This window comes from Eikenella corrodens, assembly GCF_003990355.1.
Lineage (GTDB): Bacteria > Pseudomonadota > Gammaproteobacteria > Burkholderiales > Neisseriaceae > Eikenella > Eikenella corrodens_B.
In genome coordinates this window covers 1595918-1819990 of sequence record NZ_CP034670.1, presented here as the reverse complement: position 1 = coordinate 1819990, position 224073 = coordinate 1595918, and the positions used below count along the sequence as shown (strand labels likewise).

The following is a 224073-nucleotide window of genomic DNA, read 5'->3' as shown; positions in this document are numbered from 1 at the left end:
CTTCGGCGGCCTGGGCGTCGGCATGGTAGCTGGAGCGCACCATGGCGCCGATGGCGGCGTTGGTGAAGCCCATGGCGTAGGCTTCGCGCTCGAACTGCTTGAACATTTCGGGGGTAACGTAGCGCAATACGGGCAGGTGGCTGTTGCTGGGCTGCAGGTATTGGCCCACAGTAATCATTTCGATGTTGTTGGCGCGCATGTCGCGCATGATTTCGCGCACTTCGTCGTCGGTTTCGCCCAAGCCCACCATAATGCCGGATTTGGTGGGGATGTGCGGCATCATTTCTTTGTAGCGGCGCAGCAGTTCGAGTGAATGCTGGTAGTTGGCGCCGGGGCGGGCCTGTTTGTAGAGGCGCGGGTGGGTTTCCAGATTGTGGTTCATCACATCGGGCGGGGTTTTGGCCAGGATTTCGAGGGCGATGTCCATACGGCCGCGGAAATCGGGCACGAGGATTTCGATTTTGGTGTTGGGGCTGCGCTCGCGGATGGCGGTGATGCAGTCGGCAAAGTGCTGGGCGCCGCCGTCGCGCAAATCGTCGCGGTCTACCGAGGTGACAACAACGTAGCGCAAATTCATGGCGGCCACGCTGGAGGCGAGATGTTGCGGCTCTTCGGGGTCAAGCGCGTTGGGGCGGCCGTGGCCGACGTCGCAGAAGGGGCAGCGGCGGGTGCAGATGTCGCCCATAATCATGAAAGTGGCGGTGCCGCGGCTGAAGCATTCGCCGATGTTTGGGCAGCTGGCTTCTTCGCACACGGTATGCATTTTCTGATCGCGCAGGATATTTTTAATTTCAAAAAACTTCTTACCGGTGGGCAGCTGGGCGCGAATCCATTCCGGCTTTTTCAGCTTCTGCTCCAGCGGCACAACCTTAATCGGGATGCGGGCAACTTTGGCCGCGCCTTTGTGTTTGACGCCCCGGCTGTTGTCTTGTTTGTTTTCTGTGGTCATGGTTTATACCTTTGCTGTGTTTTTAATGTGGTGTGTACTTTTCAGGCAGCCTGTGGGTGGAGCTAATCGGCCGGCTTTTCAGGTAGCCTCAACTGCTGCTGCAAATGGGCGGTCAGCTTGGCGGCTACATTGGCCACGCTCGGGGCGGGTTGCACCAAGTCGGCGATTTGGGTCATTTCCAGCCCGGCGTAGCCGCAGGGGTTGATTTGGCGGAAGGGGCTCAAATCCATGTTTACGTTTAATGCCAAGCCGTGATACACCGCGCCGCGTTTAATGCGCAAGCCGAGCGAGGCGATTTTTTTGCCGTCCACATACACGCCGGGGCGTTTTGGGTCGGCTGCGGCGGCAATACCGTATTCGGCCAGGGTGGCGATGATGCTGTTTTCTAAACGGCTCACCAAGTTGCGCACGCTGATTTTGCGGCGTTTGAAATCGATTAGGGTGTATACCACCAGCTGGCCGGGGCCGTGGTAGGTGATTTGGCCGCCGCGGTCGATTTGCACCACGGGGATATTGCTGCGTGCCAACAGGTGCTCGGCTTTGCCGGCCATGCCTTGAGTGAACACGGGCGGATGTTCCACCACCCAAAGCTCGTCTTCCGTGCGATCGTTTCGGGCATCAGTGAAGGCTTCCATGGCGTGGAAAATTGGGCTGTATTCGGCCAGGCCAAGCTGGATGACTTTCATCACAGCACCACTTTCACCATCGGGTGCGAGGTGAGCGCGCGGTAGATATTGTCGAGCTGCTCTTTGTTTTCGGCGTTGATGGTAACGGTTACGCCTTGGTAGTTGCCCTGGCTGCTTTCGCGGTGCTGCAAATCGTGCTCGGCGGTATCCGGCGCGTGCTGTTGCACGGTTTCGAGCACTTTGGTGGCAAATTCGGGGTGCTTGGCGCCCATAATTTTGATGGAGAAGCGGCAGGGGAATTCCAGCAGGGTTTCTTGGTTGGTTTCGCTCATGATAGTCTTTCAACATGATAGTCTTTCAAACGGCCGCCGTTCACAGTGGCGGCGCGATATAATCAGGGCGGCATTTTACTGGAAAACCGATGGCTTGAACAACACGCCGCCGTGTGGCGGAAATAGGATTTCAGATCGCCTTTGGCGCCGGATAAAGGCTACCTGAAAAGATTAACTGCCTGATTTTTATAGCTGCTTAAAACAAGAATGAGGCGGCCTTGGTTTGCCGCTTTGTTTTATTGCAAAAGGAAAGGCACTATGGCGTGTCAGAAAACCGCTGCCTGCTCCGTCTAAGCTATGTCTTCCATTTTTCCGAAAGCTCAAACCATGTTGCGTAAAATATTGCTATTCTTGGCCGCCATCATTCCGGCCGTCCTCATTCTCGGCTTTTTTGCCCCTAAATTCATCGCCCAAGCCAAACCCGGAGCCCATACCATGCCCAACAATCCTGCCTTTGCCCAACGCCTCGTTTCCCTGCACACCCCTGATGGCCGGCCGGTGCAAACCCTGCTCAAGCCCGGCCGCCCCACGCTGGTTAAATTCTGGGCTAGCTGGTGCCCCTTGTGCCTAAGCGAACTGCAAACCACTGCCGAGTGGCAGCAGTCTGCCGAATTTTCCGGTGAAAACGCCCGTGCCAACCTGATTGCCGTGGCCTCACCCGGCTTTCTCGGCGAAAAGCCTGAGGCTGAATTTAAAGAATGGTTTGGCAAGCTCGATTATCCCGGTTTTCAGGTAGCCCTTGATGACGGCAGCCTGGCCAAAGCCGCCGGTATTGGCGTATATCCGAGCTGGGTATTGCTTTCTGCCGACGGAGAAATCTTGCGCGTGCACAAGGGCAGCCTGCAGCGCGAACAAGCCCTTGCCCTGCTCGATAATCCCGATGCCGACCTCGCCGCCGTGCCCGTGCAGCAGCACTACACCGCCGCCGACGGCAGCAGCCGCACCGCGCACACCAAAACCATCTATCTCGCCGGCGGCTGCTTCTGGGGCGTGGAAGCCTATATGCAGCGCCTGCCCGGCGTGGTGGATGCCGTATCCGGCTATGCCAACGGCCAAACCGCCAACCCCAGCTATGAAGACGTGATTCACGGTAGCGGCCACGCCGAAACCGTGAAAGTGGATTACGATCCCGATCGCATCAGCCTGACCAACCTGCTGCGCTACTACTTCCGCGTAATCGACCCCACCTCGCTCAATCGGCAAGGCAACGACCGCGGCCGCCAATACCGCACCGGCATCTACTACACCGACCCCGCCGAAGCCCAAACCGTACGCGCCGCCCTGGTAGCCGAACAGCGCAAATATAGCCGCCCCATCGTAGTGGAAGCCCTGCCGCTGCAACACTTCTACCCCGCCGAGGCCTACCACCAAGACTACCTCGCCAAAAACCCCAACGGCTATTGCCACATCGACATCGGCCTGGCCGATAAGCCGCTCGAGCCGGCCGAAGGCAGCAGCGCACCCGTCAAAGGCTTCAACCCCGCCACCTACCGCAAGCCCGACGACGCCACCCTGCGCCGCACCCTCACCGACGAGCAATACCGCGTTACCCAACACGGCGACACCGAACGTGCTTTCAGCCACCAGTATGACAACCTGTTCGAGCCCGGCCTGTATGTCGATGTCGTCAGCGGGCAGCCCCTGTTCAGCAGCCGCGACAAATTCAATTCCCATTGCGGCTGGCCCAGCTTCACCCGCCCCATCAGCCCCGATGCCGTGACCGAACACGACGACTACAGCTACCATATGCACCGCACCGAAGTGCGCAGCAGCGCCGCCCATTCCCACCTCGGCCACGTCTTCCCCGACGGCCCCCAAGACCGCGGCGGCCTGCGCTACTGCATCAACGGCGCCAGCCTGCGCTTCATTCCTGAAAACCAAATGCAGCAGCAAGGCTACGGCGGCTACCTGAAAGATTTGCATTAAGCGCGGGTCAATGCAAAAGGCTACCTGAAAAGCAAAAACTTTTTTCAGGTAGCCTTATTTGCTATGTGCGACTCCGCCAAACTCACTCCTGCGGAATCTCCCAGTCGCTTACCGCCACAAAATCCGGCTGATCTAAATCCTGCTCAAACACCGATCCGGTGGGGCTGTGCAGCAATTTGGCGATCGCCGGCTGGTAGTTAGCCATGCGTTGCAGGCTGTAGAAGTGGAAATTGTCGGCATTGTCGGCGTAGTTATCGTCTTCAAAGCCGGAAAACATCCGCCAGCCGCTGTCGGGCGGGAAGGCAGCATCGGGTTCTTCACGATACAGAAAACGGATCGGCATGCCCTCTTTGGCAACCTGGTCGGAAACGATGGCATAGCCTTCGGGCACGTTTTTTACCGGCAGCTCTTCTTCCGGCAGGCTGAAAATTTTCGGGTTCAACATAGGTATGCTCCTTAAAACGCCTCGCCCACTTTCACCCCGCCGGCCAAATCTTGCGGTGAGGAAAGTGCGGCAGTGAAGGCTTGGGCGGCTTGGAATTCGGGCTGCCGCATTACTGCGGCGTAATCCTCTGGTGTGCCGCGCCCGGCCATGTATTGCCAGCGCTCGGCCAGTTGCGGGTTTTCAGGTAGCCTGAAGCCTTCGAGCAGCTCGTCCACCCAATCGGGGCGGTTGCACACCAACACGATATCGCAGCCGGCGGTAAAAGATTGCGCCGCCCGCTCGCGGATGCCGCCGGCCATGCTGGCGCCTTCCATGGTGAGGTCGTCGGAGAAAATCACGCCGTTGAAGTCTAACTCTTGGCGCAAAATCTGCTTCAGCCAGATGCTCGAAAAACCGGCAGGTTGTTTGTCTACCTGCGGATACACCACATGCGCGGGCATCACAGCGGCCATGCCTTCGGCGGCTAGGGCGCGGAAAGGCTGGATATCTGCCTCCATCAGTTCGGCCAGGCTGCGCGGGTCTTCGGGCAAGACGTGGTGGCTGTCGCCGGAAACAAAGCCGTGGCCGGGGAAGTGTTTGCCGCAGCTTTGCATGCCGCCCCGGTTGAGCCCGCGCTGCAGCGCCAGCGCCAGCGTGGTAACGATGCCGGCTTGGCAGTGGAAACTGCGGTTGCCGATTACGGCGCACTGCCCCCAATCCAAATCCAACACCGGCGTAAAAGATAAATCCACGCCGCAGGCGCGCAATTCTGCCGCCAACACCCAGCCTACCTGCTCTGCCGCCGCTTCGGCTGCCGCTTGGCCTTGTTTTTCCCAAATGCCGCCCAGCGTACTCATGGCCGGCAGGCGGGTGAAGCCTTCGATAAAGCGCTGCACTCGCCCGCCCTCATGATCCACGGCAATCACCAATTCCGGCGTACGCAGAGCCTTAATCTCAGCGCATAAAGCCTGAAGCTGGCTGCGGTTTTGGTAATTGCGGCGAAACAGAATCACGCCGCCCACGGCGGGGTGCAGCAGGCGTTGTTTTTCTTCCTCGCTCAGGCAGCGGGCGGCAACATCGGCCATAATCGGGCCGCGCGGCAGGCAAACGGGTGGCATGGCAAATCTTTCAGTGTGTTCGGTGCAAAGGCGGGATTTCATCACTTCTGCCGCGAAAAAACAAGCCGGGGCTTTTTAATTCAGGTAAAACCGATTGAAACGGCACCACGGAAATGATGTAATACCCGCTGTTGTTTCTTTTCATTCATATTAGGGAGTTTTATGCAAACCAACACATTCCGCACCGGCCTGCTGGCCGCCGCCGTGGTATTCGCCCTGGCTGCCTGCAACCAACAGTCCGTTTCCGGCAGCGCCTCTGCTCCGGCCGCATCTTCCCCTGCCGCAGCTTCAACCGCATCCGGCTCCGCTTCTGCTTCCGCTCCTGCCGCTGCCTCCGGCGTATTGGCCGGCATGACCGAACAGCAGAAAGCCAGCTACCTCATCGGCTACCTGCAAGGCCGTCAGCTGGGCGAAGCCAATGCCATCTTGGATTTCGACCAAACCACCCTGATTAAAGGCCTGCAGGCCGGTATGGCCAGCCAGCCGCTGCCCGTGAGCGACGAAGAAGCCAACAACATCCTGCAGCAATACCACACTGCCCAGATAGGCAAAATGGCCATCCGCCAGCTGGAAGAAGGCAAAGCCTTCCTCGAAGCCAACAAAGCCAAAGAAGGCGTAAAAACCACCCCTTCCGGCCTGCAATACAGCGTGAAAACCGAAGGCACTGGCAAACAACCCAATGCTAAGAGCACCGTGACCGTACACTACGAAGGCAGGCTGATCGACGGCACCGTGTTCGACAGCTCCATCAAACGCGGCGAACCTGCTACCTTCAAGCTCGACGGTGTGATCAAAGGCTGGACCGAAGGCCTGCAGCTGATGAAAGAGGGCGGCGAATACACCCTCTACATCCCCGCCGAACTCGCTTACGGCGACAAAGGCAACCCAAGCATTCCGCCCAACTCCGTGCTGGTGTTCGATATTAAACTGATTAAAGTTCAGTAATTCCATCTGCTAACTAAAAGGCTACCTGAAAAGCAAAACACTTTTCAGGTAGCCTTTAAATCATGCCATGCTCACACTCGATCCCGATTCCAACCGCCAATTCACCATTATCCGCAATCATCAAGACATTGCCGTCTGCACCACCGAGCTCAACGGACACGGCCGGCTCATCAGCCAAACCACCGCCGAATTCGACACCTAAAACCGCATACGCGGCTTCTTTTGCTGCACAGCCGCTGCCGGCCGCATCACAGCCTGCCGGATTTATCACTACCACACCCCGCCCTTCACACAATAAGACGGTTTTGCCGACTACCGCGACACCGGCAACGGCCTCCAGCTTCCGTGCTACACCCTCTCTTACCACATCAACGCACAAACCGCCCGCTGGAGTGGTTTGATGCCCAAGGCGAATTAATCCACTATATAAGCCATCCGCAAGCACATCAAGGCTACCTGAAGGAAACCGCGAGCTTCATTTGCTGTTTACTCTTAAGTTTCAGGTAGCCTTTAGGTGAGTTTGACGGGAAACATTCAACATTCCCCATAACGCCTGTTTGCTTCGGCGGAACTCAATATCAGGCGGTTGCCAATTCAAAATATTTCTGCATCACCAGCAGGCTGGTAATCAGTTCTTGCCTGCTGTTGAAGAAGGGCTGCATATAGGCGTTGGCGTTGCGGATGATGCGTTCGGCGGCATCGGGGTGTTGTTGGTAGAAGGCAAGTTTTTCTTCGAAATCGTTGTAGTCGGGCTGGAGGTGGACGTAGTGGACTTCAGGTTGCAGCCGGCCTTCCAGCAGCCAGGTTTCGTAGACGGGGGTGGTCATGAAACAGAGGGAGCGGGAGGCGAGTATCCATTTGAGGTTGGTGGCGACGTCGTTGCCTTCGATGCTGAGGATGTATTTGTATTGCAGTTGTTGGCCTACGCTCATGAAGCTGCGATGGTAGGGCTGGCCGATGGATTGTTTGTGTACGCAGCCGACGTCGCACTGGGGATGGTCGTGGTATTGGCGTAAGAAGCGCAGGCGCTGTTCCTGATGGGCGGCGCCGCGCCAGACGAGTTGGTTGCGTTTGGCGGCAAAGGGGGTGCGGTCGGGGTAGATATAGAAATGGCGCACGCTGTCGAGTTTGAGCAGAACGGAGTGTTGGTTGTCGCTCCGGATGGGGCGGCTTTTCACGAAGGCGGGCTGGGCGGGAATGTGGGTGACGTCGCCGAATTCGTAGGCGAAGCGGGCTTCTGCCGGGAAGTAGCGCAGGAGGGCGGCGAGGTCGTAGTAGTAGGCGGAGGTGTGGCTGCCGCGTTTGAAATTGCCGGCTTGGCCTAGCGGGGTGAGGCTACCTGAAAGGGCAAACGGCTGGTTTTGCCGGTTGCAGTAGTCCACGCGCTGCCGGATTTGCTGCTGGGTTTCGCTCGGCAGGCGGGCAAACTCGGCCAATACGGGCTCGATGGATTTGGCGAGCAGGCGGTGTGGCAACAGGCCGAAGGGGCTGTGGCGGGTGTAGTAGGCGAGTTTGTGCAGGCGGCGGTGGTAGATGCCGAGGTCGATGGGCATGGTGGTTTAGCGGGGTTGCATCAGTTGTTTGGCTTCCTGGCGTTTGAGTTTCCAGCCGTGGGAGCAAACGGGGCAGGTGAGGTAGTATTTTGATTCCATGCGGAATAGGGGGATGAAGAAGAAGGTGAATTTGGTGTAGGCGTTGGTGATGTGCAGATTAACGCGGTTGTTGCAGTTGCCGCAGATGCAGCTCTCGCCGCTTTCGCCCAGGTCGTCGAAATAGCCTTTGCTGCCCCAGATGAAGATCATGATGTTTCCCCTTTGAGATGGTCAGATGTGAAAGCCGAGCCGGCATGCTGCAGCCGGCCCGACTGGTTTGTTTATACGATTTCGGCTTTGGTGATGACTACGGGCTCAACCGGCACGTCGTCGTGGTAGCCGTGGCGTTTGGTGGCTACGCCTTCGATGGCGTCAACGACATCTTGGCCTTCCACCACTTTGCCGAATACGGCGTAGCCCCAGCCGTGCAGGCTTGGGGAGGTGTGGTTGAGGAAGTCGTTGTCTTTGGTGTTGATGAAGAATTGGGAAGAGGCGCTGTGCGGAGCTTGGGTGCGCGCCATGGCGAGGGTGTACTTGTTGTTTTTCAGGCCGTTTTGGGCTTCGTTTTTAATCGGGGCGCGGGAGGGTTTTTCCTGCATGTTTTCGTCCATGCCGCCGCCTTGAATCATGAAGCCTTTGATTACACGGTGGAAAATAAGGCCGTCGTAGAAGCCGTCTTTCACGTATTGTTCGAAGTTGGCGGCGGTTTCGGGGGCTTTTTCGTGGTCGAGTTCGATGCCGATGGTGCCGAAGTTGGTGTGGAGTTTGATCATGTTTATTGTCCTGTAGTTAGGGTGGCGAAAAGGGAAGAGGCTACCTGAAAACGGTTTGGGGTTTCAGGTAGCCTTTTATGTGGGATTACTGTTTAACGGCTTCGATTTGGATGTTCAGCTTCACTTGATTGCTGATTACGCCCTGCAGGAAGTTCATGCCCCACTTGCTGCGGTCGATGGTGGTGCTGAAGTCGCCGCCGCACACTTGGGCTTTCTGCATTTGGCTGTGGTAGCAGTTGAAGCGGTCGGCTTTGAGGCGCACGGGATGGGTTTGGCCGAGCAGGGTAAGGCGGCCGTCTACGCTGGCGAGCTTGCCGTTGCGGAAGTTGAAGTGGGTGGATTCAAAGCGCATGCTGGGATATTGGGCGGCGTTGAATAGATCGGCGGAGGCGAGGTGGTGGTCGAACTGTTCGTTGCCGCTGCGCAGGTTGGCCACGGGGATGTCGATTTTCACACTGCCGGTTTTGGCCTGCGGGTTGTATTCCACCGTGCCGGAAAGGTTGTAGAAGCCGCCGGTGTTGGTGCTGGTGTTGAAGTGGTCGATGGCGAAACGGGCGTTGGTGTGATGGCTGTCGATTTTATAGGTGTCGGCCTGGGCGCTGCCGAAGGCGGCGGCGAGAACGGCGAGGGTAAGGGCTTTTTTCATGTGGTTCTACTCCTGATGTGTTGAGATTATTGCGAAAGGACACGCACTTGGCGGATCACGACGGGCGTGCGCGGCACGTTTTGATACCTACCCACCGTGCCGGTGGGCACGCCGGCGATTTTGTTTACCACTTCCTTACCGGCAGTTACTTTGCCGAACACGGCATAGCCGTAGCCGCGTGCGGTGGGGGCGGTGTGGTTGAGGAATTCGTTGTCTTTCAGGTTGATGAAAAACTGGCTGGTGGCGGAGTGCGGCTGGGGGGTGCGCGCCATGGCGATGGTGTAGCGGTTGTTTTTCAGGCCGTTGGCGGCTTCGTTGTCGAGGGCACGGCGGATGGGGTCTTTTTCGACCATTTGGGCGGTGAGGCCGCCGCCTTGAATCATGAAGCCGGGAATCACGCGGTGGAAGATGGTGCCGTTGTAAAAGCCGCTGCGGGCGTAGGCGAGGAAGTTTTCCACGGTTTTCGGTGCGCGGGCTTCATCCAGGGAAAGCTCGATATTGCCTTGGCTGGTTTCAAGCAACACGCGGGTTTCGGCGTGGGCGGCGAGGGCGGCGCAGCCGAGTGCGGCAGCGAGGATGAGTGTACGGAACGGTTGGTTCATGATGTTGGTTAAGATATGGAAATGAATAAGGGCGCTAGGGTAAAGGCTACCTGAAAATTTTGCAAGCTTGGGCGGAGCATCTTTCCCCTTTGCTTTTGCTGCATTGGCGGGGGCGGCTGTTTTCAATGCAGAAAGTATTGATTGTGTTAAAATCGCCCGCTTTTTACATTCTAATTTTCCGCAAAGGCACACCCATGATTTCCACCAACAACATCACCATGCAGTTCGGCGCGAAGCCGCTGTTTGAAAACGTCTCCGTCAAATTCGGCGAAGGCAACCGCTACGGCCTTATCGGCGCGAACGGTTCGGGCAAGTCCACCTTCATGAAGATTTTGGGCGGCGATTTGGAGCAGACCAGCGGCGAAGTGGCGATTGAACACGGCGTGCGCTTGGGCAAACTGCGCCAAGACCAGTTTGCCTACGAAGACATGCGCGTGCTGGACGTGGTGCTGATGGGGCACACCGAAATGTGGGCGGCGATGACCGAACGCGACGCGATTTACGCCAATCCCGAAGCCACCGAAGAAGACTATATGCACGCCGCCGAATTGGAAGCCAAGTTCGCCGAATACGACGGCTACACCGCCGAAGCGCGCGCCGCCGAATTATTGAGCGGCGTGGGCATTGCCGAAGAACTGCACAACGCCACCATGGCGGAAGTCGCGCCCGGCTTCAAACTGCGCGTGCTGCTGGCGCAAGCCCTGTTTTCCAAGCCCGACGTGCTGCTCTTGGACGAGCCAACCAACAACTTGGACATCAACACCATCCGCTGGCTGGAAGGCGTGCTGAACCAATACGACAGCACGATGATCATCATCAGCCACGACCGCCACTTCCTGAACGAAGTCTGCACCCACATGGCGGATTTGGACTACAACACCATCACCGTTTACCCCGGCAATTACGACGACTACATGCTCGCCTCCGCCCAATCCCGCGAGCGCGCGCTGAAAGACAACGCCAAAGCCAAAGAAAAATTGCAGGAACTGCAAGAATTTGTGGCGCGCTTCTCCGCCAACAAATCCAAAGCCCGCCAAGCCACCAGCCGCTTGAAACAGGCCGACAAAATCAAAGCCGAAATGGTGGAAGTGAAGCCCTCTACCCGCCAAAACCCGTATATCCGCTTTGAAACCGACGAGAAAAACAAGCTGCACCGCCAAGCCGTGGAAGTGGAAAACCTGGCCAAATCGTTCGACAAAACCCTGTTTGAAAAACTGTCTTATATTTTGGAAGCCGGACAACGCCTCGCCATCATCGGCCCGAACGGCGCGGGCAAATCCACCCTGCTGAAACTGTTGGCAGGCGCGTTTGACGAAAAACTTTCCGACATCAAACCCGATGCAGGCTGCATCAAATGGGCGGAAAAAGCCACCATCGGCTACTACCCGCAAGACCACGAAAACGACTTCGACGTGGACATGGACCTGACCGAATGGATGCGCCAATGGGGTCAGGAAGGCGACGACGAACAAGTGATTCGCGGCACGCTCGGCCGCCTGCTGTTCGGCAGCAACGACGTGGTGAAAAAAGTGAAAGTGCTCTCCGGCGGCGAAAAAGGCCGCATGCTCTACGGCAAACTGCTGCTGCTGCGCCCCAACGTGCTGATTATGGACGAGCCGACCAACCACATGGACATGGAAAGCATCGAATCGCTGAACATGGCGCTGGAAAAATACAAAGGCACGCTGATTTTCGTGTCGCACGACCGCCAGTTCGTCTCTTCTCTTGCCACGCAGATTATCGAGCTCGACGGCAAAGGCGGCTACGAATATTATCTGGGCGATTACGAGAGCTATCTGGCGAAAAAAGGGATTGAGTAAGACAAGTGCAGGCTGCCTGAAAAAAGCAGCCTGCACTTTTTCAAAATAAAAGAAGGCTTGTCGGATGGTGTATTTTGGAATATCGCAACAGTAAACCGTAGTCGGAACCTTGAATCCGAGAAAACCATGATGTTGAAAATATCAAATCCAAGAACCTGGGCGACGGCAGCCACTTAACCGCTAATGAGCATTCTATGAAAAAATATATAATCTCTTTTTTCCTTATTCTTTATTCAGGCATATGTATGGCAAATGATATACAAATCAGACGATATAGCCCCAGTCTGACTATAGATAGTGAATTAAGCTATCCGATCTATTTGGCTGTCAATACGGCCGTAAATAAATCTTACGATATTAAGCAATATAATATTTCCGTAAAAAAAGGTTGGGAGGAAGATGGAGAGTTGTATTATATAGTCGGATTTATCTACAAGGATCATCCCGCAAGTCAAAAAGGTGGAAGCAGGAATTTTACTATATTTATAAGGCATTCTGATTATAGAGTTTCTTTCTATTTATCAAGATAACAGCCGGTATGCTGGGTACCCGTATCCGACAAACCTTATATGCTGAAAATGTCGGGTTCAGGAATCCTGACCTGCAAAATTCTACTGCCTATATGGTTTTCAGGCTGCCTGAAAAACTATGCAGGCATAAATCATCATCCTACAAAAACTAACCCCATTCTAAACTTATAAATAGTCTATCGGCGGAGCATTTGAAATGATAAACAGCCTGGATGTCAGAAAATTTATTGAAACCGAAAAATATCATAGCTATATCAAAGAACTGTCGGAAAATTATCAAGTTAAAATGACAAAAGAAGAATTGTCTTCTCAGGGGTGCAATATTTTGGCGGGTGCATTGAATGATGCCAATTTGGACTTGGCCGCTATTGAGAAGAAACTAGATTCAGATAAGGATTTCATTTTTACATTTATACAGGTTACATCACAGAATTTTGCCGCCAAATGTGAGAAAGAGAGTACTACTTTTCTCGGCGAGTCATTAACCTGCCTGATATATCATGCCTTGGTAACGATTTTTCTAGACCAATCGGAAAAAGCACTGGCCGATCATTACAAAGCCAGAAAATTTAAAGGCCACACCCGTTTGGCAAAAGAAAGTTTCGCGGAATATCAGGAAGCCAAACAAATCTGTGAGCAGGGGCGGCAAGGCGATGCATGTCCCAAACAACCCGAAACCCAAGATTTTCAGGTAGCCCCAACCGCGAAGGGCGGCAATACGGCCTATCTCGAATACCGCAATGAACAATCCGAAAAATTCTGGCAAATCAATATCGACGGCAACAGCCACACGGTTACCTTCGGGCGCATCGGCACGAAAGGGCAGAGCAAAACCAAAATCTTTGCCAGCACGGAAGAATGCGAAAAAGATGCCGCCAAGCTCATCCAATCCAAAAAAGCCAAAGGCTATGCCGCGCCGGGTGAAACACCGCAGCCCAAAGCCCCTGCCGAAAGCCTGCTGCAACAACGCTTCGCCTTGTCAGACGGATATGACGGCTTGGTTGCCGAGGCAACGCTTTGGGGCAACGCCGTCCCCGTCGTGTTGGATGCCGACGAATTGTTAGACAAATACGACGGCGACGAAGACACGCTTTACGACCCCGCCGCCGTGGAAAAGCTGTTCAAAAACAAAATCCCGTATAAAAAGATTGAAGCGGTGCTGAAATGGATTGAAAAGAACCGCAAAAAGATTATTGATTTCGCACTCGATTACGAAGATTTTATCGATGTGTTCAACGATTGGGCCGCTCAAGAAATCGCACAAAAAGGCAAAGCCGTCCTGTATGACGGCACGGTTTTGACGGCCGAAACGGACAGGCAGGCCGTCATCAACAGCATCCGCCTATCCGGCATATCCCTATGGGTGGATTTTGACGACAAAACCGTCAGCGATTTCAGCATCGATTTATCCACCGAACAGCCCGATTATTTCGGCGGACACACGCTCACCATCGAAGTGGACGAAGACAAAGAAATGTCCTTCGGCGGCATGAACGGATAAGGCAGTAACGATATTTGAGGCTACCTGAAAATCGGCAAAGCGGTTTTCAGGTAGCCCATGGGTTAATCAGTTAAAACGAAAGAAAGGGAAAGTATGTTCACACTCAACGGCTTCGGCACCACGTTTGTCGGCGAATGCGATTATGAGCCGGACGGCACGTACATCACCACGGCGTGGATTGTGGCATTGTGGGTACCGCTGATTCCGCTGTATAGCGCGCGGGTTTTGTCGATAGAACCGACCATGCTCTCCGGCACGAATTATCAAATCATCAAGCAACCGGTGCATTGGGGTCAGGCTCGGCGGATATGGGCATACACACTCGGCATACCCGCACTGCTTGCCTTGTTTGCTTGGATGATGGGCGTGTTGGGTTCGTTACCGCTGCTAGCGGGGCAAATCTTATTTTGGCTGGCGGTGGGCGCGATGTTTGCCTACGCCCTTTTGCCGTTTTTCCTGCGTTACCGAGCCCGCAAGGCAATCGGTTTGCGCTACAAAGAGCTGAAAGTCTCGCCGATTACTTGGCTGGCAATCGTGTTGCTGTTGCTTGCCATCGGTTATGTAGTGTGGTTTGGAAACCAACTATAGCGCAGGCTTGGAATCTGCTCATGTGAGGCTACCCGAAAATCGGTAAAGCGGTTTTCAGGTAGCCTTTGTTTTACGTGTGCCCCACACAAACAGCGCCACGCCTGCCCATACCCACAGATAACCGGCAAACTGCATACGGCTGAACGGTTCGTGGAAGGCGGATGCGTTGCGCGGCGGTACTTGGCTGTGGGCTTGGGGCAACCAAGGTTCGAATTTTGCCGAAAGCAGCCTGCACTTGGAAAACAGTAAGTGCAGGCTGCTTTTTAAAGGGTTCAACGCTCCAAAGCAGCCTGCACCCATGTTTGCAGTTTCTCCAAGGGTGCAGGCTGCCTTCGGGACGATAATATTGTTTGGACAAATAGTTACCCGGCAATATTGCCGCCGAAGAATGGATTTTCCGCCTGTTTTATGTTTCCGGCCACTGCATTATTTTTATGGCTGTGGCGTGAAGTATTTAAATTAATTGTATCTTCCGGTCGACAAAAAGGCCGCCTGAAATTCCAGACGGCCTTTGTTCATCCGACTAATCCATCAATACCAACCGCGCAGCTTCATTGCTTTTTCAACACGACGGATACTCATCATGTAAGACGCGGTACGCAGATCCACGTCATACTCTTGCGCCAAATTCCAAATATCACGGAACGCGCGGCGCAGGACGACGGTTTCTTTTTCCTGAACTTCGTCAAATTCCCAATAATAGCCTTGCAGGTTTTGCACCCATTCGAAATAGGAAACCACCACGCCGCCGCAGTTCGCCAGAATATCGGGCACGACCAATACGCCGTTTTGACGCAGGATGGCATCGGCTTCGGGCGTAGTCGGACCATTTGCACCTTCAACCACGATTTTGGCACGGACTTTGCCGGCGTTTTCGGAAGTCAGTTGGTTTTCCAAAGCACATGGGGCAAGTACGTCCACATCCAGTGCCAAAAGCTCGGCGTTGCTGATTTCCTTACCGTAACCCGCTTTGTTGGTAATAAAGCCGTTGGTTTGATACTCTTTGAACAGGGCTTCCATATCCAAGCCGTTTTCATTGTAAATGGCGACATCGACGGTGGAAACGGCAACAATTTTTGCACCGGCTTTATGTGCGTAATAACCTGTGTGATAGCCCACATTGCCGAAACCTTGAATGGCGTAGGTTGCGCCTTTCACGTCTTTACCGAGTTTTTCCAAAGCTTGGACGGCGGCGAAGTTCACGCCGTAACCCGTTGCTTCGGTACGCGCCAAAGAGCCGCCGAATTCGACCGGTTTGCCGGTGAACACACCCGGGGCGGATTTTTTAACGATATTTTCGTAGGCATCGACCATCCACGACATGATTTTGCCGTTGGTGTTCACATCAGGGGCGGGAATATCGATTTTTTCGCCGATGAGTGGGGAAATGGCTTCGGCGTAAGCGCGGGAAATGCGTTCCAACTCGGCTTCTGAATAATCGCGCGGATCCAAGGTAATGCCGCCTTTGCCGCCGCCGTAAGGAATGCCCGCAACGCAGCATTTGATGGTCATCCAAATTGACAGGGCTTTGACTTCGTCAAAATTTACATTGGGATGGAAACGCACGCCGCCTTTGTAGGGACCGACGGCGTTGTTGTGTTGCGAACGGTAGCCGGTAAAGGTTTTGACCGTGCCGTTGTCGAGTTTGACGGGGAAGCTGACTTCCAAGGCACGTTGAGGGTTTTTCAGGATTTCATATACCGCAGGGTCGGCATTGAGTCGGTCGCAGGCGGTTTTTACCTGTTTGCGGGCGATTTTGAACGGATTCAGCGTTTCTTTTGCAGTAGATTGAGACATTTCTCCTCCTTCTCATGTTGGGTTGAGGTAAAAGGGTTTGCAGTTGTAACTATAACCAATTTCCAAACAAAATATAATAGAGTGTGGTCAATAATTGAAAAATATATTCATTTGTATAGGGTTTTATTTTCCCCAGTTCTTTAATATTTGTTTTTGACGGCCAGTGGGTATGTCGGAATGAGCGGATTTAATAGGGATATTGATGGTACGAATCAGCGGAATTTCAAACAAGCTATTTTTCAACGGCTGGATATAAAATGATAAATAGATAGTTGATAATGCTTAAAAACGGATGGTTTGCATCGGTGGCAAGGCGGTGTGGCGATGTTGGCACATTACAAAACATGGAGCGTTGAAAAAGCTACCTGCACGGAATGGGAGGCGGGCAGGGAGGGCTGAGGTGGTTGTCAGTGTAGCGATACAAATCAAAACGGGGCGGTTGTTCAAAACCGTCCCGCCATTTTTTGGCTGCCTGCCTGTTGTAGCTGCCTTTGCCTTTCTTTTTGCGTTCCGTTTTGTGCCGGAACAGATTGGAGCGCATCAGCGCTTTGAATGCGTTATCACGGATTTTGCCTTTATTGAGTTGATGTGCCATAGGGCTTTCCTTTTGTTTTGTATCTTGAATTGTTAAACCTATCTTTATCATTTCAGCAAGTATAGTGAATTAACAAAAAACAGTACAGCGTTGTCTCGCCTTGCCGTAACGTGTGTGCTGTCTGCGGCTCGCCGCCTTGTTCTGATTTTTGTTAATCCACTATACTTCCCCAAACAAACCGATTTCCGAAACATCAGTGATCGGGAGATACGCAGGGTGCAAGATGAGTTGAACCACCGGCCAAGAAAAACACTTGGCTGCGAAACGCCAAGTGTTTTATTCTTGAATCTGTTCCAACCGCCAGTATCTGAGTGTTGCACTTGAAATCCGAATGTAAGCATGCTTGGAATCGGCTCAAGATTGAGGCTACCTGAAAATCGGTGCAGCGGTTTTCAGGTAGCCTTTGTTTTACGTGCGCCCCACACAAACAGTGCCACGCCTGCCCATACCCACAAATAACCGGCAAACTGCATACGGCTGAACGGCTCGTGGAAGGCGGTGAGGCCGAGCAGGAATTGCAGGCTGGGGGAAAGATATTGCAGTATGCCGATGGTGGTGAGGCGGATGCGTTGTGCGGCGGCGGCAAACAGCAGCAGCGGAATCATGGTGGCGGCGCCGCTGCCGATTACGATGACCAGGGGCAGGGGCGGCAGTTGGGCGAAAACCAGGCTGCCGTGCCGATAGTGCCAGCCCAGATACAGGAGGGCAAAGGGCAGCAGCATCAGGGTTTCCAGCGTGAAGCCGGGCAGGGCGGGCAGCGGGGCGAGTTTGCGCAACAGGCCGTATATGCTCCAGCTCACGCCGATGCCCAGTGCAATCCAAGGCATCTGCCCGCCCCATGCGGAAAGCCACACCACGCCCACGATGGCCAACAGAATCGCGCCGATTTGCAGCGGGCGCAGGGCTTCGCGCAGAAACAGGCGGCCGCAGAAGATGCTGGCGAGTGGTGCGATGAAGTAGCCCAGGCTGGCTTGCAATACCTGCCGTTGGGTGATGGCGGCCAAATAGAGCAGCCAGTTTGCCGCCAATAGGGTGGAGCAGACGGCGAAGGCGGTGAGGGTTTGGCGGCTTTTGACGGCTTGTGCGAGCAGGGTGCGGGCGGAAGGCAAGCAGGCCACCGCGCCGATGGCGAGCAGCGATGCCCATACGATACGGTGTGCCATCAGCTGCCCGGCGTCGATGGGCTGGCCGACCAGGGGCAGCCAGTAGAGCGGGAAGAAGCCCCAAATCAGGTAGCAGCCGATGACGCAGTAGAGGCCGCGGCGGTATTCGGTGGAGTAGGTGGTATTCATGATGTGTTGGCGGATGGTGTAGAGGCTACCTGAAAGTTTTGGTTACAAGGGTGGGAGTAGTTAAATGATTGTATTTTTTCAGTATGGGTGCACGCTGCTGTGCTATTTGTACTCATCAACTCGCCATCTGGTATGAAATAGTAGGTATTTGGCGAGAAAAGGCAAGGTATTAAGACAGTCTGCCTATTGATATGAAAACGGTAGAGGCTACCTGAAAATCCGTCGGGTGTTTTTCAGGTAGCCTCTCTCAGCCTTTGGTAGCTGTTTACATCAGGTTCAAATCGTTTACGCGTTCGAAGATATGTGTGCTTTCGCGGCCTTCTTCGTAGAGCTTGATGCGCAGGCGCAAGTCGTTGGCGGATTCGGCCTGGCGCAGGGCTTCGTCGTAGTCGATTTCGCCGTTGATGTAGAGGCGGAACAAGTCTTGGTCGAAGGTTTGCATGCCGTCGTCTTCAGCGCGTTCCATCAGTTCGCGGGCTTCCAAAAGCTCGTTTTTGAACACGTGGTCCTGCATGGCGGGGGTGTTGATGAGCAGGTCGATGATGGCGTTTCGGCCTTTGCCGCCTTTTTTCAGCACCAGGCGCTGGCCGATAATGGCCACCAGGTTCAGCGCCAAGTCCATCAGAATCTGCTGATGCCGCTCTTCGGGATACAAGTTCATAATACGCTCAACGGTTTGGCTGGCGTTGGTGGCGTGGATGGTGAAGAAGCACAAGTGGCCGGTTTGCGCCAGTTGCAGGGCATATTCCATGGAGTGTTCGTTACGCACCTCACCCACGCAGACTACGTCGGGCGCCTGACGCATGGCGCTTTGTACGGCCGCGCCCCAGCTGTGGGTGTCGAGGCCGACTTCGCGTTGGGTGATGATGCTCTTGATCGGGCTGTGGATATACTCGATCGGGTCTTCGATGGTTACGATGTGGCCGGCGGAGTGTTTGTTACGCCAGTCGAGCATCGCGGCCTGCGAAGTGGATTTGCCGGAACCGGTGGGGCCGGCCAGGATAATCAGGCCGCGCTTGCGCATGGAGAGCTCTTTGAGTACTTGCGGCAGTCGCAGGTCGTCGATGGTGAGGATGTTGGTGGTGATGCGGCGCATTACCAAGCCGATGCGGCCTTGCTCGTGGTAGGCGTTCACACGGAAACGGATGCCGTTTTGCGATTGCAGGGAATAGTTCAGCTCCCACTCTACCGGGAATTTGGCTTTTTGCTCGTCGTTGAAGGTGGAATAAACGATTTGTGCGGCTTCTTCTTCGGTGAGCGGTTTCACCGGGATCGGCACCAACGTGCCGTCGATTTTGAACGAAGGCGGGAAGTTGCTGCTGATGAAGATATCGGAAGCATTGCGTTTGAGCGATTCGTCAGCCATTTTTTCCAGCAGCGGGTGCAGTTTGGCGCGCTCACGGGTTAAGTGCTGATTCGGGCCGTGGCCGACTGGCTGCGCGGGCTCGGCATGCAGCGGCGGGTGGTTGGGTACGGCCGGTACGGGTCTGGCAGCAGGCTGTTGCGGGGCTGCTTGGAGTTGTGGAGCGGGCTTCGGTTGGGGTTGCGCTTGTGTCGGTGCGGGTTGCTGCGGAACAGGCTGAGCCGGTTTGGCCGGGGCTTGCATCGGCTGGGCAGCTTTGGGGGCGAGGGCGGCGGCGTATTTGGATTTGAGTTTCGGCTGCTGTATCTGCTTTGCTGTTCGCGGTTGTACCGGCTGTGCGGGCGGGGTGATAGGCTGTGCCACGAAATCGGGCTCGATCAACTCCGGCTCGCCGAATGCACTTTCGGGCAAATCGGGCAGCGGAGGAATATCGAGCGTGCCGGCGGCCAGCCGGCTTTCCACGGCGGCTAAATCGCCATTCGGCATCATGGCAGAGGAAACGGGGGTAGGCTCGGGCGGCATATCGCCACCCTGGTTGGCCATTTCGGAGAGCAGCTCGGCCAAGTTTTGTTTGTGCTGATCGTTTGACATGATGTTTTCCCTTGTACGATTGTCGGTTTAGACGAGTTGGTCGGGGTTCTGCGCTTTGGCGCGGGCGGCATCGATGCTGATAATGCCGCGTTTGAGCAGTGACTGCAGGGATTGGTCGAGCGTCTGCATACCATGCGCCTGGCCTGTTTGCAGGGCAGAACCGATTTGGGCGATTTTGTTTTCGCGGATCAGGTTGCGCACGGCGGCGGTGGAAATCAGGATTTCGTGCGCGGCCACGCGGCCTTTGCCGTCTTTGGTTTTGAGCAGGGTTTGCGAAATCACGGCGCGCAGTGATTCGGAAAGCATAGAGCGCACCATCTCTTTTTCGCCGGCGGGGAACACGTCGATAATACGGTCCACGGTTTTGGCGGCACCGGTGGTATGCAGGGTGGCGAATACCAAGTGGCCGGTTTCGGCAGCGGTGAGCGCCAAGCCGATGGTTTCCGGGTCGCGCATCTCACCCACCAGGATGATATCCGGGTCTTCACGCAGTGCGGAGCGCAGGGCGTTGGCAAAGCTGTGGGTATGTTGGTGCAGTTCGCGTTGGTTCACCAGGCACTGCTTACTTTCGTGCACAAACTCGATCGGGTCTTCGATGGTGAGGATGTGGTGATGATGATTTTCGTTGATGTAGTTGATCATCGCCGCCAGGGTGGTGGATTTGCCGGAACCGGTAGGGCCGGTTACCAGCACCAGGCCGCGCGGTTGGTCGGAAATTTTTTGGAACACTTTGGGCGCGTTCAATTCTTCCAGCGTGAGCACTTTGCTGGGAATGGTACGGAACACGGCGGCCGGGCCGCGTTCGGTGTTGAATGCGTTCACACGGAAACGGGCGATGTTGGGCAGCTCGAAGGAAAAGTCGGTTTCCAGCCGTTGTTGGTAGTCTTTGCGCTGGTGGTCGTTCATGATGGAGGCGATCATGTTGCCCACTTCTTCGGCGCTCATTTCCGGCAGGTTGATGCGGCGCACGTCGCCGTGCACGCGGATCATGGGTGGCAGGCCGGCGGAGAGGTGCAAGTCGGATGCTTTGTTTTTCACGCTGAACGCGAGTAAGTCGGTAATCTGCATGGCTTTTGAAACTCCCTTTTCAGTAAATTTTTTTGCAGTTTTGCTAAAAACAGTTCATTGTAAATAAAGATGGCGGGATAAATAAAGGAAAACTTGTATTTTCCTGTAAAATTGGCGGTTATCTGAAACAGGGTGCGCGGTTTCGGCCTGTTTCCGGCTTTAGGCCGGGGTGGCGGCTGCCGGGCAGGGGCTACCTGAAAATCTGTTTTCCCGTTTTCAGGTAGCCTCACATCCGATACTAACGATAGAACGTACATTCCCATTCCATGATGACCCCGCAACAAAAAGGCTTGGCCTGGACGGCGGCGATGGCGCTGTTTATGCAGTCGCTGGACGCCACCATTTTGAATACCGCGTTGCCGGTGATGTCGGCAAGCCTGCGCGAATCACCGCTGCAAATGGAGCTGGCTATCATCAGCTATGCGCTTACCGTAGCCGCACTGATTCCGCTCTCGGGCTGGCTGGCCGACCGGTTGGGCACGCTTAATGTGTTCCGGCTGGCGGTGACGGTATTCGTGCTCGGTTCGGTGGCCTGCGCCGTGTCGCCCACGCTGGATTGGCTGGTGGCCGCGCGGATACTGCAGGGCGCGGGCGGCGCACTGATGCTGCCGTTGGCGCGGCTGGCGATTATCCGCACCGTGCCTAAGTCGGAATTGGTGGCGGCATGGAATTTGATGTCGATGACCGGCCTCATCGGCCCCATCGTCGGGCCGATTTTGGGCGGTTGGATGGCGGTAAATCTTTCTTGGCACTGGATTTTCTTCATCAATATCCCCATCGGCCTGTTCGGTATCGCCATTGCCGGACGCTATATGCCCAATGTGCGGGCCGCCGTGCAGCCCTTGGATTGGTTGGGCTTTCTGCTGTTTGCCGGCGGCCTGGTGGGGATTACCTACGGGCTGGAGCTGGCGGCGGAAAACCTGCACAACGGCCGCCGCGCCCTAGCAGTTATCGGGTTGGGCGCGGCGGCCATGTGGCTGTATGCCGCGTATGCGCGGCGGGCTAAAAATCCGCTGCTGCCGCTTTCGCTGTTCCGGGTGCACACGTTCAGCGTCGGGCTGGCTGCCAATTTGATGTTCCGCGTGCTCTCTTCCGGCATCCCTTTCCTGGTGCCGCTGATGCTTCAGGTAGCCTTTGGCTACAATGCCGAAATGGCGGGCTGGATGCTTGCGCCGGTGGCGTTGAGCTCGATTTTGATGAAGCCGTTTACTGCGCCGATTCTGGTGCGCTTCGGCTATAAAGGCACGCTCTTGGGCGTGGCTGTGGCCATGTCGGCCGTGGTGGCTGCGCTGTCGCTGCTCGATTCGCACAGCTCGATAACGTTTTATATGCTGCTGGCCACCTGCTTCGGCCTGTGCCAATCCTTGATGTTTACCGCCATCAACACCCTCACCGTCGGCGATTTATCGAACGAAGAAGCCAGCGCGGGTTCGACCATGCTCAGCGTGGTGCAACAGGTGGGCATCGGCATCGGCATTGCCGTGGCCGCCGTGATTTTGGGTGCGTACCGTGCCGCCGTGGGCGAAACCGGCGCGCTGCTGGAACAGGCCTTCAGCTACACCTACCTGTCGCTGGCCACCTTCGGCCTGGTGCTGCTGTGGCTGCTGGCCAAACTGCATGCCGGCGACGGCGGGCATTTAAACCGCAGGGCTACCTGAAACCTTCATCCGCACATTTGAACAAATTTGAAAGCCATCATGAGCAACACCACCCCCAACTACATTACCCCAGTCGGCTGGCAGGCATTGAAAGACGAGCTCTACCAGCTGGTGAACAAAGAGCGCCCCGAAATCGTGCAAATCGTCAACTGGGCCGCCAGCAACGGCGACCGCAGCGAAAACGGCGACTATCTCTACGGCAAGCGCCGCATGCGCGAAATCGACCGCCGCATCCGCTTCCTCACCAAACGGCTGGAAGCGGCGCAAGTGGTCGACCCCGAAACCCGTGAGGCCACCGACCAAATCTTTTTCGGCGCCACCGTGGAGCTGCTGCGCGGCAACGGCGAAGAGCAAACCGTGCGCATCGTGGGCGTGGACGAAATCGACACCGCCCGCCACAAGATTTCCTGGACTTCCCCACTCGCCCGCGCCCTGCTCAAAGCCAGCGAAGGCGACGAAATCGTGTTCCATGGGCCGGAAGGCCGGGAGGAGATTGAAGTGTTGGCCGTGAATTATGTGAAGATAGAGTAGTTGTGCCGGAGGGCAACAAATAAGGCTACCTGAAACGCTATTTATTTCCATTATTTCCATAAAAAGAGACTGCTATGCCCGCCAACGAATACACCTTATACAACAGCCCCCTAGCTGTTTTACGCCGCCTAGCTCTGCCGCTTTCCACTTGTACCACCATTGCCATCACGCTGCTTTTGCTGCCGTTCGACAGTATTCCTTCCGCTTTTGTCGTACTGGGCATCATCTTTCTGACAGCTTTCCTCATTCCGTTCTTCTACACCCTGATCGACCGCCGCCCCAAGCTCACGCTCAGCCCCAAAGGCCTGTTTATCCACACTAAATTCAGTGAAACTCCGCTCAATGGCACGAACAAGCCGCGTTACCGTAAAGAAGCATTTTATGCTTGGCATAACTTAAGCTACCCAAGCATCGAATTCATGTCCGCCTACCTCACCATACAAGCCAATGACATGCCCGAGCTTACCGAAATCGTGCTCACACCACTGCCCGACAATGCCACAGACGAACAAGTGGAAGCCACATTGGCCGAAATGGAGCAAGCCCTTGCCGATTTGGATGAGCAGACTGAAATCATCAATAACGCCAAATACTACTCACTGTCCCTCCCCGTCTTCACCCTGCCGCACGGCAAACGCCTGCCGAAAATCCTGCAAAGCCTGATAGACGCGGAAAACGAAGCCGAACGGCTTGCCATTATCCAAAAGCTGCAATATAAATCGTGAGATAGCCGCGGTTCGGGCAACCCATGCTCGGGGCTACCTGAAACCCGCGCACTTACCGGACTGAGGCAGCCATAATTCGCCAATCATCGGTGCGAAGACATTTTGAACATAAGGACGGAGCAATGAGCCGAGATTTGACCACCTCCCTTGTCGCGCGCAGCAATATTCTGAATAACCAATATGCCGTGAGCGAACTGGAAAACAGCTTGCAGCTTGGCGGCTTGGGCTTTGAAGGCGAAACCGTTTTTACCAAGCAGCAGGTTGCTGTTATTTTGGATGTAGATGAAAGGACAATTGAACGCTATATCGAAAAATATAGCGATGAACTGAAAAGGAACGGTTACCGGGTGTTGCGCGGAAATTCTCTGAAAAACATTAAACTAGCTCATGGTGGCGACACAAATGTCGCTACCATCGGCACGAAGGCTTCCATTCTTGGTATTTTTTCCTTCCGAGCCGTACTCAATCTCGCCATGCTGGTTACCGAGAGCGAACAAGCAAAGGCCATCCGCAGCCGGATGCTCGATATCGTTATTGATGTGATTGCCAAAAAATCCGGCGGCAGCACCAAGTTTATCAACCAGCGCGACAGCGACTATCTGCCGTCAGCCTACATGGAAGAAAGCTACCGCAAGCAGTTTACCGATGCCCTGAGGGATTTTTTGGAAATGGGCAACCATAAATATGCCGTTTATACCGACAAAATTTATCAGGCCGTATTTTGTGAAAACACGAAAGAATATAAAAAAATATTAAATCTGGCCGCAAAGGACAAAACACGGGACACCATGTATTCGGAAGTTTTAAAGGCAATCGGCAGCCTCGAAAACGGATTGGTGGCGGAATTGAAAAAACAGTCGGAGCAGTTGGGTAGGAAACTGCTGCCCGGAGAATTGGACAAATTAATAGAAGAAGCTGCCGACAACCCCTATCTTCAGCCGTTTATTATGGATGCCAGGGTAAAAATGTCGAGCAGGGATTTGGGGTTCAGGGAGGCATTGCACGAAAAACTGGCGTGCTATATCCAAGAAATCCCAACGGGCGATTTCGACCGGTTCTTGGGGGAGAAAAGCCGCTCTTTGCAGGAACAGTTGGAAGATACCGAAGAAACCATGGCCGTATTGAAACGCTTGAAGGAGCGGTAAATGTCGGAAATACCTGTTTTTTATTTCGATGTTTATCACGCCGTGCAAACCCATAAATGGATTATTGAGAAATCGGGAGGCCTGGACGGCATTTATCCTGACGGGGAAGGCAGGCTGGAGAGTGCATTGGCACATATACAAAACGACCTGTATTATCCGACCTTTGAAGAAAAACTCGCCCATTTGGTATATTCCATCAATAAATTACATGCTTTCTGCGACGGCAACAAACGTTCCAGCCTGGTTTTAGGCGCATATTTTCTGGAAATAAACGGTTACGATTATTGCATTAGGAAATTCGTGCTTGAAATGGAAAATATCGTGGTGTGGCTTGCCGAAAGTAAAATTTCAAAAGAATTGTTGCTGAAAATGGTTACGTCCATTATTGAAAACGAAGACGAATTTTCCGAAAGCCTGAAATATGAATTATTCTGCGCCATCAGCGAATAATAAGGCTGCCCTTTATCCCGGATAGCAAAAGCAGCCTGCACCCCATCCTATCCCCCAACTTCATACAAAGGAACCCCATCATGACCACCGACAACAAAACCTGGTCCGGCCGCTTCAACGAGCCCGTGTCCGAACTCGTCAAACAATACACCGGCTCGATTGGTTTCGACCAACGCCTTGCCCGCTGGGACATCCAAGGCTCGCTCGCGCACGCGCAGATGCTGCACGAAGCCGGCGTGCTCTCCGCGCAGGATTTGGCCGACATCCGGCACGGCATGGCCGAAATCCAAGCCGAAATCGAAGCAGGCTGCCTGCAATGGTCGCTTGATTTGGAAGACGTGCACATGAACATCGAACGCCGCCTCACCGACAAAATCGGCGATGCCGGCAAACGCCTGCACACCGGCCGCAGCCGCAACGACCAAGTCGCCACCGACATCCGCCTATGGCTGCGCGACGAAATCTCCGCCATCCGCCGCCTGATTAAAGATTTGCAGGCTGCCCTGCTCGATTTGGCCGAGCAAAACGCCGCCACCGTCATGCCCGGCTTCACGCATCTTCAGGTAGCCCAGCCCGTCAGCTTCGGCCACCACCTGCTCGCCTATGTGGAAATGTTCGGCCGCGACGACGAACGCATGGCCGACTGCCGCCGCCGCACCAACCGCATGCCGCTGGGCGCTGCCGCGCTGGCCGGCACCACCTTCCCCGTCCGCCGCGAAACCACCGCCGCGCTGTTGGGCTTCGAGCAAATCTGCCAAAACTCGCTCGATGCCGTGTCCGACCGCGACTTCGCCATCGAATTTACCGCCGCCGCCTCGCTGGTGATGGTGCATTTGAGCCGCCTGTCCGAAGAACTGATTTTGTGGATGTCGCCCCGCTTCGGCTTCATCGACATCGCCGACCGCTTCTGCACCGGTTCGTCCATCATGCCGCAGAAGAAAAACCCCGACGTGCCCGAACTCGTGCGCGGCAAATCCGGCCGCGTCATCGGCCATCTCACCGGCCTGATAATGCTGATGAAATCCCAGCCGCTGGCGTATAACAAAGACAATCAGGAAGACAAAGAGCCGCTGTTTGACACGGTGGACACGCTCATCGACACGCTGCGGATTTACGCCGATATGATGCGCGGCATCACCGTGAAGCCCGAAGCCATGCGCGCCGCCGTGCTGCAAGGCTTCGCCACCGCCACCGATTTGGCCGATTATCTGGTGAAAAAAGGCCTGCCCTTCCGCGACAGCCACGAAGCCGTCGCCCAAGCCGTGCGCCACGCCGAACAGGCAGGCTGCGGGCTGGAAGACCTGCCGATCACCGTGCTGCAAGGCTTCAGCACATTGATTGAAAACGATGTTTATGAAGTGCTCACCCCCGAAGGCAGCCTGAACGCCCGCAACCACTTGGGCGGCACCGCACCGGATCAGGTGAGGTTTCAGGTAGCCCGCTGGCGCGAGATATTGAAAGAAAACGCATGATGCGTATCTTTCAGGTAGCCTGTTGCCGCCCCGCTGCCTTGCACAAACTTTAGCGATATAATGCGCCCTTCACACCATCTTAATTAAAAAGGAAACATCATGACCGAAGCCCAACTTTCCGCCTGGGGTATGAAAATCGGCCTCAGCGTGCTGGTTATCTTCATCGGCTTCATTATTTGGGACTTGGGCAAAAAATCCGGCGCCAGCAAATTCGGCATGGCCGTGCTGTTTTTTGTGCTTGGCCTGGGCGTGATGGGCTTTTTGATGAAAGAAGTGTTGGTGAATGTGATTTTGAAGTAGCAGATTCAGGCTACCTGAAAAGCATGGTTCTTGGTTTTCAGGTAGCCGCAGCCGGTGCGACAGGGCAGGCCGCCGCTGTGGCGGAAATTAAGCTGGCTTGCTTATATAGTGGATTAACAAAAATCAGGACAAGGCGGCGAGCCGCAAACAGTACACACGTTACGGCAAGGCGTGCCAACGCCGTACTGGTTTTTGTTAATTCACTATAGCTATATGGCAACAAGCAAAACGGTAATACGGGCAAGCAAACAAAATCCGCTGGGCTTTGGCAGCTCGGCGGATTGTTTGGTATGAGGTTTATTGTTTTACCGTGAGGTTTTTCAGCAGGGCATCCAGCTCGGGGAGGGAGGCGGTGCTGCTGGCGGCGCAGACGGTATAGAGGTTTTTGGCATACACGGCTACGCAGCTTTCGTTGAGCGCGTTATCGTCTTGTCCGTGGCTGAAGCGGTAGCCCATGCGCTGGTCGGCAGGGGTGTCTACGGCGGTGTCTTTCAGGCTTTGGTCGGCTTTCAGGCTTTCGTTCAGTTTGGCGAAGTAGGCTTCGGCCGGCTGCTTGGGAGCGCCGAAGTTGCTGACGGTGATGGTGATGTCTTGGTCGGCGTCGTATTGCAGCAGGCTGGGTTTGTTGCTGTCGGCGCCGTCGACATATTGGGCGGCTTCGGCTAGTTTGTCTTCAAAATGGCCGTTTACGGTGAGGCTGATGACGCCGTCTTCGGTAGCCAGGGTTTGGCTGGGATTTTGTGCGGCGGCAGATGCGGCAGCAGTTGCGGAAGCAGCGGCTACTTCGCTGGCGCTGGGGGCAACCACGGAGGTTTCGGCCTGTTGGTTGCAGCCGGCTAACAAGAGGCTGCCTGAAAGGGCAAGCAGGAGGAGGGATGTGCGGGAGTGATTCATGGGTTTTCCTTGGAGTCAGTAAACGTAAACGGAGCGCAGTATAGCAAAACGGGCTGCATGGCGCAGCGGGTTTGCAGGATTTTGCGCAGCATTGCGGGGATGAGGCTAGGAATGGTCGGTGCGTTCCAGTCCGGCTACGGTACGGGTAAATTCGGCCACGTCTTTAAAGCTTTTATACACGGAGGCGAAGCGCACATACGCCACTTGGTCGAGCTTGGCAAGCCGTTCCATCACCAATTCGCCAATCAGGCGAGAGGGCACTTCTTTGCTGCCGGTTTTATACAGGCACTCTTCAATTTCGTGCACGGTGTGTTCGATGGCTTCGGCGGAAATAGGGCGTTTGTGCAGGGCGCGTTGCAGGCTGGTTTGCAGTTTGAGCGGATCAAACATAACGCGCTCGCCGTTGTTTTTGATAATCTGCGGCATCCGCAGCTCTACGGTTTCGTAGGTGCTGAAGCGGCGGTCGCAGGCAGCGCAGCGGCGACGGCGGCGGATGCTGTTTTGTTCTTCCAGCAGCCGGGAGTCGATTACTTGGGTGTTGTTATGGTGGCAGAAGGGGCATTTCATAGGTTGGGAGTTAATATTTTATATAACAGCAGTTTGCTGTGGGTATTGTACTCTAAGCGAGCACCATAACCAAAGTATTAATTTTTTTCCTGTGGTGTTGGTTTGCTTGGTATAGTGAATTAACAAAAACCAGTACGGCGTTGTCTCGCCTTGCCGTAACGTGTGTACTGTCTGCGGCTCGCCGCCTTGTCCTGATTTTTGTTAATCCACTATATGTAGCCATTATGACTTTGCCTATCCTGAAATACAGTTGCAAGCACTATGGTTCAGAATAAAACACAGCCTGAAAACTGCGGTGTTTTCAGGCTGTGTGTTTGGCAGTTTACGCTTCTTTCTGCTCGGTTTGCTTCTGGCGTAGGCGCAGGTGCAGTTCGCGCAGTTGGAGTTCGTCCACATGGTTGGGGGCGTCCACCAGCAGGTCTTGCGCGCGTTGCGTTTTCGGGAAGGCAATCACATCGCGGATGGATTCGGCTTGCGCCATCAAGGCCACCAAACGGTCGAGGCCGAAGGCCAAACCACCGTGCGGCGGTGCGCCGAATTTCAGGTTGTCCAAGAGGAAACCGAATTTTTCCTGCTGCTCTTCAGGCGTGATTTTCAGTGCGGCGAACACTTTTTCCTGAATGTCGGCACGGTGGATACGGATGGAGCCGCCGCCGATTTCCCAGCCGTTCAGAACCATGTCGTAGGCGCGGGCCAGGCAGTTTTCGGGGTCGGATTCCATCAGGTCTTCATGGCCGGGTTTGGGTGAGGTGAACGGATGGTGCATGGCGGCCCAGCGGTCGTTTTCTTCGTCGTATTCGAACATCGGGAAATCCACCACCCACAGTGGTTTCCATTCGTCCACAAAGTAGCCGTTTTCCGCACCGTGCTCTTTGCCGATTTTAATCCGCAATGCGCCAATGGCTTCGTTCACTACTTTGGCTTTGTCCGCGCCGAAGAAGATGATGTCGCCGTTTTGCGCGCCGGTGCGTTTGATGATTTCCTGCAGGCTGCTTTCGGACAGGAATTTGACGATGGGCGACTGCAAACCGCTGTTTTCGCCGTTGCTCAAATTGGTTACATCATTGACTTTGATGTAGGCCAAGCCTTTCGCGCCGTAGATGCCGGCAAATTGGGTGTATTCGTCGATTTCCTTGCGGCTGAGTTTCGCGCCGTTGGGCACGCGCAGAGCCACCACGCGGCCGCCTTTCATATCGGCTGCGCCACGGAATACTTTGAATTCTTCCGTTTTCATCAAATCGGTCAGCTCGGTGAATTTCAGGCTGATGCGCATATCGGGCTTGTCGGAGCCGTAGTAGAACATGGCTTCGGAATAGGGCATACGCGGGAAATCGCCCAGTTCCACGCCCAGCGCGTCTTTGAACACCTGTTTGGCCATGCCCTCGGTGATGTCCATGATTTCATCCTCGTTCAGGAACGAGGTTTCCAAGTCGATTTGGGTGAATTCAGGCTGGCGGTCGGCACGCAGGTCTTCGTCGCGGAAGCATTTGGTGATTTGGTAGTAACGATCGAAGCCTGCCACCATCAACAGTTGTTTGAAGAGTTGCGGCGATTGGGGCAGGGCGAAGAATTCGCCGGGATGCACACGGCTCGGCACGAGGTAGTCGCGTGCGCCTTCGGGGGTGGAGCGGGTCAGCATCGGCGTTTCGATGTCGATGAAGCCTTGCGCGTCCAAATAGCGGCGTACGCCCATGGCTACCTGATAACGCAGGCGCAGATTGCGCTGCATCACGGGGCGGCGCAGGTCGATGACGCGGTTTTGCAGGCGCACGGTTTCGCTGATGTTTTCGTCGTCAATCATGAACGGCGGCGTGGCGGCGGGGTTCAGGATTTCGATTTCTTTGGCCAAAATCTCGATTTTGCCGGACACCATTTTGTCGTTGGTGGTGCCTTCGGGGCGGTTGCGCACGCGGCCGGTGATGCTCAAAACATATTCGTTGCGGGCAGAATCGGCCAGCGCAAACGCTTCGGGAGTGTCGGGGTCAATCACGACTTGGACAATGCCTTCTCGGTCACGCAGGTCGATAAAAATCACGCCGCCGTGGTCGCGCCGGCGGTGCACCCAGCCTTTGACGGTGACGGTTTGGTCGAGGTATTGCTCGCTAATGAGGCCGCAGTAGTTGGTACGCATATTTATTCCTTAATTGAAAAATGGATTTTAGGTTACCTGAAAATAGGAGTTTAAATAAATTTATAGTTTAGTTTGGATTGTTTTGTTCCCACTCTAATCGTTTTTGATCATTGAGTAGTAAAACTTGGTTATTGATGTTTTTATCATAAATAATGATGCTAGCTTCAGCTGGATATTGACAACCCATAGTTGCGGCATCGTTAATGCTCAATACTCTATAACTTGTAAGCTCAATCATTTGTGTTTCAGTATAGGTAGCAATGATATGGCTAGCGCTTTGGATGTTCCATATTTTATTTCTAATGATCACAGGCCTATCGCAGGCATGATCACCACCAACACCTTCAAATTTTTCAGTTTCTGTACCATTGCCAAAATCATACTGGTTTTTAAGATTTGCTATTAAATTTTGAAAGTTATGGTGAATTTTTTGGTCAAATGAGAAACCACCCATTTCGTTGTTAATTTTCCATGGGGAATAGAAGATTTCCATACGATATAGTTGGTTGTTTTCAAAATAGACACTAACCCAATCAAATTCTAAATTGTGTAATTTAATTTTCTCAAAAATAATGGGATCAGCTGGTGGGTGAAAAGAATGTTCGTCTTCATTTGTCGCTTGTTGCTTCCCATCTAGTTGCCTAGCTCTAGATAAAATTGTAGATTTAGGAGTACCTATTTGTAAAAAATCTACACCATTAATAGTTTTATTGCTATCTGCAAAAGAGTAGCTGGCAATACTTAGTAAACCAACTAGCACCCATTTAGATCTCATAATGTTTTCCATTTATCAAGCTAATCTGCTACCTGAAAAATCATTCGGTAGCCTCGGGCAGCTTGGCCGGAGCAGCCAATTTGCCGTTTTTGTGCTCATCCGGCGCCACCATGCCCAGCGAAATCACATATTTCAACGCTTCGTCCACGCTCATGGCCAGGGGGCGGATGTCTTGTTTGCGCACGAAGATGTAGTAGCCGCCGGTGGGGTTGGGCGTGGTGGGCACGTATACGGAGAGGTATTCTTCGTTTTCAGGTAGCCCTTGCTGCAATGCTTCGGAAAGGCTGCCGGATACGAAGGCAATCGTCCAAATATCGGGCTGCGGGAACGGCACGAGCACGGGGGTTTTGAACGAGCGGCTGTTGTCGGAGAGCAGGCTCTCGGACACTTTTTTTACGCTGGAGTAGATGGATTTCACCACGGGGATCCGTCCCAGGAGCGAATCCCAGCCTTCAATCACTTTGCGCCCGAGCACGTTGGCGCCGAGCACGCCGGTTACAAACAGCACAACGATGGCCAGGATGAAGCCGAGGCCGGGGATGTTGAAGCCGAGGTAGCTCTCCGGCTGCCATTGGGTGGGCAGCAGGTTGAAGAGGTGGTCGGTGGTGGAAACGATGTAGGTTACCACCCACAGGGTGATGGTGATGGGCAGCCAGACTAGGAGGCCGGTAATCAGGTAGCGCTTGATGGCTTTGCCGATGCCGCTGCTTTCTGACGGTGTTTGCTCGCTCATGTCTATCCCGTAGGAATGACTTAGTAAAAGTGGCGCATTATACGCGTTTGCGGTGGAATAAACGAGGGCTTTGCGGGGAGGGGTTGGATTTATTGACGGGATAGTGGCCGGTTTGATGCCACGGCATGATTGGGTTTCACAGTGGGAGAAAGGCTGCCTGAAAACCGTTTCCGCGAAGCCAACGCCTGGTTTGCAAAAACCTTAGATTCGGCAACGGCCTATGCGTGTTGAATCGGAATCGGAAAATGGGCGTTGCCGAAAGAGGTGTTGGCTTCGCGGAAATGGCTTTCAGGTAGCCTATTGTTTAGTCGAGATTTGCTTTTAACGTTGCCGAACCTTGAAGCGGGGATTGCTTTTGCAGATTACGTACACTTTGCCCCGACGGCGTACCACTTGGCAGTCGCGATGGCGGGTTTTAGCAGTTTTGAGCGAGGAGAGGACTTGCATTTCAGTTATCCTTTTTCAGAGCGGAAATTATGCTGCCGTAGCGTTGGTTGAATGCGCTGGCACGGCCTTGTTTGCTGTGCTCGCGTTGCTGGCCGGTATAAACGGGGTGGGATGCAGCAGAGGTGTCGAGCATGAATACGGGGTATTCTTTGCCGTCTTTCCATTGCATGGTGTTGCTGGTGGGGGCGCAGGAGCGGATGAGCCAGCCTTCGTTGGCACTGCTGTCGAAAAACAGGACGGTGCGGTAGTTTTCGGGGTGGATATTGGGTTTCATGAATTGCCTTTCAAACATTATACCATAACATTTAATCATAAGCCGGATGATTTGGCAAGACAAGAATTATTCTTGATTAAACTATAGTGAATTAACAAAAACCAGTACAGCGTTGGCTTGCCTTGCCGTAACGTGTGTACTGCCTACGGTTCGCCGCCTTGTCCTGATTTTTGTTAATCCACTATATTTTGAGTGGCGGCGGATAAGAAACAGGCTACCTGAAAGTTTAGCTGCGCAGAAACTCCGCTGCGCTGCGTTTTCAGGTAGCCTGTTTGCCGATAGTTGGCGATTACAGTTCGGTAGTAACCGCAGCCTTGGTTTGATCGGCCTTGTCTTGGTGGGTGAACGGGCCCATACGGACGAGGAAGCCGCCGTTGCGCTGCGGCACCATGAATACCTGTTGGCTGGTATTGTTGGCGTGGCGCAGGCGGGTGGTGGTTTGTACGACATAGTCGTAGGCGGCTTTGCGCTGGTCGAAGCGGCGCAAATCCACATAAATATTGCCGGCTGGTTTGGCGGCGGGCTGTTGGTTTTCGGCTTCGGCGCGTGCCTGGTTGGGCAGGATTTGTTCGATGCGCACGTTGGCGGTACCGGCGTTGATGAAGCCGAGCTGGCGGGCGGCAGATTGGGATACGTCGATGACGCGGCTGCTGTGGAAGGGGCCGCGGTCGTTGATGCGCACCACCACGCTTTTGCCGTTGGACAGGTTGGTTACGCGGGCATAGCTGGGGATGGGTAGGGTTTTGTGGGCGGCGGTCATGAGGTTCATGTCGTAACGCTCGCCGGAGGCGGTGAGGCGGCCGTGGAATTGGCGGCCATACCAGGATGCGCGGCCGGTTTGGCTGAATTGGCGCACGTCGGTCATCGGGGTGTAGCGCACGCCGCGTACCCGGTAGCTGCGGTTGGCGGATTGGTGTAGCCGTTCGGGTTTGGCGACGGCGTCTAAATGAATGCTGCCCTGGCTGTGGTATTGCTGCGGGGCAGGTTTGGCCGGCGCGGCTTTGGGCTCGGCGGCGGCAGTGCTGATCAGGGTGGTGCACAGACCGATGGCGGCAGTGATGCCGATAAAGAAGGCATTTTTCAATTTAGCCAAAACAAACTCCGTTTCTTGAGTGGATGGGGTTGGTGGCGGTCAGATACCGCCTTGGTAGCCGTTTTGCCGCCATGCTTCATACAGCATCACGGCCACCGTGTTGGAAAGGTTCATGCTGCGGCTGCCGGGCATCATGGGCAGGCGCAGTTTTTGGTTTTCAGGTAGCCTTTCTAGGATTGCTGCCGGCAGGCCGCGGGTTTCGGGGCCGAACAGGAAAACATCGCCCGGCTGAAACTCGGCTTGGTCGGGGCGGGTGCGGCCTTTGGTGGTGAGCGCGAAAATGCGGCGCCCTTGTAAGGCGGCAAGGCAGTCTTCAAAGGTTTCGTGCAGGCTGATGCGGGCAAATTCGTGATAATCGAGCCCGGCGCGCTTCATTTTGGCCGAATCCAACGGGAAACCCAGCGGCTTCACCAAATGCAGATCGGCGCCGCTGTTGGCGCACAGGCGGATGATGTTGCCGGTGTTGGGTGGGATTTCGGGTTGGTATAAAACAATGCTGAACATGAAGCGATATGCAGCGAAATTCAAATAAATAAGGCTGATTTGCAACAAACCAGCCGTTTGGGAAACGTGCGGCATGATGCCGCAGCGGGGCGGGGTAGTCAATTTTTTTTCATTCGGCTCGGGCGAGCGTCCAGCCATAAACCGCCGCAGCCCCCGCCCGCTGCAAAGTTCGGGCAAGTTCGCCGATTGTTGCGCCGCTGGTAACAACGTCGTCGATTAACAGCACATGACGGTTCTTTACATCCGCCGCCGGGGCTACCTGAAAAATGCCGCGCACGTTTTTGGCGCGTTCGTTGCGTGGCAGGGTGCTTTGTGCCGGGCGGTGGGCGCGGGTTACCGCAAACGGCGGTAATAACGGGAGATTCAGGTGTTTGGCTATGGCCTCGGCCAGCAGCAGGCTTTGGTTGAAACCGCGCTTGTGCAGCCGCCGCACGCTCAAAGGCATTGTCATCACCAAATCCGGCGGAGTCGGCCACACGGGCGGCTCGGCCAGCATCAGCTCGGCCAAGGCGGCATATAAATCGTTGCGGCCGAGGAATTTGTAGGCATACAGCAGGTTGCTCAGCGGCGGCCGGTAGGCGAAAGAGGCGTGGAGCAGGGTTTGCGGCGGCGGTTTGCGTTGGCAGTGGCCGCACGGCAGGCCGGAAGCGGAAATGCCGGCGCACAGCGGGCAGCGGCGGTGCGCATCCGATCGCAGACAGTGCAAATCCGCCGTGCAGCCGCCGCACAATGCCTGGCTGCCGGACAATTCGTGGCATAATACGCAGCGTTTGCCCCGGCCGGAGGCTACCTGAAAACGAGCAAAGCGGGTTTCTGTGGAGCGAAATCGCCGCCACTGTCCGGCTAACCAAGTTGAAAGCGCCATATGTCTGATTCCGTAAATGTTTTGCTGTTGCACGGTTGGGCGGCCAACCATCATATCTTTGACCTGCTGGCTGCCGGCCTGCCCGAATGCTGCGTTGCCGCGCCCGATTTGCCCGGCCACGGCACGGCTGGGTTCAATGGCACGTTCGATGTGGCTGCCGTGGCCGACTCGCTGGCGGCACAGTTAAGCGAGCCCGCACACCTGCTCGGCTGGTCGCTCGGCGGGCTGGTGGCGCTGCACATGGCTGCGCGTCATCCCGAAAAAGTGCGCAGCCTGTGCCTGACCGCCAGTTTTGCCCGCCTTACTGCCGCGCCGGATTATCCCGAAGGTTTGGCCAAACCCGCGTTGGGCAAGATGATACCGCTGTTTGCCCAAGATTTTGCCAAATATATGCGCCAGTTTTTGCAGCTGCAATTTCTGCACATCCCCGAACGCGCCCACCTCGCCGACGAAGTGCTGCCGGAGATCATCCGCCACGGCGTACCGCCCGGCCTGCAAGCTGCATTGGATGCCGTGGTGCGCACCGATGCCCGCGCCTTGCTGCCGCAGGTACAGTGCCCCGTGTTGCTTGTGTTCGGCGGCAAAGACGGCATCACCCCGCCGCGCATGGGCGAATACCTGCACCGCCAGCTGCCAAATAGCCGCCTGCTGATGATTGAAAAGGCGGCGCATATTCCGTTTTTGAGCCATGCCGATGAATTTTCTGCCGCCTACCGAGCCTTTATCGGGCTACCTGAAAAAACATAGCAGGCTGAAAAACATAAAAAAATCATTTTAACTTCATTGAAACGGATGCTTTCAGGTAGCCTCAGGCAGGCTACCCGAAAGCCACACACACCACAGGCTACCTGAAAAATGACTACCGACTGCTGGCTGATCCACCGCCGCCTTGCCGAAGATACCGACCAACGACTGCCGCTGATTGCCGCCGCACCACAGCATATTTTACTGTTCGGCGCCGACGGCGATTGCAGCCGACGCCTGCTGGCCGAACGTTATCCGCAAGCCGCGTTCAGCGAATACGACAGCCGTGCCGACTATCTGCAGGCAGCTGCGGCTGCGCGCCAAACCGGCTTTTGGCAACGCCTTGCCGGTAAAGGCAAAACCGTGCCGCAGCACTGCCAAACGCCCGAAACCCCGCTGCCTGAGGCGCAGGCTGATTGGCTGTGGTGCAACCTTGGTTTGGTTCCCTCGGCCGACCAGCCCGTGCCAGTGATTGAAAACTGGGCGCGCGCGCTGAAAACCGACGGCCTGCTGTTTCTCACCCATTTCGGCCTCGATACGCTGATTGAAATCACAGGCTACCTGAAAACGCGCAACATCGATGTGGTCAGCCCGTTTGCCGATATGCACGACTTGGGCGATATGCTGTTCCACCACGGCTTCTACGATCCGGTGATGGACACCGCTAAGCTGGAGCTGTCCTACACCCGCGCCGAAACCTTTTGGCAGGATATGGACACGCTGGGTATTTGGACGGCTTTGCAGTTTACCGACGAAGCCTCTGCCCGCGCCGCGGTGAACGAAGGTTTTGCACAAGGGCTGCTGTACACGGTAACGCTGGAAACCGTGTACGGCCATGCGGTGAAAAAACTGCAGCTGCCGGAGAATGAAAATGTGGTGCAGTTTTATCCGAGGCGGAGATAGCTTGGTTTGTTGCTTGGATCAAAGGCTACCTGAAAATAGTGTTTCAGGTAGCCTTTATTATGGCTGAAGAGCTAATGGGTTGATGAAACATTTATAGTGGATTAAATTTAAACCAGTACAGCGGTGTCTCGCCTTGCCGTAACGTGTGTACTGTCTGCGGCTCGCCGCCTTGTCCTGATTTAAATTTAATCCACTATAACTTTGTGGAAGTTACGTTTTCAGGTAGCCTTTATGTATGTTCAATCCGTAAAGCCAACTAGTGACGGCAGGCATGTGGTTGGCAAAAGGCTACCTGAAAAAAGAAAGCATCTATTTTCAGGTAGCCTTTATTTGGCATGTGTACCAGCCGATTAGGCTTAAATTTCGCGGCCGTTTACCCAGTTTTGAATTGCGCGCGCATCGTTTACGCGGGTGGTGGGCGAGGGGGAATTGAGCAGCACGATAATCAGCGGCTGGCGCTGTACATTGGCATACAGCACCATGGAGCGGCCGCTTTCGCGGATGTAGCCGGTTTTCTGCAGGGAGATATTCCAAGTGCCCTCGCGCACCAAGGCGTTGGAGTTGTGGTATTGCTGCACTCGGCCGTTGCTGGTTTGGGCGGAGCCGGAATTGGAAGTGGAGAATTGGCGGATAAGCGGGTATTCGTGGGCGGCACGCACCATCAGGCTTAAATCGCGGGCGGTGGATACATTGCGGAAATCAAGGCCGGTGGGGTCGTAGAAACGGGTTTGCTGCATGCCGAGGCTCTGCGCTTTTCGGTTCATGGCGCTCATGAAGGCAGACAGGCCGCCGGGATAGTTGCGGGCAAGGGCGTGGATGGCGCGGTTTTCGCTGCTCATCAGGCCCAGGTGCAGCATTTCGCGGCGGGTGAGGGTGGTGCCCACAGAAAGACGGCTACCGGTGCCTTTGAGGCGGTCGATTTCGGCTTCGGTGATTTCCAGGGTTTCATTCATGTTCTGGCGGGCATCCAGCACCACCATGGCGGCCATCAGCTTGGAAATGGAAGCGATGGGACGGACTTGGTCGATACCTTTTTGATACAGGATCTCGCCGCTGCGGCCATTCATAATTAGTGCGGATTGCGAAGTGAGCAGCGGCCCGGCTACGGCAGCCTGGGCTTCCACCCGTTCGGCCGGGCGGCTGCTGAGGAAAGTGCCGAGCGGATCGTCTTGCACGGGCAGGTTTTGTTCGAGGAACTGGCCAAGCACATCGATATCATCTTGCGCAGCGGCGGGCAGGCTGGCTAAGGCCAGGCTCAGTCCAGTGGCTAAAATAATCCAAGTCTTTCTAATTGCAAACAATTTCGTTACCTATCAGTTTGTTGTGCGGCAATGCCGTTAGGCGGCTTGCCGTTGCATTGGGCAAATATTTGTTTTAACGATAAAAATGAAAACCCGCTTATTTTCGATAAAAAATGCAGTTTTGTAAACCCTAGATAGTGTAAAAGAATTTTTGTAAAGGGCAGGTTTTGCTATGAAGGTAATGATTGGGTTGCGGCGCTGATGGCGGCGGTATCCGCGTTGATATGAGCGGAATTCCCCTATATACTTCCACGCTTTGCCATCTTCTTACGGCACAACACATTACATTGCGGAATCACATCAAATGAGCAACGAAACCCGATACTGTTCTTTCTGCGGCAAATCGGAAAATGAAGTAAAAAACCTGATTGAAGGCGATAATGCCTTGATTTGCAACGAGTGCATTGATACCTGCAGCCACATGATCCACAGCGAGGGCGCAGCGGCAGGCGAAACGCACTCCGGCGAAGACCGGCTGCCTACGCCGGCTGAAATCGTCAGCAATTTGAACCAGCACGTTATCGGCCAAGAACAGGCCAAAAAGGTGCTGGCGGTAGCGGTGTACAACCACTACAAACGCCTGCGCCATCCGAAAGAGGGCGATAATGTGGAGTTGGCCAAATCCAACATTTTGCTCATCGGCCCCACCGGCTCGGGCAAAACCCTGCTGGCGCAAAGTTTGGCACGGCGTTTGGATGTGCCGTTTGTTATGGCTGATGCCACCACGCTTACCGAAGCCGGCTATGTGGGCGAAGACGTGGAGCAGATTATTACCAAGCTCTTGGGTAATTGCGATTTTAATGTGGAAAAGGCGCAAAAAGGGATTGTTTATATTGATGAAATCGACAAGATTTCCCGTAAGAGCGACAACCCCTCGATTACCCGCGATGTGTCCGGCGAGGGCGTGCAACAGGCTTTGCTGAAACTGATTGAAGGCACGGTGGCATCCGTACCACCGCAGGGTGGGCGCAAACACCCGAATCAGGATTTTATTCAGGTGGATACCACCAACATCCTATTTATCTGCGGTGGCGCCTTTGCCGGTTTGGAAAAGGTTATCCGCCAGCGTACGGAAAAGGGCGGTATCGGCTTTGGCGCTTCGGTGCACAGCAAAGACGAAGATGCCGACGTTACTGAGCTGTTTGAAATTGTCGAGCCGGAAGATTTGATTAAATTCGGTCTGATTCCTGAGCTGATCGGCCGTTTGCCGGTGATCGCCACACTGGCCGAGTTGAATGAAGAAGCACTGATCAACATCCTGACTGAGCCGAAAAATGCCTTGGTGAAACAATATCAAACGCTGTTTGAAATGGAAGGGGTAGAGCTGAAAGTGCAGCCGTCTGCCCTGCGCAGCATCGCCAAACTTGCCATGCAGCGCAAAACCGGTGCGCGCGGCCTGCGTTCGATTGTGGAACGCGCACTATTGGAAACCATGTTTCGACTGCCGGATATTAAAGAGCAGGTGAAAACCGTGGTGATTGACGAGACAGTGATTAACGATAACTGTCAGCCCAAGCTTCTCACGGCCGACGGGCAGGAATATCAACTGCCGTAGCAGTAGGCATGAGGCTACCTGAAAATATCCATTCGGTTTCAGGTAGCCTCGGTTTTCAGGCAGCCCTATTGGGAAGACGCTATGTGGCACATTGTTTTTATCGGCTATATCTTTGTTACCCTGATGTTTGCCCTCGCGCAGCCATCGTTGGCTCGGATGCTGATTTATTTGGTGGTGTGGACGATATTGCCCACGTTGTTTGCGTTTTGGGTGGTTTATATCCGTTTGCGCAACAAACGCCTCAAACAGGAAGAAAAGCAGGGTAGGGAAGCCTTGCCAAAATAACACTTTCCCCCTATAATCCCGCAGCTTTCGTTTTGAAAGCTGTTTCTTTTTTATCTTAACGCTCGCATCTTGCACCAAAGGGTGTCTCGGTTTTGAGATTCTGTGTGCATTGATGTTTGCTATAACCCTTTGTAAGGAAAATAAATGTCTCAAATTACTATGCGCCAGATGTTGGAAGCAGGTGTTCACTTCGGTCATCAGACCCGTTACTGGAACCCGAAAATGGAACAATACATTTTCGGCGCCCGCAACAAAATCCATATCGTAAACTTGGAAAAAACCCTGCCCCTGTTCCAGGAAGCGCAAGACGCCGTTCGCCGTTTGGCTGCCAACAAAGGCACCATTCTGTTTGTCGGCACCAAGCGCCAAGCCCGCGACATCGTGCGTGAAGAAGCCACCCGTGCCGGTATGCCCTATGTGGATCACCGCTGGTTGGGCGGCATGCTGACCAACTACAAAACCGTTAAGCAGTCTATCAAACGCTTGGAAGAAAAAGCTGCCATTTTGGAAAATGCCGAAGCCAGCGGTTACAACAAAAAAGAACTGCTCACCATTCAGCGCGAAGTGGAAAAGCTGGAACGCTCACTCGGCGGCATCAAAAACATGAAAGGCCTGCCCGACGCCATTTTCGTGATTGACACCGGCTACCAGAAAGGTACGCTGACCGAAGCCGGCAAACTGGGCATCCCGGTAATCGGCGTGGTGGATACCAACAACGATCCGGAAGGAGTGAAATACGTTATCCCTGGTAACGACGACTCCGCCAAAGCCATCCGTCTATACTGCCGCGGTATCGCTGATGCCGTATTGGAAGGCAAAAACCAGGCCTTGGCCGAAACCGTAGCCGCCGCACAACAGGCTGCTGCTGACGAAACCGAATCTGCCTAAGCGGATCCCGTATGAGGCTACCTGAAGACACCGTTTCAACAAGCGGGCGCCCAATCCGGCCTTTCAGGTAGCCTTCAATTTATCCAAAGCGCGGCATCCGGCCGCGTTTCTCAATAAAACAGGAGTAAATAATGTCTGCAATTACCGCAAAAATGGTTGCTGATCTGCGCGCCGCCACTGGCTTGGGCATGATGGAATGCAAAAAAGCCCTGGTGGAAGCCGATGGCGACATGGCCAAAGCTGAAGAAATCCTGCGTATTAAATCCGGCGCCAAAGCCAGCAAACTGGCCGGCCGTACCGCTGCCGAAGGCGTATTGGCTTATGCCATTGAAGGCAATGTGGGCGCCTTGGTGGAAGTGAACTGCGAAACCGACTTCGTGGCTAAAGATGCGGGCTTCATCGCCTTTGCCCAATTCGTAGCCAAAACTGCTGCTGAGAAAAAACCAGCCACTGTTGAAGCTTTGGCCGAGTTGGTGGAAGGCGAGCGTAAAGCCGTGATTGCCAAATTGGGCGAAAACATTTCTGTACGCCGCTTTGAAATCATTGAAGCTGCCAACAACCTTACTACCTACATCCACGGCGCTGCCGCCACCGAAGGCGTGCTGGTGGAATACAAAGGCGATGAAACCACTGCCCGTCACGTTGGTATGCACATCGTGGCTTCTAAGCCACAATGTATTTCTGCCGAGCAGGTTGATCCCGAAGTGGTGGCTAAAGAGCGCCATATCTACACCGAGCAGGCGATTGCCTCCGGCAAGCCCGCCGAAATCGCCGCCAAAATGGTGGAAGGCCGCGTGAAGAAATTCTTGGCTGAAGTAACGCTGCTGGGCCAACCTTTCGTGATGAACCCTGATCAGACTATTGAGCAGTTCCTGAAACAACAGGGTACAGAGATCGTGAACTTCGTCCGCTTTAAAGTGGGCGACGGTATCGAGAAAAAAGAAGTGGATTACGCCGCCGAAGTAGCTGCTGCTGCCAAAGTGTAATTTTACTTATATTTAACAGCCTCTGTTCCGTTGGGATAGGGGCTGTTTTATATTGCGTGAGAAAGATATCGGGTTTTCAGGTAGCCTTTCCTTCACCCGCCAAAGGCTGGCGGCAATCTGCAGCCCGGTTTTGGCTGGCTTTCAGGTAGCCTGCTTATTGTGCGCTATAATCCCGTTATTTTCATTTCACACAAACGGTTGCCCAAATGCGCAAAACCCTCCTCCTCGTTGACGGCTCTTCTTATCTCTACCGCGCGTATCACGCGATGGCGCAATTGACCGCGCCTGACGGTGCGCCGACGGGTGCGCTTTATGGCGTGTTGAACATGTTGCGCCGGCTGCGGGCGGATTATGTGCACGATTATTGCGCGGTGGTGTTTGATGCGAAGGGCAAGAATTTCCGCCACGAGATGTTCCCCGACTATAAGGCGACGCGCCCGCCGATGCCGGACGATTTGCGCCCGCAGGCGGAAGCCTTGCCGGATTTGGTGCGGCTGATGGGCTGGCCGGTGCTGGTGATTCCGCAAGTCGAAGCAGACGACGTGATCGGCACGCTGGCGGCGATGGCCGGCGAAGCGGGTTGGAACGTGGTGGTGTCCACCGGCGATAAGGACATGGCGCAGCTGGTGAACGATCGCGTGACGCTGGTGAACACGATGAGCGGCGAAACGCTGGACATTGAAGGCGTGAAGGAGAAATTCGGCGTGCGCCCCGACCAAATCCGCGATTATCTCGCGCTGATGGGCGACAAGGTAGACAATGTGCCGGGCGTGGAAAAGTGCGGCCCGAAAACGGCGGTGAAGTGGCTGGAAGCCTACGGCTCGCTGGCTGGTGTAATGGAACACGCTGCGGAAATCAAGGGCAAGGTCGGCGAAAACCTGCAAGCCGCGCTGCCCCAACTGCCGCTGTCGTATGATTTGGTAACGATTAAAACCGATGTGGACTTGCACACCGAGCTTTCAGACGGCCTCGAAAGCCTGCGCCGCACTTCGCCGAAATGGTCGCAGCTTGCGGTCGATTTCAAACGCTGGGGCTTCCGCACTTGGCTGAAAGAAGCGGAAAGCCGTATGCACGAAGCGGCGGACGGCGATTTGTTTGGCAGCGATATGATAGGCGAACAGGCGGCGTTGGACATGGAAACGTCGTCTGAAAGGCTACCTGAAAAAGCCGGTGCCCCCGAAAAGCTGGATTATCAATCCGTTACCACCGAAGCGCAGTTTGCCGCTTTGTTGGACAAACTGTCACAGGCGGACAAAATCGGCATCGATACGGAAACCACATCCCTAGACGCGATGAACGCCGCGCTGGTTGGCATCAGTATTGCGTTCCAAGCAGGCGAAGCGGTTTACATCCCCGTAGGACACAGCCTGACCGCCGCGCCAGAACAGCTTGATTTGCAAGACGTATTAGGCCGTCTGAAACCGCATTTGGAAAATCCCGCCCTAGAAAAAATCGGGCAAAACCTCAAATACGACCAACACGTTTTCGCCAACTACGATATCGCCCTGAACGGCATTGCCGGCGACGCCATGCTCGCTTCCTACATCATCGAGAGCCATCTCGGACACGGCTTGGACGAATTGTCCGAACGTTGGCTGGGCTTGGAAACCATTACCTACGAATCGCTGTGCGGCAAAGGCGCGAAGCAAATCAGTTTTGCCGACGTCGCCATCGGGCAGGCAACCGAATACGCCGCCCAAGACGCCGATTTCGCCCTGCGCCTCGAAGCGCACCTGCGCGCGCAAATGGACGCCAAACGGCTTGAAATGTATGAAAAAATGGAGCTGCCCGTCGCGCAGGTATTGTTTGAAATGGAACGCAACGGCGTACAAATCGACCGCGCCGAACTCGCCCGCCAAAGCGCGGAACTCGGCGCCGAACTGATGAAGCTCGAACAAGAAGCCTACGCCGCCGCAGGCCAGCTGTTCAACCTCAACTCGCCCAAACAGCTGCAAGAAATCCTGTTCGACAAAATGGGCATCCCCACCAAAGGCCTGAAAAAAACCGCCAAAGGCGGCATTTCCACCAACGAAGCCGTGCTCGAACAGCTCGCGCCCGACTACCCCCTGCCCAAAATCATCCTGCAAAACCGCAGCCTGGCGAAACTCAAATCCACCTACACCGACAAACTGCCCGAAATGATTTCCCCCAAAGACGGCCGCGTACATACCACCTACGCCCAAGCCGTCGCCATTACAGGCCGCCTCGCCAGCAACAACCCCAACCTGCAAAACATCCCCATCCGCACCGCCGAAGGCCGCCGCGTGCGCCGCGCCTTCACCGCACCGCAAGGCAGCGTCATCGTTTCCGCCGACTATTCCCAAATCGAGCTGCGCATCATGGCGCACCTCTCCGGCGACAAAACCCTCATTACCGCGTTCCAAAACGGCGAAGACGTACACCGCCGCACCGCCGCCGAAGTATTCGGCATCGCCCCCGAAAACGTCTCGTCCGAACAACGCCGCTACGCCAAAACCATCAACTTCGGCCTCATTTACGGCATGGGCCAATACGGCCTCGCCAAATCGCTGGGCATAGACAACCTGTCCGCCAAAACCTTCATCGACCGCTACTTCGCCCGCTACCCCGGCGTCGCCGAATACATGCAGCGCACCAAAGAACAAGCCGCCGCCCAAGGCTTCGTCGAAACCCTGTTCGGCCGCCGCCTCTACCTGCCCGACATCCGCAACAAAAACGCCAACGCCCGCGCCGGAGCCGAACGCGCCGCCATCAACGCCCCCATGCAAGGCACCGCCTCCGACCTCATCAAACGCGCCATGATAGACGTGTCCCGCTGGCTGGTTTCAGACGACCTGAAGAGCAAACTGATTATGCAGGTGCATGACGAACTGGTGCTGGAAGTACCCGAAGCCGAACTGGATTTAGTGAAAGAAAAACTGCCGCAGATTATGGCAAAAGTGGATGAAGGGATGTTGAAAGTGCCGCTGGTGGCGGAGGTTGGCGTGGGGATGAATTGGGAAGAGGCGCATTGATAGTGGATTAAATTTAAATCAGGACAAGGCGGCGAGCCGCAGACAGTACAAATAGTACGGCAAGGCGAGTCAACGCTGTACTGGTTTAAATTTAATTCACTAGAAAAGGTTAGTCATATATTGTTGATTAACACAAAAAGGCTACCTGAAATTTTCAGGTAGCCTTTCCTTTTTATGCCGATAAATTCAACCGCTCTTACTGCGTCAGCACATCCACGCCCTGCGGCGGGGTGAAGCGGAATTGGCTGCGGGAGAGATTGGGGCGGGTGTTCAGGTTGTTGAATTTAATGGTGGTTTGGTTGCCAAAGCTGTCTTTCAGGCGCATTTCGGCCAGGTCGTCGCCTTTGAAGCCGAGGCGGATATATTGGTAGCCGGCGTTGGAGCGTTTGGGCGTGGCCAATACGTAGTCGATGCCGCCGGCGGAGCCATCTTCTTTCAGAGTGTAGCTGGCGGAGAGGGCGTCTTTATTGGAGAGGATGGCGGCGGGGCTGTCGCCGATGGCTTGGTTTTGCGCGGTTTTGGTGATTTGTGCCAAGTCGATGTCGTAGAGCCAAATGTGGCTGCCGTCGCCTACGATGGTTTGTTTGTAGGGGCTGGTATATTCCCATTTGAAGAGGCCGGGGCGAAGGATGCTGAAGCGGCCTTGGGCATTGCGGGTTTTGTTGCGGCTTTGCACGCTTTGGCTGAAGCTGCCGCTGATGCCGTCGGTATCGGCGTTGAATTTTTGCAGGGCTTCGATGCCGCCAGCTTGGGCGCTGCCGATGGCCATAGCCAAAACGGCTGCGGCGGCCAGGCGGAAGGTTTGGGTTTTCATCGTTTTTCCTTATGTGCGAATCAAAACGGAATGCGGCGCATTGTACCAGCTTGGGCGCGGCGGGGCAGGGCGGTTGGAATTGTAAAGACGGCGCTGAAACGGGATTTCCCCGCTAGAGCAAGGTATTAGGCGGAGTAGGGTGGCAAATTTTTAACCGGATTTTATTCCTGCGCTATAATTCGCGGCTGCGGTAAGCGGCGGTAAAGGTTGCGCCAGATACTTTTCAGGTAGCCTCATCCGCCTTCTTTGGAGAACCTTATGATTCAAGCGGTATTATTCGATTTAGACGGCACATTGGCCGACACGGCACTAGATTTGGGTGGGGCGCTCAACCGCCTCTTGGCCAGGAACGGCCTGCCCGCCGTGCCGATGGCGCAAATCCGGCCGGTGGCCAGCCACGGCGCCAACTATCTGATTAAGCTGGGCACCGGCATTGAAAAAGGCCATCCCGACCACCCGCGCTGGCGGCAGGAATATTTGGCCGAATACGAGCACGGTTTTTGCGATGAAACCGTGCTGTTTGAAGGCATCAATCCCATGCTTGAGCAGCTCGCCCGCCGCAGTATTGCCTGGGGTATCATCACCAACAAGCCACACCGTTTCACCAGCCTGCTCGTACCCGAATTGGGCTTTATTACCCCGCCTGCAGTGGTGGTAAGCGGTGATACTTGTGCCGAATCCAAACCCAGCACGCTGCCGATGCACCATGCCTGCCGGCAAATCGGCATTGCACCGGAGCGCTGCCTGTATGTGGGCGATGCCGAACGCGATATGGTGGCGGGCAAAAATGCCGGTATGGCCACTGCCTTGGCCAATTGGGGCTATATTGCCGAGAGCGACCCGGTGCACGAATGGCCAGCCGATGCGCGGCTGGATGCGCCCGGGCAGATTTTAGATTTGCTCTAGCCGAATAGCTTAACTTTTACCCCACAGAGAACGTCTGATGAAGAAAATCAGTGTCTTGCTGCCGATTTGTGCCGCGCTGGCTTTGAGCGGCTGTTTTATGTCGCAGAAATCGCAAATCGTGCACCGCGATGTGCCGTATAACGCGCAAAATCAAGCCCGACTGCGTATCTATGGCCAATACGGCCGCGATGTGGTGCGCATGATTCCGAACAGCACCTGCGAGCAATGGGCAGAAAAACAAGGCCGCCGCCGTCATACCCGTTTCACCGGCGGCCTGCCGCACCGTATCCGTAACCTCTCAGTGGGCATGCCTGCTACTCAGCGCAGCAACACCGTGAATGCCGATACCGGCGTGGTGTTCCGCGAGTCGTATAAAGAATTCGTGGTGCCCGCTGGCAAAGCGCTGGTGCTCGACGGCGCGTTTTCCAGTGAAACCACCAGCCAAGTAAACCGCTGCCGACTTGCTGCCAGCCTCACCCCGCAGGCGGGTAAGGATTATGAAGTGCAGTATTCACGCGGCGGAAACGGCTGCGATGTAGCAGTGGTGGAAATCCTGCCGCATGCTGAAGGAGAAGTGCACCCCACCAGCCCCGCGTCCATCCAGTATTGCCCGATGCCGGCCACCAGCTATTAAACAGCAAAGGCTGGCTGAAAGTTGTAGGCTGCATGGAGGCTCAAGTAGCAATCCAGTTTTCAGGTAGCCTGTTATTTGCATAGAGGCTACCTGAAAACATCGATCACAGTTTCAGGCAGCCTTCCTTCCTTCCTAAGGAAAATTCATGTCCTTTTCCCTCATCATCATCGGCGACGAAATCCTGCACGGCAGCCGCCAAGACAAACACTTCGCCTTTTTCAAACAGTTGCTCAAAGAGCGCGGTCTGCAGCTCGATTCCGTGCAATACCTGCCCGACAACCGCCAAATCCTTGTCCACCGCTTGCGCCAAAGCTTTGCCGAAGGCCTGCCCACATTCGTTACCGGCGGCATCGGCAGCACGCCAGACGACCACACCCGCCAAGCCGCTGCCGAAGCCCTCGGCCTGCCGCTGATACTGCACCCTCAGGCCGCTGCCAACATCGAATCCGTATCCCTCAAACACGGCGACAGCCTCGACAGCCACGGCCACCAAATCCGCCTGCGCATGGCCGAGTTTCCCCAAGGCTGCAGCCTGATTCCCAATCCCTACAACAACATCACCGGTTTTTCCATCCGCGAACACTACTTCCTGCCCGGCTTTCCCGTGATGGCGCACCCCATGGCCGCTTGGGTACTCGACGAATACTATGCCCATCTCCAACACCAAACCGAACGCCGCAGCATCAGCGCCTGGATCGGCTTACCCGAATCCCGCATCACCACCTTGATGGCCGACATCGAACAGCGCTACCCCGGCATCCGCAGCTTCAGCCTGCCCGCCACCCCCACCGCCGAACAGCGCTACCGACTGCTGTTCGGCCTCAAAGCCGAAGGTGAAGCTTGCGGACAGTTAAACCAAGCCTGGCAAGAAGCCGAAGCCCGGTTGAAGGAACTGGGCGCCACGCAGATTGAGCCTGCGGCAGAAGACGAGGCTTGACGTGGACACGATATATTTTCAGGTAGCCTTTGCAGAGGCTACCTGAAAATATTCGTACTCAATATAGTGGATTAACAAAAATCAGGGCAAGGCGGCAAGCCGCAGACAGTACACACGTTACGGCAAGGCGAGCCAACGCTGTACTGGTTTTTGTTAATTCGCTATAACAACAGTCGCGTGTGCATTGCACATACCCTATTCACCGGTTTTGCTTTCTTGTGATTTATGGCTAGGACGGAATAGTTGGGCACACAGTTAGCGGGAACAAGCTACGGTTTGCTACAAATCCGATTCCCCGCCAAACATCTCTTCTGCCAAGGCTTTTGCTTTTTTCAAACCTTCCGGGGTGAGATAGGTGGATTTGGCTTTGCCCCAAGGCTGGCTGATTAGGCCTTGTTCGTGCAGGCTATTGAGCAGGTCAAAATCGTAGCCTTTCCAAAAACGGCCGTCTTCAAATTCCAATGCGCCGATTAGGGCAAGCAGGGCGTTTTCCATTTTTTGGCGGTTATAGGGCATAGATCGGAGCTTTCTTGATTTGGATTGATGGGGTCGGGATGTGGAAGGATGCCGTGCCGATTCGGTAACGGCAGCAATCGCGTGCGTGCGTACCGCACACACCCTACGGCGTGTATGCGCAAACTGCTGACGATATTGAATGCCCGGATGCGTGATTACTTTGCTGAAAACGGTATCCGAACGGCTTGATTTGAGTTTTTGTATTTTTGCCCGACGGGGTGAAAAATACAGTTGCTACACCCCACACAATGGGCAGGCACCTGAAGTTTATTTTTCAGGTAGCCTGTTGATAGGGTAGGGTGTAGGTTGGGTTGGTAAATCCAACACTCTACACTTTGTTTGTTGGGTTACGCCTGCGGCTAACCCAAGCTACTCACTGCGGCGGTGGTGGCACCGAGGATAGCGTGTGCCAGCAGGTGGGCGGGAGTGCCTTCGGCATCGTGCGATTTGAAGTATTGGCCGATTTGGTAGGACACGGTCGGGCTGGCGGTGGAGGCGGCCACCATGTTGAGCAATACGCCGGCACGCTGCCAGTAGGGCTGGGGAAATTCCCAAGTAGCCTTTAAGGCTATCTGAAAATCAATAATTACATACACCCAATTTGTAGCAATCCATCATGGAAATACGTGTATACCCTTTTCTTTTCATACAATATCTAAATGAATTAATAATCCTTTCTCTTTCTTCGCTTGAATTGGTTCTCCAATCCTTCCCGTTTGTAAAAATAATATTTTCATCCCCATATCTTGCACCACAACTAACAGCATCTATCCAACGCTGTTTAGTATCAGTATGTCCAATAGAATCTGATTTTTGATAGGCTGCTATACTAGGAAAATCTTTTCTTTCATCATAACAGCCAGTAACAGCAAAAGCCATAAAACATGATTTAGCACATGATGTTAATAGCAATAATAGACAGAATAGAGAAAGTATTTTTTTCATATCTATAGTCAATTAAAAACAAAATAGGGCGTAGATTAGGCTGCCAAACCCAACACCCCGCACTTTGTTTGTTGGGTTACGCCTGCGGCTAATCCAGCCTACTCACTACGGCTGCTGTTGATTGGGAAAGTGCAGTAGCTTCGGGGTGTCTGGGTGCACTTGCCTTTCAAAAATACAGGCTCGGCCGCTATAGAAATCGGGGTTGAACAAGTCGATACCGAAATGGCTGCAATAGCGTTCCACCATTTCAGGGGTGAGCCGGTCTTTAATGCGCCGGGCTTGGTATTGTGCTATTTCTTCAAACGGGAACGGTTCGCCTTGTTCTACAAATTCCCAGCGGCTCTCACGGTGTGCTAATACATATCGGCCGGGAATTTTATAGTAGTAGTCGGTTGGTGTGCCTATTTTTTCGGCACGAGTGCCATCCATATAAACAAACTGGGTTGAGCCTGGTTGGTCGTTGGGAATATCTTTTACCATAACTACTGATACTTCACGAATTCCAAGTGTTTTGCACAAATAACGGGGATCGGAGTTAAGGTCAGTCCCCTGCATACTGTTATCCACATAAACGCACCATGGGGACTGGGTTTCGGAAATCATTGCTTTGGGGGAATGTAGAGTCAGCGGCAGCAGGCTGTTCAATCTTTGCTCCCATGTGCCGCCAATCTCAATCTTTTGTACAGGCACTTCACAATATTTATCCCGTTTACGTTCTCATTGTGCGAGACCATCAACCAGCTTGTCATAGGGAATTTCCAAAAAGGCCATGATATTGGTGGTGGGAGCATAACGGTGGAGGAAGAAATCGGGATCGCGCATGGTTTTTCCTTGGTTGTTGCGGGGCACAGAGGCTACCTGAAAAATGTTTCAGGTAGCCTTTTTGCTTTGCGGCTGTGTGGTGCTGTTTTGTGCGGCTTCGTCCAAATCTTTGAGCCAGGATAGTTTTTCGGCGATTTTGGCTTCGAGGCCGCGTGGCACGGGTTGGTAGAAATCGGGTTCGGCCAGGCCTTCGGGCATATAGGTTTCGCCGGCGGCGTAGGCGTGCGGTTCGTCGTGGGCATAGCGGTAGGCGCGGCCGTAGCCGAGCTCTTGCATGAGTTTGGTGGGGGCGTTGCGCAGGTGGGGCGGCACTTCGGCGCTGCCGTGTTGCTTCACGAATTGGCGCATTTGGTTGTAGGCGGTGTAGCCGGCGTTGGATTTGGCGGCGGCGGCTAGGTAGAGCACGGCTTGGGCGAGGGCGAGCTCGCCTTCGGGGGAGCCGAGGCATTCGTAGGTGTGGGCGGCTTCGTTGGCGATGGTGAGGGCGCGGGGATCGGCCAGGCCGATGTCTTCCCAGGCCATGCGGACGATGCGGCGGGCGAGGTAGCGGGGGTCGGCGCCGCCGTCGAGCATGCGGCAGAGCCAGTAGAGTGCGGCGTTGGGGTGGGAACCGCGCACGGATTTGTGCAGGGCGGAGATTTGGTTGTAGAAGCTTTCGCCGCCTTTGTCGAAACGGCGGATTTGGCTGCCGAGGCTGTCGGCTAGGAAATCGGCGTTGAGATGGTTGATGCGGCGGGTGGCGGCGGCGCGCAGGAGCTGTTCGAGCAGGTTGAGCAGGCGGCGAGCGTCGCCGTCGGCGGTTTGGATGAGCAGTTTTTGCGCGTCTTCTTCGAGGCTGAAGCTGCGGTATTCGGGCAGGGCGAATACTTTGGCGGCGAGTTGGGCGAGTTCGTCGGCAGAAAGGGCTTGTAATACGTAAACTTGGGCGCGGCTGAGCAGGGCGGGATTCACTTCGAAGGAGGGGTTTTCGGTGGTGGCGCCGATGAAGGTGAGCAGGCCGCTTTCCACATAGGGCAGGAAGGCGTCTTGCTGGGCTTTGTTGAAGCGGTGCACTTCATCGACGAACAAAATGGTGGCGCGGCCTTGCTGGAGGGCGATTTCGGCTTTGTTGACGGCTTCGCGGATGTCTTTCACGCCGGAAAATACGGCGGATACGGGCAGGAATTGGGCGTTGAAGCTCTGCGCGAGGATACGGGCGAGGGTGGTTTTGCCCACGCCGGGCGGCCCCCACAGCAGCATGGAGTGTGGCTGCCCGCCTTCCACGGCCACGCGCAGGGGCTTGCCTGCGCCGATCAGGTGCTGCTGGCCGACTACGTCGTCGAGCGTGTGCGGGCGCAGGCGTTCGGCCAGGGGGGCGGCGGGGGTTTGGGCGAAGAGGTCGTTGGGCATGGCAGGCTACCTGAAAAGTGGTAAGGCGTTGGGGTGATTTTATAGCAAATTCTGTGCGGCGGCTTCAGGGGGAGGGGGCGGGATGTGGTATGATGCGGCACGATGGTTTCAGGTAGCCTTAGGCGCATTGGCTGCGGATACTGAAAGGCTACCTGAAAGCTGTGTTTCCGATTTTCTGAAAATAGCCCGGCACGGGCTGTTTTTAACGTTTGACTGATTCTCTCCGTATGCGATTCCGTTTTGATTTTGCGGTGCTGTATGCCTTGCTGGCGCTGAATGTGCTGGTGTTTGTGCTGATGCAGCTGCCGGGTTTTGAATTTTTGCAGCTGGCCGGCCCGTTGTGGCCGCTGGAGCATCCGCACTACCACTCTTGGCAGTGGCTGAGCCATATGTTTTTGCACGCGAATTTCACGCATCTGCTGTTTAATATGGTGGTGTTGTGCTCGTTTGCGCCGATGCTGCTGCTGCGCTTCGGCCAGCGGCGTTTTTTGCTGCTGTATTTGCTGTGCGGCTTGGCCGGGGCGATGCTTTATACGGGCTGGAACGAATACCTGATTGCCAACGGCGTGCGCAATGTGGCCGAGCAAATCGGGCTGGACGAGGCCACGGTGCGCTCGGCGCTGCTCTCCGGCGGCCTGCCCAATGTGCCCGATGGCTTGGCAACGGCGTTTTATACGCACCTGCTGGGCGCATCGGGCGCGGTGTTCGGCGTGCTCGCGGCGTTTGCGCTGTGCTTCCCGGATGCGCCGCTCACGGTGATGTTTTTGCCGATGCGGATTAAGGCGAAATATTTGGTGCCGGTGGCGGTGGGGTATGAGCTGTTTGCCCAGTTCGGCGGGGTATCGCTGTTTGGCGACAATATTGCGCATTTGGCGCACGTGGGCGGCGCGGTGTGCGGCGGGCTTTTGGCCTGGTATTGGCTCAGCCGCCGCGAGCCGGTGTCGTTTACCGATTCCAGTGCTTCGGATTTCAGATAGCCTTTTTATACAATTCATTATTCCAACGGTGTTTTTATGAAATACATCAGCACGCGCGGGCAAACCGCGCCCAAATCTTTCAGCGAAGTTTTGCTTATGGGCCTTGCGCCCGACGGCGGCCTGATGCTGCCGGAGCGTTATCCGCAAGTGGATGCAGCCGCGCTGCAACGCTGGCGAAATTTGAGCTATGCCGAATTGGCGTTTGAAATCATGAGCCTGTTTGTCGGCGATATTCCGGCAGCCGATTTGCGCCGCCTGGTGGGCAACACCTACACCGAAGCCGTGTTCGGCACGCGCGAAATCACTCCGGTGCGCACCCTTGCCGACGGCATCAAAATCCAAGCCCTGTCCAACGGCCCCACGCTGGCCTTCAAAGACATGGCCATGCAGTTTCTCGGCCACGCGTTTGAATATGTGCTGGCGCGCGAAGGCAAATGCCTGAATATCATCGGCGCCACCAGCGGCGACACCGGATCTGCCGCCGAATATGCCTTGCGCGGCAAGGCCGGCATTCATGTGTTTATGCTGTCACCGCATGGCAAAATGAGCGCCTTCCAGCGGGCGCAGATGTATAGCCTGGCCGATGCCAACATCCACAATATCGCCATCGAAGGCATGTTTGACGACTGCCAAGACATTGTAAAAGCGTTGCAAAACGATGCCGCCTTCAAGCAGCAATACAGCATCGGCACGGTAAACTCCATCAACTGGGGGCGCATCGTGGCGCAGGTGGTGTATTACTTTGCCGGCTATTTCCGCGCCACTGCAAGCAACAGCGAAGAAGTGAGCTTCTGCGTGCCCAGCGGCAATTTCGGCAATATCTGCGCCGGGCATATTGCCAAACAGATGGGCCTGCCCATCCGCCGCCTGATTGTCGCCACCAATGAAAACGATGTGCTGGACGAATTTTTCCGCACTGGTCGCTACCGACCGCGCAGCGCCGCTAAAACCTATGTTACCTCCAGCCCGTCGATGGATATTTCCAAAGCTTCTAATTTCGAGCGTTTTGTGTTTGATTTATTGGGGCGAGACAGCGTTCAGGTAGCCTCTTTGTGGCAGCAGGTGGCTTCGGGCGAAGGTTTCGATTTATCCGCCGAACTGCCGCGCATCCGCGACACCTTCGGCTTTGTGTCCGGCTCCAGCCGCCATGCCGACCGCCTCGCCACCATCCGCGCCGTGCACGCCAGCGACGGCGAATGGCTCGACCCGCACACCGCTGACGGCGTGAAAGTGGCGCGCGAATTGCGCGAGGCGGGCGAAACCGTCGTGTGCCTGGAAACCGCGCTGGCAGCCAAGTTTGCCGACACCATCAGCGAAGCCGCCGGGCATGAGGTACACCCGCCGCGCCCCGCCGCGCTGGCTGGGTTGGAAAACCTGCCGCAACACGTTACCGTGCTGCCCAACAGCGCGGCAGCGGTGAAAAGCCTGATTGAGCAGGCCTTGGCTTAATCGGGCGGCATCAATAGGCTAAAAAGGCTACCTGAAAAATTTCAGGTAGCCTTCATACCATTCGTTCTATAGTGAATTAACAAAAACCAGTACAGCGTTGTCTCGCCTTACCGTAACGTGTGTACTGTCTGCGGCTTGCCGCCTAATTTTTGTTAATCCACTATACCATTCGTTTTATCAAACGCTTCAGCCCGCGCGGCATTTCGCTGCCGCTTCGGCCACCGCTTGCGTGAGCTGTTGCGGCGATACTTCGCCCAGCAAGGTTTTGCGGTAGTTACCGCAGGCCGGGGCGCGGATAACGGTGAAGGGCAGGGCGCCGGTTGGGTTGCCCAGGCCGCGCATCCAGGCGGTGCTGTCATTGCCGGTGTAGCGCAGAATCGGGTAGCGCACCGGCACGCTTTGCAAAAAGCGGCTCACATCGGTAGGCTTATCCAACGCCACACCCGCCATATCCACGCGCACGCCGCGCCGCTGCCGTTTTTCAGCGGCATACCACTGCGAAAGCGCCGGCATTTCGCGCCGACACGGCACGCACCAAGTCGCCCACACGTTCACCACCTGCACCCGCTTCTGCGCGCCGGTATCGAGCGAAGCAGGACGGTTGTCCGCATGGTTTACCAAATCCGCGGCATACAGCGGGGCAGCGGCCAGCAGGGCGGCCAATCCAACATATTTTTTCAAAACAGATTTCCAAATTGTGAAAACAAGGGCGTTTATTGTACGATATAGCGGCTTGGAATAGAAACGGCCGTTAGCCGATGCGGCTAGTTCTTCCGGCTGGGCGGGCTAGCCTTGCCGTACTTTCTGTACTGTCTGCGGCTGTGTCGTCTGGTTCTGATTTTTGTTCATCCACTATAATGGCGTCGGCTATTTTTACCGACAAGCCGCTGTTTAAATCATCATTTTCCCGCGAGCATCCCATGAGCGAAACCGTTTTGCTGTATCACAACCCGAATTGTTCCAAATCCCGCGCCACTTTGGAGTGGCTGCAACAGCAGCCGGGCGTGACCGTGCAAACGCTGGATTACCGTGCTAATCCGCCTTCCGAAGCCGATTTGCGCAGGCTGCTGCAACAGCTCGGCAGCTCAGATGTGCGCAGCATCATGCGCACTGGCGATGCGGCCTATGCCGAGTTGGGTTTGGATAAGCCGGAGTTGAGCCAAGACGAGCTGATTGCTGCACTGCACCAACACCCGGCGTTGCTGCAACGCCCGATTGCGGTATACCGCCAACGCGCCGCCATCGGCCGGCCGCTGGAAAACATTATCGCCTTGTTCGATTAACTGATTGAGTTGTAAAGATATGTGAGACCACCATGCCGGCCATATTCCGCGGTTCCCTGTTGCGCCAAGTTTGGCGGGGCATCAAGCTCTGCCTGCTGGTGTTGCTGGTGCAGGCCGCATGGTGCACTTGGCTGGTGTACAGCTACAGCACGCGCACTGCTTCCCGGCGGGCAGATGCAGCGGTGGTGTTGGGCGCGGCGGCCTGGGGCAAAAATCCTTCGCCCGTGTTCCGCGAGCGCATCAATCACGGCATCACGCTCTACCGCAACAATCGGGTGGGCAAGCTGATTTTCACCGGCGGCACGCCCAAATCGGGCTATATGACCGAAGCCGAAGTGGCCCGCCGCTACGCCCGCAGCCACGGTGTGCCGAATAAAGACATCCTGCTGGAAACCACTTCACGCGATACGCAGCAAAATTTGGAAAATACCAAAACATTAATGTATAACAACGGTTTGGAAAGCGTGGTTATCATCAGCGACCCCTACCACCTCGCCCGCGCCGCCGCCGTGGCCGATTATGTGGGGCTGGATTATCAAACCGAGCCCACGCCCACCAGCCGCTACAGCGGGCAGAACCGCGCCAAATTCATGGCCAGCGAAGTGCTGTCGCTGATGGCCTTCCAGTGGTGGCGGCTGAGCGAAACCGTCGCCGCCTATGGGCGTGATTACCTGCTTTCAAGGCAAGCGGGGCAGTAGTGCAACACGCCGTCGCCCTGCCGCCATCATTTGCCTGCGGGCGGGAGGAGTGGGCGGTAACGGTAATCCTTTATTCAGTTCACATTATTTTCAGGTAGCCCTATGTATTATCTGCTGTTCAAACTGCTGCATATTTTCTTTATTATTTCGTGGTTTGCCGGCTTGTTTTACCTGCCGCGCATCTATGTGAACCTAGCCATGGTGCCGACAGGCAGCACGGAATACCGCCAGCTTCTGGGCATGGCGCAGCGCCTGTTTAAATTCATGACGCCGTTGGGCATCGGCGCGGTGCTGTTCGGGCTGCTGATTCCGTTTTTCACCGGCTGGTGGGGGCAGGGTTGGGTGCACACCAAAATCACGCTGGCCGTTATCCTCGCGGGCTACCATTTCTACTGCTACCGCCTGCTTATCGATTTCCAAGAGCGGCGCAACCGCTATTCGCACCGCTGGTTTCGCGTGTTCAACGAGATTCCGGTGCTGGTGATGGCGGCGGCGCTGTATTTGGTGGTGTATAAGCCGTTTTAGTGCGGATACGGATTTTCAGGTAGCCTTTCCAAAACGGGAGGCTACCTGAAAATTTTTGTTATGGCGGCAGGTGATGCCCATTGCGGTTGCAGGCAACTTTTTTGATGGGCAGGGCGGGGCGGGGAATGGCGCTTTGGTTGCAGGTAGCTTTGCTGGCTGATGGCCGAAATGCTGCGTGCCCCGCCTTGCCGTATGTGCATACTGCCTGCAGCCAGCCGCTTTACCCAGTTTTCGTTCATCCGCTATTCAGATTGGATAAAAGGCTACCTGAAAAAGGCAGCCTTCTTCATTTTTCAGGTAGCCCTGTGATTTGAAGCTGTCCGAACCCTCTCCCAAGCTTTCCCTTGGCTTGGCTGCCGATCAGCCCTCTCTCTTATAACGGCATACAAAACAATCTGTTGCACCACATATAATTTTTCCTTCTATCTAATGGCGAAATCAGTCTTTCCGTTCCCCCCGCCGCTTCGCCTATGATAGGCGCACGGTTTTAGAGTGAGAACGGAAATGGACTACTTCCCCCTGTTTGCCGATTTGAAAGGCCGCCCCGTGCTAGTGGTGGGCGCGGGTCATGTGGCTTTGCGCAAAATCCGCCTGCTGCTGCGCTGCGGCGCGGTTGTCCGCATTGCGGCGGGCCGGCTGCATCCGAAAGTGGCCGCGCTGCACGGCGCGGGCAGGGTGGAGTGGGCGGCGCGCGCGTTCTCGCCCGAACTGCTCGACACGGCCTTCCTCTCCGTGGCCGCCACCGACGATTCCGATTTGAACGAGCGGGTGTTCCAAGCCGCGCAGAGTCGCCGCCTGCTGGTGAACACGGTGGACGACCCCGCCCGCTGCAACTTCATCTTCCCCTCGATTATCGACCGCAACCCCATCCAAATCGCCATTTCCAGCGGCGGCAAGGCGCCGGTGCTGGCGCGGCTGCTGCGCGAACGCCTGGAAGCCTTGCTGCCGCAGGGTTTGGGCGTGATGGCGCAGATTGCTGGGCAATGGCGCGGCCGCGTAAAGGCGCGGCTCGGCAGCACGACGCAGCGCCGCCGCTTCTGGGAAAGGCTGTTTGCTTCCGCCGCCTTCCGGCGTTTGGCGGAAAGCCGCCGCAGCCGCGAGGCCGGGCAGCTGGTGTGGCGGCATTTGGCCGGGGAGCAGCCGCAAAGCGGCGAAGTGGCGCTGGTGGGCGCGGGGCCGGGCGATGCCGGCCTGCTCACGCTCAAAGGCCTGCAGCGCATTCAGGAAGCCGACGTGGTGCTGTACGACGCGCTGGTGTCGGATGCGGTGCTGGATTTGGTGCGGCGCGATGCCGACAAAATCTGCGTGGGCAAGCGCGCCGGCGGCGGCAGTGTGCCGCAGGAGGAAACCAACCGCCTGCTGGTGCGCCATGCCCGCGCGGGCAAACGCGTGGTGCGGCTCAAAGGCGGCGACCCGTTCGTGTTCGGGCGCGGCGGCGAGGAATTGGAAGCCTTGCGCGAAGCGGGCATTCCGTTCGAAGTGGTGCCCGGCATCACCGCCGCACTGGGCGCCGCCGCCTACGCCGGCATCCCGCTCACCCACCGCGACCACGCGCATGGCGCGATGTTCATCACCGGCCACCGCAAAATCGACGCCGAAGCGCCCGACTGGCCCGCCCTGGCGCAAAACCGGCAGACGCTGGTGGTGTATATGGGCACGATTAAGGCCGCCGAACTTTCGCGCGAGCTGATTGCGCACGGCCGTGCCGCCTCCACGCCTGCCGCCGTCATCAGCTGCGGCACGCTGCCGCATCAGCAGGTGTTTTCCGGCAGCCTGGCCGAACTGCCCGAATTGGCCGCGCAAGCCGCCCAGCCCGCCCTGCTGGTGATCGGCGAAACCGTGGCGCTGCGGCAGGATTTGGCCTGGTTCGGCGGACAGCCCGGCCGGCAGGACGAACAGGGCGGCCGGTATGTGCAGCCGCAGCCCGCCGCAGCGGCCGGGCAGGCGGCATGAGGGGGAATGCCGTGAATATCCGAGAAATTCCGGTTGTCCGCGAAGAAACCGCTTCCGCCGTATCCTTCCGCCCCAAGCTGTGGCAGATTCCCCGCCCCATTTCCGCCGTGTACCAAAGGCTACCTGAAAAAACCGCCGCGCTGCGCCGCCGCCTGCTGGAAATCTACCGCCGCCACAGCCGCGTGAAGCTGGCCAGCAGCCTGGCGGTGGAAGACATGCTGATTACCGACCTGCTGGCGCAGCAAGGCCTGCGCGTGGAAGTGTTCATGCTGCAAACCGGCCGCCTCAACGCCGAAACCCTCGATTTGGCCGACGAAGTGCGCCGCCGCTACCCCGCGCTCGACTTCCGCCTCTACTACCCCGAAGAAAAAGCGGTGGAAGAATACGTGCAAACCCACGGCCTGAATGCCTTCTACGACAGCGTGGAATTGCGCAAGCGCTGCTGCCACATCCGCAAAGTCGAGCCGCTCAACCGCGCCCTGGCCGATGCCGACGCCTGGCTCACCGGCCAGCGCCGCGGGCAGTCGGTAACCCGCAGCGAACTCGCCCTGGCCGAACACGACAGCGCGCGCGGCATCGCCAAATACAACCCGATTTTCGACTGGAGCGAACAGGAAGTGTGGGCCTACACCCTGCAGCAGCGCCTGCCATTCAACGAACTCTACCGCCAAGGCTACCCCAGCATCGGCTGCGAACCCTGCACCATGCCCGTGAAGGAAGGCGAAGACATCCGCTCCGGCCGCTGGTGGTGGGAAAGCCGCGACAGCAAAGAATGCGGCCTGCACAAATAGCCGCCGCAACCCAAAAGGCTACCTGAAAAAACGTAAGGGACTCTTCAGCCCGCCGCAAGCCCGATATTTTCAGGTAGCCCAGCCCGCTACGGGCTACCTGAAACCGCAACCCGAACAACCAACCCGACACAGAAAGCCCGCCATGAGCGCCACCCTGCAAAACGATCACCTCGACTGGCTCGAAGCCGAATCCGTCCACATCATCCGCGAAGTGCTGGCCGAATGCCGCAACCCCGCCATCCTGTTTTCCGGCGGCAAAGACTCCGTCGTCCTGCTCGCCCTCGCCCGCAAAGCCTTCGCCGTGCCCGGGCGGAGCATCCCGCTGCCCTTCCCGCTGGTGCACATCGACACCGGCCACAACTACCCCGAAGTCATCGCCTTCCGCGACCAAACCGCCCGGGAATCCGGCGCACGGCTCATCGTCGGCAGCGTAGAAGACTCCATCGCCAAAGGCACGGTGGTGCTGCGGCGCGAAACCGACTCCCGCAACGCCGCCCAAGCCGTTACCCTGCTCGAAACCATCGAAGAGCACGGCTTCGGCGCACTGATGGGCGGCGCGCGGCGCGACGAAGAAAAAGCCCGCGCCAAAGAGCGCATCTTCTCCTTCCGCGACGAATTCGGCCAATGGAACCCCAAAGACCAGCGCCCCGAACTCTGGTCGCTCTACAACGCCCGCCTGCACCCCGGCGAGAACCTGCGCGTGTTCCCCATATCCAACTGGACCGAACTCGACATCTGGCAATACATCGAACGCGAAAAGCTCGCCCTGCCGCCGATCTACTACGCCCACCGCCGCCAAGTGGTGCGCCGCAACGGCCTCTTAGTGCCCGTAACCGAGCTCACCCCGCCGCGCGAAGGCGAACAGATAGAAGAATTGTCCGTGCGCTTCCGCACCGTGGGCGACATCTCCTGCACCTGCCCCGTGGCCAGCAGCGCCGCCACCCCCGCCGAAATCATCGCCGAAACCGCCCTGGCCGACATCTCCGAGCGCAGCGCCACCCGCATGGACGACCAAGTGAGCGAAGCCGCCATGGAGCAGCGCAAGAAACAAGGCTATTTCTAGCCCGAAGGCTACCTGAAAAAGCCCCGCACCGTTTTTCAGGTAGCCTAAAAAGCCGCAAGGCAGGCCGCAGCGCGAGCCGACACAACGCCAAAGCGGATGTGGAACGCGAATGCCCGCGCCCGAGCCCGCAAAACGGCGGCGGCAGCCTGAAAGCACTTCGCCCCGCCCCGTGCAGACGGAGGCAGCCGAACCCGAAACAGCGCAGACCCGCCGCCCAGGCCGTCTGAAACCCGAACAACCCACCCAAAGAAAGCCCGACATCATGACCAGCCCCCACCGCCAAGCCCCCCTGCGCTTCATCACCGCCGGCAGCGTGGACGACGGCAAATCCACCCTCATCGGCCGCCTGCTCTACGACAGCAAAGCCCTGCTCGGCGACCAGGTGCGCCGCCTCGAAAGCAGCCGCAGCCAAGGCGCGATCGACTTCTCCGCCCTCACCGACGGCCTCGAAGCCGAACGCGAACAAGGCATCACCATCGACGTGGCCTACCGCTACTTCGCCACCGCCCGCCGCAAATTCATCATCGCCGACACCCCCGGCCACGAACAATACACCCGCAACATGGTAACCGGCGCCTCCACCGCCCACGCCGCCGTATTGCTCATCGACGCCGCCCAGCTCGATTTTTCCCAACAGCCGCTGCAACTGCTGCCGCAAACCAAGCGCCACTCCGCCATCCTGCGCCACCTGCGCTGCCCGCACATCATCGTGGCCGTCAACAAAATGGACTTGCTCGGCTTCAGCCAAGAAAAATTCAACGCCGTCGCCGCCGCCTACCGCGAACTGGCCGACACCCTCGGCCTGCCCGAAACCCGCTTCATCCCCATCTCCGCCCTCAACGGCGACAACATCGTGCACGAAAGCGCCCACACCCCGTGGTACCGAGGCGGCTCGCTGCTGCAAGTGCTGGAAAGCCTGCCCGCAGGCGAAGGCGTGTCCGAAGCGCCGCAAGACTTCCACTTCCCCGTACAGCTCGTGCAGCGCGCCGACGGCAGCAAACAAGACGACTTCCGCGGCTACCAAGGCCGCATCGAGGCCGGCAGCGTGCGTGTGGGCGACAAAATCCGCGTCGAACCCGCCGGGCTCGAAAGCAGCGTGCGCGGCATCATCGGCCTCAAAGGCAGCGTGGATCAGGCAACCGCAGGCGAACCCGCCACCCTTCTCCTCGCCGACGACATCGACATCTCGCGCGGCGACACCATCCTTTCCGCCGCCAGCCCCCTCGCGCCGCAGCGCCGCCTTGCCGCCACCCTGTGCTGGTTCGACAACCGCCCGCTCAATCCCGCCCGCAAATACCTGCTCAAACACACCACCCGCACCGTGCCCGCCAAAATCGCCGCCGTACGCCGCGTGTGGGACGTGCACACCCTCAGCCACTCCGCCGGGCGCAACACACTGGAAATGAACGACCTGGGCGAAGTCGAGCTCACACTGGCGCAACCCCTCGTCTGCACCCCCTACGCCGCCAACCCCGCCACCGGCGCCTTCATCCTGATAGACGAAGCCACCAACCACACCGCCGCCGCCGGCATGATACTGGCCGATGCAGAAGCGGTAGGCGAAACGCAGCAGGCAGAACAGGCTACCTGAAAACCCGACGGCCAGCTTTCAGGTAGCCCGCCGAGCGGACATAAATGCCGAACAGAACAAACAAAGGCCGTCTGAAACCGCCGCCCCTTCCCGTGAGAGAAGGCTACCTGAAACCCATCCCCCCTCTCCCGCGGGAGAGGGCAGCAGGCCGCAAGGTCTGCATAAACCCCGAGAGCTACCTGAAACCTTAAAGGCAACCCGCAGTACGCAAGACGGGCTACCTGAAAACCCGACGGCCAAATTTCAGGTAGCCCGCAGCAAGATTAGCAAGAGTAGGTTGGATTAGGCTGCAAGCCGTAACCCAACAATCCGCCTCTTAATTTTCAGGTAGCCCCAGCCCATAACAAACCACCCCAAGGAACCCGCCATGAACCCGCTTCCCCCCGAACTCGCCGCCCAAATCGCCGCGCTCAACCCCCTGCAGCTGGCCTGGCTCTCCGGCTACTGCTGGTCGCAGGCCGGCGGGCAGGCCGTGCAGCCCGGCATCGGTGCGCCTGCCGCCGCAGCCCCCGCTCTGGCCGCCCCCGCCGCCGAACCCCTGCGCGTGGCCGTGATTTCCGCCTCGCAAACCGGCAACGCCCGCAAAGTGGCCGCAGAGCTGCATCAGAGGCTTGCCACCGCCGGCGTGAACGCCGCCCACACCGCCGCCGCCGACTACAAGCCCAAAAACATCGCCGGCGAACAACTCGTGCTGCTCGTTACCTCCACCCAGGGCGAAGGCGAGCCGCCCGAAGAAGCGCTCAGCCTCTACAAACTGCTCAGCGGCAAAAAAGCCCCCAAGCTTTCCGGCCTCAAATTCGCCGTGCTCGGTCTGGGCGACTCCAGCTACCCCATGTTCTGCGGCGCGGGCAAAAGTTTCGACGAACTGTTAGCCAAACTCGGCGGCGAACGCCTGCTGGAGCGGCAGGATTGCGACTTGGAATACCAGGCCGAAGCCGCCGCCTGGCTGGATAAAATCGTGCCGCTGGTGGGCAGCCTGGCCGCCGCGCCCGCCGCTGCAGCCAATACCGGCAACGCTTCGGGCAGCCCCGCCGCGCCCGCATCCGCCTACAACAAAGCCAACCCCTTTCCCGCCACCCTGCTCGCCCGCCAGAAAATCACCGGCCGCGATTCGGAAAAAGACGTGCGCCACATCGAAATCGACCTCTCCGGCTCCGGCCTGCAATACCGCGCGGGCGACGCGCTGGGCGTATGGTTTGAAAACGACCCCGCCGTCGTGGACGAAATCCTCGCCGCCGTCTCGCTCAAGGGCGACGAGCCGGTGAACGCGGGCGGACAGGGCAAAACCGTGCGCGAAGCCCTGCTGCACGACTGGGAAATCGGCCTGAACACCCCGCAGTTCGTGCAGGGCTACGCCGAAATCTCCGGCAACCCCGAGTTGAAGCAGGCCGCCGCCGACGCTTCCGCCTACGCCGCCGCCAATCCGATTGCCGGCATCGTGTCGCAATACCCCGCCACGCTCACCGCCGAACAGCTCGCCGGCCTGCTGCGCCCGCTCGCCCCGCGCCTCTACTCCATCTCCTCCGCGCCCGAAGAAGTGGGCGAGGAAGTGCACCTCACCGTGGGCGTGCTGCGCTACGAACACAACGGCATCCCGCGCACCGGCGTCGCCTCCGGCTTTCTGGGCGGGCGGCTGGAAGAAGAAGGCAGCGTGCGCGTGTTCGTGGAAGAAAACCCCCGCTTCAGGCTACCTGAAAACCCGGAAACGCCCGTGATCATGATCGGCGCTGGCACCGGCGTCGCCCCCTTCCGCGCCTTCATGCAGCAGCGCGCCGCCAACGGCGACAATGGCAAAAACTGGCTGATTTTCGGCAACCAGCACTTCACCCAAGACTTCCTCTACCAAACCGAATGGCAGGGCTGGGCGAAAGACGGCCTGCTCAACAAATACGACTTCGCCTGGTCGCGCGATCAGGAAGAGAAAATCTACGTGCAGCACAAAATCCGCGAAGAAGCCGCCGAACTGTGGCAATGGCTGCAGCAGGGCGCGCACATCTACGTATGCGGCGACGCCTCGCGCATGGCCAAAGACGTGGAACAGGCCCTGCTCGACACCATCGCCGAACAAGGCAGCCTGAGCCCCGACGACGCAGACGAATACCTCGACAACCTGCGCCAGGAAGGCCGCTACCAGCGCGACGTGTATTGAAAACAGCGGCTGTTTTTCAGGTAGCCCCGAGCAGGAAACGGACAGGCTGCCTGAAAACGGGAAACCGCCTTTCAGACAGCCCCAAAACAACCCGAACCCAAAGGAACCCAACCATGAGCAACCCCGACCCCCGCGCCAAACTCCCCGCCGCCCCGCTGTCCGACAACGAACGGCTCAAAGATCAGAGCGACTACCTGCACGGCACCATTTCCGACGACCTCACCGACGGCCTCACCGGCGCCTTTAAAGGCGACAACTTCCAGCTCATCCGCTTCCACGGCATGTACGAGCAGGACAACCGCGACATCCGCGCCGAACGCGTCGAACAGAAACTCGAGCCGCTCAAAAGCATGATGCTGCGCTGCCGCCTGCCCGGCGGCGTGATTACCCCGCAGCAGTGGCTGGGCATCGACCAATTCGCCGGCGAGCACACCCTCTACGGCTCCATCCGGCTCACCAACCGCCAAACCTTCCAATACCACGGCGTATTGAAGCCCGACATCAAACCCATGCACCAATGGCTGCACAAACTCGGCCTCGATTCCATCGCCACCGCCAGCGACGTGAACCGCAACGTGCTGTGCACCACCAACCCCGTGGAAAGCAGCCTGCACAAAGAAGCGCACGAATGGGCGAAGAAAATCAGCATGCAGCTGCTGCCGCGCACCACCGCCTACGCCGACATCTGGCTGGACGGCGAAAAAGTATTCAGCACCGAAGCCCCAAAACCGCTGATTAAAGAAGTGGCGGACGATGTCGAGCCCATCCTCGGCAAAAACTACCTGCCGCGCAAATTCAAAACCGCCGTCGTCATCCCGCCCGACAACGAAGTGGACATCCACTCCAACGATTTGGGCTTCGTCGCCATCGAAGAAAACGGCCACCTTGTCGGCTTCAACGTCCTCGTCGGCGGCGGCCTATCCAGCGAACACGGCAACACCAGCACCTATCCCAACACCTCCTACGAATTCGGCTTCGTCCCGCTCAGCCACACCCTGTACTGCGCCGAAGCCGTGGTCAGCACCCAGCGCGACTGGGGCAACCGAAGCGACCGCAAACACGCCCGCACCCGCTACACCCTGGAACGCGTCGGCGTGGACATTTTCAAAGCCGAAGTCGAAAAACGCATGGGCATCACCTTCGAACCCATCCGCCCCTACCACTTCACCACGCGCGGCGACCGCATCGGCTGGGTGAAAGGCGAAGAAGGCAACTGGCACCTCACCCTCTTCATCGAAAACGGCCGCATCATCGACACCCCCGGCAAACCCATCAAAACCGGCCTGCGCGAAATCGCTAAAATCCACAAAGGCGACTTCCGCCTTACTGCCAACCAAAACCTCATCGTGGCGGGCGTGCCGCCGCGCGACAAAAAGAAAATCGAGAAAATCGCCCGCGAACACGGCCTGATCGGCCAGGTCAGCAAGCAGCGCGAACACAGCATGGCCTGCGTCGCCCTGCCCACCTGCCCGCTGGCGATGGCCGAAGCCGAACGCTTCCTACCCGGCCTCGTCAGCCGGGTGGAAGCCATCATGGACAAACACGGCGTGGGGGACGAACACATCGTTTTGCGCGTAAACGGCTGCCCCAACGGCTGCGGCCGCTCGATGCTGGCCGAAATCGGCCTGGTGGGCAAAGCCATCGGCCGCTACAACCTGTTTGCCGGAGGCAACCGCATCGGCACCCGCATCCCGCGCCTCTACAAAGAAAACATCACCGAGCCCGAAATCATCGCCATCTTGGAAGACTGGATCGGCGACTGGGCACGCAACCGCCGGCCGGACGAAGGCTTCGGCGACTATGCCGTGCGCACCGGCATCGTCCAACCCGTGCTCGACCCGCCGCGCGACTTTTGGAAATCCACCGCCGCCTGATTCGGCAAGAAAAAGGCTACCTGAAAATTTTAGCCTTGCGGAAATTTGCAAAGCTAAAATTTTCAGGCAGCCTTTCATCTATCCCCGCTATCTGACCGCGTTATATAGTGAATTAACAAAAACCAGTACGGCGCTGTCTCGCCTTGCCGTAACGTGTGTACTGTCTGCGGCTCGCCGCCTTGTCTTGATTTTTGTTAATCCACTAAAGCTTTGCGGAAATTTGCAAAGCTAAAATTTTCAGGTAGCCTTTCATCTATCCCCACTATCTGCCCGCGTTATAATCCGGGCATTCTTTCCGCCCCCCGCCCCGCCATGCCTGCCGAACGAAAAATCATCCACATCGATATGGACGCGTTCTACGCCTCGGTAGAGCTGCGCGAGCAGCCGCATCTGCGTGGCAAGCCTTTGGTGGTGGCTTGGGAGGGCGGCCGTTCGGTGGTATGTGCGGCTTCTTACGAGGCGCGGCGTTTTGGGCTGCATTCGGCCATGCCTGCTGCTACTGCGCGGCGACTGTGTCCGCAGGCCGTGTTTGTGCCGCCGCGTTTTCATCTGTATCGCGAAGTGTCGCAGCAGATTCATGCCGTGTTCCGGCAGCATACCGATTTGGTCGAACCGCTCTCGCTGGACGAAGCCTATCTGGACGTTACCCATAATAAGCAAAATCTGCCTTATGCCAGCGAAATCGCCACTGCTATCCGCGCCGAAATCTTGCGACAAACCGGCCTCACCGCCTCCGCCGGTATCGCGCCGAACAAGTTTCTGGCCAAAATCGCTTCCGATTGGCGCAAGCCAAACGGCCAATTCGTGATCCCGCCGCCGCGCATCGCCCAATTCCTGCTCACCCTGCCGCTGGGCAAAATTCCCGGCGTGGGCAAAAAGACGCTGCAAAAAATGCACGCCCTCGGCCTGCAAACGGCCGGGGATTTGCAAAAAATGCAGCGCGGCGAATTGGTTAACCTGTTCGGCCGCTGGGGCTACCGCCTCTACGACCTCGCCCGCGGCATTGACAACCGCTCCGTGCAGCCGCAGCGCGAGCGCTTGCAGATTTCCACCGAAATCACCCTGCCGCAGGATTTGCCGCTGAGTAAAATCGTCCGTCATCTTGCTGATTTGGCGCAAGATTTATGGGCACAGGCGCAACGCAAACAAGTGCAGGCGCACACACTTACGCTCAAGCTGAAAACTGCCGATTTCCATATCCTTACCCGTTCGCAAACCTATTCCTCCGTCCTGCCTGATGCTGCCGCGCTGGAGCAGGCTGCCCGACAGCTGGCTCAGCGTATGCCTGCCGGCCGCGACTACCGCCTTATCGGCCTGGGTGTCAGCCACCTGTTGCCGCAGGGCAGCCAGCCGGAATTATGGGCGGAGGAGGGCGCAGGTGCGGAAGAGGCTACCTGAAATCCGATGAAGGGGCATGGCCGCCTGCACGTTTTGCCGTTTGTATGGCGAATCAAAATATAGTGGATTAACAAAAATCAGGACAAGACGGCGAGCCGCAGGCAGTACACACGTTACGGCAAGGCGAGCCAACGCCGTACCGGTTTTTGTTAATCCACTATAAAAATGCTACGGCAAGGCGAAACAATGCTGTAGCGAGAGTAAGTTGGCTGGGCATACAGATTTTCAGGTAGCCCTTATGGCGGTAAGCTGGCTGAAATGAAGGCTACCTGAAACCGGTTTTGCAGCAATCCACGAAGCAGGTTTCAGGTAGCCTTGTTTGCCGACGGCGTTACAGCGCCATCATGGTAAAGCAATACACGGTAATGCCCGCAATAATCACGTACACAATCGCATAAGGCATGGCCGAGCGCAGGAAGGCGCCTTCTTGGCCTTGCTGTTCGCAGGCGGCGGTGGCGATGGCGATACTTTGCGGCGAAATGATTTTGCCGCCGGTCGCGCCGGCCGTGTTGGCGGCGGCGAGCCATGATTTACCCATGTGCAGCTGGTCGGCCACGGAGGCTTGCAGTTTGCCGAACAAGATGTTGGAAGAAGTGTCGCTGCCGGTGGCGAAGGTGCCGATGGCGCCTACCAGCGGTGCAACCAGCGGATAGAACGTGCCGGTGGCGTCCACCAAGCCTTTGGCAATCACGGCAATCATGCTGCTGTGGCTCATAATCGCGCTCATAGCTACCAGGCAGATCACGGTGATGCCCGAAGCCTTCATTTTCACCAAAGTCTGGCCCAGAATCTGGAACAGTTTGCCGGCGGAAACGCCTTGCACCAAGCCGCCGATAAACGCGCCCAAAAACAGCATTAAGCCGGCGTTAGACAACCAGCCGAAGGAGAAATATATGCCTTTCTCATAAATCGGCAGGTGGATTTTGCTCACCAGCGTGGATTTCAAAAACCCGCTGATGGGGCCGGACAGCGGACTGGCCATGATGATGAAGAACAAGATGAAACCGTACACCGCCCATGCTTTCGCCATTTGCCCCATGCTGATGGCTTTATCGGCCGGTGTATCTTTTTTCTCGGTCATTTTGGCATACAGCACGATGAAGACGATACAGGCGATGCTGCCCAAGATGGCAGGCGTTTCCGCGCCGATGAAATAAGCGGCCACAAACTGCACGCCCAGCGACAATCCGCCCACCACGGCCGACAGGATAATGTTGGGCACGAGGTATTTTTTAGAAGTGTCGGTCAGCATCAGGATGACGAACGGCACCAAGAACATCAAGAAGCCCAGCTGAATCACCACGTCGCCGGCAATGGCATGGGTCTGCTCGGAAGTTACCGCCGTGCCGAACACCTCTTTGGCCAAGGTAATCACGGGGATGCCGACCGCGCCGAAGCCGGTGGCCACGCTGTTGCCGATGAGCGATACCAGCGCGGAGAAGCGCGGGCTGAAGCCCAAACCAATCAAGATGGCGGCCGGAATGGCCACCGCCGTGCCGAAGCCCGCCATGCCTTCCAGCAGGCCGCCAAAGCCCCACACAATCAGCAGCACCTGAATGCGTTTGTCGCTGGAAATATTGGTAAATTGTTGTTTAATCACTTCAATCTGTTTGCTTTCCAGCAGCACGTTATAGCTGAACAAAGCCATCAGAATCACAATCAGGATGGGGAAGATGGCTTTCAACACGCCTTCGGCAAATGCCCAGCCGACATATCCGGCGCCGTAGCCTGCGGGGGGCATGAAGCCGCTCACATTGGGCACGGCAAAAATGGCAATCAAAACCGCGGACAATGCAGCCAAGATGGCGCTGCGGTCACCGCGCATTTTGAAGCCGATCATCAAAATAATCAGCAATAATATGGGAAAGACGGAAAGGGCGATACTCATGATGTCTCCGTGTGTGTCGGTAAAAAGGGGCAGCCCGGGGTGCAGGCTGCTTTTGGGGACTGCCTGAAAACAGGCGGCGGATTGGGTTTGTCGGCAGACAGGCTACCTGAAAACTGGTTTTCCGATTTTTCAATCGGTTTAAATGTTTTAAAAGCAGTCTGCACTTCGGTTTGTGTGGCGAACCTTTTCAGCGTTTGGGCTACCTGAAAACCGTTTTCCCGATTTTCCAATCGGTTCGGGCGATGCAAAAGCAGCCTGCACTTTGGTTTGTTCGGAACGAACCTTTGGCGGCATTCAGGCTACCTGAAAAAGGCCGGCCGGAAACTTTGGTTTCTGCCAAACCAAAACCGTTCCGGCGTTGCAGGCTGCCCTTCTTATTCCTATGTCCGAAAAGCAGCCTGCACTCGATTTAGCCGCCGTTTTTCTGCTGTTTTTCCTTCATCAGCTGGTGCAGCGATTTGGGCGCGGGCTTCATCGGCACGTGGTTGTCGGTCCAAGTCAGCTGTTTGCCCGGGGTCAGGCCGCGGAATTTGGTGGCCAGCGCGCCGAATATGCGGTAGGCGGTTTTGCCGGCGAAGATGCCGTCAAACATGCGCCAAGCCAGTTGTTCGCCCAAGGTGTGCGACGCGCCTTGGCCTTTAATCGGATAGGGCACGGCTTCGTCGGGCGCGCGCTGGGCTTCTTCGCGCAGGCGCTGCATTTGCTCGGTAATCGGGATTTTCACGGGGCAGACTTCCACGCACGCGCCGCACATGGTGCAGGCGGTGGGTAGGTTGCGGGTGGGCTCCAAACCGAGCAGGTGCGGCGACAGGATTTCGCCAATCGGGCCGGGGTAGGTGGTGCCGTAGGCCGCGCCGCCGATGCGGGTGTACACGGGGCAGTGGTTCATGCACGCGCCGCAGCGGATGCATTGCAGGGTGCGGCGCATTTGCTCTTCGCCGTAGGCCTGGCTGCGGCCGTTGTCCAGCAGCACGAGATGCATTTCCTGCGGGCCGTCCAGCTCGTCGGAACGGCGCGGGCCGGTAATCATGTTGAAATAAGTGGTGATGTTTTGGCCGATGGCGCTGCGCGGCAGCAGGCTGTAGAGCGGCGGAATGTCGGACAGTTTGGCCACCACTTTTTCAATGCCGGTAATGGCGATGTGTACGGGCGGCACGGTGGTGGACAGGCGGCCGTTGCCTTCGTTTTCCACCAGGCACAGCGTGCCGGTTTCGGCCACGGCGAAGTTCACGCCGCTCAAGCCGACATCGGCGGTGCGGTACGCGTCGCGCAGGGCTTGGCGGGCAAAGCCGGTGAGTTGGTCCACGTCGTCGGTCAGCGGTGTGCCGATGTTGTTGTGGAACAGTTCGCTCACTTGCTCTTTGGTTTTGTGGATGGCGGGCATCACGATGTGGGTCGGTTTTTCGCCGGCCATCTGCACGATGTATTCGCCCAAGTCGCTTTCCACGGCTTTAATGCCACGGTCGGCCAGATAATGGTTCAGCTCGATTTCCTCGCTCACCATCGATTTGCCTTTCACCATCAGTTTGCCCTGATGGTGCATGATGATGCCGTGGATGATGCGGCAGGCTTCGTCGGGTGTTTCCGCCCAATGCACTTTCACGCCTAATTTGGTCAGGTTGTTTTCCAGTTGTTCCAGCAAATCGGGCAGTTTGGAGAGCGAACGCTGGCGGATGTGCTCGCACAGGGTGCGCAGCATTTGCAGTTCTTGCTCGTCCGACAGCACGATTTTGCGCTTGGTCATCAGCATGTCCATGGCCGTGCGCAGGCTTTTGCGCAAAGGTTTGTCGGCCAAGGCCTCGCGCGCGTTGGCTTTGAAGGTTTCAGGGCGCGGATGGAAGTGTACGGTTTGTTCGGTTCTCATGCGGCATTCTCCAAATCGGCGGGGTCGATATTCTCGGGCAGGATGGCCAATACGACCATATCGCGCGGACCGTGTGCGCCGTAGGCAAGGGTTAATTGGATATCGGCGGTTTTTGACGGGCCGGACACCAAAATGATATTGGTGGGCATGGCTTCGATTAAGGCTTCGCCATGCAGGGCCGCATGAAAGGTGTCGTACATTTTGCGTGTGTCGAACAGGCAGATGTGCACGGGGGGAACCAGGCTTTGGCTGCGCGGTTCTTCGGGAGAGGAAACCAGCATAATCGTGCCGGTGTGGGCGATGCCGCAAACGGACGAAGTGAAACCAGCCTGCACGTCGGCGAAGAATTCGTCTTTCCAATCGTCGATCGGTTTGGCGAAGGCGCGAGTTTCCACGGAAGCAGCCTGCAAGGCCGCTTGGGCGCGGCGGCCGTGTTCGGTTTGCGGCGAAAGCAGCATGTTTTGCAGGCCTTTTTGCCGCGCGACTTCCACCAGTTTTTGCTCCCAATCGTGTTCGCGCACCCAGAAAATCTCGGTTTTCACCGCGCGCATGGTGGCCGCCCAATGGCGCAGGCGGTCGGTTTCGCTTTCCCATTCGGGCGACATTTCTTGGTAGTAATCGAAAGTTTGCGGTTCCGCCATCGGATAGGCGTTGGCTTTGCGGAGTTTGGCTAGGATATTGTCGCGCGCGCTCATGCTTTACCTCCTGTGCGTTCCAGCAAAAATGTGGCAATGTGTTTGGGTTTGGGCATGTCCGGCTCGTCTTTGGCGATTTTGCCGCCGATGTTCATCATGCAGCCTGCATCCGCGCTCACGATTTCCGTGGCCTGCGTTTCTTTCAGCGCGGCCACTTTGTCGGTAACCATCGCGCCGGAAATGTCGGACTGCTTCACGGAGAACGTGCCGCCGAAGCCGCAACATTCGCTTTCGTGGTCGTGCACGATGCGTTCCACGTTTTGCAGGCTGTCAATCAGCTTCCAGCCGGTAATGTGCACGCCCATTTCGCGGCGCGCCGCACAGGAAGTATGCACCGCCACTTTCACCGGCGCGCCCACGTCTTTGGGCTCGTAGCCGATGTCCACCAAGAAATTGGTCAGCTCAACCACGCGGCCGGCCAATTCGTTGGCGCGTTGCTCGTATTCGCTGCCTTTGAATAATTTGGGCCAATGGTGCTTCATCATGCCGCCGCAAGAGCCGGAAGGCACGACGATGGGGTAGTTTTCGGGGAACAAATCAAGCTGTGCCTTGGCCACATCGAACGCTTCTTCGCGGTGGCCCGATGAGAATGCAGGCTGCCCGCAGCAGCTTTGCTCCATCGGAAAATGCACTTTAATGCCTTGCTGCTCCAGCAGTGTGATGGCGTCCATGCCTGCTTCCGGCATAAACAAATCCAAAAGGCAGGTGCCGAAAAAGTAAACATCGGCGGGCTTGCCGCCGTGCGGAGTGGTTTGGTTGGTGTTCATGATAATGCTTCTTATGGTTATTTAAGAATCAATCGGTGCTTTGCCTGTGGCAGAAGCGCGCTACTTTAAGCGATATGCTTTTAGGCGGTCAAGGGATTATGAAATTATGGCTGAAATTGGATAGGATGAAGATACGGCCGGAGGGGAAACTGCCAATATAGTGACCTAAAATAAGAATGTTGCTGCGTTGTTTTGTCTTTGCCGTATCGCTTATAAAAGCTGGTAGCCATCAAGACGGAAAATGAACTTTGGGATATTGTATAGTGGATTAACAAAAACCGGTACGGCGTTGTCTCGCCTTGCCGTAACGTGTGCACTGTCTGCGGTTCGCCGCATTGTTCTGATTTTTGTTAATCCACTATATTTGGGCAGTAAAAGTGTTTATTTGGGAAGTGTGTTTTTTAAGAAAGGCTGCCTGAAAAGTTATAGTCGGTTTGGGATAAAGATGATATGGCATGGCCTTTTCTCTCTTATTCTTGTTTGCAACAATCGTGGAAATCTTGTGTTTTATACCCACTTATATAGTGGATTAAAATAAAAATGAGACAAGGCGGCAACGTCCGCCGTGTACGGGTAGTACATAAGGGCGTTGGCAACGCCGTATCATTGCAATTTTAATCTACTATATTTTCAGGTAGCCTTTTCGGCTGACGGCCAAAGAAAAACACAGCCGGTTGTGATAACGGGCTGTGTTGGTTTCTCTCAAAGATTAGTACAGTTTCGGCGGCAGCTGTTGGCTGCGCAGGCGTTTTTGCAAACGTTTTACTGCAGCGGCTTTTTTGCGTTTGCGCTCAGTAGTCGGTTTTTCGTAGGCTTCACGGGCACGCAGCTCGGTGAGCAGACCGGTTTTTTCGATAGAGCGCTTGAAACGGCGCATGGCTACTTCAAACGGTTCGTTTTCTTTTACGCGAATAGAAGGCATTTTGTCATCCTTAAAATATTTTATTTGTTGCCGGGCAATGGTGCCCGAGAAAATGGTTTGATTTATCACTTTTGCACTGGCTGGTGCGGGCTGGATAAGAAGAGCCGGGGCGGAAACAATCACCTCCTAATCGGGGCGGCTGCACCGGTTGAGTGGTGCGCCAAAATATTAGGCAGCAGAAAGGGCTGCATATAAAGGCGCGAATTATGGCGGCTACGGCCGGATTTGTCAAGCAGGGCAAGGCGCTAGCGGCGTATGAGGGAATAAGTGTTTCGCGATAAAGCCCATGCTGGGTTTAAATCGGCAGCATGGGCTTTCAGGTAGCCTTTACTTGCTTACTCCGGGCTCAGCCACACGGCGCTGACCATGCGGCCGGTTTGGCCGTCGCGGCGGTAGGAGAAGAAGCGATCGCGCTCGAGCACGGTGCAATGCCGGCCGCCGTAGATTTGGCTAACGCCGGCACGGCGCAGGGTTTGGGTGGCGAGCAGATAAATGTTTGCCAGATATTTGCCGCCGCCGATAGGTTCGAAAGCGGCTTCGGCAGCGGGGTCGGCCTGGGTGAAGGCAGCTAAAACGTCGCCGCCCACCTCAAAAGCGTCGGGGCCGATGGCGGGGCCGAGCCAGGCGAGGAGGTCGGTCGGATCGGCCTGCATGGCGGCGATGGTGTTTTCCAGCACGCCGCCGGCAAGACCGCGCCAGCCGGCGTGGGCGGCGGCCACTACGCTGTCGGCGCGGTCGCAGAGGAGCACGGGCAGGCAGTCGGCAGTCATGACGGCGCAGGCGGCACGGCGGCTGCGGTCGAAAGCGGCATCGGCTTCCGGCGGAGCGTCAAGGCAGTCGGCAGCGGGCACTACGCGATTACTGTGTACTTGGCACAGATAGGCCAGCGGCAGGGGAACGTGCGTTTGCACGCGGCGGCGGTTTTCGGCCACGGCGGCGGGGTCGTCGCCCACGTGGTCGCCCACGTTCAGGCTGGCGAAACGGCCTTGACTGACGCCGCCTTGGCGGGTGGTAATCAAGGTGTGGACATTGCTTGGCGCGGGCCAATCGGCGTGCAGGAGGCTACCTGAAGTTTCAGGTAGCCCTAAGTTGGCGGCAAAGCTGTTGGCGGGGAATTGGCCGTTCATGCGGTTTCATCCGGGCGCAGTTGCGGGCAGACGGCGAGGATGGCGCTGAGGATGGCTTCGCCCAGGCGCAGGGAGCGTTGGCCGTTCCAGCCGAAGTCGTCGTCGGGCAGGTTGATGTTGTCTTTGAAGGGCATTTCAAGGGTGTAGGAGAGGCAGCCGAAGGTTTCGCCCACGTAGGATTTGGCAATGGCGAGGTTGGCTTGGCCGGGAGCGGTTTTGGGGTAGCCGTATTCGTCTTGAAAATCGGGGCTGGCCTGGCGCAGGGCGGTTTTGAAGGCGGCTTCGAGCGCGGCAAGGCGTGCATCATAGGAAGGGTTGCCTTCGCAGCCGGCGGCGAATACGTAGGGCAGGACTTCTTCGCCGTGGATGTCGAGGAATAAATCTACGCCGATTTCGTGCATTTTCCGGCGCACGGCATACACTTCGGGGCTGCGCTCGGGGCTGGGGTTTTGCCATTCGCGGTTGAGGTCGGCACCGGCGGCGTTGGTGCGCTGGTTGCCCAGGGCGGCGCCGTCGGGGTTCATATTGGGCACGATATAGAAGGTGGCGCAGTCGAGCAGGGCGCGGGCGGTGGGGTCTTGGTGGTCGAGCAGGCGGGAGAGCAGGCCTTCGGCAAACCATTCGGCCATGCTTTCGCCGGGATGCTGGCGGGCGATAATCCAGATTTTGAGGTCGCTGGCGGCTTGGTGGCCGATGGTGAGCAGGTTGATGTCGCGGCCTTGCGCGGTGCTGCCGAGGTCGTCGATTTGGCACAGGCCGCTGCCTTGGGCGTCGCCGAGGAGGTTGAGGTGCTGCTCGTGGGAGTAGGGCTCGAAATAGGCGTAATACACGCTGCCGGCCAGCGGGGTGTGCTCGATGGTGAGCACGCCGTCTTCATAACGGGTGGGTACGCGGAACCAGTTGCTGCGGTCGTAGGAGGCGGTGGCCTGATAATCTTCCCAACCTTCGGGGTAGCTCGATTGGCCGGCGTTTTCGATGCGGATACGGCAGGGCTGGTAGGCCGCGCCCTGCAGGCGGAAATAAAACCACTGGCTGAAGGAGGCGGCATTGTCGCCACGCAGGGCGAGGCGGATGTTTTGGCTGTCGGCACTGTCGATTACGCTGATGGCGCCGGCATCGAAGTTGCTGCTGATTTTGGGCATGGCAGGTCTCGCTACTTGAGGAGGGGAAGCGGGGATTGTAATGCTTTTCAGGTAGCCTTTCTAGGGAAGGTGGGGCGGGGAAAGGGCGGCGGAAACTGGATTTTTTGCGGCAGGGGCTCTAAACTGTGCGGCAGATTGGGCGGCGGCGTTTTTCAGGTAGCCTGTTGGAAGATGGCCGCCGCCATGCTTTTGTGTTGATTTTAAAGGAAGAGATAATGAAGATTTTGTTATTGGGCGCACCCGGTGCGGGCAAAGGCACGCAGGCGCAGTTCATCACGGCTGCTTTCGGTATTCCGCAGATTTCCACCGGCGACATGCTGCGTGCCGCCATTAAAGCCGGTACGCCGCTGGGCTTGGAAGCCAAAAAGATTATGGATGCAGGCGGTTTGGTACGCGACGACATCATCATCGGTATGGTGAAAGAGCGCATTGCGCAGGATGACTGCAAAAACGGTTTCCTGTTTGACGGCTTTCCGCGCACGCTGGCGCAGGCCGAAGCCATGCAGGAGGCAGGCGTGATTTTGGATGCGGTAGTGGAAATCGATGTGCCAGATGCGGTGATTCTCGAGCGCATGGCCGGCCGCCGTGTGCACCTGCCTTCCGGCCGCACCTACCACATCCGCTACAACCCGCCCAAAGTGGAAGGTAAAGACGACGTTACCGGCGAAGATCTGATCCAGCGTGACGACGACCGCGAGGAAACCGTGAAAAACCGCCTGGACGTGTACCACAAGCAAACCGCCGTGCTCATCGGCTTCTACAGCCGGCTCACCGGTGACAACGCACCCTGTTACATCAAAATCGACGGCACGCAGCCGGTGGAAGCCGTGAAAGCGGCGGTGTTGTCTGCCTTGGGCAAATAAACAGGAAGTAAGAAGTTTTCAGGTAGCCTCCAAGCGATAGCAGGCTACCTGAAACCAAAAGGCTACCTAGAAAAGGAAAAGCAATGAAAAAACTATGGTTTGCAGCCTGTGTGTTGGCGCTTTCCGCCGCCGCTTCGGCCGAATTGCGTGAAAACCGCTCTTACATGCCGGAAGAAGAAAAGCCGTGGGAAGAGGCTGCCGTGGTGCTGCCCGCTTATCCCGATTTGCAGCAAGGCGAGTGGTTTGAGCTGTATATCAACCCCACCTACCGCAACAAAGTTTGGCTGCAGCTGCCCGTGCAGCAGGCTGCCGACCGCAGCATGCGTTATGTGCTGGCGGTGCAACCGCAGGGCGGACAGCCGAATATGAGCTACGAAGGCATGCGCTGCGGCGACCGTCACCTCAGATCTTTCGCTTTCGGCGACAACACCAACTGGCGCTGGATTGCCCCGCGCAATAATGTATGGCGCAAGTTCGACAGCTATGTGAACGCCAACGACCCGGTGCGCAGCCGCCTGATGGCGATTTTCTGCAACGATGGACGTGCCCTTACCGCGCAAGAGCTCGACCAACGCATCCGCAGCCTGGGCGGGCTGCATTAGCGCTATGTATGCTTAATGCAAGATAAAGGCTACCTGCAAACCGGTTTGGGTTTCAGGTAGCCTTTTTCCAGCCAGCTACAAATTTAGGTTAAACCCTGCTAAAGCGGCCTTGCAGCATTGTTGCCCGCCCCCGATTTGCCTTACAATCGCCGTTTTCAACGGCAGAGGCCGCCATGTCTTCGTCTCCTACCCCGCACACTACAGTCAGCAGCCTGGCCTTATACCGCAGGCTGTTTGGCTACCTGAAAAACTATCTGCGCATTTTCTCCCTGGCCGTGCTTGGCATGGTGGTGGTGGCCGCTACCGGGCCGATTTTCGCATGGCTGCTCAAGCCATTGATTAACGAAGGCTTTGTGGAGAAAAACCTCTCCGCCATGCGCTGGGTACCGCTGGCGATTATCGGCCTGTTTATCTTGCGCGGTATTTTCAACTTCATCAACGAATACAGCACCAGCTACCTTTCCGGCCACTTAGTGCAGCAAATCCGCCGTGAAATGTTTGCCAAAATGCTCAAGCTGCCGGCCGGCTATTTCAGCCAACACGGCAGCGGGCGGATTATGTCGCGCATCATGAATGATGCCAGCCAGATTACCGAGGCCGGTTTCAATGTGGTAACCGTAACCGCCAAAGACGGCATTACCGTAGTGGGCTTGCTGTGTTTCCTGCTGTATCTGGATTGGCAGCTCACGATTATTACGCTGATTCTGATTCCGGTGCTGGCCTGGTGCGTGCGCCAGGTGAGCAAACGCCTGCGCCAGCTTTCGCGCGAAAGCCAGCAATATGCCGGGCAGATGACACAGGTGCTGGGCGAGAGCATCACCGGCGAGCGGGTGATTAAAGTGTATGGCGGGCAGGAGTACGAGAAAAACCGCTTCGATGAAACCGCCATCAACGTGCGCCGCAACGGCGTGAAGCAAACCGCCGCCAACTCCTTCAGCACGGCGGTAACCCAGCTGATGATTGCCACCGCGCTGGCCGCCATCCTTTATTTGGCTGCCGCCCGCGCCGCTTCCGATTCGTTTAGCGCCGGCGATTTTATGTCCTTCCTTTCCGCCATGCTGATGATGTTCGACCCCATCAAGCGCATGACCGGCATTTCTTCCTCGCTGCAGCGCGGCCTGGCTGCCGCCGAGAGCGTGTTCCAGTTTTTAGACGAGCCGGTTGAGCCCGATAACGGCACCGAAACCCTCAGCGAGGACACCGGCGATATCGAGTTGGTGAACGTGAGCCACCGCTATGAAAGCGCCGCCCGCAACAGCCTCGACAACATCAACCTGCGCATCCCCAACGGCAGCGTGGTGGCCTTGGTGGGCGCGTCCGGCTGCGGTAAAACCACGCTGGCCAACCTGTTGCCGCGCTTCTTCGATCCCACTACGGGCGAAGTGCGTATCGGCGGGCGCGACATCCGCGAATACAGCATGGCCTCCCTGCGCAAACAAATGGCGCTGGTGAGCCAAGACATGGTGCTGTTTAACGGCACGGTGGCCGAAAACATCGCCTACGGCCGTTTCGATGCCGACCCCGCTGCTATTGAAGCAGCGGCCAAAGCGGCCAACGCCTGGGAATTCATCTCTGCCATGCCGCAGGGTTTGCAAACTGAAATTGGCCAAAACGGCCTCAAACTCTCCGGCGGCCAGCGTCAGCGCATCGCCATCTCCCGCGCCCTGCTGAAAAACGTGCCCATCCTGATTTTGGACGAAGCCACCAGCGCGCTCGACACCAAATCCGAACGCCTAGTGCAATCCGCGCTCGACAAACTCATGCAGCAGCGTACCACTTTGGTGGTGGCGCACCGCCTCTCCACCATCGAGCAGGCCGATAAGATTGTGGTGATGCACGAAGGCCGGATTGTCGAGCAGGGCAAACATGCCGAGCTGCTTGCTAAGGGCGGCCGCTACGCCGACCTCTACCGTATGCAGTTCCACGAACAGCAAGAGCAGCAGGCGCAACAGGCAGAAGCCGCCGAAAGCCTATCGGGTGTGCTTTAACGTTGTTGCAAAGGAGTAAAAGCAAAGGCTACCTGAAATCTTTCAGGTAGCCTTTTAGTATGTTTGCAGGCAAGTGTTGCATGGATTGGATTGCAATGCCGGCATTCCGGCCAATAAGCCGGATTAGCACGCATTAAGGTTGCCTGAAATATTCAGCCAGCCTTCCATTCAATCAATCCCAAAATTTTCAGGTAGCCTGTATATTGCAACAGGCTACCTGAAAATTTCTACTCCGCTACTTCATGATGGCGCATCACCCACCAGCCGCCCCACAGACCGACCAAGATAAACGCACAAGCCAGCAGCGACCACCAAGGGAACGGCACGCTCAAGAAATATTCCACCGTGCCGCATTGGCCGTAGCCGCGGATAATCGGCTCATACCAATCAAACAGCGGCGCTCCCTGCAAGCGGAAAGTCCACGGCGCGCCACAAGAGGGCTGCTGATCTATGGGCAGGCTTTGCAGGTGCAGCTGGCTGATGGCCGTCCAGCCGCCCCATAGCGCCGGAATGCTTACCAGCATCGCCGCCACCGTTTGCGCCCAACGGCGCTTCAGCGGCAGCAGCATGGCGAGCAGCGAAAGCAGCCCCACGAAAATAATCGACACCCGCTGGATAATGCACATCACACACGGATCCATGCCCCGCCCATACTGCATATACAACGACATCGCCGTGCACACCGCCGCCACGGCAAAGATGCCCAACAGGATTTTTCGATAAGAACCAATCATGATCCGCTTTCATCCGGCTTGTAAAATAAAGAACGATATTATAAGCCCGCTGCTTAAGAACGCCAAACGGCAAAGGTTACCTGAAAAATAAACTTATCCGATACGCTGCTTTGAAGAGCACATCTTCAGGAGGCTGCATCATTGTTATCCGGCAACGGCGAAGAGGGGAGTATCCGGCCAACAATCAAACTCTTTGCGTCGCATGTGGTATTTACACTCTATTTATTGTTAAAAATTATCAAATTCATTTGCATTGGCTTGTAAAAGACTATAATCGCGCCTCAAAAATTTATCTATGTTTACTTTTTTTATCAAAGGGAAATCATGCAACACCCGTTCAAACCCACTTTTATCGCCGCCCTGCTGGCTGCTACCGCACCCGCATGGGCCGATAATGCTGCCGAAAATGAAGGCGGCAGCGCCGAATTGGAAAGCATCCAAATCACCGCCCGCAACCGCAGCACCCGTACTGAAAACCGAAACAGCTACACCACTTCCGCCATGCGTACCACCACGGGGCTTTCGCTGTCGCCCAAAGAAACACCGCAGTCGGTGAGCGTGATTACCAAACGGCAGATGAGCGACCAAGGCATCACCAATATGGCAGACGCGCTGAAAACCACCACCGGCATCAATGTGATCCGCGATACCGGCACGGCACGCTTCCAATCGCGCGGTTTCTATATCGACCAAATTGAAGAAGACGGCATCAGCAGCACTGTGCCCGGTGCGGTGGCGAACCCGATGTATGATGCGCAGTCTGCCACCGACCTGGCAGTGTACGACCACATTGAAGTGGTGCGCGGCGCCACCGGCCTGACCCAAGCCAACGGCGAACCTGGCGGCACGGTTAATGCCGTGCGCAAACGTCCAACTTCGCAAACCCAGATTCAAGGCGATTTGATGTTTAACCGCTTCGGCACGGCACGCGCCACGATTGACGCTTCGGGTTCATTGAATGAAGCGAAAACCCTGCGCGGCCGCGTGGTGGGCGTGGCAGGCAGGGACGGCAGCTTCAAAGACAGCGCGGCGGGCAATACATTCACTTTATACGGCGTGATGGATGCGCAAGCGGGCGAAAATACCAAATTCACATGGGGCGGCCTGTATCAGCACACCACATCGATTCCCGACGACTGGGGCATTCCGATGGGAACGGGCGGCAGCGATTCGGGCCTGCCGCGCGACACCTTCCTCAGCTATGACTGGAGTCGCAACCGCGCCCGCAAAATCAACCTGTTTGCCGAAGTGGAACATTATTTTTCCGATGATTGGAAACTGACCGGAACGCTCAATTACAACAACAACCATTCTTTGAAACGCAACGGCGGCATTTACAGCGGCAATACTTCTTATGCAGGCTGGACACCCGGCGGCGTTCTGCCTTCCGGCTGGCTCGGCCGGTACGACCGCAACGAGAAACAGTTCACCATCAAAACCAACCTGAACGGCAAATACCACCTGTGGGGGCGGGAACACGATGTGTTCTTCGGCTATACCTATAACCACAAGAGCGGTGGTGGCGAACGCCGACAGTTTCGCCATCTCCAATCGTACGACCCGTCTTCTTTCCGCGGCAACGAAGTGGCCGAACCGGATTGGTATGCCGGCACACCGTGGATGTTGTGGGACTACGACAATACCGAACGCAGTCATTCCCTGATGGCCGGTACCCGCTTCAACGCCACCGAAAAACTGCACATTTTGGCCGGCACGCGCTATACCAATATGACCACCAAATCCGTGGTGGATTATCACTACACCGGCGGCGCGGTGGATAATGACCCGGATACCGTTACCGAGCGCAAACACCATCGTTTTATCCCGTATTTCGGCATCACTTACGACATCACGCCGCATCACAGCATATACGCCAGCTACACCAGCATCTTCAAACCGAACAGCTACAAAGACCGCCACGAACGCTATCTGCCTCCTGTATTGGGCAGCAACTACGAAATCGGCTGGAAGGGCGAATGGTATCAAGGCAAGCTGAATGCTTCTGTGGCCTTGTTCAACATCCTGCAGAAAAACCGCAGTGTTCAGGTGTACGACAATGCCACGTCGCGCTGGTATAACGAGCCGGTCGGCCGCGTGCGCAGCCGCGGGATAGATGTGGAAATTTCCGGCAAGCTGACCGACGATTGGCAACTGTTTGCAGGCTACACGCTGAACAACAGCAAATATCTGGATGCCGAGAACCGCGGCGCGATTCCTGCGGGCACCAATTTCAGCAAACACACACCGCGCCATATGTTCCGCCTCTACACCAGCTACCGCCTGCCCGGCACAGCCAACAAATGGACTATTGGCGGCGGCATAGCGGCACAAAGCGATACCAGCAGCCTGGCCAACGTGAAGCAGGGCGGTTACGCATTGTTCAACGCCAATGTGCAGTATGAGTTCAACAACCACATGAAACTCAGCCTGATTGGCAGCAACCTGACTGACCGGCGCGTGTATGAAAACCAGAAAACCCGGCAGAACGGCATCAACAACTATCTGATCGAACCGCGCAACATCATGCTGAAATTCGATTGGAAGCTGTAATCCCGCCGCGCGGGCAAAGAGAAAAGGCTACCTGAAAATTTTCAGGTAGCCTCTGTTCGGCGGCGTGGGGCAGGGCGGTTTGCCGTGCCGTTTGCCCAGTTAGAACTTGCTTTTGATGTCGTTGATTAGGCCTTCGGCTTTGCCTTTGGCTTCGCTCATCAGCTCTTCAGCGGATTTTTTGCCTTTTTCCAGCACATCGGCAGCCTGTTTCTCTACGTCGGCAATGGCTTCTTTAGCTTTGCCCACGCCTTCTTGAATCAGGCCTTCGGCTTGCAGTTTGCTGCTGCCGATGGCATCGCCCACTTCTTTTTTCACTTTGCCTACGATATCGTCGAAATTGCTCATAAAAATACTCCTTGGTTGTGTGCTATTAAGATTTGAAACTATAAACCTTTTTTGCTTTGCAAGTAAAACCGATTAACCTTGCTTTACCATCCAATATTATCCATCCCGTTTTCAGGTAGCCTCGTGAAAACCCTCCGCCGTTTCCTCCGCCTTGCCGCCCTGTTTTGGTTTGCCAAAAGCCAATGGCGCGAATGGCTGCTTTTGGCCGCCGTAATCGGCTGCTCGCTCGCCATCGTGCGCGTCAGCGTGCTGATTACCGATTGGAACAAAACGTTTTACGATGCGCTCGCCGCCTTCGACAGCGCCGCCATGCCCGCGTTGGCGGGCGAATACCTGCTGTATATCACGCTGGTAACCGCCTTGGTCGCCTTCGGCAACTGGCTGCGCAAAATCCTGCTGTTCCGCTGGCGCAGCCACCTCACACAGCAATTCCAGCAGCAATGGCTCGGCCGCAGCCGCCACTACCGCCTACAACTACAACACGGCGGCGGGCCGGACAATCCCGACCAGCGCATTGCCGAAGACATCTTCCTTCTGTCGGAAAAAAGTATTGATTTGTTCAAATATTTCATCATGAACGCCACCAAGCTCGGCACGTTTGTGGTGATTTTGTGGCAGCTCTCCGGCGTGCAGACCTTCCGCCTGTTCGGGCAAACCATCACGGTTCACGGTTATCTGGTGTGGATTGTGCTGGTGTACTCGCTGGCCTGCACGCTCGCCATGCACCTTATCGGCCGCAAACTCCAGCCGCTGAACGTGGAACGCCAGCACCGCGAAGCCGACTACCGCGCCACCCTCCTGCGCGTGCGCGACCATGCCGAGCAAATCGCCCTCTATCGCGGCGAAGCTGCCGAACAAATCCGCCTGAACCGCCGCTTTGAAGCCGTGCGCCGCAACTGGCGCGAACTCATCGGCCGCGAGCTGCGCTTGGAGGGCTTTTCCGCCGCCTATCTGCGCCTGTCCATGTTCATCCCCATCATCGCCACCCTGCCCATGTATCTGGCGCATACCCTCACCTTCGGCGACATGATGAAGGCCCGCAGCGCGTTTTCCAACGTGCAGGACGGCTTCGGCTGGTTTATGGACTACTACAAACGCATCATCGAATGGGCATCCGTGGTGGAACGTCTGGCCGGTTTTCAGGTAGCCTTAAACGGGCTGGACGATGCGCCGCAAAAGCAGTATGCATCCGAAGAAAACAGGACTGCCGCCGAACTCAGCGTGCGCGGCCTCACCCTGCACACCGCCGGCGGCGAACGCACCCTGCTGCACAAACTCTCGCTCACCGCCCGCGCGCCAGAATGGCTGCTGCTCGAAGGCAGGAGCGGCATCGGCAAATCCACCCTGCTGCGCACGCTGGCCGGGCTGTGGCCGTATTACCAAGGCCGTTTCGCCATCCGAGGCCGCAGCCTGTTTCTGCCGCAACGCCCCTATCTGCCGCACGACAGCCTGCGCGCCGTACTCGCCTATCCCTATGCCGCCGCGCCCGACAACGCCGCCATCGCCCGAGTATTGCAGCAAACCGGCCTGCCGCGCCTGACCGCGCTCGATCCCGATGCCGAACACGAGTGGCACAACATCCTCTCCGGCGGCGAACAGCAACGCCTCAGCCTTGCCCGAGCCTTGCTGCATCACCCCGGCATATTGTTTCTGGACGAAGCCACCAATCAGTTGGACGATGCTTCCGCCGCCGAGTTGATGCGCACATTGCGGCAAGCCCTGCCGGATGCCTTATGCATCGGTATCAGCCATCAGGCACGGATTCAGGAGCTGTTTGAGCGGAGGGTAGATTTGGCGGAGTTTGCAACAAGAGGAGAGAACGGCCTTTGAGTCAGCGGGAGAAAGGTTGGCGCAAACCGATTTATAGTGGATTAACAAAAATCAGGACAAGGCGGCGAGCCGCAGGCAGTACACACGTTACGGCAAGGCGAGCCAACGCTGTACTGGTTTTTGTTAATTCACTTACCTTTTGCTACCGCGTGGATTTGCCTTGTCGTATTTTTAGACTGCTTGCGGCTTGGAGCCGTTGAGCGGCAGTTAAGTTGGTTTGCGACAGTTTCGCAGAAACCCGGCTTTCTTCAAAAACCTCGTTTTCAGGTAGCCTTTTTGATTGGATGGAAATTGGATGAACGAGGTGGCAGATAGAGGTCTCTGAATGGCTCTCGATGCTGCTGAAAGATTTCAGGTAGCCTTTGGGGCGGGGAGGGTGGTGGATGCGGTGGATTCGAGTAAGGGGTGGGTTGGCGGGGCGGAGCAATATAGTGAATTAACAAAAACCAGTACAGCGTTGGCTCGCCTTGCCGTAACGTGTGTACTGCCTGCGGCTCGCCGCCTTGTCCTGATTTTTGTTAATCCACTATAGTGCAGCAGTGCGGGATGTGCTCGGGCTGCGCCTATGTGGGGCTACCTGAAAATCTGGTTTCGCAGAAACTCGGCTTTCTTCGAAAACTTCGTTTTCAGGTAGCCTTGGTTGTTTATGGCTCGGACGGGGTGTCGGCAGCATTTTTTTGCTGTTTGAGGAAATCTTTGGCGGCGGCTTGTTCGGCTTCGTTGCCATAGCGGATGTGTTTCAGGGCGCGGCGGTGGGCGGCTTGTTGTTGGGCGGCGGCGATTTGTTGTTGGCGGAAGCTGTCGTGGTTGCTGGGCACGGTGCGCTGGTTTTGCCGTGCCTGGGCGCCGGCCATGGCGCGGGCGATGAGGTCGGCGGGGTTGAAGGCGGGCGCGGCGGGATGGTTTGGTTTGGCGGGTGTGTCTGTTGCCCGGGCAGGCGGGGACGTTTGGGCGGCTGCTTGCACAGCGGCGGCTCGTTGGGCAAGGTGGGCTTGGCGTTCGGCAGCAGCACGCTGTTGGCGCTGCTCGCGGTGTTGGAAGCGTTGTTTGGCGTGTGCGGCAGCGGCGCGGCGGGCTTGTTCCGGTTGGGCTTGGGCGCCGGCGCGGGGCAATATGGTATCGGGTACGGGCTGCATTTCAATGCAGTCTACGGGGCAGGGCGGCAGGCAGAGGCCGCAGCCGGTGCATTCGTCGGCCAGCACGGTGTGCATGAGTTTGGATGCGCCGAGGATGGCATCGACGGGGCAGGCTTTGATGCAGGCGGTACAGCCGATGCAGGCGGCTTCGTCGATGTAGGCCAGGGCTTTTACGGCGGCTTTTTCGGGCTGGGCCAGGGGTAGCGGCGGGGTATGCAGCAGCTCGGCAAGTTCGTGCAGCACGATGTCGCCGCCGGGCGGGCAGAGGTTGATGGGGGCTTGGCCTTGGGCGATGGCTTGGGCATAGTGGGCGCAGCCGTCGTAGCCGCATTGGCGGCATTGGGTTTGCGGCAGGAGGGCTTCGATTTGGCTGGCGGTGGGCATGGCGGTGTGGCAGTTGGATTTGGTTATGGATTGATTGCGGGGTAATTTCTGCAAACAGTTGGTTTGTTTTGCTGTGCGTGAATTGGTTGTGGCTGGCTGCTGGGTATCGAACGTTAACCTGCTTTATTTTAACACGTGGTTTCAAGCTCAAAGGCTACCTGAAAATCAGTTGGGCGATTTTCAGGTAGCCTTTTGGCTGGATTTGGGGTGAGATTACAGTTCGAAGTCACCCAAGTCGTCGGCGCTGACTTCGGCGTCGATTTGGCCGATGAGGTAGGAGGAGATTTCCACTTCCTGCGGGGCTACCTGAACGTTGTCGGAAGAAAGCCAGGCATTGATCCAGGGGATGGGGTTTTGCGTGGCGGCGGGGAAGGCGGCGTTCAGGCCGACGGCCATCATGCGGTGGTTGGTGATGTATTCCACATATTGGCACAGGATGTCTTTGTTCAGGCCGATCATGCTGCCGTCTTTGAAGAGGTATTCCGCCCACTCTTTTTCTTGCTCGGCGGCTTTTTTGAAGAGCTCGAAGCAGTCGTTTTCCAGCTCGACGGCGATTTCCGCCATTTCAGGATCGTCGGCACCGGCGCGCATCAGGTTGAGCATATGCTGGGTACTGGTCAGATGCAGGGCTTCGTCGCGGGCAATCAGTTTGATGATTTTGGCGTTGCCTTCCATCAACTCGCGCTCGGCAAAGGCGAACGAGCAGGCGAATGAAACGTAGAAACGGATGGCTTCCAACACGTTGACGCACATCAGGCAGAGATAGAGTTTTTTCTTCAACTCGCGCAAAGACACAGTAACGAGCTTGCCGCCGACATTGTGCGACCCTTCGCCCAGCAAGTTGTAATACTGGGTGTATTCGATTAAATCATCGTAATAGCAGGCGATGTCTTCGGCGCGGGCGATGATGTATTTGTTCTGCACGATGTCATCGAACACAACCGAGGGATCATTCACGATATTGCGGATAATATGGGTATAGCTGCGCGAGTGGATGGTTTCGCTGAAGCTCCAGGTTTCAATCCAGGTTTCGAGCTCGGGAATGGACACCAAGGGCAGCAGGGCAACGTTGGGGCTGCGGCCTTGGATGGAATCGAGCAGGGTTTGGTATTTGAGGTTGCTGATGAAGATGTGTTTTTCGTGGTCGGGCAGGTTGGCGTAGTCGATGCGGTCGCGCGATACGTCGATCTCTTCCGGCCGCCAGAAGAAGGAAAGCTGTTTTTCAATTAGTTTTTCAAATACTTCGTATTTCTGCTGGTCGTAGCGGGCGACGTTGACGGGCTGGCCGAAAAACATCGGTTCTTTGAGGGCATCGTTTTTTTCCTTGCTGAAGGTGCTGTAGGACATGACTAGGTGTTCGCAGGACATGGCGGGATCTCTTTTGCAATGTGATTGGTGAAGGATATAGGGCTTCAGGCTACCTGAAAATAATATAGCGGGTTAGGTACAGTTTTTGGCATGTTGGTGTTCCATGCAATACAATTTGCCGTGAAAACGTTTGGAATATTTTTGGCAATACTGAACCACTGCCGGGGTAAGCTTCTTATCGCAGCCTGGGTGGTTACAATGGATTTGGTCTGTTGCTTTCTGCTCGGTTTGGGCGTTACTTGTTTTGTCGGCTGTATTACTTTGCTGATGCTTGCGGCAATACAGTTTGCCGCTGAAACGGCTGCTGTGTTTTTGGCAATATTGAATGACTGCCTGGCTGAGTTTTTCATGGCAGCCCGGGTGTTCGCAGTACTCATCATGTACGGGTTCGGTTTCGGATTTGGGGCTGGCAGGGGGTGCTTTTTGTTGTAAGACTGCCTGCTGGTGCTCGCGACAGTATATTTTGCCGTTGAAGCGTTCATGGTTATGCAGACATAGCAATGCTTCATTTTCGCTGATGGCCTGCCCGCAGGTATGGCAGTTTGTCAATAAGGGCTTGATGGAGTTGGGCAGGTATTCCAGTAGCCCTTCCGGCTTGTGTTCTGCCGCAATGCGCCGCCCCCATTCGTGAATAGTTTCGTTGTTGATTAACAGGGCATCAAACATATGGTTGAGAACGAAGCCGACGCCTACTCTATTTTCGCCGAATTGTTCGTGCCATTGCCGGATAGCATCGGCTTTAATGACGCAGGAAGTATCAAAATCTTTGCTATCTGGCCGTTGGATAATGGACTGCGGTGACACAAGGACGGCATGGTGTACTTCCAAAGGCCGGCCGGTTTTCATTTTCACGCCGATACGGTCGAACAGTTTCAATAGGATTCGTTCGTGCCGTTTGCTTTGTTCGATGGGGGATGGGATTCCCTTTTTCTTACCGCTGGGGTATTGAACCGTGAATTCGCCGAATTTGTTGATAGTGAGGTTGCCATTGAAGTTTTTGGTTTCCAACAAGATGGCAAAAACGCGGTTGATCAATAGGTGATCTATTTGCGCAACTTCTCCGTCGATTTCTATCCGTAAGTCATGGATGATTACATAGTATTCGCTGTCTTTTAGGTAGTTGTCGATGTAAAAGGCAGCATCTTTCTCGCCGTTGATACTGGTGCGCAGCTTCCATAATTTATCGGTTAACTGTTCGCGCTGTTGTTTGTTGAGCGGCAGTTTATCTATGGCCTCGAGCAGTTTCAGCTTACTGCTTTTATCGTCGGCAGATTTAATCAGCATGATGTGGATGCGGAAAAAGGGTTTTCAGGTAGCCTGTTGGGCTGCAATCAACAAAGAGGAATAGGCTACCTGAAAAATAAACTTCTTTTTCAGGTAGCCTTGCTATCACAAGCTAAATCTTACAAGCTCCGCCGGCGCAGCCGTCGTCCTGAATATCGCTCTGCGTATCGTCCGCCCCATCTCTGGTGTGGTGGTAGTAGAGGGTTTTCAGGCCGAATTTGTAGGCGGTAAGCAGGTCTTTGAGCATCTGCTTCATGGGCACGCGGCCGCCGTCGAAGCGTTTGGGGTCGTAGCTGGTGTTGGTGGAAATGGCCTGATCGACAAATTTTTGCATGATGCCGACCAATTTCAGGTAGCCGTCGTTGCCGCCCATCTGCCACAGGGTTTCGTATTGGTTTTTCAGGCGCTCGAATTCGGGCACGACTTGTTTGAGGATGCCGTCTTTGGAAGCTTTTACCGTTACCAGGCCGCGCGGAGGCTCGATGCCGTTGGTGGCGTTGGCGATTTGTGAGCTGGTTTCGCTGGGCATGAGTGCGGTGAGGGTGGAGTTGCGCAGGCCGTGTTGGACGATTTCGGCGCGCAGCTCTTCCCAATCGTAGTGCAGGGGCTCGCTGCAGATGCTGTCGAGGTCTTTTTTGTAGGTGTCGACGGGCAGTACGCCTTTGGCGTACATGGTTTGGCCGAACAAGGGGCAGGCGCCGTATTCTTTGGCCAGCTGCACGGAAGCTTTGAGCAGGTAGTATTGCATGGCTTCGAAGGTGCGGTGGGTGAGGGCGAGGGCGGAATCATTGCTGTAGCGCACGCCGTGTTTGGCCAGGTAATAGGCGTAGTTAATTACGCCGATGCCGAGGGTGCGGCGGTTCATGGTGGCTTTGCGGGCGGCGGGGATGGGGTAGTCTTGGTAGTCGAGCAGGGCATCGAGCGCGCGCACGGCGAGGTCGGAAAGGTTTTCCAGCTCGTCCAGGTTTTCCAAGGCGCCTAGGTTGAAGGCGGACAGGGTGCAGAGGGCGATTTCGCCGTTTTCGTCGTTAATATCGTTTAACGGCTTGGTGGGCAGGGCGATTTCCAGGCACAGGTTGGACTGGCGCACCGGAGCCACGGCGGGGTCGAACGGGCTGTGGGTATTGCTGTGGTCTACGTTGTGGATGTAGATGCGGCCGGTGCCGGCGCGTTCCTGCATCAGGGTGGAGAACAGTTCGGTGGCGGGCACTACGCGTTTGCGGATGGCCGGGTCTTGCTCGTATTGCACATACAGGCGCTCGAATTCGTCTTGGTCGGCGAAGAAGGCATCATATAGGCCGGACACTTCGTTGGGCGAGAACAGGGTGATGTTGCCGCCTTTGATCAGGCGGGTGTAGAGCAGACGGTTGATTTGTACGCCGTAGTCGAGCTGGCGCACGCGGTTATCTTCCACACCGCGGTTGTTTTTCAATACCAAGAGGCTTTCCACTTCGATGTGCCACAGCGGATAGAACAGGGTGGCCGCACCGCCGCGCACGCCGCCTTGCGAGCAGGATTTAACCGCGGCTTGGAACATTTTGAAAAACGGAATGCAGCCGGTGTGCTGGGCTTCGCCGCCACGGATTTCGCTGCCCAGGCCGCGGATGCGGCCGGCGTTGATGCCGATGCCGGCACGTTGGGAAACGTATTTCACAATCGCGCTGGTGGTGGCGTTGATAGAGTCCAAGCTGTCGTCGCACTCGATCAGCACGCAGCTGGAGAATTGGCGCGTGGGGGTGCGCACGCCGCTCATGATGGGGGTGGGCAGCGAGATTTTGAACAGGGAAACCGCGTCATAGAAGCGTTTGACGTAATCCAAGCGGGTGGCTTTGGGATATTTGGCAAACAGGCACATGGCCACCAAGATGTAGAGGAACTGCGGGGTTTCGTAGATCTGGCGGGTGACGCGGTTTTGCACCAGATATTTGCCTTCCAGCTGCTTCACGGCGGCATAGGAGAAGGTCATATCGCGGGCGTGGTCGATATAGCCGTTGATTTCGTTAAACTCTTCGCGGCTGTAGTCTTCGAGGATGTGGCGGTCGTATTTGCCTTCGGCGGTCAGCTTGCTGACGTGGTCGAACAGGTGCGGCGGCTCAAACTCGCCATAGGCGATTTTGCGCAGGTGGAAAATGGCAAGGCGGGCGGCCAGGTATTGGTAGTCGGGCGTGTCTTCGGAAATCAGGTCGGCAGCGGCCTTGATGATGGTTTCGTGGATATCGTCGGTACGGATGCCGTTGTAGAATTGGATATGGGATTTGAGCTCGACTTGCGATACGGATACGTTGTCGAGGCCTTGTGCTGCCCAGGTAACGACGCGGTGGATTTTATCGAGGTTGATCGGCTCCAAACGGCCGTTGCGCTTGGTCACTTTGAGATTAACGGTATCGTTCATTTTCCCATCCTGATTTTGAGTAAGCAACACAAGATAATGTGTTTGGCGAGTGGAACCCGCACAATATAATGTATTTCGATGGCAAAAAAAAGATGGCAAAATGTAAGGCTTTGTGGCCGGGCGGTGTATGGATTTCTAAACCAATCACTTACACCAAGCAAAAATAATTTTATTGAAGTCGGTAGAGTGATTGCTTGAGTGATGAGTGCAACAGAGTGGGGAGGCTACCTGAAAAAAGGTGATGAGGTGGTTGCCATATATGGATGAGGCTACCTGAAATTTTGTCTCGTGATAGGCACGGTGCCAATTTCAGGTAGCCTTTTCATTGGCTGATCTTGGGCAATCAGGCAAACAACGCTGTTTTCAACAATGGGACACAGCGTTGTTTGCTTAGTATAGCCATTGGCTGTTTCCGACCAATTGTTCAAATAAACTTTCCAGCGTGGCTGCCTGAGACACTACCGCATCAACTTAAGGGAAAGACAGCAGCCTATCCACGTTTTGCTCGGTGGCTGCAGCTACTTCCCGCATACTGATGCCGCGCAAGGCCGCCACGGTTTCTGCCACCTGCCGCACATTGGCGGGCGTGTTTTCTCCCATACCGGCTATCGGCATAAACTGGCTGTCGGTTTCCAGCACCAAGTGCTCCAGCGGCAGCTCTGCGGCGGCGGTGCGCACTTTGCGGGCATTCGGGTTAAGCACCAGCGTGCCGATGCCGATAAGCAGGCCGCAACGGATAAAGGCGCGGGCTTCTTCGAGGCTACCTGAAAACGCATGGGCAATGCCGCCGCTGCGGAAACCGCTGTGCTTGAGCGCGGCAACCACATCGGCTGCGGCGCGCACATGGTGCAGCAGCACGGGGCGGCCGAATTGCTGTGCCAAGTCGAGCTGGGCGAGCAGGGCGGTGGTTTGTGCGGCGCGGGTATGCTTGCGATCGCCGTAGTAATCCAGCCCGATTTCGCCCACCAGCAGCCCCGGCTGCGCTTGCAGGCGCTCGGCGATGCGGCTGATTAAACCGGGTTGGAAGCTTTCGGCAAACCACGGGTGCAGGCCAAGCGCGCCATAATATTTGTGCGGGGCGTGCAGCCGGCAGACGGCATCGAAATCCGCTTCGGTAACCGACGGCACCATAAAACGCCGCACCCCTGCGGCCTGGGCGGCGGCAGTGATTTCAGGTAGCCGGCAGGCAAGCGCGGAGTCGGCAAGATGGCAGTGGGTGTCGGTAAGCATGGCGGAGCAATGGGAAGTTGATGGGGTGGTATGGCGCAGTTTGCGGGATGGGAGGCTACCTGAAAAATATAGTGAATTATAGTGGATTAACTTTAAACCAGTACGGCGTTGTCTCGCCTTGCCGTAACGTGTGTACTGTCTGCGGCTCGCCGCCTTGTCCTGGTTTTTGTTAATCCACTATATTGTGCGGCTTGCTCAGGTTTTGGCTAAGGCAGCTTTGAGCTGTTTGAGGGTGTGCCAGGCTTGGGCTTTGAGTTCGGGCTGGCGTAGGAGGATGGCGGGGTGGGGGACGGTGAAGGCGGGGGTGTGGCCGATGAGCTGTTCGAGCAGCCAACGGCGGGCGGGATCGTAGAAGCTGTTGCCGAGCAGGAGGACGGCTTGCGGCTGCGCCCAGGCGAATTCTTGGCGGATAAAGGCGGCGCAGCGCACTTGTTCTTCGGGGGTGGTTTTGAGGGCGATGCGCGGCGTGCAGCGCAGCCAGGCGGTGCGGAAGACTTGTTCGGGCGGCAGGCCGATGGCGGCGAACATATTGTCGAGCAATCGGCCGTGCCGGCCGCTGATGAGTCGGCCGGCTTCGTCGTCGCTGGGGGCGGGGTTGAGGCTGATGACCATGAGGCGGGCGGGCATGGCGCCGTAGCCGCTGAGGGCTTGTTTGCGTTGGCTGTGCAGGGAGCAGGCGGCACAGGCGGCGGCTTGCTGTTGCAATTCCTCGGGGCTGGCGAAGGCGGTGTGGGGCAATGCCGCCCACAGACGTTGCACGGCGGCGAGCGGGTCGCTTTCGTTGTCGGTTTGAGCAGGAGCGGGCTGGAATGGCTGCGGAGCGGCTATGGCAGCCAACACGTCGGCGCGGTGGCCTTGCGGAGGCTGTGCGGTGCGGGAGGCTGGTTGGTTTGGCGCAAGGGTGTGGTTTGGATGTTGCTGAAGCCCGCCGGCTGCGGTTTGCCGAAGTTTGCTTTGATTATTTTCAGGTAGCCTGGGTTGGGCTGCGGGGGCGGTGGGGTGAGTCGGGCTTGCTTGAAGTTCGTTGTGCCCGCTTGGGCAAAGTTCGCTGCGTCCGCTTTCAGGTAGCCTGGCGGGGGATTCGGGCTGGCTGCGGGCGGGCAGGGTTGGTTCGGCAATGCGGGCGCTGCGTTTGAGCCACATGGGGCCGAGGCCGAGGGCTTCGTGCAGGCGGGGGTAGCGGCTGCTCAGCATGGTTTCTCCATCAGCAGGGCGTCTTCGCGGCTGCCGTCGGGGCGGGGATAGTAGCCGGGGCGGCTGCCGCAGGGGATGAAGCCGTGTTGTTGATACAGGGCGATGGCGGCGCGGTTGTTGTTGCGCACTTCGAGGAAGATGCGGCGGATGTTTTTGGCATCGGCCTGTTTGAACAGGTGGCCGAGCAGCAGGCTGGCCACGCCTTGGCGGCGGTAGGCGGGGGCGGTGTCGATGAGGTGCAGCTCGGCTTCGTCGAGGATGGTTTGCCACACGATGAGCCCGGCCAGCTCGCGGCCTTGTTCGGCCAAGAGTACGGTTTCGTTGGCATGGCCGATACAGGCGGCGAATTGCTTTTCCGACCAAGGGGAAGGGTTGCATTGCGCATCGAGCGCGGCCAAGGCGGCGCTGTCGCCCGGGCGGGCGAGGCGGATGATCATGCCGCTCCTTTGCGCGCGGCCTGTTCGGCGGCAGTGAGGGCGACTTTGTTGCGCACGTAGAGCAGTTCGGCCTCGGCGGCGGAAACGTCGGGGTAGCGGCCGGAGGCGGCCAGCGCCAAGTAGTGCTCGGCGGTGGGCATATCGGGTCGGCCGGGGAAGGGCGGGGGTTCGGATAGGGCAAAAGCGTTGCCGATGCCGCTGATGCTGCTAGGGTTGAGGCTACCTGAAAGGTTTTCAGGTAGCCTGATTTCGTCGGCTTTGCCCACTTGGTAATCGCTCAAGCGTTGTTGGGTTTGGGTGTTAAACCAGGCATAGAACACTTCGCCCATGCGCGCATCGGTGGCCGCCAGCACGGCAGCCTGGACGGGGCAGAGCGAAGCGACTGCATCGAGGCAGGGCACGGGAATGAGCGGGATGCCGAACGGCACGGCCAGGCCTTGTGCCACACCGGCGCCGATGCGCAGGCCGGTAAATGCGCCCGGGCCTTGGGCATAGGCGATGGCGGTCAGTTCGCGCACCGCCAGCCCGGCTTCGTCCAGCAGGGTGGCAATCTGCGGCAGAATGAGTTCGGACTGCCGGTTGCCGGTTTCCTGATGGAACAGGCGGGTGTGGCCGTTGCGCCGCAGCGCCAACGACAACCACTGGGTGGAGGTGTCGATGGCGAGCAGCGGCTGTTCGGCGGAAACGGTGTGACTCATGCTATGCAGCTTCAGTCTGCTGCCACGATTTTGGACAGGTTGCGTACCAGCGCGGAGAGCATAGACAAGTCGGCCGGTTCGTAGTGCTGCATGTCGGCAATCTGGCTGCGGGCTGCGGCGATTTTGGCGGCGGCACGGCTGTTGCTGCCGGCTTGTAGGAAGTCGCGCGTGAATTCCAAATGGATGTTGGTGGCGTCTTCATACATGGCCAAACCGGCTTGCGACTGCCATTGGTTGTCGCTCGGCAGCTTGGCGATGGCGCGGTAAATCCAGCTCATGTTCAGTTTTTCGGAGAGCATGAAGTAGGCCTTGGCCACGGTGGCGATGGGTTTGTCGATTTTGGCGGCCAAATCCACCACGGCCAACACATTGGCGGCAAAGGGCAGGCGTGCGAGCATGGCCACATCCTGCTGGCTGAGCACGTTGTAGCTGCCGAGCCAGGCTTCGCGTTCGGCGATGCTGGGGTGCTCTTCGGCCTGGATGCGCTCCGGCAGTTGCTGCATGAACTCAGTAGTAGGAGCGCGATAGTGGCTGATGAGGCTGCCGATGTTGTCGAAGGGGCGTTTGCTGCGCAGCAGCTGGCCGGCTACATGGCCGATAAGGTCGGCAATGTCGGCACACAGGCGCATTTGTGCTTCGGCAGGCAGGCGGTTGTCGAGCGCCTGCACGGCTTGGAAACGGGCTTCACCGTCGAGCAGGATGTCGGCCACCCAGTAGGCGCGCACCACATCGGCCACGGAAGCTTGGTTTTCTTCGCTGCAACGCTGGATGAAGTGCATACCCATGCGGTTGATGACGCGGTTGGCCAGCTGGTTGGCGATGATTTCGCGCCGCAGGTAGTGCTGCTGCATTTCGCTGCCGTATTGCTGCTGGAGCGGGGCGGGGAAATAGCGGATAAGCGCGGGCAGGAAGTTGGGATCGTCGGGGAGGTCGCTGCCCAAGAGGTTGTCTTGGCAGTGCATTTTGCTGTAGGACAGCAATACTGCAATTTCCGGGTTGCTCAGGCCTTCCCCGGCCTCGGCGCGGCGTTTGATTTCGGCTTCGTCCGGCAGGAATTCCACAGCGCGGTCGAGGCCGGCGTTTTCTTCCAGATAGCGGATGAGCGCGGCAGCGGTTTTCAGGTAGCCTGCCGGGTTGAGCTGGGCAACGGAGAGGGCTTGGGTTTGCAGATAGTTGTCTTGCAACACCAATTGCGCCACTTTGCCGGTCATGTCCCGGAGCAGCTCATCGCGCTCTTCCAGCGTCAGGCGTTCGGCACGCACGGCTTCGCCGAGCAGGATTTTGATGTTTACTTCGTGGTCGGAGCAGTCTACGCCGGCGGAGTTGTCGATGGCGTCGGTGCAGCAGCGGCCGCCGTTTTGCCAGAATTCGATGCGGCCCAGCTGGGTGGCGCCGAGGTTGCCGCCTTCGCCCAACACTTTGGCACGCATTTCACCGCCGTTCACGCGCACTTCGTCGTTGGCTTTGTCGCGCACGTCGGCATGGCTTTCGGCAGCGGCTTTGATGTAGGTGCCGATACCGCCGTTGTAGATCAGTTCTACGTCGGCTTTGAGCAGCTCGCGGATGAGCTCGTTGGGGGTGAGGCTGTCGGCTTCGATACCAAGCCAGGCTTTCACTTCGGGCGTAATCTCGATGGACTTGGCGCTGCGTTCATACACGCCGCCGCCCTGCGAAATCTGCGCACGGCTGTATTTTTCCCAACCGCCGCCGCTTTGGAACAGACGTTTGCGCTCTTCAAAGCTCTTGGCGGCGCTGGGGTTCGGATCGATGAAGATGTGGCGGTGGTTGAAGGCGGCTTTGAGCAGGATGTGTTCGGACAGCAGCATGCCGTTGCCGAATACGTCGCCGCCCATGTCGCCGATGCCGACTACGGTAAAGTCTTCGTTTTGGATGTCTTTACCCAAATGGCGGAAATGGCGTTTTACCGATTCCCACGCACCCCGCGCAGTGATGCCCATGCCTTTGTGGTCGTAGCCGGCGCTGCCGCCGGAGGCGAAAGCGTCGTCCAGCCAGAAGCCGTGTTCGGCGGAGAGGGCGTTGGCGGTGTCGGAGAAGGAGGCGGTGCCTTTGTCGGCAGCCACGACCAAATAGGGGTCGTCACCATCGCGGCGGTGCACTTGCTGCGGCGGTTCGATGCCTTCGGCGGTGCGGTTGTCGGTGAGGTCGAGCAGGGCGTTGATGAAGATCTTATAGCAGGTAATGCCTTCTTTCAGGTAGCCTTCACGGTCGGTAGCGGCATCGGGCAGTTGTTTGCACACGAAACCGCCTTTGGAGCCGCCGGGCACGATTACGGCGTTTTTCACCATCTGCGCTTTTACCAAGCCCAGCACTTCGGTACGGAAGTCGTCGAAACGGTCGGACCAGCGCAGGCCGCCGCGTGCCACTTTGCTGCCGCGCAGGTGGGTGCCTTCTACGCGCAGGCTGTACACCCAAATTTCAAACAGCGGGAGCGGCTTGGGTAGGAAGGGGATGTCTTTGGATTTGATTTTCAGGCTGATTTCGGATTTCAGGCCGCCTTCTTTATCGGTTTGCCAGAAGTTGGTGCGGCACACGGCCAAAATCACGGAGCGGAAGGCATTGATGATGCGCTCTTCGTCCAGCGAGGGCACGTCGGCCAAGAGGCCGGTGAGCTCGCTGTTAATCATCAGGGCACGGTTTTCATCGGCTTCTTCAGGATGCAGACGGGCGGCAAACAGCTCCGCCAGCTTGGTGGCGATGGCGCCGTGGCGGATGAGGGTTTGCTCGATGCACTCTTGGGAGAACGGCAGGGTAGCTTGTTTCAAATATTTGGCCAGTGCACGTAGCAGAACGCTGTTGCGCCAGGTGATGCCGGCGGAGAGCACGAGGGCGTTGAAGCGGTCGTTTTCCACACGGCCTGCCCATACTTCGGCAAACAGCGCGGGCAGTTCGCTTCCCAAGGCATCGCAGCCATCGGCTTGAGCGTAGACAGCCACATTGGGTTTGAGAGAGAAGTGGTTCAGGCCGACGGCGCTGTTTTCGGTGTGCAGGGTATAGGGTACGGCGGTATGCACGTCGAACCCCATGTTCCCGATAATGGGCAGGGTTTGTGACAGCGGCGGGCTGATTTGCGGGGTGTAGAGGCGCAGCGCGTAGGGCGCGGCCGGGTTTTCCTGCTCGGAGAAGACGGTAACCAACTTGTGGTCGTTGTTGAGGAGTTCGGCGTGTTTGAGATCGGTAACCGCCTGATCGGGGCTGAAGGCTTCGCGGTAGGCGGCGGAGAAGGCGGCGTCGTCTTCGTGGGCGGCAGAGGCAGATTTGGCCTTGGCTTTGGGTTTGGCTTCAGACTGTTTTTTCTGTTCGGCTTTGGGTTGTGGTGCGGCTTCGGCATTGGTTGCCAGGCCGGCAATGTGTTGCTCCAACTCGCTGCGGGTAAAGGCAGGCAGTTTGCCGGCATCGGTAAGGCACAGGAATTGGATGCAGGCGAGCGGGTTGTCGTCGGTCAGCTGCACGGCGTATTCGCAGCTTTCGGCGGCCAGGGTGGTTTTCAGGTAGCCTGCAATGCGTTGGCACAGTTCGCTGCCGAATTGTTCTTTGGGCAGATAGCACAGCACGGAAACGTAGCGTTTGAACACGTCGCTGCGGGCAAACAGGCGCACGCGCGGGCGATGGCCCAGTGCAAGCAGGCCGGTAGCGGCTTCGGCCAGCTCTTCGTTGCTAGATTCAAACAGCTCGTCGCGCGGGTAGGTTTGCAGCAGGTGGCGCAGGTTGTGTTCTTCGTGGCTGCCGTCGGCAAAACCGCAGTGTTTCAGCACATGCTCGGCTTTGCCGCGCAGCATGGGGATGTTCCAGATGCTGTCGGTGTAGGCGGCGGCGGTGTAGAGGCCGATGAAGCACCATTGGCCGATAACTTGGCCGTTGGCGTTGAGTTTTTGGATGCTGACTTGGTTGAGATAGGCCGGGCGGTGGATGCGGCTGCGCTGCGGCGAGCGGTTGAGCAGCAGGCGGTCGTGGTGCAGCCATTGTTTTTTGTCGGCATCGGAGAGGGCGGCAAAATCATCGGCAATCTGATTGCTGTTACCGGCAAGGATGCCTTGCGCGGTGTTGGCTTTGGCCTGCAGGCGCGGGCTGCCGGAATGGTTGACCAAATCGTATTCGCAGAAGCCCATCAGGAGGAAATGGCGGTCGGCCAGCCAGCTGAGGAAGGAGACGATTTCTGCATCTTGGCTGCGGCCTTCGTTCAGAATCATCTGGTTAACCAGCAAAAGCTGACCGCGTAGTTTGTGTTCACTTTCTACAACCGTGCCCAATTCGGCCAAGAGGCTGCGGATTTGCTCAGCCAGTTTTTGGTCTTGTGCGGCCTCGCCGCCTTCCAGATACACGGCCACCAAGGTTTCTTGCGCGCTGCTTTCTTTGGCGGCTTCTTCGAGGGCAGCAGCTTTGCCGTCTGCATTGCGTTTGACCTGCCATGCGCTGTGCAACACGGCCAAAGGCACACGCTGCTCGCGGTTGAGCAGCATCAACAGGGAGTCGAGCAAGAAGGGGAGCTGGTCGGCCACAATTTCCACCAGCGTGTGCAGCACGCTGCCACCGATGGGCGAAACGCGCACCACGGCCTTGCCGGCGGCACGGGGCTCTTGGGCAAGCTTGCGGTGCGAATCGGCGGCAGATAAGAGTTCGGTGTCGCTATAGCAGGCCAGGTCGGCAAAGTCGGCCTGGCGATAATAGCCGGCAAGGAAGGGGAGGAAATCTTCTGCAAAATTCTGTTGGCGGGCACTGTCTTGCAGGCGCAAAACGGGAGGCGGCAGGTTCATGCTGGGGCTCCTCTTGAGCTTCTTGGGTTGGTATGGCGGATTGCAACCCGAGCAACGAAACCCGAGCAATGCAGTTTTGCCGCGTTGTTCTTTGCCGGTTTTAACCCGTCATAATGAAAATTAAGACTGGCTAATGATACGCGAAATATGTGATTTGAGGTAGGGTGGGGAGGGGCGGTGGCGGTAGGATGTGGCAGAGAGGTTTCAGGTAGCCTTAGAGGCAGGTAAGGTAATGGCTGAAATACTTTATTTATAGGCTGCTATGGCGGAAACAATATTCTTGGATGCAGGGTGGTAAGTTAGGGAGACATGATAATCCATCGTGGGAGCATATCTTGCTATTTGCTGTTTAAAGAATAGGTTGTGATTATTGTGTGACAATATATGGAACAGAAGGCTACCTGAAAGCGCTGCTTCAAAGAAGTTTCTGCGAAGCTAAAGCGTAGTTACCGCAGGAGAGCGGGTTTTTGCCAAACCAAAGTTTGCAGCAGTTTGAAAAGAAAGCAGGCGGGCTGCCTTTGTGGCAACCCGCCTGATTGGGCGAAGATGGGAATTAGTGGTGATGGCCATGTGCGCCGTGGACATGGCCGTGAGCGATTTCTTCGGCGGTGGCGGGGCGGATTTCGGCCACTTTGCCTTTGAAGCGCAGCTTCATGTCGGCCAGCGGATGGTTGCCGTCTACCACGGCTTTGCCGTCGGCGATGTCGGTTACGCGGTAAACCAGGGTGTCGCCGGTTTCGGGGTCGTCGGCTTCAAACATCATGCCCACTTCCACTTCCACGGGGAAAACATTGAGCGGCTCGATGCGCACCAATTCCGGGTCTTGTTCGCCGAATGCGTCGTCGGGAGAAAGGGTTACGTCTACTTCTTCGCCCACGGCTTTGCCGTGCAGCGCTTCTTCCACCAGCGGAAAAATGCCGTCGTAGCCGCCGTGCAGATAGGCGATGGGCTCTTCTGTTTTGTCGATCAGCTGGTTGTTGGCATCAAACATTTCATAATGCAGGGTTACTACGGTGTCTTTTTCGATGTTCATGGCAAGTCTTTCCTGCTTGGGAACGGTTGGGAAGGCATTATTTTACCGCATCGGCAGGTTTAGGCAATGCGGCGGCGGCTTGGGCTGGGATAGGGGAAATTTGCCGACACCCTATTTGTTTGTATGCACAGTAGTGTGGCGATGAGGCGAAATGGCGGATGCGGCCTGGGTGTGGCGGGTTGTGGTTTGGTTTGGAGTTTGTTGTTTTCTGTTGATTTGTTTTAGGTTTTGTTGATTTTTAGTAGGCTGGAAGGCAGTGCGTGGGAAGGGCTGGGCGGCTTTCAGGTAGCCTTTTGGGCAGCAGGGATAGAGCGGTTCGTGAATATGCTTGGTTTACAAAAAGATAAAGTTTTTTACTTGGAATGCGGGCTGGGGCAGCCCGATAAAAGGCTGCTATAGCAATGTTGGCTTAACTCTTGGCATATTCAAATTGTGTTTTCAGGTAGCCTTTCTGGGAGAGGCTACCTGAAAATGGTATGGGGCAGTGAAAACTTTTTAATCGATCTTCAATAAGGCTTCGATGGCGGCGGTGTATTGCGGCAGGCGCGCCATTTCTTCTTCGAGCTTGTGTTGGCTGCCGGAATTGTTAAGCGCGGTGTCGATTAAATCCAGCGCGGCGGCGGTGGCGAGGATGCGGCGGCGTTTGGCCGGGCTGATGTTTTTCTCGTCGAGCAGGTCGGTGATGTTGCCGAAGTTGCGGTTTTTCATCATACGGGTTGTTCCTGTGTGGATTGAGGCTACCTGAAAATGAGAATTTGGTTGTGCAAGGTAAAAAAATGCCCCACGCCGTAGAGGCCGCGGGGCAGGGCGTTTATTACGGTCGGTCGAGGCCGAAGGCTTTGTGCAGCACGCGGGTGGCGAGCTCGAGGTATTTTTCATCGATCAGCACGGAAATTTTGATTTCGGAAGTGGAAATCAGCTGGATATTGATGTTTTCCTCGGCCAGGGTGCGGAACATGGTGGCGGCCACGTTGATGTGCGAGCGCATGCCGATGCCGACGATGGATACTTTGCATACGGTATCGTCGCCGTGAATATCGGCCGCGCCGATGCTTTCCTGCACGCTTTGCAGCAAATCAAGCGTGTGGCGGTAGTCGCCGCGCGATACGGTGAAGGAGAAATCGGTGGTGCCTTCTTCGCCGGCATTTTGGATAATCATGTCCACATCGATGTTGGCGTCGGCCACCGCGCCCAAAATCTGGTAGGCGATGCCGGGTTTGTCGGGCACGCCGCGCACGTTGATGCGGGCTTGGTTTTTGTCGAATGCGATACCGGATACAATGGCTTTTTCCATGTTGGGGTCTTCCTCGTAAGTAATCAGGGTGCCTTCGCCGCCATCGGTGAGGCTGCTCAATACGCGCAGGCGCACTTTGTATTTGCCGGCGAATTCCACCGAGCGGATTTGCAGCACTTTGCTGCCCAAGCTCGCCAGTTCGAGCATTTCTTCAAACGATACGGTGTTCATGCGCCGCGCTTCGGGCACCACGCGCGGGTCGGTGGTGTAAACGCCGTCCACGTCGGTGTAGATTTGGCATTCGTCCGCCTTGAGTGCGGCGGCCAGCGCCACGGCGGAAGTATCGGAGCCGCCGCGCCCCAGCGTGGTGATGTTGCCATCGGCGTCCACGCCTTGGAAACCGGCCACAATCACCACTTTGCCCGCCGCCAAATCGGCACGCATTTTGGCATCGTCGATGCATTCGATGCGGGCTTTGGTGTGGGCGTTGTCGGTTTGCACGGGCACCTGCCAGCCGGTGTAGCTCTTGGCAGGCACGCCGATGTCCTGCAGCGCCATGGCCAGAAGGCCGATGGTTACCTGCTCGCCGGTGGCGAGCACAACGTCCATTTCGCGCGGGTCGGGAAACTCCCGGATTTCGTGCGCCAACGCCACCAGGCGGTTGGTTTCGCCGCTCATGGCGGACACCACCACCACCACGTCGTGCCCTCCGGCGCGGGCGCGGGCGATGCGTTTGGCCACATTCTTAATGCGCTCGGGGCTTCCCACCGAAGTCCCGCCGTATTTCTGTACCAATAAAGCCATTTGTTTGAATACTCTCTTTACTTTTGAAGCCAATCCGTACCGCACATGGCAACGGATTGGCCGAAAATTGGGAAGTGGACAGTTTGCCGATATATCGGGCAGAGCGGCATTATTGCCAGTTCGGCATAAAAAAACAAGCCTCATTCGCCGCCGTTGTGCCATCACACAGGGGTACGACAGCATTTCGTGGCAGCGCTTTCCCTTAATCGAGCCAACCGCCACGCAAAGGGTTTGCTACAATCCGCCTGGCCGAATACGCAAAGGCTACCTGAAAACAAATTGTCTGACCCTAATTTTCAGGTAGCCCTAATCCACATCCAGGCTACCTGAAAAAACACCATGCTCCGCACCCTCAAAACCATCTGGCACGGCCTTACCGCCAAAGGCGCGCTCTTCCCCCCACCAGCTCGCCTTTACCCTGCTCATCCCCTGCGCAACTGGGCGCTTTCCCCCGCTGAGCTGGTGAGCAGGCTGGAGTTGCAGCCGCAACAGCGCATTCTCGAAGTGGGCTGCGGGCCGGGCTATTTCAGCCCCGCACTCGCCCGATCCGTGCCGCAGGGCAGCTTGGTGTTGGCCGATATTCAGCCTGAAATGCTGGCCAAAGCGCGGCAGCGGCTGGAAAAACGCCATATTCCCAATGCCGAATACCACCTGTGCAGCGGCAGCAGCTTCCCCTTTGCCAGCGCTTCGTTTCACCGTATCGTGCTGGTAACCGTTTTAGGCGAAGTGGCCGACCAAGCGGCCTACCTCGCCGAATTCCACCGCCTGCTCACCCCGGACGGGCTGCTGTCCATTTCCGAAGCCGCCGGAGATGCGGATAAACTCAGCCGCGCCGAGCTTATCCAATTGCTCGAGCAATACGGCTTCACTCCCGTGCAACAATTCGGCAACGAGCGCAACTACACTTTGAATTTCGGCAAAACAGATTTGAGCTTGGCAGAAACCCGCTGAGCTTTCAGGTAGCCTTATCCAACACCCAAAAGGCTATCTGAAAATAAAAGATACAAGGAAAACAATACTATGGCCAAAGCCCCCAAAACCCTCTACACCTGCACCGAATGCGGCGGCACCGTGCCCAAGTGGCAGGGCAAATGTCCGCACTGCGGCGAGTGGAACACCTTGCAGGAAGGCATCGCCGCGCCCGAGCCGAAGAATGCCCGCTTCCAATCGTGGGCGGCGGACACTACGCAAGTGCAGGAACTCTCCAAAGTTACCGCCGCCGAAGTGCCGCGCGAGCCCACCGGCATGGGCGAACTCGACCGCGTGCTCGGCGGCGGGCTGGTGGACGGCGCGGTGATTTTGTTGGGCGGCGACCCTGGCATCGGCAAATCCACGCTGTTGCTGCAAACCGTTGCCCTGATGGCGAAAAAACGCAAAGTGCTGTATGTGTCGGGCGAGGAATCAGCACAACAGGTCGCCCTGCGCGCGCAGCGGCTGGGGCTGGATGCGGACGGCGTGCATCTGCTGGCGGAAATCCGTTTGGAAGCGGTGCAGGCTGCTTTGAAACAGCACCAGCCCGCCGTGGTGGTCATCGACTCGATTCAAACCATGTATTCCGACCAGATTACCTCCGCGCCCGGCTCCGTGTCGCAGGTGCGCGAGTGCGCCGCCCAGTTCACGCGCATGGCCAAGCAGATGGGCATCGCCATGATTTTTGTCGGCCACGTCACCAAAGACGGCGCGATTGCCGGCCCGCGCGTGCTCGAACACATGGTGGATACCGTGCTGTATTTCGAAGGCGACCAGCATTCCAACTACCGCATGATTCGCGCCATCAAAAACCGCTTCGGCGCGGCCAACGAGCTGGGCGTGTTCGCCATGCTGGAAAACGGCCTCAAAGGCGTGTCCAACCCCTCCGCCATCTTCCTCGCCAGCTACCGCGACGACGTGGCCGGCTCGTGCGTGCTGGTGACGCAGGAAGGCAGCCGCCCGCTGCTGGTGGAAATCCAAGCACTGGTGGACGACGCGCACGGCTTCACGCCCAAACGGCTCACCGTCGGCTTGGAACAAAACCGCCTCGCCATGCTGCTGGCCGTGCTCAACCGCCACGCCGGCATCGCCTGCTTCGACCAAGACGTGTTCATCAACGCCGTGGGCGGCGTAAAAATCAGCGAGCCGGCAGCGGATTTGGCGGTGATTCTGGCGATGGTGTCCAGCTTCCGCAACAAGCCGCTGCCGGAAAAAATGGTGGCCTTCGGCGAAGTGGGATTAAGCGGCGAAGTGCGCCCCGTGGCACGCGGGCAGGAGCGGCTGAAAGAAGCGGAAAAACTCGGTTTCAAACGCGCCATCGTGCCCAAAGCCAACCTGCCGCGCAGCAAAAAAGAATTCCCCGGCCTGGAAATCTTCGGTGTGGAACGGCTGGACGAAGCGGTGCGGCTGTGCAGGGATTTGGCGGAGTAGGGTGCAGGCTGCTTTTGGGGAAAGGGCTACCTGAAAATTCTTGGGCAGGTAGGGTAGGCACTTGCTTATTGGCATAAAAGCCATGTTTAATGAATAAAAGTGGAGAAAATCAAAATGTCCAACATAAAAGAATCTCTTAAAAATTTTGCATCTGTTTATGCTTCAAAGGGAAGGCGTGAATTTGATGTGGGTTTTTTGATATTCCATGAAGATTTACTAGGCGGAGAGAAAACTCAGATTGAAAATTTTTTCTCCGCCATTCAATCATCTCGTAATTGTATTGGTATTGGAAACCCGTTTAATTTATCTTTTTCAAAATCAATGGATGAGGCAAGAAACACTCACGGTTGGTTAGATAACAATGAAGGAAAATATCTATATTTATTAGAACAAGATGACCAACCTATTTTTGTTAATAATGATACCGGAATGGTATTTGCAATGACCTCTGGCTCAAACGAAAAATTTGAGATAGCCGACTCGCTCTCGGATTTTATTTCAGCATTGTTTTATACCCTTTTGTTATCTGTTAAATATATTGATAAAAATTCAATTAATGGTAAATTTGATGAAAATTACTATATCAATGAAGATGAAGATTATTTAATGGAAATCGAAGAATTTCTTAAGAATACTGAATTAAATATTAATATGGAGAATTTTTATTCTTTCTTATTTGTTGGTGCATTATAGCAATCACAATTTGAATTCTTGAATACAACCTACGGTACTTATTTGTTGGAATAAATTTAGGGGGTGGGAATAATGAAATTTGTTAGCGTAGATATAGATTTCTTAGAGATATATTCCGAGAACTTAAATAATGAATATGATAATTTTCATAAGAAGATGGCTGATATTTTTGGTTTTCCTGATTTTTATGGTAAGAATTTAGCAGCTTTTATAGATTGTCTGTCAGATTTAAGGATATATGAAGGTGAGGATATAGAACCAATGATTCGTTACTCTCTAAATAAAGATGAATGTATTTTATTGAATATTAAGAACCTATTCAGAATTTCAGATGATTTGAGGTATAAATTTTTATTTGCAATAGAACGGATTAATACAAGACATGCAAGGAGCAAAATCCCGACGATTTTAATAAATTTAATAGAGTAGCCATAGGTCGGATTCCCGAATTAGACACCCGCCTTGCCAAAGGCTACCTGAAAAAGTTCAGGTAGCCCTTTTCTTTCAGATAGCCGGGTATTATTTAACCATCTCGCAGCGCAGTTTGTCAGCAGCGTCAAACACCACTTTTATGCTGGTCATGGTATTGGCGGTGAATGCCACATCGCAGCTTTGAATATAGGGTTTTTCTTTATAGACAACATGCAGATTCAGGCGCACTTTGTCTGAAGGCGAATGTATGGTTTGGGATTCATACGGTTTGAAGCTTCCGTCCCAGTCGCTTTCCAAAGGGAAATTCCCATTGCCTTCAAAGGCTATGGCGGGCATATACGGTCCGCCGTTTGGATTGATTGCAGTAGGTGCAAAAGCAACCCGCCGCATATTGGTGTCGGTGTGCGGCACAGACTGCAAAAGAACAACCCGAAATGGATAAACGGCCGGTTGTTTCGAAACGGCCGGTTTCCCTGCGCAGGCGGATAGGGATAAGGCGGCGATTGCAAGCAGGGTGGTATACTTCATGCTTGTTTTCTTTGAAGCGTTGGCGGACAGCCAGCGTGCCCGGAATGGAAGGCGGGCGGCAGGCCGGGATTGGGGCGCAATATAGCCAAGAAGCTGCCTGCTTCCTAGCGGGTTTCAAGCGATGACACAAAACAACTGGATTTTGATTACGGCGTTGCCCAGCCTTGCATCGAAAGCCTATTCGGCCTGTCATATTTAACCCATATGTCCCCAAGGCTACCTGAAAAACAATTCATCCTTTCCGCACATTATGCTCAAAATACTCAAACATCACCCCCACGCCCCCATTCTGCTGGCCTATCTGCGCGTGTTCGCCATGTCGGTGGCCGCCTTTGTGGTGTGCACCACCGAATTCATCCCCATCGCCATGCTCACCGACATCGGCAAGGGCTTCAATATGTCTGCCGCCGACACGGGCATCATGATTACCGTGTATGCCTGGGTGGTGTCGCTGGCTTCGCTGCCGCTGATGCTGCTGGTGGCCAATGCGGAGCGGCGCAGGCTGCTGCTGGCGTTGTTTGTTGTGTTTGTGGCCGGGCACGGGCTGTCGGCCGTGGCATGGAGCTTTCCCGTGCTCTTGGTGTCGCGCGTGCTGATTGCGCTCACCCACGCGCTGTTTTGGGCCATTACCGCTTCGCTGGTGATGCGCCTGGCGCCGGCGGGCAGGCGGCAGCAGGCTTTGGGCTGGATGTCGCTGGGCACTTCCATGGCCACGGTGTTGGGCTTGCCGCTGGGGCGGCTGGTGGGGCAGTGGCTGGGCTGGCGGTTTACCTTCGCGCTGATCGGCGTGCTGGCCTTGGGCGTGATGGTGCTGTTGGCCAAAATCCTGCCGCGCCTGGAAAGCAAAAACGCGGGTTCGCTCAAAAGCCTGCCGCTATTGGCCAAACGCCCGCGCCTGTTGGGGATGTATGCGATGGCGGTGCTGATTGTGAGCGCGCATTTCACGGCCTATAGCTACATCGAGCCTTATGTGCTGGAAATCACCCATATGCCGCCGGATACGGCCACGGCGGTGTTGCTGGTGTTCGGCCTGTCGGGCATGGCGGCCAGCTGGCTGTATTCGCGCTTCTACCCGAAGCACCCCAACCCCACCCTGATCGGCTCGGCGGCGCTGCTGCTGGTTTCCCTGCTGCTGTTGAAGCCTTTGGGCGGTGGAGAGGCGATGATGTTTGCGCTCTCGCTGGTTTGGGGTATCGGCATCGGCGTGTTGGGCTTGAGCATGATTGCCCACGTAATCCGCTATGCGCCGGATGCCACCGATGTGGCCAATGCGATTTACTCGGGCAGCTACAACATCGGCATCGGCGGCGGCGCGCTCTTGGGCGGCATCATCTCGCGCCACTGGGGGATGGGTGCGTTGGGCTGGGTGGGTGCCGCCATCGCCGCCGTGGCATTGGCCGTCTTTGCATGGACGCAGCTCGGGTTTAAAGACAAGCAGGCTTGAGGCTGTGCCGGATGTATAGTGGATTAACAAAAAACAGTACGGCGTTTCGCCTTGTCCTGATTTAAATTTAAAAGGCTACCTGAAAACAGAATGGTGTTTTCAGGTAGCCTTTTGATATGGCGCGGCGGTGTTTTATTTGCCGTTTTTGGCTGCCCACTCGGCGGGAGTGGCGGCTACGGAGATGGAAAGGGCGTGCAGTTCGTTGCTGGCCAGCCGGTCGGCGAGGCCGTCTTTGATCAGGCGGTGGCGGGCGAGGCGGGGTTTGCCTTCAAAATCGGCGGAAACGATGGCGGCAAAAAAGTGATGGCCGTCGCCTTCCACTTGGATCATTTCGGCATTGATGACTTCGCCAATCATGGCTTGGACTTGTTCGGGAGTGAGCATGTGGATTCCTTATTGATTGCTTATAACGGATTCACAAAAACGCTGCGGCGGCTCGCCGCCTTGTTCTGTTTTTGCGAACCCGCTATCGGGGTTTGTGTGAGGGGCGTATTCTACCGTAAACCGGTAGGGTGCGCTTTGTTTGTGTTGGGCGGCGCTTAAAAAGTTTCAGGTAGCCTGTGTCGCGTAAGGGGCTACCTGAAACTTTGATGCGGTTTGCAAACCAGCCTGTGCGGGCGGCGATTTGGCGGAAGCCGCGCTCCCGCTCTATTGCGGTTTCGCTTTCGTTGCGGCTTAAGCTTCAGGTAGCCTCTGCGGCGGGCTGCAAAACATATAGGCTCACGGTTTCGTGCAGCCGGGCGGCGGCGAGGGGGTTGGCGGCATCGCGGCTTTTGGGGTGTTGCGGGCGGGTGTCGAGGCGTTGGCTGACGGCGAGGCCGGCGGCGGCGATGCGTTCGGCCAGTTCATTCGGTTGGCGCAGGCCGAGGTGTTCGGCAAGGTCGGACATGATAAGCCAGATTTGCCCGCCGGGATTGAGGCGGGCGGGGGCTTGTTGCAAAAAGGCTTGCAGCATGGCGCTGCCGGGATCGTAGAGGGCGGTTTCGATGTCGGCGGCGGGTTTGGCGGGCAGCCAGGGCGGGTTGCAAACGATCAGGTCGGCGCAGCCTTCGGGGAAAAGGTCGGTTTGCAGCAGCCGGATTTGGGGCAGGCCGAGGCGTTGGAAATTGGCGCGGGCGCAGGCGACGGCGCGGGGGCTGTTGTCGGTGGCGGTAACCGTTTGGAGGCCGCGCCGGGCGAGCAGGGCGGCAATCACGCCGCTGCCGGTGCCGATGTCGAAGGCGCTCCGGGTGCGGGGCGGCAGGGGTGCGGCGGCGATCAGGCCGAGATACTCGCCGCGCAAGGGGGAGAACACGCCGAACGGCACATGGATACGCGCGCCGAGGGCGGGGATTTCCACGCCTTTTTTGTGCCATTGGTGGGCGCCGATGAAGCCGAGCAGCAGGTTGAGCGGCAACAGGAACGGCTCGCTGTTTGGTTCGCCGAACACGTCGGCCAGGGCGGCGGATACGTCGGGGGCGCGGCGCAGATTCAGCCGATAGCCGGCATCGATTTCCACCAGCAGCATGTTAGCCAGTCGGCTGCGTTGCGCCTGTTGCATGCGGTGGGTGTGGAAATCGGGCGAGGCAGCGGCGGGAAGCTGGCGTTTCACGGCGGAGAGCAGCTGAACGGCCTGATGATAATCGCCGCGCCAAAGCAGGGCTTGGCCTTGGCGGAAACTGTTGAGCGCGGCTTGGGCGGAAAGGGCGGGCGCGGCCACGGCGAGCGCGGCGGGCGGTTTTTGCGCGGCGGTGTTGCGCCATTGGGCTTGGCGGGTTTGGCCTTGTTCTTGCCAGGTGAGGGTGTGGGGCATGGCGGAGTGTTTGGCTTGGGTTCGCTCTGTTTAAGATTTCAGGTAGCCTGATGGACGGAGGTGAAAAAGTATGGGCGGTTCAATCGCAGCCTGCGCGGATGCCGTGCCGGGCGGCGAGGGCGTAGCAGAGCAGCACGCACAAAAACAGCGGCGGGTACAGGGTGGCGGCAAAACAGGAAAGCAGCAATGCGAGCAGCAGCAGCCGCACCCGGCCGCTGCCGAAGCTGCCGCAGTATTCCATCCGTTTGATAAAGGCCACGGCAAATAATGCGGGGAAAAGGGCGTGGAATTTCAGGATAAACGGATAAGTGATGCCGCTGCGCACGAGCCACAGGGCGAACAGCAGGTGCAGGCCGGGCAGGATAAGGGCGAGGGCGGTAAAACGGGTTTTGTCCATGGTACTTTTCCAGGTGGGTTGATTTTTCAGGTAGCCTCATGCGCGAAAAGGCTACCTGAAAACTTATTTCACTCCCGCGCCAAGCCGTCCAGTAGCTTCTGATGAATCCCGCCGAAGCCGCCGTTGCTCATCACGAGGATGTGGTCGCCGCTTTGGGCGTTGCTCAGGATGCTTTTCACGAAGGCGTCGAAATCGTTGCCGGTGTGCAGTTTGCCGCCGAGCGGGGCGAGGGCGGCGGCCACGTCCCATTCCACGCCGCCGCCGTAGCAGAACACTTGGTCGGCTTCGGCCAGGCTTTCCGGCAGGGCGGCTTTCATGCTGCCGAGCTTCATGGTGTTGGAGCGCGGTTCGAGCACGGCGATGATGCGCGCGCCGCCCACTTTCTGCCGCAGGCCGGCCACGGTGGTGGCAATAGCGGTGGGGTGGTGGGCGAAGTCGTCATACACGGTGATGCCGCGCACGCAGCCTTTCACTTCCATGCGCCGCTTCACGTTTTGGAATTGCGAAAGCGCTTCGCAGGCTACCTGAATACTCACGCCGGCATGGCGGGCGGCGGCGATCACGGCCAGCGCGTTGAGGCGGTTGTGTTCGCCCAACAGCTGCCAGGCGATATGGCCGACGGTTTGGCCGTGGTGCAGCACATCGAATGCGCCGTTTCCGTCCGGCTCGCCGGCCTGCCAGCCTTCTGCGTTGCCGAAGCTTTCCACCGGCGTCCAGCAACCTTGCGCCAACACGGTTTGCAGGCTCTCTTCGCGGCCGTTGCACACAATCAGGCCGTTGCCCGGGATGGTGCGCACCAGGTGGTGGAACTGGGTTTGGATGGCGGCGAGGTTGGGGAAAATGTCGGCGTGGTCGTATTCGAGGTTGTTCAGAATGGCGGTGCGCGGGCGGTAGTGCACGAATTTGCTGCGCTTGTCGAAGAAGGCGGTGTCGTATTCGTCGGCTTCAATCACGAAGAACGGCGAGCGGCCGGCCGGATCGGCTTCGGGCGCCTGCGGCAGGCGGGCGGAAATGCCGAAGTTTTGCGGGATGCCGCCGATGAGGAAGCCGGGGGCTAGGCCGGCGTATTCCAACACCCAGGCCAGCATGGAGGCGGTGGTGGTTTTGCCGTGCGTACCGGCCACGCCGAGCACCCAGCGGCCGTGCAGCACGTTTTCGGCCAGCCATTGCGGGCCGGACACATAAGGCAGGCCGCGATTCAAAATGGCCTCGATCACCGGCATGCCGCGCTTGGCCACATTGCCGACCACATACACATCGGCGGGAAATTCGTTCAGTTGCTCCGCATCGAAGCCTTCGTGCACGGCAATGCCCAAATCGGCCAGCTGCGTGCTCATCGGCGGATACATTTTGGCGTCGCAGCCGCTCACTTTGAAGCCCGCTTCCTGGGCGATGGCGGCCAGCCCGCCCATAAATGTGCCGCCGATGCCGATAATGTGGATGTGTTGCATAGCCGAAAGCCTTATCTGGAAATGGAAAGGCAGAATTATAACGGATTGGTGCGGCATCGGGCATTTGATGCTTGGGCGGCTTTCGGCGGAACAAAAAGCCGCCTGCGGGCGGCGGTTGAAAATATTGATGATGCGGCTTCAGGTAGCCTTTCGGATAAACCCCTTGATTTGACAATAAAACCGCTAAAACTTAGAATCGCGCCGTTTTTACATTTGCAGCCGGATAAAGCATGAACAAACGTGTGTTGGTGGTGTCGTATTCGCAGAGCGGGCAGTTGGCGCGCCTGAAGGAGAGTTTCCTGCGCGATGTGCGCGGCGCGGAAGGAATCGAGGTGGACGATGTGGTGCTGCGGCCGCAGCGGCCGTTTGCGTTTCCGTGGCGTTTCCTGCCGTTTTTCGATGCCTTTCCCGAAACCGTGCATTTGCAGCCCGCGCCCATCGAGCCGCCGAAGCTGGCGCATGAGCGCTATGATTTGGTGGTGATTGCCTACAGCGTGTGGTTTTTGTCGCCCGCCCAGCCGGTTACGGCGTTTCTGCAAAGCGAAGCCGCGCGGCGCGTGTTGCGCGATACGCCGGTGATCACGCTCATCGGCTGTCGCAATATGTGGCTTATGGCGCAAGAAAAAATGAAACGCTTACTGGCCGGTGCGGGCGCGCGGCTGGTGGGCAATGTGGTGAAAATCGACCAATGCGGCAGCGCGGCGAGCTTCATCACCACGCCGCTGTGGATGTTTACCGGCAAACGGCAGGCGGTATCGTGGCTGCCGCCTGCGGGCATCAGCGAAGCGGAAATCGCCGATGCTGCGCGTTTCGGGCGGCGTGTCGCCGAGGCTCTGCAGCACGATGAAGCATTAGACGAAACGCTGCTGCAACGCATGGGCGCGGTGAAAACCAATGAAAGGCTGATTTCCGGCGAACGGGCGGCTCAGCGCAGCTTTGCGGTGTGGGGCAGGCTGGCGATGGCTGCCGGGCGGGTGTCGCCTCTGTTGAGGCGGCTGGTGTTGTGCGCGTATATCGTGTTTTTGTTGGGGATTATCCTCACCGTGGTGCCGATCGGCGCACTGCTCAAAACCTTGCTTGCGCCGCTGCGGCGGGAAAAAATGCGGCGGGAGCGGGAATATTATGCCGCGCCTTCGGGTGAGTGAGGCGGATGGGCTGCTTGAGAAATCGGGCGGCCCTTTTTGTTGCGCCGCGTTTGGCTGCAATAATGATTTTCCCGTATCAGGCGGCGGGCTGCAGGCCGTACGGTAAGGCGGGCTGACCTGGTGGGAAAGGGGGTGTGTTTTTTTTTGCGGCGGGGCGTGTGCCGAAATCTTTTAGGCCGGCCGCAGGCGATGTGTTGGGTTTGGTTTTCAGGTAGCCTCTGTTCCGCCAAGGCTACCTGAAATTTTATGCGCCGGTATGGCAATACAGTTGGTGTTGTTGGATATAGCCGAGCACGGCGGGGGGGAGGTCGGGGCTGGTGTGTTCGGCGGCGAGCTGCTGGCGGATTTGGCTGGAGCTGATGGGCAGCGGCTCGGCTTGCAGGATGTGCAGGCGGCCTTGGGGCAGGGCTTCCGCCAGCCAACTTTGGAGTGGGGCAGGAGCTTGGGCGAGGTTGCTGCCGGGGCGGGGGGCGGCGGCGATGCGGCATTGGTGCACGAGGTTTTGCCAACGGTGCCAGGTGTGCAGTTGCAGCAGGCTGTCCATGCCGATGAGCAGCCAGAGCTCGGCAGTGGGGAAGTGTTGGCGGAAGATTTGCACAGTATCATGGGTGTAGGTGGCGCCCTGGCGGACGATGTCGCAGTCGCTCACGGCAAGGCGGGAATCGGCTTGGGCGGCGATTTCGGCCATGGCGAGGCGGTGCTGGGCGGCGGTACGGGGGGTGGTTTTGTGGTAGGGGTCGCCGGCGGGCAGGAGGATGACGCTTTCTAAATCCAGCTCGTCGGCAAAGCTGCGGGCGATGTGCAGGTGGCCGTTGTGGATGGGGTCGAAGGTGCCGCCGAAGAGACCGATGCGGGGCATGGTGGGGTTCCTTTGCTTGGGGGTTCAGGTAGCCTTTGGGTGGGCAGCGCCAATTAGCTTAACTTTGTGCTGCGGCATTGGCTCGCCGCCTTGTATTGACAGTGTTGTTTGGCAATCAAGAGGCTACCTGAAAATGGTTGGTTCAGTTTCAGGTAGCCTTTATCTGTTTATTTCAGCAGGTTTTTCAGGGCTAAACGCACGCCTTCGCCCACTTCGGTGCCGGGCGGGATGCCTTTGGCGGCGGCACGGGCTTCTTTTTCGTTGTAGCCCAGGGCGAGCAGGGTGCTGACGATGTCTTCGCTGCTGTCGCCTGCTTGGGCGGCGGGCTGGGCTTGGACGCCGCCGGAGGCGGTGAGTTTGCCGCGCAGTTCGAGCACCATGCGTTCGGCGGTTTTCTTGCCGATGCCGGGGGCGGAGGAGAGGCGTTTGATGTCTTCGGCGGCGATGGCGGCGGCGAGTTCGTCGGCGCTCATGGCAGAAAGGATGCCGAGCGCGGTTTTGGCGCCGATGCCGCTCACTTTGATGAGCTGGCGGAAGGTGTTGCGTTCGCTGTGGCTGCCGAAGCCGAAGAGAAGGTGGGCATCTTCGCGCACGATGAGCTGGGTGTAGAGCGAGACGGTTTCGCCCACGGGGGGCAGGGTGTAGAAGGTTTGCATGGAAACGTCGGCTTCGTAGGCGATGCCGTTTATGTCGATAACGACTTGCGGGGGGATGGCTTCGATGAGTTGGCCGGTGAGCTTGCTGATCATGGGATGAGGCTACCTGAAAAATGGGAAGAGGGGCATTATATCGGTTTATTCAAACGGGTTATAATCGGGCATTGATTTTGATTGGATTTAAGGGGGAATGATGATGAAACAACGGAATTTTGCGGCTGCCGCCTGCGTTGCGCTGTTGGCCGGCTGTTTGGGCAGCAATGTGCTGCTGGGCTTGGGCGTTGCCGGCCGCCATCTGGGCGTGGGTACGGGTTTGAGTATTCCGGTGGGCAGCCGGAATAACGGCAGCAATGTGCAGGATTTGGGCGGTTTGCGTATTATCGAAGAGCAGGTGGTTACGTATTTCGATGCGCAGGGTAAGGCGGTGCCAAACGAAGTGAAGGGCGGCTACTACCGCCAGCTGCTGAGCCGCCAGGGCAGGGGTTATTTGGTGCAGGATTTTTACGAAAGCGGGCAGAAGCGCAGCGATGCCATGCTGCTCACCCGCGAGAGCCTGTATGATTTCCGCGCCCATCCGCAAAACGGGGTGCTCACCACTTATGCCATCAACGGCAATATTCTGTATCAGCAGAATTTTAGAGACGGTAAGATGGTGTCGGCTTCGTATTGAGTATTTGTTTATATAAGTGTTAACTTGGTAAGTTTTAATTTTATGGATAAAGGAAATTAGGAGAGTATCATGACCGCCACCCAACAACGCGCCCAACTGCACCGCCAAATCTGGAAAATCGCCGACGAAGTACGCGGTGCGGTGGATGGCTGGGACTTTAAACAATACGTTCTTGGCACACTTTTCTACCGCTTTATCAGCGAAAACTTCACCGACCATATGCAGGCCGGCGACAGCAGTATTGATTACGCCGCCATGCCGGACAGCATCATCACGCCCGAAATCAAAGACGATGCTGTCAAAGTCAAAGGTTATTTCATCTACCCCAGCCAGCTTTTTTGCAATATTGCCGCCGAAGCCCATCAAAATGAAGAGCTTAACACCAAGCTGAAAGAAATTTTTACCGCGATTGAAAGCTCCGCCTCCGGCTATCTGTCCGAACAAGACATTAAAGGCCTGTTTGACGACTTCGACACCACCAGCAGCCGGCTCGGCAGCACAGTTGCCGACAAGAACAAACGCCTTGCCGCCGTCCTCAAAGGCGTGGCGGAACTCGATTTTGGCAATTTTGAAGACCACCACATCGACCTTTTCGGCGATGCCTACGAATACCTGATTTCCAACTACGCTGCCAACGCAGGCAAATCCGGCGGCGAATTTTTCACCCCGCAAAACGTATCCAAACTGATTGCGCGGCTGGCGGTGCACGGACAGGAGAAAGTCAACAAAATCTATGACCCCGCCTGCGGCTCGGGCAGCCTGCTCTTGCAGGCGAAAAAACAGTTTGACGAGCACATCATCGAAGAAGGCTTTTTCGGGCAGGAAATCAACCACACCACCTACAACCTCGCCCGCATGAACATGTTCCTGCACAACATCAATTACAACCAATTCCACATCGAATTGGGCGACACACTGACCAACCCCAAGCTCAAAGACGGCAAACCCTTTGATGCCATCGTCTCCAATCCGCCTTATTCCATCAACTGGATAGGCAGCGACGACCCCACCTTAATCAATGACGACCGCTTTGCCCCCGCAGGCGTACTCGCCCCGAAATCCAAAGCCGATTTTGCCTTCATCCTGCACGCACTGAACTACCTTTCCGGCAGAGGCCGCGCCGCCATCGTCTCATTCCCCGGCATTTTCTATCGCGGCGGTGCAGAGCAGAAAATCCGCCAATATCTGGTGGAGGGCAACTACGTGGAAACCGTGATTGCCCTTGCACCCAATCTCTTTTACGGCACCAGCATCGCCGTCAATATCCTGGTTTTGTCCAAACACAAAGACAATACCGACATCCAATTTATCGACGCAAGCGGCTTCTTTAAAAAAGAAACCAACAACAACGTCTTAACCGAAGAACATATTGCCGAAATCGTCAAACTCTTCGCCGATAAAGCCGATGTGCCGCATATCGCCCAAAACGCTGCCCAGCAAACCGTCAAAGACAACGGCTACAACCTCGCCGTCAGCAGCTACGTCGAAGCCGAAGACACTCGCGAAATCATCGACATCAAACAGCTCAACGCCGAAATCAGCGAAACCGTTGCCAAAATCGAACGGCTGCGCCGCGAGATAGATGACGTCATTGCGGAGATAGAGGCATGAGCATCATCCTTTACACCGCCAACGACGGCACCGCCCAATTCGCCTTGCAAGAATTTGACGAACAATTGTGGCTGACCCAGGCAGATTTGGCGGAGCTGTACCAAATTACACCGCAAGGCATCACGCAGCATATCCGAGCTGTTTATCGGGAAGGAGAATTAACAGAAGAGGCAACTTGTAAGAAATCCTTACAAGTTCAAACAGAGGGCGGCAGAACCATCAGACGGCAGCGCAAATACTATTCCCTGCCCATGATTATTGCCGTCGGCTACCGCGTCCGTTCCGCGCGCGGCACCCAATTCCGCCAATGGGCAACGGAACGGCTGGACGAATATCTGACCAAAGGCTTTGCCATAGACGACGAACGCCTGAAAGGCACAGGCGGCGGCGACTATTGGAAAGAACTGCTCAACCGCATTCGCGACATTCGCAGCAGCGAAAAAGCCCTATACCGGCAAGTGCTTGATTTATACGCCACCAGCCAAGACTACAACCCCAAAAGCAGCGAAAGCCAAACCTTTTTTGCCGCCGTTCAAAACAAACTGCACTATGCCGCCAGCCGGCAAACCGCAGCCGAACTGATATACAGCCGTGCCGACAGCAGCAAAGACTTTATGGGGCTGACCACCTTTCAAGGCGCAATCCCCACCCTGAATGAAGCCAAAATCGCCAAAAACTACCTGACCGAAGACGAACTGTTCCGCCTGAACCGTCTGGTTTCCGCCTTCTTCGACCTGGCGGAAATCAAAGCGCAGGAGCAAAGCCCCATGTATATGCGCGACTGGATAGCCGAATTGGACAAATTTTCCGGGCTGTACGGCCAAGGCACATTACAGGGTGCAGGCAGCATCAGCCGCAAACAGGCAGAGCAGAAAGCCGAACGCGAATACCGCGCCTATGAAGCGCGCATCCTGTCGCCGGTGGAGCAAGCCTATCTGGAAAGCGTTAAAGCGTTGGAAAAAACAGCCGTGCAACAGCTTAAACAGAAAAAAGACGGCAAAAAATAACCCTGATTCAGGCTACCTGAAAAAGCAGCCTGCACACCATTTCAGGCAGCCTGAAAGCAGGACGGGCTTCAGCCCGTAGAAACAACAGCAAACGGACATAGCGGGCTGAAACCCACCCCACAACCGCCCCACATCCCGCCGCAGCGGGAAAGAAACGGAAAACAACCATGGATATGCAAAGCAAAGCGAAAAAATTGATTGAGATGATTCAGACGGCACCGGTGGAGTGGAAGCCGTTGGGGGAGGTTGTACCCATCTCAAGAGGTAAAAGATTGGTTCGCAGCCAGCTACAAGATAGTGGACAGTACCCTGTGTATCAAAATAGTTTGCAACCGTTAGGATTTTACGACGACCAGAATTGCAGGGCATATATGACTTTTGTGATTGCAGCAGGAGCAGCAGGTGAAATCGGTTTTAGCGATATTGAATTTTGGGCAGCCGATGATTGTTATTACTTTGACTGCCCCAAAGAAATATTGCATGACAAATTTTTATATTATTTTCTTCTTTCAGAAAGACACCAATTAACAAGCCAAATTAGAAAAGCAAGCGTTCCAAGACTTGGGCGGGGCTCAATCGAAAAAATCAAAATCCCCATCCCGTCTCTGGAAATTCAGCAAAAAATTGTAAAAATTCTTGACAAATTTACCGAGCTGGAAGCTACGCTGGAAGCAGAATTAGCCCTGCGCAAACGCCAATACCGGTATTACCGCGACTTTATTTTAGATTTTGACAATCAAATCGGGGGGGGGATAGTTGATAGCTATAAACGCCGTCTGAAAGATGTGGTTTGGAAGACGTTGGGGGAGGTGGTAAACATTAAGAATGGGAAAGATTGGAAAAATTTTAGCTCTGGCGATATTCCTGTATATGGCTCAGGCGGCGTAATGGGATATGTGGATACGTTTGCATATGATAAACCTAGTGTTTTGATTCCAAGAAAAGGGTCTATCACAAATATTTTTTATATGGATTTCCCTTTTTGGAATGTTGATACTATCTATTACACAGAAATAGACACCAGTAAATTGAAGCCGAAATTTTTCTACTATTTTATGAGAACGATTGATTTAATGGCATTGGATACAGGTTCAGGAAGGCCAAGCCTTACACAGACAATCTTAAATAAGATTAAAATCCCCATCCCCCCACTCCCCGAACAAGAAAAAATCGTCGCCATCCTAGACAAATTCGATACCCTGACCCACTCCATCAGCGAAGGCCTGCCGCACGAAATCGCCCTGCGCCGAAAACAATACGAATATTACCGCGAACAGCTGCTTGCCTTCCCCAAGGCTGCCTGAAAAAGCAGCCTGCACGTTTTCAGGTAGCCTGTCCCAAAGACCGTTTAACCGTATCCGACCTTGCAAAGAGACAACCCCATGAACCTCGAAACCAAACCCATCGCCGAAACGCCGAATTTTATCGTGCTCGACCAATATGAAAAAATCGAACAGTCGAGCAGCTACCAATCGGAAAATCAGTTGGAAGCGGAGTTAATCGCCGATTTGCAGAATCAGGGGTACGAATACCGCAAGGATTTGAACAGCCAGAGCAGGCTGCTGGAAAACCTGCGTGCGCAGTTGCAGCGGCTGAACGATGTGGCGTTTTCAGACGGCGAATGGGCGCGGTTTTTGACGGAATATCTGGACAGGCCGTCTGAAAACATTACCGATAAAACCCGCAAAATCCACGACGACCATATTTACGATTTCGCTTTTGATGACGGCCGTCTGAAAAACATTTATCTGCTGGACAAGAAAAACCTTGCCCGCAACCATGTGCAGGTTATCAACCAGTTTGAGCAGACGGGCACACATGCAAACCGCTATGACGTTACCGTGTTGGTAAACGGCCTGCCGCTGGTGCAGATTGAATTGAAAAAGCGCGGTGTGGCGGTGCGTGAAGCATTCAATCAGGTGCACCGTTACAGCAAAGAGAGCTTCAACAGCGAAAATTCGCTGTTTAAATTCCTGCAAATCTTCGTGATTTCCAACGGCACGGACACACGCTATTTCGCCAACACCACCAAGCGCGACAAAAACAGCTTCGATTTCACGATGAATTGGGCGCGGTCGGACAATAATCCGATTAAGGATTTGAAAGACTTTACCGCCACGTTCCTGCAGAAAAGCGTATTGCTGAGCGTTTTGCTGCATTACAGCGTGTTCGATGCGAATGATACGCTGCTGATTATGCGGCCTTATCAGATTGCCGCCGCCGAACGCATTTTGTGGAAAATCAACAGTTCGGCGCAGGCAAAGAATTGGAACAAACCGGAAAGCGGCGGCTATATCTGGCACACCACGGGCAGCGGCAAAACGCTGACCAGCTTTAAGGCGGCACGTTTGGCGACGGAATCGGCGTTTATCGACAAGGTTTTCTTCGTGGTGGACAGGAAGGATTTGGACTATCAGACGATGAAGGAATACCAGCGTTTTTCGCCCGACAGCGTAAACGGTTCGGAAAGCACGGCGGGCTTGAAACGCAATTTGGAAAAAGACGACAACAAAATCATCGTTACCACCATTCAAAAGCTGAACAACCTGATGAAGAGTGAAGATAATCTGCCGGTTTACCATCAGCAGGTTGTATTTATTTTCGACGAATGCCACCGCGCGCAATTCGGCGAAGCGCAAAAAAACCTGAAAAAGAAATTCAAGAAATTCTGCCAGTTCGGCTTTACCGGTACGCCGATTTTTCCTGAAAACGCTTTGGGCGCGGAAACCACGGCGGGCGTGTTCGGGCGGGAGTTGCATTCTTATGTGATTACCGATGCCATCCGCGATGAAAAAGTATTGAAATTCAAAGTGGATTACAACGATGTGCGCCCGCAGTTCAAAGCCGTGGAAGCGGAACAAGACGAGAAGAAACTGAGTGCCGCCGAAAACCGCCAAGCCCTGCTGCACCCTGAACGCATCCGCGAAATCACGCAATATATCCTGAACCAGTTCAGGCAGAAAACGCACCGGCTGAATGCGGGCGGCAAAGGCTTTAACGCCATGTTTGCCGTCAGTAGCGTGGATGCGGCGAAGTGCTATTACGAAGCGTTCAAAACACAACAGGCAGGCAGCCTGCACCCGTTGAAAGTGGCTACTATTTTTTCCTTTGCTGCCAACGAAGAGCAAAATGCCGTCGGTGAAATTGTCGATGAAACCTTTGAACCGGAAGCGATGGACAGCAGCGCGAAAGAATTTTTGCAGGCTGCCATCAACGATTACAACGCCTGTTTCAAAACCAATTTCGGCACGGACAGCAAAGCCTTTCAGAACTACTACCGCGATTTGGCAAAACGGGTGAAAAACCAGGAAGTGGATTTGCTGATTGTGGTCGGCATGTTTTTGACGGGTTTTGACGCGCCGACGCTGAACACGCTGTTCGTCGATAAAAATCTGCGCTATCACGGCCTGATGCAGGCGTTTTCGCGCACCAACCGCATTTATGATGCCACCAAAACCTTCGGCAACATTGTCTGCTTCCGCAATTTGGAGCAGGCAACCGTTGATGCGATTACCCTGTTTGGCGACAAAAACACCAAAAACGTGGTGCTGGAAAAAAGCTACGAAGAATACATGAACGGCTATACCGACAGCCAGACCGGCGAAGCGCGGCGCGGCTATTTGGATGTGGCAAAAGAATTGCGCGAACGTTTCCCCTATCCCGACAAAATCGAAACGGAAAAAGACAAAAAAGATTTTGCCAAGCTCTTCGGTGAATACCTGCGGGCGGAAAACGTATTGCAGAACTACGATGAATTTGCCGCCCTGCGCGAGTTGCAGAATGTGGATGCGGCGGACGAAGATGCTATGAAGGCGTTTCAGGAAAAATACTACCTGAGCGATGAAGATGTGCAGGAAATGCGGAAAGTGCCGATGCCGTCTGAAAGGGCAGTGCAGGACTACCGTTCCGCCTACAACGACATCCGCGACTGGCTGCGCCGCCAAAAAGCAGGCGAACAGAAAGAGCAATCAAAAATCGATTGGGACGATGTGGTTTTTGAGGTGGATTTGCTCAAATCGCAGGAAATCAATCTGGATTACATCTTGCAACTGGTTTTCGAGCATCACAAAAAAATCAAAGGCAAAGCGGAGCTGGTGGAAGAAATCCGCCGCATCATCCGCGCCAGCATCGGCCACCGAGCCAAAGAGAGCCTGATTGTAGATTTCATCAACGATACGGATTTGGACAAAGTGCCCGACGTTCCCACTATACTGGAAACCTTTTACACATACGCGCAAGAAGTGATGAGGCGCGAAGCCGCAGAGCTGATTACCGCCGAAGGCCTGAACGAAACCGCCGCCAAACGCTATTTGACCGGCTCGCTCAAACGCGGCTATGCCAGCGAAAACGGTACGGAACTGACCGAAGCCCTGCCGAAAATGAGCCCGCTCAACCCGCAGTATTTGACGAAGAAACAAAGTGTTTTTCAGAAGATTTCGGCATTTGTGGAGAAATTTAGGGGAGTGGGAGATGGTGTGTGAATTTAGAACTTCTTGCTAAAATCGGCAATAGAAATAAGAAAGTATTTATGCTGCTGTCGTTTTAGGAATAATTTCCTGTTTCCCAAAAATAACAGTAGAAACCTGGTTTGCTATAATCTGCCCGATTTTTTGCCGCTTCGGCGGCTGGCAACCCAACAGATAGAAGGACTTTGAAATGTGCGGTATTGTGGGCGCGGTACGCGCCAAGCAGAATGTGGTGGATTTCCTCACCGACGGCCTGAAGCGGCTGGAGTATCGGGGCTATGATTCTTCCGGTATCGCGGTGGGCACGGAGCAGGGCGTGATCGAGCGCGTGCGCCGCGTGGGTCGCGTACAGCTGATGGAAGACGCAGCCAAGGCAGCCGGCCTGTGCGGCCACATAGGCATCGGCCACACCCGCTGGGCCACGCACGGCGGCGTAACCGAGCCCAATGCGCATCCGCATATTTCAGGTAGCCTGATTGCGGTGGTGCACAACGGCATCATCGAAAATTTCGAAGAAGAGCGTGCCCGCCTGCAAGGCTTGGGTTATGTGTTTGAATCGCAAACCGATACGGAAGTGATTGCCCACAGCGTACACCACGAGTACACCGCCAACGGGCATCAGCTGTTTGCCGCCGTGCAAACTGCTTGTGCGCGTTTCCACGGCGCGTATGCCATTGCCGTGATGGCGCAGGATAAACCGGCAGAATTGGTGGTGGCACGCATGGGCTGCCCGCTGCTGGTGGCCTTGGGCGAGGGCGAAACCTTTGCCGCATCAGACGTTTCTGCCGTGGTGGCTTTCACGCGCCGCATTGTGTATCTGCAAGACGGCGACATTGCCGAATTGGGCAGCGAAGGCATCCGCCGCCTCGTCGATCGCAGCGGGCAGGAAGCCAAACGCGAAGTACGCGTGTCCGAGCTGTCGCTCACCTCGCTGGAGCTGGGCCCCTACAGCCACTTCATGCAGAAGGAAATTCACGAACAGCCCAAGGCAATTGCCGACACCGCCGAAGTCTTCCTCGGCGGCGGCTTCGAGCCGGAAAACTTCGGTGCCAAAGCGCGGGAAGTGTTCGAGCATATCCGCAGCATCAAAATCTTGGCCTGCGGCACTTCCTACTACGCCGCGCTCACCGCCAAATACTGGCTGGAAGCCATCGGCAGGGTGCCGACCGATGTGGAAATCGCCAGCGAATACCGCTACCGCGACGTGATTGCCAGCCCCGACCAGCTGGTGATTACCGTATCCCAGTCCGGCGAAACGCTGGACACCATGGAAGCCCTGAAATACGCACAATCGCTGGGGCAGAAGCACAGCCTTTCCGTGTGCAACGTGATGGAATCGGCTCTGCCGCGCGAGAGCGAACTGGTGCTCTACACTCGCGCCGGCGTGGAAATCGGCGTAGCTTCCACCAAAGCCTTTACCACCCAGCTGGTGGTGTTGTTCGGGCTGGCGGTTACCCTGGGCAAAATGCGCGGCCACGTTTCCGAGCAGCAGACGCAGTCTTATATGGAAGAGTTGCGCCAGCTGCCCGGCAGCATCCAACACGCGCTCAACCTCGAGCCGCAGATTGCCGCCTGGGCGCACAAATTCGCCGAGAAAAACAGCGCCCTGTTTTTAGGGCGAGGCATCCACTATCCCGTGGCCTTGGAAGGCGCGCTGAAACTGAAAGAAATCACCTATATCCACGCCGAAGCATACCCCGCCGGCGAGCTCAAACACGGCCCCTTGGCGCTGGTGGATGCGAATATGCCCGTGGTGGTGATTGCGCCGAACGACAGCCTGCTGGATAAAGTGAAGGCCAATATGCAGGAAGTGGGTGCGCGCGGCGGCGAGTTGTTTGTGTTTACCGATTTGGACAGCAACTTCCAGCCCAGCACCAATGTGCACATCATCCGCACCCCGCGCCACGTGGGCGTGCTCTCGCCGATTGTGCACACCATCCCCGTACAGCTTTTGGCCTACCACGCCGCCTTAGTGCGCGGCACGGATGTGGACAAACCGCGTAATCTGGCTAAATCGGTAACAGTGGAATAGCGCGGCTGGAATGGAAAAAGGCTACCTGAAAGTTTTGGGCTTTCAGGTAGCCTTTGGTTTGGGGTAAATATAAGTTGGGTTGGGATGGCTGTACCAACTAGTGGTAAAGGTATAGTGGATCAAATTTAAATCAGGACAAGGCGGCGAGCCGCAGACAGTACACACGTTACGGCAAGGCGAGACAACGCTGTACTGGTTTAAATTTAATCCACTATATAATTTCCTGGTTAGCAGCGACAGGATAAGTTGGCACGAATAGGTATAGCGGATTAAATCTAAACTAGAAAGGCTACCTGAAACGAGCTTTGCAATTTCTGCGCAGCTTATTTTCAGGTAGCCTTTTTGCCGTATGCCTCTATTCGGCGGCGGTTTCGTCGTCTTCCGGGGTGATTTCAGTCAGCACCAGCTGGCGTTGCTGCTCGGCCTGCTCGGGTTTGTCCATTTCGTCAAACACTTTGGCCAGCACCAGGCGTGCCTGCGGGGTGGCTTGGGCTTGCAGGCTGGCTTCGAGGTAGCCTTGGGCTTTGCCCCACAGTTGTTTGGCGTAGGCCATTTGGCCGAGATGCAGCAGCAGGGCGGCATCTTGCGGGGCGTCGTGCAGCCAGCCTTCCACGGTGTCCATGATTTTCTGCTGTTCGCGCGGGCTCAGGTAGCGGGCGGCTTCAATCATGGGCGGCAGGAGCCGGGCGTTGCGGTGTTTGGGATAGTGGGTTTTCACCCATTTCACCACGCGGGGATACTGGCCGATTTGCAGCATTTTTTCGGCAATCGGGGCGCAGAGTTCGCCTTCCTGCATTTCTTTGGGAATGCGGCCGAGGCAGGCTTTAAGCGCGGGATAGTCGGTGGCGAGGGCGAGGAGTTCGCGCCAGGCCCATTCGCGGTATTGGGCGGCTTCGGCGGCGTTGAGGGCGGAAGCTTTTTCCAGCTTGGCGACGCGGTCGAGCACTTCTAGGGGGTTGTTTTGCTCGAACATATAGCGCAGCTGCAGGCGCACCAGGCGGGTGAGCTTGGGGTTGATGGCGGCAGCGGCGGCTAGGGCGGCTTCGGCGGCGGGATAGTCCTGCCGGTTGAGCGCGGATTCGGCTTCGAGCAGGTGGCGCGAGAGCTGGGCTTTATGCGGCAGCTGGGCGATTTCTTTCAGGTAGCCTTCGCGCTTGGCATCGTCGCCCATTTGGTCGGCACTGTGCACGGCGAGCATCAGGGCGAGAGTGCGGTTGTGGCCGGCTTCTTTGTTTTCCAGCACTTTGGCGGCTTCTTGCTCGGCGTGTTGGAATTTGCCTTCGAAGTAGGCGAGGCCGGCTTTGTTGAGCGCGATTTCGGCATGATGTGCCTGGCGGCTGCGGCCGAAGCGGCGCATGCGGCCGGGAATGTTGATGATGCCGTTAATCAGGCGCAGCAGCAGATAAAGCAGCACCACGAACACGATCATGGCGCCCACAAACAAATGCAGGTTGACCGCAATCTGGGTTTGGGTTTGATCGATAACGATATACACGTTGCCGCTGTAATGCTGCGCAACAATGGTGAGGCCGACGGCGGCGGCAAACAGCACAATAATCCAAATCAGGCCTTTCATGATTCAATCCCCTTGCGAGCGGCGGAAGCCTGAGCCGGCGCAGGAAGCGCGGGGGCGGAGGCTGCCGGCGTAGGCTGGCTGGCCGGCGCGGGCACGGAAACGGGCGCGGCAGGCTGCGAAGCGGCGGCTTCGGAAGCGGTTTCAGGCTGGCCGAGCATTTCGCCTTGGCGCTGCTGGCGGTAGTCGGCGATGGCTTTCAGGCTGGCCGAGAGACTGTCGCCCACGTTGCCGCTACCCGGCTGGATGGCTTTGAGCTGGGCAATTTCGCGCAGCCAGGATTGGGCAGCGGGAGTGGCGGCGTCAAAGTATTGGCGCACGGCGTTTTCCGAGGCGGCCAGGTCGTTTTGGTAGATGTCGTTTTGGCGCTGCATCAGAGCCACGCGGGCGGAGAGCAGGTGCAGGCGCAGGTTTTCGCGCACATAAAATGCCTGTTCGGGCGACATCAGGAGCGCATCGGTGCTATTGAGGCGGCGGATTTCCACCATGCCTTTGAGGCCGCCGAGGGTGCGGTTCCAGGCTTGGCGCCACCACGGATCATTCGGCGAAACGACAGCGGGTGCGGCGGCCTGCGGCGGGCGCAGGCTGGAATCGGCCAAGAGCGGCAGTGCGCCTACGGCGGCTTCCAGGCGGCTCAAGCGCAGCGTGGCATTGGCGGTGTCGGTGAAGGGGCGCTGGCGCAGTTTGGCCAAGTCGGCGCTAACGGCCTGTTTCAAAGGCAGCAGCTGCGGCTGCTCGAAACGCGCCAAACGGGCATCCATCCCTTCGAGCACGGCCACGGCGGCGGGTACGTTGTCGGCAATCACCAGCTGCTGGCCGGCCAGGTTGAGTGCGGCCTCGGCTTCGTCCACCACCCAGTCGCTGCGGGTTTTCAGCAGCTCTTGCAGGGCGCGGTTGTTGGCGGCGGCTTCGGCCTGCTGGGTTTGCATATCGCTTTGCAGCTGCTTGATTAGGGCTTCGTTGTCTTGCAGCTTGCGGCCGGCATCGGCCAACAGGGCGGCGTTTTGCGATTCGCCCAAGGCAGCCTGATTGATTTTTTGATCGAACTGGATTTCCTGGCGTTTGAGCAGGTTTTGTCCCTGCACAAACAAAAAGCCGCTGGCACCCAGGCCGAGCACGGCCAGTACGAGGGCAAACGTGCCCAAACCTTTGCCGCCGGATTTAACAACCACCGGTGCAACAGGGCTGGCCGGGGCGGGAGCGGGAGGCTGGGGGGTGGGTACGGATTCGTTTTCCGGTTGGCTCATGCTATTCCTTTCATAGTATTCAATCGGTTGTGAGGCTACCTGAAAGCCGGTGCGGCGTTTGCACACATTGGAAATTCAATTTTCAGGTAGCCTGAGTGAGGTGTTGCCGTTCGGCAATTAAAGCGTTTTCCAGCTCTGCAGCCGAACTGAGCAGGCGGATGCGTGCCGCGCCGGCTTGGCTCAGTGCCTCGGCAATGCGCGGATGATGGGCGAAGTATAGCAAGGATTGCAGCTGTCGGGTTAGGCTTGCAGGTGCCGCGGCAAACAGCAGGCGCACTTGTTCGACGGAAGTAATCCACGCGGCGGCGGGCTGTGCGGCGGTAAACAGCACCCAATCGGGCGCGAGCGGCTGGCGTTGGTAAATATCGGCACAGGCTACCTGAAAGCCGCGTTGGCACAGGCTTTCGGGCAACAGGTTGCGGCCGTGTGCGCCGCGCACGATCAAGATGTTTGCGCCGGGGTTCAGCGTGCGCCACAGGGGCAGGGCGAGCACGGCTTCGCTGTCGTGGCCGCCGTCGGGGGCAACAACGTGGGCAAACCCGGCCTGCCTCAAGGCTTTGGCCGTGCCGCTGCCTACGGCGATTTGCGGTTGCGGCAGGCTGGCAATGAGGCTGCCTGAAAAAATGGGCAGATTGGATTGGGTATTCGGCAGAAGGCTGCTCGGTTCGTTTTCAGGTAGCCCGGTGCTTGTGGCGGAGTGGCTACCCGAAAGCAGCGGCAGGGCGGTTTCCACGGCGGTGGGGCTGATCCAAACGGCGGCTGCGGCCTGCTGCAACTGTGCGGGCAATCCGGCCAGCGCGTTTGCTTCGGGTTGAATATGGATGAGCGGGAAGGGCACGGGCTGCCAGCCGGTGCGGCGGCACAGGGCGGCATCGGCGGGAATGCGGTTGGCGGGGCGGATGATGAGCAAGGCAGGCGGGTTGTGCATCGGTGAAGATGGGGTCGGGAATGGTTGGTTTGATGTTTTCGCTTTGTATGGTGGACTATAGTGGATTAACAAAAATCAGGACAAGGCGACGAGCCGCAGACAGTACAGATAGTACGGTAAGGCGAGGCAACGCTGTACAGGTTTTTGTTAATTCACTATAAAATCGCCGTGCTGCAGCATTGACCAGCTTGGGCGTATGGCCTTGTACGCCCTACGGCTCGCCGCCTGGCATTATTAATCCACTATTAAGAAGCCCGGCTTTGGCGGTGCGGAAACCTTTTTCAGGTAGCCATGATGCAATGGCAGAAGGCTACCTGAAAAATGGATGAGGCATTTGCCGTATACCGGAAAAATCGCTGAAAACCTTAGGCGGGGTTTCAGCGATTTTATCATTCCATCCGCTCTTCCGCTTGGCTGCTTCAGCGGCAAAACGGTTCGGCAGGTTTCGTCAGCGTGCGGGGATGGTGCCCAGGCGGCGGGTGAGGGAGGTGTTCGGCTCGCCCAGCAGGCTGGCGTAGTAGGTGGTGTTGGCCATGACGCGTTTGACGTAGTCGCGGGTTTCGTCAAACGGGATGGTTTCGGCATACACTGCGCCTTCGAGCGCGGTGGCGGCCTGCCAGTTGCGGGCGCGGCCGGGGCCGGCGTTGTAGCCGGCGGTGGCGAGCACTTCGCTGCCCAGGCGGTTGCGGCCGTCGCCCAGATACCAAATGCCCATGCGGATGTTGCCTTCGATGGTGTGTAGTTCGGCAGGATCCATGCCGATTTTGCCGGCAATTTCGCGGGCGGTGGCGGGCATCACCTGCATCAGGCCGGTGGCGCCCACGCGGGAGCGCACGCCGATCATGAAGCGGCTCTCCTGGCGGATGATGCCGTAGGCCCAGGCGGGGTCGATATTGGCTTGGGCGGCGTAGCGGGTAACGCTGTCGCGGAAGGGGGAGATATAGCGCAGGTTGTAGTTGATTTGGCTGTGGGTCTTGTCGGCGGCATAAATACCCATCTCGTAGAAGCCGGTATCGTGGGCGAGCTTGGCGGCGGCGAGCAGGGCGGGTTCGTTAAAGCCGTCCACGGCATAGCGCCACTCGGCCTGCGCCTGTTTGCGCATGTCCCAATCGCCGCTGCGCTGGGAGGCGCGGAATAGGCTGAGGGCGCGGGAAATTGCGCCGTCGGCGGCCACTTGGCCGGTTTGGCTGCTGCCGGGTTCGGCGGCGGTGTTGTGGGTATTCACTTGGCCGCCGAGGGCTTCGGTGGCGAGCATGGCGTAGAAGTTGCGGCCGGAGGCGGCGGCCTGGCGGTAGTACTGCTGGGCTCGGGCGGAATCGCCGTTGGCGGCCAGGCTGCGGGCAAGCCAGTATTGCCAGGCGGGATCGGCGCGCAGGGTGTCGGGCATGGCTTCGATGATGTTTTGCAGATCGCTCCAGCGGCCGAGGCGCAGGGCGCTGCGGGCATACCATTCCCAGTGTTCTTTGCCCAGCTGGCTTCGGTCGGCGCGGTTGAAGGCGTCGAGCGCGGCAGGGAAGCGTTGGTTCAACGCGTAGTGGTGGCCGAGCACGGCCCAGGCAAAGCCGGTTTGGGCCGGGCTGAGGCTGGCGGAGAGGCTTTGTAGGCGTTGGGCGGCATCGGCCTGTTTGCGGGCATTTTGGCCGATTACGCTGTGCAACAGGGCTTCACGGCCGCCTTGGCTGTCGGGTGTGGCGCTGGTGAGCGGCTCGGGCAAGGGGGAGCCCAGGGCGGCGGCCAAGCGGCGGGCATCGCTGATTTGGTTGTTGGCCAGCAAGCCGCGCACGCGCCGCCAAGCAGCATCGGCCGGTAATCTGCCTTGCGTGGCGAGCTGTTCGAGCAGGCGGTTACAGCCTTCTGGCTGGCGGCCGAGTTCGGCCAGCACTTCTTGGGCGGCGTTTTGGTTTTCCTGTCCGGCCAGTGCGGCATAGCAGCGGGTTTCCTTATCGCGGTTGGCGGGTTTCAGGTAGCCGTATTGCCGGGCGAACTCTTGCCATTGGCCACTGCGGCCGAGCTGTTTGAGCCACTGGTTGCGCAGGCTGTTGGCCATGGCGCTGGGCTGGGCTTGGGCGAGGAATTGGGCGGCCTGGCCGGCATCGCCTTGTTTGAGCGCGGCTTGGGCGGATTGGAAGAGTTGGTAGTCGGCCAATACTTTTTCTTCAGAATCGCTGCGGCCGCCGCCGGGCAGTTGGATGGCGGCGGCGCTGCTGTCTGTATTGATGGGCTCGACCGGGGTTTCGGTTTGGCTGGAGCAGGCGGCGAGCAGGCCGGCGGCGAGGAGGGGGAGGCTGTGTTGATAGACGGTTTTTTTCATGCTTGATGTCGGCTTTGGATAATTCGGAACGGCCTAAGGCTACCTGAAAGCGGCGGGGCAATGAAGCGGCAGGCGCAAACAGACGGCGGGTTTTACTGCTTTTTACTTGTGTGCCGGGTTTCAGCCAGCCGGTTGTTCGGTAGGGTGTAGGAAATCGTCGCGTTGTTTACACCACAGGTTGAGAAAAGTAAGCCTGCAACACCTCAAACGGCGTATCGCCGCCCAGATTACCGTGCGGCTTCACTGTGTTATAGAAGTTCACAAATCGGTACAACTCCTTTTACCGGTGTTCCGGACTGTCAAACGACTGTTTCTCATGCCACATCTCCATCAGGGTGCGGATAACCCGTTCCGCCTTACCGTTGGTCTGCGGACGGGCAACCCGGGTAAACTTCTGACCAATCCCGTTCTCATAACAGGCCACACCGAAAGCATGGTTGGCCGAGCCTTTGTATTCCGTACCGTTGTCGGAGTAAACGCACTCGATCAGGTAGGGGCAGGGAACAATCAGGTGTCCGGTCAGAAACTTGGCGGCACTGTCTGCGGTTTTGTTCGGCAAAATGGCGGCGTATAGCTCCCTTGAAAAATCGTCGATGGCGACAAACAGGTCATCCCGCTTATCGGTGGCTTTCTGACCTTTGGGCAGCGGCAGCCGTTTGGTATCGAGATGCACCGGCTCTCCGGGGTAGGATTTATTGTAGCGTTTGGCCTGCTTTTTAAGCTTTTCCCGAATGCTGCGTTCTACCTTGGCCAGGCGTTTCATTCCGTACTTTGCCTGTTTGAAACGGTTGTTTGTGCATGTTCATGTTTCAGTATTCTCCTGGAAATACTGTAAACAACGCTACTGGTTTCTACACCTTGTTTCCCAAGTTAGCCATTATCCGCAGCCGTTTCAGGCTGCCTTCGGGGCGCAACGCGTGGGCAGCGAGTGCCCACCACCCTACAAACGCATCCGCCATACACACATACACATTAGTACAGGCACGCGCCATACCGATTTTTACGGGGCGAACGTATACCCAAGGGTTTTCAGGCTGCCTTCGGACACAGGAAACATAAAGCTAATGCCCGCACAACCTTGCTACAAATCCGATTCCCCGCCAAACATCTTTTCTGCCAAGGCTTTTGCTTTTTTCAAACCTTCCGGGGTGAGATAGGCGGATTTGGCTTTGCCCCAAGGCTGGCTGATTAGGCCTTGTTCGTGCAGGCTATTGAGCAGGTCAAAATCGTAGCCTTTCCAAAAGCGGCCTTCTTCAAATTCCAATGCGCCGATTAGGGCAAGCAGGGCGTTTTCCAGTTTTTGGCGGTTATAGGACATAGATCGGAGCTTTCTTGATTTGGATTGATGGGGTTGGGATGTGGAAGGATGCCGTGCCGATTCGGTAACGGCAGCACCCGCGTGCGTGCGTACCGCACACACCCTACACCTTAATCTTAAGGTTTGCGTCGCCCGTAGGTAGGGTGTGTGGCGCAGCCACGCACGCGGTTGGTGGGAATACAGGCTACGGCTTGCCTTGTCTATGCATTTTTTCAGGTAGCCTTTAAGAGGGCTACCTGAAAAGTGTTGGGTTTATCAACCCAACCTACGCTTGCTAATGCAATGCAGACATTTAATCAGCAACAAAAATAATGAAAGACAATGTCTTATTTTTTGGTAATAAAGTTAAATCACTAAGTTCAGTAGAAAATGGTAAGCCATATTTCTTAATATAATCTGAACTATATTGAAATAGAGAATATGTATTACTTGATATGCTTAAAAACAGATTGTCTTCTATAATTTGAAGACAATCATCATCGTCATCATTAACTGACAAATGCAGAAAAGCGTTCTTACATTTTTTATTCATATTTAAGTAAATTTCACCAATAAAAGAATTATTGGAATTTAGTACTTCATCTAAAAACAATGGAGTACAGTGCAAGGTTATGGAGTGATATGCTAGATTTATTTCAATATATACCATAGTGTCAGCAACATTTTTTCAATAGTACATGAACATTTTTTGTAACAGTAAAATTTTTACCGTTAGCTTTTGATACCAAAAATTCAAAACGAACATGAGATACATTAGATACGATAGGCATACCCATTCCATGAGTACCTATATAGTCATCTGGTTTTAATCTAAACTGCCTTAATCCATCTAGACTTCTCCATTTTCCTAGCTCAACTTTTATAAAATCTGCACCTAAAAATTTTATATTTATAGTACATAAAAGTTGGCTTACTCATGCTGCAAAATATTCACCAGCTGCCCAAACGGATCGCGCACAAAAAAGCGGCGCACGCCCCAAGGTTCAGTAGTCGGCCCATATTCAGGCGTGAAACCAGCATGCTGCATCCGCTCTAATAATTCGTCCAGATTATCCACCTCAATAGACAAATCAGGCACAGGCATGCCAGAACCGCCTTCACTGGCAAAACTGACCTGCACAGACATAGTCGTATCCTGTCCGTAGGTCTGTATCCACCCATGATCCATCAGCAATTCCAGTCCAAGCAAGTCATGGTAGAAAGCCTTTGCTGCGGCGGGTTGGGTTGCGTTTATATTGGCCACAATGCGTTTAACGCCCATGCTCAATCCTTATTTTAAAGCGGCTGAATAATCAGATAGCAATATTCAATATGAGTTTTAGGCTACCTGAAACCCACTTTCAGGCAGCCTGCACTTTTCTAATTACAGCTTCTCTCTAACCCAGCCTTCTGCCGAATCCAGCATCGTGCCGACTTGGGAAGCATCCGTCCCCCCAGCCTGTGCCAAATCCGGTCGGCCGCCGCCTTTGCCGCCGACTTGTTCGGCTGCAAATTTGACCAAATCGCCGGCTTTCACCTTTCCTGTCAGGGCTTTGGATACGCCGGCGCACAGGGAGACTTTGCCGTCGTTTACTGCCGCCAAAAGAATCACGGCGTTGTCGGATTTGCCGGTTAAATCGGTAACGATTTCGCGCAGGGCGGCTGCGTCGGCTTCGATTTGGGCGGCGACGAGTTTGGCGGCGCCCAAGTCTTTTGCATCGTCCAAGAGTTTGGCGCCTGCGTGGACGGCAAGTTCGGCTTTGGCTTTTGCCAACTCTTTTTCCAAGGCTTTGGCGTTTGCGGCGTTGGCTTGGATTTTGGCAAGTACGTCTTTTTCGGTTTGGGCTTTGACTTCGGCGATGATGTTTTTCATCAGGCTTTCTTGGTTTTGCGCCCATGCCAGAGCGGCAAGGCCGGTGATGGCTTCTACGCGGCGGATGCCTGCGGCGATGCCGCCTTCGCTGATGATTTTGAAGAAACCGATGTCGCCGGTGCGGGCGACGTGGGTGCCGCCGCACAGTTCGGTGGAGTAGTCGCCCATGGTGATGACGCGGACGAAGTCGCCGTATTTTTCGCCGAAGAGCATGACTGCGCCTGATTTTTGCGCGTCTTCAATGGACATGGTTTCCACTTTGACGGGCACGTTGGCGATAATCGCGGCATTGACGCGGCGTTCGACTTCGGCGATTTCTTCCGCGCTGATGCCTTGCGGGTGGGAGATGTCGAATCGGGTCAGCTCGGCGTTTTGCAGGCTGCCTTTTTGTTCGACGTGCGTGCCCAAAACATCGCGCAGGGCTTTGTGCATCAAGTGGGTAACGCTGTGATTGCGCATGATGCTGTTGCGGATGTCGTTGTCGATTTCGGCGGATACGGCATCGCCCACTTTCAGACGACCTGAAACGACTGCGCCGAATTGTCCGTGTACGGCGGCTTTGATTTTCTGCGTGTCTTCGACGCGGAAGCGGTTTTCGCCTGCGAAAATAAAGCCTACGTCGCCGACTTGGCCGCCGCTTTCGGCGTAGAACGGCGTGTGATCCAGCACGACAATGCCGTTTTCGCCTGCGTTCAATTCGTTTACAGCTTCGCCGTCGCGGTAGAGTGCGAGTACGGCGGCGTCGAGGCTGCGTTTGTCGTAGCCGTGGAACTGGGTGTCGGCGCCGTCGTAGGCGACTTGGGCGTTAGCTTTGAAGTTTTGCGCGGCGCGGGCGCGGGCGCGTTGGGCTTCCATTTCGCGCTCGAAGCCTTCTTCGTCCAGCTCGATGCCGAGTTCGCGCGCCATGTCGGCGGTCAAATCATACGGGAAGCCGTAGGTGTCGTAGAGTTTGAAGATGTGTTCGCCCGACATAATCAGCTTGCTGTTGGCGATATTGTTTTTCAGGTAGCCTTGCAGGGCTTCGCCGTAAGCGCGGTGGGCTTCGGTTTTTTCTTTGGTAATCACGTCTTCCATATTAAAGGCGAAACTTTCGTTCAGGCTGCCTGAAACCTGCGGGCGCACCACGATTTGTTTGCCGTTGCCCGCGTTGCGCGAAACCACGGTAAACGCTACACCGTCTGCGCTGGTCAATCGCAATGGTTCGCCCACGCCGTCCATCGGCAACAGGCTTTCCAATTTGGCGAACTGCATCGCGTCCCACACTTGGTTAAACAAGCCCATACCTTTTTCCAGCGTTTCGCCGAAGCGGCTTTCTTCCGCGCGCAGGGCTTCCATAATCTGCGTCTGCTTCTCTTTCAACTCAGGATACGCATCGCCCATTGCTTTGACCAAATCGGGCACAAGTTTGTAGAAAAACGCCTGTTTCTGACCGAGTTTGTAACCGTGGCGCACGGCGCGGCGGATGATGCGGCGCAGTACATAGCCTCGTCCTTCGTTGGACGGCATCACGCCGTCGGCAATCAGGAAGGAGCAGGAGCGGATGTGGTCGGCAACGACTTTCAGGCTCGGCTCGTCCATGCTGAACGGCGCGCCGGTTTCGCGGGCGACGGCTTTGAGCAGGTCTTGGAACAGGTCGATTTCGTAGTTGCTGTGCACGCCCTGCATCACCGCGGCCATGCGCTCCAAGCCCATGCCGGTATCGACGGACGGCTTGGGCAGCGGGTTCATATTGCCTTGCTCGTCGCGGTTGAACTGCATGAACACACAGTTCCAAATTTCAATCCAGCGGTCGCCGTCTTCTTCGGGGCTGCCCGGAATGCCGCCCCAAATCTCTTCACCGTGGTCGTAGAAAATCTCGGTGCAGGGGCCGCAGGGGCCGGTGTCGCCCATCTGCCAAAAGTTGTCGGAAGCGTAGCGGCTGCCTTTGTTGTCGCCGATGCGGACGATGCGCTCGGCAGGCACGCCGATAACATCGTGCCAGATGTTGTAGGCTTCGTCGTCTTCGGCATACACGGTTACCAGCAGTTTTTCTTTGGGAATGTTGAGCCATTCGGGCGAAGTGAGAAATTCCCACGCGAACGGAATGACTTCTTTTTTGAAGTAGTCGCCAAACGAGAAATTGCCCATCATTTCGAAGAAGGTGTGGTGGCGGGCGGTGTAGCCCACGTTTTCCAAATCGTTGTGCTTGCCGCCTGCGCGCACGCATTTTTGCGCGGTAGTGGCGCGGTTGTAGGCGCGTTTGTCAAAGCCGAGGAACACGTCTTTAAACTGGTTCATACCGGCGTTGGTAAACAGCAGCGTCGGATCGTCGTGCGGCACGAGGCTGGAAGAGCGGACGATGGTGTGGCCTTTGGATTCGAAGAATTTTAGGAATTTTTGGCGTAGTTCGGAGGTTTTCATGGCGTTTCGGTGTCTTTCAAAATAATGATTCGGGCGGCTGGCGCGCTTAACAAAAATTGGGCGTGATTTTACTGCATATTGCAGGTGGCTGCCTACTTGCGCGGTGGATGAAAGGGCAGGATTTTCAGGTAGCCTTTCGCTTGCAGGCTACCTGAAAATTGGCAATATGCTTTTAGGTAGCCTTATTCGCTGTAGCCAAGGCTGCCTGAAAAACACCTGCCCAACGATGTTGATTTAAATCAGCACCAGACCGCCGCCTTGCCCGTAGAATGCCCAATATTTGCCTACATACAAACGGACACGCCATGCTGTTTGACGACTTCCAGCCCACCCACCACACCAAACCCGCCGCCCAGCCGCAGCCGGCCGAGCGCGGCCGCATCCCCGAACTCGTCTGCCCCGCCGGCAACCTGCCCGCCCTGAAAACCGCCGTGGACAACGGCGCGGACACGGTTTACATGGGGCTGAAAGATGCGACCAACGCGCGCAATTTCCCCGGCCTGAATTTCGACCAAAAATCCATCATCGAAGGCATCCGCTACGCCCACGACCGCGGGCGGCAGGTGCTGATGGCCATCAACACCTACGCGCAGGCCGGGCAGGTGGAACGCTGGCGGCGCGCGGTGGACACCGCAGCCGATTTGGGTGCGGACGCGGTGATTGTGGCCGACCCCGCCGTGATGGCCTACGCCTGCGAAAAACATCCGAACCTGCGCCTGCACATGTCGGTGCAGGGTTCGGCCACCAATTACGAAGCCATCAATTTAATGAAGGACTTGTTCGGCATCCGCCGCGCCGTGCTGCCACGAGTGCTGACGATAGACCAAGTGCAGCATGTGATTGACAACACGGATGTGGAGATTGAAGTGTTCGGCTTCGGCAGCCTGTGCGTGATGGTGGAAGGCCGCTGCATCCTGTCGAGCTACGCCACGGGCGAGTCGCCGAATATGCAGGGCGTGTGTTCGCCGGCCAAGGCTGTGCGCTGGGAGCAGTTGCCCGACAAAATGAACGTGCGGCTCAATCAGGTGATGATCGAGCAGTTCAACAAAGACGAGCCTGCAGGCTACCCCACGCTGTGCAAAGGCCGTTTTGAGGTGAACGACGAAACTTATTACGCATTAGAAGAGCCGACTAGCCTGAACGTGTTGGAAGTGTTGCCGCAGCTCATCAAAATCGGCGTGGCCGCCGTCAAAGTGGAAGGCCGCCAGCGCAGCCCGATGTACACCGCGCAGGTTACGCGCACGCTGCGGCAGGCTTTGGACGCAGCCGCCGCCGACCCCGCGCACTACCGCGTAACCCCCGCGTGGGATGCGGCTTTGGGCAAGGTGTCCGAAGGCAGCCAAAGCACGCTGGGCGCATATAACCGGCCTTGGAAGTAGTTTCAGACGGCCTCAAGGCCGTCTGAAAGGCTACCTGAAAAAGCAGCCTTAGGTCAGATTCTCGAATCCGGCACTTCGATCAATATAAATGTCGGATACAAGTATCCGACTTACGGGCTGCTACGGTGCGATGACCGCTTCCGCCGACAAAGGTTCGGTGCGGATGCGGGCCAAATCGAACGCTGATTGGGTTTGGCGGCGTGAATAAATTTCAAGCAGCCCGAAGGCCGTCTGAAAAGTGCAGGCTGCTTTGAAGGCTTTCAGACGGCCTTTGCCCTATTGCCAGCCGTGGAAGAAGTCAAGTGCCTGCGCCAGCGCGTCGCGGGCGGCGGCCATGTAGTCCTGCGGGTAACGGCGGGCGTTGGCAAACAGTTTGTGCCAGCGGCTTTCCACCGGAAACAGGTAATGCCCCGCGCGGTGGTAGGCGCGTTCGATGACGGGATACTGGAAGCCGCCGTCTTCCAAGCGGCGGACGATGCGCCGCGCGGCTTCGTATGAAGGCCACATGGTGTCGTCTTCGGCGGAAAGCAGCAGCACCGCGCCTTGGATGTTTTCCACCCGGATGCGTGTTTCCTCCGCTGCACCGACCGCATCGCGGTAGCAGGAGCGCAGGCAAAGGCTGCGGGTTTTCACGCAATCCCGCAATACGCGCAGGCGGTTCATGTGGAGCGGGCAATATGGCAGGTCGTACCCCCGCCAGGTGAAGGCGGAACAGTCAAGCAGCTTCCTGCGCGGCGCGGTTTGCAAACCCTGCACGCACACGTCCAGCGGGCTGACGGCAGCCACGCGGCCGATGTCGGGAATCAGGGAGGCAGCCAGCAGGGCGAGTTGCGCACCCATGGAAATACCCCACACGCCGGTTTGGCAAAAACCCATTTCCTGCGCCCGCCGCACGGCGGTTTCCACTGTCTCCACAGCAATTTGCGCCAGCCCCTGCGCCAGGTGCGGCTGCCCCCAGTAAGGCACGGCCAGCGCAGTCAGACCGTTTTCGGCAAACACGGCGGCATAGGTTTGCGTGAGCGCGTAACTGCCGTCGCTGCCGCCGAGTATGATGACGATGCGGTCGGAAGGCGGCGCGTACCGGCCGCGGTACAGCGCGGCGGTCAGGTCGTCTGAAGCGTAAGACAATATCCGGTCGGGCTGCATGGCTTGCTCCTAAAAACAAAGCGTTAAAGTTAAAGCATTGTCCCACCGTTTTGCGGTAGGGGCTACCTGAAAAACAGTGCGAAAAATAAGAGCATGAAAAAACACATCGAAGACCTGCGCAACGCCCTATACAAACACGACCTGACCGTGGCCGCCGAAGAAGATACCCCTGCCTTCCCCGCCGTATGGACGCTTGCGCACCCTTATTTCACGTTGCCGCTGACCATTGCCTTCCACAACGCCCACGACACCGGCCTCGTACCGCTGTATGCCAGCTTCGGCTGCTACTTAATGGAAAAGCCTGAAATATCGCTGTATTTCACCAAAACCAACCGCCATTCGTGGCAGCGCGATTTGGCCGCTTTTATCGAAACGCTGATGCAATATATCTACGCCGCCGAAACCGAACACAATAAGGCCGTCTGAAAAGGAATCCTATGCACATCACCTTCCCGGAATGGTTTGATGACCTGGCTGAATTTGAAGCCGAGAGCAAAGGTTGCCTGTTGGATTTTCCATTGCATATCAACGGACAAGAGTTTGTTTTTACCTTCTACGATTTGTGCCGCCTCAATCAAACCTATGCCGATGATTCCGCCGCCGATTTTTTAGAGAACGAAGCCGTCGTTGTATTGCAGGCCATAAACCGGAAAAACATTGCCCGCTTTGCCCAAACGATTTTCAGGTAGCCTCCAGGCCGTCTGAAAAGACAAAAAAACAAAGGAACACCCATGAAACTCTCCCTCGCCCCCATCCAATTCTTCTGGCAGAAAGAAACCCTGCTCGAATTCTACGTCCAAATGCTCGACAGCCCGCTCGACACCATCTATCTGGGCGAAACCGTCTGCTCCCGCCGCCAGAAAATGCGTTTTGCCGACTGGTTCGGCCTCGCCCAAGACCTCGCCGACAGCGGCAAGGAAATCATCCTGTCTTCCCAAGTGCTGCTCGAAAGCGAATCCGACCTCAAACGCCTGCGCAAAATCACCGGCCAAACCCAATTCAAAATCGAAGCCAACGACATGGGCGCGGTCAAACTCGCCCGCGAACACGGCATCCCCTTCGTGGCCGGAGCCAGCCTCAACATCTACAACGAAGCCACCCTGCAACTCTTCCAAAGCCTCGGTGCATACCGCTGGGTCGCCCCCGCCGAACTCGCCCGCGACAAAGTAGCCGACATCACCCGCCTTTCAGACGGCCTCGAAACCGAAATCTTCGCCTGGGGCAAAATCCCCTTGGCCTATTCGTCCCGCTGCTTCACCGCGCGGCACTACAACCTAAACAAAGACAGCTGCGAATTCCGCTGCCTCGATCACGAACACGGCCTCACCATGAACACCCGCGAAGGCCAGCCGTTCCTCACCATCAACGGCATCCAAACCATGTCCTACGGCAGCCAATGCCTGCTGCCGCACCACGCCGACATGGCCGCCATCGGCGTCAACATCCTGCGCCTCTCGCCCCAGCTCACCGACATGCCGCGCATCATCGAACTGCACCGCGCCGTGCTCGACGGCCAAACCACCCTAGACGAAGCCCTGCCCGAACTCGCCCGCCTGTCCACCGGCACGCCCGTGGACGGCTATTGGCTGGGCAAACCCGGCATCGAAGCCGTGGAAGCCCACCGCAAAGCCTACGGCACCAACGCCGCCTGAAAGGAAACAAAATGCCCCTGCCCGACATCACCCTGCCGCAATGGTGCGCCCAAATCGGCCGCCGCCTGCCCGCCCTGCCGCCGCGTTTCGCGCTGGTTAAAACCCTCAACCTCATGCTCAAACGCGGCCTCTTGCCTGCCGACATGAGCCTGTTTGATGGCCGCACCTTCGAAATCGACGTACTCGACGCAGGCATCACTGTGCGCTTTACCGCCGATAGCGAACGCTTCCTCGACCGCCGCTTCGAAGGTGAACCCGACCTCCGGCTAGCCGCCAACGGCGTGGATTTCCTGCGCATGATGCTGCGCGAAGAAGACCCGGACACCCTGTTTTTCAACCGCAAATTGCAAATCGAAGGCGATACCGAGCTTGGGCTGATTACCAAAAACCTGCTCGACAGCGTGGAATGGCCGTTTGCCGAACAGTTGGTGAAATGGCAGGAAATGTTTGAATAGGTGCCTGTGGGGCGTTGCCGCTTCGTTTGAACTGTGTGGAAGCCAAGCCTTTCAGGTAGCCTGCCATACTTGCCTGAGGCAGCTGAAACGGATAGGCTACACTGCAGCAGCACGATAAGCCGGTATGGCTGTGCCGACACGGTGCAAGGGAAATTTTCAGGTAGCCTTTGCCGGCGTTAGCCAGGGCTGCCTGAAACATACAAATCATCATTTGACAGTAATCCAATTTGAAAAAGGGAACCGATATGGCGCAATCCGTATTTGTGGAAAAAATCGAGCAGGCCTGCCACAAGAAAGCGTGGCTGTTTGAGCACAGCAAGGCAAAGTATGCACTGCGTTCGCTGATTGCCGGCATGCTGCTCACGCTCACCCCGGCCACAGGCGTGATTGCGGCGGATGTGCTCAATACGGTGCACCCTTCGCTGGGGCGTTTTGCCTTTCCGTTTTTCTTCTCGTGGGGGCTGGTGTATATCCTGTTTCTCAATTCGGAGCTCACCACTTCCAATATGATGTATCTCACGGCCGGCACCTTCCTCAAAAAAATCAAATGGGAAAAGGCGCTGATTATTTTGCTCTATTGCACGGCGTTTAATTTGATCGGCTCGATTGTTACCGCTTGGCTGTTCAATCAAACCAGCGCGTTTGCCCATGTTTCGGCGGATGGCTATTTGGCCAATATGGTGGGGCACAAGCTGGAGCGGCCAAACGGCCTGGTGCTGGCGGAGGGGATTTTTGCCAATCTGTTTGTGAACGTGGCGGTGGTGGCTTATCTGTTGCTGAAGGAACAGGCGGCGAAGATTGCGGCGGTGTTTGCGGCGGTGTATATGTTTGTGTTTTTGGCCAACGAACACGTGGCGGCGAACTTTGCTTCGTTTGCGCTGGTGGGCTTCAATCAGATTGCCGATAGCGTGTCGCATTTTGAAGCGCTGAATATCCTGCGCCATTGCAGCGTGGCTTTTGTGGCGAATTGGATTGGCGGCGGGTTGCTGATTGGCGTGCCGTATGCGTTTTTGAATAAGGATGAGGGAGAGTATGTGGATTAGAGGTTGGTGCGTCATCCCGATAGAGCAGATGAAAATAAGGATGAGACAAGGCGGCGAGCCGCAGATATAGTAGACCTCTTGCGAAAGTATCCTGAAGATTTACAATTCCCAAATGAAATACGAAAACCTCATCCAAAGAAGCGATAGCGAATTCAAACGGCTCACAGGTGTAACGCCCGTCCTTTTTCACGAAATGCTGCAAGTCACCACAGAAGCAGAAAGCCGGAAGGTCAAGTCAGGCAGGCCGCATACGCTCGGTTTGGCAGACCAACTGCTGCTTACCCTAAGCTATCTGTGCCATTACCATACCCAACTCGAATTGGCCGCCATCTACGGCCTTTCCGAAAGCAATGTCTGCCGCACCATCCGTAAAACCGAGGACGCCCTCATCCGTTGCAAACGCTTCTCCCTGCCAAAGCACAAGAATCCGGGCGACCAAACGGTCATCATTGACGTTACCGAAAGCCCGATTGAACGTCCCAAAAAAACAGCGGCAGTATTACAGCGGCAAGAAAAGGCGGCACACGGTTAAAATCCGGGTCATATACGGCAGGGAAACGGAAAAAATCATCAGCATCCGGACGGGGATGGGTGCCCGGCATGACATGCGTTTAGCCAAGAGGCACCTTGCAGAGCTTTATCCCTACAAAATAGTCATTGCGGATAAGGGTTATCAAGGATTGGCCAAAACCGGATTACAGACCCCGAAAAAGAAATCCAAACGTCATCCGCCGGACAAACAGGATAAAGAGGCGAACAGGCGGTTAGGCAAACTCAGAACCGTCATCGAGCACATCAACAGGAAACTGAAGATATTCAAAATATTGTCGCTGCCTTACCGCAACAGGCGGAAACGGTTCGGGTTAAGGGCAAATCTGATTGCAGGACTGGTTAATGCGATGGGATGAATATTTTCGCAAGAGGTCTAGTGAATTAAATTTAAACCAGTACAGCGTTGACTCTATTTGTACTGTCTGCGGCTCACCGCCTTGTCCTGATTTAAATTTAATCCACTATAGTACCGACAGTACAGCAAGGCGAGCCAACGCCGTAGTATCCTTTTCCATTCATTATAAAAATTTCAGGTAGCCTGTTTTCCGTTAACAGGCTACCTGAAATTTTGCGCACGCGGCATTGGAAGCTATTGGGCGGCGGGCATTTGGAAATGGCAGCGGGCGACGACGATGGGTTTGGCCGGGTCGGACTGCCAGGCTTCCACGACCACGTTGGCGATGCGGCTGCCTTGGCGGGTGAGGGCGCAGCGGGCGTAGGTGGTTTCCGGCTTGCCGCTGCGCAGGTAGTCGAGCGAGAAATCGATCATTTTGGGCAGCTCGGTGAGCCCGGCTTGGCGGTAGAGAAAGAGCACGGCGCAGCTTTCAATGAAGCCGCCGAGCATGCCGCCGTGCAGGGCGGGTAGGAAGACGTTGCCGATGTTTTCGCGTTTGTAGGGCAGGGCAAACAGGGGGTGGCCGCCGGATTCGCCGCATTGCAGGCCGATGAAGCCGCTGTAGGGGATGAGCCCGGCGGCTTCGGCGGTGCGCTCGGGGGAGAGGGTGAAGGGGGTGCTCATGCTTGCAACATCTCTTGTAGTTTGGCTTGTTCTTCGGGGGTGAGCGGGGTGCGCATGAAGGTGGCCATGCCCAGGGCGAAGGGGTCGGCCGGGTCTTCTTGGTAGCAGCTGCTGCGCACGAAGGCCACCTGTCCGGCCAGGCAGTAGCATTCGGCGCGGCCGTAGATGCGGCGGCCGGGGGTGGCGGGGTGCATATAGTCGATGCGCATGTCGAGGGTGGCGAGGATTTCGGCGTCGGGCAGCTGGGCGGTTACGGCGCAGGCGGAAACCATATCGACTAGGGTGGTGATGGTACCGCCGTGGATGGTTTGGGTGTCGTGGCGGCCGACGAGGTGGGGCTGCCAATCGAAACTGAGCACGGGGCGGCGGCCATAGATGCCTTCGTAGCGCAGGCCGATGGCGCGGGAGTGGGGAAGGTCGAGATAATGCTGGCTGAGGATGCGGTAGAGGGCGGAATTTACGGGCATGGCGGTTTCGGTTTGGAGCAATCTATTTTCAGGTAGCCTTTAGGAGGCGGCGTGGTGTTATTGTTTGGCTGGCAGGAGGCCTTGTCAAGGCCGGCTGAAAACCATATCGCTGTATGTGCAGCCTGCCTTGCTATTGGTTTGCATCATCACCTTCGCTTTGCAGCACAGCGGTTTCATCTGTCTCACCGGGCAGGCGCACCAAAATATCGCCGAACGCGCCGTCTTCCTGGGTGAGGCGTACCAGCCCTTCTTTCACCAGCTCCAACAGGGCGATAAAGCACACCACCACCTGCGCCACGCCGCTCTCCGGCTCAAACAGTCGGCTGAAGCGGCAGCCGCCGTCTTGCAGGCGGCGCAGGATGCGGCTCATGGTGGCGCGCACGGAAAGGGCTTCGTTTTCCTGCACCACCGTATGGCTGCGGCGTTGGCCGGCGCGGGAGAGGATGGCGAGCCAGGCTTGGGTGAGGTCGGCCAGCCGCACTTCCGGCAGCTTGGAGGCGGTGGCGATTTCCAGCGGCAGATACGCCCAGGCAAAATCGCGGCCGGCGCGGGGCAGTGCATCCAACCCTACGGTGGCGAGCTTCATTTGCTCGTAGGCCAAGAGGCGGCGCACCAGTTCGGCACGCGGGTCGGCAATCTCTTCGTCTTCGGCAGCGGGCGGCACAGGCAGAAGCAGGCGTGATTTGATTTCAATCAACACCGCCGCCATCAGCAGGTATTCCGCGGCCAAATCCAGGTTTTGCTCGTCCATTTGCGCGATATAGGCCAGATATTGCTCGGTAATTTTGAGCATGGGGATATCCAGCACGTCGATGTTTTGCTTGCGGATAAGATAAAGCAGCAAATCGAGCGGGCCTTCAAAACTGTGCAGCACCACCTGCAACGCATCGGGCGGGATAAAGAGGTCGGCGGGCAGGTCGGTAACCGGCTGGCCGAACAACGTGGCGATGCCGGGGCTGCTCGGCGTATCGGGCGGGGAAGCGGGCATGTTTCAGGTAGCCTTTGGCGGGCGTGGAAAGCAGGGATTATATCGCCTTTGCCGTATTGGCTTACCAATCTGCTATTCGTATAATCTGCCTACTCTCAGCCAAGATTGAGTGAATAGGAAAATTAAGATGAAATTTATAGCAGATAAACAATTGTTTACCCAATTTCCCGGCTTGCACGTCGGCATTAGTGTGGCATGCGGGGTAAACAATAAGACAGATGCGGCTGCTTTCCTGCCGCAATTGCAACAGGCGGCAAACAATGTAGCAGAAAATTGCGGAGGACAGCCTGTGGCACAGTTGCCAAAAATTGCTGCCTGGCGCGAGGCATACCGACAATTCGGCGTGAAAGCCAAAGAATATCCTAGCTCAGTAGAAGCGCTATATAAGCGCGTTTCTAAAGGAAAAGGCTTGGGCAGCATCAGCCCGTTGGTAGATATTTATAACTATATTTCGCTCAAATACACCGTGCCGGTGGGCGGGGAAGATTTGGATGCCATGCAGGGTAATCTGCAGCTAACCTACGCCGGTGCGGATGAAGTGCCGGTGGTTGTGTTGGGCAAAGATGAGGCACAGGCACCAGCAGAGGGCGAGATTTTCTATAAAGACAACGCCGGCGCCATTTGCCGACGCTGGAATTGGCGTGAAGTGGCACGCACCGCCATTAGCCCAGATACAACCCACTGCGTGTTTGTGATTGAAGCATTAGCCGAAGTGGGAGACGACGAGCTACGTGCCGCACAGGAAGAGTTGGGCATGCTGATCACGCAATACTGTGGCAGCACGATTTCCTACCAAATTGTTCGGGCAGGGCAGGAAGAGGCAGAATTACACTGAGGCAACACGGCTTGAAAGCAGCAGCCAAGCGGCGCATACTGGCTGCATTTCCCACATCAGAATAAGGAGCGATTGATGAAACTCGTGATTGCCGCGCCGGCCAACGGCGTTGAATTGAAAAACGCACTCAAAGCACATCTGCAAAACGACCCGCGCGTAGCGAGCCTGGTGGATTTGTCGTCGCCCGAAGGCACCTATCCGCAGATCTCCTTTGCCACCGCGCAGGAAGTGGCCGCCGGCCGCGCCGACCGCGCCATTCTGATTTGCGGCACGGGCGTGGGTACGGCGATTGCCGCCAATAAGGTACGCGGCATACGGGCGGTGACGGCGCACGATTTGCTCACCCTTCGCGGTTCGGTGGAAAACTATGATGCACAGGTGCTGTGCATGGGGCAGAATGTGATTGCCGCGCCTGCCGCTTGGGCGTTGGTGGATATTTGGCTGGATTTGCGCCACGACACAAGCAGCGGTTATGCGCCGAAAGTAGGTGAGATCGAAGCCTTCGAGCGTGGTGTTTGACAGGCTTGCAAACCGTAAACGCACAAAAGGCTACCTGAAACTTTAGTTGCGCAGAAACTGCGCTGCTTTGCTTCAGGTAGCCTTTTTTTCTCAGCTATTCTCACAACTGGCGCAAGAATGCTTGAATAAACGCAATCTTATCCAATTCCGGCATAGCGTTGAACGCTTCGCGATGCTCGTGGATGTGGTCGATTAAGGGGTAAAACTCTTCATCGACGTGGCGTTTGTCGAGCTTGCGTCCGATGTTACCTTCGTTGCTTCGTCCCAGAAACTTGGAAATCAGGTAATACGGCGATTTGAGTTTGAACAGCATTTCGCCGTTTTGCACATCAAATACCATAAAGCCTTCGTGTTCCACGTTTTTCAGACGATTTTTCAGCTCGCCGAAGGTGATGTTTTTCAACGTTTCAGGGCGGCGGATGCCGTATTGTTTGCCGATTTCGTCCAATTCGGCTTCGCTAAACTGACGGCCTGTCACCACGTCGATGCAGCCGATTAGGGTTTCGCCCAATTCTTCACGGATGATGTGCACGTCTTTCGCGTCTGTGATTTCAAACAAAAAAGTGTGGTTCGGATAAGCGCGGAACAGAGGTTCGTATTGCGCGCAGTGTGCGGCGGTCATGTCGGCAAACGCGCTATCAAGCGAACCGGTGGTCGAATACAGCACTTTGCCGTCAAACGCCTCGCCGTAGGACGGGTGGTCGCTTGGAAGCGAGACGAAAGTGCAGCAGCCGAGGAAGCCGTTTACTTTTACCACCGCGTCCACCAATCGCTCATCGCCGATGCGGATTGGATAACGGCTGCCTTTGGCAATACGTTCCGAATAATTGAACACTTTTTTAAACGGGCGCGCGATGATGCGGTTGTGCGCGTCGATAATCAAGCCGCGCATTTCCAGCAGGGCATCGTCGAAGCGGTTATTGTAGAACACGCTGCGGGCGTATTTCAACACGCGCAATTCGGGATAGCGTTTGGATGCTTTGGCGGTAAAGTTGCGGCTGCCATGTTGCAGATAGTGTTCGGTGACGAAGGTTTGCTGCGCTTCATCAAACGGCAGGGCGTGCTGCTCGATGGCCTGCATTTGTTCGATTTGTGCCAACTGCGCCGTGCTGGCGGGTTGCACGGCTTCAATGTGGATTTCGCCGGGCAGGGGGTTTTGGTTGAGCTTTACATAGGCCGCCAGCACGTCATGCTCTTTCACGCCGTGCAGGTTGGGATAGAAGTTGTGCAGGCGGTAGATTTCCGTTTGGAATCCGCTCTTCTTCGCCTGATCCAACAAATGACGGCAACGTGAAGCCTTTTGGTTGGTGTTGGAATGGATGATTAAAATGTTGCGGTTCGGATTTTGGCGTCCGAGTTTCAAAGTTGCGGTCATCAAAGCATTACCGTGTTTCTGCGCCTTATCCACCGCCTCGCCAGACCAACGGTACACGCCGTTTTCATCGGTGAGCAGCAGGTCGTTTTCGATGCGGACGATTTCGGCATCGGGATATTGTTGGGCAAACTCGGCGGCTTTTTGTTCGGCGAAAGTCGATTTTCCCGAACCTTGATGGCCGCGGATGAGGATGAATTTTTGCATGGTTGTGTATCTTTCTTTGGTTTGTTTTGGCTTCGCAGCAACTCTGCGGTGCTGCGTTTTATAGTGGATTAACAAAAATCAGGATAAGGCGGCGAGCCGCAGACAGTACACACGTTACGGCAAGGCGAGACAACGCTGTACTGGTTTAAATTTAATCCACTATAACTGCGTTGAGGCTTCGCTTTCAGGTAGCCTTTTTAACAATATGATTTGTTTAGCATGGATTGTGCCAAGCAGCGGGATGCTTGTCTAATGGATTGATATTACGAGGGACTATTTTTTATTGGTAGGCGAATGGTTGCTGTGTATAGTGAAAGATATAGTTTTATAGATAGTATTTGTAGAAATATAGCTATGGGTTGGAAGGCTACCTGAAAAACGGAATACGCCTGCTTTGCGCTGATTGTGTAAAAAGCATTACAATCGCGCCCAAATTTGAGCCGGGGCTGCTGTTTTGCGGCGGCTTTGGGAGTTGCTAATCCTTTTGTTATCAGGGAAATAAATCATGGCCGATGCCGATATGAAAGCCGCTGCCGAGGCGGATTTGGTGTATAAGCTGGAAGACAAGCCGCCGTTTGCCAATGCGCTGTTAAGCGCAATAACGCATTTGCTGGCGATTTTTGTGCCGATGGTGACGCCGGCGCTGATTGTGGGCGGTGCGCTAAAACTGCCTGCGGAAACCACGGCTTATTTGGTTTCGATGGCGATGGTGGCTTCCGGTATCGGCACGTTTTTGCAGGTGAGCCGCTTCGGGCCGGTGGGCTCGGGGCTGCTTTCGATTCAGTCGGTAAACTTTTCCTTTGTGGGTGTGATGATTTCGCTGGGTTTGGGCATGCGCGAAGGCGGCCTGAGCGAGGCGGCGATGCTGTCCACGCTGTTGGGCGTGTCGTTTGCCGGGGCGTTTCTAATTTGCGCTTCGGCTTGGGCGCTGCCTTATCTGAAACGGGTGATCACGCCCACGGTGAGCGGCGTGGTGGTGCTGCTGATCGGCTTGAGCCTGATTGATATCGGCATCACTGATTTCGGCGGCGGTTTCGGCGCGAAAGGCACGGATGCTTTCGGCTCGGTGCAGAATATCGGCTTGGCGGGTTTTGTGTTGGTCATCGTGTTGCTGTTCAACTGCATGCGCAATCCGTTTTTGCGTATGAGCGGTATCGCGGTGGGGCTGGTGGCGGGTTATATTGCCGCGCTGGCGATGGGCATGGTGGATTTTTCGCCGCTGCAAAACACGCCGCTGTTCACGCTGCCTGTGCCGTTTAAATATGGCTTTGCCTTTGATTGGAGCGCGTTTTTGGTGGCGGGCACGATTTATCTGTTGAGCGTGTTCGAGGCGGTGGGCGACCTCACGGCCACGGCGATGGTGTCCGGCCAGCCGTATGAGGGCGACAAATTTCAAAAACGGCTGCGCGGCGGGGTGTTTGCCGACGGGCTGGTGTCGGTGATTGCCACGGCGCTCGGCTCGCTGCCGCTCACCACGTTTGCGCAAAATAACGGCGTAATCCAAATGACGGGCGTGGCCTCGCGCCATGTGGGGCGCTATATTGCCGCGATTTTGGTGCTGGCCGGGCTGTTTCCCGTGGTGGGGCGCGTGTTCACCACCATTCCTTCGCCGGTGCTCGGCGGGGCGATGGTGCTGATGTTCGGCCTGATTGCGATTGCCGGCGTGCGCATCATCATGACCCACGGCATCAACCGTCGCGAGGCCGTGATTGCGGCCACATCGGTGGGCATCGGCCTGGGCGTGGCCTTCGAGCCGGAAGTGTTTAAGGCGCTGCCGGAAGTGTTCCGCAATGCGATTGCCGCCGGCGGCATTGCGGCAGTGGCGCTGAATCTGATTCTGCCGAGGGATGAGAAAGATCGGGCGGTTCGGCTGGAAGAGTAGCTGCAGGCAGTCTTAGCTTTAGTTGCAATTGATGCTTTCAGGTAGCCTTTTGGATAAGAGGCTACCTGAAAATTTTGTGCAAACGGTTTTCAGGTAGCCTTCAAATAAGCGGCGGGGAAATGCCCGCCTGGTTCATTTTTCATTGCAAAACGCGCCTACGCTATATAGCGGTACATTCGTCATCCACTCCTGCTCCCGATAATCAGCCATGGAAAAACGTATCGCCTGTTCGGGCTCGAATTGATCGGCGTACACCTTCAAACTTTTCGCTTTTAAATTTTCTTCCGCCTTCACTTCAACCGGCATCACGCCTTGTCCGCGCTGCAACACGAAATCCACTTCCGCCGTGCCTTTTTCGCTTGCCCAGTAGAAAACGGGATTATCTTGCGAAGCAATGAGTTGCTGCAAAACGTATTGTTCGGTGAGCGCGCCTTTAAATTCGGTGAAAATGCGGTTGCCTTCCAGCAGGGTGCCCGCATCCAGCCCGCTTTGCGCGGCGAGCAGCCCCACGTCTAAGCCGTAGAGTTTGAAGGCGTTGTCTTGGTAGGCGGTGAGGGGGAGGTGCGGCTTTTTGATGCGCGGCACGATGTGTACCAGCCCACTGTCTTTAAGCCATTGCAGGGCAGTTTCGTAGTCTTTGCTGCGGGCGCCTTTTTGCAGGTGGGCATAGATGAACTTTTTGTTTTCTTTAGCAAGCTGCTCGGGGATGGCATGCCATAAGGCACGCACGCGCTGCACGGTGTGTCCGTCGGCAATATGTTTGGAGAAATCCTGCCCGTAGGCTGTGAGCAGGTTTCGCTGGATTTGGCGCACTTCGCTGAAATTTTGCGTGTCAATAAAGGTTTGCACCGCTTCCGGCATACCGCCGACAAAATAATATTGGCGCAGCAGCTCGATATAGCGGCTTTTCATGGCGGCAATCAGCGGCCAATCGCGCATTTCCAAGAGCTGCACCAAATCCTGCTGCCCAAGCGCGGTGAGGAATTCATGAAAATCCATCGGATAGAGCGGTAGGAAATCCACCTTGCCGACGGGAAAGGAAACCTGATGGTGCAGGGAGATGCCCAAGAGCGAGCCTGCCGCTGCAATATGGAGCTGCGGTGCGTTTTCGTAGAAATATTTGAGCGATGCCAGGGCCTGCGGCACTTCTTGAATTTCGTCAAAAATCAGCAGGGTGTCTTCGGCTTGAATATCCACGCCGCTTTCGATTTTCAGGCCGAGCAGCAGACGGCTGATGTCGTAATCGCCTGAAAACAGGGTTTGCATGCGCGGGTTGTGGTCGAAATTGATGTAGGCGGTTTGGGCGAAGCAGGTTTCGCCGAAATACTTCATCACCCATGTTTTGCCCACCTGCCTTGCTCCTTGGATAATCAGGGGTTTGCGGTTGGGCTTGAGTTTCCAATTTTTTAAGGCTTGGATGATTCTGCGCTGCATGGGGAGTCCTAATGGCCGGTTTCTTGAGGATTATACAGGTGGGAATACATTTTTCCTAATGAAAAAATAGAGGATGACTACATTTTTTCGAATGAAAAAATGATGGAAAATTACATTTTTCTAATGGAAATTCGGCGGCATTGGGCTGCGCGAATAAAGGAGGGCAGGTTTAAAACCTGCCCCTGCGGAATTTCAGGTAGCCTTTAGGCAAAGTTGCAGGCTACCTGAAAAACATCAATACGCAATCCAATCATAAGCATACTCCAACATCTCGAGCATTTTGCGCCAGCATCGGCCGTAGCGTTCGCTGCGTTGCTGTTTGTTGAGCCGGGCGAAATCGTCGGCAGCGGCAAGTATCCGCTCGGCGAAGATTTGGCGGCAGGCGGCATCTTCTATCCAGTTTCGCAGTTCGGGTTCGGCGCATTCCGGCTGCACCCAGTTGTAGCCGTAGCACACCATGCAGGCGTAATGTAGCAGGGCTTCGGGGGTGTCGGTGTGCAGCCAGTTACCCAGCAGGGAGCGGATATTGATGCCGCTTTGGGCGAAGGTGTCGAGCAGGCTGCCCAGCGGAATATTGCTGTCGGGGCGGGGATAGTTGGTGAGCTGGTTGTCAAACAGGGCGCGGGCAAAATCTTCTATGGCCTGCCATTCTTCGGGGCTGAAAAACTGCCGTGGGTTTTCGCCCAGCCTGCCTTCAAATAAGTCGCATATGCCGTAGCCGAGCTCTTCGTCTGCAGCGTAAAGCTCCAGCCAGCGCGGCAATAGGTATCGTATATCGGGGGCGGAGGCTGCGCCGTTTTCGTGGGCGGCGGTGTTGTATTCCCAAAAGTGGCGGGCGGTGAGGCAGCGCAGGGGCAGGGTACGCATTTCGTGTTCAATATCGGGGCGCATGCAGCAACTGGTGCAGGCTTCCAGGTGCTCGGGTGCGGGGTATTTGGAGAAAAGGTGGTAGCAGCGTTCGATGGCTTGGGAGAGGGCGGTATCGGTTTGCATGTTTTGGCTCAGCAGGAACTTATTTTGATGACGTTGGTCTGCCGCTTTGTTTCATTTTTTATAGCTCGTTGAGGCTGGGCTTTCAGGTAGCCTTTATCTGGCGGTGGAAGAGGCTACCTGAAAATTTATGGCGGTATCGAATGAAGGATGAAAATGCCTGTGCGGTGAGTGTTGCCCATAGGTTTTCAGGTAGCCTCCACCATTCGGCAAAGGCTACCTGAAAAATATAGTGGATTAAATTTAAACCAGTACAGCGTTGTCTCGCCTTGCCGTAACGTGTGTACTGTCTGCGGCTCGCCGCCTTGTCCTGATTTAAATTTAATCCACTATACTAGCACACCGCCGCCAGTCCGGTTTTCTCAATCTCCTCCACCCAGAAATCCGCGCCCATACCTTGCTCGGCGAACGAGCCGATCAGCGTGAACACTTGGTCGGAGAAGCCGCCGATGTTCAAGATGTCGCGGCGGTTTTGCGCTTGTGCGGTGGTGTAGGGCTGGATGTCCAAGCAGACGAGTTTGGCTTCGGGGCAGCGTTGTTTCAGGATGTCCCACTCTTTCATCAGGCCGGTTTTGCCGCCCCAACGTTGTTCGCGGTCTGCCCAGCTTTCATTGTCGGACACGATGACGACCAAATCCACATCGGCTTTTTCGCGGTTCAACAGGGCGAGCGGTGCGCTGCATGCTGTTCCGCCGCCGCCGATATTGGCGAGTTTTTCGGCGTTGGTCATGATGCTGTCGCGCGGGTTGAGCTGCACGTTTACCGTGATTTGTTCAAACGGTATCACGCGGGCTTGCGGGTTGGTGCGCAACATGGCGGCGGATACGAGCGCGGCGATGTCGATGCAGCGGGTTTTGCTGGTCGCGCTGCCGCGATAGCCGGTAGCCGGGCTGTGCATGGAGCCGGAGACATCCGGGCAAACCACGACTTTGCCTCGGATTGCCGGTACGTTTTGTACGGCGGTTTCCATCGCATCTTGCAGCGCTTCGCGGATTTCAGACGGCATCTGTTCGGATGTCGCCTGATACGCGGTCAGCAATTGGTAAGGCAGAACGCGGGCGCGGCGGATGGCGGTTTTGTCGCGCAGTTTTTCTGTCACCATTTTGATGTTTTTGCTTTTGGCAAACACATCGTGGCGCAGGAAGGTGTTCAGGTTTTGACGAACCTGCTGCCATGAGCCGTTGCGGGCGATTTGCGCCCAGTCGCCGCTGTTCAATTCCAACGCGGTGAGCATTTGGAAGGGGACGTCGGGCAATGCGCCTTGGCGGCTTTGTTTGTAGTCTTCAAAGGCGCGGGTGATGGGCGGCAATGCTTCGCGGTCGTACGGTTTGCCGATGAGCCACGCAAACCATGCGGCACGCCATGCTTCACGCGGTTTGGGATGCACCATTTTGACCACGTCCGCCAGCGACGGCGAATTGCCGACGGCAGCGTTCAACAGTTGTTTTTCGGTGGCGGTTAAAAGCCAAGTCTGCATCAGTTTTTTCGGACGGTTGCCGAAGGACTTTCTGCCGACTGCGCCGCTGCGGATGATTTGCGCGAAGTTGCGCAACATTTTACCGTTGTCCGCCACTTGGTCGAATACGCGGGCAAGCATGTTCACATCTTTCTGCGCCAACACGGCAAGCAACAGCGCGGGCATGTCTTTCATGAAACCTTTTTGACGGGCGTACACGGCGGTTTTGGCGATAAACTCGGCATCCAGGTTTTCCGCCAATTCCAATACTTGCTCAAGCTGGTCTTGCGCGTCGGCGTAGTAAGTGCTGTTCAGGCAGCCGGTGGCGGCAAGTTGGGCGAGCTGTTGTTTGGGTGTCAGCGTGTAGGCGATGCCGCCTGCTTCGTTGCGGGTGTCGGCAGCGGTCAAACGGGTTTTAACGGATTGGAACAAGGTGGCGTTGGCCATTTTTCATTTCCTTTCGTGTTGTTGTTTTCAGGTAGCCTGAGTTGTTTTAGCTCCGCAGAAGCTTTATTGAAGCTGCGCTTTCAGACGGCCTCGAATGGGTGGCGGCGCGGCGGCTAGTATTTGAAGGGATACGGTTTTTAACTTTACAGGTTAATGTAATCCCTTCAGGCATCCGCCTACCGCCGTAAAAAGAGGGTACGGCGGGCAGCTAGGCTTTTGGGAAACAGCCGATGCTCTACCGACTGAGCTACCCGCTGGGAGCGGGGCAGGATTCGAACCTGCGACACGCGGATTAACTGTAGTTTCCCAAGGCATCTGCTTGCCGTACCGGAAAAGGGGTGGGCGGCTAGGCTGTAGCAGGATTCCTGCTTCGTATTATTAGTACGACGATTGTTTATCCAATGTAATCCTGCCGGCATCCGCCCGTAAAACTTGTAAATATTGGTTTTGGCTTTGCAGAGACTTCGCTTCTTTCGGAAGCTTCGTTTTAGCTCCGCAGAAACTCAGCTTCCTTCAGGAACTTCGTTGAAGCTGCGCTTTCAGACGGCCTTTCGCTTTCAATTATGCAGCGGACGCAGGACTGCCGCACATAGGCCTTGCGGCCGTCTGAAAGCCTCAAAACAAGCATGTTCCCATAGCCGAACAGAAACTCCGCTTCTTTGCCCTGCGCCGTGCCGAGGATTTCGGCTTGGCTGAAGGCGCGGCCGTCTGAAAGTGCGATGTCGTAACGGCAGCCTTCCTTTATCAAACTGCATTCCGCTTCGGGAAAAGTCTGTTCCCGCCAAGCCTGTTCGCGTTTACGGCTGCGGCTGTTTTGGAAGGACAGATAAATCATGGTCGAAAAAACGATGACGCTGATGATTTGCCAAGTGTTCATAACAAATATCCTGTTTCAGGCTACCTGAAAATATTTATTAAGGGGCGGCACGGCAAACAACGAGTTTTTGGGAAACGCCTCACCGCTCTACCCGACTGAGCTACCCGCCGAAAGCGGGGCAGGACTCGAACCTGCGACCAATGTAGTTTCCAAGGCATTTGTTTTTCCATGCTGCGAAAAAAGGTGGGCGGCTAGATTGGCAGGATTTCGCCGTTTCCGGCGGCGGGAATCGAACCCGCTGTTTCCAGACAATGTAACCCTGCCGGCATCCGCCCGTAGGGGGCACTTTGGCAACTAGAAGTGGAGAAATTGTTACGCGCTCTATCCTCTGAGCTACTCTGCCATCGTTGGCGGCAGAGGCGGGATTCGAACCCGCGACCTCGAGCTTAGCAGGCTGTAATTCCTCCGGCATTTGCCGGGGTGCTTGATGGCTATATTGCAATAGCTGTGCCAAATATGGGGAAAATGGCAAAAATTATTTTTAATTTATTGAAAATAAAGATAAGATATTTTCAGGTAGCCTTTTACTACAGAAGGAGTAGAATACTAAAAAATATCTAAAAAGATAGAAAGATAGAAAATTGAATAGTAGAAAAAACGTCGCCATCAGCTTTCTCGGCACGGTGCTGGATAGCGGTTTCGGTCAAGGGCGTTGGTTGAAGTGGCGGCCGAATGTTGCCATGAATCAGCGTCAGGATTTTCATATTGACCGCATGGAACTGTTTTATGCGGAGAAATACCGCGATCTGGCGGATCATGTTAAAGCCGATATTCAAGACGTGTCGCCGCACACCGCCGTCAATCTCGTGCCCATGGAGCTGGAAAACCCGTGGGATTTTTCCGAGGTTTATACCAAGCTGCACGATTGGGCGGCGGGCTATGCGTTTGATACGGAAGAGGAAACTTATCTTACCCATATCACCACCGGTACGCACGTTGCGCAAATCTGTCTGTTTTTATTGGTGGAATCGCGTCAAATCCCCGGTGTGCTGTTGCAGACTGCGCCGCCGAAAAATCAAAGGCGAAACATGGGAAAAGGCGATGTCGGCCGCTATGAAATCATCGATTTGGACTTAGCGCGTTACGATGTGCTGGCCGAACGCCTCGCTGCCGTGCGCGATGACGCGGTGCGCTACCTGAAAAGCGGCATCTCCACCCAAAACGCCGCCTTCAACCGCATGATTGCCGAAATCGAACAAGTCGCGCTGCATTCTCCGTCGCCGATTTTGCTCTCCGGCCCTACCGGCGCGGGCAAATCGATGTTGGCACGCAGGATTTTCGAATTGAAAAAAGCACGCCATCTGATTAAAGGCGAGTTTGTTGATGTAAACTGCGCCACCTTGCGCGGCGACGGCGCGGCTTCCGCCCTGTTTGGTCATAAAAAAGGCGCGTTTACCGGTGCGGCGGAAAAGCGCGAAGGCTATTTGAAAACCGCTGATGGCGGCGTGTTGTTTTTGGACGAAATCGGCGAATTGGGTTTGGACGAACAGGCTATGTTACTCAAAGCCATTGAAGAAAAACATTTTTATCCCGTCGGCAGCGACAAGGAAGTGCACAGCAGTTTCCAGCTTATCGCCGGTACCAACCGCGACCTGCGGCGGGAAATCCGCGCCAGACGCTTCCGTGAAGACCTGTTCGCCCGCATCAATATCTGGAATTATCCGCTGCCCGCGCTTGCCGACCGCCGCGAAGACATCGAGCCGAACATCGAACACCAGCTCGCGCTCGCTTCGCAGGAACTCGGCCGCGCCACCCGTTTCAATAAAGAAGCCCTGTCTGCCTACCTTGCCTTCGCCCATTCAAGCGAAGCCCGATGGCACGGCAATTTCCGCGACCTTGCCGCCAGCATCATGCGCCTGGCCACGCTTGCCCCGCAGGGCAGGATACAGACCGAATTGGTCGAAGCCGAAATAGGCCGTCTGAAATGGCTGTGGGCGGACGAAACGGATGCGGACGATGCGGAAAACCCTTTTGCAAACCGGCTTTCAGACGGCCTGCCCGCCAAAATCGATACCGAAACCCTCGACCTGTTCGACCGCATCCAACTGCAACACGTCATCGCCGAATGCCGCCGCCACCCCAACATGGCTGCCGCCGGCCGCGCCTTGTTTAACGTATCGCGGCTGGAACGCGCCACTGCCAACGACAGCGACCGCCTGCGCAAATACCTGCAACGCTTCGGGCTGACTTGGGCGGATGTGTCGGGGTGAGCCGACGGCATCGGATAGCAAGCGAAAAAGGCTACCTGAAAATTCTGCGGATGCAGTTTCAGGTAGCCTTTGTGTGTTGGCTGTTTCATGGCAATGCCAAACCATTGTTCATGGCATGCTTGGAGTGGGTTGGGCATGGCTGCCCGGCGCGGGATGGCAGGCTACCTGAAAATCAGTACAAAGATTTTCAGGTAGCCCCAAGTGCTTACAGCAAGCCGGCCAGCTTGGGGTTGTTTTCTTTCGGCACCGGGCGCGGGTTGCCTTGGGCATCGATGGCCACATAGGTGAACATAGCTTCGGTTACCAGCTCGCGGGTTTCGGTAACGTGGTCGTTCATCAGGGTTTTCACCCACACTTCGAGTTTTAGTTGGAGCGAGGTGTTGCCTACGCGCACACAACGGCCGTAGCAGCACACCACGTTGCCGACTTTCACCGGCCGGATAAAGTTCATTTCCTGCGCACACACGGTGGCGATTCGGCCTTGGGCGATTTCGGCAGCCAAGATTCCGCCGCCCAAATCCATCTGCGACATAATCCAGCCGCCGAAGATGTCTTGGTTGGGGTTGGTGTCGCTGGGCATGGCTACGGTGCGCAGCAGGAGCTCACCTTGCGGCTGGGTGTGCGTGGGTGTGTTGTGGTGTGGCATGGTCTAATCCTTGAGTGGGATGGGGAAGGGCGTATTTTACGCTGTTTTCGGTGGGCGGGAATCGGGGCGGTGTGGATGATGAAACTCGAGAGGTTCTATAACGTGGTTGATATTTTCAGGTAGCCTGAATAGCTTGAGGCTACCTGAAAATATTGGCTGAATGGAACGGAGTGAAAACCAAGCTGCCGGCTTAGACCCCGCTGCGGGCAGAGTATTCGTGTACGGCATCCACCAGCGCCTGTACGTTTTCCGGGTCGGTGTGCTGGCTGATGCCGTGGCCGAGATTGAAGATATGGCCGCTGCCTTCGCCGTAGCTGTGCAAAATACGGCGTACTTCGGCGCGGATGGATTCGGGCGTGCCGAACAGGGCGGCGGGGTCGAAGTTGCCCTGTAGCGCCACTTGGCCGCCCACGCGCTGCCGTGCCCGGCCGAGGTTCACCGTCCAATCCAAGCCGAGCGCGTCGGCGCCGCTTTCGGCCATCAGTTCGAGCCATTGGCCGCCGCCTTTGGTAAACAGGATAACGGGCACGCGGCGGCCTTCGTGTTCGCGGGTGAGGCCGCTGATGATTTGGCGCATATAGGCCAGGCTGAACTCGGGGAAAGCGGCATCGGAAAGCAGGCCGCCCCAGGTGTCGAAAATCTGCACGGCTTGGGTGCCGGCGGCGATTTGTTCGTTCAGATAGGCGGTTACGGCTTGGGCGGTGATGTTGAGGATGTGGTGCAGCAGCTCGGGGCGGCGGTAGAGCAGGGTTTTGATTTGGCGGAATTCTTTGCTGCCGCCGCCTTCCACCATATAACAGGCGAGGGTGAAGGGGCTGCCGGCAAAGCCGATCAGGGGCACGCGGCCGTTCAGCGCGCGGCGGATGGAGGAAACGGCGTCGAATACATAGCGCAGTTTGGCCATATCGGGCACTTGCAGCGCGGCAATGTCGGCTTCGTTTTGCAACGGGCGGGCAAATTTCGGGCCTTCGCCTTCGGCAAAATAGAGGCCCAAGCCCATGGCATCAGGTACGGTGAGGATGTCGGAAAAGAGGATGGCGGCATCGAGGCCGAAGCGGTCGATGGGTTGGAGGGTTACTTCAGTAGCCAGTTCGGTATTTTTGCACAAATCCAAAAAACCGCCGGCACGGGCGCGTACGGCGCGGTATTCGGGCAGATAGCGCCCGGCTTGGCGCATGAGCCATACCGGGGTGTGGGAAACAGGCTGTTTGGCGAGGGCGCGCAGGAAGGTATCGTTTTGCAGGGTGGTCATGGTAGGGTTTGTGTGGTGTGGATGAAAGTCGAATCATAGCACAGGCAGGGCGGGGAATTAGGGTTACCTGAAAACCAGCAATCGGTTTTCAGGTAGCCTTTTATAGTGGATTAACAAAAATCAGGACAAGGCGGCGAGCCGCAGACAGTACAAATTAGTACGGCAAGGCGGGACAACGCTGTACTGGTTTTTGTTAATTCACTATATTAGACCTCTTGCGAAAATATTCATCCCATCGCATTAACCAGTCCTGCAATCAGATTTGCCCTTAACCCGAACCGTTTCCGCCTGTTGCGGTAAGGCAGCGACAATATTTTGAATATCTTCAGTTTCCTGTTGATGTGCTCGATGACGGTTCTGAGTTTGCCTAACCGCCTGTTCGCCTCTTTATCCTGTTTGTCCGGCGGATGACGTTTGGATTTCTTTTTCGGGGTCTGTAATCCGGTTTTGGCCAATCCTTGATAACCCTTATCCGCAATGACTATTTTGTAGGGATAAAGCTCTGCAAGGTGCCTCTTGGCTAAACGCATGTCATGCCGGGCACCCATCCCCGTCCGGATGCTGATGATTTTTTCCGTTTCCCTGCCGTATATGACCCGGATTTTAACCGTGTGCCGCCTTTTCTTGCCGCTGTAATACTGCCGCTGTTTTTTTGGGACGTTCAATCGGGCTTTCGGTAACGTCAATGATGACCGTTTGGTCGCCCGGATTCTTGTGCTTTGGCAGGGAGAAGCGTTTGCAACGGATGAGGGCGTCCTCGGTTTTACGGATGGTGCGGCAGACATTGCTTTCGGAAAGGCCGTAGATGGCGGCCAATTCGAGTTGGGTATGGTAATGGCGCAGATAGCTTAGGGTAAGCAGCAGTTGGTCTGCCAAACCGAGCGTATGCGGCCTGCCTGACTTGACCTTCCGGCTTTCTGCTTCTGTGGTGACTTGCAGCATTTCGTGAAAAAGGACGGGCGTTACACCTGTGAGCCGTTTGAATTCGCTATCGCTTCTTTGGATGAGGTTTTCGTATTTCATTTGGGAATTGTAAATTTTCAGGATACTTTCGCAATAGGTCTACTATACCGTGCACGGGTTTGCCGGACGTGGATTAGGCGGCTAAATCCGGCATTTCCCAGCCTTTGTGTTGGGTTGCGCCTGTAGCTAGCCAACTTGGGTGATACGGTTCGGGAAAGGCGGATTCGAGAATCCGATTACGGGATTCTTGACGGGGAAGCGCGTATCTACGGGCTACCTGAAATTTCAGGTAGCCTTTACTGTATCCCAACTCAGCCGATGCGTTTAAACGGAGGCAGGCAGGCGAGGAGTTGTTTGCCGTAGCGGGCGGTGAGGATGCGGTTGTCGAGGATGGTGATGCGGCCGTAGTCGTGTTCGGTGCGGATGAGGCGGCCTACGGCTTGGGTGAGTTTGATGCCGGCTTCGGGCACGGTGATTTCCATGAAGGGGTTGCCGCCGCGCTGCTCTATCCAGCGGCTGCGGGTTTTTTCGATGGGATGGTCGGGCATGGTGAAGGGCAGTTTGGCGATGATGACGTGGACGCAGTCGCTGCCGGGCAGGTCGAGGCCTTCGGCGAAGCTGTCGAGCCCGAACAGGATGCTGGCGCGGCCTTCGGCGATGGCTTGGCGGTGGCGTTCGAGCAGGACGGCTTTGGGCAGGTCGCCTTGGATGAGCAATAGGGGCAGGTGGCTTTCAGGTAGCCTTAAGGCCACGTCTTGCATTTGTTTGCGCGAGGAGAACAAAACGAGGGTGCCGACGGCTTCTTCGGGGCTGATGAGCTTGGGCAGCCATTCGGCGATTTCGGCGGTGTGGGTGTCGGCCTGCTTGGGGCTGGCAGCCACGGGCGGGATGTAGAGCTCGCCTTGGGCGGGGAAGTTGAAGGGGCTTTCCAGCGCGAGGGTGGTGGTTTCGGGCAGCCATTGCAGGCCGGTTTGTTTCAATAAATGGTCGAAGCTGCCGAGCGATTGCAGGGTGGCGGAGGTGAGGATGGCACCGGCGGCGCGGCGCCACAGGCCGGCGGCGAGCATGGCGGCGGCGCTCACGGGGGAGGCGTGGAAGGAGTAGTCGGTTTTGTCGCTGTTGTGGCTGCATTCGATCCATTTGGCCAGCGGCGGGGCGTCGCCCGCGGGCTCGGTGGCGAGCAAGTCCCACACGGTGCTGATTTGCTCGATGCGGGCGCGGAAGATGCCGAACTCGCTGCTGAGGCGGTCGATTTGGGCGCTGTCGCTGTCTTTTTCGCGGCGGGCGGCGGAGAGGGCGTCGTTGAGGCTGTTGGCGTGTTTGTAGAGGCTTTGCGCGGCGGCGGCGGTGTTGGATACGAGCAGGGCGAGCCCTTCGGGAATTTGGCCGTCTTGCCACAGCCATTGCGGATCGCGGCCGCTGTCGTTGTAGGCGAGCTCGGGGGTGTCGCCGAGGTGGAACTGCCATTCGTAGAGGCTGTCGAGCAGGGCGGCGGCGGCTTCGTCGGCCAGGTTGGCCAAATCGGCTTTGTCGGCTACGGCGGCGATTTTGTCGGTGATTTGCGGCAGTTTTTCCAGCGCCCACAAGGCTTGGTTCAGCGAATGCTCGGCGGCAAACTGGTTGAGCGCTTTTTTGGGCAGGTGGTGCGCTTCGTCGATGCAGTAGAAGCTGTGTTCGGGCGCGGGCAGGATCACGCCGCCGCCCATGCCGATGTCTACCATGAGCAAATCGTGGTTGCTCACCACCACATCCACGGTTTCGAGCGTGTCGCGGGCAAGGTAGAAGGGGCATTCGGGGCGGTTGGGGCAGGCGGCTTTGAGGCAGCCGTAGTTGTCGTTGTTTACCTTGAGCCAGAGGGTGTCGTCGATTTTCTCCGGCCAGGTGTCGCGGTCGCCGTTGAAGCGGCGTTCGGCGAAGGCGTCGGCCAGCTCGCGCAGGGTTTGGATTTCTTCGGGCTTGGGTTTGCTGTCCCACAGGATTTGCGGGGTGTCGAAGCCGGCCAGGCTTTGCTGCGCCTGGCTTTGGGTGAGCTGGTAGAGCTTGTAGGGGCAGAGGTAGCGGCCGCGCCCTTTGGCCAGGGCAAAGGTGAGCTCGAGCCCGCTTTTTTCCACCAAAAACGGCAAATCGCGCCCCACCAGCTGCTCTTGCAGCGCCACGGTGGCGCTGGATACCACCAGCCGCTTGCCGCGCGTTTGCGCCATGATGCCGCCGGCTAAAAGATAGGCCAGGCTTTTGCCCACGCCGGTGGGCCCTTCGATCACGGCAATGCTCTCGCCCTCGCGCTTGGGCGGCTCTTCGCCATCGGCCTTTTCCAGCGTGCGCGACAGGGTGTTGGCCACGGCGGCCAGCATTTCGCGCTGCGCTTTGCGCGGGCGGAAATGGGGCAGGTTTTCGCTGATGGCCTGGTAGTGGCGGCGGATGGCGTCTTTTTCTAAATCGGTGAGCATGGCGGTGGCAGCTGGAAAGAAGCGGGTATTATAGAAGATTATGGAGGGCTTGGGCGGGAGTAGAGGCTACCTGAAAAATATGGGCGGGTCAGCCAAGAGAATTTCAGGTAGCCTGTTGCGCGATAAAGGCTACCTGAAACCCGATGGCATACAGAATGAAAGGCAAGTACAATCCACCGTATCAATCATCAAACAGCTGGAGAGTGAAATGTCTGAACTCTTGGAATTTTTCCGCACCGAAACCGTGGGTGCGGCGGCGGAAACGCTGGATTTTTGGCTCAACGAATGCAGTTTGGACGAAGCGCCTTCGGCAGAGGAAGTGGCGCAGTGGCAGGCGGTGCTGGATGAGCGTGGCGGGCGGTTTGTGCGGCTGGCGATGATGTGTGCCGATTGGCTTGAGGAGCACCGGGCGTGAACCGCTGGCTGTGGCTGAGCGTTTTGTGGTTTGCGGGCATGATGTATGCGCTGCTGCTGCATCAGGGCGGCAACGCGCCGCTGCCGTTTGCCCATTTCGATAAAGTGGTGCACGCGGCTTTGTTTTTCGGCCAGTTTTGGCTGCTGGCTAAAGTGTTTTTGCTGCGGCGGCGGCCTGTGCCGTGGCAAGCTTTGCTGCTGGCGGCGCTGGTGTTGGCTGCAGGCAGCGAGTGGGCGCAGGGCGCGCTCACGGTATCGCGGCAGGCTGATTGGCGTGATGCAGCAGCAGATATGGTTGGTGCGGCGGCAGCGCTGTATTTTGCTGCACAGGTGCAGGCGGCGCGCGCCGGGAAGCGGGCGGGTTTGCGCGAAAAGTGTTGAGATGATGCTTGCTAAACGCCGCCACCGGGCTTATAATGCGCCTTCTTTCGGAATGTAGCGCAGTCTGGTAGCGCACTTCGTTCGGGACGAAGGGGTCGGAGGTTCGAATCCTCTCATTCCGACCAGCTTTTTAAAAAGACTTGGTGCTGCCAAGTCTTTTTGTTTTGGTGCGGCGCAAACGTTGCGCCCTCTCGGTCTTAAAGGCTACCTGAAAATTAGGTTTCGGCCGGACTGAATTTCCTATTCCATCCAGTTATTGCAAAGAAATCCGTTATGACTGCCTCCCTTATCCAAGACCTGCAAGCGCGCGGCCTGATCGCGCAAACCACCGACATCGAAGCTTTGAGCACGTTGTTGGGCGAACAAAAAATCGCCCTCTATTGCGGTTTCGACCCGACTGCCGACAGCCTGCATATCGGCCACTTGCTGCCCGTATTGGCATTGCGCCGTTTCCAACAGGCGGGGCATACACCGATTGCTTTGGTGGGCGGCGCGACCGGCATGATCGGCGACCCCAGCTTTAAAGCAACCGAGCGCAGCTTGAATTCCGCCGAAACCGTTGTCGGCTGGGTAGAAAGCATCCGCAACCAGCTGAAACCGTTTTTAAGTTTTGAAGGCGAAAACGCCGCCATTATGGCGAACAACGCCGACTGGTTCGGCAGCATGAACTGCCTCGACTTTCTGCGCGACATCGGCAAGCATTTCTCTGTGAACGCCATGCTGAACAAGGAATCCGTCAAACAGCGTATCGACCGCGACGACGTGGGTATTTCCTTCACCGAGTTCGCCTACACGCTGCTGCAAAGCTACGACTTTGCCGAGTTGAACAAACGCCACGGCGCAACGCTGCAAATCGGCGGTTCCGACCAATGGGGCAACATCACCAACGGCATCGACCTGACCCGCCGTCTGCACCAAAAACAAGTATTCGGCCTGACCCTGCCGCTGGTTACCAAATCCGACGGCACCAAATTCGGCAAAACCGAAGGCGGCGCGGTATGGCTGAACGCGAAGAAAACCTCGCCGTATCAGTTCTACCAGTTCTGGCTGAAAGTGGCCGATGCCGATGTGTATAAATTCCTGAAGTATTTTACTTTCTTGTCGGTGGAAGAAATCGCCGCCATCGAAGCAAAAGACCAAGCCAGCGGCACCAAGCCCGAAGCGCAACGTATCCTCGCCGAAGAAATGACCCGCCTGATTCACGGCGAAGCCGACCTGCAAGCCGCGCAGCGCATTACCGATAGCCTGTTTGCCGAAGACCAAAGCAGCCTGACCGAAAGCGACTTCGAACAACTCGCCCTCGACGGCCTGCCCGCGTTTGAAGTTTCAGGTAGCCTCAATGTGGTGGAAGCCTTGGTGAAAACCGGTTTGGCTTCCTCCAACAAAGAAGCGCGCGGTTTTGTGAACAGCAAAGCGGTATTGCTCAACGGTCAGGCCGCCGAATCGAACAACCCGGGTCACGCCGCCGAACGCCCAGACGATGCCTACCTGCTGACCGACGCGCACAAACGCTTCGGCAAATACACCATCCTCCGCCGCGGCAAACGCAATCACGCGCTCTTGGTGTGGCAATGATTTGAATGAAAACCAAAGGCTACCTGAAAACCCAGCCTCCCCGGCCTAAGTTTTTCAGGTAGCCTTGTTTTTTAACTTGTGCTTTGAAAACACAGCTTATTTTTTTGAAGTAAATGCTACCTGAAACCGGTTTTCCGGCTGCTGTTCAGGTTGTCGGCAAGGTTGTTTTCATCGTATGATTCTGCCTCCGGCCAGCCGGCAGACAGTAGATTTTGCAGAACAGGCAGGCCGTCAGCCTGTTCTGCAAAATCTAATTGAAATCAGAAAGCTGAATATGCTACAGGCAATCAACCCAATCCGGCTGGCCGATAATTCAGGCCGCCCGCCGGAAACCATTTTGGTGAACGTAACGCCGCAGGAAACCCGCGTGGCGCTGTTGGAAGAAAACAAAGTGTGCGAGCTGCACATCGACCGCAACAGCGGCCACGGGCTGGTGGGCAATATTTATTTGGGCGTGGTCAAACGCGTGCTGCCCGGCATGCAGAGCGCCTTTATCGACATCGGCTTGGAGCGCGCCGCCTTTTTGCACATTGTGGACGTGCTCGAACAGCGGCAGAAGCCAGAGGAAACCCAGCGCATCGAGCATATGCTGTTTGAAGGGCAAACCATCTTGGTGCAGGTGATTAAAGACCCGATTAACAGCAAAGGCGCACGCCTTTCCACCCAAATCTCCCTGGCCGGCCGCTTTCTCGTGTATCTGCCGCAAGACAACCACATCGGCATTTCCCAGCGCATTGAAGATGAAGAAGAGCGTAACGAATTGCGTAACCGCCTCAAGGCTTTATTGCCCGAAAATGCCGGCGGCTACATCATCCGCACCAGCGCCGAAAATGCCCGCGACGAAGAATTGCAGGCCGACATCGGCTACTTGGCCAAGCTGTGGCAAGACATTCTCGCCCGCTCCAAAACCAGCCCGCCCGAAACCATGCTGTATCAGGATTTGCCCCTGAGCCTGCGCGTGCTGCGCGATATGTTCAACGACAACACCCAGAAAATCTTCGTTGATTCCGCCAATAATTACCGCCTGATGCAGGAATTTGCCCGGCAATACGTACAGGGCGCGGTGGAGCGCATCCAACACTATCAGGGCGAAAAACCCTTGTTCGAGCTCCATCATGTGGAGCAGGAAATCAACCAGTCGCTCAAACCGCGTGTGGATTTAAACTTCGGCGGCTACCTGATTATCGAGAGCACCGAAGCCATGACCACCATCGACGTGAACACCGGCGGCTTCGTGGGCGCGCGCAATTTTGACGAAACCATCTTCAAAACCAACCTCGATGCCTGCCACGCCATCGCCCGCGAACTGCGCTTGCGCAACCTCGGCGGCATGATTATTGTGGATTTCATCGATATGGTGAGCGAAGAACACCGCCAGGCCGTATTGGGCGAGGTGGCCAAAGCCCTGCGCTTCGACCGCACCCGCGTTACCCTCAACGGCTTCACCAGCTTGGGGCTGGTGGAGCTTACCCGCAAACGCTCGCGCGAAAACCTCAACCACATCCTGTGCGAACCCTGCCCCACCTGCCAGGGCAGGGGCTACCTGAAAACCGCGCAAACCGTGTGCTACGAAATCCAACGCGAAATCGTGCGCGAATCCCGCCGCTTCGATGCCCGCGAATTCCGCATCCTCGCCGCGCCATCTGTTATCGATTTGTTTTTGGACGAAGAATCGCAATCGCTGGCGCTGTTGATTGATTTTATCGGCAAACCGGTTTCCCTGATGGTGGAAAGCAGCTATACGCAGGAGCAGTTCGATATCGTGCTGCTGTGACGGGACGGGCCAGGCAGAAGGTTTATAGTGGATTAACAAAAACCAGTATGGCTTTGGCTCGCCTTGCCGTACCGTGTGTACTGCCTGCGGCTCGCCGCCTTGTCCTGATTTTTGTTAATCCACTATAAAAGCGCGATGCCCGGCGGCATTCAATTTTTCAGGCAGCCTGCCAATCGCCCGGGCGGGCGTGAAGCCTGCTTCTGCAAGGTTTTGGGCAGCCTGCAACAAGGCCGGCGGCCGCGGATTCCTTAACGGGCAGGCTTGCAGCGGGCGATGCCGTATCGGGCATGGAGTTGATTGGCCGTATATTTTCAGGTAGCCTCAGGTGTTCCTCGGGCTACCTGAAAATATAGTGGATGAACAAAAATCAGGACAAGGCGGCGAGCCGCAGGCAGTACACACGGTACGGCAAGGCGAGCCAAAGCCGTACTGGTTTTTGTTAATTCACTATATAAGCCCCTTGGGAACAAACACATCCTTAGCGGCAGGGAAAGCTTCCGCAAGCCAAAGCCGCCCCGTTTGCCCGCCAGAAAGGAAACGCATGAAACTGCAAGATAGAGTCATCCTGATTACCGGCGCCTCGCAAGGCCTCGGTGCCGAAGCCGCCCGCGTCTGTGCCGAAGCCGGCGCCACCGTGGTGTTGGTGGGCAGGAGTCAGAAAAAGCTGGAAAAAGTGTACGACGCCATCGTTTCCGCCGGCTGCCCCGAGCCCTTCGCCGTGGTGTTCGACCTGCTGGCCGCCGAAGAGCAGGAATACGAACGCCTGGCCAGAGCCGTGGCCGAAGCCACCGGCGGCCGCCTCAACGGCATCATTCACAGCGCCGCCTATTTCTACGCGCTCTCGCCGCTGGAATTCCAAACCGTGGCCGAGTGGGTGAACCAATACCGCATCAACACCGTCGCCCCCATGGCGCTCACCCGCGCCTGCCTGCCCATGCTGCAGGCGGCCGAAGATGCCTCCGTGGCCTTTATCGGCGAGAGCCACGGCGAAACCCCGCAGGCCTATTGGGGCGGTTTCGGCGCTTCTAAAGCCGCTTTGAATTATTTGTGCAAAGTGGCCGCCGACGAATGGTCGCGTTTTCCCAACCTGCGCGCCAACGTGCTCGTGCCCGGCCCCGTTAATTCCCCGCAGCGCATGAAAACCCATCCCGGCGAAGCCAGCAGCGAGCGGCGCGAATTAAGCGAACTTGCCCCCGAGTTCGTATATTGGATGAGCGGGGAAAGCAAAGGCCGCAGCGGCGAGATTGTGTATCTTTAATCAGGCCGGCCAACCGGCGGGCATTCCGGAAACCGACGGTGTTGCCCATCCGCTTGGCTGTTGCCTGCAAACCGGCTGAACTTTTGCATATTCCGCCACACCAATAACCGATTGAAACCATTCAATCAAACATACCGAAAAGGCTACCTGAAAATTTTCATGTAGCCTTTTTGCTAAGCAAAATAGCGGGCTTCGCCATTGTTTGCGGCCCGGTATCGAAAGTTAATTCGGCCTGCTATCTTGCTTGGCCGGGGCTTTAATCTGCGCGGCCGTGCTTTTGGATGAATTCGATTTTGTAGCCGTCCGGGTCTTCCACGAAGGCGATAACGGTGCTGCCGTGTTTCATCGGGCCGGCTTCGCGCACCACTTTGCCGCCTTTGGCGCGCACCGCATCGCAGGCGGCGTAGGCATCTTCCACTTCGATGGCGATGTGGCCGTAGGCGTTGCCGAGGTCGTAGCTTGGGGTATCCCAGTTGTGGGTGAGCTCGAGTACGGCGGTTTCGTCTTCGCTGCCGTAGCCGACGAAGGCGAGGGTGAAGCGGCCTTCGGGGTAGTCTTTGCGGCGCAGGAGCTTCATGCCGAGCACTTCTTGGTAGAAGGCGAGGGAGGCTTCGAGGTTGCCGACGCGCAGCATGGTGTGGAGGATTCGCATGGTTTGTCCTTGGTTGGTGTTTGCTAGGGAGGCGGATTGTAGCAGGTTCGCGGCGGGCTGAGGAGCTTGGGTCGGCCTGGAAACGAAGGAGCCGGATTTCAGTCAGCCGCTTGCCGCGGTGGTTTGCAAACGCGGTATCATCGCTATAGTGGATTAACAAAAATCAGGACAAGGCGGCAAGCCGCAGACAGTACAAATAGTACGGCAAGGCGAGCCAACGCTGTACTGGTTTTTGTTAATTCACTATGAGACGATGCCTTGCCCCGTGCTTAATGTTCATCCAATATATTTTCAGGTAGCCTTTCATTCAAACCGCGAGGCTACCTGAAACCCATTCGGAGATTCATCATGCCCAACCGCACCGACCGCCTGCTCAAACTCTTGCAGCTTTTGCGCACCAGCCGCCATCCGAAAAGCGCGCGGCTGCTGGCGCAGGAGCTGGGCATCAGCGTGCGCTCGGTGTACCGCGACATCGATACGTTGCGTCATCAGGGCGCGGTGATTGGAGGGGAGGCGGGCGTGGGCTTTGTGTTGCAGCAGGACTGCAACCTGCCGCCGCTGATGTTTAGCGAAAACGAGCTTGAAGCACTGATGCTAGGCATGCGCTGGGCGGCGGCGCATGCCGATGGCGAAATGGCGGAGGCAGCACGCTCGGTGTTGGGCAAGGTGCACGCGGTGTTACCCGCACGCTTGGCCGAGCAGGCAGCGGCGCATGCGGTGTATCCGATAGGCGGCACGTCGTATGGGAGCGGCGAAGAGCAGGTATTGGCACTGGTTCGGCAGGCTTTGCGGCAGGAAACGGAGCTCAGCTTCAGCTACACGGATTTGCAGGGGCAGGCCAGCCGGCGTACGGTGTGGCCGGTGGCGCTGGGTTATTTGGACGATGTGCGGCTGTTGGCGGCCTGGTGCACCTTGCGGCAGGCATTCCGCCATTTCCGTTGCGACTGCATTGCGCAGATTCAAACCGGCGCAGCCTATCCCATGCCGCACCGCTTGCTGCTGCAACGCTGGCGGCAGCAGGAAGGGCTGGATTTGAGTGCATTTGATTTGAGCCGCTAGTGTTGATTTCATTTTAGCTGTGACCTTGGCTGCTGACAAAAACTGACACAGCCAAGGCGTATCATGACTGCACTTCAGGCTACCTGAAAACACAATCAACTGTTTTAAAAGGAAACATCATGAACAAAATCACCCTCTATACCGTGCACCCTTCGCGCGGCAACAATGTACGCTGGATGCTGGCCGAATGCGGTGCGGATTACGACACCGTGGCGCTGGACTACCCGCAGCTCAAAGAGGCAGACTATCTGGCCATCAACCCGATGGGCAAAGTACCAGCTATCAAACATGCCGGGCAAGTGATTACCGAGCTGCCCGCCATCCTCACCTATTTGGCCGAGCTTTTCCCCGAAAAAAGGCTGATCCCCGCCGCGGGCACGCCGGAGCGCGGGCAATACTACCGCTGGCTGTGGTTTGGCACGCAGCTTGAATACGCCACTCTCGACCGTTGGCAACAAGTGCCGCAGAGCGAAGATCGCCGCCGCGCGATCGGCTACGGCGATTTCGATACCGCATTGAACACCCTGCAAACCCTGCTGGCCGACGGCCGCGAATACGCCCTGGGGCAGCATTTTAGCGCGCTTGATTTATACTTGAGCAGCCTCTTGGCCTGGGGCATGTTCCGCGCCCAAGTAGTGCCAAACGTTGAGCCGTTTGCAAGCTATATGCAGCGGCATTTGCAACGGCCGGCCGCACGGGCGGCACAGGAATAGGGCGTTGGCACGAAAACAGGCTACCTGAAATTTCAGGTAGCCTTTTATGTTATGTGCCAAACGTTTATTTCGGCAGGTAATCCATCGGATTGACGGCTCGGTTGTTTATGCGCACTTCGAAGTGCAGTTTCACGCGGTCGGTGCCGCTGTTGCCCATGGTGGCGATGGTTTGTCCGGCGGATACCTGCTGGCCTTCGCGCACGCTGATTTGGCTGTTGTGCGCGTAGGCGGTGAGCATACCGCCGGTGTGGTTGATGAGGATAAGCTTGCCGTAGCCGCGGATGCCTTCGCCCACATAGCTCACGCGGCCGGGCGCGACGGCTTTCACCGGGGTGCCGGCGCTGCCGGCGATGTCGATGCCTTTGCTGGAGGAGCCGTTAAACGGGGTGATGATTTCGCCACGCACCGGCCATTGCAGGCTGCTGGGCGCGGCGCTGGTGCGTTCGGCCGGGGTGCGTGTTACCGTGCGGTTGGGTGTATTGCTGACGGATGTGTTACGGGTGCTGCTGCCCACGCGCAATCGTTGACCCACTTCGAGTTGGGAGGGGTTTTTCAGGTTGTTCCAGGCCATCAGGCGGGAGACGGGTTGGTTGAAGCGTCGGCTGATGCGGTAGAGCGTGTCGCCGCGCTGCACGCGGTAGTATTGGTCACCGCCGGAGGGTGCGCCGCCGGAGGATGTACCGGCGCAGGCGGCCAGGAGGACGGTGCATAAGAAGGCGGTGCAGGCGGAAGAGAATTTCATGAAGCGCTCCGTGTGATGGGGCAGCTGGGCTACCTGAACAATAATAAAGAATGCCTTTATCATACTATAGGATGCTGCTTGCTGTAAAAACGGCCTAGGCGGCGGGGCGGAGGAAATGAACGGTTGGCGGGCGGGCAAGGGGGCGGATACAAACCGTTTCGAATGGGGTTTGGCTTGCCGGAATCAATGTCTAACCGCGTTGAAGCTAATGGTTTGGTTTTTTCAGCTAGCCGGATGGCCAACTGCAAACGGCGGTAAACTTTGCTGCCGCCCGCTTGATTTTGCGCCCGGCGGGCAGATATAGGGATGGCCGTTGCGCCCTCGGGCTTAAGCCTTGGATAGCGCCGATTGAATCAGCATCTGTGTGCCGAACCAGCCCCAGTAGATGCGGTGGCGCCAGATGAGGCCGTCTTTGAGCTGCATCAGTTCTAAAATGTCGATTTGCTCGCCATCGGGCGTTTGGCGCGGGTATTCCCACACGAGGAGGTCGCCGCTGGCAAGGTATTGGCCGCTGCGATACCAGCGCACTAATTCGTTGGGACGGCGGCGGGTGCCTTCTTCGAGGAAGCGGCCGATTTCGGCTTTGCCATGCAGCACACCGCTGTTTTGATTAAGGATGATGGGCACCAGCGGCGATTCGAGCTCGGCTGCTTCGTGGTACAGGGCGAGCAGGGCGGCGGTGTCGCGGCTTTTGGCGGCTTCGTGCCATTGCCGGTAGATTTGTTCGGCGGTCATGATGTTTCCCTGTGTCGGATGCGAAAACCGAATACTACGCTTGCTGACGCTTGCAGGCTACCTGAAAATGGGCGAAGCGAATTTCGTGAAAACGATGCTTTGGTGTTGAGTTGCTGCGAAGCTAAAATTATTTCTTTGTTTAAAAAGGAAAAAATGATGCGTTACCTTGGAATTTGGCTCTTGCTGTTGGCGGGCGCGGAAGCGGCCTCGATTGTGATGGTGGCCGGGCGGCTTGGCGGAATGCCTACGCTGTTGCTGATGGTGTTGTCGTTTATGGCCGGGATGGTGATGCTGCGCAACTTGGGTTTTTCTTCGGTGATGCTGGCCGGTTCGCTGTTTAATAGCCGGGGCGAGGTGTCGTTTTACCAATTGCTGTGGCCGCTGCGCTATATTGTGGCGGCGCTGCTGTTGATGTCGCCCGGCTTTGTGTCCACCGCTTTGGCCTTGCTGCTGATGCTGCCGATTAAGGGCGGCCCGGCGGCGGTGCGGCCAAACGAAACGGGTCAGAACTACCGTGCCTCGGGTTATCGGGCCGACGGCGACATCATCGACGGCGAGTTTGAAACCGTGCGCCCGCAAGAGGAGCGTGAAGAAACCCGCTTGTTGGAGCAGCACGATTACAAGCCGCCGCAATAAGGCTGATTCACCTCAAAAGGCTACCTGAAAATCAAGACAAAGATTTCAGGTAGCCTTTCGCTTATCCGCCGCGCGTGTACAATACGCCTTTTCCCGCAACAGCAAACCCAGCAACATGAAACCGAACAGCCTCACGCAGCGCCCCATCGGCGTATTCGATTCCGGCGTCGGCGGGCTCACCGTGGTGCGCGCGCTGATGGAACGGCTGCCCAATGAAAACATCGTTTATTTCGGCGACACCGCCCGCGTGCCTTACGGCGTGAAATCGCGCAGCACTATCGAAACCTACACCGCGCAAATCGTTGAATTCTTAATGCAGCACGACGTGAAAGCACTGGTGATTGCCTGCAATACCATCGCCGCTGTGGCCGGCGCCAAAGTGCGGCAAACCGCCGGCGGTATGCCCGTGCTCGACGTGATTGCCGCCGGTGCGCAAGCCGCGCTGGCTACCAGCCGCAACGGCCGCATCGGCATCATCGCCACGTCCACCACCGTTAATTCCAACGCCTACGCCCGCGCCATCCACGCGCAAAACCCGCAGGCGCGCGTGCCCTCCCAGGCCTGCCCGCTGCTGGTGCCGCTGGTGGAAGAAGGCTGGCTCGAGCACGAAGTTACCCGCCTCACCGTGCGCGAATACCTCAAGCCGCTGCTCGCTGAAGACATCGACACCCTCGTGCTCGGCTGCACCCACTATCCCCTGCTCAAACCCCTGCTGCAAAGCGAAGCCCCGCATCTGGCGCTGGTGGATTCCGCGCTCACCACCGCCGAAGCCACCGCCGCCGCCCTCGCCGAGGCCGGCCTGCTCAACCCCAGCCAAACCCCCGCCGACTACCACTTCTATGTGAGCGATATCCCCCTGCGCTTCCAAACCATCGGCGAACGCTTCCTCGGCCGCAGCCTCGAGCAGATTGAAATGATGCGGCTGGGCTGATTGCCTCTAAGATTTTCAGGTAGCCTTGCTTGTCATCACACAGGCTACCTGAAAAATATTCCTACCACTTTTCAAATGATTACACCATGACCAAAACCGTCATCCTCATTTCCGGCCGCGGCAGCAATATGCAGGCCGTGGTACAAGCCAATATCCCCCATCTGCACATCGCCGCCGTGCTCTCCGACAATCCCCAAGCCCCAGGCCTGGCCTGGGCGGCAGAGCAGTGCATCCACACCGCCGCCCTCAATCCCAAAGACTACCCCAGCCGAGCCGATTTCAACCAAGCCATGCTCGAGATGGTGGCTGGCCACGCGCCCGACCTCGTGCTGCTCGCCGGCTATATGCGTATTCTCCCGCCCGAGTTTTGCAGCCGCTTTGCCAATCAAACCATCAACATCCATCCCTCCCTGTTGCCTGCCTTCCCCGGCCTGCACACCCACCAACGCGCCATTGACGAAGGCTGCCGCCTCGCCGGCTGTACCGTGCACTTCGTTACCGCCGAGCTCGATTGCGGCCCCATCATCGCCCAAGGCGCCGTGCCCGTGTACGATACCGACACCGCCGATACCTTGGCCGCACGCGTGCTAAAAGTCGAACACCAGCTGCTGCCGCAAGCCGTGGCCGATTTCGCCGCCGGTCATCTCAGCATTCACGGCAAACGCGTACACAACCGGCGCACCGCAGGCGCAGTCGGGCAAAACTATAGTGGATTAAATTTGAATCAGGACAAGGCGGCGAGCCGCAGACAGTACAAATAGTACGGCAAGGCGAGCCAACGCTATACTGGTTTTTGTTAATTCACTATAACGGAGAAAATCAATGAGCTATCTGGTTTATTTGCTAAACGACCAAGCCCCCGGCCAAGCCAAAATCCTCGACAGTTTCAGTGATATCGCCCGCCTGTTGAAAGAGCAGTTCCAGCTCGAAGCCTGCCATGATGCCGAGGGCAATTTCATCTGCTTTGCCCCGCCCACAAACGCCGACAGGCTGCCTGAAAGCGAGCCAGACGAAGACACCGCTATTTTCTACAGCCACAACGAGCAAGAAGGCGGCAGCCTGTGGCTGAAAAATCCAAGCGAAAGCCAGCTGCAATTGTTGCTAGACATCATGCTGGCGCTCAATGACGGCAGCTATGTGCTCGGCGATGCGGGCGAAAGCTACCGTGTAAAAGAAGGCGCGGTTGTCTACGCCGAACCGCCTGTAACCGAAACACCTTCCGCCTGGCGGAGTAAAGCCCTCCAATTTCGGTATTCTTGGGGTCTCAAGATTACTTTGATCATCCTGTTTGTGTTACTGCAAATTATCTTACATCGCATCGGCTGGTTGTAACGGCAGGCAGGATTGGTGCGCTGCATATTGGTATACAGCAAGCCGCCCGCCGTTTATAGTGGATTAACAAAAACCAGTACGGCAAGGCGAACCAACGTTGTACTGGTTTTTGTTAATTCACGATACTCTCTTCGGTAAACCTGCTGCACCATCTGCCGGAAAGCCTAACCGGCAGCACTCCGCTGTGGACTTTGCCGCTGCCCTTCGCTTTGTGGATGGAGGCAGCTTGGCTGCTTGATTGTCGGCAGGGCAGGCGCACTGCGCTTTTGCTGGTGCCGCTGCTGATTCCGAACGCCATGCTGCTGTTTGGCGGATTGAGCCGTGCCGATTTGGTGGCGCACGCGTTTTTAGGTAGCCTCATGCACCTGGCCTTGGCTGCCTTGTTGGCATGGGTTTTGCGCCTGCAAGACTTCTGTTCGCACGATACCGATCGCGGCTGGGGCATGGCGGCGTTTGCGCTGTGGGTGGCTTCGGCCACTGCCTTCTGCGGCATCCTTGCCGGTGAAATACTGGGTGGTGTGTGGGCAAATCGGCTGGCTGGCGCTGCCGCTGGCATTGTGGCTGCTGCTCCTGCTGGTGGGCTGGTTCGCGCCCGTGCCGCCGAGGGAGAGTGAGGATTAGCGGGGCTGGGGCTATCTGAACAGTGAGACTCCGGCGAAGTGGAAATACAGTGTGGCAGGGTTTTTGGAGGCTGATGGTTTTCAGGTAGCCTGATTGAATGTTGAATGTGTGGCTTGTTGTTAGGGAAAGAGAAATAAACTGTGGAAGAAATTGATCTGCTTTTTTTTAGAATGAAACGGCTTATAAATATCAATAGACCTATTGCGAAAGTATCCTGAAGATTTACAATTCCCAAATGAAATACGAAAACCTCATCCAAAGAAGCGATAGCGAATTCAAACGGCTCACAGGTGTAACGCCCGTCCTTTTTCACGAAATGCTGCAAGTCTCCACAGAAGCAGAAAGCCGGAAGGTCAAGTCGGGCAGGCCGCATACGCTCGGTTTGGCAGACCAACTGCTGCTTACCCTAAGCTATCTGCGTCATTACCATACCCAACTCGAATTGGCCGCCATCTACGGCCTTTCCGAAAGCAATGTCTGCCGCACCATCCGTAAAACCGAGGACGCCCTCATCCGTTGCAAACGCTTCTCCCTGCCAAAGCACAAGAATCCGGGCGACCAAACGGTCATCATTGACGTTACCGAAAGCCCGATTGAACGTCCCAAAAAAACAGCGGCAGTATTACAGCGGCAAGAAAAGGCGGCACACGGTTAAAATCCGGGTCATATACGGCAGGGAAACGGAAAAAATCATCAGCATCCGGACGGGGATGGGTGCCCGGCATGACATGCGTTTAGCCAAGAGGCACCTTGCAGAGCTTTATCCCTACAAAATAGTCATTGCGGATAAGGGTTATCAAGGATTGGCCAAAACCGGATTACAGACCCCGAAAAAGAAATCCAAACGTCATCCGCCGGACAAACAGGATAAAGAGGCGAACAGGCGGTTAGGCAAACTCAGAACCGTCATCGAGCACATCAACAGGAAACTGAAGATATTCAAAATATTGTCGCTGCCTTACCGCAACAGGCGGAAACGGTTCGGGTTAAGGGCAAATCTGATTGCAGGACTGGTTAATGCGATGGGATGAATATTTTCGCAAGAGGTCTAATATAGTTTTTCAGGTAGCCTTTGATCTGCGGCAATATACGGCTGAGTGGCTGGCTAAAGTTCGCCGGGTTCTGACGCGAGGTTGTCGTTCAGCCATTTCAGGTAGCCTTCTGTGCCGCCGGATACGGGCAGCAGCAGGATTTGCGGGCAATCGTAGCTGTGCTGCTCGAGGATGAGGCGCTCAACGGCGGGGTAGTGCCGTTCGGCGGTTTTGATGGTGAGGCGGATTTCGCTGTCGCAACAGAGCTCGCCCTGCCAGAAATATTGACTTTGAATGGCTTCGTATTGCACGCAGGCGGCAAGGCGCTGTTGCAATAGAAGCAAGCCGATGCGTTCGGCTTCGGCTTGGTTGGGGCAGGTGGTGAGGACGATGGCGGGTTGGCAGGTGGGCATGGTCTAGTGAAAAGATTATTTTGCTAGGGATTAGGGGTAGATTCAGCAAAATGATTACTACATGATTTGAATTGGAAAATCCTCAAATAAATTTTTATCAGCATAGTTTAGAATAATATTAAATAATTTATTTAAATTAGATACAAATCCTTCTGTATGAATAAATTTCATTATAAAGTTTGAGAGTTCTTCTGATGCGATTCCACGTATCAGATCGTCTCCAGTGCCGCTGCTTGTGATTTGTGCAGAAAGAATAGTTTTTTCTCCATTCCAATTAAAAAATAGAGTAACTTTATGGCTAGTAGGATGATAGATAATCTTATCCAAATATAGAGGAGAGTTAGACATTTGAGGTGTTTTATCATAATGAAAAGTTTAAGTGATTATTATTGGATATGATTCAACTGTCAAATGGCGGATAGTTTTCAGGTAGCCTTTCTACATCTAAAGGCTACCTGAAACTGATTAGCTTATTTTCCCAACACGCCGGGCACGAAGCGCAGCAGGGTGTCGCGCAGGGGGATGAGTTTGCCGTGGAAGAAGTGGGAGGATTGGGGCAGCACAACCACGGGGATGTCTTGCGGGGCGGCCCAGCTGAGGGCGTTGGCCAGTGGGACGACTTCATCAATTTCGCCGTGGATTGCCAAAGTATGCGCCGGATCGGCGGCTTGGGCGGCGGGCACTTCATACATGCCCACGGCGGGGCCGAGCAGCACGAGGGCATCGGGCCGGCGCTGCTGGGCGGCAAACAGGCTCACGTAGCCGCCGAAGGAGAAGCCGGAAATGATGAGTTGGGCGGCATGCGGGTGTTGGCTTTGGGCGTAGTCGATGACGGCGAGGCAGTCGTCGGTTTCGCCGCGCCCGTAGTCGTGTTCGCCTTCGCTTTCGCCAACGCCGCGCAGGTTGGGCAGGTAGCAGTGGAAGCCGAGGCGGGCATAAACTTTGGCGGCGGTTTGGATCACTTTGTTGGTAAACGTGCCGCCGTGCAGGGGGTTGGGGTGGTTGATGACGGCCACGCCGCGCTCGGGGGCTTCGGGCGGCAGGTAGATGGTGTGCAGGCGGCCGGCGGGGCCGTCTATCCAGAGGAGGTGTTGGGGAGCGAGCATTTGGGTTCTCTTGGTTTATAAATGGATTTTGGTTTGAACTACGCTAGAGCTTATGATTTCAGGTAGCCTGAACGGGCTGATGAGGCTACCTGAAAAGATTTAGGCCTGGCCGAGGAATAGGCGGTAGGCGGCGTTGTCGGTTTGCTCGGTGTGCACATAGCCCAGCTCTTGCAGGAAGGTGGCGAAGGCTTGGTGGTCGGCGGGCGGCACGTCGATGCCCACCAGCACGCGGCCGTAATCCGAGCCGTGGTTGCGGTAGTGGAACAGGGTGATGTTCCAGCTGCTCTGCATCCGGCTGAGGAAGTAGGCCAGCGCGCCGGGGCGTTCGGGGAACTCGAAGCTGAACAGGCGTTCGTGCGCCACTTTGCCGGTGCGGCCGCCTACCATATAGCGGATGTGGATTTTGGCGGTTTCGTCGTCGGTGAGGTCGGTGTTGGGCAGGCCGGCGGCGGTGAGTTCGGCGCTGATGGCGGCCAGGTCGGACGCGCCTTTGCTTTGGATACCCACGAAAATATGGGCGGTGGCGTCGTCGCCGTAGCGGTAGTTGAATTCGGTGATGTTGCGGCTGCCCAAAATGTTGATGAACTTGAGGAAGCTGCCGGGCTGTTCGGGAATCGACACGGCAAAAATACCTTCGTTGCCTTCGCCCAGCTCGCTGCGCTCGGAAACGTGGCGCAGGCGGTGGAAATTGATGTTGGCGCCGCTGGTGACGGCAATCAGGGTTTGGCCCTGCGCCTGCTCGCGGGCGATATAGGCTTTGAGGCCGGCCAAGGCCAGCGCACCGGCGGGCTCGCAGATGCTGCGGGTGTCGTCGAAAATATCTTTGAGCGCGCCGCAGATAGCGTCGGTGTCCACCGTGATGATTTCATCTAAGAATTCGCGGCACAGGCGGAAGGTTTCTTCGCCCACCAGCTTCACCGCTGTGCCGTCTGAAAACAGGCCGACGTCTTTGAGCGCCACCAGGCGGCCTTCTTCGATGGAGGTTTTCATGGCGCAGGAATCATGGGTTTGCACGCCGATTACCTTGATTTCGGGGCGCACCTGCTTAATGAACACGGCCACGCCGGCCGCCAGCCCGCCGCCGCCGATGGGCACGAACACGGCATCAATCGGCTTGGAATGCTGGCGCACGATTTCCAGCCCGATGGTGCCTTGGCCGGCAATCACGTCGGGATCGTCAAACGGCGGGATATAGGTTTGGCCGCTGCTTTTGGCCAGCTCTACGGCGTGGTCGTAGGCATCGTTGAACGACACGCCTTTGAGCACCACTTTGCCGCCGCGCGAACGCACAGCGTCCACTTTAATCTGCGGCGTGGTTTCGGGCATCACGATGGTGGCTTCGCAGCCGAGCTTCTGCGCGGAAAGCGCCACGCCCTGCGCGTGGTTGCCGGCGCTGGCGGTAATCACGCCTTTTTGCAAGAGCTCGGGCGGCAGCTTGGCCATTTTGTTGTATGCCCCCCTGATTTTGAAAGAGAAAACGGGCTGCAGGTCTTCGCGTTTGAGCAAGATGCGGTTGCCGCTGCGCGCGGAAAGGTTGCGGGCGAAATCGAGCGGCGTTTCGGCGGCCACGTCGTAAACGGAGGCGGTGAGGATGCGGGTGAGGTAGTCGGTGTGGGGCAGGGGCATGATGGGTGTCGAAAACAGGCTCAAAGGCGGCAAGATACTCCGTTTGCGCCGCCGCTGGCAAGAAAAATCAGGTTAAACGCTTAGCAATACAAGCTTGAGCGGCTATAATCGGCGCGATTTTGCCGCATGATTGGCTTTTGGCGGCAGGCTACCTGAAAAATTTCTGCGTTGCAGTATTTCCGTTGCGCTTTCACTTCCTTGCAGTTCCGCTTTCAGGTAGCCTCAATCCCAAGCCTGCCGGCGGCAAGCCATTCAATCCAATCCAACAGACAACGCAATGAAACAAAAACTCACCCTCCTCACCCTATCCCTTTTAGTGGCCGGCTGGCAGGTGCAGGCCGCGCCGCAAGCCGCTTCCGCCCCCCGCCAAGCCTCTGCCCCCGCCGCTTCCGCTCCGGCTGCCGCCGTCAATTCCGCCGCTACCCAGCCCGTAACCGCCGTGGGGCTGCCCGAAATCAAAGCCTCGGCCTATGCCGTGTATGACGCGCAAAGCGGCCAGATGCTCGCCTCGCACAAATTAAACGAACACATCGAACCCGCCTCGCTCACCAAGCTGATGACCGCCTATTTGGTGTTTAAAGCGCTGGAAGAAGGCAAACTCAAGCCCGACCAAACCTTTACCGTTTCCGAGCAGGGCTGGAAGGTGGAAGGCTCGCGCATGTTCCTCGATCCGAAAACCCCCGCCCGCGTGGACGATTTGCTCAAAGGCCTGATTGTGCAGTCCGGCAACGATGCCTCCATTACCCTGGCCGAAGCCGTGGCCGGCAGCGAAGCGCAGTTTGTGCAGCTGATGAACGCCGAAGCCAAACGGCTCGGCATGAAAGACACTCATTTTGAAAACAGCACCGGCCTGCCCGGCGCGCAGCACTACACCTCGGTGCAAGACCTCATCACCCTTTCCGCCGCCATTATTCACGACTATCCGCAATACTATCCACTCTATTCCATCCAGTCTTACAGCTACAACAACATCACCCAGCCCAACCGCAACCTGCTGCTCTACCGCGACCCCGACGTGGACGGCATGAAAACCGGCCACACCGACAGCGCAGGCTACAACCTGGTTGCCTCCAGCAAACGCAACGGCCGCCGCGTGATTTCCGTGGTGGTGGGTACCGAAAGCATGCAGGCGCGCGCCGCCGAGAGCAGCAAACTGCTCAACTGGGCGCTGCAATCCTACGACACGCCCAAACTGTATGAGGCCGAAACCGCCATTTCGCAGGTGAAAGTGTATAAAGGCGCGGATAACGCGGTGAACGTGGGCTTTATCGACGCCACCTATATCACCGTGCCGCACGGCCAGGCCGCGCAGCTGCAGCCCGTGCTGGAAACCGTGCAGCCCGTGCTCGCGCCGATTAGCAAAGGCCAAGTGCTCGGCACTGTGAAATTTATGGACGCGCAAAACCGCGTGGTGGCGCAGAAAGACGTGGTGGCGCTCAACGACGTGGCCGAAGCCGGCTTCTTCGGCCGCCTGTGGGACAGCATTGTACTGTGGTTTAAGAGCCTGTTTAGCGGGTCTTAACACGGCTTGATTGATGCGATAAAGGCTACCTGAAAACTCGGAACGGGGGTTTTCAGGTAGCCTTTTGTGTAGTGTATAAAATCTGAACAGTCTGATGTTGGCAAGCAGCGATCAGTTGTTACTATTGGTATTGTTCGGGATTTCATCCCAATAGTCGGTGTCCAGTTTTTTGATAACAATGGTTTGCTCTACTTGCATACCTAGGCCGTATTGGTAGATATACTCAGCCAATTTATTACCATCTATTAAAACAATGCGGGCATTGGGAATAGTTTCGGCATATTTTTTAGCATCATCGGTATACTGGGCTGTAGTAATAAAAACACCTTTATTAGCATTGCTGCCAAGCAATGCACCGGCAAAGCTTTGAATCTCTGGCCTGCCAATAGTTTTTTCGCGCTGGTAGCATTTGGCTTGTATATGAATACGGCCTAAACCCAGCACATCTTCTCGGATTTCACCATCTATACCGCCGTCTCTGCTTTGTTTGGTTACTCGGCCTGACTTATCCAACGCACCCCCGTAGCCCATTTTTTGTAACAGTTCGACCACTAACTTTTCGAATGCAGCTGGGCTTTTACTCAGAATGGTATCCAAAATTTCATCGTATACAACTTGGCGGATGTCTTGATAGGAATTATATAGCTGTTCTTGCGGTGTACTTTCTACGGTATCAGTTTGTGCGGTAACAATAAATTTTTTTTGGTGTTTTTGTTTTCCTTGCTCCCGCTCCATCATTTTCTGTTTAACATATTCAATAATTTCTTCAGAAGATTTTTTTGAATATTTTCTTCCTAATTCATTGATAACATAGTAGCCGCGTTTAGGTCGGTCTAGTAAACCTGTCATAGCAAAATAGCTGAGTACCCAAGAGATACGGTCGGGGAAAATTGCGCCTTTACCAGATTCATATTCTTGGGAAATCTCTTTATTGCTCAATTTAAAATGTTGTTGCAACGGTAGAATTAAATCAGATTTTTTCCTTATTTCTCCATCGCTCAAAATAGCAAGAGTAGGTTGGCGTAAATCATCGAAATGAGGGATAGGCATAATTGGAATTCTTCCAAAATTAATTAGGAAATGGCTGAGTATCTTCAGGTAGCCTTTTGTATGCCGGGCAGCTTATTTTGCGTTTTCGGTGCAGCTGTTTTTGGCAACGGTGGCTTCGAAGGTTTCGGATTGGCCGGGGAGGGTGAAGTGGTGGGTGGTGGGGTAGTAGCGGTTGCTTTGGGCGAGCAGGGGGTCGTCGCACACGAGGGTGCGGGCTTCGATTTGCAGTTTGGCGCGGATTTGTGCGGCGGGCTGTTTGGCGAGCTCGGGGTCGTTGAGGGTGAGGTATTTGTGCATGGTGCGCGCGGTGTGGTCGAAGCGGACGCGCTGCAGGGTGAGGTTGTCTTCGGTGAGGGGGAGGCGCTGGTTCATGCCGGGAATGAGGAGGATGAGGGCGGCGATTTGGCCGTTTTCTTCCTGTTGCGCGGGGCTTTGGCTGCTTTGGATTTGGGCGCAGCGGCCGGCGGGGATGGTGAGGTTGATGGGGGAGGTTTCGCCGCTGACGGTGTAGCGGGTGGTGAGGCTGCGGGTTTGGTTGAGGGCGGGGAACTGGGGATGCTCGCACCAGGAGGCTTCGGCCAGGGTTTGCAGGGCTTGGACGGTGGGTTCGCGTTCGGCGGCGGGCGGCAGGGGGAGTTGTTGGCTGTCGATGGCGGCGTCGATCAGGACGTTGCCGCCTTGCGCGGCAGCGCGACGGATGGTGAAGGGGCCGGATTTGATGGGCGCATCGTGGTTGATGCTGCGGATGAATGGGGACAGGCCGGCTGCTTGGCGGGCGGGCTGCTTGGCTTGGGCGGCAAGGGGCAGGGCGGCAAGGGGCAGGGCGGCAAGGGGCAGGGCGGCGGCGGATAGGATGAGGGCTAGTTTGATGGCTTGCATGGCGGTTTCCTTTTTATGCGGGTTGGAGGCTACTTGAAAACTGCGGTTTGGTTTTTCAGGTAGCCTTTTTCCGTTTTATGCTTTTTTGCAGCAGATGAGGCTGTTGCCGAGGCCGATGTTGTTGTGGATTTTGGCGGTTTGCAGGCCGGCGGCTTCGATGCAGCGGATCAGGTCGGCGCTGTGGAAGAGTTTGCTGTTGCCGTTGGCCATGGCGGTGAAGTAGAGGCTGGTTTGGGTGAGGCAGTAGGCGGCGGTTTCGTGTTTCTGCCTGTCCCATAGGGGCTCGAGGATATAAAGGGTGCTGTTTTCGCCCATGCTCTTGGCGGCGCGGCTGAGGATGGAGGTAACTTGCTCTTCGGTAAAGCAGTCGAGGAATTGGCTCATCCAGATGGCGTCGAAGCCTTCGGGGAAGGGGGTGGCGGGGTCGAGCAGGTTGGCGGGGTGGCCGTGGATGCGGTCGGCGCCGGGTAGGCGGGCGGTGTGCTCTTTCATCAGTTGGATTTGTTGGGGCAAATCCATGATGGTGACTTGCACTTCCGGGCTGTATGCCACGCATTGCAGCGCCCAGCGGCCGGTGTTGCCGCCCACGTCGAGCAGGCGGCGGACGGGTTGGGAAAAGACGATTTCCAGCGCGGCAGGGAAGGAGTGGTCGGAATAGAAGTGGTCGAAGGCGAGCCATTTTTCGAGGGCGCGCGGGGGGAGGCTGGAGAGGCCTTCGTAGATGGTGGGCCAGCTGCCGAATACTTTGAGCCCGGCGGGGCGGCCTTCGAGCAGGGCGGCTTCGAGGTCGAATGTGCCTTGGTAGCAGACGTCGTGCACGAAATCCATGTTGATGGGGGCCATGGGGTCTTTGATTAAAAACCAGCCGGCTTTGCTGATGCGGTAGCGCCCGTTTTCGCAGAGGACGGTGCCGATGGAGAGGGAGGCTTCGAGCAGCACTTGGGCGGCATAGCGGCTGAGCTTGGCTTCTTGGGCGATTTCTTCGAGGGTTTGGCCTTCGGCGGCGCGGTTGAGCCGCTCTAGGATGCCGAATTTCACCATCAGGCGGGAGGCTTGGAAGGCGATGGGGCCGAAGATGATTTGCTGGGCAAGGCGCTGGGCTTCTTGGGCGGTGTGTTGTTCTTGGCTGTAGCGTTCGAGGGTGTGTTTGGTGGTCATAATGAATCGTCCGGTAAGGGTTTGGGTTTCAGGTAGCGCTTAAAAGTGCTTGAGGCTACCTGAAAACGGGTTGTAAATAAAGGGTTCAGTTTGCCCACTGTTCGCTGATGCGGGCGGCTTCCTGCAGGCGTTCGGGCGTGCCCACGTCGAGCCACAGGCCGGTGTGCATTTCGCCGCTCACTTGGCCTTGCCGCATGGCTTGGCGCAGCAGGGGGGCGAGTTTGGCACGTTGGTGGGCGGCGGTGCGGGCGAAAAGCTCGGGGCGGTAGAGGCCGATGCCGCTGAAGGTGTGGGCGGGCTGCGGGGACTCGGCGTCGGTAACTTGGCCGCCGGGTTGCAGGCGGAAGTCGCCTTGCGGGTGGTGCGGGGGGTTGGGCACGAGCCAGAGGTGGGCGAGGGTGTGGGCGCTCATTTGGGCGGCACGTTCGATGGCGGTGCGGCAGTCGAAATCGGTGAGGATGTCGCCGTTGATCACCAAGAAAGGCTCGCTGCCCAAGAGCGGCAGGGCGGTGGCGATGCCGCCTGCGGTTTCCAGCCCGCCGGGTGCTTCGGGCGAATATCGGATAGACACGCCGTAACGGCTGCCGTTGCCGAGGCCTTGTTCGATTTTTTCGCCGAGCCAGGCGTGGTTGATGACGATTTCCCTGATGCCGGCGGCGGCTAGGCGGCGCAAATGCCAGCCGATGAGCGGCTCGCGGCCGCATGGGAGCATGGGTTTGGGCAGGGTGTCGGTGAGCGGGCGCATCCGCTCGCCGCGTCCGGCGGCCAGTATTATGGCTTTCATGGTTCAGGTAGCCTTGGAGTCAAAACCGGGCGATTATATAGCGGAATGGGTTTTCAGGTAGCCTTTTTGGAAGGGTAGGTGGGTTTGGCGATGATGTTTGGGCTGCGGCTGCCTAAAAGATAAAGATGGGCTAGGGCGGGAACGGGCTGCGCTGGGTTAGAGGGCTGCCTGAAACGGGCAAACGGTTTTCAGGTAGCCTTTTGCCGAATACCTAAACGCAGCTATTCCGCCTTAGGTGTGCGGTGGGAGCCGCGTACCATGTCGAGCAGGAACAGGCGGCAGTCGAGGTTACCGTTATACAGGGGAATTTTGCGCTTTAGCGACAGGCGCATGAGTTTGGGCAGGTCGCGGTCGGCGGTGAGCAGGCCGCAGAGCCAGCCGGGGTAGTGCTGTTTGAGCCAGGAGCCGAGCTGGGGGTAGAGGGCGTGCAGGGTTTGAACTTCTTCAAGGCGTACGCCGTAGGGCGGGTTGGCGAGGAGGATGCCGTTTTCGCCGTTGGGTCGGGTGTCGCGCACGTCGGCTACCTGAAACACGATGTGCCCGGCCACTTGGGCTTCGCGGGCGTTGGTGGCGGCGGTTTGGATCAGGCGGCGGTCGGTATCGCTGCCGGCAATGGGCGCGGGGGCTTGCGGCAATACGGCGGCTTGGGCTTCTTGGCGCAGGCGCTGCCAGAGGCCGGCATCGAAGTTGGCCAGCTGCTCGAAACCGAAGCGGCGGTTGAGGCCGGGGGCGCGCCGGGTGGCGATGAGGGCGGCTTCGATGGGGAGGGTGCCGCTGCCGCAGAAAGGGTCTTGGAAGGGCTGGCTGCCGTTGTAGCCGGCGAGCAGGAGCAGGCCGGCGGCGAGGTTTTCGCGCAGGGGGGCGGCGCCGGTGTCTTGGCGGTAGCCGCGTTTGAACAGGGCTTCGCCGCTGGTGTCGATAAAGATGGCGGCGTGCTGCTCGTTGATGAAGGCGTGGATGCGGATGTGCGGATTGGCTTTGTCCACGCTGGGGCGTTGGCCTTGGCTGCTGCGGAAGCGGTCGCACAGGCCGTCTTTGATTTTGAGGGCGGTAAAGTCGAGGCTTTTCACGCGGGCGCGTTTGCCTTCCACCTTGATTTTGAAGGTTTGCCCGGCATGAAACCAGTCTTCCCAACGAATGCTTTTTGCGGCGCGGTAAATGTCGTCTTCGCTGCGGTAGGGCTGTTTGGCCAGTTGCAGCAGGATGCGGCTGGCGGTGCGGGAGTGGAGGTTGGCGCGGTAGGCGGCTTCGAGGCTGCCTTGGCAGGATACGCCGCCGTCGGTGGGGGCGATGTGGGTGCAGCCTTGGTCGGCCAGCTCTTGGGCGAGGATGGTTTCGAGGCCGCGCGGGCAGGTGGCGAAGAGGGTGTGGTTGGTCATGAACGGCAATCTGGGTTGGTTTGGGCTGCGATTATAGCGGGAAACGGATGGATTGCGGCGGAAGGCTACCTGAAAACCATCCGGCGGCCGCTTTGGCAGTATCGCTGCCATTTTAATCCGCTATACAATACGGGATTTTCGGTTTCAGGTAGCCTTATCTATGAACACAGATTTCTCGGCCCGGCTGGTGCGCTGGCAAAAACAACACGGGCGGCACGGCCTGCCTTGGCAGGTGCGCGAGCCTTATGCGGTGTGGCTTTCGGAGATTATGCTGCAGCAAACGCAGGTGGCCACCGTGTTGGCATACTATCCGCGATTTCTGGCGGCGTTTCCAAACGTGGCCGCGCTGGCCGCGGCGGATGAAGACGAAGTGCTCGCGCTGTGGGCCGGGCTGGGCTACTACAGCCGCGCCCGCAATCTGCATGCGGCGGCCAAACAGGTGGCGCGCGATTTCGGCGGCCGCTTTCCCGATACGCGCCAAGGCCTGGAAACGCTCAAGGGCGTGGGGCGCAGCACGGCAGCGGCGATTGCCGCCTTTTCCTTCGGCCGGCGCGAGGCGATTTTAGACGGCAACGTGAAGCGCGTTTTGTGCCGCGTGTTTGCGCAAGACGGGGCAATCGGCGACAAAAAATTCGAAACCGTTTTGTGGGATTTGGCCGAAAGCCTGCTGCCCGCAGCCGAGGACATGACCCCCTACACGCAAGGGCTGATGGACTTGGGCGCAATGGTGTGCAAACGCAGCAAACCGCATTGCGATGCCTGCCCGATGGCGGAAATCTGCCTGGCCAAACAGCAAGGGCGGATTGCCGAGCTGCCGCGCAAGAAAACCGCAGTGGCGGTGAAGGAAGTGGCGCTGTATTGGCTGGTGTTGCGCGACAAACAGGGCAGGGTGCTGCTGGAGAAACGCCCGTCCGGCGGCATTTGGGGCGGGCTCTACTGCGTGCCCTGCTTTGAGCGGCTGGATGATTTGTATGAGTGCGCAGCCGCTTTCGGCGTGGCCGAGGAAGATTTGGCCGAAGGAGATTTGGTGAGCCACCGCCTCACACACCGCCTGTTGCAGATTACGCCTTTGCAGGCAAACGGAGTGGCGGCCGCTGCGGCACACGGCAGCCTGTGGGCCAATACGGCGGAATACGGTTTGCCCAAGCCGCTGGCAGAATATTTACGGCGCGGGTAAAGCAAGAGGCTACCTGAAAGTTTCAGGCAGCCTTTGTATTCGCATAGCCAAACAGCCGGATCATTTTTTCAGGTAGCCTTTCGGTTTCGATTGAGGCTACCTGAAACTTATATCGCAATGCCCAGCTTCGCCAGCAGCCAATCCAGATAAAACAGGCTGTAAATCGCCGCGAGTGCCAACGCAATACCGGCTTGGTTCACGGCCGAAATCTTCTCCTTGAACGCCAGCGCGCCGGTGAGCGTGCCCAACACAATCACGCCCAAGTTCATACCGGCAAATACCAAGGTCGGGTCGCCGGAAAAAGCATGGTGTGCCTTGATATAAAACAGGATATTGCCGAAATTCAACAGCCCGAGCAGCAGCCCGCCGGCAAAATCCGCCGCCTTGAGCGGTTTGCCCTGCCGCCACACATAACCCCACATCAGCACGCAAGCCAGCGCAAAGGACACAAACAAATTCAGCGACATGGCCTGCCCGGTTTTGGATAACTGCTTAAACAGAATATCAATCACCCCAAAGCCCAGCCATACCCCCACCAGCCAAAATATCCCGCCACCCTGTTTGCCCTTGCCCGGCTTATAGAGCAAAGCCGCCAGCGCACTGAAAGCCAGCACAATGCTCACGATTTTATTGCGGTTCAGCTGTTCGCCAAACAGCAGGAAAGCCGCCAACACCGGCAATACCAGCGACAGCCGCTGCGCCGCATCCGAGCGCACAATCCCCGCCTGTTCCACCGCCCGCGCCATCACCACAAAAATGCTCGGCAACAGCACGCCCAAAGCCAAAAACGGCCACAGGCCGCCAATATCCGCCCCGCGCAGGCCATCCAGCGGCGGCTCAAGCAAAAACCAGCAGCAGGCCGTGGCCACAATATAGTTCACCGCAATCGCATGCTCAATGTGAACCCCTTGTTTGCGCGCGATTTTCAGCAGCACCGAAACCGCCACGCTGCACAAAACCGCCAAGGCGAGAAACTGCCATGTCCAAGAGGCGGGAAGAAAAGATAAAGCAGATAAAACCAGCATGATTGATGTTTAATGATGAGGGAAAGAAGAATGGGCAGCGGGATGCTTAGAAAAAATCGAAATCCATCTGCTCCGGCAGTTCAATGGAAACGGCCTGCTGCTCAGCCGCCAACTGCAACAGCTTGCGCTTGCGCAAACGGCACAGGCGCAGCACGTTCTGCTTCTGCGTATCCGTCAGCTTCAGCCAATACAGCCGCTCCTCACGGCTGCGCAAACAGCCTTTGCAATAGCCCTTGCTATTGGCCTGGCAAACGCCGATGCAGGGGCTGGGAATGCTGAAAAATTCGAGTTGTTCCATTGGCGGGAAAACCGGCGGGCGTGGAAAGCGGCATTGTATAGCGGATTAAAATCAGAAAGCCACCGCTTTGCCCCGCCTTACCGTGCTTCCGGAGCGCTTGCGGGGCAGCTGAAAAGATAAGGCGGCTTGAAAACGATGGCTTCGGCTGTGCAGAAACTTGGGCATATTATGTTTTCAGGTAGCCTTCCGCTTATGAAGAGGCTACCTGAAAATTGATTACCGCCCCTATCCAAACAGAGGTCGGCGTTAGCGTCGGCTGTCGAGTTCGTATTCTTCCGGCAGGGTGTTGAGAAAGCCCCGGCCGAAGCCTTTGAGGATGTTGTAGTCTTCGGTAACTTTCACCAGGCGAGGCCGCAGGGGCGAAGTGGCGATGGCGAAGATCAGGCAGAAGGCGATGATGCCGAAGTACCACATTGCTATGAAAGTTGAAGAAAAATAGTTGCTTAAGGATGGAATGAATAGCGCAGTGAGTGGCAGCAACAGCAATACCAGCACGATGGCGGGCACGCCCCAAAACAGCCAGCGCATCTGCGTTTGATGCTGCGGGCAGAAGGTGGGATGGATGGGGAGGCTTTTCCGGACGGCAAGGGTAATAATCAGGGCAAGCGGCCAAGCGGCAAAAAAAATCGGGATAATCAACAAATTCCAGGCGGGATGATACCAATACAGTTTGCGCGGCCGCCGTTGCGGTTCGGCTGCTTCGCCGCAGCGGATGCAGCGGCGGGGCAGGTCTGCTCCATCGGGCAGAAAAACACGTTTGCCTTCGCGCCAGCATTCGCCGGCCTGCTGCGGCAGGTAGTCTTGGCTTTGCGGAGCCTGGTAGGGATTGAATTTTTGGTTCATTTCGCCTCCGCCCGCTAGATATACAGCACTTCGATAACTTCGTATTCGCGCACGCCGCCGGGCGCCTGCACTTCGGCCACGTCGCCTTCTTCTTTGCCGATAAGGGCGCGGGAAATGGGCGAGCTGATGGAGATTTTGTTGTCTTTAATATCGGCTTCGTCGTCGCCGACGATTTGGTAGCGTACTTGGGTTTCGTTTTCCAAGTCTTCCAGCACGACGGTACAGCCGAATACGATTTTGCCTTCGGCGTGGATTTCGGTGGGGTCGATGATGTGGGCTACGGAGAGCTTGTTTTCCAGCTCGGAAATGCGGCCTTCGATGAAGCCTTGTTTTTCTTTGGCGGCTTCGTATTCGGCATTTTCAGACAAATCGCCGTGGGTGCGGGCTTCGGCGATGGCTTCGATAATGGCGGGGCGCTCGACGCTTTTAAGATGCTGCAATTCTTGCTTGAGCATTTCGGCGCCGCGTACGGTTAATGGAATCTTTTGCATGATTTTCTCCACAAGGGCTGCGGGGCAGCCGTTTTTACATAAAAATGCAAGCCGCCTAGTGCCGGCGGCTTGTGAACTCAAATTTTTAGCCAATCAAACGCAGAATGGGAAGCTGCGCTTTGATTGACTGTATGAGTTGCCATTCTATCAGATGGCGGGCGGAACGCCAACTGCGGGAAGGGGCGGCCGGCGGCGGGGAGTGTTGTGCCAATAATTTGATTATTGGCGTTTATTGCCGCCCCCGGCTATGTTGGCGGCACCTTGGTTGGCCAGTTGGTCGGCGCGCTCGTTTTCGGGGTGGCCGGCGTGGCCTTTCACCCATTGCCAGGATACTTGGTGGCGGGCGACTTGCTGATCGAGCTGCTGCCACAGCTCGGCATTTTTTACGGGTTGTTTGGCGGAAGTTTTCCAGTCATTTTTCTTCCAGCCGTGTATCCAGCTTTCCATGCCGTTTTTCACGTATTGGGAGTCGGTGTGGATGGTTACTTGGCAGGGGCGGTTGAGGGCTTCGAGGCCGCGAATGACGGCAGTGAGCTCCATGCGGTTGTTGGTGGTGTCGGCTTCGCCGCCGCAGAGTTCTTTTTCATGACGGCCGTAGCGCAGCAGCACGCCCCAGCCGCCGGGGCCGGGATTGCCTTTGCAGGCGCCGTCGGTGTAGAGGTGGACGGTGGTGTTGGTCATGGTGTTTGGTTGGGCTACCTGAAAGTTTCAGGTAGCCTTTGCTGTGTTTGATGTGGCAAAAGAGTAAGGCTACCTGAAAAAAGGGTTTTCAGGTAGCCTGATGTTGCTAAGCGTTTGGATTTTAGAAACCGTTAGATTTCCAAAATCAGGCGGGCCGGGTCTTCGAGGGCTTCTTTGATGGTAACCAAAGTGAGCACGGCTTCGCGGCCGTCGATGATGCGGTGGTCGTAGGAGAGGGCCAGATACATCATCGGGCGCACCACGACTTGGCCGTTTTCCACCACGGCGCGTTCTTTGGTGGCGTGCATGCCCAAGATGGCGGATTGCGGCGGGTTGATGATGGGGGTGGACATCATCGAGCCGAAGGTGCCGCCGTTGGTGATGGAGAACGTGCCGCCGGTGAGGTCTTCGATGGCGATTTTGCCGCTCTTGGCTTTGTTGGCGTAGTCCACGATGGCCAGTTCGATGTCGGCAATGCTCATCTGATCCACATTGCGCAAGATCGGTACTACCAGGCCGCGCGGGCTGCCCACGGCGATGCCGATGTCGAAGTAGCCGTGGTAAACGATGTCGTTGCCGTCAATCGAAGCGTTTACGGCGGGGAATTTCTTCAGCGCGGCCACGGCGGCTTTCACGAAGAAGGACATGAAGCCCAGTTTCACACCATACTGTTTTTCGAACTTCTCTTTGTATTTGGCGCGCAAATCCATAATCGGCTTCATATTCACCTCGTTGAACGTGGTGAGGATGGCGTTTTGCGACTGGGATTGCAGCAGGCGTTCGGCCACGCGCTGGCGCAGGCGGCTCATCGGTACGCGCTGTTCCACGCGGTCGCCCAGCGGTACGGCCACGGCCGGGGCGGCAGCGGCTTTGGGCGCGGCGGCAGGCATGGCGGCCACGTCTTCTTTCAGCACACGGCCGTCGCGGCCAGAACCTTGCACGCCGGATACGTCCACGCCTTTTTCGGCAGCCAGTTTGGCGGCAGCGGGCATGGCCACGCCTGCTTGTGCGCCTGCGGCAGCCACGTGGCCTGCGGGTTCGGCAGCCGGGGTTTGGGCGGCAGCCGGGGCTGTTTCTGCTGCTTTGGCTGCGGTGTCGATTTTAGCCAACAGCTGGCCGGCGGTAACGGTGGCGCCGTCTTGTTCGATGATTTCCACAATCACACCGGCCTGCTGGGCGGGCAGTTCGAGCACAACTTTGTCGGTTTCGAGGTCGATCAGGTTTTCGTCGCGGTTCACATAGTCGCCCACCTTCTTGTGCCAGCTCATCAGGGTGGCTTCGGTAACGCTTTCCGGCAGCGGGGGTACGGTAATTTCGATAATCATGGTTTTATCCTTTAGTGAATTGAAAAATAGGTAAATCGTGTTCTAGGAGGCTACCTGAAAACGGTTCGGCATGTTTCAGGTAGCCTGTTGGCGCTTTAGAGCTTCATCGCGTCTTCAAGCAGGCCGTCCAAACCGGCTTTGTGTTTCACAGCATAGCCGACGGCGGGCGAAGCGCTGGCCGGGCGGCTGGTAGTAGTGAGGCGCTGGTTGGCGCCGAGCACTTTTTCCAAGCGGTGGCGGATTTGGTACCAAGCGCCTTGGTTTTTCGGCTCTTCCTGCGCCCACATGATTTCGGTGGCGTTCGGGAAGCGTTTGAGCTCGGCAGCCACTTCTTCGTAGGGGAAGGGGTAGAGCTGCTCGACGCGAACGATGGCGATGTCTTTTTCCAAGCCTTTGTCAGCGCGGGCTTTTGCCAAATCGTAGTACACCTGGCCGGCACACAGAATCACGCGTTTCACGTCTTGGTCGCGGCCATGTACGGTGTCGCCGATAACGAGGCGGAATTCGCCGTCGGTGAAGTTGGCCAGCGGGCTGCAGGCGTCTTTGAGGCGCAGCAGGCGTTTGGACATGAAAATCACCAGCGGTTTGCGGTAGGGCCGCAGAATCTGGCGGCGCAGGGCGTGGAACATCTGCGATGCTTCAGACATCATCAGCACTTGGATGTTTTCTTCGGCACACAGTTGCAGCCAGCGTTCTACGCGGGCGGAAGAGTGTTCCGGGCCTTGGCCGTCGTAGCCGTGCGGCAGGATGACGGTGAGGCCGCACCAGCGTCCCCATTTGGTTTCGCCGGAGGTGATGAACTGGTCGATGGCGATTTGCGCACCGTTGGCGAAGTCGCCGAACTGGGCTTCCCAAATCACCAGGTCTTCCGGCGCGGAGGAGGCATAGCCGTATTCGTAGGCCATCACGGCTTCTTCGTTCAGGATGGAATCGATTACGTTGAAGCGGCCTTGTTTTTCGCTGATGTGTTGCAGCGGGATATACACGCCGCCGGTGCGCTCGGCACGGTTTTGGTCGTGCAGTACGGCGTGGCGGTGCGAGAAGGTGCCGCGGCCGGAGTCTTCGCCGGAAATGCGGATATCGTGGCCGGCTTCGAGCAGGCTGGCGTAGGCGATGGTTTCGGCCATGCCCCAATCAATGGCTTGCTCGCCGACAGCCATGGCTTTGCGGTTGTCGATGATTTTCTTCACGGTGTTGTGCAGCTTCACATCGGCCGGGATGTTGGTGAAGCGCTCGGCCAGGCGTTTGATTTCGGCAGCAGGCAGCGCGGTTTTCACCGGAGTGCGCCAGCTGATGGGCTGGTATTTGCTCCAATCCACTGCGTGTTCGCGTTTCTGCTCGGGCAGGATTTCTTGGATGCGGTCGCCTTTGTCCATCGCGGCGCGGTAGTCGCTGATGAGTTTTTCGGCTTCTTCCTTGGTGACCACGCCTTCTTTAATCAGCTGCTCGGCATACACGGCACGGGAGCCGGGGTGTGCGGCCACCTGTTTGTACATCAAGGGCTGGGTCAGGGTCGGGTCGTCGCCTTCGTTGTGGCCGAGTTTGCGGTAGCACACCAAATCGATCACGATGTCTTTATGGAAAGTGGTGCGGTAGTCCAGCGCGATTTGGGCGGCGTGGCAAACGGCTTCCGGGTCGTCGCCGTTCACGTGCAGAATTGGCGCGCTCACCATCTTGGCGATGTCGGTGCAATACAGGGTGGAGCGGGTATCGCGCGGATCGGAAGTGGTGAAGCCCACTTGGTTGTTGATCACGAAGTGGATGGTGCCGCCGGTGCTGTAGCCGCGGGTTTGCGACATATTGAAGGTGGCTTGGTTCACGCCCAAGCCGATGAAGGCAGAGTCGCCGTGGGTAAGGATGGGCAGCACTTGTTTGCGGCCGTCGGCACCGCGGTGGTCTTGGCGGGCGCGTACGGAACCTTCAATCACGGGGTTGGTGATTTCCAAGTGCGATGGGTTGTAGGCCAAAGAGAGGTGCACCGGGCCGTGCGGGGTGGGCACGTCGGAGCTGAAGCCCATGTGGTATTTCACGTCGCCGCTGGGGAATTTGGCGTCCACTTTGCCTTCGAACTCGTCGAAAATAGCCTGCGGGGCTTTGCCCATGGTGTTTACCAACACGTTCAAGCGGCCGCGGTGTGCCATACCGATTACGATTTCCTGCACGCCTTTTGCGGTGGAGGCGCGAATCAGGTGGTTCAGCGCGGGCACGGTGCTTTCGCCGCCTTCGAGCGAGAAGCGTTTCTGGCCCACATAGCGGGTGTGCAGATAGCGCTCCATGGTTTCGGCGGCGGTGATTTCTTTCAGGATGAGACGTTTGGTTTCGGCATCAAACTGCGGGCGTGCGCCGTTGGCTTCCAAACGTTCCTGCAGCCATTCGCGCTCGGCGGTGTCGGGAATGTGCATGTATTCCAGCGCCAAGGGGCCGCAATAGATTTGTTTCAGGTGGCGGATGATTTCGGCCAGTGGCAGCTTGGGGCTACCTGAAAGATCGGTGCCGACATGGAAAGGCGTGTTCATGTCGGCATCGGTGAGGCCGTAGGTTTTGGGATCGAGCTCGGGCAGTTGTCTGATATGGGTGCGGTCGAGCGGGTTGAGGTCGGCGGCGCGGTTGCCCAAGGAGCGGTAGGCGGAAATCAGGCTCAACACGGCCACTTGCTTCTGCATGGCGGCAAAATCCACGCCGCCTGCGGCTGCGCCGCCGCGCTGCTGTGCCAAGTTGGCAAAGGCTTCCTGAATCGGGCGGTGCGCCACATCTTTCGGGGTGTTGCCGGGCATGGCGGCCACTTGGTCGAAATACTGCCGCCATTGGCTGTCCACGGAGTCGGGGGAGCTCAGATAGGCTTCGTACAAATCTTCAATATACGGGACGTTGGTACCGTATAGGTAGGACAAACTACTTTGTTCTTTCATCATGGCAAGATCCTTATTTAAGGTGAAGGTTTGAAGAGCAGCACGCTTGCTTATCAGGCTGCCTGCCTAAGCGGGCAGCCTTTATCCTATCTGCAGCGAATGCCGATTCCGAATCGCCACACGGCGGGCGGCTAAAAATGAGTATGGCGATTCGGAATAAGCATTTTCAGGTAGCTTTTTGTCGGCAGCCTGATTGTGCTTGGCGCAGGAAATTATTTGCTGGAAAGGGGGAATGGAGAATCTGGCGCGGTGGCATGGCCGGGGAGGGGAATATGATGAAAACTCGAAGCCGGCTACCTGAAAAGGTTGTTCTTTCTGTCGCTAAGATTCTGGAATCAGCCCGGCCTTTCGTTGAGTTTCAGGGGTTTACCGGGCAGCGGCAGAAATGTTGCTGGAAGTTTGCCAAACGCCGGTATAACGGCTGAATAATACGACCCGATATGGGGAACGTCAATAAGAAAAATCCCTTTTACGGTAGGCACGGCGGGATGGGCATGGGCCGGCAGCGGAGAGAGGATGCTGGATGGATAGTGAGCTGTTGATTAAACAGGAAAGATGGAAGGAAGAGGCTACCTGAAAACCGGAATGTTATAGTGAATTAAATTTAAACCAGTACAGCGTTGTCTCGCCTTGCCGTAACGTGTGTACTGTCTGCGGCTCGCCGCCTTGTCCTGATTTAAATTTAATCCACTATAAATTTAATCCACTATAAAGTTACTTGCGGCGTACTTGAGTACCGGCTGTGGTCGGTAAAGAAAAAGGCTGCCTGAAACTTTGGCTTGGTAGAAACTCTGTGCTGCTTTCAGGTAGCCCTATGTGTCTGAACTTTATTGTTTGGATTTCATTGAAGCTACGCTTTCAGGGCAGCCTCTCAATCAGTACGTCGGCTGCTGCGGATTTTATCCAATAAGGCTGCACTTTCGGCATTAGCGGCAGGGTTTTGGCCGTTGAGTTGGGCGAATAATTCAGGGTCGGGTAGGGCGAGCAATTCGGTGAATACGGTTAGCTCGGCATCGCTCAGGCGGTCGAATTCGGCGGCCATGAACTGCTTGAGCAGGATATCCAGCTCCAGCAGGCCGCGCCGGGTTTGGAAGCGCAGGCGGCGTTTGGCGGTGTCGTCAAAGGTGGGCATGGCTTAGCTATGGGATTATTTAACTGGGGATAAGGAGGCTGGCTGCAGACAGTACAGCCAGTACGGCTAGGTGGGGCAAAACCGTACTGGCTGAAGATTATCCGCTATACCACGCGTTTGAGCATGATTTCTTTGATCTTGCCGATGGCGCGGGTGGGGTTGAGGTGTTTGGGGCAAACGTCTACGCAGTTCATGATGGTGTGGCAGCGGAACAGGCGGTAGGGGTCGTTGAGGTTGTCCAAACGTTCGTTGGTAATGGTGTCGCGGGTGTCGGCGATGAAGCGGTAGGCATTTAGGAGGCCGGAGGGGCCGACGAATTTGTCGGGGTTCCACCAGAAGGAGGGGCAGGCGGTGGAGCAGCAGGCACAGAGGATGCATTCATACAAGCCGTCCAGTTCGGCACGCTCGGCCTGGCTTTGCAGGCGTTCCTGCCGCGGGTCGACAGGGTTGTCGTTGACCACATAGGGTTTGATGGAATGGTATTGCTTGAAGAATTGGGTCATGTCCACGATGAGGTCGCGGATGACGGGCAGGCCGGGCAGGGGGCGCAATACGATGGGCTGCTTGAGGCTGCGGATATCGGTGAGGCAGGCGAGGCCGTTTTTGCCGTTGATGTTCATGCCGTCCGAGCCGCAGATGCCTTCGCGGCAGGAGCGGCGGAAGGAGAGGCTGTCGTCTTTGGCTTTGAGCTTCATGATGGCGTCGAGCAGCTTCACGTCGGTGGGTTCGATTTCGAGCTCATAGTCCTGCATGTAGGGCTTGGCATCGGTATCGGGGTTGTAGCGGTACACTTTGAGGCGGATGGTTTCCATGGGTGTTCCTTCGGTTTGGTGCGGCGGTATTTTCAGGTAGCCTCAATGCGGCATGGAAGGGCTACCTGAAAATTCCAGATGGTTGTTTTTATTCTAGTAAACGCGCTTGGCGGGCTTGATGTATTCCACGCTGAGCGGCTGGGTGTGCACGGGCTTGTAGGCCAGGCTGTTGTCGGCGGAGTAGAACAGGCTGTGCTTCATCCAGTTTTCGTCGTCGCGCTCGGGGTGGTCGTCGGAGGCGTGGGCGCCGCGCGATTCTTTGCGGGCTTCGGCGGCAATCATGGTGGCTTTGGCCACTTCCATCATGTTGTCGAGCTCCAGCGCTTCGATGCGGGCGGTGTTCCACACCATGCTCTTGTCGCCGATTTCGGTGCGTTTGGCACGTTCCACCAGGGTGAGCACTTTGTCCACGCCTTCTTTCAGAATGGCGTCGGTACGGAATACGCCGGCGTGGCGTTGCAGCGTGCGTTGCAGTTCGCCGCGCAGCACGTCCACGTTTTCGCCGCCGGTTTGGCCGTTGAGCCGTGCCAGGCGTTGTTCGGTGAGCGTACCGGCGTTTTCGGGCAGCGGTTTGATGTCGGGGTGCTGCTTGATGAACTCAATCATGCTGTCGCCTGCGGATTTGCCGAACACCACCAAGTCGAGCAGGGAGTTGGTGCCGAGGCGGTTGGCACCGTGCACCGAGGCACAGGCGCATTCGCCGGCGGCATACAGGCCGGGCACGACGGCTTCGGGGTTGCCGTTTTTCGGCGCAACCACTTCGCCCAAGTAGTTGGTGGGGATGCCGCCCATCATGTAGTGCACGGTGGGCACCACGGGAATCGGGTCTTTAATCGGATCGACGCCGGCGAAGTTGATGGAAATCTCGCGGATGCCGGGCAGCTTGGACATGATTTTCTCTGCGCCGATGTGGTCGATTTTCAGCAAAACGTGGTCTTTGTTTTTGCCGCAGCCGCGCCCTTCCAGAATTTCCAGCGACATGGCGCGGGAAACGACGTCGCGCGAAGCGAGGTCTTTCACGGTGGGGGCGTAGCGCTCCATGAAGCGTTCGCCGTCGGCGTTGAGCAGGATGCCGCCCTCGCCGCGCACGCCTTCGGTAATCAGCACGCCTGCACCGGCCACGCCGGTGGGGTGGAACTGCCAAAATTCCATGTCTTCCAAAGGAATGCCGGCACGGGCGCAGATGCCCAAGCCGTCGCCGGTGTTCATGAAGGCGTTGGTGGAAGAGGCATAGATGCGGCCGGCGCCGCCGGTGGCGAACAGGATGGCTTTGGCGTGGAAGATATACACATCGCCGCTTTCCATTTCCATGGCAGTGATGCCCACTGCATCGCCTTCTTCGTTGCGGATGAGGTCGAGTGCGGTCCATTCCACGAAGAATTGGGTGTTGGCGCGCACGTTTTGCTGGTAGAGCGTGTGCAGCATGGCGTGGCCGGTGCGGTCGGCCACGGCACAGGCGCGTTCTACGGCGCGTTTGCCGAACTCGGCGGTATGGCCGCCGAAGGGGCGCTGGTAGATTTTGCCGCTCTCCACGCGGTCGAACGGCATGCCCATGTGTTCCAGTTCAATCACGGCTTCGGGCGCGCGGCGGCACATGAATTCGATGGCGTCTTGGTCGCCGAGCCAGTCGGAGCCTTTTACGGTGTCGTACATGTGCCAATCCCAGCGGTCTTCCTGCACGTTGCCCAGCGAGGCGGAAATGCCGCCCTGCGCGGCCACGGTGTGGGAGCGGGTGGGAAATACTTTGGAGAGCACGGCGGTGTTGAGGCCGGCTTTGGAAAGTTGCAGCGCCGCACGCAGGCCGGCACCGCCGCCGCCAACGATAACGGCATCGAATTTTCGGATAGGATAAGTCATCTTGTTCAACCCCAAATCACTTTAACCGAGTAAACCATGCAGCCTGCCAGCCAAACGATGGTGGCTACCTGAAGGAACAGGCGCAGGCCGAACGGCTTGATGTAGTCCATCCACAAATCGCGGATACCCACCCAGGCATGCAGGAACAGCGCGATGAAGCTGATTTGGGTAAACACTTTCACCCAAGTTTGGCCAAAAAACGCCTGCCATGCGGCGTAATCGCCCGGCAGCGCGAGCAGGAATACAATCAGCGCGATGGTGTAAATCAGCATCAGCACCGCGGTGGCGCGCTGCATCGCCCAATCGCGCAGGCCGTAGTGCGCGCCGGTCAGTTTGCGGTCTACCATAGCCATACTCCCAAAATTGCGGTGCAGATCAAAGCCAGCGCCATCACGGTTTTGGCGGTGGTGCGGGCAGTGTTCAGCGCCAGGCCTTTGTGCGCATCCAAAAACAGGAAGCGGATGCCGGCGAAGAAGTGGTGCAGATAGGCCCACAGCAGCCCGATCAAGCCGATTTTCACCAGCGGATGGGCCACGAAGGCGCGATAAGATTCAAAGGCGGCGGCATTGTCCAGCGTGCCGGCAAGCAGCCACAACAGAAGCGGCAGGCTGATAAACAACAGCACGCCGCTGATGCGGTGCAGAATGGAAACAATCCCCGGAATCGGCAGCCGGATGCTGACGATGTCCAGGAATATCGGTCTGTTAGTCGTCCGCATGGCGAAACTTCCTCAGATTGGCAATATCCCAAGCCGGCTTCAGCCGGCACTCAAAACCAAAAGCCGCCTTCATATGTTTGGAAACATTTTCAGGTAGCCTTTTTGGGCGGGCGCGGCAACCGAACAGCCGACGGCATCTGCCCATACCCGAATCATATAGCAGCCTTTATTTTAAATCAACTTAACATAGCCGAACAATCGGGCTGCAGCTTGTCTGCCAAAGGAATTTGGCAACATAGCCCGACAAACAATCCGGTTATTGGGAATAAAACCCGCTACCGTCTTTAATATAAAATAACGGAAAAGCGCCACAGCCCCGCCGACTTTCGGTATCATACGGCATGCGTTTCCCCCGTTTCAGGCTGCCTGAAACCCCTGCGGCCATGCCGCACGCCTCCCCTCCAACCACCCTTCAAAAGCCATGACCCGCACCAGCCCCAAAAAAGCCCCCGTCCGCATCGCCGTAACCGGCGCAGCCGGCCAGATTGCCTACTCCTTATTATTCCGCATTGCCGCCGGCGACATGCTCGGCGCAGACCAGCCCGTTATCCTGCAACTGCTCGATTTGCCGCAGGCGCAGCAGGCCGTGCAGGGCGTGATTATGGAACTGCAAGACTGCGCCTTCCCGCTGCTGGCCGATGTGTTTGCCGCCAACGACCCCGAAACCGCGTTTCAAGATGCGGAAATCGCTATTTTGGTCGGCGCACGCCCGCGCAGCAAAGGCATGGAACGGGCCGACCTGCTGCATGCCAATGCCAACATCTTCACCGCGCAGGGCGCCGCGTTGAACAAAGTGGCCAACCGCAACGTGAAAGTGCTCGTGGTGGGCAATCCTGCCAACACCAACGCTTATATAGCCATGAAATCCGCGCCCGACCTGCCCGCACGCAATTTCACCGCCATGCTGCGCCTCGACCACAACCGCGCCCTGAGCCAAATCGCCCTCAAAACCGGCAGCTCCGTGAGCGGCATCGACCGCCTGTGCGTGTGGGGCAACCACAGCCCCAGTATGTATGCCGACTACCGCTTCGCCACCGTAAACGGCCAAAGCGTGCAAGAGTTGATTGGCGATGCACAATGGAACACCGAACACTTCCTGCCCACCGTGGCCAAACGCGGCGCCGCCATCATCGAAGCGCGCGGCCTCTCTTCCGCTGCCTCAGCCGCCAACGCCGCCATCGAACACATCCGCGACTGGGTGCTCGGCAGCAACGGCCGCTGGGTAACCATGGGCGTGCCTTCAGACGGCGCCTACGGCATCCCCGAGGGCCTTATCTTCGGCTTGCCCGTGGTGTGCGAAAACGGCGAATACCGCGTGATTAAAGACTTGCCAATCGACGACTTCAGCCGCGAACGCATCGGCATTACGCTTAAAGAGCTGGAGGACGAACGCGCGGCGGTGGCGCATTTGTTGTAACGCGGGCGCAGGAGCAAAAATTTTCAGGTAGCCTTTCGTGTGTAAGAGGCTACCTGAAAATCCATCGGCAAAGAAAAGAGAAGGGCTACCTGAAAACTTGAATTACGGTTTTCAGGTAGCCTTTCTCTATGCAGAAAACGCCGCTTAATCGTGTACCTTCAGCAATTCCACTTCAAAAATCAAAGTGGCGTTCGGAGGAATCACGCCGCCGGCGCCGCGTGCGCCGTAGCCCATTTCCGGCGGGATGGTGAGCTTGCGTTTGCCGCCTTCGCGCATGCCGCCGAAGCCTTCGTCCCAGCCGCGGATGACCTGGCCCACGCCCAGGATGATGGTGAGCGGCTGGCCGCGGTCGAGGCTGGAGTCGAATTTGCTGCCGTCGGTGAGGTAGCCGCTGTAGTGCACGGAAATCCGCTTGCCTTTTTCGGCAGTTTTGCCGCTGCCGGTTTCGATGTCTTCAATAATCAGATTGCTCATGATGTTTCCTTAAGTGAGGGATGGAAGGGGAGGCTACCTGAAAAATAAGCGTTTCGGTTTCATTCTAAACCGCGTTGAGGCTTAGGCTTTCAGGCAGCCTGCTGATGCGGGCAGCATTCTCAAACATAAAATGCAGTTCGGCAACTGTTTTGCCGCCTTCGGGCAGGATATTTCCACGCCGCCGTTTTTTCCGTGCGGCAATTGGACTAGAATACCGACTTTCCGACCACCCGCCCGATAATCCATCATGACCACCATCCCGCTGAAAAAAATCTATTCCGGCAAAGTGCGCGACCTGTATGAAATCGACAGCCGCAGCATGCTCATCGTTGCCTCCGACCGCCTCTCCGCCTTCGATGTGATCTTGAACGAACCCATTCCCGGCAAAGGCGAAATTCTCACCCAGATTTCCAATTTCTGGTTCGGCAAACTCTCGCACATCATGCCCAACCACTTCACCGGCCAAACCGTATACGACGTCTTGCCGCACGACGTAGCCGCCGCGCTGGAAAAGCGCGCCGTGGTGGCCAAACGGCTCGAACCCTTAAAAATCGAAGCCATCGTGCGCGGTTATTTGGCCGGCAGCGGCTGGAAAGAATACCGCCAAACCGGCGCCGTGTGCGGCATCAGGCTACCTGAAAACCTGCGTGAAGCCGAGCAACTGCCCGAAATCATCTTTACTCCGTCCACCAAAGCTGCGGTGGGCAACCACGATGAAAACATCGGCTTTGACGAGTGCGCCCGCATCATCGGCCGGGAGTTGGCCGAAGAAGTGCGCCGCAAAGCCATCGCCCTCTACAGCGAAGCCGCCGACTACGCCCGCACCCGCGGCATCATCATCTGCGACACCAAATTCGAATTCGGCCTAGACGAAAACGGCACGCTCACCCTGATGGACGAAGTGCTCACCCCCGATTCCAGCCGCTTCTGGCCCGCCGACCAATACCGGCCCGGCAGCAACCCGCCCTCGTTCGACAAACAATTCATCCGCGACTGGCTCGAACAAAGCGGCTGGAACAAACAGCCCCCCGCCCCCGCCGTGCCCGCCGAGGTTATCGAAAAAACCTTGGCCAAATACCGCGAGGCTTTGGCACTGCTCACCCAGTAATCCGTTTTTCAGGTAGCCTCACACACAATCCGGGCTACCTGAAAACCCATCCTGCCATTCAAACCGTATTTTCCGCCATGCCCACCCGCAAACAAACCGCCCTGCAAACCGCCGCCAAGCTCAAACAGGGCAAAACTGCCAAGCTCAAAGAATGGCAGGCGGTATCTGCCCAGCGGCAGTTTGCCAACGAATACACCGTGGCCGCCCGCCTCGGCGAACCCGCGTTTACCGAAGAGCAGGCCGAGATGGTGGCGGCGTTGTTTGGCAAGTAAGCTGCGCGGTGTGATAATCATCAAAAGGCTACCTGAAAGATTTCAGGTAGCCTTTTTAGTATTGCCGACAGAGCTCGGAGAGTGTTCAATTGCCATGTATTGCCAGCGGATTGCTGCTTGGTATCGAAAATTAATCTAATCCGTTATAATCCGCCGCTTTTCGGTTTTCAAAAAAGGAAATAACAATGAAAGACACACCACAATACTACGGCACCCTCAGCCGCTTTTTCCATTGGCTGATGGCGGCCATGTTTGCCTTTATGCTGTGCACGGCGGCCATGTGGAATATCAACGAAAAATACTACAGCCTGATGGGCTACCACAAATCGGTGGGCTTCCTGCTGCTGGTTTTGGTGGCCTTGCGCCTAGTTTGGGCGCTGGCCAATTGGCGCAACCGCCCGCACGGCAGTTTGGCGGTGAAGCTGGGGCATGCCGCGCTGTATGTGTTGATGGCGGCGGTGCCGGTGGTGGCGATGATTCGCCAGTACGGCTCTGCACGCGGCGATTTGGAAGTGTTCGGCATCACGGTGATGCATAAAATCGATCAGCCTATCGAGTGGATGACGCAACTGGGTAACGCGGCACACGGCAAGCTGGCATATTTGCTGTTTGTGCTGGCTTTCGGGCACATCGCCATGGCGGTGCTGCACCAGCTGCGCGGCGAGAAAATCATCAATCGGATGGCTGGCAAACCGGCGGTTGGGGGCGAGTAAGCAGCGTCAAATTGCTGCCGGAAGAAGCGGAATAGGCTGCCATAACCCTGTTTTGCTATGTTTTCAGGTAGTCTGGCTTGTATGCTCAAAAGGCTACCAGAATTAACTAACATATTTATTTTTAATGATAAATAAGGCTTGCTAACCCGCATTGCCCGCGCTTGGCGGATCATTCCGGCAAGCAAGTTTTAATCTATGCAATATTTCGCACAAGCCGGCAAAATAGGCTACAATCGCCCCGTTTTCGACCACCCACCAAATATAAGGTTGAGCTATGCTAACCGGTAGTCTTGTCGCCATCATCACCCCGATGCGTGAAGATGGCAGTGTCCACTACGAACAATTCCAACGCCTGATTGATTGGCATGTTGCCAACGGCACCGATGCCATTGTCGCTGTCGGCACCACCGGCGAGAGCACCACGCTCAGCTTGCAGGAAAAGATTGAAGTAATCGAGGCGGCCATCCGTTTTGCCGACGGCCGCATCCCGGTAATCGCCGGTACTGGCGTGAACAGCACCAGCGAAGCCATCGAGCTGTCCCGCGCGGTAGTCGGCTCCGGTGCTTATGCCACGCTCTCCGTAGTGCCGTACTACAACAAACCGCCGCAGGAAGGCATCTACCGCCACTTCGCCGCTATTGCCGAAGCGGCGGATATTCCGATGATTGTGTACAACGTGCCCGGCCGCACCGTGGTTAATATGAATAACGACACCGTGCTGCGCCTGGCCGAAATCTCCAACATCATCGGCATCAAAGAAGCCAGCGGCGACATTGGCCGCATGGTTGAACTGCTCAACCGCGTGCCCGAAGATTTTGCCGTGTATTCCGGCGACGACCCCACCGGCATGGCCGCCATGCTGTGCGGCGCACACGGCGTGATTACCGTGGCCGGTAACGTGGCGCCCAAGCTGTTTGCCGATATGTGCCGCGCCGCGCTGACTGGCAATCTGGCCGAAGCCCGTGCGCTGAACGCCAAACTGGTGCCGCTGTATCAAGAAATGTTTTGCGAGCCCAGCCCGGCCGCGCCGAAATGGGCGCTGGAAAAGCTGGGCTTGTGCGGTCGTGCCGTGCGCTTGCCGATGGTCAGCCTGAGCGAAGCTGGCCAAGTGCGCGTGAACGCCGCGCTGCAGAAATTGCAACTGATTTAATTGGATTTTATCCCAAGTTTCAACCCTGAAGGACATAGCTGCATGAACGTATTCAAACTGCCCGCCGCCTTGTTGATGGCCAGCCTGGTGGCCGGTTGCGCCACCAAAAACGAAGCCCCCAAGCTGGACTACCAAACCGAAAACCGCAAAGTGGTGAGCTTGGAAGTGCCGCCTGATTTGGACAACCCCTCGCAAGGTAATGTATACAACCTGCCCGCAGGCGGTTCGGTGCGTGCCAGCGATGTGGCGCGCAACCGTCAGGCCGCGGCCAACAAAGCCGGCTCGCCCGTGTTGGCCGAAGTGAAAAACATCACCATGCATCGGGAAGGCGGCGAGCGTTGGCTGAACATTGCCAACAAAACCCCGGCCGAAGTATGGCCGCTCCTGCACGCCTTCTGGCAGGAGCAGGGTTTCGTGATTGCCCGAGAAGAGCCGGGCATCGGCCTGATGGAAACCGATTGGGCGGAAAACCGTGCCAAACTGCCGCAAGACGGCCTGCGCCGCCTGTTTGAACGCGTCGGCTTGGGCGGGGTGTATTCCACCGGCGAACGCGACAAATTCACCATCCGCTTGGAGCGCAACAGCAAAGGCGGAACCGATGTATTCTTCACCCATCGCGGCATGAAGGAAACCTACGCCGACCGCAACAAAGACACCACTATGTGGCAGCCCTCGCCGCGCGATACCGCTTTGGAAGCCGCCTTACTCGGCCGCTTCATGCAGTATTTGGGCGCAGACGAACAACAAATTGAGCAGGCGCTGAAGCAGCAGCAATCTACCGCCCCGCACAGCGGCGATTTGGCCAGCCTGGAAAACGGCCGCCTGATTTTGCGCGGCGACCAAGCCCGCAACTGGCGCCGCGTCGGCCTCGCGCTCGACCGCATCGGCCTGAGCGTTACCGGCCAAGACACCCAGCGCCAAGCCTATCTGGTTCAGGTAGCCCCCGCCGAGGGCGAAGCCGTGCGCACTGAGAAACCCGGCTTCTTCGGCCGCCTGTTCGGCCGCAGCAGCAAACCCGCCGAGCCGCAGGCACGACCCGAATTTGTGGTGGCGGTGCAGCCGCAGGGCAACAATGCCAGCCAACTGGTGTTGGCAAACAAAGACGGCAGCCCCTACCAAGGCGCAGACGCGCAAACCTGGTTAAGCCGCCTGTATAACGAACTGCGCTGATCACGCAATGAGAAAGCAGCCTTTAATGCAGATTAAGGCTGCTTTTGTGTTGGCTGTCGGTATCTGGTTTGTTTATAGTGGATTAACAAAAATCAGGACAAGGCGGCGAGCCGCAGACAGTACACACGTTACGGCAAGGCGAGCCAACGCTGTACTGGTTTTTGTTAATTCACTATAGAAGGTGATGTATGCAATCAACTGCTTGCCATGCCAGTATTTTCAGGTAGCCTTAGTTCGCCGTCCCGCAATATAGAGAGGCTTTTAGGCTGCCCCCGGGCTACCTGAAAATACGGGTTCTATGAAACTGAATTAGGGCAGGGGCGGCTTATGATGAATTAAAGGAGAATGCTGCGGCGCGGACTCGTCTTGCCCAGATCTCCACCTTGCCTCATCCTTATTTGGATGGGTTATAGAAGCGGTCGGTGTTTGAGGCTACCTGAAAATGTATTAGTGAATTAAATTTAAACCAGTACAGCGTTGTCTCGCCTTGCCGTAACGTGTGTACTGTCTGCGGCTCGTCGCCTTGTCCTGATTTTTGTTAATTCACTATATTTCGGGATAAATAGCCCGATTTGGCGTTTCCAGCAGTTATCACCTCAAAATAGATTTAATATCAGCCTATTCCAAGCAAATTCCTTTTCTTTCCGCATATCGCCATGAATAAAACCAGACGCTACCTGAAACTTACCGCGCTGTTTACCATTTTATTTATCCTGCTGCTGCTGGCAGGCAATGTGTTGTTTATTCTAAAACACACCGCCGCCGCCATCGCTTGCTTTTTGGCTGCCTTCTTGTGTGTGGCCGGGCAGATGGCTTCGCTGGCTAAGTTTTTGCGCGAAAAACAGCTGATTGCCGCCCAACAGATGCAACAGGCTGCTTTGCAGCAGCCGGAAAGCGAAGATCAGACGGCAGACAAGGAGGCGTCGTGAAAGAATTGGTATTGGCCAGCGGCAACGCTGGAAAACTGCGTGAATTCAACGCCCTGTTTGCCGAGCTCGGCTGGCGGGTTCGGCCGCAGTCGGATTTTGCCGTGCCCGAATGCCCGGAGCCGCATGTGAGTTTTGTGGAAAACGCGCTGGCCAAGGCACGGCATGCCAGCCGGCACAGCGGCCTGCCTGCGCTGGCCGACGACAGCGGCATTTGCGCCCCCGCCCTAAACGGCGCGCCGGGCGTGCTCTCCGCACGCTATGCCGGAGCAGAACCGCGCTCCGATGCGGCCAACAACGCCAAACTGAGCGCCGATTTGGCCGCGCAGGCCGACCGTGCCGTGTATTACGTTTGCGTGCTGGTTTTGGTGCGCCACGCGGATGACCCACAACCGCTGATTGCCGAAGGTGTATGGCACGGGCAATGGCAGGAGCAGGCGGCCGGAAGCAACGGCTTTGGTTACGACCCGCATTTCTACCTGCCTGAATTGCAGAAAACCGCCGCCCAGCTTGACCCCGACACCAAAAACCAGCTCAGCCACCGCGCCCAGGCTCTGCGGCAGTTGCTGGAGAAGATTTTGGTTTTGGATTTGGCCGATTAACGCCGGTTAGAATGGAGATGAAACAAGGCAGACTGCAGAACGGCATAGGCAGTATGGCAATTCGGGGCAACGCAGCGGCCTTTTGCTGCAGACGGCTTCCGTTGATTTCCATACCCGTTTAAGCAGGCTGCTCTTATGCTCCCTCTTGCTTCTGCGCCACCGCCCATTCATACAGCGCTTTCTTGTTTGCCCCGCTGATTTCCGCAGCCAGTGCGGCGGCTTTTTTCGGCGGCAGTTCGGCGGCGAGCAGGCTCATGATGTGCCGCGTCTGGTCGTTCAGTTCGTTGGCCGCGGCGGCTTCGGGGGGGTGCAGCACCAGCACCATCTCGCCGCGCGTTTGGTTGGCATCGGCACGCACGGCAGCCAGCACGTCGGCCACGCTGCCGCTGATGAAGGTTTCAAACGTTTTGCTGATTTCGCGTGCCAGCACCAAATGCCGGTTGGGCAGGATTTCGGCCATTTGGGCGAGAGCCGCCTCGATGCGGTGCGGCGTTTCAAACATCGCCACGGCATAGGGCACTTCGCGCCAGCGCTCAAACCATTGCGCCCGTTCGCCCGCCTTGGGCGGCAGGAAGCCGGCAAAATAAAAATCCGACTGCGTTACCCCGGCCACGCTCAAAGCCGCCATCACCGCGCTGGCCCCGGCCACCGGCACCACTTTGAAGCCCGCTGCCCGCACGCCTGAGGCCAGCCGCGCGCCGGGGTCGCACACTGCCGGCGTGCCCGCATCCGATATCTGCGCCACCACCTGCCCGGCGGCGAGCGCGGCGGTGATGGTGTCGGTCATTTGCCGTTCGTTGTGTTCGCGCACGCTCACGAGCTTGGCGCGGATGCCGTAGACCGAGAGCAGCTGCTGGCTCACGCGCGTGTCTTCCGCACACACCAAGTCTGCCCGTTGCAACACCGCCAGTGCACGCAGCGTGATGTCGGCCAGGTTGCCGATGGGCGTTGCCACCACATACAGCGTTTGCGGCTCAATCTGCGCAGCCGCCTTATCCAATATTTTTTGCCACATTCTCTTCGGGTATGATTGCGTTTGAAACGCCGCAAACTATAGCAAATTAAATTCGCTTCCGATACAAGGCGAGGTAGGCCGTGGCGGAAGCGGGGCTGATTTGCGCTATCGCACGAAAGGAAAACCATGCGCCTCAACCACGCTGCCGGCCAAGCTGCCGAAGATACCGCCGCAGGCTACCTGAAAAAACAAGGCTGCCGCATCCTGGCGCGCAACTGGCATTGCCGCTATGGCGAAATCGATATCATCGCCGAACAGGGCGGGGTGTATTTGTTTGTGGAAGTGCGGCAGCGGCGCAGCCAAAGATTCGGCGGCGCGGCAGCGAGCATCACCCCGGCCAAACTGGCCAAACTCAGCCGCAGCGCCGAAACCTGGCTTCAGCAAAACGCGCCGAATCAACCTTGCCGTCTCGATGCCATCCTGATTGAAGGCGATCAGCCGCCGCAGTGGGTGAAGGATATCGGCGGGTATTGAGGCGGCAGAAGCAGCGGTAAGGGAAAAGGCTACCTGAAAAGCGGTTGGAATTTTCAGGTAGCCTTTTGTGTAGAAATCGACAGCGTTGTTTACACTTTCGGCTTTTGCTTGAAGACCTGGTTGAGCATCTATCTGGCATTGTCAAGAATGTCGATAGACACGGGAAACCCGCTCTGTTCTTGATAATGGCGGATAGATGCTTAAAAATCATTTAAGCAAAAACAAAAGCCATCTGCTTCAGAAAAAGTGTAAACAACGCAACGATTTCCTACACCTTTGTTTATGTGTTCTGGTCAGGCTTGGGCGGGCAGGGGTGGCGGACGAAGCGGCCGGTGTTAGTGCCTATCATGCGTTTGCCTGTGGTGTCATCGATATAGTCGTAGCCGTTGGTGATGTATAAGGTGTCGCCTTCCAGCCTGAGTTCGAAGCTGTCGTGCTTGTTTTCGCAGGTGGTATCAAAACTGCCTTCTACTTCTTTGCGGCAAGAAAAGTCGTAGATGACATATTCTGCCGTACCGGCGATGTGATTCGGAGTGTAAACGGTGTAGTGCAGGTTTCGGATATTTACTGAGGTTTCCAACATGGATTTTTCTATGCCGTTAGGGGTAATGGTTAGCCATGCATCCTCGCCGCTATCCAGTGGGTCTACAGAATAATCGGTACTTGCCCCTATTCCTGTGTTTTCCGAATTATTACAATAAGCCTGTGCGCCGGCAGGGGTGGAGTAGTAGGAAGCGGCGTAGGAGGGATCTGATTTATCCTGCCAAGTGGACTGCAATTGGTTGCCCATCCAAACGCCCTGAAACGCCGCCGGAATCGGCCTGTTTCCGGCAGTAGTTTGAGCCGACGGCGGGGCGGCGGCTTCAGATGCTTCCGCAACGGCGGGAGCGGATGCGGCGGCCTCGGGCTGTGCCATATGGTTGCGGTAGAAGCCATAGCCGAACATGCCCGCCGCGCCGATGAGTAGGCCGATTAGGGCGTAGAGTGCGTTTTTCATGCGGTCTCCTTAATTAACAGGGCGCAGTTCCTGCACGCTGTCGGGCTGGTTTTGTTGGGGGTTGCGGTTGGCGGCGTTGCTGGTGCACTGGTACTCGCGGGTGTAGCGGGTGAGCGAGCAGGGTACGATGACGCCGCCGTAGCGCACGCATTGGGATGTGGTGCCGCCGAAGGCTTCGGCGGAATCGTAGCCCCACGAGCGGCAGCGTTGGGCGGCAAGCTGGCGGCCTTGCTCTTCGCTGTAGGTGGCTTTTTCCATTTCGCCTTCTTCTATGGAGAGGCGTACCACGCCGTCGGCGCGACTGCCTCCGATGGCTGTCCAGCTTTTGGGGTGGCGCAGGCAGAGAGAAGGACGGTGGTTAAGAGAGCGGGCAGGACGGGGCGGAGTTTAGTTTTCGGCATAGGGGTTTTCCTTTCTTAAAAAGCGTTTGTCGAGCTGGGTCATGGTGTTGGGGTTGATGTGGGTTTCCCAACGCTCGCTGGTGCAGCAGTTGCCGTCTGTTTCGGCGTATTCGTTGTATTCGATGGTGAGGACGCCTTTGCTATCAATGTCGGCTTTGCGGATGAAGCGGTCGTTGAAGGCGAAGCTGCCGGTTTCGGTGTTATTCGGTTTGGCAAATAGGTCGGGATTGCTCACGCGGATGTGGCCGCCGCCTTGGCTGGATACTTCCGCTTCGGCTAAAGAATATTTGGCCGTGCCCGAGCCGTCGGCGCATTTGGGATCGCTTTGATACAACACGCCGTAGGTGCGGAAGACGAAATCGTCTTCGCCGGTGTTGCTAATCAGGAATACGTTGTTGCGAAAGTTGTTTTCATCAAACGGCTCTACGGAGCATTGCGCTGTTTTGGCGTGGGTGATGGCTGTGTCGAACACTTGGCGGATTTCGTCTGTATCCGCGTTTTGTTTGGGTGGGAGTGGGGTGTTCTCGGCGGAGGTGGGCAGGCTGTTGCTGCCGGTGTCCGCTGTTTGGGGCAGAGTGCTGCCCGTGGTTTGTATTGTGGTGGCCTGTGGTGTTGGTTTGTTCAGGAAATAATCGGCGGTTTTTACTGCACTTGCGCCTGCGGCCATCATGATGATGCCGATAATCCATTTATTCATAATGTGTTTTCAAAAAATCAGGTGGAGAATGATGATGGTTATTTGATTGAGGCTTTTATAGTGGATTAACAAAAACCAGTACGGCGTTGCCTCGCCTTGCTGTACTACTTGTACTATCTGTGGTTCGCCGCTTTGTCCTGATTTTTGTTAATCCACTATATTTGGTCGAGAAAGGCTTAAAGTTTAATAAAAATATATTTTTATGTAAATATATTTAATCAAATTGAACTTTTGCGTGATGCAGTTTTGCCATAATCGCTGCTATGGACATCGGACCGGCGATTCGCTTATTGCGCAAGCAGAAAGGCTATACTCAGGAGCAGTTGGCCGATTTTGCGCACACCACCAAAAGCACTATTTCCAACCTGGAGGGCGGGCATCAGGGCTACAGTACCGCTCTGCTTCAGCATTTGGCGCAGGCTTTGGGTTGCCCGATTTCCAAGATTTTCCTTACTGCCGAAACCCTGTCGGCCTCGGGCGGGCAATCTGTCGGCAAGCTGCCTATTGAGTTGCTGTTTGGCGAATTGAGCGCGGCATCGCAGCAGGTGGTGTTGCAGCTGGTGCGGCACATGGTTGCCGAGCAGCGCAATAAGGAATAATAGCTGCCGTATTTTCAGGTAGCCTTCTCTATTCTTTGCCGCCGCTTAAATCCCGGCGGCAATTGTTCAAACCGCCATATACCGCTACAATAGCCGCGTTTTCGTTTCTATTTTTCAGGTAGCCTTTATGACCTCGGCAGCCCAACGCGTATTGCAGCATTTCCAGGAAAGCATTGCCGCCAAACAGCAGTGTGCCGAACAATTGGCCGAGCCGACGGCGAGGGCGGCGGCTTTGCTGTTGGATTCGCTGATGGCCGACGGCAAAATTTTGGTGTGCGGCAACGGCGGTTCTGCCGCGGATGCGCAGCATTTTGCCGCCGAGCTCACCGGCCGTTTTGAAAAGGAACGTATGCCGCTGGGCGCCATAGCGCTCACTACCGATACTTCCGCGCTCACCGCCATCGGCAACGATTATGCCTTTGATCAGATTTTTGCCCGCCAAGTGTCTGCTCTCGGCCGTCCGGGCGATGTGCTGGTGGCGATTTCCACTTCCGGCAATTCCGGCAATGTGCTCGCCGCCATCAAAGCCGCCCGCGAGCAGGGCATGAGCGTGGTGGCGCTCACCGGGCGCGACGGCGGAAAAGTTGCCGGTGTGCTGGCTGAAGGCGATGTGCTGCTCAATGTGCCGCATCAGCGTACGGCACGGATTCAGGAAATCCATATTCTGCTGATTCACGCCCTGTGCGATCATATCGATACCGCTTTGTTTGAAGAATAAACGCTTCACCTATTCCCACTCAAAAGGACAATAAACCATGAAAAAAAGTTTCCGCCTCCTGCTGTTGTGCCTGCTGCCGTTGTCGCTTTCCGGCTGTGTTACCGCGCTGGTGGGCGCTGGCGCATTCGGCGTGATGTCGGCCACCGACCGCCGAAGCACCGGCGCGCAGGCCGATGACCAAGTGATGGAAGTGCGCATCCAAAATTCGGCGCTTACCCATCTGCGCAGCAACAACACCACGCAGGGTTTCGAGCCGAAGCTTTCGGTAGTCAGCTTCAACCGCCAGGTGCTGTTGATGGGCTTGGTGGCCAGCGAGGCCGACAAGGCGTTTGTGGAGCGCGTAGCGCGTGCCCAGCCCAACGCTCAGAAAGTCTACAATTATATTCAGGTAGCCTCCGCAGCCCAGCGCGGCTTCGGCGATGTGAGCAACGACTCATGGATTACTTCCAAAGTACGTACCACTTTGCTCGGCACCAAAGGGGTGTCGGCCAACCATGTGAAAGTGGTAACGTATAACGGCGTTACTTATGTGATGGGCATCCTCACGCCTGAAGAGCAGGCGCTGGTCAGCAATACCGTGAGCACCACTGCCGGCGTGCAGCAGGTGGTTACGCTGTATGAAACCTTTGTGCCCGGTAATGTGCGCTAATCCCCCCTGTTTCGGAATCATAAGGAAAACCCATGTCCGGCAAAGAAATGCCTTCTTCTTACAAAAAACCGCCGCGCAGTATATTCAGCCGAGCAGTGCAGATTTTATTTATTGTGGCGTTTATCGTGGTGATTGTGTTGCTGGCGATGGTGTGGCTGATGTTGAGCAGGCCGGATAGCGCCCGCATGGGAATCGGCGATGCTTCCGCGCCGCAGCAGGGCGTGGAAATTTGGCAGCCCAACGGCGCATCGGCCGTAAGCGGGCAAACTTACAGCCCGCCGTCTGCTGCCGATATGAATGCTGCCTCCCAGGCATCCGAGCCGGAAGAGCGCCCGAATCCGCGCCGCGCTGTGCCGACTACTCCCGTCGAGGAAGTGCCGATTCAGCCGATTACTCCGCAGGAAACCGAAATCCGCCCGGTTGAGGTGCCGGTGAAACCTGCGCCCCAGCCCCAACCGCGCCAGCCCGGGGGCGATGGCGGAGAGGGCGGCGGCAATCCGGTGGATAGCCTGTTTTAAAACGGAGGCGGCCTGAAGGCAAAACTGCAACGCCGTTAAATCGCCGGGCAGCAAAGCAAAGTTTCAGGCAGCCTGTTTATGGCCATGTGTGCGGCAATGCCTCATGGCCGGTATTGAAGAGGAGAGAGATAATGAAAGTTTACCGCTTGCTCACCGGCACAGACGATTCCGTGTTCTGCCGCCGCGTAACCGAAGCCCTGCAACAAGGTTGGGAACTGCATGGCAGCCCGACCATGGCGCACACCGACAACGGCGTGCGCGTGGGGCAGGCGATTGTGAAAGAAGTGGCGCAATACGATCCGAACAAGCCCTTGAGCGAATATTGATGTGCAGCAAACAGTAAAGGCTACCTGAAAAGTTTTCAGGTAGCCTTTATGGTGTCTGGGTGCGCAATTATAGTGGATTAACAAAAATCAGGACAAGGCGGCGAGTCGCAGACAGTATACACGTTACGGCAAGGCGAGCCAACGCTGTACTGATTTTTGTTAATCCATTATAGTGCCTGGCAAACTCTTTCAGTTTGACGGCGTTGTGGCCGCACCAGCCCAAAACGGCAAGGGCATCGCCAATGAGGGGTTTCTTGGTTTTAGGGGGCATGGGTTCCCCTTGGTTCTGTGTGAAAAAGTTGTGATGAGATTGCTATATTGCTGATGGATTTTCAGGTAGCCTCTGCGGTGCGCGGGAGGCTACCTGAAAATATCGTTACCGCCTAAAAAAGGGCGATAAGGCTTTGTCTTGTTGTACTTCTTACACTATTTATAGTGAATTAAATTTAAACCAGTACAGCGTTGGCTCGCCTTGCCGTACTATTTGTACTGTCTGCGGCTCGCCGCCTTGTCCTGATTTAAATTTAATCCACTATACAATTCGTTGCCTGCCCCATTTTTTGTTAGGACACATATTTCCGGTTACGGTTATTCCGACACCCGTTAGCCGGCTAAACTCACCAGCAGCTGCCGGATGGCAGGCCAGGCCTCGCCGGTTTCCGCGCCTTTGATGATGCGGTCGATGCGGGCGCATTCTTGCAGGGCGGCGATGAGGCGCGGGGTGGGGATGCGGCGCACGGCCAGGGGGGCGAGCTGCTGTTTGCTGCCCCACAGGCGCAGGCTGTTGCGCACTTGGGCTACGGTTTGCCCTTGTTTGAGGGCGGCGGTGAGGCGGATGAGGGTACGGATGTCGTCGGCCAGCATCCACAGCAGCATCACGGGCTCTTCGCCGTCGGCTTCGAGACCTTCGAGCAGGCGTACCACACGGGCGGGTTCGCCGCTCATCCAGGCGGCGGCAAGCTGGAATACATCGAAGCGGGCTACGTCGGCCACGGCGGCTTCGGTTTCGGCAATGCTCAATTCGTGACCGGCGGGGTGGAGCAGGGCGAGTTTGTCGATTTCCTGCTTGGCGGCCAATAAGTTGCCTTCCACACGCTCGGCAAACAGGGCTAGCGCTTCGTTGCCGATGGATAAATGATGCTGCGCGAGGCGGCCGCGTATCCAGCCGGGCAGGGCTTGGGCATCAACGGCTTTGGCTTCGGCCACGGTGCCGCTGCGGCTGAGGGCGGCAAACCATTTGGCCTGGGTTTGGGCGCGCTCGAGTTTGGGCAGGAGGATGACGGTTACCGTGTCGGGCGGGAGGTTGGCGGCCAGTTGTTCGAGGGCTTCGCCGCCGGCTTTGCCGGGCTTGCCGCCGGGCAGGTGGATTTCGAGCAGTTTGAGTTCGGCAAACAGGCTGATGCTGTTGGCGGAGGCGAGGAGGTCTTGCCAGTCGGCGGCGGTGTCGGGGGTGTGGGTTTCGCGGTTCAGGTAGCCCTGCTCTTTGGCGGCGGCACGGATGGCATCTAAGGCTTCTATCCGCAGCAGGGCTTCTTCGCCATGCAGCACATACAGCGCTTGCAGGGGCTGTTTGAGCTGCGACAGCAGGCGTTCGGTGCTGATGGCGGCCATTATTCGGCTTTCAGGTAGCCCAAGCGGCGTACGAGCTGGCGGGCGGCATCCACGCGCATATCGGCCCAGAGCTGGGCTTCTTCTTCTTGTTTGCCGAGAATTTCACTGTCGCTGTAGTCCAGCGTGCGATACACGGTAATCATCATCGGCTCGCCCAGGGCTTTTTCACCGCGCCAGGCTTGGGCGGATACTTTGAGCTCCAGCTGGTATTCGGTTACGGTGCCGGAGAGGTTGAGGGTTTGGATGTTTTTATTGGTTTGGATAGCGGTTACTTTGACCACGGCATCGGCAAAGGCGCTGTCGAGTTTGGCGTGGCGGCGCAGCAGTTCGGTTTCGATATTTTGCTGCAATTCGCGCCCTTGTACGGCCCAGGTTTGGTAGGGCAGGGGCGGGTTGAGCGCGGGGTCGCTGCCGGCTAGGCGGAAGCCGCAAGCGGCCAACAACAGCAAAAGGGGCAGCATCAGATATTTTTTCATGGTGTTTCCTTGGCTTGCGCCGCAAGAGGCGGCGGCTAGGGGCGTATTCTAGCGGATTGTGGACGGGAGAGGCTACCTGAAAAGCGGCAGCATGGGCTTTCAGCTAGCCTTTACTATAGCGATACCACCACCGAGCCCATAAACCGATCTTGCAGAGTACGCCGTTCGAATTTGGGAATCAAGAGCATGGCCAGACAAATAAGATATGCCAAACCGGCCGGCCAACGGAAGAAAATCAATAGCAACACAAAAGCCACTTCGCGAGCCAATACCGTGCCGAGAAAGCCGGGATTGCTGCCGTTTTTGTCTAGCACACGGATGCGGAACAGCCATTTGCCGAACGACTGCCCTTTCAGCGACATCAATATGGTTTGCAGCAACATATAAGCCAGCATCGGCAGCAGCACCAAATGGAAATCGTTGTTGCCAGGGAAGCAATACAGCAAAGCTTGCAGCAGGGCATAGGCTAGACCGAAGTTTAGGGCGGCGGCCGCGATTCGTTTCCAAGCAGGGGCAAGCCGATATACCTTGCCGTTTTCTAAGCGGACTTCTGGGTTCATAAGTTAGTTGTGGATGTATGGTGGATTAAAGCCAGAGTGGGGTAAGGAGAACTAGCGCAGCAGCAACCTTATTTTAATTCACCATGATATAAGAGCTAAACAGGCTACCTGAACATTCTGCAGCATGCTCATCCTTGTATAGTGGATTAACAAAAATCAGGACAAGGCGGCGAGCCGCAGACAGTACAAATAGTACGGCAAGGCGAGCCAACGCTGTACTGGTTTTTGTTAATTCACTATAAAACCAATAGTCCTTCATAGCTGCCAATAACTCCGGGGTGATTGCGTATCCGCAATTTTCGCCGATAACGCTGTCGATGCCGCAATAAGGGCAGCATGCCGTGTATTGCCCGTCGTCTTCCGGCACAAAGTCGCTTTCCTCCAACTCAGAGGAGCGGAAGATGACGAGGCAGGAGAAACAGCCGCAACGCTGGGGTGGCAGCAGATAGGCTTCATTCTTGAATGAAAATGGGTGCGCGGCTATGGCGGCGGTTAATATAGTGAATTAAATTTAAATCAGGACAAGGCGGCGAGCCGCAGACAGTACAAATAGTACGGCAAGGCGAACCAACGCTGTACTGGTTTAAATTTAATTCACTATACTTCATCTGTTGATGGGTTGGTCATCTTGTTTCTAAAAGATAAGAAGGCTACCTGAAAACGGCCGGGCATTTTCAGGTAGCCTTTCGGGATGGCTTAAGGCTGCACATTATTTTTCCGCTCGCGCAGAATCGGCAGCGCCAATCCGTTTTGCCCGGCATTCATGCTGTTGGGCATACATATACGGGCGGGCAAACTTTATTTGCGCCCGCATTAGCGGAGGCGGTTTAAGCCAAACACATAGTTTTGCCCGTCTTTCCAGGCGAACCACCAATACAGGCGCATATTCGGATTATCGGGCTTGCTCATGCGGCAGAAGGCAAAAGCCTTATTGTGGATGCACGCCATTGGCATGGCTTGGAGTTCGGCGGGCAGCATGGCTTTCCATTCGCGCACTTTCCGTGCGGGGGAAGTTTGCAGGCGGCATTCACCCGTGCCTTGGCACACCGGCATCCATTCGCCATCGCCGCGTTTTCCGTCCATCACCCATTGCGTGCCACGCTGGTAATAACGCATCTGCATTTGTGTGGGCTGTTGGTCTTTGTCCAGCTGCACATAGTCGCCGGCATCGGATGCGTCCAAGCCTGCTGCGAACGCGCTGCCGGACAAAGCCAGCCATAAGGCCATGATTTTGGCAAATTTCATAATAATCTCCTAAGATGAAACCCCCTTGCTTAGCCCTGCTAAAGCGCGGGTTGATTGAGTAAACGGCGCAGCGTGCTTTCTAGCAGGCAAAAGCAGCCTGTGCCTTGGTTTGACAATTCAGACAGATGCTCAGGCGGCATTATATAGTGAATTAAATTTAAACCAGTACAGCGTTGGCTCGCCTTGCCGTAACGTGTGTACTGTCTGCGGCTCGTCGTCTTGTCCTGATTTAAATTTAATTCACTATAAGGCTACCTGAAAACCCTTTTATCGTTTTCAGGTAGCCTTTATGATGACGATTACGCTACCGCGTCGGTTGTTTTTAAAGTGCGGTCAGAAAAGTCAAAGAACCCAATATCACGCCAACCGCATTGGGCACAATCAAAATCCAGTCTTTTTTGGGTTCTTTACTCCAACCATATAAAACCCAAATCAAACAGGATACTGCCGCAAACAGAGGTTGCCACGGTTGCGCCTTTTCCCCTTCCAAATTAGCGATAATTTGGGGGATATAGGCGATGAATACAAAAATCCCGATTGCCGCGCCTATGCTTCCGATAAAAGCATTGAATTTTTTCTTGCTTATCATAGATAAGTATCCTTTCTCAAAAATTTTTATTGTACGGCCTTTAATATAGCGGAGCAATATTGCTATCGAAAAGGAGGCTTTCCGAACAAGGATTTGACTGGCTGTAGAGCAAATATTTACCCGCGCGGTTTCCTGTAGGAAATCGTTACGTTGTTTACACTTTTCTTAGCTATCTAGGGCAGCCTTTTTTTAATCGACAGGCTGCCTGAAATCCGAAAATCTGTTTTCAGGCAGCCTGCACTTTATTTACCCCAACTTCGCTTTAATCAACTCCTGCACCTGCGCGGGATTCGCTTTGCCTTTGCTGGCCTTCATCACTTGTCCCACAATCGCATTCAGGGCTTTTTCGTTGCCGGATTTGAACTGTTCCACGGCTTTGGCGTTGTTTGCCAGCACTTCGTCCACCATGGCTTCAATCGCGCCGGTATCGGTCATCTGCTGCAAGCCGTGTTTTTCGATGATTTCGGCAATGGAGGCTTCGGGTTCGGCCCACATGGCTTCAAAGGCTTTTTTCGCCAATTTGCTGCTTAAAGTGCCGTCGGCGATTTTGCCCACCAGCGCGGCGAGGCGTGGGGCGGTAATCGGGCTGTCGGCAAGTTCCATGCCTTCTTTGTTCAGCGTGGCGGCGAGTTCGCCGTTCATCCAGTTGGCAGTCAGCTTGCCTTGTCCGCTGGCTTTGGCGGCTTCTTCAAAATAAGCAGCCTGCACGCGGCTGGCGGTGAGCAGGCGCGCGTCGTAGTCGGATATGCCGTAATCCGCCACGAAACGCGCCGCCATTTCTTTCGGCAGCTCTGGCATTTCTTCTTTGGCTTTTTGCAACTGGTCGTCTGAAATGATGACGGGCAGCAAATCGGGGTCGGGGAAGTAGCGGTAGTCGTGTGCATCTTCTTTCAAACGCATCACGCGGGTTTCACCTTTTTCCGGGTCAAACAGCATGGTCGCCTGCTGTACTTTGCCGCCGTCTTCCAAAATCTCGATTTGCGCTTCCACCTCGTAATTAATCGCCTGTTCCAAGAAGCGGAAGGAATTGAGGTTTTTAATCTCGCGGCGCGTGCCGAATTCCACTTGACCTTTCGGGCGCACGGATACGTTGGCATCGACGCGGAACGAGCCTTCCGCCATATTGCCGTCACAGATGTCCAGCCAGGTCACCAAGCTGTGTAAGGCTTTGGCGTAGGCAACGGCTTCGGTGGCGGAACGCATTTCGGGTTCGGATACCACTTCCAACAGCGGCGTGCCGGCGCGGTTCAAGTCGATACCGGTTGCACCGTTCAAGCCCTCATGCACGGATTTGCCCGCATCTTCTTCCATGTGCGCGCGGGTTACGTTGATGGTTTTCACATCGTCGCCGACCACTATTTCCAATTTGCCGTGTTCAACAATCGGCAAATCCAACTGGCTGATTTGATAGCCTTTTGGCAAGTCGGGATAGAAGTAGTTTTTGCGGTCGAACACGTTTTTCTGATTGATTTTCGCATCCAAAGCCAAGCCCAATTTGATGGCTTTTTCAACGACTTCGCGGTTCATCACCGGCAGCACGCCCGGCAGCGCGCATTCCACCACGCTGGCGTGCGCATTGGGTTCCGCACCGAACGCGGTCGATGCGCCGCTGAAGATTTTGGATTTTGTGTTGAGTTGGACGTGGATTTCCAGTCCGATTACGGTTTCCCAGGTCATAAGGGGTCTTTCTGTTGAAGAAGGGTTAATCGGTTTGGCTAGAGGCTACCTGAAAAACCGTATTGTATCTTTCAGACGGCCTTTTGCCGCTATTTTTTGTGCGGCTGCGAGCCGGGCAGCAGCCATTGCGGCATCAGCACGGCGTACACCGTCATGAATACGGCGTATATCAGATGAAACAGCCATCCGTCCCCCTGTATCCAAAGCGCAAAGCTTATGGGGCGGTAATATTCCGGATTAAACAGGCTCGAGGTCAAGATGAAAAACAGCGCAACGGAATACGGCAGGCTGATGAAAAACGCGGCGGCGGCAAAGCGTTTTTGCCAGCGCGCGCATCGGGTTCGGCAGCACCATGCGGCAAGCAGCACAATGGGCGGCGCGAATACCAGTATCAACGCCAAGCCCGTGTTGAGCAGGCCTGCCATGCCGTCAAACGAGTCGCGGTCAAACAGTTCGACCAAAAACAAAAATGCAAACAAGGCAATCGGCATGGCGAGTGCGGTTAGCGTGAAGCCGCGCCATATTTTCCGGTGGGGGTACATTTTGATTCTCCTTGTTTTGCCGCTATTTTCTGCGCGGCTGGAAGCCGGGCAGCTGCCAGTGGAAGCGGTAGGCGGCCAGCCGTAGGGCGAGGCCGGCAGCGAACAGCAGGTGCAGGGTGAAGGCGTTTATCCAGCCGAGCCGCGCGAGGAAATATATCAGCCCGCCGATAAAGATGGCGACGCTGCCGTAGAGGTCGGCACGCAATATGATGGGTACGTCGTTCACCAAAATATCGCGGGCAATGCCGCCGCCCACGGCGGTGACGAAGGCGAGCACGATCACGCCGAACAGGTTGAGCTGCAGGCTAATGCCGATTTGTGCACCGGTGATGCTGAAGGCGGCCAGGCCGATGGCGTCGGCAATCAGGAAGGCGGCGGCAAGGTGGGTGCGGCGGTAGCGTTGTACGTGCAGCAGCCAAGCGATAGTGAGGGTGGCAAATACCACAATCAGCGCGTCGGTATGCCGGAACACCTGCGGCACATGTCCTACCAGCGCATCGCGCATCATGCCGCCGCCCACGGCAGTAAGCAAGGCGGTGATGACCACGCCGAGCACGTCGAGCCGCTTGCTGTAGCCGACGAGGTAGCCGGACACGGCGAAGGCGGCGGTGCCGATGATTTGGATGAAGTCGGTGGTGGTCATGGTTTCAGGTAGTCTTGCAGGCAGTGTTAGGTGGTTAAATAGGTTTTCAGACGGCCTCAAAGGCTACCTGAAAAGTTTCATGGGTTGGGTATTCATGCTGGTTAGTAATCTTAAATTGCTTTCAGGTAGCCTTATATGCATTGTTGTCGTTTAACTGCTTGAACTGCCGATAACTGTCGAGCAGGCGGCTTTGGTAGAGGCCGCTGCCGGAAAGGGTAATCATCAGGTAGCTTTGGGCGCGGGTCATGGCAACGTAGAGCAGGCGCGTGTTGTCGGCTTCCTGGTTGGCGTCTTTATGCTTCAAGGTACAGATGCCCATCAGCATCACGCGCTGGAATTCGAGACCTTTGCTGCTGTGCATAGTAAAGACGGCAACAGCGTTGTCGTGCGGATTGTAGGCCTTTTTGCTACCGCCGTAATGCAGGGAGTGGCGGATACCTTTTTGTTTCAACAGTTTGGCAACGTCGTTGCATTGTTCTTTGTTGTAGCAGATGACGGCGATGTCTTGCGGCGGAATGCGGTCTTTGAGCCATTTGTCGAGGCAGCGGGCAAGGTAGTCGAGCTCGCCCTGCCAGTCGGGGCATTCTTTGATATAGGGCGAAATGCCGTTTACGCCTGCGGCTTCGGGCTCGACCAGCGGTACGCCGTCTTCGCCGCTTTCGTGCGGCTGCATTTTGTTTTGGGCAAACAGGTAGGCGAATCCGATGATTTCTTTGGTATTGCGGTAGTTCAGGCGCAGGATGGTAGTGCGGCCTTGGGCTTTGATGCCGACGCTGGACAGGGTGAAGCCCAAGCCTGCGCCGCTTTTTTTGTAGATGGCCTGGGCATCATCGTAGAGCAGCAGCAAATGGCCGTTGTCGGCGTCGAGCATATGCACGCTCAGGCGCAGCCAGTCGGCTTCAAAATCGTGGCCTTCGTCAATGAGCACTGCGCCGTAGCGGCCGCCGGGCAGTGTGCCGTCGTGCATGGCTTGCAGCACGGTCAGCGGGGCGTGTTCGTAACCGGGCAGGTGGCGGTAGCGCTCGGGCGTGTCCAGCCCGTATGCCTTTTGCAGTTTGCCGCACCATTGGTGGAAGCTGCACACCTCCACTTTTTCCGCCAAGCCTTTGTCGGCCACGGCGGTACGTAATTTATCGGCCAATACGCGGTTGTAGCACAGCACTAAAACGGGTTTGTCGGACTGTTCGGCCAGGTATTGGCAGCGCATCAGCAAAATCAGGGTCTTGCCGCTGCCTGCCACGCCATGGATGACGCGGTGGCCGCCGCCGATGCTGCGGGCAAGCTGCTCCTGCTGAATATCCATGATTTTGATGATGTCGGGCGCGGCGATGGGGTGTGGCAGGGTATCGGCAGCTGGGTGCTCAGACTGCTCTTTCGTTTTGCTGTCGGCCTGGTCGTCCGCGAACAGTTCTTGCTGCTCGGGCGGGTTGATACGGACTTCCGGAAACAAATGCCAACGGATGAGGTCGGTTTCGCTGCGGCTCAGGCTGCATTCGATACGGTAGGGGAACATGGCGGCCAGCCTGTCGTCGATGTGCGCGTTGCCCTGCCCGCTTTTCAAATCGTCTTTATACAGCGTTTGCGTGTGCGGCATCAGATGGTCGAATTTGGCAATGTCGGTAATTTTGGCGATGTCGCTGCGGTTGAAACGGGTAAAAACTACGCCGTGCGCGTAGGGGATGCGCAGCCTGCCTTTGTATTCGCCCCCGGTGTGCTGCAAGCGGGTTTCTTTTGATAACAAGTCGATGATTTGTAACATATAGCCGCGCGCCTGCTCCAACGGGTGTTTTACTGTTTTCGCGGTGTGCTCGAACACCATTTCGCATTCGGTCTGGGTCATGCGCCTAAAGCTGTTGCCCGCCCAATCCTTTACTTCCAAGCACAACAACCCCCTGTTTGGAAACAGTACGAGGAAATCGGCATACAGCCGTTTCTTACCCATCGGCACGTTGTACCAAACGATGCAGTCTTCGGCCAAATATTCGCGCAGGAAATCGGTAGTTTTACGCTCGCCTGCGGTCATGGCTTTGCGGATATGGTCGCTCAGTTCAGGGATAAACTGTGGCATAAATGTTTTCCTCTTTAATCTTTGTTTTCCGTTTTAAATTTTCAGGTAGCCTCATAAGTAGGGAAGCGGTATAGGTTATAACTACCTAATTTACAAGCTATTCCCATTCAAATAAGTCAAAGAAATTTTCCAACGAATCGGCAATAACACGCCATGTCAGCTCGCCGTCATCCCAATAAATCACACGAGGCGTTTCTTTGTTTTCTGTGAAATCCATACAAAACGGGCAGTCGCTGCCATCAACACCGAATAAGAGGATTTGCGAGAAATTGGTGATATAGCCTAAATCGTATTCGTTTTGCTTTTGGTAGTCGGTATATTCTTCAGCTTCCTCTGTGGGGAAATCCTTGGGTAGCTCGCGGCTGTATTTTCGGATTTCATCTGAGTTGTAAAAAATATGGGTTTCGGTAAACAACTCGTAGCCAAATTGGTCTTGCTCCTGTTTGAGTGTGCCATCTAGACCTTCATATTTTTTGAGTAGTTTGTTGTAGTTTTCTGGAATTTTTAATTGGGACATTACTTCAGGCTACCTGAAAAAGATGATTCAAAACAATAATGCTACGTATTCCACTATTTACAGGTAGCCTTTTTCAGACGGCCTTAAAGGCTACCTGAAAACTTTCACACCGGCACTTTCGTATGCCAATCGCTCGC

At 56.5% G+C, this 224073-nt stretch carries 217 protein-coding genes, 1 tRNA gene and 5 pseudogenes (2 of these 223 only partly in view); 97 read left to right on the top strand and 126 right to left on the bottom strand.

Annotated elements, in window-relative coordinates:
* From lipA to ELB75_RS09150, 3 genes are all read right to left on the bottom strand, one after another.
* On the bottom strand, nucleotides 1-949 hold the 5' portion of the coding sequence (gene lipA, locus ELB75_RS09160; protein ID WP_126983654.1) for a lipoyl synthase. It extends 41 nt beyond the left edge of the window; only the first 949 of its 990 coding nucleotides appear in the window; the start codon lies at nucleotides 947-949; its stop codon lies off the left edge, out of view.
* Nucleotides 950-1011: 62 nt separating this feature from the next.
* A complete protein-coding gene (gene lipB, locus ELB75_RS09155; RefSeq protein ID WP_126984275.1) occupies nucleotides 1012-1635 on the bottom strand; it encodes a lipoyl(octanoyl) transferase LipB in 624 nt (207 codons plus the stop codon).
* A complete protein-coding gene (locus tag ELB75_RS09150) occupies nucleotides 1635-1910 on the bottom strand; it encodes an HP0495 family protein (RefSeq protein ID WP_164726931.1) in 276 nt (91 codons plus the stop codon). Before ELB75_RS09150 ends, lipB begins: the two co-directional genes overlap by 1 nt.
* A 324-nt stretch (nucleotides 1911-2234) precedes the next feature.
* Here ELB75_RS09150 and msrAB point away from each other — a divergent pair, with 324 nt between their 5' ends.
* Nucleotides 2235-3833, top strand: coding sequence for a bifunctional peptide-methionine (S)-S-oxide reductase MsrA/peptide-methionine (R)-S-oxide reductase MsrB (gene msrAB / locus ELB75_RS09145; protein WP_164726865.1), 1599 nt, complete (start codon nucleotides 2235-2237; stop codon nucleotides 3831-3833).
* Nucleotides 3834-3915: 82 nt separating this feature from the next.
* Here msrAB and ELB75_RS09140 read toward each other — a convergent pair whose 3' ends face one another.
* Complete coding sequence (locus ELB75_RS09140) at nucleotides 3916-4278, bottom strand: DUF2185 domain-containing protein (protein WP_126983651.1); 363 nt, start codon at nucleotides 4276-4278, stop codon at nucleotides 3916-3918.
* An 11-nt stretch (nucleotides 4279-4289) separates the two neighbouring features.
* Entirely contained in the window at nucleotides 4290-5375 is a 1086-nt protein-coding gene (gene nagZ, locus ELB75_RS09135) for a beta-N-acetylhexosaminidase (protein ID WP_126983650.1), read from the bottom strand.
* Between the two features lie 162 nt (nucleotides 5376-5537).
* Between nagZ and bamJ the strand changes: the two genes are divergently transcribed.
* Complete coding sequence (gene bamJ, locus ELB75_RS09130; protein WP_241236064.1) at nucleotides 5538-6320, top strand: BamJ family beta-barrel-assembly machinery protein; 783 nt, start codon at nucleotides 5538-5540, stop codon at nucleotides 6318-6320.
* A 67-nt stretch (nucleotides 6321-6387) separates the two neighbouring features.
* Nucleotides 6388-6522, top strand: coding sequence for a hypothetical protein (locus tag ELB75_RS13050; RefSeq protein ID WP_277600814.1), 135 nt, complete (start codon nucleotides 6388-6390; stop codon nucleotides 6520-6522).
* Nucleotides 6523-6898: 376 nt separating this feature from the next.
* Here ELB75_RS13050 and ELB75_RS09125 read toward each other — a convergent pair whose 3' ends face one another.
* The 5 genes from ELB75_RS09125 to ELB75_RS09105 form a co-directional block, all read right to left on the bottom strand.
* Complete coding sequence (locus ELB75_RS09125; RefSeq protein ID WP_126983649.1) at nucleotides 6899-7873, bottom strand: glycosyl transferase family 90; 975 nt, start codon at nucleotides 7871-7873, stop codon at nucleotides 6899-6901.
* Between the two features lie 6 nt (nucleotides 7874-7879).
* Nucleotides 7880-8122 (bottom strand): zinc-ribbon domain-containing protein, encoded by a 243-nt coding sequence (locus ELB75_RS09120; protein ID WP_126983648.1) that lies wholly within the window; start codon nucleotides 8120-8122, stop codon nucleotides 7880-7882.
* Nucleotides 8123-8193: 71 nt separating this feature from the next.
* Nucleotides 8194-8685, bottom strand: coding sequence for a peptidylprolyl isomerase (locus ELB75_RS09115; RefSeq protein WP_023886337.1), 492 nt, complete (start codon nucleotides 8683-8685; stop codon nucleotides 8194-8196).
* An 85-nt stretch (nucleotides 8686-8770) separates the two neighbouring features.
* A complete protein-coding gene (locus tag ELB75_RS09110) occupies nucleotides 8771-9331 on the bottom strand; it encodes a YceI family protein (protein WP_126983647.1) in 561 nt (186 codons plus the stop codon).
* A 26-nt stretch (nucleotides 9332-9357) separates the two neighbouring features.
* Nucleotides 9358-9933 carry a peptidylprolyl isomerase gene (locus tag ELB75_RS09105; RefSeq protein ID WP_126983646.1) on the bottom strand — a complete coding sequence of 192 codons (576 nt, stop codon included), beginning with the start codon at nucleotides 9931-9933 and terminating at the stop codon, nucleotides 9358-9360.
* A 194-nt stretch (nucleotides 9934-10127) separates the two neighbouring features.
* Here ELB75_RS09105 and ELB75_RS09100 point away from each other — a divergent pair, with 194 nt between their 5' ends.
* The 3 genes from ELB75_RS09100 to ELB75_RS09090 all read left to right on the top strand — a co-directional run bounded on the left by ELB75_RS09100 (nucleotide 10128) and on the right by ELB75_RS09090 (nucleotide 14372).
* Nucleotides 10128-11753 carry an ABC-F family ATPase gene (locus ELB75_RS09100; protein WP_003781937.1) on the top strand — a complete coding sequence of 542 codons (1626 nt, stop codon included), beginning with the start codon at nucleotides 10128-10130 and terminating at the stop codon, nucleotides 11751-11753.
* A 1116-nt stretch (nucleotides 11754-12869) separates the two neighbouring features.
* Complete coding sequence (locus tag ELB75_RS09095; RefSeq protein WP_241236063.1) at nucleotides 12870-13784, top strand: WGR domain-containing protein; 915 nt, start codon at nucleotides 12870-12872, stop codon at nucleotides 13782-13784.
* 93 nt (nucleotides 13785-13877) lie between these two features.
* Nucleotides 13878-14372 (top strand): hypothetical protein, encoded by a 495-nt coding sequence (locus ELB75_RS09090; RefSeq protein ID WP_126983645.1) that lies wholly within the window; start codon nucleotides 13878-13880, stop codon nucleotides 14370-14372.
* 54 nt (nucleotides 14373-14426) lie between these two features.
* On the opposite strand, the gene ELB75_RS09085 is transcribed toward ELB75_RS09090, so the two are convergent.
* From ELB75_RS09085 to ELB75_RS09075, 3 genes are all read right to left on the bottom strand, one after another.
* Nucleotides 14427-14573, bottom strand: a complete 147-nt coding sequence (locus ELB75_RS09085) for a hypothetical protein (RefSeq protein ID WP_206501446.1) — start codon at nucleotides 14571-14573, stop codon at nucleotides 14427-14429.
* 330 nt (nucleotides 14574-14903) lie between these two features.
* Nucleotides 14904-16169 carry a Glu/Leu/Phe/Val family dehydrogenase gene (locus ELB75_RS09080; protein WP_126983644.1) on the bottom strand — a complete coding sequence of 422 codons (1266 nt, stop codon included), beginning with the start codon at nucleotides 16167-16169 and terminating at the stop codon, nucleotides 14904-14906.
* Between the two features lie 361 nt (nucleotides 16170-16530).
* Nucleotides 16531-16764: an alternative ribosome-rescue factor A gene (locus tag ELB75_RS09075; protein ID WP_126983643.1), complete on the bottom strand. Its 234-nt coding sequence runs from the start codon at nucleotides 16762-16764 to the stop codon at nucleotides 16531-16533.
* Nucleotides 16765-16926: 162 nt separating this feature from the next.
* Here ELB75_RS09075 and ELB75_RS09070 point away from each other — a divergent pair.
* Nucleotides 16927-17088, top strand: a pseudogene (locus ELB75_RS09070) (IS30 family transposase); the annotation flags it as partial.
* 68 nt (nucleotides 17089-17156) lie between these two features.
* Here ELB75_RS09070 and rarD read toward each other — a convergent pair.
* The 3 genes from rarD to ELB75_RS09055 all read right to left on the bottom strand — a co-directional run bounded on the left by rarD (nucleotide 17157) and on the right by ELB75_RS09055 (nucleotide 21078).
* A complete protein-coding gene (gene rarD, locus ELB75_RS09065; RefSeq protein WP_126983642.1) occupies nucleotides 17157-18056 on the bottom strand; it encodes an EamA family transporter RarD in 900 nt (299 codons plus the stop codon).
* Nucleotides 18057-18321: 265 nt separating this feature from the next.
* Nucleotides 18322-19512 (bottom strand): PilT/PilU family type 4a pilus ATPase, encoded by a 1191-nt coding sequence (locus ELB75_RS09060; RefSeq protein ID WP_241236132.1) that lies wholly within the window; start codon nucleotides 19510-19512, stop codon nucleotides 18322-18324.
* A gap of 525 nt (nucleotides 19513-20037) precedes the next feature.
* Nucleotides 20038-21078: a type IV pilus twitching motility protein PilT gene (locus tag ELB75_RS09055; protein WP_126983640.1), complete on the bottom strand. Its 1041-nt coding sequence runs from the start codon at nucleotides 21076-21078 to the stop codon at nucleotides 20038-20040.
* Between the two features lie 266 nt (nucleotides 21079-21344).
* On the opposite strand from ELB75_RS09055, the gene ELB75_RS09050 reads away from it, so the two are divergent.
* The 7 genes from ELB75_RS09050 (at nucleotide 21345) to ELB75_RS09020 (ending at nucleotide 27359) form a co-directional block, all read left to right on the top strand.
* Nucleotides 21345-22736 (top strand): DHA2 family efflux MFS transporter permease subunit, encoded by a 1392-nt coding sequence (locus ELB75_RS09050; RefSeq protein WP_206501445.1) that lies wholly within the window; start codon nucleotides 21345-21347, stop codon nucleotides 22734-22736.
* A 39-nt stretch (nucleotides 22737-22775) separates the two neighbouring features.
* Nucleotides 22776-23267, top strand: coding sequence for a transcription elongation factor GreB (greB, locus tag ELB75_RS09045; protein ID WP_126983639.1), 492 nt, complete (start codon nucleotides 22776-22778; stop codon nucleotides 23265-23267).
* A 74-nt stretch (nucleotides 23268-23341) separates the two neighbouring features.
* Nucleotides 23342-23992 (top strand): hypothetical protein, encoded by a 651-nt coding sequence (locus tag ELB75_RS09040; protein WP_126983638.1) that lies wholly within the window; start codon nucleotides 23342-23344, stop codon nucleotides 23990-23992.
* A gap of 122 nt (nucleotides 23993-24114) precedes the next feature.
* A complete protein-coding gene (locus ELB75_RS09035; protein WP_126983637.1) occupies nucleotides 24115-25137 on the top strand; it encodes a DNA-binding protein in 1023 nt (340 codons plus the stop codon).
* Nucleotides 25138-25587, top strand: a complete 450-nt coding sequence (locus ELB75_RS09030) for a type II toxin-antitoxin system death-on-curing family toxin (RefSeq protein WP_126983636.1) — start codon at nucleotides 25138-25140, stop codon at nucleotides 25585-25587.
* A gap of 80 nt (nucleotides 25588-25667) precedes the next feature.
* On the top strand, nucleotides 25668-27059 hold the full coding sequence (argH, locus tag ELB75_RS09025) for an argininosuccinate lyase (protein ID WP_126983635.1): 1392 nt from the start codon (nucleotides 25668-25670) through the stop codon (nucleotides 27057-27059).
* Between the two features lie 99 nt (nucleotides 27060-27158).
* Entirely contained in the window at nucleotides 27159-27359 is a 201-nt protein-coding gene (locus ELB75_RS09020; RefSeq protein WP_003823051.1) for a DUF2788 domain-containing protein, read from the top strand.
* Between the two features lie 297 nt (nucleotides 27360-27656).
* On the opposite strand, the gene ELB75_RS09015 is transcribed toward ELB75_RS09020, so the two are convergent.
* From ELB75_RS09015 to ELB75_RS08970, 10 genes are all read right to left on the bottom strand, one after another.
* Nucleotides 27657-28253 (bottom strand): hypothetical protein, encoded by a 597-nt coding sequence (locus ELB75_RS09015; protein WP_126983634.1) that lies wholly within the window; start codon nucleotides 28251-28253, stop codon nucleotides 27657-27659.
* Nucleotides 28254-28358: 105 nt separating this feature from the next.
* Nucleotides 28359-28820 carry a transcriptional regulator NrdR gene (gene nrdR, locus ELB75_RS09010; protein ID WP_035580086.1) on the bottom strand — a complete coding sequence of 154 codons (462 nt, stop codon included), beginning with the start codon at nucleotides 28818-28820 and terminating at the stop codon, nucleotides 28359-28361.
* Between the two features lie 322 nt (nucleotides 28821-29142).
* On the bottom strand, nucleotides 29143-30951 hold the full coding sequence (gene aspS / locus ELB75_RS09005; RefSeq protein ID WP_126983633.1) for an aspartate--tRNA ligase: 1809 nt from the start codon (nucleotides 30949-30951) through the stop codon (nucleotides 29143-29145).
* A 67-nt stretch (nucleotides 30952-31018) separates the two neighbouring features.
* A complete protein-coding gene (locus tag ELB75_RS09000; RefSeq protein ID WP_126983632.1) occupies nucleotides 31019-31726 on the bottom strand; it encodes a hypothetical protein in 708 nt (235 codons plus the stop codon).
* Between the two features lie 40 nt (nucleotides 31727-31766).
* Entirely contained in the window at nucleotides 31767-32459 is a 693-nt protein-coding gene (locus ELB75_RS08995; protein WP_126983631.1) for a DUF502 domain-containing protein, read from the bottom strand.
* Nucleotides 32460-32780: 321 nt separating this feature from the next.
* Complete coding sequence (ykgO, locus tag ELB75_RS08990; protein ID WP_126983630.1) at nucleotides 32781-32906, bottom strand: type B 50S ribosomal protein L36; 126 nt, start codon at nucleotides 32904-32906, stop codon at nucleotides 32781-32783.
* Between the two features lies 1 nt (nucleotide 32907).
* A complete protein-coding gene (locus ELB75_RS08985) occupies nucleotides 32908-33180 on the bottom strand; it encodes a type B 50S ribosomal protein L31 (protein WP_126983629.1) in 273 nt (90 codons plus the stop codon).
* Nucleotides 33181-33469: 289 nt separating this feature from the next.
* The gene (locus ELB75_RS08980; protein ID WP_431306060.1) at nucleotides 33470-34207 is read right to left on the bottom strand and encodes a septal ring lytic transglycosylase RlpA family protein; all 738 of its coding nucleotides are present in this window, start codon (nucleotides 34205-34207) and stop codon (nucleotides 33470-33472) included.
* A 105-nt stretch (nucleotides 34208-34312) separates the two neighbouring features.
* Nucleotides 34313-34777, bottom strand: coding sequence for a tRNA (uridine(34)/cytosine(34)/5-carboxymethylaminomethyluridine(34)-2'-O)-methyltransferase TrmL (trmL, locus tag ELB75_RS08975; RefSeq protein ID WP_126984272.1), 465 nt, complete (start codon nucleotides 34775-34777; stop codon nucleotides 34313-34315).
* 109 nt (nucleotides 34778-34886) lie between these two features.
* Entirely contained in the window at nucleotides 34887-35642 is a 756-nt protein-coding gene (locus ELB75_RS08970; protein WP_164726864.1) for a ComF family protein, read from the bottom strand.
* Here ELB75_RS08970 and bioH point away from each other — a divergent pair, their 5' ends adjacent.
* Both bioH and ELB75_RS08960 read left to right on the top strand, forming a co-directional pair.
* Nucleotides 35643-36389 (top strand): pimeloyl-ACP methyl ester esterase BioH, encoded by a 747-nt coding sequence (gene bioH / locus ELB75_RS08965; protein WP_126983626.1) that lies wholly within the window; start codon nucleotides 35643-35645, stop codon nucleotides 36387-36389. It begins immediately after the preceding gene.
* Nucleotides 36390-36497: 108 nt separating this feature from the next.
* On the top strand, nucleotides 36498-37289 hold the full coding sequence (locus tag ELB75_RS08960) for a methyltransferase (protein ID WP_126983625.1): 792 nt from the start codon (nucleotides 36498-36500) through the stop codon (nucleotides 37287-37289).
* Nucleotides 37290-37645: 356 nt separating this feature from the next.
* On the opposite strand, the gene ELB75_RS08955 is transcribed toward ELB75_RS08960, so the two are convergent.
* On the bottom strand, nucleotides 37646-38590 hold the full coding sequence (locus ELB75_RS08955; RefSeq protein ID WP_126983624.1) for a serine hydrolase: 945 nt from the start codon (nucleotides 38588-38590) through the stop codon (nucleotides 37646-37648).
* Nucleotides 38591-38894: 304 nt separating this feature from the next.
* On the opposite strand from ELB75_RS08955, the gene clpX reads away from it, so the two are divergent.
* The 5 genes from clpX to polA all read left to right on the top strand — a co-directional run bounded on the left by clpX (nucleotide 38895) and on the right by polA (nucleotide 45297).
* The gene (clpX, locus tag ELB75_RS08950; protein WP_126983623.1) at nucleotides 38895-40145 is read left to right on the top strand and encodes an ATP-dependent Clp protease ATP-binding subunit ClpX; all 1251 of its coding nucleotides are present in this window, start codon (nucleotides 38895-38897) and stop codon (nucleotides 40143-40145) included.
* Nucleotides 40146-40226: 81 nt separating this feature from the next.
* Entirely contained in the window at nucleotides 40227-40430 is a 204-nt protein-coding gene (locus ELB75_RS08945; RefSeq protein WP_003822734.1) for a hypothetical protein, read from the top strand.
* Nucleotides 40431-40574: 144 nt separating this feature from the next.
* Nucleotides 40575-41318: a 30S ribosomal protein S2 gene (gene rpsB / locus ELB75_RS08940; protein ID WP_126983622.1), complete on the top strand. Its 744-nt coding sequence runs from the start codon at nucleotides 40575-40577 to the stop codon at nucleotides 41316-41318.
* Nucleotides 41319-41449: 131 nt separating this feature from the next.
* Nucleotides 41450-42304 (top strand): translation elongation factor Ts, encoded by an 855-nt coding sequence (tsf, locus tag ELB75_RS08935; protein ID WP_126983621.1) that lies wholly within the window; start codon nucleotides 41450-41452, stop codon nucleotides 42302-42304.
* Between the two features lie 206 nt (nucleotides 42305-42510).
* Nucleotides 42511-45297 (top strand): DNA polymerase I, encoded by a 2787-nt coding sequence (gene polA / locus ELB75_RS08930; protein WP_126983620.1) that lies wholly within the window; start codon nucleotides 42511-42513, stop codon nucleotides 45295-45297.
* 196 nt (nucleotides 45298-45493) lie between these two features.
* Here the strand turns inward: polA and lolA are convergent, their stop codons facing one another.
* Nucleotides 45494-46111, bottom strand: a complete 618-nt coding sequence (gene lolA, locus ELB75_RS08920) for an outer membrane lipoprotein periplasmic chaperone LolA (protein ID WP_049258767.1) — start codon at nucleotides 46109-46111, stop codon at nucleotides 45494-45496.
* 258 nt (nucleotides 46112-46369) lie between these two features.
* On the opposite strand from lolA, the gene ELB75_RS08915 reads away from it, so the two are divergent.
* From ELB75_RS08915 to ELB75_RS08905, 3 genes are all read left to right on the top strand, one after another.
* Nucleotides 46370-47017: an HAD family hydrolase gene (locus tag ELB75_RS08915; protein ID WP_126983619.1), complete on the top strand. Its 648-nt coding sequence runs from the start codon at nucleotides 46370-46372 to the stop codon at nucleotides 47015-47017.
* A gap of 37 nt (nucleotides 47018-47054) precedes the next feature.
* The gene (locus ELB75_RS08910; RefSeq protein ID WP_126983618.1) at nucleotides 47055-47651 is read left to right on the top strand and encodes a hypothetical protein; all 597 of its coding nucleotides are present in this window, start codon (nucleotides 47055-47057) and stop codon (nucleotides 47649-47651) included.
* 145 nt (nucleotides 47652-47796) lie between these two features.
* Nucleotides 47797-48588, top strand: coding sequence for a competence/damage-inducible protein A (locus tag ELB75_RS08905; protein WP_126983617.1), 792 nt, complete (start codon nucleotides 47797-47799; stop codon nucleotides 48586-48588).
* Nucleotides 48589-48867: 279 nt separating this feature from the next.
* Here ELB75_RS08905 and ELB75_RS08900 read toward each other — a convergent pair whose 3' ends face one another.
* From ELB75_RS08900 to ELB75_RS08880, 5 genes are all read right to left on the bottom strand, one after another.
* Nucleotides 48868-49104 carry a DUF6429 family protein gene (locus tag ELB75_RS08900; RefSeq protein ID WP_126983616.1) on the bottom strand — a complete coding sequence of 79 codons (237 nt, stop codon included), beginning with the start codon at nucleotides 49102-49104 and terminating at the stop codon, nucleotides 48868-48870.
* 359 nt (nucleotides 49105-49463) lie between these two features.
* The gene (locus tag ELB75_RS08895; RefSeq protein ID WP_126983615.1) at nucleotides 49464-49700 is read right to left on the bottom strand and encodes a hypothetical protein; all 237 of its coding nucleotides are present in this window, start codon (nucleotides 49698-49700) and stop codon (nucleotides 49464-49466) included.
* On the bottom strand, nucleotides 49684-50049 hold the full coding sequence (locus ELB75_RS08890; RefSeq protein WP_126983614.1) for a hypothetical protein: 366 nt from the start codon (nucleotides 50047-50049) through the stop codon (nucleotides 49684-49686). Before ELB75_RS08890 ends, ELB75_RS08895 begins: the two co-directional genes overlap by 17 nt.
* 105 nt (nucleotides 50050-50154) lie before the next feature.
* Nucleotides 50155-50694, bottom strand: a complete 540-nt coding sequence (locus ELB75_RS08885) for a hypothetical protein (protein ID WP_241236062.1) — start codon at nucleotides 50692-50694, stop codon at nucleotides 50155-50157.
* A 225-nt stretch (nucleotides 50695-50919) separates the two neighbouring features.
* Nucleotides 50920-52260 carry a replication-associated recombination protein A gene (locus tag ELB75_RS08880; protein ID WP_126983613.1) on the bottom strand — a complete coding sequence of 447 codons (1341 nt, stop codon included), beginning with the start codon at nucleotides 52258-52260 and terminating at the stop codon, nucleotides 50920-50922.
* Nucleotides 52261-52487: 227 nt separating this feature from the next.
* Here ELB75_RS08880 and ELB75_RS08875 point away from each other — a divergent pair, with 227 nt between their 5' ends.
* A complete protein-coding gene (locus ELB75_RS08875) occupies nucleotides 52488-53237 on the top strand; it encodes a rhomboid family intramembrane serine protease (RefSeq protein WP_126983612.1) in 750 nt (249 codons plus the stop codon).
* A gap of 36 nt (nucleotides 53238-53273) precedes the next feature.
* A complete protein-coding gene (thrC, locus tag ELB75_RS08870; RefSeq protein WP_126983611.1) occupies nucleotides 53274-54686 on the top strand; it encodes a threonine synthase in 1413 nt (470 codons plus the stop codon).
* A gap of 186 nt (nucleotides 54687-54872) precedes the next feature.
* Here the strand turns inward: thrC and ELB75_RS08865 are convergent, their stop codons facing one another.
* A complete protein-coding gene (locus ELB75_RS08865) occupies nucleotides 54873-55367 on the bottom strand; it encodes a TlpA family protein disulfide reductase (RefSeq protein ID WP_206501444.1) in 495 nt (164 codons plus the stop codon).
* Nucleotides 55368-55606: 239 nt separating this feature from the next.
* Here ELB75_RS08865 and arsC point away from each other — a divergent pair, with 239 nt between their 5' ends.
* The 10 genes from arsC (at nucleotide 55607) to dinB (ending at nucleotide 68011) form a co-directional block, all read left to right on the top strand.
* Nucleotides 55607-55969, top strand: coding sequence for an arsenate reductase (glutaredoxin) (arsC, locus tag ELB75_RS08860; RefSeq protein ID WP_126983609.1), 363 nt, complete (start codon nucleotides 55607-55609; stop codon nucleotides 55967-55969).
* A 32-nt stretch (nucleotides 55970-56001) separates the two neighbouring features.
* Nucleotides 56002-56667: a YdcF family protein gene (locus tag ELB75_RS08855; protein ID WP_126983608.1), complete on the top strand. Its 666-nt coding sequence runs from the start codon at nucleotides 56002-56004 to the stop codon at nucleotides 56665-56667.
* Nucleotides 56668-56769: 102 nt separating this feature from the next.
* On the top strand, nucleotides 56770-57192 hold the full coding sequence (locus ELB75_RS08850; protein WP_126983607.1) for a CopD family protein: 423 nt from the start codon (nucleotides 56770-56772) through the stop codon (nucleotides 57190-57192).
* A 504-nt stretch (nucleotides 57193-57696) separates the two neighbouring features.
* Complete coding sequence (cysG, locus tag ELB75_RS08845) at nucleotides 57697-59145, top strand: siroheme synthase CysG (protein WP_126983606.1); 1449 nt, start codon at nucleotides 57697-57699, stop codon at nucleotides 59143-59145.
* Between the two features lie 11 nt (nucleotides 59146-59156).
* Nucleotides 59157-59936 (top strand): phosphoadenylyl-sulfate reductase, encoded by a 780-nt coding sequence (locus tag ELB75_RS08840; protein ID WP_126983605.1) that lies wholly within the window; start codon nucleotides 59157-59159, stop codon nucleotides 59934-59936.
* 142 nt (nucleotides 59937-60078) lie between these two features.
* Nucleotides 60079-60999 (top strand): sulfate adenylyltransferase subunit CysD, encoded by a 921-nt coding sequence (gene cysD / locus ELB75_RS08835; protein WP_049350896.1) that lies wholly within the window; start codon nucleotides 60079-60081, stop codon nucleotides 60997-60999.
* A gap of 262 nt (nucleotides 61000-61261) precedes the next feature.
* Nucleotides 61262-62590: a sulfate adenylyltransferase subunit 1 gene (locus ELB75_RS08830; RefSeq protein WP_126984270.1), complete on the top strand. Its 1329-nt coding sequence runs from the start codon at nucleotides 61262-61264 to the stop codon at nucleotides 62588-62590.
* Nucleotides 62591-62957: 367 nt separating this feature from the next.
* Entirely contained in the window at nucleotides 62958-64739 is a 1782-nt protein-coding gene (locus ELB75_RS08825; protein WP_126983604.1) for an assimilatory sulfite reductase (NADPH) flavoprotein subunit, read from the top strand.
* Nucleotides 64740-64852: 113 nt separating this feature from the next.
* A complete protein-coding gene (cysI, locus tag ELB75_RS08820) occupies nucleotides 64853-66613 on the top strand; it encodes an assimilatory sulfite reductase (NADPH) hemoprotein subunit (RefSeq protein WP_126983603.1) in 1761 nt (586 codons plus the stop codon).
* 312 nt (nucleotides 66614-66925) lie between these two features.
* Nucleotides 66926-68011 (top strand): DNA polymerase IV, encoded by a 1086-nt coding sequence (dinB, locus tag ELB75_RS08815; protein ID WP_126984268.1) that lies wholly within the window; start codon nucleotides 66926-66928, stop codon nucleotides 68009-68011.
* A gap of 331 nt (nucleotides 68012-68342) precedes the next feature.
* Here dinB and ELB75_RS08810 read toward each other — a convergent pair whose 3' ends face one another.
* The 7 genes from ELB75_RS08810 to ELB75_RS08780 form a co-directional block, all read right to left on the bottom strand.
* Nucleotides 68343-69899 (bottom strand): L-lactate permease, encoded by a 1557-nt coding sequence (locus ELB75_RS08810; RefSeq protein ID WP_126983602.1) that lies wholly within the window; start codon nucleotides 69897-69899, stop codon nucleotides 68343-68345.
* Between the two features lie 409 nt (nucleotides 69900-70308).
* Complete coding sequence (locus tag ELB75_RS08805; RefSeq protein ID WP_126983601.1) at nucleotides 70309-71763, bottom strand: LutB/LldF family L-lactate oxidation iron-sulfur protein; 1455 nt, start codon at nucleotides 71761-71763, stop codon at nucleotides 70309-70311.
* Nucleotides 71760-72458, bottom strand: a complete 699-nt coding sequence (locus ELB75_RS08800; protein ID WP_126983600.1) for a LutC/YkgG family protein — start codon at nucleotides 72456-72458, stop codon at nucleotides 71760-71762. The genes ELB75_RS08805 and ELB75_RS08800 overlap by 4 nt, the downstream gene beginning before the upstream one ends.
* A complete protein-coding gene (locus ELB75_RS08795) occupies nucleotides 72455-73225 on the bottom strand; it encodes a (Fe-S)-binding protein (RefSeq protein ID WP_126983599.1) in 771 nt (256 codons plus the stop codon). Before ELB75_RS08795 ends, ELB75_RS08800 begins: the two co-directional genes overlap by 4 nt.
* A 709-nt stretch (nucleotides 73226-73934) precedes the next feature.
* Nucleotides 73935-74147 (bottom strand): 30S ribosomal protein S21, encoded by a 213-nt coding sequence (gene rpsU / locus ELB75_RS08790; RefSeq protein ID WP_023886457.1) that lies wholly within the window; start codon nucleotides 74145-74147, stop codon nucleotides 73935-73937.
* A 335-nt stretch (nucleotides 74148-74482) separates the two neighbouring features.
* Nucleotides 74483-75274 carry a peptidoglycan editing factor PgeF gene (gene pgeF, locus ELB75_RS08785; RefSeq protein ID WP_126983598.1) on the bottom strand — a complete coding sequence of 264 codons (792 nt, stop codon included), beginning with the start codon at nucleotides 75272-75274 and terminating at the stop codon, nucleotides 74483-74485.
* Entirely contained in the window at nucleotides 75271-76416 is a 1146-nt protein-coding gene (locus tag ELB75_RS08780; protein ID WP_126983597.1) for a M14 family metallopeptidase, read from the bottom strand. Before ELB75_RS08780 ends, pgeF begins: the two co-directional genes overlap by 4 nt.
* A 215-nt stretch (nucleotides 76417-76631) precedes the next feature.
* On the opposite strand from ELB75_RS08780, the gene adk reads away from it, so the two are divergent.
* The 3 genes from adk (at nucleotide 76632) to msbA (ending at nucleotide 79869) form a co-directional block, all read left to right on the top strand.
* A complete protein-coding gene (gene adk, locus ELB75_RS08775) occupies nucleotides 76632-77279 on the top strand; it encodes an adenylate kinase (protein WP_126983596.1) in 648 nt (215 codons plus the stop codon).
* Nucleotides 77280-77362: 83 nt separating this feature from the next.
* On the top strand, nucleotides 77363-77881 hold the full coding sequence (locus ELB75_RS08770; RefSeq protein ID WP_126983595.1) for a CNP1-like family protein: 519 nt from the start codon (nucleotides 77363-77365) through the stop codon (nucleotides 77879-77881).
* Between the two features lie 173 nt (nucleotides 77882-78054).
* Nucleotides 78055-79869 carry a lipid A export permease/ATP-binding protein MsbA gene (msbA, locus tag ELB75_RS08765; RefSeq protein ID WP_126983594.1) on the top strand — a complete coding sequence of 605 codons (1815 nt, stop codon included), beginning with the start codon at nucleotides 78055-78057 and terminating at the stop codon, nucleotides 79867-79869.
* A gap of 227 nt (nucleotides 79870-80096) precedes the next feature.
* Here msbA and ELB75_RS08760 read toward each other — a convergent pair whose 3' ends face one another.
* A complete protein-coding gene (locus tag ELB75_RS08760) occupies nucleotides 80097-80603 on the bottom strand; it encodes a disulfide bond formation protein B (protein WP_126983593.1) in 507 nt (168 codons plus the stop codon).
* A gap of 324 nt (nucleotides 80604-80927) precedes the next feature.
* Here ELB75_RS08760 and ELB75_RS08755 point away from each other — a divergent pair, with 324 nt between their 5' ends.
* Nucleotides 80928-83153: a TonB-dependent siderophore receptor gene (locus tag ELB75_RS08755; RefSeq protein WP_126983592.1), complete on the top strand. Its 2226-nt coding sequence runs from the start codon at nucleotides 80928-80930 to the stop codon at nucleotides 83151-83153.
* Nucleotides 83154-83252: 99 nt separating this feature from the next.
* Here ELB75_RS08755 and ELB75_RS08750 read toward each other — a convergent pair whose 3' ends face one another.
* Nucleotides 83253-83498 (bottom strand): CsbD family protein, encoded by a 246-nt coding sequence (locus ELB75_RS08750; protein ID WP_049258466.1) that lies wholly within the window; start codon nucleotides 83496-83498, stop codon nucleotides 83253-83255.
* A 123-nt stretch (nucleotides 83499-83621) separates the two neighbouring features.
* Here ELB75_RS08750 and ELB75_RS08745 point away from each other — a divergent pair, with 123 nt between their 5' ends.
* Nucleotides 83622-85328: an ABC transporter ATP-binding protein/permease gene (locus ELB75_RS08745; RefSeq protein WP_126984266.1), complete on the top strand. Its 1707-nt coding sequence runs from the start codon at nucleotides 83622-83624 to the stop codon at nucleotides 85326-85328.
* 644 nt (nucleotides 85329-85972) lie between these two features.
* On the opposite strand, the gene ELB75_RS08740 is transcribed toward ELB75_RS08745, so the two are convergent.
* The 12 genes from ELB75_RS08740 to ELB75_RS08685 all read right to left on the bottom strand — a co-directional run bounded on the left by ELB75_RS08740 (nucleotide 85973) and on the right by ELB75_RS08685 (nucleotide 103294).
* Nucleotides 85973-86848 carry an RnfABCDGE type electron transport complex subunit B gene (locus ELB75_RS08740; protein ID WP_126984265.1) on the bottom strand — a complete coding sequence of 292 codons (876 nt, stop codon included), beginning with the start codon at nucleotides 86846-86848 and terminating at the stop codon, nucleotides 85973-85975.
* Nucleotides 86849-87061: 213 nt separating this feature from the next.
* Entirely contained in the window at nucleotides 87062-88195 is a 1134-nt protein-coding gene (nrdB, locus tag ELB75_RS08735) for a class Ia ribonucleoside-diphosphate reductase subunit beta (RefSeq protein ID WP_126984263.1), read from the bottom strand.
* Nucleotides 88196-88288: 93 nt separating this feature from the next.
* Complete coding sequence (locus ELB75_RS08730; RefSeq protein WP_126983591.1) at nucleotides 88289-89500, bottom strand: nuclease-related domain-containing protein; 1212 nt, start codon at nucleotides 89498-89500, stop codon at nucleotides 88289-88291.
* Between the two features lie 112 nt (nucleotides 89501-89612).
* Nucleotides 89613-91892, bottom strand: coding sequence for a class 1a ribonucleoside-diphosphate reductase subunit alpha (gene nrdA, locus ELB75_RS08725; protein ID WP_126983590.1), 2280 nt, complete (start codon nucleotides 91890-91892; stop codon nucleotides 89613-89615).
* Nucleotides 91893-92363: 471 nt separating this feature from the next.
* Complete coding sequence (locus ELB75_RS08720; RefSeq protein WP_126983589.1) at nucleotides 92364-93122, bottom strand: TatD family hydrolase; 759 nt, start codon at nucleotides 93120-93122, stop codon at nucleotides 92364-92366.
* Between the two features lie 195 nt (nucleotides 93123-93317).
* Complete coding sequence (locus tag ELB75_RS13275) at nucleotides 93318-94316, bottom strand: uracil-DNA glycosylase (protein WP_164726863.1); 999 nt, start codon at nucleotides 94314-94316, stop codon at nucleotides 93318-93320.
* Nucleotides 94310-94753, bottom strand: a complete 444-nt coding sequence (gene rimI / locus ELB75_RS08710) for a ribosomal protein S18-alanine N-acetyltransferase (protein ID WP_126983588.1) — start codon at nucleotides 94751-94753, stop codon at nucleotides 94310-94312. The genes ELB75_RS13275 and rimI overlap by 7 nt, the downstream gene beginning before the upstream one ends.
* Nucleotides 94750-95451 carry a tRNA (adenosine(37)-N6)-threonylcarbamoyltransferase complex dimerization subunit type 1 TsaB gene (tsaB, locus tag ELB75_RS08705; protein WP_126983587.1) on the bottom strand — a complete coding sequence of 234 codons (702 nt, stop codon included), beginning with the start codon at nucleotides 95449-95451 and terminating at the stop codon, nucleotides 94750-94752. The genes rimI and tsaB overlap by 4 nt, the downstream gene beginning before the upstream one ends.
* Before the next feature lie 11 nt (nucleotides 95452-95462).
* Nucleotides 95463-100223: an NAD-glutamate dehydrogenase gene (locus ELB75_RS08700; RefSeq protein WP_126983586.1), complete on the bottom strand. Its 4761-nt coding sequence runs from the start codon at nucleotides 100221-100223 to the stop codon at nucleotides 95463-95465.
* 553 nt (nucleotides 100224-100776) lie between these two features.
* Entirely contained in the window at nucleotides 100777-101256 is a 480-nt protein-coding gene (locus ELB75_RS08695) for an FKBP-type peptidyl-prolyl cis-trans isomerase (RefSeq protein ID WP_126983585.1), read from the bottom strand.
* Between the two features lie 495 nt (nucleotides 101257-101751).
* Nucleotides 101752-101967, bottom strand: coding sequence for a hypothetical protein (locus ELB75_RS08690; protein ID WP_003823211.1), 216 nt, complete (start codon nucleotides 101965-101967; stop codon nucleotides 101752-101754).
* Between the two features lie 103 nt (nucleotides 101968-102070).
* Nucleotides 102071-103294 carry an aspartate kinase gene (locus tag ELB75_RS08685; RefSeq protein WP_126983584.1) on the bottom strand — a complete coding sequence of 408 codons (1224 nt, stop codon included), beginning with the start codon at nucleotides 103292-103294 and terminating at the stop codon, nucleotides 102071-102073.
* A 339-nt stretch (nucleotides 103295-103633) separates the two neighbouring features.
* Here ELB75_RS08685 and ELB75_RS08680 point away from each other — a divergent pair, with 339 nt between their 5' ends.
* The 4 genes from ELB75_RS08680 to ELB75_RS08665 all read left to right on the top strand — a co-directional run bounded on the left by ELB75_RS08680 (nucleotide 103634) and on the right by ELB75_RS08665 (nucleotide 106816).
* Nucleotides 103634-104245, top strand: a complete 612-nt coding sequence (locus ELB75_RS08680; protein WP_126983583.1) for a class I SAM-dependent methyltransferase — start codon at nucleotides 103634-103636, stop codon at nucleotides 104243-104245.
* A 69-nt stretch (nucleotides 104246-104314) separates the two neighbouring features.
* Nucleotides 104315-105694 carry a DNA repair protein RadA gene (gene radA / locus ELB75_RS08675; RefSeq protein ID WP_064083873.1) on the top strand — a complete coding sequence of 460 codons (1380 nt, stop codon included), beginning with the start codon at nucleotides 104315-104317 and terminating at the stop codon, nucleotides 105692-105694.
* 114 nt (nucleotides 105695-105808) lie between these two features.
* On the top strand, nucleotides 105809-106387 hold the full coding sequence (locus ELB75_RS08670) for a hypothetical protein (protein ID WP_206501443.1): 579 nt from the start codon (nucleotides 105809-105811) through the stop codon (nucleotides 106385-106387).
* 72 nt (nucleotides 106388-106459) lie between these two features.
* Entirely contained in the window at nucleotides 106460-106816 is a 357-nt protein-coding gene (locus ELB75_RS08665) for a barstar family protein (protein ID WP_126983581.1), read from the top strand.
* Between the two features lie 90 nt (nucleotides 106817-106906).
* On the opposite strand, the gene ELB75_RS08660 is transcribed toward ELB75_RS08665, so the two are convergent.
* Complete coding sequence (locus tag ELB75_RS08660) at nucleotides 106907-107347, bottom strand: hypothetical protein (protein ID WP_126983580.1); 441 nt, start codon at nucleotides 107345-107347, stop codon at nucleotides 106907-106909.
* Between the two features lie 250 nt (nucleotides 107348-107597).
* Here ELB75_RS08660 and ELB75_RS08655 point away from each other — a divergent pair, with 250 nt between their 5' ends.
* Entirely contained in the window at nucleotides 107598-108791 is a 1194-nt protein-coding gene (locus ELB75_RS08655) for a sugar transporter (RefSeq protein WP_126983579.1), read from the top strand.
* 132 nt (nucleotides 108792-108923) lie between these two features.
* On the opposite strand, the gene ELB75_RS08650 is transcribed toward ELB75_RS08655, so the two are convergent.
* The 4 genes from ELB75_RS08650 to mpl form a co-directional block, all read right to left on the bottom strand.
* Entirely contained in the window at nucleotides 108924-109175 is a 252-nt protein-coding gene (locus ELB75_RS08650) for a BolA family protein (RefSeq protein WP_064090483.1), read from the bottom strand.
* A 298-nt stretch (nucleotides 109176-109473) separates the two neighbouring features.
* On the bottom strand, nucleotides 109474-110583 hold the full coding sequence (locus ELB75_RS08645; RefSeq protein ID WP_126983578.1) for a methyltransferase: 1110 nt from the start codon (nucleotides 110581-110583) through the stop codon (nucleotides 109474-109476).
* A gap of 79 nt (nucleotides 110584-110662) precedes the next feature.
* Entirely contained in the window at nucleotides 110663-110980 is a 318-nt protein-coding gene (locus ELB75_RS08640) for a hypothetical protein (protein ID WP_126983577.1), read from the bottom strand.
* A 68-nt stretch (nucleotides 110981-111048) separates the two neighbouring features.
* Nucleotides 111049-112431, bottom strand: a complete 1383-nt coding sequence (gene mpl, locus ELB75_RS08635) for a UDP-N-acetylmuramate:L-alanyl-gamma-D-glutamyl-meso-diaminopimelate ligase (protein WP_126983576.1) — start codon at nucleotides 112429-112431, stop codon at nucleotides 111049-111051.
* On the opposite strand from mpl, the gene ELB75_RS08630 reads away from it, so the two are divergent.
* Nucleotides 112417-112665 carry a hypothetical protein gene (locus tag ELB75_RS08630; protein ID WP_126983575.1) on the top strand — a complete coding sequence of 83 codons (249 nt, stop codon included), beginning with the start codon at nucleotides 112417-112419 and terminating at the stop codon, nucleotides 112663-112665. The genes mpl and ELB75_RS08630 overlap by 15 nt on opposite strands.
* Nucleotides 112662-113576, top strand: a complete 915-nt coding sequence (locus ELB75_RS08625; RefSeq protein WP_126983574.1) for a dialkylrecorsinol condensing enzyme — start codon at nucleotides 112662-112664, stop codon at nucleotides 113574-113576. The genes ELB75_RS08630 and ELB75_RS08625 overlap by 4 nt, the downstream gene beginning before the upstream one ends.
* A gap of 244 nt (nucleotides 113577-113820) precedes the next feature.
* On the opposite strand, the gene nadD is transcribed toward ELB75_RS08625, so the two are convergent.
* On the bottom strand, nucleotides 113821-114435 hold the full coding sequence (nadD, locus tag ELB75_RS08620; protein WP_126983573.1) for a nicotinate (nicotinamide) nucleotide adenylyltransferase: 615 nt from the start codon (nucleotides 114433-114435) through the stop codon (nucleotides 113821-113823).
* 167 nt (nucleotides 114436-114602) lie between these two features.
* On the bottom strand, nucleotides 114603-115184 hold the full coding sequence (gene ruvA, locus ELB75_RS08615; RefSeq protein ID WP_126983572.1) for a Holliday junction branch migration protein RuvA: 582 nt from the start codon (nucleotides 115182-115184) through the stop codon (nucleotides 114603-114605).
* Between the two features lie 97 nt (nucleotides 115185-115281).
* Between ruvA and ELB75_RS08610 the strand changes: the two genes are divergently transcribed.
* The 7 genes and pseudogenes from ELB75_RS08610 to ELB75_RS13270 form a co-directional block, all read left to right on the top strand.
* Entirely contained in the window at nucleotides 115282-115761 is a 480-nt protein-coding gene (locus ELB75_RS08610) for a NemA protein (protein WP_126983571.1), read from the top strand.
* Nucleotides 115762-115830: 69 nt separating this feature from the next.
* Nucleotides 115831-117372 carry a type I restriction-modification system subunit M gene (locus ELB75_RS08605; RefSeq protein WP_164726861.1) on the top strand — a complete coding sequence of 514 codons (1542 nt, stop codon included), beginning with the start codon at nucleotides 115831-115833 and terminating at the stop codon, nucleotides 117370-117372.
* Nucleotides 117369-118379, top strand: coding sequence for a virulence RhuM family protein (locus ELB75_RS08600; RefSeq protein WP_126983569.1), 1011 nt, complete (start codon nucleotides 117369-117371; stop codon nucleotides 118377-118379). The genes ELB75_RS08605 and ELB75_RS08600 overlap by 4 nt, the downstream gene beginning before the upstream one ends.
* 167 nt (nucleotides 118380-118546) lie before the next feature.
* Nucleotides 118547-119683 (top strand): restriction endonuclease subunit S, encoded by a 1137-nt coding sequence (locus ELB75_RS08595; RefSeq protein ID WP_126983568.1) that lies wholly within the window; start codon nucleotides 118547-118549, stop codon nucleotides 119681-119683.
* Nucleotides 119684-119761: 78 nt separating this feature from the next.
* Complete coding sequence (locus ELB75_RS08590; protein ID WP_126983567.1) at nucleotides 119762-122860, top strand: type I restriction endonuclease subunit R; 3099 nt, start codon at nucleotides 119762-119764, stop codon at nucleotides 122858-122860.
* Between the two features lie 175 nt (nucleotides 122861-123035).
* On the top strand, nucleotides 123036-124877 hold the full coding sequence (gene glmS / locus ELB75_RS08585; protein WP_126983566.1) for a glutamine--fructose-6-phosphate transaminase (isomerizing): 1842 nt from the start codon (nucleotides 123036-123038) through the stop codon (nucleotides 124875-124877).
* Between the two features lie 107 nt (nucleotides 124878-124984).
* Nucleotides 124985-125094, top strand: a pseudogene (locus ELB75_RS13270) (IS5/IS1182 family transposase); the annotation flags it as partial.
* Between the two features lie 138 nt (nucleotides 125095-125232).
* Here ELB75_RS13270 and ELB75_RS08575 read toward each other — a convergent pair.
* From ELB75_RS08575 to alaS, 8 genes and pseudogenes are all read right to left on the bottom strand, one after another.
* On the bottom strand, nucleotides 125233-126453 hold the full coding sequence (locus ELB75_RS08575) for a heme biosynthesis HemY N-terminal domain-containing protein (RefSeq protein WP_126983565.1): 1221 nt from the start codon (nucleotides 126451-126453) through the stop codon (nucleotides 125233-125235).
* Nucleotides 126450-127697 carry a uroporphyrinogen-III C-methyltransferase gene (locus ELB75_RS08570; protein ID WP_126983564.1) on the bottom strand — a complete coding sequence of 416 codons (1248 nt, stop codon included), beginning with the start codon at nucleotides 127695-127697 and terminating at the stop codon, nucleotides 126450-126452. Before ELB75_RS08570 ends, ELB75_RS08575 begins: the two co-directional genes overlap by 4 nt.
* A gap of 82 nt (nucleotides 127698-127779) precedes the next feature.
* Nucleotides 127780-128625: a uroporphyrinogen-III synthase gene (locus tag ELB75_RS08565; protein WP_126983563.1), complete on the bottom strand. Its 846-nt coding sequence runs from the start codon at nucleotides 128623-128625 to the stop codon at nucleotides 127780-127782.
* Between the two features lie 448 nt (nucleotides 128626-129073).
* Nucleotides 129074-130936, bottom strand: coding sequence for a lytic transglycosylase domain-containing protein (locus ELB75_RS08560; RefSeq protein ID WP_126983562.1), 1863 nt, complete (start codon nucleotides 130934-130936; stop codon nucleotides 129074-129076).
* A gap of 92 nt (nucleotides 130937-131028) precedes the next feature.
* A pseudogene (locus tag ELB75_RS08555) lies at nucleotides 131029-131738 on the bottom strand (integrase core domain-containing protein); the annotation flags it as partial.
* A gap of 279 nt (nucleotides 131739-132017) precedes the next feature.
* Nucleotides 132018-132254, bottom strand: coding sequence for a DUF6429 family protein (locus tag ELB75_RS08550; protein WP_126983561.1), 237 nt, complete (start codon nucleotides 132252-132254; stop codon nucleotides 132018-132020).
* Between the two features lie 910 nt (nucleotides 132255-133164).
* Entirely contained in the window at nucleotides 133165-133515 is a 351-nt protein-coding gene (locus ELB75_RS08545) for a VOC family protein (RefSeq protein ID WP_003821768.1), read from the bottom strand.
* Between the two features lie 102 nt (nucleotides 133516-133617).
* Complete coding sequence (alaS, locus tag ELB75_RS08540) at nucleotides 133618-136506, bottom strand: alanine--tRNA ligase (protein ID WP_126983560.1); 2889 nt, start codon at nucleotides 136504-136506, stop codon at nucleotides 133618-133620.
* 269 nt (nucleotides 136507-136775) lie between these two features.
* Here alaS and ubiU point away from each other — a divergent pair, with 269 nt between their 5' ends.
* Nucleotides 136776-137885, top strand: a complete 1110-nt coding sequence (gene ubiU, locus ELB75_RS08535) for a ubiquinone anaerobic biosynthesis protein UbiU (RefSeq protein ID WP_241236060.1) — start codon at nucleotides 136776-136778, stop codon at nucleotides 137883-137885.
* A gap of 276 nt (nucleotides 137886-138161) precedes the next feature.
* On the opposite strand, the gene ELB75_RS08530 is transcribed toward ubiU, so the two are convergent.
* The gene (locus tag ELB75_RS08530; protein WP_126983559.1) at nucleotides 138162-139031 is read right to left on the bottom strand and encodes an acyl-CoA thioester hydrolase/BAAT C-terminal domain-containing protein; all 870 of its coding nucleotides are present in this window, start codon (nucleotides 139029-139031) and stop codon (nucleotides 138162-138164) included.
* 93 nt (nucleotides 139032-139124) lie between these two features.
* Here ELB75_RS08530 and ELB75_RS08525 point away from each other — a divergent pair, with 93 nt between their 5' ends.
* The 6 genes from ELB75_RS08525 to ELB75_RS08500 all read left to right on the top strand — a co-directional run bounded on the left by ELB75_RS08525 (nucleotide 139125) and on the right by ELB75_RS08500 (nucleotide 143089).
* On the top strand, nucleotides 139125-139457 hold the full coding sequence (locus tag ELB75_RS08525; protein ID WP_126983558.1) for a hypothetical protein: 333 nt from the start codon (nucleotides 139125-139127) through the stop codon (nucleotides 139455-139457).
* A gap of 11 nt (nucleotides 139458-139468) precedes the next feature.
* The gene (locus ELB75_RS08520; RefSeq protein ID WP_070543504.1) at nucleotides 139469-139720 is read left to right on the top strand and encodes a hypothetical protein; all 252 of its coding nucleotides are present in this window, start codon (nucleotides 139469-139471) and stop codon (nucleotides 139718-139720) included.
* A 42-nt stretch (nucleotides 139721-139762) separates the two neighbouring features.
* The gene (locus ELB75_RS08515; protein WP_126983557.1) at nucleotides 139763-140683 is read left to right on the top strand and encodes a U32 family peptidase; all 921 of its coding nucleotides are present in this window, start codon (nucleotides 139763-139765) and stop codon (nucleotides 140681-140683) included.
* A gap of 11 nt (nucleotides 140684-140694) precedes the next feature.
* Complete coding sequence (gene ubiT / locus ELB75_RS08510) at nucleotides 140695-141138, top strand: ubiquinone anaerobic biosynthesis accessory factor UbiT (protein WP_126983556.1); 444 nt, start codon at nucleotides 140695-140697, stop codon at nucleotides 141136-141138.
* 245 nt (nucleotides 141139-141383) lie between these two features.
* On the top strand, nucleotides 141384-142181 hold the full coding sequence (locus tag ELB75_RS08505) for a formate/nitrite transporter family protein (protein WP_126983555.1): 798 nt from the start codon (nucleotides 141384-141386) through the stop codon (nucleotides 142179-142181).
* A gap of 112 nt (nucleotides 142182-142293) precedes the next feature.
* A protein-coding gene (locus tag ELB75_RS08500; RefSeq protein WP_126983554.1) for an IS5 family transposase occupies nucleotides 142294-143089 on the top strand; the annotation gives its coding sequence in 2 pieces (ribosomal slippage) (nucleotides 142294-142659 and nucleotides 142661-143089; 795 coding nt in all).
* A gap of 233 nt (nucleotides 143090-143322) precedes the next feature.
* On the opposite strand, the gene ELB75_RS08490 is transcribed toward ELB75_RS08500, so the two are convergent.
* The 3 genes from ELB75_RS08490 to ELB75_RS08480 form a co-directional block, all read right to left on the bottom strand.
* Complete coding sequence (locus ELB75_RS08490) at nucleotides 143323-143751, bottom strand: PaaI family thioesterase (RefSeq protein ID WP_126983552.1); 429 nt, start codon at nucleotides 143749-143751, stop codon at nucleotides 143323-143325.
* Complete coding sequence (locus tag ELB75_RS08485; protein WP_241236059.1) at nucleotides 143748-144239, bottom strand: PaaI family thioesterase; 492 nt, start codon at nucleotides 144237-144239, stop codon at nucleotides 143748-143750. The genes ELB75_RS08490 and ELB75_RS08485 overlap by 4 nt, the downstream gene beginning before the upstream one ends.
* Before the next feature lie 109 nt (nucleotides 144240-144348).
* Nucleotides 144349-145206: a segregation and condensation protein A gene (locus ELB75_RS08480; RefSeq protein WP_126983551.1), complete on the bottom strand. Its 858-nt coding sequence runs from the start codon at nucleotides 145204-145206 to the stop codon at nucleotides 144349-144351.
* Between the two features lie 109 nt (nucleotides 145207-145315).
* Here ELB75_RS08480 and ELB75_RS08475 point away from each other — a divergent pair, with 109 nt between their 5' ends.
* Together ELB75_RS08475 and ELB75_RS08470 are read left to right on the top strand one after the other, a co-directional pair.
* On the top strand, nucleotides 145316-146041 hold the full coding sequence (locus ELB75_RS08475; RefSeq protein WP_126983550.1) for a B3/B4 domain-containing protein: 726 nt from the start codon (nucleotides 145316-145318) through the stop codon (nucleotides 146039-146041).
* Nucleotides 146042-146116: 75 nt separating this feature from the next.
* Complete coding sequence (locus ELB75_RS08470; RefSeq protein ID WP_126983549.1) at nucleotides 146117-146560, top strand: RpiB/LacA/LacB family sugar-phosphate isomerase; 444 nt, start codon at nucleotides 146117-146119, stop codon at nucleotides 146558-146560.
* Between the two features lie 100 nt (nucleotides 146561-146660).
* Here ELB75_RS08470 and ELB75_RS08465 read toward each other — a convergent pair whose 3' ends face one another.
* Nucleotides 146661-148139 (bottom strand): AAA family ATPase, encoded by a 1479-nt coding sequence (locus ELB75_RS08465; protein WP_126983548.1) that lies wholly within the window; start codon nucleotides 148137-148139, stop codon nucleotides 146661-146663.
* 505 nt (nucleotides 148140-148644) lie between these two features.
* On the opposite strand from ELB75_RS08465, the gene ELB75_RS08460 reads away from it, so the two are divergent.
* Nucleotides 148645-150021: a nucleobase:cation symporter-2 family protein gene (locus ELB75_RS08460; protein ID WP_126983547.1), complete on the top strand. Its 1377-nt coding sequence runs from the start codon at nucleotides 148645-148647 to the stop codon at nucleotides 150019-150021.
* A gap of 132 nt (nucleotides 150022-150153) precedes the next feature.
* On the opposite strand, the gene ELB75_RS08455 is transcribed toward ELB75_RS08460, so the two are convergent.
* From ELB75_RS08455 to ELB75_RS08435, 5 genes and pseudogenes are all read right to left on the bottom strand, one after another.
* Entirely contained in the window at nucleotides 150154-151455 is a 1302-nt protein-coding gene (locus tag ELB75_RS08455; protein WP_126983546.1) for an ATP-binding protein, read from the bottom strand.
* Nucleotides 151456-151689: 234 nt separating this feature from the next.
* Nucleotides 151690-152448, bottom strand: coding sequence for a hypothetical protein (locus ELB75_RS08450; protein WP_126983545.1), 759 nt, complete (start codon nucleotides 152446-152448; stop codon nucleotides 151690-151692).
* A gap of 224 nt (nucleotides 152449-152672) precedes the next feature.
* Nucleotides 152673-152779 (bottom strand): annotated as a pseudogene (locus ELB75_RS12705) (IS5/IS1182 family transposase); the annotation flags it as partial.
* Complete coding sequence (locus ELB75_RS08440; protein ID WP_126983543.1) at nucleotides 152780-154348, bottom strand: TROVE domain-containing protein; 1569 nt, start codon at nucleotides 154346-154348, stop codon at nucleotides 152780-152782. It lies immediately after the preceding pseudogene.
* A 487-nt stretch (nucleotides 154349-154835) separates the two neighbouring features.
* Nucleotides 154836-155225, bottom strand: coding sequence for a hypothetical protein (locus ELB75_RS08435; RefSeq protein WP_126983542.1), 390 nt, complete (start codon nucleotides 155223-155225; stop codon nucleotides 154836-154838).
* Between the two features lie 581 nt (nucleotides 155226-155806).
* On the opposite strand from ELB75_RS08435, the gene rtcR reads away from it, so the two are divergent.
* Nucleotides 155807-157435 (top strand): RNA repair transcriptional activator RtcR, encoded by a 1629-nt coding sequence (gene rtcR / locus ELB75_RS08425; protein ID WP_126983541.1) that lies wholly within the window; start codon nucleotides 155807-155809, stop codon nucleotides 157433-157435.
* A gap of 205 nt (nucleotides 157436-157640) precedes the next feature.
* Here the strand turns inward: rtcR and yciA are convergent, their stop codons facing one another.
* From yciA to dinG, 4 genes are all read right to left on the bottom strand, one after another.
* Nucleotides 157641-158081, bottom strand: coding sequence for an acyl-CoA thioester hydrolase YciA (gene yciA, locus ELB75_RS08420; protein ID WP_126983540.1), 441 nt, complete (start codon nucleotides 158079-158081; stop codon nucleotides 157641-157643).
* Between the two features lie 190 nt (nucleotides 158082-158271).
* Nucleotides 158272-159333 (bottom strand): uroporphyrinogen decarboxylase, encoded by a 1062-nt coding sequence (hemE, locus tag ELB75_RS08415; protein ID WP_126983539.1) that lies wholly within the window; start codon nucleotides 159331-159333, stop codon nucleotides 158272-158274.
* Between the two features lie 227 nt (nucleotides 159334-159560).
* Nucleotides 159561-160356, bottom strand: a protein-coding gene (locus ELB75_RS08410; RefSeq protein WP_126982325.1) for an IS5 family transposase whose coding sequence is annotated in 2 segments (ribosomal slippage) — nucleotides 159561-159989 and nucleotides 159991-160356 — 795 coding nt in all. Because the reading frame shifts where the segments join, the coding sequence is not laid out codon by codon here.
* Nucleotides 160357-160607: 251 nt separating this feature from the next.
* Entirely contained in the window at nucleotides 160608-162743 is a 2136-nt protein-coding gene (dinG, locus tag ELB75_RS08405) for an ATP-dependent DNA helicase DinG (RefSeq protein ID WP_126983538.1), read from the bottom strand.
* Nucleotides 162744-162951: 208 nt separating this feature from the next.
* Between dinG and ELB75_RS08400 the strand changes: the two genes are divergently transcribed.
* The 6 genes from ELB75_RS08400 (at nucleotide 162952) to ELB75_RS08375 (ending at nucleotide 168145) form a co-directional block, all read left to right on the top strand.
* Nucleotides 162952-163158 (top strand): hypothetical protein, encoded by a 207-nt coding sequence (locus tag ELB75_RS08400; protein ID WP_064104855.1) that lies wholly within the window; start codon nucleotides 162952-162954, stop codon nucleotides 163156-163158.
* Nucleotides 163155-163538, top strand: a complete 384-nt coding sequence (locus ELB75_RS08395; protein ID WP_126983537.1) for a hypothetical protein — start codon at nucleotides 163155-163157, stop codon at nucleotides 163536-163538. The genes ELB75_RS08400 and ELB75_RS08395 overlap by 4 nt, the downstream gene beginning before the upstream one ends.
* A 48-nt stretch (nucleotides 163539-163586) precedes the next feature.
* A tRNA-Pro gene (locus tag ELB75_RS08390) sits at nucleotides 163587-163663 on the top strand.
* A gap of 148 nt (nucleotides 163664-163811) precedes the next feature.
* Nucleotides 163812-165113, top strand: a complete 1302-nt coding sequence (tyrS, locus tag ELB75_RS08385; RefSeq protein WP_126983536.1) for a tyrosine--tRNA ligase — start codon at nucleotides 163812-163814, stop codon at nucleotides 165111-165113.
* A 274-nt stretch (nucleotides 165114-165387) separates the two neighbouring features.
* Entirely contained in the window at nucleotides 165388-166887 is a 1500-nt protein-coding gene (rng, locus tag ELB75_RS08380; protein ID WP_164726859.1) for a ribonuclease G, read from the top strand.
* Between the two features lie 541 nt (nucleotides 166888-167428).
* Nucleotides 167429-168145 (top strand): SDR family oxidoreductase, encoded by a 717-nt coding sequence (locus ELB75_RS08375; RefSeq protein ID WP_126983535.1) that lies wholly within the window; start codon nucleotides 167429-167431, stop codon nucleotides 168143-168145.
* Between the two features lie 256 nt (nucleotides 168146-168401).
* Here ELB75_RS08375 and gloA read toward each other — a convergent pair whose 3' ends face one another.
* A complete protein-coding gene (gene gloA / locus ELB75_RS08370) occupies nucleotides 168402-168797 on the bottom strand; it encodes a lactoylglutathione lyase (protein WP_126983534.1) in 396 nt (131 codons plus the stop codon).
* A gap of 348 nt (nucleotides 168798-169145) precedes the next feature.
* Between gloA and ELB75_RS08365 the strand changes: the two genes are divergently transcribed.
* Together ELB75_RS08365 and ELB75_RS08360 are read left to right on the top strand one after the other, a co-directional pair.
* A complete protein-coding gene (locus ELB75_RS08365; protein WP_126983533.1) occupies nucleotides 169146-169856 on the top strand; it encodes a helix-turn-helix transcriptional regulator in 711 nt (236 codons plus the stop codon).
* Between the two features lie 119 nt (nucleotides 169857-169975).
* Nucleotides 169976-170569, top strand: a complete 594-nt coding sequence (locus ELB75_RS08360; RefSeq protein ID WP_126983532.1) for a glutathione S-transferase family protein — start codon at nucleotides 169976-169978, stop codon at nucleotides 170567-170569.
* Nucleotides 170570-170633: 64 nt separating this feature from the next.
* Here ELB75_RS08360 and ELB75_RS08355 read toward each other — a convergent pair whose 3' ends face one another.
* The gene (locus ELB75_RS08355) at nucleotides 170634-171311 is read right to left on the bottom strand and encodes a peptidoglycan DD-metalloendopeptidase family protein (protein ID WP_126983531.1); all 678 of its coding nucleotides are present in this window, start codon (nucleotides 171309-171311) and stop codon (nucleotides 170634-170636) included.
* 327 nt (nucleotides 171312-171638) lie between these two features.
* The gene (locus ELB75_RS08350) at nucleotides 171639-172046 is read right to left on the bottom strand and encodes a nuclear transport factor 2 family protein (RefSeq protein ID WP_431306044.1); all 408 of its coding nucleotides are present in this window, start codon (nucleotides 172044-172046) and stop codon (nucleotides 171639-171641) included.
* A 153-nt stretch (nucleotides 172047-172199) separates the two neighbouring features.
* Between ELB75_RS08350 and ELB75_RS08345 the strand changes: the two genes are divergently transcribed.
* From ELB75_RS08345 to ELB75_RS08320, 6 genes are all read left to right on the top strand, one after another.
* The gene (locus tag ELB75_RS08345; protein ID WP_346962718.1) at nucleotides 172200-172682 is read left to right on the top strand and encodes an FxsA family protein; all 483 of its coding nucleotides are present in this window, start codon (nucleotides 172200-172202) and stop codon (nucleotides 172680-172682) included.
* 115 nt (nucleotides 172683-172797) lie between these two features.
* Nucleotides 172798-173613, top strand: coding sequence for a glutamate racemase (murI, locus tag ELB75_RS08340; RefSeq protein WP_003821951.1), 816 nt, complete (start codon nucleotides 172798-172800; stop codon nucleotides 173611-173613).
* An 86-nt stretch (nucleotides 173614-173699) separates the two neighbouring features.
* Entirely contained in the window at nucleotides 173700-174374 is a 675-nt protein-coding gene (purN, locus tag ELB75_RS08335; protein ID WP_241236058.1) for a phosphoribosylglycinamide formyltransferase, read from the top strand.
* Between the two features lie 61 nt (nucleotides 174375-174435).
* Complete coding sequence (locus tag ELB75_RS08330) at nucleotides 174436-174945, top strand: hypothetical protein (protein ID WP_126983529.1); 510 nt, start codon at nucleotides 174436-174438, stop codon at nucleotides 174943-174945.
* Between the two features lie 191 nt (nucleotides 174946-175136).
* Nucleotides 175137-175559 (top strand): hypothetical protein, encoded by a 423-nt coding sequence (locus ELB75_RS08325; protein WP_126983528.1) that lies wholly within the window; start codon nucleotides 175137-175139, stop codon nucleotides 175557-175559.
* Nucleotides 175560-175801: 242 nt separating this feature from the next.
* A protein-coding gene (locus tag ELB75_RS08320; RefSeq protein ID WP_126983527.1) for an IS5 family transposase occupies nucleotides 175802-176597 on the top strand; the annotation gives its coding sequence in 2 pieces (ribosomal slippage) (nucleotides 175802-176167 and nucleotides 176169-176597; 795 coding nt in all).
* A 74-nt stretch (nucleotides 176598-176671) separates the two neighbouring features.
* Here the strand turns inward: ELB75_RS08320 and cutA are convergent.
* From cutA to ilvA, 4 genes are all read right to left on the bottom strand, one after another.
* Complete coding sequence (gene cutA, locus ELB75_RS08315; protein WP_126983526.1) at nucleotides 176672-177010, bottom strand: divalent-cation tolerance protein CutA; 339 nt, start codon at nucleotides 177008-177010, stop codon at nucleotides 176672-176674.
* 57 nt (nucleotides 177011-177067) lie between these two features.
* On the bottom strand, nucleotides 177068-177358 hold the full coding sequence (locus ELB75_RS08310) for a hypothetical protein (protein WP_126983525.1): 291 nt from the start codon (nucleotides 177356-177358) through the stop codon (nucleotides 177068-177070).
* Nucleotides 177359-177480: 122 nt separating this feature from the next.
* Entirely contained in the window at nucleotides 177481-178116 is a 636-nt protein-coding gene (locus ELB75_RS08305) for an alpha/beta hydrolase (RefSeq protein WP_126983524.1), read from the bottom strand.
* Between the two features lie 99 nt (nucleotides 178117-178215).
* On the bottom strand, nucleotides 178216-179742 hold the full coding sequence (gene ilvA, locus ELB75_RS08300; RefSeq protein WP_126983523.1) for a threonine ammonia-lyase, biosynthetic: 1527 nt from the start codon (nucleotides 179740-179742) through the stop codon (nucleotides 178216-178218).
* A gap of 277 nt (nucleotides 179743-180019) precedes the next feature.
* Between ilvA and ELB75_RS08295 the strand changes: the two genes are divergently transcribed.
* Nucleotides 180020-181264 (top strand): D-alanyl-D-alanine carboxypeptidase family protein, encoded by a 1245-nt coding sequence (locus tag ELB75_RS08295; protein WP_126983522.1) that lies wholly within the window; start codon nucleotides 180020-180022, stop codon nucleotides 181262-181264.
* Between the two features lie 111 nt (nucleotides 181265-181375).
* On the opposite strand, the gene ELB75_RS08290 is transcribed toward ELB75_RS08295, so the two are convergent.
* The 5 genes from ELB75_RS08290 to ELB75_RS08270 form a co-directional block, all read right to left on the bottom strand.
* The gene (locus tag ELB75_RS08290) at nucleotides 181376-182314 is read right to left on the bottom strand and encodes a restriction endonuclease (RefSeq protein ID WP_126983521.1); all 939 of its coding nucleotides are present in this window, start codon (nucleotides 182312-182314) and stop codon (nucleotides 181376-181378) included.
* Between the two features lie 72 nt (nucleotides 182315-182386).
* A complete protein-coding gene (locus tag ELB75_RS08285; protein WP_126983520.1) occupies nucleotides 182387-183193 on the bottom strand; it encodes a hypothetical protein in 807 nt (268 codons plus the stop codon).
* 75 nt (nucleotides 183194-183268) lie between these two features.
* Nucleotides 183269-184351 carry a FlxJ family methyltransferase gene (locus ELB75_RS08280; RefSeq protein ID WP_126983519.1) on the bottom strand — a complete coding sequence of 361 codons (1083 nt, stop codon included), beginning with the start codon at nucleotides 184349-184351 and terminating at the stop codon, nucleotides 183269-183271.
* An 85-nt stretch (nucleotides 184352-184436) separates the two neighbouring features.
* Nucleotides 184437-185135 carry an N-acetylmuramate alpha-1-phosphate uridylyltransferase MurU gene (gene murU, locus ELB75_RS08275; RefSeq protein ID WP_126983518.1) on the bottom strand — a complete coding sequence of 233 codons (699 nt, stop codon included), beginning with the start codon at nucleotides 185133-185135 and terminating at the stop codon, nucleotides 184437-184439.
* 221 nt (nucleotides 185136-185356) lie between these two features.
* A complete protein-coding gene (locus tag ELB75_RS08270) occupies nucleotides 185357-186514 on the bottom strand; it encodes a THUMP domain-containing class I SAM-dependent RNA methyltransferase (protein WP_126984252.1) in 1158 nt (385 codons plus the stop codon).
* 160 nt (nucleotides 186515-186674) lie between these two features.
* On the opposite strand from ELB75_RS08270, the gene mutY reads away from it, so the two are divergent.
* On the top strand, nucleotides 186675-187691 hold the full coding sequence (mutY, locus tag ELB75_RS08265; protein WP_126983517.1) for an A/G-specific adenine glycosylase: 1017 nt from the start codon (nucleotides 186675-186677) through the stop codon (nucleotides 187689-187691).
* A 107-nt stretch (nucleotides 187692-187798) separates the two neighbouring features.
* Here the strand turns inward: mutY and ELB75_RS08260 are convergent, their stop codons facing one another.
* The 12 genes from ELB75_RS08260 to sdhC form a co-directional block, all read right to left on the bottom strand.
* Complete coding sequence (locus ELB75_RS08260; protein WP_126983516.1) at nucleotides 187799-188716, bottom strand: EamA family transporter; 918 nt, start codon at nucleotides 188714-188716, stop codon at nucleotides 187799-187801.
* Between the two features lie 46 nt (nucleotides 188717-188762).
* Complete coding sequence (locus ELB75_RS08255; protein WP_023886358.1) at nucleotides 188763-189014, bottom strand: DUF1289 domain-containing protein; 252 nt, start codon at nucleotides 189012-189014, stop codon at nucleotides 188763-188765.
* Nucleotides 189015-189260: 246 nt separating this feature from the next.
* Nucleotides 189261-189857: a hypothetical protein gene (locus ELB75_RS08250; protein WP_126983515.1), complete on the bottom strand. Its 597-nt coding sequence runs from the start codon at nucleotides 189855-189857 to the stop codon at nucleotides 189261-189263.
* A gap of 14 nt (nucleotides 189858-189871) precedes the next feature.
* Nucleotides 189872-190348 (bottom strand): transcription elongation factor GreA, encoded by a 477-nt coding sequence (gene greA, locus ELB75_RS08245; RefSeq protein WP_064089723.1) that lies wholly within the window; start codon nucleotides 190346-190348, stop codon nucleotides 189872-189874.
* A gap of 219 nt (nucleotides 190349-190567) precedes the next feature.
* Nucleotides 190568-191029 carry a ribonuclease HI gene (gene rnhA, locus ELB75_RS08240; protein ID WP_126983514.1) on the bottom strand — a complete coding sequence of 154 codons (462 nt, stop codon included), beginning with the start codon at nucleotides 191027-191029 and terminating at the stop codon, nucleotides 190568-190570.
* A gap of 131 nt (nucleotides 191030-191160) precedes the next feature.
* Nucleotides 191161-192354, bottom strand: coding sequence for a 2-oxoglutarate dehydrogenase complex dihydrolipoyllysine-residue succinyltransferase (gene odhB / locus ELB75_RS08235; RefSeq protein ID WP_126983513.1), 1194 nt, complete (start codon nucleotides 192352-192354; stop codon nucleotides 191161-191163).
* A gap of 95 nt (nucleotides 192355-192449) precedes the next feature.
* Nucleotides 192450-195266, bottom strand: a complete 2817-nt coding sequence (locus tag ELB75_RS08230) for a 2-oxoglutarate dehydrogenase E1 component (protein ID WP_126983512.1) — start codon at nucleotides 195264-195266, stop codon at nucleotides 192450-192452.
* 868 nt (nucleotides 195267-196134) lie between these two features.
* Nucleotides 196135-196395, bottom strand: a complete 261-nt coding sequence (locus ELB75_RS08225) for an FAD assembly factor SdhE (RefSeq protein WP_126983511.1) — start codon at nucleotides 196393-196395, stop codon at nucleotides 196135-196137.
* A 104-nt stretch (nucleotides 196396-196499) separates the two neighbouring features.
* Nucleotides 196500-197207, bottom strand: a complete 708-nt coding sequence (locus ELB75_RS08220; protein ID WP_064089604.1) for a succinate dehydrogenase iron-sulfur subunit — start codon at nucleotides 197205-197207, stop codon at nucleotides 196500-196502.
* Nucleotides 197208-197300: 93 nt separating this feature from the next.
* Entirely contained in the window at nucleotides 197301-199064 is a 1764-nt protein-coding gene (gene sdhA / locus ELB75_RS08215; RefSeq protein ID WP_126983510.1) for a succinate dehydrogenase flavoprotein subunit, read from the bottom strand.
* Nucleotides 199065-199069: 5 nt separating this feature from the next.
* Nucleotides 199070-199411 carry a succinate dehydrogenase, hydrophobic membrane anchor protein gene (gene sdhD, locus ELB75_RS08210; protein ID WP_126983509.1) on the bottom strand — a complete coding sequence of 114 codons (342 nt, stop codon included), beginning with the start codon at nucleotides 199409-199411 and terminating at the stop codon, nucleotides 199070-199072.
* The gene (gene sdhC / locus ELB75_RS08205; protein WP_126983508.1) at nucleotides 199405-199782 is read right to left on the bottom strand and encodes a succinate dehydrogenase, cytochrome b556 subunit; all 378 of its coding nucleotides are present in this window, start codon (nucleotides 199780-199782) and stop codon (nucleotides 199405-199407) included. Before sdhC ends, sdhD begins: the two co-directional genes overlap by 7 nt.
* 421 nt (nucleotides 199783-200203) lie before the next feature.
* On the opposite strand from sdhC, the gene ELB75_RS08200 reads away from it, so the two are divergent.
* Entirely contained in the window at nucleotides 200204-201199 is a 996-nt protein-coding gene (locus tag ELB75_RS08200) for a malate dehydrogenase (protein WP_126983507.1), read from the top strand.
* A gap of 144 nt (nucleotides 201200-201343) precedes the next feature.
* On the opposite strand, the gene ELB75_RS08195 is transcribed toward ELB75_RS08200, so the two are convergent.
* A complete protein-coding gene (locus tag ELB75_RS08195) occupies nucleotides 201344-201673 on the bottom strand; it encodes an FKBP-type peptidyl-prolyl cis-trans isomerase (protein ID WP_023886583.1) in 330 nt (109 codons plus the stop codon).
* A 247-nt stretch (nucleotides 201674-201920) separates the two neighbouring features.
* On the opposite strand from ELB75_RS08195, the gene ELB75_RS08190 reads away from it, so the two are divergent.
* The 7 genes from ELB75_RS08190 (at nucleotide 201921) to rdgB (ending at nucleotide 207614) form a co-directional block, all read left to right on the top strand.
* The gene (locus ELB75_RS08190) at nucleotides 201921-202781 is read left to right on the top strand and encodes a phosphoribosylaminoimidazolesuccinocarboxamide synthase (protein ID WP_126983506.1); all 861 of its coding nucleotides are present in this window, start codon (nucleotides 201921-201923) and stop codon (nucleotides 202779-202781) included.
* Between the two features lie 77 nt (nucleotides 202782-202858).
* Nucleotides 202859-203053: a hypothetical protein gene (locus ELB75_RS08185; protein WP_003822771.1), complete on the top strand. Its 195-nt coding sequence runs from the start codon at nucleotides 202859-202861 to the stop codon at nucleotides 203051-203053.
* 185 nt (nucleotides 203054-203238) lie between these two features.
* On the top strand, nucleotides 203239-203766 hold the full coding sequence (locus tag ELB75_RS08180) for a cytochrome b (protein WP_126983505.1): 528 nt from the start codon (nucleotides 203239-203241) through the stop codon (nucleotides 203764-203766).
* A 274-nt stretch (nucleotides 203767-204040) separates the two neighbouring features.
* On the top strand, nucleotides 204041-204916 hold the full coding sequence (dapA, locus tag ELB75_RS08175; protein WP_126983504.1) for a 4-hydroxy-tetrahydrodipicolinate synthase: 876 nt from the start codon (nucleotides 204041-204043) through the stop codon (nucleotides 204914-204916).
* A 42-nt stretch (nucleotides 204917-204958) separates the two neighbouring features.
* Nucleotides 204959-206086 (top strand): NlpB/DapX family lipoprotein, encoded by a 1128-nt coding sequence (locus tag ELB75_RS08170; protein ID WP_126983503.1) that lies wholly within the window; start codon nucleotides 204959-204961, stop codon nucleotides 206084-206086.
* A gap of 656 nt (nucleotides 206087-206742) precedes the next feature.
* The gene (locus tag ELB75_RS08165) at nucleotides 206743-207015 is read left to right on the top strand and encodes an NGO_0222 family membrane protein (protein ID WP_064089595.1); all 273 of its coding nucleotides are present in this window, start codon (nucleotides 206743-206745) and stop codon (nucleotides 207013-207015) included.
* Complete coding sequence (gene rdgB, locus ELB75_RS08160; protein ID WP_126983502.1) at nucleotides 207012-207614, top strand: RdgB/HAM1 family non-canonical purine NTP pyrophosphatase; 603 nt, start codon at nucleotides 207012-207014, stop codon at nucleotides 207612-207614. The genes ELB75_RS08165 and rdgB overlap by 4 nt, the downstream gene beginning before the upstream one ends.
* Before the next feature lie 133 nt (nucleotides 207615-207747).
* Here rdgB and rsmI read toward each other — a convergent pair whose 3' ends face one another.
* The gene (gene rsmI / locus ELB75_RS08155) at nucleotides 207748-208629 is read right to left on the bottom strand and encodes a 16S rRNA (cytidine(1402)-2'-O)-methyltransferase (RefSeq protein WP_126983501.1); all 882 of its coding nucleotides are present in this window, start codon (nucleotides 208627-208629) and stop codon (nucleotides 207748-207750) included.
* A gap of 126 nt (nucleotides 208630-208755) precedes the next feature.
* Between rsmI and ELB75_RS08150 the strand changes: the two genes are divergently transcribed.
* Nucleotides 208756-209103, top strand: a complete 348-nt coding sequence (locus ELB75_RS08150; RefSeq protein WP_126983500.1) for a YraN family protein — start codon at nucleotides 208756-208758, stop codon at nucleotides 209101-209103.
* Between the two features lie 280 nt (nucleotides 209104-209383).
* Here the strand turns inward: ELB75_RS08150 and ELB75_RS08145 are convergent, their stop codons facing one another.
* The 3 genes from ELB75_RS08145 to ELB75_RS08135 all read right to left on the bottom strand — a co-directional run bounded on the left by ELB75_RS08145 (nucleotide 209384) and on the right by ELB75_RS08135 (nucleotide 211198).
* Nucleotides 209384-210100: a hypothetical protein gene (locus tag ELB75_RS08145; protein ID WP_126983499.1), complete on the bottom strand. Its 717-nt coding sequence runs from the start codon at nucleotides 210098-210100 to the stop codon at nucleotides 209384-209386.
* A 9-nt stretch (nucleotides 210101-210109) separates the two neighbouring features.
* Nucleotides 210110-210388: a YecR family lipoprotein gene (yecR, locus tag ELB75_RS08140; RefSeq protein WP_164726855.1), complete on the bottom strand. Its 279-nt coding sequence runs from the start codon at nucleotides 210386-210388 to the stop codon at nucleotides 210110-210112.
* A gap of 99 nt (nucleotides 210389-210487) precedes the next feature.
* The gene (locus ELB75_RS08135; protein WP_126983497.1) at nucleotides 210488-211198 is read right to left on the bottom strand and encodes a hypothetical protein; all 711 of its coding nucleotides are present in this window, start codon (nucleotides 211196-211198) and stop codon (nucleotides 210488-210490) included.
* 263 nt (nucleotides 211199-211461) lie between these two features.
* Between ELB75_RS08135 and ELB75_RS08130 the strand changes: the two genes are divergently transcribed.
* The 5 genes from ELB75_RS08130 to ELB75_RS08110 all read left to right on the top strand — a co-directional run bounded on the left by ELB75_RS08130 (nucleotide 211462) and on the right by ELB75_RS08110 (nucleotide 214008).
* Nucleotides 211462-211797, top strand: a complete 336-nt coding sequence (locus tag ELB75_RS08130; RefSeq protein ID WP_126983496.1) for a helix-turn-helix domain-containing protein — start codon at nucleotides 211462-211464, stop codon at nucleotides 211795-211797.
* Nucleotides 211798-211924: 127 nt separating this feature from the next.
* Entirely contained in the window at nucleotides 211925-212515 is a 591-nt protein-coding gene (locus ELB75_RS08125; RefSeq protein WP_126983495.1) for a phosphoheptose isomerase, read from the top strand.
* A gap of 37 nt (nucleotides 212516-212552) precedes the next feature.
* Nucleotides 212553-213164 (top strand): BON domain-containing protein, encoded by a 612-nt coding sequence (locus tag ELB75_RS08120; protein ID WP_126983494.1) that lies wholly within the window; start codon nucleotides 212553-212555, stop codon nucleotides 213162-213164.
* Nucleotides 213165-213196: 32 nt separating this feature from the next.
* Nucleotides 213197-213682 (top strand): hypothetical protein, encoded by a 486-nt coding sequence (locus ELB75_RS08115; protein WP_126983493.1) that lies wholly within the window; start codon nucleotides 213197-213199, stop codon nucleotides 213680-213682.
* Nucleotides 213683-213813: 131 nt separating this feature from the next.
* Nucleotides 213814-214008 (top strand): DUF1737 domain-containing protein, encoded by a 195-nt coding sequence (locus tag ELB75_RS08110; RefSeq protein ID WP_035580172.1) that lies wholly within the window; start codon nucleotides 213814-213816, stop codon nucleotides 214006-214008.
* Nucleotides 214009-214075: 67 nt separating this feature from the next.
* Here ELB75_RS08110 and ELB75_RS08105 read toward each other — a convergent pair whose 3' ends face one another.
* From ELB75_RS08105 to ELB75_RS12895, 5 genes are all read right to left on the bottom strand, one after another.
* Nucleotides 214076-214279: a hypothetical protein gene (locus tag ELB75_RS08105; RefSeq protein ID WP_126983492.1), complete on the bottom strand. Its 204-nt coding sequence runs from the start codon at nucleotides 214277-214279 to the stop codon at nucleotides 214076-214078.
* A gap of 332 nt (nucleotides 214280-214611) precedes the next feature.
* Complete coding sequence (holA, locus tag ELB75_RS08100; protein ID WP_126983491.1) at nucleotides 214612-215619, bottom strand: DNA polymerase III subunit delta; 1008 nt, start codon at nucleotides 215617-215619, stop codon at nucleotides 214612-214614.
* Entirely contained in the window at nucleotides 215619-216095 is a 477-nt protein-coding gene (locus ELB75_RS08095; RefSeq protein WP_126983490.1) for an LPS-assembly lipoprotein LptE, read from the bottom strand. Before ELB75_RS08095 ends, holA begins: the two co-directional genes overlap by 1 nt.
* A 113-nt stretch (nucleotides 216096-216208) precedes the next feature.
* Nucleotides 216209-216655: an RDD family protein gene (locus tag ELB75_RS08090; RefSeq protein ID WP_126983489.1), complete on the bottom strand. Its 447-nt coding sequence runs from the start codon at nucleotides 216653-216655 to the stop codon at nucleotides 216209-216211.
* 73 nt (nucleotides 216656-216728) lie between these two features.
* A complete protein-coding gene (locus ELB75_RS12895) occupies nucleotides 216729-217022 on the bottom strand; it encodes a hypothetical protein (RefSeq protein ID WP_241236056.1) in 294 nt (97 codons plus the stop codon).
* A 129-nt stretch (nucleotides 217023-217151) separates the two neighbouring features.
* Between ELB75_RS12895 and ELB75_RS13265 the strand changes: the two are divergent.
* Nucleotides 217152-217264, top strand: a pseudogene (locus tag ELB75_RS13265) (IS5/IS1182 family transposase); the annotation flags it as partial.
* Nucleotides 217265-217468: 204 nt separating this feature from the next.
* Here ELB75_RS13265 and ELB75_RS08080 read toward each other — a convergent pair.
* The 8 genes from ELB75_RS08080 to gatA all read right to left on the bottom strand — a co-directional run.
* Entirely contained in the window at nucleotides 217469-217900 is a 432-nt protein-coding gene (locus ELB75_RS08080) for a hypothetical protein (RefSeq protein WP_126983488.1), read from the bottom strand.
* 322 nt (nucleotides 217901-218222) lie between these two features.
* A complete protein-coding gene (locus ELB75_RS08075; RefSeq protein ID WP_003714312.1) occupies nucleotides 218223-218489 on the bottom strand; it encodes a SemiSWEET family transporter in 267 nt (88 codons plus the stop codon).
* A gap of 246 nt (nucleotides 218490-218735) precedes the next feature.
* Nucleotides 218736-220166, bottom strand: coding sequence for an Asp-tRNA(Asn)/Glu-tRNA(Gln) amidotransferase subunit GatB (gatB, locus tag ELB75_RS08070; protein ID WP_126983487.1), 1431 nt, complete (start codon nucleotides 220164-220166; stop codon nucleotides 218736-218738).
* Between the two features lie 89 nt (nucleotides 220167-220255).
* Nucleotides 220256-220708 carry a hypothetical protein gene (locus ELB75_RS08065; RefSeq protein WP_126983486.1) on the bottom strand — a complete coding sequence of 151 codons (453 nt, stop codon included), beginning with the start codon at nucleotides 220706-220708 and terminating at the stop codon, nucleotides 220256-220258.
* A 22-nt stretch (nucleotides 220709-220730) separates the two neighbouring features.
* Nucleotides 220731-221351 carry a trimeric intracellular cation channel family protein gene (locus ELB75_RS08060; protein WP_126983485.1) on the bottom strand — a complete coding sequence of 207 codons (621 nt, stop codon included), beginning with the start codon at nucleotides 221349-221351 and terminating at the stop codon, nucleotides 220731-220733.
* A gap of 121 nt (nucleotides 221352-221472) precedes the next feature.
* The gene (locus tag ELB75_RS08055; RefSeq protein ID WP_126983484.1) at nucleotides 221473-223419 is read right to left on the bottom strand and encodes a 3'-5' exonuclease; all 1947 of its coding nucleotides are present in this window, start codon (nucleotides 223417-223419) and stop codon (nucleotides 221473-221475) included.
* A gap of 97 nt (nucleotides 223420-223516) precedes the next feature.
* Nucleotides 223517-223936, bottom strand: coding sequence for an SMI1/KNR4 family protein (locus ELB75_RS08050; protein ID WP_126983483.1), 420 nt, complete (start codon nucleotides 223934-223936; stop codon nucleotides 223517-223519).
* A gap of 104 nt (nucleotides 223937-224040) precedes the next feature.
* On the bottom strand, nucleotides 224041-224073 hold the final stretch of the coding sequence (gene gatA / locus ELB75_RS08045; protein WP_126983482.1) for an Asp-tRNA(Asn)/Glu-tRNA(Gln) amidotransferase subunit GatA. The gene runs 1416 nt beyond the window's last position; only the last 33 of its 1449 coding nucleotides appear in the window; its start codon lies beyond the right edge, outside the window — the gene reads right to left on this strand; its stop codon occupies nucleotides 224041-224043.

Excerpts from the sequence above, each read along its gene's own strand:
- ELB75_RS08460 (WP_126983547.1), top strand. The coding sequence starts at position 148,645 with ATGGCCGATGCCGATATGAAAGCCGCTGCCGAGGCGGATTTGGTGTAT.
- polA (WP_126983620.1), top strand. The coding sequence starts at position 42,511 with ATGCGCAAAACCCTCCTCCTCGTTGACGGCTCTTCTTATCTCTACCGC.
- clpX (WP_126983623.1), top strand. The coding sequence starts at position 38,895 with ATGAGCAACGAAACCCGATACTGTTCTTTCTGCGGCAAATCGGAAAAT.
- radA (WP_064083873.1), top strand. The coding sequence starts at position 104,315 with ATGGCCAAAGCCCCCAAAACCCTCTACACCTGCACCGAATGCGGCGGC.
- ELB75_RS08575 (WP_126983565.1), bottom strand. The coding sequence starts at position 126,453 with ATGAAAGGCCTGATTTGGATTATTGTGCTGTTTGCCGCCGCCGTCGGC.
- ELB75_RS08545 (WP_003821768.1), bottom strand. The coding sequence starts at position 133,515 with ATGGGCGTTAAACGCATTGTGGCCAATATAAACGCAACCCAACCCGCC.
- rarD (WP_126983642.1), bottom strand. The coding sequence starts at position 18,056 with ATGAATACCACCTACTCCACCGAATACCGCCGCGGCCTCTACTGCGTC.
- hemE (WP_126983539.1), bottom strand. The coding sequence starts at position 159,333 with ATGACCACCCTGCAAAACGATACCTTCCTGCGCGCCCTCGCCAAACAG.
- gloA (WP_126983534.1), bottom strand. The coding sequence starts at position 168,797 with ATGCGAATCCTCCACACCATGCTGCGCGTCGGCAACCTCGAAGCCTCC.
- ELB75_RS08125 (WP_126983495.1), top strand. The coding sequence starts at position 211,925 with ATGACCTCGGCAGCCCAACGCGTATTGCAGCATTTCCAGGAAAGCATT.
- murI (WP_003821951.1), top strand. The coding sequence starts at position 172,798 with ATGAAACCGAACAGCCTCACGCAGCGCCCCATCGGCGTATTCGATTCC.
- nrdA (WP_126983590.1), bottom strand. The coding sequence starts at position 91,892 with ATGAACGATACCGTTAATCTCAAAGTGACCAAGCGCAACGGCCGTTTG.
- ELB75_RS08185 (WP_003822771.1), top strand. The coding sequence starts at position 202,859 with ATGCCCACCCGCAAACAAACCGCCCTGCAAACCGCCGCCAAGCTCAAA.
- cysI (WP_126983603.1), top strand. The coding sequence starts at position 64,853 with ATGAGCAACCCCGACCCCCGCGCCAAACTCCCCGCCGCCCCGCTGTCC.
- ELB75_RS08165 (WP_064089595.1), top strand. The coding sequence starts at position 206,743 with ATGAATAAAACCAGACGCTACCTGAAACTTACCGCGCTGTTTACCATT.
- ELB75_RS08680 (WP_126983583.1), top strand. The coding sequence starts at position 103,634 with ATGCTCCGCACCCTCAAAACCATCTGGCACGGCCTTACCGCCAAAGGC.
- ELB75_RS08605 (WP_164726861.1), top strand. The coding sequence starts at position 115,831 with ATGACCGCCACCCAACAACGCGCCCAACTGCACCGCCAAATCTGGAAA.
- ELB75_RS08110 (WP_035580172.1), top strand. The coding sequence starts at position 213,814 with ATGAAAGTTTACCGCTTGCTCACCGGCACAGACGATTCCGTGTTCTGC.
- ubiT (WP_126983556.1), top strand. The coding sequence starts at position 140,695 with ATGCCCCTGCCCGACATCACCCTGCCGCAATGGTGCGCCCAAATCGGC.
- ELB75_RS08230 (WP_126983512.1), bottom strand. The coding sequence starts at position 195,266 with ATGATGAAAGAACAAAGTAGTTTGTCCTACCTATACGGTACCAACGTC.
- rnhA (WP_126983514.1), bottom strand. The coding sequence starts at position 191,029 with ATGACCAACACCACCGTCCACCTCTACACCGACGGCGCCTGCAAAGGC.
- msrAB (WP_164726865.1), top strand. The coding sequence starts at position 2,235 with ATGTTGCGTAAAATATTGCTATTCTTGGCCGCCATCATTCCGGCCGTC.
- ELB75_RS08570 (WP_126983564.1), bottom strand. The coding sequence starts at position 127,697 with ATGAGCCAACCGGAAAACGAATCCGTACCCACCCCCCAGCCTCCCGCT.
- argH (WP_126983635.1), top strand. The coding sequence starts at position 25,668 with ATGACCACCGACAACAAAACCTGGTCCGGCCGCTTCAACGAGCCCGTG.
- ELB75_RS08670 (WP_206501443.1), top strand. The coding sequence starts at position 105,809 with ATGTCCAACATAAAAGAATCTCTTAAAAATTTTGCATCTGTTTATGCT.
- ELB75_RS08490 (WP_126983552.1), bottom strand. The coding sequence starts at position 143,751 with ATGAGCACCCCCTTCACCCTCTCCCCCGAGCGCACCGCCGAAGCCGCC.
- ELB75_RS08650 (WP_064090483.1), bottom strand. The coding sequence starts at position 109,175 with ATGCTCACTCCCGAACAAGTCCAAGCCATGATTGGCGAAGTCATCAAT.
- rimI (WP_126983588.1), bottom strand. The coding sequence starts at position 94,753 with ATGATCATCCGCCTCGCCCGCCCGGGCGACAGCGCCGCCTTGGCCGCG.
- ELB75_RS08560 (WP_126983562.1), bottom strand. The coding sequence starts at position 130,936 with ATGAAAAAAACCGTCTATCAACACAGCCTCCCCCTCCTCGCCGCCGGC.
- sdhD (WP_126983509.1), bottom strand. The coding sequence starts at position 199,411 with ATGGTAGACCGCAAACTGACCGGCGCGCACTACGGCCTGCGCGATTGG.
- tsf (WP_126983621.1), top strand. The coding sequence starts at position 41,450 with ATGTCTGCAATTACCGCAAAAATGGTTGCTGATCTGCGCGCCGCCACT.
- ELB75_RS09015 (WP_126983634.1), bottom strand. The coding sequence starts at position 28,253 with ATGAATCACTCCCGCACATCCCTCCTCCTGCTTGCCCTTTCAGGCAGC.
- ELB75_RS08260 (WP_126983516.1), bottom strand. The coding sequence starts at position 188,716 with ATGCTGGTTTTATCTGCTTTATCTTTTCTTCCCGCCTCTTGGACATGG.
- ELB75_RS08590 (WP_126983567.1), top strand. The coding sequence starts at position 119,762 with ATGAACCTCGAAACCAAACCCATCGCCGAAACGCCGAATTTTATCGTG.
- ELB75_RS08810 (WP_126983602.1), bottom strand. The coding sequence starts at position 69,899 with ATGAGTATCGCCCTTTCCGTCTTTCCCATATTATTGCTGATTATTTTG.
- ELB75_RS08520 (WP_070543504.1), top strand. The coding sequence starts at position 139,469 with ATGCACATCACCTTCCCGGAATGGTTTGATGACCTGGCTGAATTTGAA.
- ELB75_RS09120 (WP_126983648.1), bottom strand. The coding sequence starts at position 8,122 with ATGATCTTCATCTGGGGCAGCAAAGGCTATTTCGACGACCTGGGCGAA.
- ELB75_RS08225 (WP_126983511.1), bottom strand. The coding sequence starts at position 196,395 with ATGCCCACCTTTGACGACACCGCCAAACGCCGCCTGCGCTTCCAAACC.
- purN (WP_241236058.1), top strand. The coding sequence starts at position 173,700 with ATGACCAAAACCGTCATCCTCATTTCCGGCCGCGGCAGCAATATGCAG.
- ELB75_RS08120 (WP_126983494.1), top strand. The coding sequence starts at position 212,553 with ATGAAAAAAAGTTTCCGCCTCCTGCTGTTGTGCCTGCTGCCGTTGTCG.
- rsmI (WP_126983501.1), bottom strand. The coding sequence starts at position 208,629 with ATGTGGCAAAAAATATTGGATAAGGCGGCTGCGCAGATTGAGCCGCAA.
- ELB75_RS08800 (WP_126983600.1), bottom strand. The coding sequence starts at position 72,458 with ATGAGCGCGCGCGACAATATCCTAGCCAAACTCCGCAAAGCCAACGCC.
- msbA (WP_126983594.1), top strand. The coding sequence starts at position 78,055 with ATGTCTTCGTCTCCTACCCCGCACACTACAGTCAGCAGCCTGGCCTTA.
- ELB75_RS08900 (WP_126983616.1), bottom strand. The coding sequence starts at position 49,104 with ATGCCCTATAACCGCCAAAAAATGGAAAACGCCCTGCTTGCCCTAATC.
- lipB (WP_126984275.1), bottom strand. The coding sequence starts at position 1,635 with ATGAAAGTCATCCAGCTTGGCCTGGCCGAATACAGCCCAATTTTCCAC.
- ELB75_RS08060 (WP_126983485.1), bottom strand. The coding sequence starts at position 221,351 with ATGACCACCACCGACTTCATCCAAATCATCGGCACCGCCGCCTTCGCC.
- ELB75_RS08190 (WP_126983506.1), top strand. The coding sequence starts at position 201,921 with ATGACCACCATCCCGCTGAAAAAAATCTATTCCGGCAAAGTGCGCGAC.
- ELB75_RS08760 (WP_126983593.1), bottom strand. The coding sequence starts at position 80,603 with ATGATTGGTTCTTATCGAAAAATCCTGTTGGGCATCTTTGCCGTGGCG.
- ELB75_RS09110 (WP_126983647.1), bottom strand. The coding sequence starts at position 9,331 with ATGAAAAAAGCCCTTACCCTCGCCGTTCTCGCCGCCGCCTTCGGCAGC.
- ELB75_RS08075 (WP_003714312.1), bottom strand. The coding sequence starts at position 218,489 with ATGATAAGCAAGAAAAAATTCAATGCTTTTATCGGAAGCATAGGCGCG.
- ELB75_RS08360 (WP_126983532.1), top strand. The coding sequence starts at position 169,976 with ATGAACAAAATCACCCTCTATACCGTGCACCCTTCGCGCGGCAACAAT.
- ELB75_RS08850 (WP_126983607.1), top strand. The coding sequence starts at position 56,770 with ATGTATTATCTGCTGTTCAAACTGCTGCATATTTTCTTTATTATTTCG.
- ELB75_RS08145 (WP_126983499.1), bottom strand. The coding sequence starts at position 210,100 with ATGAAAAACGCACTCTACGCCCTAATCGGCCTACTCATCGGCGCGGCG.
- ELB75_RS08880 (WP_126983613.1), bottom strand. The coding sequence starts at position 52,260 with ATGCCCAACGACCTCTTCGCCCAAACCCCCGCCGCCCCCCTGGCCGAA.
- sdhA (WP_126983510.1), bottom strand. The coding sequence starts at position 199,064 with ATGACTTATCCTATCCGAAAATTCGATGCCGTTATCGTTGGCGGCGGC.
- ELB75_RS08195 (WP_023886583.1), bottom strand. The coding sequence starts at position 201,673 with ATGAGCAATCTGATTATTGAAGACATCGAAACCGGCAGCGGCAAAACT.
- ELB75_RS08795 (WP_126983599.1), bottom strand. The coding sequence starts at position 73,225 with ATGAACACCAACCAAACCACTCCGCACGGCGGCAAGCCCGCCGATGTT.
- ELB75_RS08220 (WP_064089604.1), bottom strand. The coding sequence starts at position 197,207 with ATGGAAACCATCCGCCTCAAAGTGTACCGCTACAACCCCGATACCGAT.
- ELB75_RS08970 (WP_164726864.1), bottom strand. The coding sequence starts at position 35,642 with ATGGCGCTTTCAACTTGGTTAGCCGGACAGTGGCGGCGATTTCGCTCC.
- ELB75_RS08105 (WP_126983492.1), bottom strand. The coding sequence starts at position 214,279 with ATGCCCCCTAAAACCAAGAAACCCCTCATTGGCGATGCCCTTGCCGTT.
- cutA (WP_126983526.1), bottom strand. The coding sequence starts at position 177,010 with ATGCCCACCTGCCAACCCGCCATCGTCCTCACCACCTGCCCCAACCAA.
- ELB75_RS08910 (WP_126983618.1), top strand. The coding sequence starts at position 47,055 with ATGAAGAAAATCAGTGTCTTGCTGCCGATTTGTGCCGCGCTGGCTTTG.
- ELB75_RS08595 (WP_126983568.1), top strand. The coding sequence starts at position 118,547 with ATGGATATGCAAAGCAAAGCGAAAAAATTGATTGAGATGATTCAGACG.
- ELB75_RS08610 (WP_126983571.1), top strand. The coding sequence starts at position 115,282 with ATGATGATGAAACAACGGAATTTTGCGGCTGCCGCCTGCGTTGCGCTG.
- ELB75_RS08290 (WP_126983521.1), bottom strand. The coding sequence starts at position 182,314 with ATGCCTATCCCTCATTTCGATGATTTACGCCAACCTACTCTTGCTATT.
- nagZ (WP_126983650.1), bottom strand. The coding sequence starts at position 5,375 with ATGCCACCCGTTTGCCTGCCGCGCGGCCCGATTATGGCCGATGTTGCC.
- ELB75_RS09035 (WP_126983637.1), top strand. The coding sequence starts at position 24,115 with ATGAGCCGAGATTTGACCACCTCCCTTGTCGCGCGCAGCAATATTCTG.
- ELB75_RS08365 (WP_126983533.1), top strand. The coding sequence starts at position 169,146 with ATGCCCAACCGCACCGACCGCCTGCTCAAACTCTTGCAGCTTTTGCGC.
- ELB75_RS08170 (WP_126983503.1), top strand. The coding sequence starts at position 204,959 with ATGAACGTATTCAAACTGCCCGCCGCCTTGTTGATGGCCAGCCTGGTG.
- dinB (WP_126984268.1), top strand. The coding sequence starts at position 66,926 with ATGCCTGCCGAACGAAAAATCATCCACATCGATATGGACGCGTTCTAC.
- ELB75_RS08995 (WP_126983631.1), bottom strand. The coding sequence starts at position 32,459 with ATGAGCGAGCAAACACCGTCAGAAAGCAGCGGCATCGGCAAAGCCATC.
- ELB75_RS09055 (WP_126983640.1), bottom strand. The coding sequence starts at position 21,078 with ATGCAGATTACCGACTTACTCGCGTTCAGCGTGAAAAACAAAGCATCC.
- aspS (WP_126983633.1), bottom strand. The coding sequence starts at position 30,951 with ATGCGTACCAACTACTGCGGCCTCATTAGCGAGCAATACCTCGACCAA.
- ELB75_RS08530 (WP_126983559.1), bottom strand. The coding sequence starts at position 139,031 with ATGCAGCCCGACCGGATATTGTCTTACGCTTCAGACGACCTGACCGCC.
- yciA (WP_126983540.1), bottom strand. The coding sequence starts at position 158,081 with ATGCCACACCACAACACACCCACGCACACCCAGCCGCAAGGTGAGCTC.
- ELB75_RS08640 (WP_126983577.1), bottom strand. The coding sequence starts at position 110,980 with ATGGACAAAACCCGTTTTACCGCCCTCGCCCTTATCCTGCCCGGCCTG.
- tyrS (WP_126983536.1), top strand. The coding sequence starts at position 163,812 with ATGACTGCCTCCCTTATCCAAGACCTGCAAGCGCGCGGCCTGATCGCG.
- ubiU (WP_241236060.1), top strand. The coding sequence starts at position 136,776 with ATGCCCAATATTTGCCTACATACAAACGGACACGCCATGCTGTTTGAC.
- ELB75_RS08740 (WP_126984265.1), bottom strand. The coding sequence starts at position 86,848 with ATGCCCACCGCCAGCCAAATCGAAGCCCTCCTGCCGCAAACCCAATGC.
- ELB75_RS08470 (WP_126983549.1), top strand. The coding sequence starts at position 146,117 with ATGAAACTCGTGATTGCCGCGCCGGCCAACGGCGTTGAATTGAAAAAC.
- ELB75_RS08135 (WP_126983497.1), bottom strand. The coding sequence starts at position 211,198 with ATGAATAAATGGATTATCGGCATCATCATGATGGCCGCAGGCGCAAGT.
- ELB75_RS08375 (WP_126983535.1), top strand. The coding sequence starts at position 167,429 with ATGAAACTGCAAGATAGAGTCATCCTGATTACCGGCGCCTCGCAAGGC.
- ELB75_RS08750 (WP_049258466.1), bottom strand. The coding sequence starts at position 83,498 with ATGAGCAATTTCGACGATATCGTAGGCAAAGTGAAAAAAGAAGTGGGC.
- ELB75_RS08450 (WP_126983545.1), bottom strand. The coding sequence starts at position 152,448 with ATGCAAACCGATACCGCCCTCTCCCAAGCCATCGAACGCTGCTACCAC.
- nrdB (WP_126984263.1), bottom strand. The coding sequence starts at position 88,195 with ATGTCCTACAGCACCTTCAGCAAGGAAAAAAACGATGCCCTCAAAGAA.
- ELB75_RS08280 (WP_126983519.1), bottom strand. The coding sequence starts at position 184,351 with ATGACCACCAAACACACCCTCGAACGCTACAGCCAAGAACAACACACC.
- ELB75_RS08825 (WP_126983604.1), top strand. The coding sequence starts at position 62,958 with ATGAACCCGCTTCCCCCCGAACTCGCCGCCCAAATCGCCGCGCTCAAC.
- ELB75_RS09090 (WP_126983645.1), top strand. The coding sequence starts at position 13,878 with ATGTTCACACTCAACGGCTTCGGCACCACGTTTGTCGGCGAATGCGAT.
- ELB75_RS08695 (WP_126983585.1), bottom strand. The coding sequence starts at position 101,256 with ATGAACATCGAAAAAGACACCGTAGTAACCCTGCATTATGAAATGTTT.
- ELB75_RS09075 (WP_126983643.1), bottom strand. The coding sequence starts at position 16,764 with ATGGCACATCAACTCAATAAAGGCAAAATCCGTGATAACGCATTCAAA.
- ELB75_RS09115 (WP_023886337.1), bottom strand. The coding sequence starts at position 8,685 with ATGATCAAACTCCACACCAACTTCGGCACCATCGGCATCGAACTCGAC.
- ELB75_RS08600 (WP_126983569.1), top strand. The coding sequence starts at position 117,369 with ATGAGCATCATCCTTTACACCGCCAACGACGGCACCGCCCAATTCGCC.
- ELB75_RS08515 (WP_126983557.1), top strand. The coding sequence starts at position 139,763 with ATGAAACTCTCCCTCGCCCCCATCCAATTCTTCTGGCAGAAAGAAACC.
- ELB75_RS09030 (WP_126983636.1), top strand. The coding sequence starts at position 25,138 with ATGTCGGAAATACCTGTTTTTTATTTCGATGTTTATCACGCCGTGCAA.
- trmL (WP_126984272.1), bottom strand. The coding sequence starts at position 34,777 with ATGTTCAGCATTGTTTTATACCAACCCGAAATCCCACCCAACACCGGC.
- ELB75_RS08805 (WP_126983601.1), bottom strand. The coding sequence starts at position 71,763 with ATGAGAACCGAACAAACCGTACACTTCCATCCGCGCCCTGAAACCTTC.
- pgeF (WP_126983598.1), bottom strand. The coding sequence starts at position 75,274 with ATGAACGGCCAATTCCCCGCCAACAGCTTTGCCGCCAACTTAGGGCTA.
- ELB75_RS08090 (WP_126983489.1), bottom strand. The coding sequence starts at position 216,655 with ATGAACCCAGAAGTCCGCTTAGAAAACGGCAAGGTATATCGGCTTGCC.
- ELB75_RS08690 (WP_003823211.1), bottom strand. The coding sequence starts at position 101,967 with ATGATGAAAAACCGCAACTTCGGCAACATCACCGACCTGCTCGACGAG.
- ELB75_RS08400 (WP_064104855.1), top strand. The coding sequence starts at position 162,952 with ATGTCTGAACTCTTGGAATTTTTCCGCACCGAAACCGTGGGTGCGGCG.
- ELB75_RS08055 (WP_126983484.1), bottom strand. The coding sequence starts at position 223,419 with ATGCCACAGTTTATCCCTGAACTGAGCGACCATATCCGCAAAGCCATG.
- lolA (WP_049258767.1), bottom strand. The coding sequence starts at position 46,111 with ATGAAAACCCAAACCTTCCGCCTGGCCGCCGCAGCCGTTTTGGCTATG.
- ELB75_RS08330 (WP_126983529.1), top strand. The coding sequence starts at position 174,436 with ATGAGCTATCTGGTTTATTTGCTAAACGACCAAGCCCCCGGCCAAGCC.
- mpl (WP_126983576.1), bottom strand. The coding sequence starts at position 112,431 with ATGCAACACATCCACATTATCGGCATCGGCGGCACATTTATGGGCGGG.
- glmS (WP_126983566.1), top strand. The coding sequence starts at position 123,036 with ATGTGCGGTATTGTGGGCGCGGTACGCGCCAAGCAGAATGTGGTGGAT.
- ELB75_RS08875 (WP_126983612.1), top strand. The coding sequence starts at position 52,488 with ATGCGATTCCGTTTTGATTTTGCGGTGCTGTATGCCTTGCTGGCGCTG.
- ELB75_RS08660 (WP_126983580.1), bottom strand. The coding sequence starts at position 107,347 with ATGAAGTATACCACCCTGCTTGCAATCGCCGCCTTATCCCTATCCGCC.
- bioH (WP_126983626.1), top strand. The coding sequence starts at position 35,643 with ATGTCTGATTCCGTAAATGTTTTGCTGTTGCACGGTTGGGCGGCCAAC.
- ELB75_RS09050 (WP_206501445.1), top strand. The coding sequence starts at position 21,345 with ATGATGACCCCGCAACAAAAAGGCTTGGCCTGGACGGCGGCGATGGCG.
- ELB75_RS09000 (WP_126983632.1), bottom strand. The coding sequence starts at position 31,726 with ATGAGATCTAAATGGGTGCTAGTTGGTTTACTAAGTATTGCCAGCTAC.
- ELB75_RS08295 (WP_126983522.1), top strand. The coding sequence starts at position 180,020 with ATGAAACAAAAACTCACCCTCCTCACCCTATCCCTTTTAGTGGCCGGC.
- ELB75_RS09020 (WP_003823051.1), top strand. The coding sequence starts at position 27,159 with ATGACCGAAGCCCAACTTTCCGCCTGGGGTATGAAAATCGGCCTCAGC.
- greB (WP_126983639.1), top strand. The coding sequence starts at position 22,776 with ATGAGCAACACCACCCCCAACTACATTACCCCAGTCGGCTGGCAGGCA.
- ELB75_RS08455 (WP_126983546.1), bottom strand. The coding sequence starts at position 151,455 with ATGCAGCGCAGAATCATCCAAGCCTTAAAAAATTGGAAACTCAAGCCC.
- ELB75_RS08945 (WP_003822734.1), top strand. The coding sequence starts at position 40,227 with ATGTGGCACATTGTTTTTATCGGCTATATCTTTGTTACCCTGATGTTT.
- ELB75_RS08080 (WP_126983488.1), bottom strand. The coding sequence starts at position 217,900 with ATGAAATTTGCCAAAATCATGGCCTTATGGCTGGCTTTGTCCGGCAGC.
- gatB (WP_126983487.1), bottom strand. The coding sequence starts at position 220,166 with ATGACCTGGGAAACCGTAATCGGACTGGAAATCCACGTCCAACTCAAC.
- holA (WP_126983491.1), bottom strand. The coding sequence starts at position 215,619 with ATGGCCGCCATCAGCACCGAACGCCTGCTGTCGCAGCTCAAACAGCCC.
- ELB75_RS08130 (WP_126983496.1), top strand. The coding sequence starts at position 211,462 with ATGGACATCGGACCGGCGATTCGCTTATTGCGCAAGCAGAAAGGCTAT.
- ELB75_RS08665 (WP_126983581.1), top strand. The coding sequence starts at position 106,460 with ATGAAATTTGTTAGCGTAGATATAGATTTCTTAGAGATATATTCCGAG.
- ELB75_RS08115 (WP_126983493.1), top strand. The coding sequence starts at position 213,197 with ATGTCCGGCAAAGAAATGCCTTCTTCTTACAAAAAACCGCCGCGCAGT.
- ilvA (WP_126983523.1), bottom strand. The coding sequence starts at position 179,742 with ATGCCCCTGCCCCACACCGACTACCTCACCCGCATCCTCACCGCCTCC.
- ELB75_RS08525 (WP_126983558.1), top strand. The coding sequence starts at position 139,125 with ATGAAAAAACACATCGAAGACCTGCGCAACGCCCTATACAAACACGAC.
- ELB75_RS08905 (WP_126983617.1), top strand. The coding sequence starts at position 47,797 with ATGTCCTTTTCCCTCATCATCATCGGCGACGAAATCCTGCACGGCAGC.
- dinG (WP_126983538.1), bottom strand. The coding sequence starts at position 162,743 with ATGCTCACCGATTTAGAAAAAGACGCCATCCGCCGCCACTACCAGGCC.
- ELB75_RS08685 (WP_126983584.1), bottom strand. The coding sequence starts at position 103,294 with ATGGCTTTATTGGTACAGAAATACGGCGGGACTTCGGTGGGAAGCCCC.
- ELB75_RS08345 (WP_346962718.1), top strand. The coding sequence starts at position 172,200 with ATGATGCGTTACCTTGGAATTTGGCTCTTGCTGTTGGCGGGCGCGGAA.
- ELB75_RS09040 (WP_126983638.1), top strand. The coding sequence starts at position 23,342 with ATGCCCGCCAACGAATACACCTTATACAACAGCCCCCTAGCTGTTTTA.
- ELB75_RS08355 (WP_126983531.1), bottom strand. The coding sequence starts at position 171,311 with ATGAAATTCTCTTCCGCCTGCACCGCCTTCTTATGCACCGTCCTCCTG.
- ELB75_RS08150 (WP_126983500.1), top strand. The coding sequence starts at position 208,756 with ATGCGCCTCAACCACGCTGCCGGCCAAGCTGCCGAAGATACCGCCGCA.
- ELB75_RS08285 (WP_126983520.1), bottom strand. The coding sequence starts at position 183,193 with ATGCAAGCCATCAAACTAGCCCTCATCCTATCCGCCGCCGCCCTGCCC.
- ELB75_RS09080 (WP_126983644.1), bottom strand. The coding sequence starts at position 16,169 with ATGTCTCAATCTACTGCAAAAGAAACGCTGAATCCGTTCAAAATCGCC.
- ELB75_RS08250 (WP_126983515.1), bottom strand. The coding sequence starts at position 189,857 with ATGAACCAAAAATTCAATCCCTACCAGGCTCCGCAAAGCCAAGACTAC.
- ELB75_RS09140 (WP_126983651.1), bottom strand. The coding sequence starts at position 4,278 with ATGTTGAACCCGAAAATTTTCAGCCTGCCGGAAGAAGAGCTGCCGGTA.
- ELB75_RS08350 (WP_431306044.1), bottom strand. The coding sequence starts at position 172,046 with ATGACCGCCGAACAAATCTACCGGCAATGGCACGAAGCCGCCAAAAGC.
- ELB75_RS08915 (WP_126983619.1), top strand. The coding sequence starts at position 46,370 with ATGATTCAAGCGGTATTATTCGATTTAGACGGCACATTGGCCGACACG.
- arsC (WP_126983609.1), top strand. The coding sequence starts at position 55,607 with ATGAGCGAAACCGTTTTGCTGTATCACAACCCGAATTGTTCCAAATCC.
- rng (WP_164726859.1), top strand. The coding sequence starts at position 165,388 with ATGCTACAGGCAATCAACCCAATCCGGCTGGCCGATAATTCAGGCCGC.
- tsaB (WP_126983587.1), bottom strand. The coding sequence starts at position 95,451 with ATGAGTCACACCGTTTCCGCCGAACAGCCGCTGCTCGCCATCGACACC.
- nrdR (WP_035580086.1), bottom strand. The coding sequence starts at position 28,820 with ATGAAATGCCCCTTCTGCCACCATAACAACACCCAAGTAATCGACTCC.
- ELB75_RS08270 (WP_126984252.1), bottom strand. The coding sequence starts at position 186,514 with ATGACCAACCACACCCTCTTCGCCACCTGCCCGCGCGGCCTCGAAACC.
- ELB75_RS08645 (WP_126983578.1), bottom strand. The coding sequence starts at position 110,583 with ATGCCCCACACCCTCACCTGGCAAGAACAAGGCCAAACCCGCCAAGCC.
- ELB75_RS08830 (WP_126984270.1), top strand. The coding sequence starts at position 61,262 with ATGACCAGCCCCCACCGCCAAGCCCCCCTGCGCTTCATCACCGCCGGC.
- alaS (WP_126983560.1), bottom strand. The coding sequence starts at position 136,506 with ATGAAAACCTCCGAACTACGCCAAAAATTCCTAAAATTCTTCGAATCC.
- ELB75_RS08755 (WP_126983592.1), top strand. The coding sequence starts at position 80,928 with ATGCAACACCCGTTCAAACCCACTTTTATCGCCGCCCTGCTGGCTGCT.
- greA (WP_064089723.1), bottom strand. The coding sequence starts at position 190,348 with ATGCAAAAGATTCCATTAACCGTACGCGGCGCCGAAATGCTCAAGCAA.
- ELB75_RS08065 (WP_126983486.1), bottom strand. The coding sequence starts at position 220,708 with ATGTACCCCCACCGGAAAATATGGCGCGGCTTCACGCTAACCGCACTC.
- rpsU (WP_023886457.1), bottom strand. The coding sequence starts at position 74,147 with ATGCCTTCTATTCGCGTAAAAGAAAACGAACCGTTTGAAGTAGCCATG.
- ELB75_RS08255 (WP_023886358.1), bottom strand. The coding sequence starts at position 189,014 with ATGGAACAACTCGAATTTTTCAGCATTCCCAGCCCCTGCATCGGCGTT.
- ELB75_RS13275 (WP_164726863.1), bottom strand. The coding sequence starts at position 94,316 with ATGCTGAGCAGCCGCTACCCCCGCCTGCACGAAGCCCTCGGCCTCGGC.
- ELB75_RS08730 (WP_126983591.1), bottom strand. The coding sequence starts at position 89,500 with ATGCTGATTAAATCTGCCGACGATAAAAGCAGTAAGCTGAAACTGCTC.
- dapA (WP_126983504.1), top strand. The coding sequence starts at position 204,041 with ATGCTAACCGGTAGTCTTGTCGCCATCATCACCCCGATGCGTGAAGAT.
- cysG (WP_126983606.1), top strand. The coding sequence starts at position 57,697 with ATGGACTACTTCCCCCTGTTTGCCGATTTGAAAGGCCGCCCCGTGCTA.
- ELB75_RS08305 (WP_126983524.1), bottom strand. The coding sequence starts at position 178,116 with ATGCTCGCTCCCCAACACCTCCTCTGGATAGACGGCCCCGCCGGCCGC.
- ELB75_RS08960 (WP_126983625.1), top strand. The coding sequence starts at position 36,498 with ATGACTACCGACTGCTGGCTGATCCACCGCCGCCTTGCCGAAGATACC.
- ELB75_RS08465 (WP_126983548.1), bottom strand. The coding sequence starts at position 148,139 with ATGCAAAAATTCATCCTCATCCGCGGCCATCAAGGTTCGGGAAAATCG.
- ELB75_RS09105 (WP_126983646.1), bottom strand. The coding sequence starts at position 9,933 with ATGAACCAACCGTTCCGTACACTCATCCTCGCTGCCGCACTCGGCTGC.
- ELB75_RS08440 (WP_126983543.1), bottom strand. The coding sequence starts at position 154,348 with ATGGCCAACGCCACCTTGTTCCAATCCGTTAAAACCCGTTTGACCGCT.
- odhB (WP_126983513.1), bottom strand. The coding sequence starts at position 192,354 with ATGATTATCGAAATTACCGTACCCCCGCTGCCGGAAAGCGTTACCGAA.
- ELB75_RS08505 (WP_126983555.1), top strand. The coding sequence starts at position 141,384 with ATGGCGCAATCCGTATTTGTGGAAAAAATCGAGCAGGCCTGCCACAAG.
- ELB75_RS08780 (WP_126983597.1), bottom strand. The coding sequence starts at position 76,416 with ATGCCCAAAATCAGCAGCAACTTCGATGCCGGCGCCATCAGCGTAATC.
- ELB75_RS08095 (WP_126983490.1), bottom strand. The coding sequence starts at position 216,095 with ATGAAAAAATATCTGATGCTGCCCCTTTTGCTGTTGTTGGCCGCTTGC.
- ELB75_RS08565 (WP_126983563.1), bottom strand. The coding sequence starts at position 128,625 with ATGCACAACCCGCCTGCCTTGCTCATCATCCGCCCCGCCAACCGCATT.
- ELB75_RS08180 (WP_126983505.1), top strand. The coding sequence starts at position 203,239 with ATGAAAGACACACCACAATACTACGGCACCCTCAGCCGCTTTTTCCAT.
- cysD (WP_049350896.1), top strand. The coding sequence starts at position 60,079 with ATGAGCGCCACCCTGCAAAACGATCACCTCGACTGGCTCGAAGCCGAA.
- adk (WP_126983596.1), top strand. The coding sequence starts at position 76,632 with ATGAAGATTTTGTTATTGGGCGCACCCGGTGCGGGCAAAGGCACGCAG.
- ykgO (WP_126983630.1), bottom strand. The coding sequence starts at position 32,906 with ATGCAAGTCCTCTCCTCGCTCAAAACTGCTAAAACCCGCCATCGCGAC.
- ELB75_RS08435 (WP_126983542.1), bottom strand. The coding sequence starts at position 155,225 with ATGAACACTTGGCAAATCATCAGCGTCATCGTTTTTTCGACCATGATT.
- ELB75_RS08310 (WP_126983525.1), bottom strand. The coding sequence starts at position 177,358 with ATGTCTAACTCTCCTCTATATTTGGATAAGATTATCTATCATCCTACT.
- ruvA (WP_126983572.1), bottom strand. The coding sequence starts at position 115,184 with ATGATCAGCAAGCTCACCGGCCAACTCATCGAAGCCATCCCCCCGCAA.
- nadD (WP_126983573.1), bottom strand. The coding sequence starts at position 114,435 with ATGCCCCGCATCGGTCTCTTCGGCGGCACCTTCGACCCCATCCACAAC.
- ELB75_RS08985 (WP_126983629.1), bottom strand. The coding sequence starts at position 33,180 with ATGAAACCCAATATCCACCCCGAAAACTACCGCACCGTCCTGTTTTTC.
- ELB75_RS08890 (WP_126983614.1), bottom strand. The coding sequence starts at position 50,049 with ATGAAAAAAATACTTTCTCTATTCTGTCTATTATTGCTATTAACATCA.
- ELB75_RS08200 (WP_126983507.1), top strand. The coding sequence starts at position 200,204 with ATGACCCGCACCAGCCCCAAAAAAGCCCCCGTCCGCATCGCCGTAACC.
- ELB75_RS08700 (WP_126983586.1), bottom strand. The coding sequence starts at position 100,223 with ATGAACCTGCCGCCTCCCGTTTTGCGCCTGCAAGACAGTGCCCGCCAA.
- ELB75_RS08655 (WP_126983579.1), top strand. The coding sequence starts at position 107,598 with ATGCTCAAAATACTCAAACATCACCCCCACGCCCCCATTCTGCTGGCC.
- ELB75_RS13050 (WP_277600814.1), top strand. The coding sequence starts at position 6,388 with ATGCTCACACTCGATCCCGATTCCAACCGCCAATTCACCATTATCCGC.
- sdhC (WP_126983508.1), bottom strand. The coding sequence starts at position 199,782 with ATGCGGACGACTAACAGACCGATATTCCTGGACATCGTCAGCATCCGG.
- ELB75_RS08625 (WP_126983574.1), top strand. The coding sequence starts at position 112,662 with ATGAACAAACGTGTGTTGGTGGTGTCGTATTCGCAGAGCGGGCAGTTG.
- rpsB (WP_126983622.1), top strand. The coding sequence starts at position 40,575 with ATGTCTCAAATTACTATGCGCCAGATGTTGGAAGCAGGTGTTCACTTC.
- ELB75_RS09100 (WP_003781937.1), top strand. The coding sequence starts at position 10,128 with ATGATTTCCACCAACAACATCACCATGCAGTTCGGCGCGAAGCCGCTG.
- ELB75_RS09125 (WP_126983649.1), bottom strand. The coding sequence starts at position 7,873 with ATGCCCATCGACCTCGGCATCTACCACCGCCGCCTGCACAAACTCGCC.
- thrC (WP_126983611.1), top strand. The coding sequence starts at position 53,274 with ATGAAATACATCAGCACGCGCGGGCAAACCGCGCCCAAATCTTTCAGC.
- ELB75_RS08550 (WP_126983561.1), bottom strand. The coding sequence starts at position 132,254 with ATGTCCTATAACCGCCAAAAACTGGAAAACGCCCTGCTTGCCCTAATC.
- ELB75_RS08050 (WP_126983483.1), bottom strand. The coding sequence starts at position 223,936 with ATGTCCCAATTAAAAATTCCAGAAAACTACAACAAACTACTCAAAAAA.
- murU (WP_126983518.1), bottom strand. The coding sequence starts at position 185,135 with ATGAAAGCCATAATACTGGCCGCCGGACGCGGCGAGCGGATGCGCCCG.
- mutY (WP_126983517.1), top strand. The coding sequence starts at position 186,675 with ATGAACACAGATTTCTCGGCCCGGCTGGTGCGCTGGCAAAAACAACAC.
- bamJ (WP_241236064.1), top strand. The coding sequence starts at position 5,538 with ATGCAAACCAACACATTCCGCACCGGCCTGCTGGCCGCCGCCGTGGTA.
- ELB75_RS08480 (WP_126983551.1), bottom strand. The coding sequence starts at position 145,206 with ATGCCCGCTTCCCCGCCCGATACGCCGAGCAGCCCCGGCATCGCCACG.
- ELB75_RS08770 (WP_126983595.1), top strand. The coding sequence starts at position 77,363 with ATGAAAAAACTATGGTTTGCAGCCTGTGTGTTGGCGCTTTCCGCCGCC.
- ELB75_RS08855 (WP_126983608.1), top strand. The coding sequence starts at position 56,002 with ATGCCGGCCATATTCCGCGGTTCCCTGTTGCGCCAAGTTTGGCGGGGC.
- ELB75_RS08720 (WP_126983589.1), bottom strand. The coding sequence starts at position 93,122 with ATGCTTACCGACACCCACTGCCATCTTGCCGACTCCGCGCTTGCCTGC.